157 protein-coding genes, 2 tRNA genes and 6 pseudogenes (1 of these 165 running past the window's edge) are annotated in these 170,479 nt (G+C 61.7%); 117 read left to right on the top strand and 48 right to left on the bottom strand.

Going from position 1 to position 170,479, the window contains the following annotated elements:
- The 11 genes from KYG_RS12480 to KYG_RS12430 form a co-directional block, all read left to right on the top strand.
- Positions 1 to 280 (top strand): sugar nucleotide-binding protein (locus tag KYG_RS12480; RefSeq protein ID WP_008905264.1); only part of this gene is annotated, 280 nt, incomplete at its 5' end.
- Positions 281 to 295: 15 nt separating this feature from the next.
- Positions 296 to 1,204 (top strand): glucose-1-phosphate thymidylyltransferase RfbA, encoded by a 909-nt coding sequence (gene rfbA, locus KYG_RS12475; RefSeq protein WP_008905263.1) that lies wholly within the window; start codon positions 296 to 298, stop codon positions 1,202 to 1,204.
- 7 nt (positions 1,205 to 1,211) lie between these two features.
- On the top strand, positions 1,212 to 1,757 hold the full coding sequence (gene rfbC / locus KYG_RS12470) for a dTDP-4-dehydrorhamnose 3,5-epimerase (protein WP_008905262.1): 546 nt from the start codon (positions 1,212 to 1,214) through the stop codon (positions 1,755 to 1,757).
- The gene (locus tag KYG_RS12465; protein ID WP_008905261.1) at positions 1,757 to 2,575 is read left to right on the top strand and encodes an ABC transporter permease; all 819 of its coding nucleotides are present in this window, start codon (positions 1,757 to 1,759) and stop codon (positions 2,573 to 2,575) included. The genes rfbC (KYG_RS12470) and KYG_RS12465 overlap by 1 nt, the downstream gene beginning before the upstream one ends.
- Positions 2,565 to 3,962, top strand: a complete 1,398-nt coding sequence (locus KYG_RS23815; protein WP_008905260.1) for an ABC transporter ATP-binding protein — start codon at positions 2,565 to 2,567, stop codon at positions 3,960 to 3,962. Before KYG_RS12465 ends, KYG_RS23815 begins: the two co-directional genes overlap by 11 nt.
- A 7-nt stretch (positions 3,963 to 3,969) precedes the next feature.
- A complete protein-coding gene (locus tag KYG_RS23810) occupies positions 3,970 to 6,966 on the top strand; it encodes a glycosyltransferase (RefSeq protein WP_085942564.1) in 2,997 nt (998 codons plus the stop codon).
- Between the two features lie 90 nt (positions 6,967 to 7,056).
- Entirely contained in the window at positions 7,057 to 7,824 is a 768-nt protein-coding gene (rfbF, locus tag KYG_RS12450) for a glucose-1-phosphate cytidylyltransferase (protein WP_008905257.1), read from the top strand.
- A complete protein-coding gene (rfbG, locus tag KYG_RS12445; RefSeq protein ID WP_034694305.1) occupies positions 7,809 to 8,909 on the top strand; it encodes a CDP-glucose 4,6-dehydratase in 1,101 nt (366 codons plus the stop codon). The genes rfbF and rfbG overlap by 16 nt, the downstream gene beginning before the upstream one ends.
- Positions 8,906 to 9,457 (top strand): dTDP-4-dehydrorhamnose 3,5-epimerase, encoded by a 552-nt coding sequence (gene rfbC, locus KYG_RS12440; protein ID WP_008905255.1) that lies wholly within the window; start codon positions 8,906 to 8,908, stop codon positions 9,455 to 9,457. Before rfbG ends, rfbC (KYG_RS12440) begins: the two co-directional genes overlap by 4 nt.
- Complete coding sequence (locus KYG_RS12435) at positions 9,454 to 10,680, top strand: class I SAM-dependent methyltransferase (protein ID WP_008905254.1); 1,227 nt, start codon at positions 9,454 to 9,456, stop codon at positions 10,678 to 10,680. Before rfbC (KYG_RS12440) ends, KYG_RS12435 begins: the two co-directional genes overlap by 4 nt.
- Positions 10,677 to 11,525, top strand: coding sequence for an NAD(P)-dependent oxidoreductase (locus KYG_RS12430; RefSeq protein WP_034694303.1), 849 nt, complete (start codon positions 10,677 to 10,679; stop codon positions 11,523 to 11,525). Before KYG_RS12435 ends, KYG_RS12430 begins: the two co-directional genes overlap by 4 nt.
- Before the next feature lie 43 nt (positions 11,526 to 11,568).
- Here KYG_RS12430 and cysN read toward each other — a convergent pair.
- Positions 11,569 to 13,493 (bottom strand): annotated as a pseudogene (cysN, locus tag KYG_RS12425) (sulfate adenylyltransferase subunit CysN).
- A gap of 35 nt (positions 13,494 to 13,528) precedes the next feature.
- A pseudogene (cysD, locus tag KYG_RS24935) lies at positions 13,529 to 14,445 on the bottom strand (sulfate adenylyltransferase subunit CysD).
- A 793-nt stretch (positions 14,446 to 15,238) separates the two neighbouring features.
- Here cysD and KYG_RS12415 point away from each other — a divergent pair.
- On the top strand, positions 15,239 to 16,018 hold the full coding sequence (locus KYG_RS12415) for a sulfite exporter TauE/SafE family protein (RefSeq protein ID WP_034694299.1): 780 nt from the start codon (positions 15,239 to 15,241) through the stop codon (positions 16,016 to 16,018).
- Between the two features lie 97 nt (positions 16,019 to 16,115).
- Here KYG_RS12415 and KYG_RS12410 read toward each other — a convergent pair whose 3' ends face one another.
- The 3 genes from KYG_RS12410 to KYG_RS12400 form a co-directional block, all read right to left on the bottom strand.
- Positions 16,116 to 17,975, bottom strand: a complete 1,860-nt coding sequence (locus tag KYG_RS12410; protein WP_034694296.1) for a glycosyltransferase — start codon at positions 17,973 to 17,975, stop codon at positions 16,116 to 16,118.
- Between the two features lie 30 nt (positions 17,976 to 18,005).
- Entirely contained in the window at positions 18,006 to 20,018 is a 2,013-nt protein-coding gene (locus KYG_RS12405) for a tetratricopeptide repeat protein (protein ID WP_008905246.1), read from the bottom strand.
- A gap of 154 nt (positions 20,019 to 20,172) precedes the next feature.
- Positions 20,173 to 20,892, bottom strand: a complete 720-nt coding sequence (locus KYG_RS12400) for a TetR family transcriptional regulator C-terminal domain-containing protein (protein WP_008905245.1) — start codon at positions 20,890 to 20,892, stop codon at positions 20,173 to 20,175.
- Between the two features lie 336 nt (positions 20,893 to 21,228).
- On the opposite strand from KYG_RS12400, the gene KYG_RS12395 reads away from it, so the two are divergent.
- From KYG_RS12395 to KYG_RS12370, 7 genes are all read left to right on the top strand, one after another.
- A complete protein-coding gene (locus KYG_RS12395) occupies positions 21,229 to 22,578 on the top strand; it encodes an NAD(P)-dependent oxidoreductase (RefSeq protein WP_008905244.1) in 1,350 nt (449 codons plus the stop codon).
- A 33-nt stretch (positions 22,579 to 22,611) separates the two neighbouring features.
- Positions 22,612 to 23,925, top strand: a complete 1,314-nt coding sequence (gene preA / locus KYG_RS12390; protein WP_008905243.1) for an NAD-dependent dihydropyrimidine dehydrogenase subunit PreA — start codon at positions 22,612 to 22,614, stop codon at positions 23,923 to 23,925.
- A 29-nt stretch (positions 23,926 to 23,954) separates the two neighbouring features.
- On the top strand, positions 23,955 to 24,149 hold the full coding sequence (locus tag KYG_RS24420; RefSeq protein WP_139019375.1) for a hypothetical protein: 195 nt from the start codon (positions 23,955 to 23,957) through the stop codon (positions 24,147 to 24,149).
- Positions 24,146 to 25,603, top strand: coding sequence for an NCS1 family nucleobase:cation symporter-1 (locus KYG_RS12385; protein WP_008905242.1), 1,458 nt, complete (start codon positions 24,146 to 24,148; stop codon positions 25,601 to 25,603). The genes KYG_RS24420 and KYG_RS12385 overlap by 4 nt, the downstream gene beginning before the upstream one ends.
- Before the next feature lie 70 nt (positions 25,604 to 25,673).
- Positions 25,674 to 27,125, top strand: a complete 1,452-nt coding sequence (hydA, locus tag KYG_RS12380) for a dihydropyrimidinase (protein ID WP_008905241.1) — start codon at positions 25,674 to 25,676, stop codon at positions 27,123 to 27,125.
- A gap of 19 nt (positions 27,126 to 27,144) precedes the next feature.
- Positions 27,145 to 28,401 (top strand): Zn-dependent hydrolase, encoded by a 1,257-nt coding sequence (locus tag KYG_RS12375; protein WP_008905240.1) that lies wholly within the window; start codon positions 27,145 to 27,147, stop codon positions 28,399 to 28,401.
- Between the two features lie 188 nt (positions 28,402 to 28,589).
- Positions 28,590 to 29,045, top strand: a complete 456-nt coding sequence (locus tag KYG_RS12370; RefSeq protein WP_304412020.1) for a hypothetical protein — start codon at positions 28,590 to 28,592, stop codon at positions 29,043 to 29,045.
- Between the two features lie 45 nt (positions 29,046 to 29,090).
- On the opposite strand, the gene KYG_RS23320 is transcribed toward KYG_RS12370, so the two are convergent.
- The 6 genes from KYG_RS23320 to KYG_RS12340 form a co-directional block, all read right to left on the bottom strand.
- Positions 29,091 to 29,456: a hypothetical protein gene (locus KYG_RS23320; RefSeq protein ID WP_139019374.1), complete on the bottom strand. Its 366-nt coding sequence runs from the start codon at positions 29,454 to 29,456 to the stop codon at positions 29,091 to 29,093.
- A 20-nt stretch (positions 29,457 to 29,476) separates the two neighbouring features.
- Positions 29,477 to 30,439 (bottom strand): LysM peptidoglycan-binding domain-containing protein, encoded by a 963-nt coding sequence (locus tag KYG_RS24415; protein ID WP_139019373.1) that lies wholly within the window; start codon positions 30,437 to 30,439, stop codon positions 29,477 to 29,479.
- Positions 30,440 to 30,720: 281 nt separating this feature from the next.
- Entirely contained in the window at positions 30,721 to 31,758 is a 1,038-nt protein-coding gene (locus KYG_RS12355; RefSeq protein WP_008905237.1) for a bifunctional nicotinamide-nucleotide adenylyltransferase/Nudix hydroxylase, read from the bottom strand.
- A 106-nt stretch (positions 31,759 to 31,864) separates the two neighbouring features.
- A complete protein-coding gene (locus tag KYG_RS12350) occupies positions 31,865 to 33,565 on the bottom strand; it encodes an NAD+ synthase (protein WP_008905236.1) in 1,701 nt (566 codons plus the stop codon).
- A 49-nt stretch (positions 33,566 to 33,614) separates the two neighbouring features.
- Positions 33,615 to 34,808 carry a nicotinate phosphoribosyltransferase gene (gene pncB, locus KYG_RS12345; protein ID WP_008905235.1) on the bottom strand — a complete coding sequence of 398 codons (1,194 nt, stop codon included), beginning with the start codon at positions 34,806 to 34,808 and terminating at the stop codon, positions 33,615 to 33,617.
- 46 nt (positions 34,809 to 34,854) lie between these two features.
- Positions 34,855 to 35,712, bottom strand: coding sequence for a cysteine hydrolase (locus tag KYG_RS12340; RefSeq protein ID WP_008905234.1), 858 nt, complete (start codon positions 35,710 to 35,712; stop codon positions 34,855 to 34,857).
- A 130-nt stretch (positions 35,713 to 35,842) separates the two neighbouring features.
- Between KYG_RS12340 and KYG_RS12335 the strand changes: the two genes are divergently transcribed.
- Together KYG_RS12335 and KYG_RS12330 are read left to right on the top strand one after the other, a co-directional pair.
- On the top strand, positions 35,843 to 36,514 hold the full coding sequence (locus KYG_RS12335; protein WP_034694287.1) for an NUDIX domain-containing protein: 672 nt from the start codon (positions 35,843 to 35,845) through the stop codon (positions 36,512 to 36,514).
- A 188-nt stretch (positions 36,515 to 36,702) separates the two neighbouring features.
- On the top strand, positions 36,703 to 37,917 hold the full coding sequence (locus KYG_RS12330; RefSeq protein ID WP_008905232.1) for a diguanylate cyclase: 1,215 nt from the start codon (positions 36,703 to 36,705) through the stop codon (positions 37,915 to 37,917).
- Between the two features lie 66 nt (positions 37,918 to 37,983).
- Here KYG_RS12330 and KYG_RS12325 read toward each other — a convergent pair whose 3' ends face one another.
- From KYG_RS12325 to metK, 3 genes are all read right to left on the bottom strand, one after another.
- Complete coding sequence (locus KYG_RS12325; protein ID WP_008905231.1) at positions 37,984 to 38,436, bottom strand: hemerythrin domain-containing protein; 453 nt, start codon at positions 38,434 to 38,436, stop codon at positions 37,984 to 37,986.
- 40 nt (positions 38,437 to 38,476) lie between these two features.
- On the bottom strand, positions 38,477 to 38,671 hold the full coding sequence (locus KYG_RS12320; protein WP_008905230.1) for a DUF1328 family protein: 195 nt from the start codon (positions 38,669 to 38,671) through the stop codon (positions 38,477 to 38,479).
- A 285-nt stretch (positions 38,672 to 38,956) separates the two neighbouring features.
- The gene (gene metK / locus KYG_RS12315; protein WP_008905229.1) at positions 38,957 to 40,138 is read right to left on the bottom strand and encodes a methionine adenosyltransferase; all 1,182 of its coding nucleotides are present in this window, start codon (positions 40,136 to 40,138) and stop codon (positions 38,957 to 38,959) included.
- A gap of 132 nt (positions 40,139 to 40,270) precedes the next feature.
- On the opposite strand from metK, the gene KYG_RS12310 reads away from it, so the two are divergent.
- Together KYG_RS12310 and KYG_RS12305 are read left to right on the top strand one after the other, a co-directional pair.
- On the top strand, positions 40,271 to 41,125 hold the full coding sequence (locus KYG_RS12310) for a lysophospholipid acyltransferase family protein (RefSeq protein ID WP_034694285.1): 855 nt from the start codon (positions 40,271 to 40,273) through the stop codon (positions 41,123 to 41,125).
- On the top strand, positions 41,122 to 41,991 hold the full coding sequence (locus KYG_RS12305) for a lysophospholipid acyltransferase family protein (protein ID WP_008905227.1): 870 nt from the start codon (positions 41,122 to 41,124) through the stop codon (positions 41,989 to 41,991). The genes KYG_RS12310 and KYG_RS12305 overlap by 4 nt, the downstream gene beginning before the upstream one ends.
- A 49-nt stretch (positions 41,992 to 42,040) precedes the next feature.
- On the opposite strand, the gene KYG_RS12300 is transcribed toward KYG_RS12305, so the two are convergent.
- Together KYG_RS12300 and yihA are read right to left on the bottom strand one after the other, a co-directional pair.
- Positions 42,041 to 42,949 carry an alpha/beta fold hydrolase gene (locus KYG_RS12300; protein ID WP_008905226.1) on the bottom strand — a complete coding sequence of 303 codons (909 nt, stop codon included), beginning with the start codon at positions 42,947 to 42,949 and terminating at the stop codon, positions 42,041 to 42,043.
- A 50-nt stretch (positions 42,950 to 42,999) separates the two neighbouring features.
- Positions 43,000 to 43,761 (bottom strand): ribosome biogenesis GTP-binding protein YihA/YsxC, encoded by a 762-nt coding sequence (yihA, locus tag KYG_RS12295; RefSeq protein WP_034694283.1) that lies wholly within the window; start codon positions 43,759 to 43,761, stop codon positions 43,000 to 43,002.
- Positions 43,762 to 43,833: 72 nt separating this feature from the next.
- On the opposite strand from yihA, the gene KYG_RS12290 reads away from it, so the two are divergent.
- The 5 genes from KYG_RS12290 (at position 43,834) to KYG_RS12270 (ending at position 49,954) form a co-directional block, all read left to right on the top strand.
- Positions 43,834 to 44,475, top strand: coding sequence for a c-type cytochrome (locus tag KYG_RS12290; protein WP_008905224.1), 642 nt, complete (start codon positions 43,834 to 43,836; stop codon positions 44,473 to 44,475).
- A gap of 133 nt (positions 44,476 to 44,608) precedes the next feature.
- Entirely contained in the window at positions 44,609 to 46,762 is a 2,154-nt protein-coding gene (locus tag KYG_RS12285) for a cytochrome c biogenesis protein ResB (RefSeq protein WP_034694386.1), read from the top strand.
- The gene (gene ccsB, locus KYG_RS12280) at positions 46,759 to 48,111 is read left to right on the top strand and encodes a c-type cytochrome biogenesis protein CcsB (protein WP_008905222.1); all 1,353 of its coding nucleotides are present in this window, start codon (positions 46,759 to 46,761) and stop codon (positions 48,109 to 48,111) included. The genes KYG_RS12285 and ccsB overlap by 4 nt, the downstream gene beginning before the upstream one ends.
- 142 nt (positions 48,112 to 48,253) lie before the next feature.
- Entirely contained in the window at positions 48,254 to 49,258 is a 1,005-nt protein-coding gene (msrP, locus tag KYG_RS12275) for a protein-methionine-sulfoxide reductase catalytic subunit MsrP (RefSeq protein WP_008905221.1), read from the top strand.
- 66 nt (positions 49,259 to 49,324) lie between these two features.
- The gene (locus tag KYG_RS12270) at positions 49,325 to 49,954 is read left to right on the top strand and encodes a sulfite oxidase heme-binding subunit YedZ (protein ID WP_008905220.1); all 630 of its coding nucleotides are present in this window, start codon (positions 49,325 to 49,327) and stop codon (positions 49,952 to 49,954) included.
- A gap of 78 nt (positions 49,955 to 50,032) precedes the next feature.
- Here KYG_RS12270 and KYG_RS12265 read toward each other — a convergent pair whose 3' ends face one another.
- On the bottom strand, positions 50,033 to 50,860 hold the full coding sequence (locus KYG_RS12265) for an MBL fold metallo-hydrolase (RefSeq protein ID WP_034694384.1): 828 nt from the start codon (positions 50,858 to 50,860) through the stop codon (positions 50,033 to 50,035).
- A 121-nt stretch (positions 50,861 to 50,981) separates the two neighbouring features.
- Positions 50,982 to 51,194: a lipoprotein gene (locus KYG_RS12260; RefSeq protein WP_034694280.1), complete on the bottom strand. Its 213-nt coding sequence runs from the start codon at positions 51,192 to 51,194 to the stop codon at positions 50,982 to 50,984.
- Positions 51,195 to 51,206: 12 nt separating this feature from the next.
- Here KYG_RS12260 and cyaY point away from each other — a divergent pair, with 12 nt between their 5' ends.
- Positions 51,207 to 51,536: an iron donor protein CyaY gene (gene cyaY / locus KYG_RS12255; RefSeq protein ID WP_008905218.1), complete on the top strand. Its 330-nt coding sequence runs from the start codon at positions 51,207 to 51,209 to the stop codon at positions 51,534 to 51,536.
- Between the two features lie 51 nt (positions 51,537 to 51,587).
- Here the strand turns inward: cyaY and KYG_RS12250 are convergent, their stop codons facing one another.
- Positions 51,588 to 53,981: a penicillin-binding protein 1A gene (locus KYG_RS12250; protein WP_034694278.1), complete on the bottom strand. Its 2,394-nt coding sequence runs from the start codon at positions 53,979 to 53,981 to the stop codon at positions 51,588 to 51,590.
- A 265-nt stretch (positions 53,982 to 54,246) separates the two neighbouring features.
- Between KYG_RS12250 and KYG_RS12245 the strand changes: the two genes are divergently transcribed.
- From KYG_RS12245 to KYG_RS12205, 10 genes are all read left to right on the top strand, one after another.
- Positions 54,247 to 55,326: a pilus assembly protein PilM gene (locus KYG_RS12245; protein ID WP_008905216.1), complete on the top strand. Its 1,080-nt coding sequence runs from the start codon at positions 54,247 to 54,249 to the stop codon at positions 55,324 to 55,326.
- A complete protein-coding gene (locus KYG_RS12240; protein WP_034694275.1) occupies positions 55,323 to 55,931 on the top strand; it encodes a PilN domain-containing protein in 609 nt (202 codons plus the stop codon). The genes KYG_RS12245 and KYG_RS12240 overlap by 4 nt, the downstream gene beginning before the upstream one ends.
- A gap of 2 nt (positions 55,932 to 55,933) precedes the next feature.
- Positions 55,934 to 56,617, top strand: a complete 684-nt coding sequence (locus tag KYG_RS12235; protein ID WP_008905214.1) for a type 4a pilus biogenesis protein PilO — start codon at positions 55,934 to 55,936, stop codon at positions 56,615 to 56,617.
- Positions 56,614 to 57,156, top strand: coding sequence for a pilus assembly protein PilP (locus KYG_RS12230; RefSeq protein ID WP_034694272.1), 543 nt, complete (start codon positions 56,614 to 56,616; stop codon positions 57,154 to 57,156). Before KYG_RS12235 ends, KYG_RS12230 begins: the two co-directional genes overlap by 4 nt.
- On the top strand, positions 57,153 to 59,288 hold the full coding sequence (gene pilQ / locus KYG_RS12225; protein WP_139019372.1) for a type IV pilus secretin family protein: 2,136 nt from the start codon (positions 57,153 to 57,155) through the stop codon (positions 59,286 to 59,288). The genes KYG_RS12230 and pilQ overlap by 4 nt, the downstream gene beginning before the upstream one ends.
- Positions 59,289 to 59,307: 19 nt before the next feature.
- A complete protein-coding gene (locus KYG_RS23805; protein ID WP_192810326.1) occupies positions 59,308 to 60,810 on the top strand; it encodes an Ig domain-containing protein in 1,503 nt (500 codons plus the stop codon).
- 77 nt (positions 60,811 to 60,887) lie between these two features.
- Positions 60,888 to 62,027, top strand: coding sequence for a 3-dehydroquinate synthase (gene aroB / locus KYG_RS12220; protein ID WP_034694269.1), 1,140 nt, complete (start codon positions 60,888 to 60,890; stop codon positions 62,025 to 62,027).
- 63 nt (positions 62,028 to 62,090) lie between these two features.
- Entirely contained in the window at positions 62,091 to 63,263 is a 1,173-nt protein-coding gene (locus KYG_RS12215; protein WP_192810325.1) for a deoxyguanosinetriphosphate triphosphohydrolase, read from the top strand.
- Between the two features lie 73 nt (positions 63,264 to 63,336).
- Positions 63,337 to 63,972 carry a DUF1415 domain-containing protein gene (locus KYG_RS12210; protein WP_050813847.1) on the top strand — a complete coding sequence of 212 codons (636 nt, stop codon included), beginning with the start codon at positions 63,337 to 63,339 and terminating at the stop codon, positions 63,970 to 63,972.
- The gene (locus KYG_RS12205) at positions 63,972 to 64,892 is read left to right on the top strand and encodes an SAM-dependent methyltransferase (RefSeq protein ID WP_008905208.1); all 921 of its coding nucleotides are present in this window, start codon (positions 63,972 to 63,974) and stop codon (positions 64,890 to 64,892) included. The genes KYG_RS12210 and KYG_RS12205 overlap by 1 nt, the downstream gene beginning before the upstream one ends.
- Before the next feature lie 31 nt (positions 64,893 to 64,923).
- Here KYG_RS12205 and KYG_RS23315 read toward each other — a convergent pair whose 3' ends face one another.
- Positions 64,924 to 65,259 carry a BON domain-containing protein gene (locus KYG_RS23315; RefSeq protein WP_008905207.1) on the bottom strand — a complete coding sequence of 112 codons (336 nt, stop codon included), beginning with the start codon at positions 65,257 to 65,259 and terminating at the stop codon, positions 64,924 to 64,926.
- A 152-nt stretch (positions 65,260 to 65,411) separates the two neighbouring features.
- Here KYG_RS23315 and KYG_RS12195 point away from each other — a divergent pair, with 152 nt between their 5' ends.
- From KYG_RS12195 to hisA, 22 genes and pseudogenes are all read left to right on the top strand, one after another.
- A complete protein-coding gene (locus tag KYG_RS12195; protein ID WP_008905206.1) occupies positions 65,412 to 66,107 on the top strand; it encodes a transposase in 696 nt (231 codons plus the stop codon).
- Positions 66,108 to 66,287: 180 nt separating this feature from the next.
- Positions 66,288 to 71,021: a glutamate synthase-related protein gene (locus KYG_RS12190; protein WP_008905205.1), complete on the top strand. Its 4,734-nt coding sequence runs from the start codon at positions 66,288 to 66,290 to the stop codon at positions 71,019 to 71,021.
- A 48-nt stretch (positions 71,022 to 71,069) separates the two neighbouring features.
- Positions 71,070 to 72,547 (top strand): annotated as a pseudogene (locus KYG_RS12185) (glutamate synthase subunit beta).
- Between the two features lie 348 nt (positions 72,548 to 72,895).
- On the top strand, positions 72,896 to 73,714 hold the full coding sequence (locus KYG_RS12180) for an ABC transporter ATP-binding protein (RefSeq protein ID WP_008905202.1): 819 nt from the start codon (positions 72,896 to 72,898) through the stop codon (positions 73,712 to 73,714).
- On the top strand, positions 73,711 to 74,493 hold the full coding sequence (mlaE, locus tag KYG_RS12175; RefSeq protein WP_008905201.1) for a lipid asymmetry maintenance ABC transporter permease subunit MlaE: 783 nt from the start codon (positions 73,711 to 73,713) through the stop codon (positions 74,491 to 74,493). Before KYG_RS12180 ends, mlaE begins: the two co-directional genes overlap by 4 nt.
- 34 nt (positions 74,494 to 74,527) lie before the next feature.
- The gene (gene mlaD, locus KYG_RS12170) at positions 74,528 to 75,016 is read left to right on the top strand and encodes an outer membrane lipid asymmetry maintenance protein MlaD (RefSeq protein ID WP_008905200.1); all 489 of its coding nucleotides are present in this window, start codon (positions 74,528 to 74,530) and stop codon (positions 75,014 to 75,016) included.
- On the top strand, positions 75,013 to 75,798 hold the full coding sequence (locus KYG_RS12165; RefSeq protein WP_008905199.1) for a VacJ family lipoprotein: 786 nt from the start codon (positions 75,013 to 75,015) through the stop codon (positions 75,796 to 75,798). Before mlaD ends, KYG_RS12165 begins: the two co-directional genes overlap by 4 nt.
- 164 nt (positions 75,799 to 75,962) lie before the next feature.
- Positions 75,963 to 76,607 (top strand): phospholipid-binding protein MlaC, encoded by a 645-nt coding sequence (locus tag KYG_RS12160; protein WP_034694264.1) that lies wholly within the window; start codon positions 75,963 to 75,965, stop codon positions 76,605 to 76,607.
- 13 nt (positions 76,608 to 76,620) lie between these two features.
- Complete coding sequence (locus tag KYG_RS12155) at positions 76,621 to 76,893, top strand: STAS domain-containing protein (protein ID WP_034694373.1); 273 nt, start codon at positions 76,621 to 76,623, stop codon at positions 76,891 to 76,893.
- A gap of 74 nt (positions 76,894 to 76,967) precedes the next feature.
- Positions 76,968 to 77,993, top strand: a complete 1,026-nt coding sequence (locus KYG_RS12150) for an ABC transporter ATP-binding protein (protein WP_008905196.1) — start codon at positions 76,968 to 76,970, stop codon at positions 77,991 to 77,993.
- Positions 77,990 to 78,744: pseudogene (locus KYG_RS12145) on the top strand (ABC transporter permease). The gene KYG_RS12150 and the pseudogene KYG_RS12145 overlap by 4 nt, the downstream one beginning before the upstream one ends.
- Before the next feature lie 104 nt (positions 78,745 to 78,848).
- Positions 78,849 to 79,091 (top strand): BolA family protein, encoded by a 243-nt coding sequence (locus KYG_RS12140; RefSeq protein WP_008905195.1) that lies wholly within the window; start codon positions 78,849 to 78,851, stop codon positions 79,089 to 79,091.
- A 93-nt stretch (positions 79,092 to 79,184) separates the two neighbouring features.
- Positions 79,185 to 80,471, top strand: a complete 1,287-nt coding sequence (gene murA / locus KYG_RS12135) for a UDP-N-acetylglucosamine 1-carboxyvinyltransferase (RefSeq protein ID WP_008905194.1) — start codon at positions 79,185 to 79,187, stop codon at positions 80,469 to 80,471.
- A 2-nt stretch (positions 80,472 to 80,473) separates the two neighbouring features.
- Positions 80,474 to 81,121 (top strand): ATP phosphoribosyltransferase, encoded by a 648-nt coding sequence (gene hisG, locus KYG_RS12130; RefSeq protein ID WP_008905193.1) that lies wholly within the window; start codon positions 80,474 to 80,476, stop codon positions 81,119 to 81,121.
- A gap of 19 nt (positions 81,122 to 81,140) precedes the next feature.
- Positions 81,141 to 82,508 carry a histidinol dehydrogenase gene (gene hisD, locus KYG_RS12125; RefSeq protein WP_008905192.1) on the top strand — a complete coding sequence of 456 codons (1,368 nt, stop codon included), beginning with the start codon at positions 81,141 to 81,143 and terminating at the stop codon, positions 82,506 to 82,508.
- A gap of 832 nt (positions 82,509 to 83,340) precedes the next feature.
- Positions 83,341 to 83,502, top strand: a pseudogene (locus KYG_RS25490) (IS5/IS1182 family transposase); the annotation flags it as partial.
- 72 nt (positions 83,503 to 83,574) lie between these two features.
- Complete coding sequence (locus KYG_RS12120) at positions 83,575 to 83,799, top strand: hypothetical protein (protein WP_008905190.1); 225 nt, start codon at positions 83,575 to 83,577, stop codon at positions 83,797 to 83,799.
- Positions 83,800 to 83,813: 14 nt separating this feature from the next.
- Positions 83,814 to 84,266, top strand: a complete 453-nt coding sequence (locus KYG_RS12115; protein WP_008905189.1) for a PIN domain-containing protein — start codon at positions 83,814 to 83,816, stop codon at positions 84,264 to 84,266.
- The gene (gene hisC, locus KYG_RS12110; protein ID WP_034694262.1) at positions 84,263 to 85,384 is read left to right on the top strand and encodes a histidinol-phosphate transaminase; all 1,122 of its coding nucleotides are present in this window, start codon (positions 84,263 to 84,265) and stop codon (positions 85,382 to 85,384) included. Before KYG_RS12115 ends, hisC begins: the two co-directional genes overlap by 4 nt.
- Positions 85,381 to 86,019, top strand: coding sequence for an imidazoleglycerol-phosphate dehydratase HisB (gene hisB, locus KYG_RS12105; protein WP_034694259.1), 639 nt, complete (start codon positions 85,381 to 85,383; stop codon positions 86,017 to 86,019). The genes hisC and hisB overlap by 4 nt, the downstream gene beginning before the upstream one ends.
- Positions 86,020 to 86,070: 51 nt before the next feature.
- On the top strand, positions 86,071 to 86,748 hold the full coding sequence (gene hisH, locus KYG_RS12100; protein ID WP_034694257.1) for an imidazole glycerol phosphate synthase subunit HisH: 678 nt from the start codon (positions 86,071 to 86,073) through the stop codon (positions 86,746 to 86,748).
- Between the two features lie 68 nt (positions 86,749 to 86,816).
- On the top strand, positions 86,817 to 87,563 hold the full coding sequence (hisA, locus tag KYG_RS12095) for a 1-(5-phosphoribosyl)-5-[(5-phosphoribosylamino)methylideneamino]imidazole-4-carboxamide isomerase (protein ID WP_008905185.1): 747 nt from the start codon (positions 86,817 to 86,819) through the stop codon (positions 87,561 to 87,563).
- A gap of 87 nt (positions 87,564 to 87,650) precedes the next feature.
- Here the strand turns inward: hisA and KYG_RS12090 are convergent, their stop codons facing one another.
- The 4 genes from KYG_RS12090 to KYG_RS12070 all read right to left on the bottom strand — a co-directional run bounded on the left by KYG_RS12090 (position 87,651) and on the right by KYG_RS12070 (position 93,650).
- Positions 87,651 to 88,718: an HlyD family secretion protein gene (locus tag KYG_RS12090; RefSeq protein WP_008905184.1), complete on the bottom strand. Its 1,068-nt coding sequence runs from the start codon at positions 88,716 to 88,718 to the stop codon at positions 87,651 to 87,653.
- Positions 88,715 to 90,568: a TolC family protein gene (locus KYG_RS12085; protein ID WP_008905183.1), complete on the bottom strand. Its 1,854-nt coding sequence runs from the start codon at positions 90,566 to 90,568 to the stop codon at positions 88,715 to 88,717. The genes KYG_RS12090 and KYG_RS12085 overlap by 4 nt, the downstream gene beginning before the upstream one ends.
- 291 nt (positions 90,569 to 90,859) lie before the next feature.
- Positions 90,860 to 92,185, bottom strand: coding sequence for a glycosyltransferase (locus KYG_RS12075; RefSeq protein ID WP_008905182.1), 1,326 nt, complete (start codon positions 92,183 to 92,185; stop codon positions 90,860 to 90,862).
- Positions 92,186 to 92,189: 4 nt separating this feature from the next.
- Entirely contained in the window at positions 92,190 to 93,650 is a 1,461-nt protein-coding gene (locus tag KYG_RS12070; RefSeq protein WP_008905181.1) for a diguanylate cyclase, read from the bottom strand.
- Positions 93,651 to 93,811: 161 nt separating this feature from the next.
- Between KYG_RS12070 and galE the strand changes: the two genes are divergently transcribed.
- From galE to tatC, 10 genes are all read left to right on the top strand, one after another.
- Positions 93,812 to 94,822, top strand: coding sequence for a UDP-glucose 4-epimerase GalE (gene galE / locus KYG_RS12065; protein ID WP_008905180.1), 1,011 nt, complete (start codon positions 93,812 to 93,814; stop codon positions 94,820 to 94,822).
- Between the two features lie 75 nt (positions 94,823 to 94,897).
- On the top strand, positions 94,898 to 95,698 hold the full coding sequence (gene hisF, locus KYG_RS12060; RefSeq protein ID WP_008905179.1) for an imidazole glycerol phosphate synthase subunit HisF: 801 nt from the start codon (positions 94,898 to 94,900) through the stop codon (positions 95,696 to 95,698).
- 117 nt (positions 95,699 to 95,815) lie between these two features.
- Positions 95,816 to 96,214 (top strand): phosphoribosyl-AMP cyclohydrolase, encoded by a 399-nt coding sequence (hisI, locus tag KYG_RS12055; protein WP_085942562.1) that lies wholly within the window; start codon positions 95,816 to 95,818, stop codon positions 96,212 to 96,214.
- A 20-nt stretch (positions 96,215 to 96,234) separates the two neighbouring features.
- Positions 96,235 to 96,609: a phosphoribosyl-ATP diphosphatase gene (locus KYG_RS12050; protein ID WP_034694368.1), complete on the top strand. Its 375-nt coding sequence runs from the start codon at positions 96,235 to 96,237 to the stop codon at positions 96,607 to 96,609.
- Positions 96,606 to 96,992: a membrane protein gene (locus tag KYG_RS12045; RefSeq protein ID WP_008905176.1), complete on the top strand. Its 387-nt coding sequence runs from the start codon at positions 96,606 to 96,608 to the stop codon at positions 96,990 to 96,992. Before KYG_RS12050 ends, KYG_RS12045 begins: the two co-directional genes overlap by 4 nt.
- Entirely contained in the window at positions 96,985 to 98,034 is a 1,050-nt protein-coding gene (locus KYG_RS12040; RefSeq protein ID WP_008905175.1) for a patatin-like phospholipase family protein, read from the top strand. The genes KYG_RS12045 and KYG_RS12040 overlap by 8 nt, the downstream gene beginning before the upstream one ends.
- Positions 98,035 to 98,094: 60 nt before the next feature.
- On the top strand, positions 98,095 to 98,451 hold the full coding sequence (locus KYG_RS12035) for a histidine triad nucleotide-binding protein (protein WP_034694251.1): 357 nt from the start codon (positions 98,095 to 98,097) through the stop codon (positions 98,449 to 98,451).
- 106 nt (positions 98,452 to 98,557) lie between these two features.
- Positions 98,558 to 98,794, top strand: coding sequence for a Sec-independent protein translocase subunit TatA (gene tatA, locus KYG_RS12030; RefSeq protein WP_008905173.1), 237 nt, complete (start codon positions 98,558 to 98,560; stop codon positions 98,792 to 98,794).
- 43 nt (positions 98,795 to 98,837) lie between these two features.
- Entirely contained in the window at positions 98,838 to 99,299 is a 462-nt protein-coding gene (gene tatB, locus KYG_RS12025) for a Sec-independent protein translocase protein TatB (protein WP_008905172.1), read from the top strand.
- A gap of 62 nt (positions 99,300 to 99,361) precedes the next feature.
- Positions 99,362 to 100,156: a twin-arginine translocase subunit TatC gene (tatC, locus tag KYG_RS12020; protein ID WP_008905171.1), complete on the top strand. Its 795-nt coding sequence runs from the start codon at positions 99,362 to 99,364 to the stop codon at positions 100,154 to 100,156.
- A gap of 200 nt (positions 100,157 to 100,356) precedes the next feature.
- Here tatC and KYG_RS12015 read toward each other — a convergent pair whose 3' ends face one another.
- Complete coding sequence (locus KYG_RS12015) at positions 100,357 to 101,508, bottom strand: trypsin-like peptidase domain-containing protein (protein ID WP_008905170.1); 1,152 nt, start codon at positions 101,506 to 101,508, stop codon at positions 100,357 to 100,359.
- Between the two features lie 269 nt (positions 101,509 to 101,777).
- On the opposite strand from KYG_RS12015, the gene KYG_RS12010 reads away from it, so the two are divergent.
- The 5 genes from KYG_RS12010 to pdxA all read left to right on the top strand — a co-directional run bounded on the left by KYG_RS12010 (position 101,778) and on the right by pdxA (position 107,583).
- Positions 101,778 to 102,896, top strand: coding sequence for a TRAP transporter substrate-binding protein (locus KYG_RS12010; RefSeq protein ID WP_008905168.1), 1,119 nt, complete (start codon positions 101,778 to 101,780; stop codon positions 102,894 to 102,896).
- A gap of 76 nt (positions 102,897 to 102,972) precedes the next feature.
- On the top strand, positions 102,973 to 103,590 hold the full coding sequence (locus KYG_RS12005; RefSeq protein WP_008905167.1) for a TRAP transporter small permease subunit: 618 nt from the start codon (positions 102,973 to 102,975) through the stop codon (positions 103,588 to 103,590).
- Positions 103,590 to 105,581 carry a TRAP transporter large permease subunit gene (locus KYG_RS12000; protein ID WP_008905166.1) on the top strand — a complete coding sequence of 664 codons (1,992 nt, stop codon included), beginning with the start codon at positions 103,590 to 103,592 and terminating at the stop codon, positions 105,579 to 105,581. The genes KYG_RS12005 and KYG_RS12000 overlap by 1 nt, the downstream gene beginning before the upstream one ends.
- Before the next feature lie 116 nt (positions 105,582 to 105,697).
- A complete protein-coding gene (locus tag KYG_RS11995; protein ID WP_008905165.1) occupies positions 105,698 to 106,459 on the top strand; it encodes a Nif3-like dinuclear metal center hexameric protein in 762 nt (253 codons plus the stop codon).
- Positions 106,460 to 106,554: 95 nt separating this feature from the next.
- Positions 106,555 to 107,583 (top strand): 4-hydroxythreonine-4-phosphate dehydrogenase PdxA, encoded by a 1,029-nt coding sequence (gene pdxA / locus KYG_RS11990; RefSeq protein WP_008905164.1) that lies wholly within the window; start codon positions 106,555 to 106,557, stop codon positions 107,581 to 107,583.
- Positions 107,584 to 107,625: 42 nt separating this feature from the next.
- On the opposite strand, the gene mscL is transcribed toward pdxA, so the two are convergent.
- On the bottom strand, positions 107,626 to 108,057 hold the full coding sequence (gene mscL / locus KYG_RS11985; RefSeq protein ID WP_008905163.1) for a large conductance mechanosensitive channel protein MscL: 432 nt from the start codon (positions 108,055 to 108,057) through the stop codon (positions 107,626 to 107,628).
- 145 nt (positions 108,058 to 108,202) lie between these two features.
- Here mscL and petA point away from each other — a divergent pair, with 145 nt between their 5' ends.
- The 6 genes from petA (at position 108,203) to KYG_RS11955 (ending at position 112,448) form a co-directional block, all read left to right on the top strand.
- Positions 108,203 to 108,799: a ubiquinol-cytochrome c reductase iron-sulfur subunit gene (gene petA, locus KYG_RS11980; protein ID WP_034694248.1), complete on the top strand. Its 597-nt coding sequence runs from the start codon at positions 108,203 to 108,205 to the stop codon at positions 108,797 to 108,799.
- 11 nt (positions 108,800 to 108,810) lie between these two features.
- Complete coding sequence (locus KYG_RS11975) at positions 108,811 to 110,223, top strand: cytochrome bc complex cytochrome b subunit (RefSeq protein ID WP_008905161.1); 1,413 nt, start codon at positions 108,811 to 108,813, stop codon at positions 110,221 to 110,223.
- Between the two features lie 18 nt (positions 110,224 to 110,241).
- Complete coding sequence (locus KYG_RS11970) at positions 110,242 to 111,000, top strand: cytochrome c1 (protein WP_008905160.1); 759 nt, start codon at positions 110,242 to 110,244, stop codon at positions 110,998 to 111,000.
- A gap of 109 nt (positions 111,001 to 111,109) precedes the next feature.
- Entirely contained in the window at positions 111,110 to 111,721 is a 612-nt protein-coding gene (locus KYG_RS11965) for a glutathione S-transferase N-terminal domain-containing protein (RefSeq protein WP_007854512.1), read from the top strand.
- Between the two features lie 49 nt (positions 111,722 to 111,770).
- Positions 111,771 to 112,322 carry a ClpXP protease specificity-enhancing factor gene (locus KYG_RS11960; RefSeq protein WP_008905159.1) on the top strand — a complete coding sequence of 184 codons (552 nt, stop codon included), beginning with the start codon at positions 111,771 to 111,773 and terminating at the stop codon, positions 112,320 to 112,322.
- 50 nt (positions 112,323 to 112,372) lie between these two features.
- A tRNA-Thr gene (locus tag KYG_RS11955) sits at positions 112,373 to 112,448 on the top strand.
- A 45-nt stretch (positions 112,449 to 112,493) separates the two neighbouring features.
- Here KYG_RS11955 and KYG_RS11950 read toward each other — a convergent pair.
- Complete coding sequence (locus KYG_RS11950; protein WP_008905158.1) at positions 112,494 to 112,793, bottom strand: hypothetical protein; 300 nt, start codon at positions 112,791 to 112,793, stop codon at positions 112,494 to 112,496.
- Between KYG_RS11950 and KYG_RS11945 the strand changes: the two genes are divergently transcribed.
- The 5 genes from KYG_RS11945 (at position 112,792) to KYG_RS11925 (ending at position 119,415) form a co-directional block, all read left to right on the top strand.
- Positions 112,792 to 113,808 carry a M23 family metallopeptidase gene (locus tag KYG_RS11945; RefSeq protein WP_008905157.1) on the top strand — a complete coding sequence of 339 codons (1,017 nt, stop codon included), beginning with the start codon at positions 112,792 to 112,794 and terminating at the stop codon, positions 113,806 to 113,808. The two genes, KYG_RS11950 and KYG_RS11945, sit on opposite strands and share 2 nt — an antisense overlap.
- Positions 113,809 to 113,945: 137 nt before the next feature.
- Positions 113,946 to 116,699: a preprotein translocase subunit SecA gene (secA, locus tag KYG_RS11940; protein ID WP_008905156.1), complete on the top strand. Its 2,754-nt coding sequence runs from the start codon at positions 113,946 to 113,948 to the stop codon at positions 116,697 to 116,699.
- A 94-nt stretch (positions 116,700 to 116,793) separates the two neighbouring features.
- A complete protein-coding gene (gene argJ / locus KYG_RS11935; RefSeq protein ID WP_008905155.1) occupies positions 116,794 to 118,023 on the top strand; it encodes a bifunctional glutamate N-acetyltransferase/amino-acid acetyltransferase ArgJ in 1,230 nt (409 codons plus the stop codon).
- Positions 118,024 to 118,079: 56 nt separating this feature from the next.
- Positions 118,080 to 118,952 (top strand): ATP-binding protein, encoded by an 873-nt coding sequence (locus tag KYG_RS11930; RefSeq protein ID WP_008905154.1) that lies wholly within the window; start codon positions 118,080 to 118,082, stop codon positions 118,950 to 118,952.
- Positions 118,945 to 119,415, top strand: coding sequence for an NUDIX domain-containing protein (locus tag KYG_RS11925; protein ID WP_050813849.1), 471 nt, complete (start codon positions 118,945 to 118,947; stop codon positions 119,413 to 119,415). The genes KYG_RS11930 and KYG_RS11925 overlap by 8 nt, the downstream gene beginning before the upstream one ends.
- A gap of 96 nt (positions 119,416 to 119,511) precedes the next feature.
- Here KYG_RS11925 and KYG_RS11920 read toward each other — a convergent pair whose 3' ends face one another.
- The 8 genes from KYG_RS11920 to KYG_RS11885 all read right to left on the bottom strand — a co-directional run bounded on the left by KYG_RS11920 (position 119,512) and on the right by KYG_RS11885 (position 126,282).
- Positions 119,512 to 119,730 carry a DNA gyrase inhibitor YacG gene (locus KYG_RS11920; protein ID WP_008905152.1) on the bottom strand — a complete coding sequence of 73 codons (219 nt, stop codon included), beginning with the start codon at positions 119,728 to 119,730 and terminating at the stop codon, positions 119,512 to 119,514.
- A 51-nt stretch (positions 119,731 to 119,781) separates the two neighbouring features.
- Positions 119,782 to 120,537 (bottom strand): cell division protein ZapD, encoded by a 756-nt coding sequence (zapD, locus tag KYG_RS11915; RefSeq protein ID WP_008905151.1) that lies wholly within the window; start codon positions 120,535 to 120,537, stop codon positions 119,782 to 119,784.
- Positions 120,538 to 120,622: 85 nt separating this feature from the next.
- The gene (gene coaE, locus KYG_RS11910) at positions 120,623 to 121,243 is read right to left on the bottom strand and encodes a dephospho-CoA kinase (protein ID WP_008905150.1); all 621 of its coding nucleotides are present in this window, start codon (positions 121,241 to 121,243) and stop codon (positions 120,623 to 120,625) included.
- 3 nt (positions 121,244 to 121,246) lie between these two features.
- A complete protein-coding gene (locus tag KYG_RS11905) occupies positions 121,247 to 122,128 on the bottom strand; it encodes an A24 family peptidase (RefSeq protein WP_034694240.1) in 882 nt (293 codons plus the stop codon).
- Positions 122,128 to 123,345: a type II secretion system F family protein gene (locus KYG_RS11900; RefSeq protein WP_008905148.1), complete on the bottom strand. Its 1,218-nt coding sequence runs from the start codon at positions 123,343 to 123,345 to the stop codon at positions 122,128 to 122,130. Before KYG_RS11900 ends, KYG_RS11905 begins: the two co-directional genes overlap by 1 nt.
- An 18-nt stretch (positions 123,346 to 123,363) precedes the next feature.
- The gene (pilB, locus tag KYG_RS11895; protein ID WP_008905147.1) at positions 123,364 to 125,103 is read right to left on the bottom strand and encodes a type IV-A pilus assembly ATPase PilB; all 1,740 of its coding nucleotides are present in this window, start codon (positions 125,101 to 125,103) and stop codon (positions 123,364 to 123,366) included.
- 135 nt (positions 125,104 to 125,238) lie between these two features.
- Positions 125,239 to 125,315, bottom strand: a tRNA-Pro gene (locus tag KYG_RS11890).
- Between the two features lie 37 nt (positions 125,316 to 125,352).
- Positions 125,353 to 126,282, bottom strand: a complete 930-nt coding sequence (locus KYG_RS11885) for a polyprenyl synthetase family protein (RefSeq protein WP_139019378.1) — start codon at positions 126,280 to 126,282, stop codon at positions 125,353 to 125,355.
- A gap of 225 nt (positions 126,283 to 126,507) precedes the next feature.
- Between KYG_RS11885 and rplU the strand changes: the two genes are divergently transcribed.
- The 4 genes from rplU (at position 126,508) to proB (ending at position 129,565) form a co-directional block, all read left to right on the top strand.
- Positions 126,508 to 126,819, top strand: coding sequence for a 50S ribosomal protein L21 (gene rplU, locus KYG_RS11880; RefSeq protein ID WP_005794184.1), 312 nt, complete (start codon positions 126,508 to 126,510; stop codon positions 126,817 to 126,819).
- Between the two features lie 15 nt (positions 126,820 to 126,834).
- Positions 126,835 to 127,092, top strand: a complete 258-nt coding sequence (rpmA, locus tag KYG_RS11875) for a 50S ribosomal protein L27 (RefSeq protein ID WP_008905145.1) — start codon at positions 126,835 to 126,837, stop codon at positions 127,090 to 127,092.
- Between the two features lie 171 nt (positions 127,093 to 127,263).
- Positions 127,264 to 128,334, top strand: coding sequence for an Obg family GTPase CgtA (gene cgtA / locus KYG_RS11870; protein ID WP_008905144.1), 1,071 nt, complete (start codon positions 127,264 to 127,266; stop codon positions 128,332 to 128,334).
- Positions 128,335 to 128,425: 91 nt separating this feature from the next.
- The gene (proB, locus tag KYG_RS11865) at positions 128,426 to 129,565 is read left to right on the top strand and encodes a glutamate 5-kinase (protein WP_008905143.1); all 1,140 of its coding nucleotides are present in this window, start codon (positions 128,426 to 128,428) and stop codon (positions 129,563 to 129,565) included.
- Between the two features lie 113 nt (positions 129,566 to 129,678).
- Here the strand turns inward: proB and KYG_RS11860 are convergent, their stop codons facing one another.
- Positions 129,679 to 130,347 (bottom strand): RNA pyrophosphohydrolase, encoded by a 669-nt coding sequence (locus KYG_RS11860; protein WP_008905142.1) that lies wholly within the window; start codon positions 130,345 to 130,347, stop codon positions 129,679 to 129,681.
- A gap of 92 nt (positions 130,348 to 130,439) precedes the next feature.
- Here KYG_RS11860 and KYG_RS11855 point away from each other — a divergent pair, with 92 nt between their 5' ends.
- On the top strand, positions 130,440 to 132,182 hold the full coding sequence (locus KYG_RS11855) for a proline--tRNA ligase (RefSeq protein WP_008905141.1): 1,743 nt from the start codon (positions 130,440 to 130,442) through the stop codon (positions 132,180 to 132,182).
- Entirely contained in the window at positions 132,179 to 132,919 is a 741-nt protein-coding gene (locus KYG_RS11850; protein ID WP_008905140.1) for a lytic transglycosylase domain-containing protein, read from the top strand. The genes KYG_RS11855 and KYG_RS11850 overlap by 4 nt, the downstream gene beginning before the upstream one ends.
- On the opposite strand, the gene KYG_RS11845 is transcribed toward KYG_RS11850, so the two are convergent.
- The 6 genes from KYG_RS11845 to hemA all read right to left on the bottom strand — a co-directional run bounded on the left by KYG_RS11845 (position 132,916) and on the right by hemA (position 139,433).
- Entirely contained in the window at positions 132,916 to 134,265 is a 1,350-nt protein-coding gene (locus tag KYG_RS11845; protein WP_008905139.1) for a hemolysin family protein, read from the bottom strand. The genes KYG_RS11850 and KYG_RS11845 overlap by 4 nt on opposite strands.
- Before the next feature lie 171 nt (positions 134,266 to 134,436).
- Positions 134,437 to 135,444, bottom strand: coding sequence for an AAA family ATPase (locus tag KYG_RS11840; protein WP_008905138.1), 1,008 nt, complete (start codon positions 135,442 to 135,444; stop codon positions 134,437 to 134,439).
- Between the two features lie 155 nt (positions 135,445 to 135,599).
- Positions 135,600 to 135,923 carry a Grx4 family monothiol glutaredoxin gene (gene grxD, locus KYG_RS11835; RefSeq protein ID WP_008905137.1) on the bottom strand — a complete coding sequence of 108 codons (324 nt, stop codon included), beginning with the start codon at positions 135,921 to 135,923 and terminating at the stop codon, positions 135,600 to 135,602.
- A gap of 61 nt (positions 135,924 to 135,984) precedes the next feature.
- Positions 135,985 to 136,836 (bottom strand): peptide chain release factor N(5)-glutamine methyltransferase, encoded by an 852-nt coding sequence (gene prmC / locus KYG_RS11830; protein WP_008905136.1) that lies wholly within the window; start codon positions 136,834 to 136,836, stop codon positions 135,985 to 135,987.
- A 73-nt stretch (positions 136,837 to 136,909) separates the two neighbouring features.
- Positions 136,910 to 137,998: a peptide chain release factor 1 gene (prfA, locus tag KYG_RS11825; RefSeq protein ID WP_008905135.1), complete on the bottom strand. Its 1,089-nt coding sequence runs from the start codon at positions 137,996 to 137,998 to the stop codon at positions 136,910 to 136,912.
- A 115-nt stretch (positions 137,999 to 138,113) separates the two neighbouring features.
- On the bottom strand, positions 138,114 to 139,433 hold the full coding sequence (gene hemA / locus KYG_RS11820; protein WP_008905134.1) for a glutamyl-tRNA reductase: 1,320 nt from the start codon (positions 139,431 to 139,433) through the stop codon (positions 138,114 to 138,116).
- Positions 139,434 to 139,505: 72 nt separating this feature from the next.
- Between hemA and KYG_RS11815 the strand changes: the two genes are divergently transcribed.
- Positions 139,506 to 139,784, top strand: a complete 279-nt coding sequence (locus KYG_RS11815; RefSeq protein ID WP_034694361.1) for a hypothetical protein — start codon at positions 139,506 to 139,508, stop codon at positions 139,782 to 139,784.
- Positions 139,785 to 139,804: 20 nt separating this feature from the next.
- Here KYG_RS11815 and KYG_RS11810 read toward each other — a convergent pair whose 3' ends face one another.
- On the bottom strand, positions 139,805 to 140,695 hold the full coding sequence (locus tag KYG_RS11810; RefSeq protein WP_008905132.1) for a LysR substrate-binding domain-containing protein: 891 nt from the start codon (positions 140,693 to 140,695) through the stop codon (positions 139,805 to 139,807).
- Positions 140,696 to 140,807: 112 nt separating this feature from the next.
- Here KYG_RS11810 and KYG_RS11805 point away from each other — a divergent pair, with 112 nt between their 5' ends.
- Both KYG_RS11805 and KYG_RS11800 read left to right on the top strand, forming a co-directional pair.
- Positions 140,808 to 141,794, top strand: coding sequence for a tripartite tricarboxylate transporter substrate binding protein BugE (locus KYG_RS11805; protein ID WP_008905131.1), 987 nt, complete (start codon positions 140,808 to 140,810; stop codon positions 141,792 to 141,794).
- 8 nt (positions 141,795 to 141,802) lie between these two features.
- Positions 141,803 to 142,708: an N-formylglutamate amidohydrolase gene (locus tag KYG_RS11800; RefSeq protein ID WP_008905130.1), complete on the top strand. Its 906-nt coding sequence runs from the start codon at positions 141,803 to 141,805 to the stop codon at positions 142,706 to 142,708.
- Positions 142,709 to 142,784: 76 nt separating this feature from the next.
- Here KYG_RS11800 and ugpQ read toward each other — a convergent pair whose 3' ends face one another.
- From ugpQ to ugpB, 5 genes are all read right to left on the bottom strand, one after another.
- Entirely contained in the window at positions 142,785 to 143,564 is a 780-nt protein-coding gene (gene ugpQ / locus KYG_RS11795) for a glycerophosphodiester phosphodiesterase (RefSeq protein ID WP_008905129.1), read from the bottom strand.
- A complete protein-coding gene (locus KYG_RS11790; RefSeq protein WP_008905128.1) occupies positions 143,561 to 144,571 on the bottom strand; it encodes a sn-glycerol-3-phosphate import ATP-binding protein UgpC in 1,011 nt (336 codons plus the stop codon). Before KYG_RS11790 ends, ugpQ begins: the two co-directional genes overlap by 4 nt.
- Before the next feature lie 60 nt (positions 144,572 to 144,631).
- Positions 144,632 to 145,483 (bottom strand): sn-glycerol-3-phosphate ABC transporter permease UgpE, encoded by an 852-nt coding sequence (ugpE, locus tag KYG_RS11785; protein WP_008905127.1) that lies wholly within the window; start codon positions 145,481 to 145,483, stop codon positions 144,632 to 144,634.
- Between the two features lie 2 nt (positions 145,484 to 145,485).
- The gene (gene ugpA / locus KYG_RS11780; RefSeq protein ID WP_008905126.1) at positions 145,486 to 146,367 is read right to left on the bottom strand and encodes a sn-glycerol-3-phosphate ABC transporter permease UgpA; all 882 of its coding nucleotides are present in this window, start codon (positions 146,365 to 146,367) and stop codon (positions 145,486 to 145,488) included.
- A 124-nt stretch (positions 146,368 to 146,491) separates the two neighbouring features.
- On the bottom strand, positions 146,492 to 147,802 hold the full coding sequence (ugpB, locus tag KYG_RS11775) for a sn-glycerol-3-phosphate ABC transporter substrate-binding protein UgpB (protein WP_008905125.1): 1,311 nt from the start codon (positions 147,800 to 147,802) through the stop codon (positions 146,492 to 146,494).
- Between the two features lie 287 nt (positions 147,803 to 148,089).
- Between ugpB and serA the strand changes: the two genes are divergently transcribed.
- The 21 genes and pseudogenes from serA to KYG_RS25370 all read left to right on the top strand — a co-directional run.
- Positions 148,090 to 149,319, top strand: coding sequence for a phosphoglycerate dehydrogenase (gene serA, locus KYG_RS11770; RefSeq protein WP_008905124.1), 1,230 nt, complete (start codon positions 148,090 to 148,092; stop codon positions 149,317 to 149,319).
- 191 nt (positions 149,320 to 149,510) lie between these two features.
- Complete coding sequence (locus KYG_RS11765) at positions 149,511 to 153,425, top strand: FAD/FMN-binding oxidoreductase (RefSeq protein ID WP_008905123.1); 3,915 nt, start codon at positions 149,511 to 149,513, stop codon at positions 153,423 to 153,425.
- 236 nt (positions 153,426 to 153,661) lie between these two features.
- The gene (locus tag KYG_RS11755; protein WP_008905121.1) at positions 153,662 to 154,093 is read left to right on the top strand and encodes an HIT family protein; all 432 of its coding nucleotides are present in this window, start codon (positions 153,662 to 153,664) and stop codon (positions 154,091 to 154,093) included.
- Positions 154,094 to 154,172: 79 nt separating this feature from the next.
- Complete coding sequence (locus KYG_RS11750; protein WP_008905120.1) at positions 154,173 to 154,595, top strand: gamma-butyrobetaine hydroxylase-like domain-containing protein; 423 nt, start codon at positions 154,173 to 154,175, stop codon at positions 154,593 to 154,595.
- Positions 154,596 to 154,810: 215 nt separating this feature from the next.
- Positions 154,811 to 155,542 (top strand): bifunctional demethylmenaquinone methyltransferase/2-methoxy-6-polyprenyl-1,4-benzoquinol methylase UbiE, encoded by a 732-nt coding sequence (gene ubiE, locus KYG_RS11745; RefSeq protein ID WP_008905119.1) that lies wholly within the window; start codon positions 154,811 to 154,813, stop codon positions 155,540 to 155,542.
- A gap of 49 nt (positions 155,543 to 155,591) precedes the next feature.
- Complete coding sequence (locus tag KYG_RS11740; protein WP_034694236.1) at positions 155,592 to 156,605, top strand: Tim44 domain-containing protein; 1,014 nt, start codon at positions 155,592 to 155,594, stop codon at positions 156,603 to 156,605.
- A gap of 55 nt (positions 156,606 to 156,660) precedes the next feature.
- Positions 156,661 to 157,263: an SCP2 domain-containing protein gene (locus tag KYG_RS11735; protein ID WP_008905117.1), complete on the top strand. Its 603-nt coding sequence runs from the start codon at positions 156,661 to 156,663 to the stop codon at positions 157,261 to 157,263.
- Positions 157,260 to 158,825: a ubiquinone biosynthesis regulatory protein kinase UbiB gene (gene ubiB, locus KYG_RS11730; protein WP_008905116.1), complete on the top strand. Its 1,566-nt coding sequence runs from the start codon at positions 157,260 to 157,262 to the stop codon at positions 158,823 to 158,825. The genes KYG_RS11735 and ubiB overlap by 4 nt, the downstream gene beginning before the upstream one ends.
- 169 nt (positions 158,826 to 158,994) lie before the next feature.
- Positions 158,995 to 160,446 (top strand): sodium:solute symporter family protein, encoded by a 1,452-nt coding sequence (locus KYG_RS11725; RefSeq protein WP_008905115.1) that lies wholly within the window; start codon positions 158,995 to 158,997, stop codon positions 160,444 to 160,446.
- An 86-nt stretch (positions 160,447 to 160,532) separates the two neighbouring features.
- Positions 160,533 to 160,871, top strand: a complete 339-nt coding sequence (locus KYG_RS23800) for an FmdB family zinc ribbon protein (RefSeq protein ID WP_008905114.1) — start codon at positions 160,533 to 160,535, stop codon at positions 160,869 to 160,871.
- Positions 160,872 to 160,880: 9 nt separating this feature from the next.
- Positions 160,881 to 161,504 carry a DUF502 domain-containing protein gene (locus KYG_RS11715; RefSeq protein ID WP_008905113.1) on the top strand — a complete coding sequence of 208 codons (624 nt, stop codon included), beginning with the start codon at positions 160,881 to 160,883 and terminating at the stop codon, positions 161,502 to 161,504.
- Between the two features lie 40 nt (positions 161,505 to 161,544).
- A complete protein-coding gene (gene aspS / locus KYG_RS11710; RefSeq protein ID WP_008905112.1) occupies positions 161,545 to 163,359 on the top strand; it encodes an aspartate--tRNA ligase in 1,815 nt (604 codons plus the stop codon).
- 114 nt (positions 163,360 to 163,473) lie between these two features.
- Positions 163,474 to 164,304 (top strand): CsgG/HfaB family protein, encoded by an 831-nt coding sequence (locus KYG_RS11705; RefSeq protein WP_008905111.1) that lies wholly within the window; start codon positions 163,474 to 163,476, stop codon positions 164,302 to 164,304.
- A 6-nt stretch (positions 164,305 to 164,310) separates the two neighbouring features.
- Positions 164,311 to 164,787 carry a dihydroneopterin triphosphate diphosphatase gene (nudB, locus tag KYG_RS11700; RefSeq protein ID WP_008905110.1) on the top strand — a complete coding sequence of 159 codons (477 nt, stop codon included), beginning with the start codon at positions 164,311 to 164,313 and terminating at the stop codon, positions 164,785 to 164,787.
- Positions 164,788 to 164,837: 50 nt separating this feature from the next.
- The gene (locus tag KYG_RS11695) at positions 164,838 to 165,575 is read left to right on the top strand and encodes an endonuclease/exonuclease/phosphatase family protein (protein WP_008905109.1); all 738 of its coding nucleotides are present in this window, start codon (positions 164,838 to 164,840) and stop codon (positions 165,573 to 165,575) included.
- Positions 165,576 to 165,579: 4 nt separating this feature from the next.
- A complete protein-coding gene (gene clsB, locus KYG_RS11690; protein ID WP_008905108.1) occupies positions 165,580 to 166,815 on the top strand; it encodes a cardiolipin synthase ClsB in 1,236 nt (411 codons plus the stop codon).
- 138 nt (positions 166,816 to 166,953) lie between these two features.
- Positions 166,954 to 167,682 carry a GTP cyclohydrolase I gene (gene folE, locus KYG_RS11685; RefSeq protein ID WP_008905107.1) on the top strand — a complete coding sequence of 243 codons (729 nt, stop codon included), beginning with the start codon at positions 166,954 to 166,956 and terminating at the stop codon, positions 167,680 to 167,682.
- Positions 167,683 to 167,684: 2 nt separating this feature from the next.
- On the top strand, positions 167,685 to 168,107 hold the full coding sequence (locus KYG_RS11680) for a BLUF domain-containing protein (RefSeq protein WP_008905106.1): 423 nt from the start codon (positions 167,685 to 167,687) through the stop codon (positions 168,105 to 168,107).
- A gap of 246 nt (positions 168,108 to 168,353) precedes the next feature.
- Positions 168,354 to 169,235 carry a DMT family transporter gene (locus tag KYG_RS11675; protein ID WP_008905105.1) on the top strand — a complete coding sequence of 294 codons (882 nt, stop codon included), beginning with the start codon at positions 168,354 to 168,356 and terminating at the stop codon, positions 169,233 to 169,235.
- Positions 169,232 to 170,074: a DUF429 domain-containing protein gene (locus KYG_RS11670; RefSeq protein ID WP_008905104.1), complete on the top strand. Its 843-nt coding sequence runs from the start codon at positions 169,232 to 169,234 to the stop codon at positions 170,072 to 170,074. The genes KYG_RS11675 and KYG_RS11670 overlap by 4 nt, the downstream gene beginning before the upstream one ends.
- Before the next feature lie 301 nt (positions 170,075 to 170,375).
- Positions 170,376 to 170,479: pseudogene (locus KYG_RS25370) on the top strand (DUF945 family protein); its annotated part runs 1,225 nt beyond the window's last position; the annotation flags it as partial.

Genomic DNA, 170,479 nt, shown 5'->3' with positions numbered 1-170,479 from the left:
CCAGCACCCCCGAGACGGCGGCCTGTACCACTGCGTGGCCGGTGGCGAGACCAACTGGCATTTGTACGCAAAATACGTGCTAGCCCAGGCGCAGCAAGCGCAACCTGCTATTGAATTGAAAGCGACCGAAGTGGCACCCGTACCCACCAGCGACTTCCCCACACCCGCCAGGCGCCCGCACAACTCGCGTCTGGACACCACCAAGCTGCGGGCCGCCTTCGGCCTCACGCTGCCCCACTGGCAGCAGGGTGTGGCGCGCATGCTCGCCGAAATTCTCTGAACAGCGATGCAGACCATGACCGCACCAGAAACCACCGCAGCCACCACCCGCAAAGGCATCATCCTTGCCGGAGGCTCTGGCACCCGCCTGCACCCGGCCACGCTGGCCATCAGCAAACAACTGCTGCCGGTGTACGACAAGCCCATGATTTACTACCCGCTCAGCACCTTGATGCTGGCGGGAATCCGCGACATTCTGGTCATCAGCACGCCCCAGGATACCCCGCGCTTTGAACAACTGTTGGGCGACGGCAGCCAGTGGGGTATCAACCTGCAATATGCGGTGCAACCCAGTCCGGACGGACTGGCGCAGGCGTTCATCATTGGTGAAAAGTTCCTCGACAACCACCCCAGCGCCCTGGTGTTGGGTGACAACATCTTCTATGGCCACGACTTTCACGAACTACTTGGCAATGCCATGCGGCGTGACCAAGGGGCCAGCGTGTTTGCCTACCACGTGCAGGATCCAGAGCGTTATGGAGTGGCCGAATTTGACGCCAGCGGCAAGGTGCTGAGTCTGGAAGAAAAGCCTCAGACGCCGAAATCCAGCTATGCAGTGACGGGGCTGTATTTTTACGACAGTCAGGTGGTGGAGCTGGCCAAGAGCCTGCAGCCCTCAGCACGCGGCGAATACGAAATCACCGATCTGAACCGCCTGTACCTGGAGCAAGGCCAACTCAACGTCGAAATCATGGGCCGAGGCTACGCCTGGCTGGACACCGGCACGCACGAAAGCCTGCTCGAAGCAGGCCAATTCATCGCCACGCTCGAGCACCGCCAGGGCCTCAAGATCGCCTGCCCCGAAGAAATCGCCTGGCGCAGCCAATGGATCAACACCGAACAGCTCCAGCGCCTGGCCAAACCCCTGAGCAAAAACGGCTACGGGCAATACCTGCTGCGCATTGCCCAAGAAACCATTTACTGAGACCTGCATGGAAGCCACCCGACTCGCCATCCCCGACGTTGTGCTGATCGAACCCAAGGTGTTCGGCGACGCACGCGGGTTCTTTTACGAAAGCTACAACCAGCGCGCCTTCAGCCAGGCCACCGGCACCGACTACCAGTTCGTGCAGGACAACCACAGCCGCAGCAGCAAAGGTGTGCTGCGCGGCCTGCATTACCAGATCGAGCAGCCCCAGGGCAAGCTGGTGCGCGTGGTGCAGGGCGCCGTGTTCGATGTGGCCGTGGACATCCGCAAAAGCTCACCCACCTTCGGCCAATGGGTGGGCGTGGAGCTGAGTGCGGACAACCACCGCCAGCTGTGGGTACCGCCTGGCTTTGCGCACGGCTTTGTGGTGCTCAGCGACATAGCCGAGTTCTTGTACAAGACCACCGATTACTACGCACCGGAGCATGAGCGGTGCATAGCGTGGAACGACGCCACGCTGGCGATTGACTGGCACTTCGAAGGCACGCCTAATCTGTCGGCCAAGGATGCGCAAGGGAAAGTTTTCACTGAAGCCGAGGTGTTTGCCTGATGCGTGATTTCTCTAGTAGTCCCCGTGAAATGCTCGCCTGCCTGTGGCGCAATCGCAGCCTAATCAAAGCTTCCGTACAGCGAGAAGTTCTAGGCCGCTACCGTGGATCCATCATGGGCCTGCTGTGGACATTTCTCAACCCACTCTTCATGCTGGCCATCTACACCTTCGTATTTAGTGTGGTGTTTAAAGCCCGCTGGGGAACAGGTAGCGACTCCAAAACGGAGTTTGCGCTGGTTCTGTTTGCAGGGCTGATCATTCTGAATCTGTTCAATGAATGCATTACACGCGCACCCAGCCTTATTATTTCAAATGCAAACTACGTAAAAAAAGTCGTATTTCCGCTTGAAATTTTACCCTTTGTGGTGCTTCTTTCGGCAATGTTTCACGGGTTTATCAGCCTGTGCGTCTGGTTGTTCGCATACATGATTTTCTTTGGACTTCCACCCCTCACCGTACTCTATCTCCCAGTTGTCCTGTTGCCGTTGCTACTGTTCATAATGGGGCTTAGCTGGGCGCTCTCTTCTCTAGGCGTATATTTACGCGACATTGCACAAATTATCGGCGTCATTACTACCGTACTTACATTCCTCAGTCCGGTCTTCTATCCTGTCAGTGCAATTCCTGTAAAATATCAACATCTCTTGTATATTAACCCGCTCACGCCGGTGATTGAACAAACAAGAAATATCCTTTTCTGGGGACAACCTCCTGATGCTTCTGTGCTCGGAGTATCCTTTATCGCTACGATAAGCATCGCTTGGCTCGGTTTTACCTGGTTCCAGAAGACGCGTACAGGATTTGCTGATGTCCTCTGAAGTCACCATCAAAGTTGAAAATTTGAGCAAGTGCTACCAGATTTATCAACATCCTCACCACAGACTCAAACAGTTTGTCTTACCACATCTGCAAGCGTGGTTTGGAAAACCGAGAACAATGTATTTCAAAGAATTCTGGGCACTAAAAAACGTTTCATTTGAAATCAAGCGCGGTGAAACTGTAGGCATCATTGGTCGGAACGGCAGTGGAAAGTCTACCCTTCTGCAGATGATTTGTGGAACCTTGCAACCAACACAGGGGAGCATTCAAACCACTGGGCGGATTTCTGCACTGCTGGAACTGGGATCTGGATTTAATCCGGAATTCACCGGACGCGAAAACGTCTACATGAACGGCGCTGTACTAGGACTAACAGTAGAAGAAATTAGTCAGCGTTTTGACGACATTACCGCATTTGCAGAAATCGGTGAATTCATTGAGCAGCCCGTCAAAACATACTCGAGTGGGATGATGGTACGCTTGGCATTTGCAGTGGCCATTAATGTCGCACCAGATATCTTGATCATTGATGAAGCACTTTCTGTCGGTGACGAGTTATTTCAACGCAAGTGTTTTGCGCGTATTGAGGCCATTCGTAAAAGTGGTGCGACCATTTTATTCGTGTCTCACTCGGGCGCACAAATCGTCGAACTATGTGATCGTGCTATTCTCGTGGACAGTGGCGAAAATTTGGCAATAGGAATTCCTAAGCAAATTGTTGGAATTTATCAGAAACTTCTATATGCCCCGACGGAGAAACAAGCACTGATACGAGAGCAGATTCGGCATATGACCGACAGTCAGAGCGATCAACTGCTCAAACGAGAGAATCAACCCCGTAACGCTTTTTCTGTTGAACCGGAAGCGCAAATACTGCAGGAGAACTTTGATCCGAGGCTAACTCCAGCCAGTTTAATCGAGTACGCCTCCCACGGCGCTTATATCGGCACGCCAGAGATCTTCACAGAAGATGGTAGACGTGTGAATAATTTGGTGCGCGGTAATATATACCGATATAGATACTTGGTGACTTTCTCAAGATTTGCGCAAAATGTCCGTTTTGGCATGTTAGTCAAGACAACATCTGGTATTGAGTTAGGCGGCGGCACGACCGCCCAGTCCACATGCGATAGTTTGAATGATATTGAACCCGATACAAGCTATCAAATTGATTTCCGATTTCGTTGTTCTCTGAATCCTGGCGTCTATTTTATGAATGCCGGCGTATTGGGTGATGTAGAGGGTAATTTAATGTTCTTACATCGGCTGGTTGATGTCGCCATGTTTCGTGTACTGTCGGAACAGAATAGTCTGGCGACAGGTATCGTCGATTTTGAATGCCGCCCAAACATCAGCTTGATTTCAAAACAGACTATTGAAGAATAGGTGATTCATGGAAACTCAGAAAAAAAAATTAGTTGTCGTACTAGGAATGCACAGAAGTGGCACAAGCGTCATCACCAGAGGCTTGCTTGCCATGGGTGTCGAACTTGGCGATCGTATGCTTCCATCTGTAGAGGGGGATAATGATAAAGGCTATTGGGAAGATGTCGATATTAATGCTCTTAACGTCGAAATGCTCTCCTTTATTGCCAGTGACTGGTACCACTTAAAACCTATCGTAGATAATGATGTTGCGAAACTGCGCAATGCTGGGTACATCGAACGCGCAATTACTCTGCTTCAAAGCAAGGTTAAAAATAGGGCGATTTTTGGCTTTAAAGATCCGCGTACGGCAAAACTATTGCCACTCTGGAAAGAGGTTTTCAATCAGGGGCGCTTTGATGTTAGCTACATAATCGCAATAAGAAACCCTCTCAGTGTTGCGAAATCGCTTCTCAAGCGTGCGAACATCCCTCTTGAAAAATCCTATCTGCTATGGTTCGGACACGTAATTGAATGTTTGATTGCGATAATCGGCAAAAAGCAAATCATTGTTGATTATGATGTTTTGATAAAGTCTCCAACAACTGAATTGTCAAGAATTTCAAAATCTCTTCAGTTGCCAATTATCGTGGGAGAGTTGCAATCCTACGAGCAACAGTTCCTAGATGAAAGATTAAGACATACCGTATATAGTATGGATGAGGTTCGTTTGGATGAAGCCTGCCCATTGATTGTGCGTGAGTTATACGATTTTTTACTGGATGTTGCAGAAGAAAAAATAATAATCAACGACACGATGGCTCAAGCCAAGACTAGCGATTGGATCAAAATCTACAATCGTCTTATCGAGCCGTTTCAATTGATTGATCAGCTATCTCATGCTCAAGCGCACGCAAATTTGCAATTGCTTGAGAGAAACAGTCAAATTGATAAACTGTGTCAGCAGGTCAATGAATACGAAATCCAACTGAATAGACTCAAAAATATAATTGCTCGAAGTCAGCGAAAAAATAATGACCAAGCGATTAATTTCGTCAAACAAATTGCTGACCGAGACGTTCAATTTAGTGAATTGAAAAGTAGTTTGGACACTCTTAACTGTAATCTCACTGCCGCACGCACGCAGATTGAAAATCTAAATAGAGGACTTTCTGGCGCTAGAGCGGAGAATGAAGCAATACTCAATTCGCTTTCCTGGAAGCTTACAAATCCATTAAGAACAATTGGGACTTGTATCAAAATAGTGCGGTCCTACATGTATTTTGCGAAATCAATCATTGCCACGATTGGTGTATACAGAATCGTTCAAGAATTCTTCAGAACCTTGAAGAATGAAGGGTTGCCAGGTATTCAACGTCGAGTAAAAAATGCCATTTCTTACTACAACGCCACTGGGCAAATTTACTATCGGACTGAGAAAAATGAAAACCAGGAATCTGGTGAAATAATCGAACGTATTCAAAATGAAGGGCCAAAAATATCAGTTATCATTTCGATATATAAGACGCCAATCGAAATGCTTAAGCAGGCTATTGAATCGGTTATTCAACAAAAATATAAAAACTGGGAGCTTATTCTGGTTGATGATTTTTCCCAAAGCGAAATCATCCAAAAATTGTGCAATTCATATCAAGAAAACAATAGTAACATAAGGTACATCGAGCGGTCGGAAAATGGCAACATATCGGCTGCTAACAACACCGGTTTATATAATGCTAGAGGAAGTTTTTACACAATACTTGATCATGATGACATTCTTGATCCAAGCGCATTGTACGAAGCTGCAAAGATTACCCTTGAACACCCTCACGTTGACTACATATATTCAGATGAAGATAAAGTCACTAAGGATGGGTTGACTTTTTTTGGGCCATTCTTCAAACCAGACTGGTCGCCCGAATACATGCTCGCGATGATGTATACCTGCCATATGAGCGTGTACCGTACTGCTCTAGTTATTTCTCTGGGCGGCTACAACACAGAATTCGATGGTGCTCAGGATTACGAATTAACACTGCGGGTAGTCAGACGTTCAAATAATGTCGCGCATATTCCAAAAGTGCTCTATCACTGGAGAGTGTGGGAGAATTCCACTGCTCAATCGATGGAGGCAAAGCCATTGGCGCATATTCTCGCTAGGAGAGCTTTGGAATTGCATCTTCAAGAGCTGCGCGAAAATTTTGTTATTGGCGAAGCAGTATTGCCAGGGCACCATTTTGTTGATTTTCTGCCGAAACGCAATTCCTTGGTTTCCATCATAATTCCAACCGCAAATGGAACTATCGATATACGAGGCAAAACGGAGCGGCATCTTAACGCCGTATGCGAAAGCATAATTTCAAAGACGTCTTATAAAAATTTTGAAATTATCGTAGTTCACAATGGAAATCTTTCGGCTGAACAAAATCGATGGTTAGCGTCTCATGAAAATATTATATTATCTGAGTATGTTGCGGAAAAATTTAGTCTGTCCGAAAAAATTAATAAAGGCGCCAAGTTAGCTAACGGAGAATACTTCGTCATCATGAATGATGATATTCGAGTTATTTCCGAAGATTGGCTAACTCTTATGCTGGGCATGGCGCAACGAGAAGGGGTCGGAGCAGTCGGTCCAAAACTACTATTTCCTGACGAAACTATTCAGCATGCAGGCGTGGTAATTTTAGGAGGACTTCCCGGACATCCCTACTATCAAAATCCTAAAAATGCCTTGGGCTACGGTCTCGGTTTGCAGGTCAATAGAAATTACGTAGCTGTTACCGGCGCATGCTGCATGACTCCAAGGTCTGTCTTCGAAGAAATTGGAGGCTACAGCAATAAATATCCGCTCAATTATAATGATGTAGATTATTGCTTGAAGGTTCGTAAGCTCGGACTTCGATCGGTGTATATTGCCAATGCACATCTTTATCATTACGAAGGAGTCTCAAAAGAGGGGGGCGTACCGTTGCAACGGAAGAAATTCAAAAGTTCTTGGCTGACTGGGGGGGGAATACAAAAATGACCCATTCTATAACGTGAATTTGAATCAGAGTATTCCATATACTTTTTGAATGAGTCGACTTGTCGTTTTTAATTTAATTTGAAAATCAACATGAAAACAGTCATACTTGCTGGCGGACTCGGATCCCGGATCAGTGAAGAGTCGCATCTGCGTCCAAAACCCATGATTGAAATTGGCGGAAAGCCGATTTTGTGGCACATCATGAAAATGTACTCGCATTACGGAATTAATGATTTCGTCATTTGTCTGGGCTACAAGGGTTATATCATCAAGGAATACTTTTCCAATTATTTTCTGCACATGTCGGATGTCACATTCAGCATGCGCGAAAACAAGATGGAGATTCACCAGAAGTTCGTAGAGCCTTGGAATGTCACCTTGGTCGATACGGGTGAAAGCACCATGACCGGTGGCCGACTCAAACGTGTCGCGCCCTATATCGGCGATGAAACCTTCTGTCTGACCTATGGTGACGGTGTCTCCGACGTTGATATTTCAGCTCTGATTGCCCATCACAAAGCCGCCGGAAAGCTCGCAACAGTTACAGCTATTCAGCCGCCGGGGCGTTTTGGTTCCTTGCAGATGGACGGTTCTCTTGTCCAGCATTTCCAGGAAAAACCGGCCGGCGACGGTGTCTGGATCAATGGCGGATTCTTTGTGCTGGAACCGACCGTACTAAACCACATCGAAGGCGACGATACCGTATGGGAACAGCAGCCGCTTCAGCATCTGGCTAATAGAGGGGAGCTGACCGCCTATAAGCACAATGGCTTCTGGCAAGCGATGGACACGCTTCGCGATAAAAATCATCTTGAAGATGCGTGGGCTTCCGGCCATGCACCATGGAAGCTTTGGTAACGATGTTCGACAACCAATACAACAATCGCAGAGTTCTCGTCACAGGGCACACCGGTTTCAAGGGCAGTTGGCTCACCTTGTGGCTTCAATCCCTGGATGCTCAGGTAACAGGCATTGCGCTTGCGCCTGAAACCGATCCGTCGCACTGGGACTTGCTGTCACTGGATACCAAGTCCCTGACTGTAGACATCCGCGATGCCGAAGGCGTCAGACAAGCCGTCAAGGATGCAGAGCCGGAAATCGTGTTTCATCTGGCGGCACAGCCCTTGGTCCGGCGCTCTTACCGCGCGCCGCTGGAGACATGGTCAACCAATGTAATGGGCACCGCGAATATTCTGGATGCCTGCCGCCAACAGCCTTCCGTCAAAGCAATCGTCGCCATCACCACAGACAAATGCTACGAGAATCGGGAGTGGGTCTGGGGGTACCGGGAAACGGATCGCCTCGGCGGTCACGACCCCTACAGCGCATCCAAGGCAGGGTCTGAAATAGTTGCGGCCAGCTATCGCAGCGCATTTTTCCAGACGCCGGGCAGTCCTTTGCTGGCGACTGCACGCGCAGGCAATGTCATTGGCGGTGGTGACTGGTCTGAAGACCGGCTGATTCCTGATCTGGCGCGTGCAGCACAGGCTGGCAAGCCGCTGGAGATTCGTTCCCCCACCTCAACCCGCCCCTGGCAACATGTGCTGGAATGCTTGTCAGGCTATCTTTCGCTGGGACAGAAGTTATTGGAGGGTGACTCAGCGCACGCAAGTGGCTGGAATTTTGGCCCGGATCGCGAAGGCAATCGGCAGGTTCAGCAGGTGCTGGAACAGCTTGGGCAAAGCTGGCACGGCTTCGAGTGGTTCACCGGCCAGCAATCGCAGCTTCACGAAGCGCGACTCTTGCACTTAGATTGCAGCAAGGCCCGCGATATGCTGTCCTGGCGCCCGGTCTGGACTTTTGAAGAAGGGGTGGCAGCCACGGCTGAATGGTACAAAGCTTGGCTGAACAACAAGGAAGTGATCAGCGTCCAGCAATTGAATCACTATATCGAGTCTGCCCGTGCGCAAAAGCTGGTCTGGACGGATGCACAACCCACATGAAGATCATCGACACCGCCATTCAGGGCGTACACATCGTTGAAAGTACCGCATTTCAGGATAAACGCGGGGCGTTTTCACGACTCTTCTGTGCCCAAGAACTCGCACCTGTTCTGGGGCAACGGCATGTCGTGCAGATCAATAAATCCCTGACCTGCAAGGTGGGTGCGATCCGGGGTATGCACTATCAAATTGCCCCACAGGCTGAAATGAAAATCGTCCGCTGCCTCAAAGGCCGCGTTTTCGACGTCGCGGTCGATTTACGCCATGGTTCTCCGACCTTTAGGCAGTGGGTCGCCCTCGACTTGTCCTCGGAAAAGTGCAATGCCTTTGTCATTCCGGAAGGATGCGCCCACGGTTTTCAGGTACTGGAAGCCAATAGTGAGTTGCTCTATTTACATACAGCCTACTACACACCTGCCTGTGAAGGCGCCGTACATTTTGACGATCCGAAGCTCGGCATCCAGTGGCCACTCCCCCCCACTGATCTGTCCGCCCGCGATCAAAATCACACGTTTCTGGACGAACAATTTTCGGGGCTCGCACTATGAAATGCAGACATTGTCAAACTGAACTGGAACACGTATTTCTTGATCTGGGCTACGCTCCGCCCTCCAACGCCTACCGGAGCGAGGCGCAATTACAGACGCCGGAAGTCACGTACCCCCTGAAGCTGCACGTCTGCCATCACTGCTGGCTGGTCCAGACCGATGACTATGCGGAAGCAGATCAATTGTTCACCGATGATTACGCCTATTTCTCTTCGACCTCCAAAGGCTGGCTGAAGCACGCCGCCAATTATGTAGACCAAATCACCGACCGTCTGCAACTGAACGCGCAAAGTTTCGTAATCGAAGTCGCTTCCAATGATGGCTACCTGTTGAAAAACTTTGTCGCCAAAAAAATCCCCTGTCTCGGCATCGAACCCACTAACAGTACAGCAGAAGCGGCCGAACGACTAGGTATTCTAGTGTGGCGCAAATTCTTCGGGGAAGAGATTGCGAATGCGCTGACTGCGGAAGACAAGCAAGCCGATCTGATCTGCGGCAACAATGTCTATGCGCACGTTCCAGACATCAACGATTTCACAATCGGTCTGCGCATGGCTCTGAAGCCGGGTGGAACAATCAATCTGGAATTTCCACATCTGCTGCAACTGATTGACAAGAACCAGTTTGATACGGTTTACCACGAGCATTTCTCGTATCTCTCGCTGACATCCGTCAGCAAGGTCTTTGCCCACGCCGGCCTGCGCATTTTCGATATCGAAGAATTGCCTACCCACGGCGGTAGCCTCCGGATATACGGATGCCACGCAGACGATCCGCGCCCGGTATCTCACGCCGTCACCGCCATGATGGCCAGAGAACAAAGCTTCGGCCTACTCGATCTGACGACATACACAAGCTTTCAGGCGAAGGCAAACAAGGTCAAGAACGACTTCGTGGCCTTCCTGATCGAACAAAAACGGTCGGGGAAATCCGTCGCCGCATACGGTGCTGCAGCCAAAGGCAACACACTGATGAATTATGCGGGCATCAAGCATGATCTGATCGACTTCATCTGCGACGCGGCGCCGTCAAAGCAGAACAAGTTCATGCCTGGCAGCCATATCCCTATATTCCCGCCGTCAGAGTTGTCCGCACGTAAACCGGACTGGGTAATCATTCTGCCCTGGAATATCGCCGAGGAAGTCACGCAGCAGGAAAAACAGGTTCTGGCCTGGGGTGGTAAGTTCATTGTAGCCGTGCCTGAACTGAAGGTATTCCAGTGAAAGTGCTCGTCACTGGGGCAACAGGTTTTGTCGGGCGCCATGTGGTCAGTCGCCTGCTGGCGTCTGGACATACCGTTGTTGCAATGGCCAGAAGTGAAGATCGCGCCCGCACTCTGCCATGGTTTGAACGCGTCGAGTTTGTTGCGCACGACCTCCAAAGTGCGGCATGGGATTGGCAAAAATCCGCTATCCCCGACGTATTGATCCATCTGGCATGGCCTGGTTTGCCGAATTACCGCGACTTTTTTCACATCGGTAAAAATTTACCTACTAACCTTCACTTCCTTGAGGCTGCTGTTCAGGCAGGTGTCCCGCACCTTCTCGTTGCAGGCACCTGTCTTGAGTACGGTATGCAGTACGGGCCGCTGGGCGAAGAGATGGAAACGCATCCCTTCACGCCCTACGGTTTTGCCAAAGATGCCTTGCGCAAAAGCCTTGAAATATTGCAGCGACGCAATCCGTTTACGCTCCAGTGGGTGCGTCTGTTTTACATGTATGGGGAGGGGCAAAATCCGAACAGCCTGCTGTCACAACTAGACAGGGCGCTGGATGAAGGGCGTGAGCGCTTCGAGATGTCTGCTGGCGATCAACTGCGCGACTATCTGCCGATTGAAACCATCGCACGCTGTTTTGACTGGGCCACCACTCATCCGGACATGAACGGTGTCATAAATTGTTGCAGCGGCAAGCCAATTTCTGTGCTCGATCTGGTCCGCCAACATCTGGCACGGCGCAATGGCGAGATCCAGCTTGTGCGTGGGTATTACCCCTATCCTGATTACGAGCCCATGGCGTTCTGGGGCGTCCAAGAAAAACTGCGGAGGACAGGCTTTATCATCGACTAGCGAGGGGATTGTATTTTTGGCACAAGTTTTTGATGAACTTGGTTCAGGCCACAATTATGTGGTTTGAAATCTTCAGGTCTTCCTTATTGGGGGCGCCACGAAGATAACGGTTTATCTGTTCTACCGCATCTTGTGGTTTGATAATGGTGGAGTTGATCACTACGTCCGGTTGTGTGGGGAGTTCATAGGGACTGTTGATCCCCGTCATATTTGGGATGAGCCCGCTGCGCGCTTTTTTGTACAGGCCCTTGGGGTCGCGCTGCTCACATACCAGCAAAGGCGTGTCCACGAATACCTCGGTGAAGTTCTCGACTCCGATCAGCTCACGTGCCATTTCCCTCTCGGCCTGGAAAGGGCTGATGAAGGCGGTCATCACGATCAGGCCTGCATCCATCATGAGTTTGGCCACCTCGGCCACGCGGCGTATGTTCTCCACCCGGTCGGCATCGGTAAAGCCCAGGTCTCTGTTCAACCCCTGTCGGATGTTGTCGCCATCCAGTATGTAGGTGCGCTTTCCTTGGGCATGAAGTTCTTTTTCCAGTGCATTCGCGATGGTTGACTTGCCAGAGCCAGACAATCCGGTGAACCAGATCACTTTGCCTTTGTGTCCATTGAGCCGCTCGCGGTCTTGTCGAGCAATGCTCAGCGCCTGGCGGTGTACGTTTTGCGCGCGGCGCAGGCTATGCGTGATCAACCCTGCGGCTACTGTGGCCTGGCTGAATCGGTCTACCAAGATAAAGCCACCCAGCGTGTGCGATGTGGTGTAGGCGTCAAAGACCAATGGTCGGCTCAGTGCAACGTTGCACTCGGCGATGTCATTCAGCCCCAGTTGTTGGCACGATTCATGGGCGCCAGTGTTCACGTTGAGGCGGTGCTTGATGTGGGTAAGAGAGGCCCCCGCCCATTGGTTTGCCAGTTTTAGCTCGTAGCTGCGTCCCACCATTCCAGCGTCTTCATGCATCCAGATCACGGTGGCGGTGAACTGATCAGTCATTTCCAGTGGGGCGTCTGCGCTGGCCAGAATGTCGCCACGCGACGCGTCCACCTCGGTATCCAGCACAAGGGTGATGGCGTTGCCCGCCAGGGCTTCTGGAGCATCACCGTTCGTTGTGACTATGCGGTTGACCCGTGCGGTTTGGCCAGAGGCAGTGATGCGCACCAAGCTGCCCACCACAACACGTCCACTTGCTACGGTGCCGCTAAAACCCCTGAAATCGGAATGGGGCCGGTTGACGCATTGCACGGGGAACACGAATCTTTGGTCCGTGGCTGTGGGGATGGGCACCGTTTCAAGGTACCCCATCAGTGTGGGGCCGCTGTACCAGGGGGTATGTGGTGAGCGGGTGGTGACGTTGTCGCCATGCAACGCCGAGAGGGGGACGGCTGTAAGGGTTTCAAAGCGAAGGTTGTTGGCAAACGTGCAGAAATCGTCTTGAATGGATTTAAAGGCTTGGGCGTCAAAACGCACCAAGTCCATTTTGTTGATGGCTAAGACAACGTGGCGGATGCCCATCAATGACACCAAACGCGCATGGCGACGCGTTTGGGTTTGCAAGCCGTGCCGTGCGTCAATCAATATCACTGCCATGTCTGCTGTGGATGCGCCGGTGACCATGTTGCGGGTGTATTGCTCGTGCCCAGGAGTGTCGGCCACAATGAACTTGCGTCGTGGGGTGGAAAAAAACGGTAGGCCACGTCGATGGTGATGCCTTGCTCGCGCTCAGCGGCAAGCCCATCCACCAGCAAGGCCAAATCCACCTTGTCGCCTTGGGTGCCATGCCGTTTGGAGTCTGCAACCAGCGCGGCCATCTGGTCGTCATGAATTTGCCGGGATTCCCATAGAAGGCGACCAATCAGCGTGCTTTTTCCGTCGTCAACACTGCCGCAGGTGATGAAACGCAGGGTGTCCTGCTGTGCTTGTTGAATGAGCCAATCGCTCAGGTCGGTGGTCTGTGCCCTGTGTGCCATGGGATGTGAGGCCTGGGCTGTTTTGCGGCGTGACATTAGAAGTACCCCTCCTGTTTTTCTTTTCCATCGATCCCGAGCTGTCGGTGTCGATCTTGCGGCCTTGCCGCTCGGATTGGCGGGTGTTGATCAGTTCCAGCAAAATGTCTTCGAGTGTCTCCGCTTCAGACTCGATGGCGCTTGTCAGCGGGTAGCAGCCCAAGGTGCGAAAACGCACCTTGCGGATTTGGATTTCTTCATCGGGGAGCATCTGGCAGCGGTCGTCGTCCACCATCATGATCATTCCAGGGCGCATTACCACGGGGCGCGGTTGGGCAAAGTAAAGGGGCACGACTGGAATGCCTTCTTGGTGGATGTATTGCCAGATGTCCAGCTCGGTCCAGTTAGATAGTGGAAACACGCGAATGCTCTCGCCAGCGCTTTTGCGTGTGTTGTAGAGGTTCCAAAGCTCAGGGCGCTGGTTTTTGGGATTCCAACGGTGGGTGGTTGTGCGAAACGAGAACACGCGTTCTTTGGCACGCGACTGCTCCTCATCACGCCGCGCACCACCAAACACCATATCAAACTGATATTGGTCCAATGCCTGCTTCAGCCCGTCTGTCTTGGTGATGTCGGTGTGCAGTGAGGATCCGTGCTCGAATGGGTTGATGTTCTTCTCTATCGCCTCGGGGTTGGTGTGGACCAGCATCCGCATGCCGCTTTCATGGGCAATGCGATCTCGGAAGTCGTACATGTCCTGAAACTTCCACCGCGTGTCCACATGCAGCAGTGGAAACGGCGGCACTCCTGGATAAAACGCCTTGCGTGCCAGGTGCAGCATCACGCTGCTATCTTTGCCAATGGAGTAAAGCATTGCGGGGTTTTGTGCCTCTGCCACCGCCTCCCGAATGATGTGGATGCTTTCGGCCTCCAGCCGCTTGAGATGCGGAGACGGGGCCCGAAGTGGCTGGGCAATGTTGCTCGGACCCGGATCGACAGACAAGACTGGTCGGTACACCTGAGGGCAAAGATGAATATCCGGAGTGCTTGGCGTGTCCCGCAAGGCTGCCACCAGCGCGCCATGCGGAAACACCGCTATCGGCTTGCTGATGAGTTTTTGAAGCGCAAGCAAGGCCAGAGCGATGCTCTCATGCTGGCCGTCAGGTAGCGGCACCCAGAATCGGGCGCCCCGAGCGTCATTGGCGTGCAAGCAAGGCTTTCCCGTGGGCAGGGGACTTAACTGGACAAAGAGAACCCGTTCGCGCCGCTTGCGCGCTTGTTCAATTGCCCAGTTCAGCACGAGGCGGTTGGGCGGGCGACCACATTCGTCCACCAAATCGTGGGCGATCAGTTCCTGGGGTAGGAGCCCTAGCGCGTTGATTCGGCGCTCGGCCGTGCGTTTGGAGTCTGCCTCTCCGCAGGCCTTCAAGTGCTCAAAGGCAAGCTCTGTGTCCCAAGCCTGGCAGACATCAAGCCCTGACAAAACAGGTTCTTTGTTTGTCGCAATTTGTGAAAAATCTAATTTCATGTATATATCTGGCGTGATACGATGATCATTTGCAATTTAATCACAAATTATCCCGTTATGCGTCAATCGAATGGTGAAGCATTGTTGAATGAGCAGCTGCCTGTCATGCACCTTGCTGGTGATGCAGTCATCACGGCCTTCAGTGGTGGTGGGCGCCCGCCCCTGTGTCGCGGCAAGCCCAATGTGCTCAGCCATTCAGCCATTCGCCCATTGCGGCCCCTGGCGCAGCGTTGCTTTCTGCATGATTGATGCACCTTATGCGCTCGCGGGTGCGTTGACCGGTTTTGTGGTGGGCTTCACAGGCGTGGGTGGTGGCGCATTGATGACCCCCATCTTGTTGATTGTCTTTGGGGTGTCGCCATCCACTGCAGTCGCTACAGATTTGTGGTTTGCGGCTATCACCAAACTAGCCGGAGCACGCGTTCACCAAACCAATGGTCATGTGGACTGGCAAGTAGCCAAACGCCTGTGGCTTGGAAGCCTGCCAATGGCGCTGTTCATCGTGGTGATTGTCAGCTTGGGAATGCAAGTGGCTCGGGTGGAATGGCTCACCACGGCTATCGGCATAGTGGTGCTGATCACGGCGGCTGGCCTGTTGGCTGCGCCAAAGTTGACGAGCTACGCGCGTGGACGTCGGATAGCGGAGCCGGCTCGTTTCAAGGCCTTGCAGCCAGCGCTGACAGTGGTCTCCGGTGCTGTTTTGGGCTTGTGCGTGGCTCTCACGTCGGTGGGGGCCGGAGCGCTTGGCAGCGTGATGCTGCTGTATCTCTATCCTCTTCGCATGACTCCCCATCGCCTGGTCGCCACTGACATCGTTCATGCCATTCCGTTGGCCGTTGTCGCAGGAACTGGATATCTTTTTGCCGGCATGGTGGACTGGAAAATGCTGGCAAGCTTGCTGACGGGCTCCATACCCGCTGTGCTTTTGGGAAGTCTGTTGGCCGGAAGGGTTGCTGGCCGCTGGGTGCAGTTTGCGCTGGCACTGGTCTTGATTGCGGCTGGCGCCAAGGTTTTGATGTGACCAGGCAATGCCCTTGGCGTCATGTCTCCGCAATAAGCTAGGGACTTGGAGACGGGGCGGGCTGTGATGATCTACGGTGCAGGTTCTTGGCTGAAAGCTATGAGCTTTTGGTGACTTCTCTTGCAGCGCTGGCATGTCGCCCGTGAGCAATGCTGAGAAGTGAAGAAACGGCCATGTACCGCAAGGCATTAGCCCACGATCTAAAAATCTTGGAGCGGTCTATCTTGGGTGTATGCATTGCAAGCGCGACTTCGGTGATGCGTATGCCCTCGCGTCGCATCAGCAGCAGGGTGCCGATGTCCTGATAGTCCAGCAGTGTGGCGTCGGCGGAGGACGCCACTTGCATGGCGGCACGGTTGTACAGACGGAAGCCCGAGACAAAGTCACGCAGCCGCAGGCCTGTAACCCAGCGAAGCCACTGCCACGCAGCGCGGCGCGGCAGGCTGTTGCGGGCTGCAAAGTAGGCCGCCACCATGTCGCTGTTGTCGCCTGCTGCCAACAACGTGGGCAACTCCTCCACTTCATACCGGCCCTCGGCATCGATGGTGACGACCGACGCGTAGCCCTGAGCCAACGCATGGCGGATACCGGTTTGCAGGCTGCCCCACGGCGTCATGGCCAGCAGGGGGCGCAACACGCGCGCTCCGTGCTGTTCGGCCAGGTGACAGGTGGCGTCAGTGCTACGGTTGTCCACCACCAGCACGGGTGCATTGACGAGAGTGCGCACGCGTTGCAGCAGCTGGGCAATGTCTGCCGCGTTGTTTCGAGTAGAGATCACCACCATCAATCCCTGGCGGGCCGCAATAATTCCGCTGCCGGGTGCCAGGCCCCGGTAATGGCGGGCAGTGGCCCGTTCGCAGGGCCCGATGCTGAAGTGCTGGTGCAGCGCTTTCTGGCCATTCTGTCCCAGCCGGTTGCGCAGGGCGGGGTCGTGCTGCAGGCGGGCAATGGTGCTGCGCCAGGCGTCAATGTCTTCAAAGGGCACATGCAGGCCGCAATGCGCATGCGCCACCACCCAAGGCATGCCAGAGCCGGGCAGGTCGGTCACCAAACAGGGTCGGGCGTGTTGCATGGCCTCCAGCAGCACAATACCGAAGGCCTCTGTGCGCTCACGCGATGCCAGGCAGAACAGGTCGCATTCGGCTAGCAGCGCATGCTTTTGGGCGTCGTCCACCGCGCCTAGCAAGCGCACAGCAGGGGTCGTTCCGTGTGGCGTGTTGCTTTGTATCAGTGCCTCCAACGTGTCGCGCAGCTCACCTTCACCGGCAATCAGCAGTTCCACACCGGGCAGCGTGGAGACAGCGCGGATCAGTGTTTCAAAACCCTTGTAGTAGGTAAGCCGTCCGATGGACAGCAGCTTCAGCTGTGTGTCTGCGCGCCACTGTGGTGTGTCTGTGACGAGGGCGGTGGGTGGCGTGCTGCGCAGGTTGATGCCCAGCGGTACCACTTCACATTTGCTTCGCCATGGGCGTAGTGCTGCGCTGGCCTTTAGGTACGGAGGCGATGTGGCAAAAACTTGCTGCGCGCGCTCTAGCAGCGCTTGCTCAAACGGTCGGTAGAGCATGTAGGCCAGCGCCACAGACCACTTGATGTTGGACACCACCACGTCCGAATGCCAGTGCACCACCCATGGCACCTTGCGCGCGCTGGGCAGCGTCAAGGCCCACAGTGCCGAGTTGTTGGGCATGTGCAGGTGCAGTATGTCTGGTTTCACGCGTTCTATGGCGCTACCCAGGGCCTGCCGGAAACCCAGCGCCATGGGCGCGTAGACCAGGTTGAACTGCACTGTGACGCGTTGCACCCACTCAGGGTCACCGGGAAGAGGGTCGCCATGCACCAGCGCGTGGGCGTCTATGCCTTGGCGTCTCTGCTCCTGGATCAGGTCGGCCAGAAATACTTCCATGCCACCCAGGTAGGGCGGGAAAAATTTTCCGACGTGTAGAACGCGAAGGGCCATGGTGGTCCAGTAGATCAGTACGGGTGCCAGCTATCGCTTGGTGGTGCCTCTCGACGTACTGGCAGTTTCCAGTTGCGCGCGCACTTGCCGATATTGGGGGTTGCGGGGCTCCAGTCTGATGGCCTCATCGATGTCTTTAAGCCCTTCTTTCACCTTGCCAGCGCGATACTGCGCAACGCCCCGCCCGTAATACGCCGCAGCACTGGGGGCGGTTGCAATCAACCGCTCAAACAAGGGAACCGCACGTTGGGTGTCGCCTTTGCCCACCAAAGCCATACCAAGGCCGAGCAACAGTCGCGGATGATTGGCGTTGGTTTCAAGGAGGGTTTCAAAATTGCGAATAGCGATGTCGTATTGCTGGGTGGCAACGGCTGCGTCTGCATGCTTTTGCAACAACAACGCCCACATTTTTTTCTGATCGGCATCGCCCGCTTCGTCCGTGTATTTGAGGGCTTCGCCAAAGCTCTCAAAGGCCAATGCATACTGGCCCAGGGCAAACGCAGACTCCCCCCGCTGGTAGTGCAGGGATTGGCCGCCAAAGCCTTTTTGCTGCGCTTGGGCAAAGGCTTGCAATGCTTCGGCGTGCTTTTTTTGTTGCTGCAGCGTCACTCCCAAATTGAAGCGTGCGTTGCCACCCAAGTCGCCCAGCGCATCGGCTGTCAGGAATGCTCGCTCTGCCAAGTCCAGCGAGCCTCTGTCCAGGTGATGGGCACCAAGGTTGAGAAACGGGCGGCTGCGCCCTACTGCGTTCAATGGAGCCCTTAAGTCGATTTTTTCAGCAGCGTCCGCCCACGCTGTGCCCTCATCCTTGAGCGACAACGTACGCTCCAGGGCCAACCCGCCAAAAAGCATGGCCAGCAGGATGCCCAGTGTGTAAATCGTTGTGGGTTTAAGGCCGGTCAGCACTATGGCTACCAGCCCAGGAACGGCCACAGCCCACAGGTAGCTGCGGTAAAGCACGAAAGGATCCTGCACCCACACTGTGGCGAACTCGGTGCCAAACCACAGGATGGGAAACAGCAGGCACACGCCAGCAAGACCAAGAACATCTCTGCGGCACAGAACTGCCCAGACGGATGCACTCATCAACGCCACGTAGCCAAGAGCCCCCAACACGTGCTGCCAAGAGTCAACGCCGAGTGGGAACGCGGGCCGCAGGTCTACGGACATCCAATGCACGTTCGGGACGAACCACAGCAGCCCGTACCGAAAAAACAGCGCAGCTTCGTTCAAAACGCTCAAGGGGTACACCTGCGCGCTAACCCCTGGGCGGATAGCCTCAAGTTGCCGCACCAGGGCCTCTGAGCGGGGGTCGAACACTTTGCCAACCAGGTCGCCATAAATGCCAAAGAACGCTGCTGCAGCCAGTAACAGCACCAGCGAAGACGCTGCTGCCAGCGCAGCGATGGCCTTCCAGCCAGGGCGGCGCACATAAATGTAGAGCGGTACCGCCATGGCGGCGGTCAGAAGAGCGTGCTCTTTGGAGAGTACCGCCACCAGATAGCTGCCCAGAGCTGCAGCGAACCACACGCTGCGCCGGGTCTGAAGCCCCCGCACAAAAAGCCAGCAGGCCAGCACTGCAAACAGCGTGGCCATGAGGATCGAGCGTTGAATCAGATACGCAACTGCATAAACCGCAACAGGGTTCAGTGCGAACAGGGCAACCCCAACCCGCAACGCAGCGGTGCGAGAGCTTGCAAAATGCGGTTGATCCTCAAACTCCTGGGGAAACTTGGCGTGGCTTAGTAAAGCCCCCAGCAGGGCGTATAGGCTGGCTACGGTGCCAAGGTGCAGCAGGATATTCAGTAGCCGTTGCTTCCACCATCCATCTCCCACCAATTCTTGCACCCAGACAAAGCTCCCATAGGAAAGCATGCGCTGCTTGAATTGCAGCAGGCTGCCATATTCGCCAAAGATGGTGCCGTCACTCAACCGGAAATCATCAAAAATCAGTTCGTTGCTGATACCGGGCAGGTAAACGCCAAGCACGCCAAGAATGAGAGCAACTGCGAAAAATACGCTTGTTTTGCGCGACGTTTCCATGGGCTTCTGCAATGGGTTGGAGGTGGATGCCGACATCGATTGTTGTAAGAAAATGAAACTCAACGATCAAGTTGATGAAGTCTAAGCCATGCCCAGTAGCGGGCCGCTGGGGGCCGCGGCCTCTTGTCCGCTCGCAGAAAAGAGCACCTCGCAGCTAAACAACCGTGCCGGTTTGATGGGCCAAGCCGGCCAGCACCATGCGCACCAGCAGTTCCTCGGCGTGTTCAAAGTCCCGTTCGGTCAATGCCGGCTTGCCCAGCAGCAGCGCAAACTGCGCCTCCTGCTCCGCATAGGCCTGCGTGACCGACCAGATGATGAACATCAAGTGCGTGAAATTGACCTTGGCGATGCGGCCTTCGCGGGCCCAGCGCTCGAAGGTGCGCACCTCGGTCTTGAGCAGCGGGCCCACCCGCTCCGTGATGGCTTTGCCATAGCGTGGTGCACCGGCGATCACCTCTTTGGTGAACACCTTCGCGCCCTGGGGGCGCTCGCGCGAGTACTGGAGCTTGGCGCGGATGTAGCGGCGCAGGGCCTGCTGGGGGTCGTCGCTGTGCGAGAGGTCTTCCATGCCCGCCAGCCATTGCGTAAGCACATCGTCCAGCACGCGCTGGTACAGGGCTTCTTTGCTGGGGAAGTAATACAGCAGGTTATGGCGGCTGATGCCGGTTGCCGCTGCAATGCTCTCCAGCGATGCACCTTCAAAACCAAATTGGGCAAAGTGGTTCTCCGCCTCGGCCAGGATGGCCTGCTCCTTGAGCAGGCGCGCCGCCGTGGGCGCTCGGGGGGGCATGTCCAGGGGGGCAGCCAGAGCGCCGGGCTTGGTGGGGCGGCGTTGGGCTGCGTTGACAGCCTTGGGCTGGCGAGCGTCTTTCATTGCACCATTGTGGAACAAGCGGGGCGCCAAATACTGGCATTTCGCTGGCAACTCGCTGTCAATTGGCCGGCCGAGCCTGGCATGTCCCTTGCTGTAGGGATTTTACCAATTGGTAAATTTTTACCGGTTGGTAAATTGACCAACATGCCGGGCCGCCATGCACATGCAGCGCGCACGGCACCCCACAGCGAGGACCCCGATGAAACCTCCGAACATCGCAAGCGCAGACCTCCAGGCCCGCGCTGCATTGGCTGGCCCAGGCCCAGCGCACTCTGTGTGCTGCCCGGCGCAGGCTCGCGCCCAGATCCCCACCCTGACCCTCTCGGAGGAAACCTGATGGACACACCCGCAAGCCGTGCCTGCGGCATTCATGCCGCGCGCCTGAACCTGGCAGACTACGCCGCCAACTTCAGCGATGCACACCCGCCGCTCACCCGGGCGCAGGCGCTGATCGAGGCCGAGCGCTGCTACTACTGCCACGACGCCCCCTGCGCCACGGCCTGTCCCACGGGCATCGATATTCCCTCGTTCATCCACCGCATTGCGCAGGACAACAACCGGGGCGCCGCCCGTGCCATCCTGGAGGCCAACCCGCTGGGCGGCATGTGCGCCCGCGTGTGCCCCACCGAGGTGCTGTGCGAACAGGCCTGCGTGCGCAACACCAACGAAGACAAGCCGGTGGAGATCGGCTCGCTGCAGCGCTACGCCACCGATGCCTTCTTTGCCCAGCCCGGTGCACCGCTGTTCCAGCGCGCATCTGCCACCGGCAAGCGTGTGGCCGTGGTGGGCGCGGGGCCTGCGGGCCTGGCCTGTGCGCATGGCCTGGCCGTGCGCGGGCATGACGTGGTGCTGTTCGAGGCGCGCCCCAAGCTGGGCGGCCTGAATGAATATGGCCTCGCCAGCTACAAGACCACCAACAACTTCGCGCAGAAGGAAGTGGAGTGGCTGCTGTCCATCGGTGGCATCGAGGTACGCGCGGGCCAGCAACTGGGTCGTGACATCACGCTCGACAGCCTGCTGGGCGCCTACGACGCCGTGTTCCTGGGCCTGGGCCTGCAGGGCGTGAACGCGCTGGGCGTGGCCAAGCCCACGGCCACCGGCCTGCGCAATGCAGTGGACTTCATCGCCGAGCTGCGCCAGAGCAACGACCTCTCGACCCTGCCCGTGGGCCGCCGCGTGGTGGTGATTGGCGGCGGCATGACGGCGGTGGATGCCGCCGTGCAGTCGCGCAAGCTGGGCGCGCAAGAGGTGACCATCGTCTACCGCCGGGGCGCAGAGGCCATGTCGGCATCGGCCGTGGAACAGCAGTGGGCGCAGACGAATGGCGTGACCATCCGCCACTGGGCGGCACCGAAAGAGGTGCTGAGCGAAGGCGGTGCTGTCAAGGGCGTGCGCTTTGCTGCCACAGCCCTGAGCGGGGGCAAGCTGGTGGAAACCGGCGAGACGTTCACGCTCGATGCCGACATGGTGCTCAAGGCCATTGGCCAGACCTTTGTGGCCGAGCCTGTGGGCAACCGCATTGCGCTGGAGGGCGGGCGTATCGCCACCGACGCAGAAGGATGCACCAGCCTTGCGCGTGTGTGGGCCGGTGGCGACTGCCGCGTGGGCGGCCGCGACCTCACGGTGGAAGCGGTGGAGCACGGCAAGGTCGCCGCTGTCTCCATCCACGCCGCACTGATGGCTTGAACCCCTTCACCCCAGTTTTCACGGGAGCACCCCATGGCAGACATTCGCAGCAATTTTCTGGGCATCCAAAGTCCCAACCCCTTCTGGCTGGCCTCCGCACCGCCCACCGACAAGGAGATCAACGTCACCCGCGCCTTCGAGGCGGGCTGGGGCGGCGTGGTGTGGAAAACGCTGGGCGAAGACCCACCGGTGGTCAACGTCAACGGCCCGCGCTACTCCACGCTGATGTCGCAAGACCGGCGTGTGATCGGCTTGAACAACATCGAGCTGATCACCGACCGCCCGCTGGACACCAATCTCGAAGAGATCAAGCGCGTCAAACGCGCTTGGCCCGACCGCGCGATGATCGTCTCGCTCATGGTGCCGTGCGAGGAGCAGAGCTGGAAGAACATCCTGCCGCTCGTGGAAGACACTGGCGCCGATGGCATCGAACTCAACTTCGGCTGCCCCCATGGCATGAGCGAGCGCGGCATGGGCGCTGCCGTGGGCCAGGTGCCCGAATACATCCAGATGGTCACGGCCTGGTGCAAGCACTACAGCAAGCTGCCCGTGATCGTGAAGCTCACGCCCAACATTACCGACGTGCGCCACCCGGCCCGTGCGGCCAAGGCGGGCGGGGCGGATGCCGTGTCCCTCATCAACACCATCAACTCCATCATGGGCGTGGACCTGGACCGCATGGTGATGAGCCCGAGCACCGACGGCTGGGGATCGCACGGCGGCTACTGCGGCCCGGCGGTCAAGCCCATCGCGCTGAACATGGTGGCCGAGATTGCACGCGACGCGCAGACCGCGGGCCTGCCCATCAGCGGCATTGGCGGCATCACCACCTGGCGCGATGCGGCCGAATACATCGCGCTGGGCTGCGGCACGGTGCAGGTGTGCACGGCGGCCATGGTGTACGGATTCAAGATCGTGCAGGACATGTGCGATGGCCTGTCCAACTTCATGGACGAGCACGGCTATGCCACGCTCGACGACTTCAAGGGCCAGGCCGTGCCCACGGTGAAGGACTGGAAGAACCTCAACCTCAATCACATTGAAAAGGCCGTCATCAACCAGGACGCCTGCATCCAGTGCGGCCGCTGCCATGTGGTGTGCGAAGACACCTCGCACCAGGCCATCACCTTCACCAAGGAGGGTGGTGTGCGCAGGTTCGAGATCAACGAGGCCGAATGCGTGGGCTGCAACCTGTGCGTGTCGATCTGCCCCGTGCCCGAGTGCATCACCATGCGCGCGCTCGCGCCGGGCGAGGTCGATGTGCGCACCGGCAGGGCGGTGACGGGCGAATACGCCAACTGGACCACGCACCCCAACAACCCGCAGCGGGTGGCAGCAGCAGCCTGAAGCGGGCGATAGCGCACCGGAGCATCGGCGTGAAAGCGGTATCCGTGATGACCGATCTGGTGCACATTCGCAACGCGGTGCTGCAGTGCATCTGGTGCAGTTCTTGCGTGACCGATAGCATCGCTCGCTTCCTTTTGCCCGCCATCTGCCAGCGTGAGGGCGCTTTAACAGACAGCGGGTTGTTTGCAACCCCAACGAAGTCTTTGACAGGAGAACAGGTATGACCAAAAGTACCGGCAGTGCCGCCCATGTGGTGGGGCAAATGCCCGGCGGAGCCATGAACCCGCTCGCCAATGAAGATTTGCTCCCCACCACGCAAGCCCAGCGCCATTGGGCCTGGAAAGACTATGCGGCGTTGTGGGTGGGCATGGTGGTGTGCGTACCCACGTACACCATGGCCAGTGCCATGCTCGACCAGGGCTTCACGTGGCAGATGGCAGTGTGGCTGGTGTTTGTCGCCAACTGCATCGTGCTGGTGCCTATGCTGCTCATCGGCCGCGTGGGTCCCAAATACGGCATTCCGTTTCCGGTGCTGGCGCGGGCTTCATTCGGCGTCAAGGGCGCCAACCTGCCGGCCGTACTGCGTGGCCTGGTGGCCTGTGGCTGGTTCTCCATCAACTGCTACTTTGGCGCACTGGCGCTGCACGGGTTCCTGAACATCCTGGGCATGGGCCTTGCGGGCCCGGCGGACGGGCAGACCATCAGCACTTCGCAGTTCATGTGCTTCCTGGCGTTCTGGGCCGTGCACATCTACTTCATCTGGAAAGGCCCCGAGTCCATCCGCAAACTGGAAGTGATCGCTGCGCCGCTGATGATCATTGCTTCCATCGTGCTGGTGGTGGTGCTGATGATGAAGGTGCCGTCTGGCCAGCTTTTCAACCTGCCGGCCAAGATTGTGGAAGGCGGCCCCAAGACCTGGGCGGCGCTGACCGGCCTGGTGGGCTTCTGGGCCACGCTCGCCCTCAACATCCCTGACTTCACCCGTTTTGCCAAGTCGCAAAAGGACCAGGTCATCGGCCAGGCCATTGGCCTGCCCATTCCCATGGCGCTGTTCTCCATGGTGGGCGTGATCGGTTTCTCGGCCTCGGCCATCCTGTATGGCAAGGCCCAGCTGTTCCCGGATGGCCTGCTGACGCAGATGGGCAGCCTGGCTGCAGGCGTCGGCCTGCTGGTGATCCTGCTGGCCAACCTGACGACCAACGTCGCCGCCAATCTGGTGTCGCCGTCGTATGACTTCAGCCAGGTGGCGCCTTCCAGGATCAGCTTCCGCACCGGTGGCCTGATTGCCGCCTTCATTGGCCTGCTGTTCATGCCCTGGAAGCTGCTGGCCACCTCGGGCGGCTACCTGTTCACCTGGCTGGGCGGGTATGGCACGCTGCTGGGCGCCATTGCAGGCATCCTGCTGGTCGACTACTACCTGGTGCGCAAGACGCAACTGAAGGTGGACGACCTGTACCGCCGTGGCGGTGACTACGAATACAGCGGTGGCTGGAACGTGCAGGCGCTGGTCGCGTTTGCGCTGGGTGTGCTGCCGTGCCTGCCGGGATATCTGGCGGTGTCGGGCGTGGTGGACAAGGCCTCGGTAGCGCCACTGTTGCTGAGCCTTTTTGACTTCGGCTGGTTCTTCAGCCTGGCCGTCGCCGGCACCTACTACTACCTGACCGCAAAGAAGAAGTGACGCTGCGGCTCTGCCAGGGCGAGCGGCCTTGGCAGAGCCTTGTTTGATGTGCATTCCTGAAGGAGACCCCATGAGCCAAGCCCTTGTGATCCGCGGTGGTACCGTGGTCAACGCCGACCGTGAACAGCGCGCCGATGTGTTGTGCGTCGATGGCCGCATCGTGGCCGTGGGGGATGGAGCTGCGGCGCAGGCCCCCGCGGGCGCGCAGGTGCTGGACGCCAGCGGCCAGTACGTGCTGCCCGGCGGCATCGACCCGCACACGCACATGCAATTGCCGTTCATGGGCACTGTCACCATGGACGACTTCTTCACCGGCACGGCCGCCGCGCTGGCCGGTGGCACCACAAGCATCATCGACTTCGTGATCCCCGATCCGCAAGAACCGATCCTGGATGCATATCGCAAATGGCGCGGCTGGGCGGAGAAGTCGGCCGCCGACTATTCGTTTCACGTCGCCATCACCTGGTGGAGCGAGCAGGTGCGCGCCGACATGGGTACGCTGGTGAAGGACGAGGGCGTGAACAGCTTCAAGCACTTCATGGCCTACAAGAACGCCATCATGTGCGACGACGAAACCCTGGTGAACAGCTTCAAGCGCGCGCTGGAGCTGGGCGCCATGCCCACGGTGCATGCCGAAAACGGTGAACTGGTGTACCTGCTGCAGCAAGAGGTCGCCAAGATGGGCATCACCGGCCCCGAGGGCCACCCGCTCTCGCGCCCGCCCATGGTCGAAGCCGAGGCCGCCAACCGCGCCATCGCGATTGCCGACGTGCTGGGCGTGCCGATCTACGTGGTGCATGTGAGCTGCATGGAGTCGGCCGACGCCATCGCCCGCGCCCGTGCGCGCGGCCAGCGCGTGTACGGCGAGGTGCTGGCGGGCCACCTGCTGGTGGACGACAGCGTGTACCGCGACCCCGACTTTGCCAAGGCCGCCGCGTATGTGATGAGCCCGCCGTTTCGCCCCAAGGGCCACCAGGAGGCGCTGTGGCGCGGCCTGCAGTCGGGCCAGCTGCACACCACGGCGACGGACCACTGCACCTTCTGCGCCGCGCAAAAGGCCATGGGCAAGGAGAACTTCGCCAAGATCCCCAACGGCACGGGCGGCGTGGAAGAACGCATGGCCGCGCTGTGGGATGGTGGCGTGAACACCGGGCGCCTCACACCCAGCGAGTTCGTGGCCATCACCTCGGCCAACGCGGCCAAGCTGTTCAACATCTACCCGCGCAAGGGTTTCATCGGCGAAGGTGCCGATGCCGACCTGGTGCTGTGGGACCCGCAAGGCACCAAGACCTTCTCCGCCAAGACCCAGTTCAGCAAGGGCGACTTCAACATCTTTGAAGGCCGCACCGTGCGCGGCATCCCCAGCCACACCGTGAGCCAGGGTCGCGTGGTGTTTGCCAATGGTGACCTGCGGGCAGAGCAGGGCAAGGGCCGCTACATCAAGCGCCCGGCGTTTGGCGCCAACTTCCAGGCCGTGCAAAAGCGTGCGCAGGACCTGGCCCCCACAGCGGTTGCCCGCTGAACCGACGGAGAACAACACCATGGACACCAAAGTCAAACCCGACATCGAAAACCTGCGCATCAACGGCGATCGCCTGTGGGCGTCGCTCATGGAGCTGGCCCAGATCGGCGCCACGCCCAAGGGCGGCGTGTGCCGCCTGACCCTCACCGACCTGGACAAGCAGGGCCGTGACCTCGTCACCCGCTGGGCGCGCGAGGCAGGCATGACCGTCACCATCGACAAGATCGGCAACGGCTTCATGCGCCGCCCCGGCCGCAACAACAACCTGCCACCCATCATGACCGGCAGCCACATCGACACCCAGCCCACCGGCGGCAAGTTCGATGGCAACTACGGCGTGCTGGCAGGCATTGAGGTGGTGCGCACGCTCAACGACCACGGCATCGAAACCGAGGCCCCCATTGAGGTGGCGTTCTGGACCAACGAGGAAGGCAGCCGCTTCGTGCCCGTGATGATGGGCTCCGGCGTGTTCGCCAAAGCCTTCACTTTGGAACACGCCTACGCCGCCACCGACACCGAAGGCAAATCGGTCAAAGGCGAGCTCGAGCGCATCGGCTACATCGGCGACCAAGAACCCGGCGACCACCCCATCGGCGCGTACTTCGAAACCCACATCGAACAAGGCCCGGTGCTGGAAGACAACAACAAGACCATCGGCGTGGTCAGCGGCGTGCTGGGCATCCGCTGGTACGACTGCACGGTGACCGGCATGGAAGCCCACGCAGGCCCCACGCCCATGGCCCTGCGCAAGGACGCATTGCAGGTCGCCGCGCAGCTGATGCAGGAGGTGGTGGCCTGCGCCCATCGCCACCCGCCGCACGGCCGCGGCACGGTCGGCATGGTGCACGTGCACCCCAACAGCCGCAACGTCATCCCCGGCCAGGTCAAGTTCAGCATTGACTTGCGCAACGCCACCGACGCCGAATGCGACAGCATGGACCAGGACATCCGCGCCGTGGCCGCCAAGCTCAGTGCCGAGAGTGGCCTGCCAATCAAGATCGACCTGGTGTCCAACTACCCCGCCCAGGTTTTCCATCCCGACTGCGTGGACGCCGTGGGCCGCGCTGCCGCCAAGCTGGGCTACAGCCACATGCCTGCTGTGTCGGGCGCGGGGCACGACGCGGTGTACATGGCCCGCCTGGCGCCTGCGGGCATGGTGTTCATCCCGTGCAAGGACGGCATCAGCCACAATGAGATTGAAGACGCCAAGCCCGAGCACATCGAGGCAGGGTGCAATGTGCTGCTGCATGCGATGTTGGAGCGGGCGGGCACCTGAGCCTCTGGTCCATCGCACTCTATCCATCGCTGCCGCTGGCTGTCGCCAGTGACTCGAAACTCCCAGCCAACACCTTTCGGGTTGGCTGTGGCGTTGCGGGTGCGCCGCATTTCCGAGGCTGTTACACCTGCGCCCCGAGCGGGTGCCAATCCCTGTCGCCGTGCGGCCTGCGCAATTTGGCGGTGGACGTGCAGACATTGCCCGGCGACACCACCAGCATCCTGCACGCCATCCGCGCCATCCGCGCCATGCGCGACAACCTTTCGCACCTGGTAAAGCAGGTGCGCGACAGCACCGACTCCATCACCACCGCGTCGTCCGAGATCGCCGCCGGCAATGGCGACCTGTCGGCGCGCACCGAGTCGCAGGCCAGCGCGCTGCAGGAGACGGCCGCGTTGATGGAGCAACTCACGTCCACCGTGCAGCAAAACGCCGCCAACGCCAAGCGCGCCGACGAACTGGCCCGTGCCGCATCCGACATGGCAGTGCGCGGTGGCGACGTGGTGCAGCAAGTGGTGGGCACGATGGTGTCCATCGACCAGTCCTCGCGCAAGATCTGTCGCAGACGGTGGGCAAGTTCCGCGTGGCGTGATTTCGGATTGGGAGGGGTCTGCGGTCCTCATTCCCGTTGGTTTCACGGTTGAGACGGCGTATCTGAATTAAGTTTTTGCAAAGCGCGGGTGCGCGTTCTACAGGTTATCTATGGCAACGGTGTAAGCAACCAGACCAATAAGACTTATGACGAAAAGGCCGCCCAGGGTTAAGAAATATATCCAGTACGTTTTCGAAAAGATTTTGTACCATAGGGGTGCATCCAAATGAGCGTCGGTCAGTTTTCTTTTTTTGCCCAATTTTGGAAATGCAATAACACCTGTCAACATGACTGTTCGCATAAATGTCGATGGAAATATGTTAAATGCATTAATTTCCCAAATCTGAAAAAATGGGCTGGTGAAATATTTTTCTAGGAATTGCTTCGGCATCAGGAAATGAAGAGCTAGAAAAATAGCTGGCCCCGTAGCTAAAAAAATAATCCCACCCCACATAGTGGTCATAAAAATATTGTGGGGCGTAATTAGTGACATATCTGGCTGATGTGAGTTGCAGAAACGAGGTCAGCAGAATTTCCCCACCGATCATACGCCCAGCGTGACGCTTTTCCTGCGTTGTAACCCCAAGCGGCTGTGCCGGCCGCGAGTAACAATGCGGTACCCCAACCTACGGGATTCGACACAAGAAATAGTCCCACCGCTGCTCCGCCCACCAAACCTGTGACAGATCCAGCAACGCTTTCAACGAATATCTGATTCTTCTCGTTCTGACTCGTGGTGTTGGCGATTTGTATGCATGACGCAGCGAGGCCCACTCCCGTCAGTACAACTCCCCCTTTATTCGCCACCTGACCCAATCGCTGGAGTCGACTCGCGTGGCGTGCCAGATTGGCATTGGCTGGAACGCCTCCTGCACGCGCGATGCGAAGCGACTGTTGACTCCCGCCGTTCCCGAAGAGCAAGCGGTCCATAGGGCCAATGTTGGTTTGAAACCTTCGAAGGGCTAAAGCCCGGCGATAGTCGTACTGGCCTTTCGTCAGGTTGCCTGATTTGTAGCTTGCATAGTGGTCGCTCATCTGATGGATGAGCGAGACGTTTCCGCCGCTAAGCAAATTTGCTCCTCCGCTCGCAATGACAGAACCGGGGATGAGAAAGGAGTTGCTGTTGTCGGCCATCCAGGTCACTGCTTGAAAGCCTGCCGCATCCGCGCTCTTCACCCCCTCGCTGATCAACGGCGTATTGACGATGTGCGGCGGCGGGTCGTTGCCTTTGTGGGCCTCCTCAACCAGGGGTTCATTCAACCGAAGCACATCACCCGCACGGATGCGATCAGGATTTTTTATGTGTGGATTGAGTGCAAGCAGATACTGAAGGCAACGGCTGTACTGCGGATCGGATTGGCTGACACCGTAGATAGTTTGCAGAATCGATGACAGAGTATCTCGATCCTTGATGGGGTACTCAAAGTGGCCGGGTACGGCTGCCATTTGCTGTGTGCCTTCATAGAGAGTGAATGATTCGACCCTACAAATACCCGCGCTCCTTCGAAAGGACTGACGCGGCGATGTGGGCTACGACTTGTGAACGGGTAAAAATCCGCTTACAGGCATGAAAAAAGCCGCCAGAATCGTATCCAGGGGTTGCACATACTCCCAGTGTTTTTACATCGGGAAGCAACCGCCACGAGTTGTTGCACGGGGCATGAAGGAGGTGCTGCTTCTTTCTGATAGTGCGACGCACAACTCCTTCAGATGATGCTTTGCAACAATCATGTGATATTCAAGAAGTGGTCCAGCATGTGAAAGTGGTCTTCAAAGAACTCTTCTTCCAGGCAAGCCAGTTGGTCGATTCGCGTCCACTGCACCAGCATCGCGTCGTCATCGGCCTGCACCACCGGGAACTGTGCGTCCCCCAGATCAAAGTAGTGCGCATGCGTAATCGTGCGGCCGCGCTGGCTGCGGTCGGGGTGGTCGAAAACGGCCACGGACTGCAGCGCGGCGCGCATGGTGGCTTCGGGCAGGTGGCAGTGGGTTTCTTCCACAAGTTCGCGCAGGCATGACTGCCACACGGTTTCGCGCTGTTCGATGAAGCCGCCGGGCACGGCCAGCTGGCCTTTGCCGGGTGCGTGGGCGCGGCGGATCAGCAGCACATGGTCCTGGCAGCGCAGCACGGCGTCCACCGTCACGAACACGGGCGGGTAGGGCGCGGCGGCCCAGGCCTGGCGGTAGCTGCGCAGCATCTGCCACTCCTGCTGCAGCGCCAGGTAGTGCGGGGTGTGCGCAAACTCGGTCAGCGTGGCCAGGGTGCTGGCGGGCATCTGGCTGGCCAGGGGGGCGAGGGCCGGTGCCACGGTGTCGGGCGTGGCACCAAAGTACGCATCGCGGATGGCCGTGGCGTCAATCGGCCCCTGGCGCTCCACATGGATCAGCTCCCAGCCGGGGAAGGCGCTGAGGTAGCCGCTGGTCGCGTCCTTGAAGTGGCCCACCAGCCCCACACTTGCGCCGTGCGCCCCCGGTGCGGTCAAACGCGCCACGCCCTGGCGCACGGCCTGCACCCACACGGCTTCGTTGTAGTAATCGCGCATGGGCAGCACCTGCACCCGGGCGGCGTCGGCGGCAGGCAGTGCGGCGCGCAGCATGGCTTCGCGCTCCTGCCAGGTGAAGGGGTTCTTGGGCGAGCGCGCCTGCCAGGCCGAGCCCACCACCACGATGACCTGCTGCGCGCTGTCGAGCGCGCGCTGCAGCAGCGCCATGTGGCCGTTGTGCACGGGCTCAAAACGCCCGATGTAGATGGCGGTATCGACCATGTGTCTCCAGTGCGTCGTTGGTTTTATGAATCTTTTTGGCCTCTAGCGCTTGCCCATAAAGCGCGAACAGCTATTGTTTTTGTAGTGATTTTACCGGAACGGTGGTTCATGCATACCGGGCTGCAATCGGCATCTGCCGCCCGCTGCCAAAGGCCCGGGCACGCACGCGCAGGATGGGCGGAGCCTGGCGGCGCTTGTATTCATTGCGCGCCACCATGGCGTGGATGCGCTGGACGAGTGCGGTGCCCGCATCGGTCTCGTGCAATTGCGCGACGATGGTTTGTGCCTGGGTGTGCTCGGCGGCGGACAGCCGGTCTCCCTCGATCAGCAGCTTGAGGATTTCGTCCAGCACAGGGTAGGGCGGCAGGCTGTCGGTGTCGCGCTGGTCGGGGGCCAGCTCGGCCGAGGGTTCCTTGTCGATGATGGCCTGCGGAATCACCTCGCGCCCGGCGTGTTCGTTGATGTGGCGCGAGAGGGCAAACACTTCTGTTTTGTAGAGGTCACCCAGCAGGCCCAGCCCGCCGTTGGTGTCGCCATACAGCGTGCAGTAGCCCACCGAGATTTCACTCTTGTTGCCCGTGGTGAGCAGCAGGTGGCCAAAGGCGTTGGAGTATTCCATCAGCACCGTGCCGCGAATGCGCGCCTGCAGATTTTCGAGTGGCAGGCCCGCCAGTGGCTTGCCAAAGCTGGCCTCGAACTGCTGCGCATAGCCCGCCACCAGCTCGGCAATGGGGTGCGTGAAGAGCTGCACACCCAGGTTGCGGCACAGCGCCACCGAGTCATCGACCGAGCCGCTGCTAGAGTAGCGCGAGGGCATAGTGATGCCCACCACGTTGTCGGCGCCCAGCGCCTCCACAGCAAGCGCCAGCGTCAGCGCGCTGTCGATACCGCCCGAGCTGCCCACCACCACCTGGCCAAAGCCGCAGCGCCGCGCGTAGTCACGCAGGCCCAGCACGATCTGCTGGCGGTAGAAGTCCATCGGCGGGATGCCCTGCGCCGGCACCGCCGCCGGGCGCTCGCCCTGGGCGGCCCAAAAGCGCCCGCCATCAAACTGCAGGGTGCGTACGTCTTCGGCAAAGCGCGGCGCTTCAAACACAATGCCCGCGTCCGGCTCGGCGGCAAACGACCCGCCGTCATACACCAGCTGGTCGTGCCCGCCCACCTGGTTGACGTACAGAATCGGCAAGCCGTGGCGGCGCGACGATCCGCCAAACATCTGGTGGCGCTGCTCGCGCTTGCCCACATGGCTGGGGCTGGCGTTGATGCTGATGACCAGGTCGGGCGCGGCATCGCGCAGGCGCTCGAACGGGTTGATCACGTAGTCGCCGCCGTGGTCGTTCCAGCCGTCTTCACACACCAGCAGCCCCACCTGCGCGGTACCGACGCGCAGCACCTTGGCCACGTCGGGGCCGGGCTCGAAGTGGCGGCGCTCGTCAAAGATGTTGTACGTGGGCAGCAGCTGCTTGGCGTATTGCAAGCGGACTTGCCCACCCTGCAGCACCAGCAGGCTGTTGTGCAGCTTCTTGCCGGGGCCTTGCGCGGGGGTGGGAGCGCCCACCACCCAGTGCAGTTGTGGCAGCGCGGCAGAGGCCTGCTGCAGCGCGGCCAACCCGGCCGCGATACGTTGCTGGAAGGCGCTTTCCTCCAGCATGTCACCGGGGTAGTAGCCGCACAGCGACAGCTCGCTGAACACGACGAGGTCGGCCTCTTCGCGTGCGGCCTGCTGGGCGGCGGCCACCATGCGGGCCACGTTGCCTTCGATGTCGCCGACGGTGAAATTCAATTGGGCGATGGTGATGCGGAGCATTGCGTTTCCCTTGAGTCTGCAGAGCGGGTCGGAGAGTTTTCTCAGCCACTCAGTTAGCAACGTTGAAGACCTGGCGCAGGTAGGCCAGGTACGTTTCATCGTCGCACAGCGTCTTGCCCGGCGTGTCCGACAGCTTGGCCACCGGTTGTCCGTTGGCGCGCACCAGTTTCATCACGATGTTGATTGGCTTGTGGCCCGGGCCCATGTCGTTGGTGAGGTTGGTGCCGATGCCAAAGCCAAGCTGCGTGCGGTCGCCAAAGTGGCGGTACAGCATGAGGGCGCGCTCCAGGTCGAGTCCGTCCGAGAACACCAGCCGCTTGGTGTTGGCGTCAATGCGCAGCCTGGCGTAGTGCGCCAGGGCTTTTTCGCCCCAGGCCACCGGGTCGCCCGAGTCGTGCCGCAGGCCGTCGAACAGCTTGGCGAAGTACAGGTCGAAGTCGGCCAGAAAGGCGTCCATGCCCACGGTGTCGGTCAGCGCAATCCCGAGGTCGCCCCGGTACTCCTGCACCCAGTCTTCCAGCGCGGCCTTCTGAAAATCGCGCAGGCGCACGCCCAGCGCCTGGTAGGTTTGCAGGTACTCGTGCGCCATGGTGCCGATGGGCACCAGGTTCAAATCGCGCGCCAGCAGCACATTGCTGGTGCCTTTGAACCATTGCGGTGCTTCGCGCGCAAAGGTCTGCACCACCTCGCGCTGCCAGGCCCCGCTGTAGCGGCGGCGCAGGCCAAAGTCGAACAGCTCGAAGGGGTGGCGCAGCGAGGTGTGCTGCGCCAGCGCCTGCAGCTGCTGCACCTTGGCGGCGAGGCGCTCACGTCCGCTGGCGAGGGCTGCAGTGGTATCGAAGCGGCGAAAGTACAGCTCGTTGACGATGGCCAGCACAAAGATCTCGAAGCCCATCACATGCACCTGCGGGCCTTGCGCCACGATGTGCAGCTGGTCGCCCTCGGCCCAGGCGTTGATGAAGCTGCGCTGGAATTGGAAGATGCGCAGGAAGTCCACAAAGTCGCTCTTGATGTAGCGCAGGCCGCCCACGTAGGCCAGCTCGTCGGGTGTGAAGCGCAGGGTGCACAGGTGGTCCAGCGCGGCGTTCACCTCGGGCAGCAGCTCGGCCAGCGGGTAGGCGGGGGTGTTGCGGCACACAAAGCGGTACTCGCTTTGTGTTTGCGGGTGGCGGTGCAGCAGCGCCTGCCACATGGTGAACTTGTAGAGGTCCGTGTCGAGCAGGCTGGTGATGATGGGGTTCATGCGTTTGCTCCCAATGTTGTAGCTGTTAGCGCTTTATGGATAAGCGCTAGAGGCCTATTTGACCGATTTTTTCAAGCCGCACGCCCTGTGCGCGCATGCTGTCCAGAAACGCCTGGTGCTGCGCCTCGAACCCGCCCACGGGGCTCATGCAGTCGGTCAGCAGCACGATGTGGTCCGGCCGCGCCCCCGCCTTGAGGCGGGGCAGGTGCTGCAGGATGTGCTCGGTGGTGGCGCGCACGCAGTGGCTGCTGGCTTCGCCGGCAATGAGCAACAGGTCGGCAGTCTCGAGGGCGGCCAGCAGGCGGGTGTTGAGCGCGGTGTCGGGGTCGCCGGCTTCCACCACCTCGGCCTCGATGGCGCTGTAGTGCTCGGTCCAGGGGTTGGTGCCCTTGAACACGTTGTGCACGGCGCGCTGGCGTTGCAACTGCCAGTCGCCACACGCGGCCAGCACCTCGGCATGCACGCCATGGCCCCAGCTGCCAATTTCGCAGTGCACGGGCCAGACCATCAGTGTGTAGCGCCCGCGCGCCTCCAGCGCGTCCATGTAGGCCAGCGTGCGTGGCAGGTGCGCAGGGTGGCGCGGTGCGAATGCACCTGTGCGCACCTGCTCGGCGGTGATGGGTGTGAACGGCGCGACCGTTCCGCCATCGGCCTGCTGCCAGAACCCCGGATGGGCAATGTCGATGCGCTGGTGTGAGTCGAGCGTGACCGTGATGTGGTCGATGCTGGCCGCGTGATGGCGGATGAAGGCGGCCACGCGCTGCATGTCGGCATGGGCGCCAGCCACGGGCAGGCTGGGGGCGGTGCGCGCGCCGGTGAGGGGGTTGGTGGGCTGCCACGCGGCTGGCAAGTCGCAGAAGTCGTTTTGCGGGTCGATCACCAGAAGCTGAATGTTGCGGGCCATGGACGTTCTCCTTTGCAGTGTCACCAGTGTAGACCTGTTAGTAAAAAAATGAACTAACTAAATCGCAAATTTGTGTTGGCTTGTTTCAGCGTCGTTGGTGTTCGTACAGCGGTGTGACAAACTACCGGCAATGTCAGACACACTCGCCCGCTCTCCCATCTGTACTGTGGACGTGGTGCTGCTCACCCTGCAGCACGGCGCGCTGCAGGTGGCGCTGCTGCGGCGCGAGCGGGCCCCGTTTGCCGGAGCGCTGGCCCTGCCCGGGGGCTACATCCATACCGGAGAAGATGCCGACGCCCAGGCGAGCGCCGCCCGTGTGCTGCGCGAAAAGGCCGGTTTGCAAAGCCCCTACCTCGAGCAGCTGGCTACGTTCTCCGGCCCGGTGCGTGACCCGCGGGGCTGGTCGCTGGCGGTGGCCTACTGTGCGCTGGTGCCGCCCGAGCTGCTGGCCGCGGCGCCGCTCACCCTGGTGCCTGTGGCCGAGCTGCCGGCACTGCCGTTTGACCACCGCGCCATGGTCGATGCCGCCGTGGCGCGGGTGCGCAGCAAAAGCCAGTATTCGTCCATGCCCGTGCACCTGTGCGCCGAGCCATTCACCTTGCCGCAACTGCAGGCCGTGTACGAGGCCGTGCTGGGCGAGCCGCTCAACAAGGTGAGCTTTCGCCGCAAGGTGGAAGAGCTGGCCATGCTGGAGGCCGTGCCCGGCGCGTTGCACAGCGGGGGGGCCCACCGGCCTGCGCAGCTGTACCGCGTGCGCCCGGCCTTCCGGCAGCGTCTGTCGCTGAGTGCGCGCGGCCTGTAGGGAAGACCCGGGCACAAAGTATTGGACCGGCGCGCCGAAATCTGGCACAAACGCAAACTTTGTGTACCACCAACAGGGTTGCGCGCAGGGCTGACCACAATGGCCGCCGCTGCTGCACCGCCCATAACAGGCCAGGTCGTCACTGGCACCTGAGGGAGATCCATGTCTTTGCGGCTCAAATTCAACTGGTGCTGGCGGCCGTGCTGATCGCGGCGGCCACGGGTGCGGGGCTTTACGTGCACCGTTTCCTGCAGCAATCGGCCATCGAGGAGGTGCAGCACAACTCGCAGATCATGATGCACGCGGCCATGGCCATCCGGGACTACACCACCGAACTCGTCAAGCCGCACCTCGATGTGACGCTGGGGGAGAAATTCCTTCCGCAGACCGTGCCCGCCTACGCAGCGACGGAGACGCTGCGCCGCCTGCAAAGCCGGTTCCCCGGATACGAATACAAGGAGGCGGTGCTCAATCCCACCAACCTGCGCGACCGTGCCAACGAGTGGGAGGAGCGCATCATCGGCGACTTCCGCGAGGGGCGGGTGGACCTCAAGAAGGAGGTAACCGGCGAAGTGGGCGAGGGCATGCATCGCGCCCTGTATGTGGCCCGCCCCATCACCATCAAGCAGGCCCAGTGCCTGGCCTGCCACAGCACGCCGGAGGCGGCGCCTGCGTCCATGCTCAAGGTCTATGGCGACAAGAACGGCTTTGGATGGCGCATGAACGAGACCGTGGGCATCCAGGTGGTGAAGGTGCCGATGTACTTCCCGCTGGAGAAGGCGCGCCAAACCTTCAACACCGTCATGACGGCGCTGATCGGCAGCTTTGTGCTGCTGTTTGTCGTGCTCAACCTGTCGCTGTCCTCGCTGGTGATCGAGCCCATGGCGCGGCTCAACCGCAAACTGGAAGACCTGGCCACCAAGGACTTCCTGACCGACCTCGTCAACCGCCGGCGGTTCTTTGAGCGGCTGGAGACCGAGATGGCCGACACGCGCATCAAGAAGGGCAGCCTGTCGGTGGTGATGTTCGATATCGACTTCTTCAAACGCATCAACGACACCTTTGGCCATGACTCGGGCGACGTGGTGCTCAAGAGCACGGCGCTGCGCGTGCGCGAGCTGCTGCGGTCGTCGGACTGCGCGGCGCGCTTTGGGGGCGAGGAGTTCATCATCCTGCTCAAGGAAACCCCGGTGGATGCCGCCATGGCCATGGCCGAAGCGGTGCGCGCGCGTATCGCCACCGTGCCATTCGATGCCGTGGGCCATGTCAGCGCCAGTTTTGGCGTGGCGACGTGGGACCACAAGGAAGACAGCCACGCGCTCATCAAGCGTGCCGACACGGCGCTCTACAAGGCCAAGTCCAGCGGCCGCAACTGCGTGGTGCAGGCGGAAGAACCGGTTTGAAGGCCATCGCGCTCATCAGCCCCTGCACGACCCGGTGACAGCCTGGAGGGCGTAGCGGGCAAGGGCTCAGGCCGTGGTGGTCTTGGCCTCTTCGTAATCCGCCTGGTAGCTAACTGCCAAGGCGGTTTTCTGTTTTTCCGTGAGTAGCTTGCCCGCCATCTGGAAGAACTTGTGTTCTTCCTCTTTCAGGTGGTGCTCGACCTTGTCGGCCAGCTTTCTTGCCAGTGGCAACCAGGCAGGGCTGGAGGGCTCGGTCTCCTCCAGCGATTCCACCAGCTCGTCGATCTCATGGTGTTCCGCAATGGCATGGCGCGACAGGTCCACGCCAGCGTCATGAGCGATCAGGGGCACGTAGAAGTGGCGGTCCTCGGCCAGCGCGTGGGCCGCCAGCTCGGTCTTGAGCTGTTCAAACAGCTCACGACGTTCAGGCGTGTCACCGCTGGTGTTCGTCAACGCCGAGTACAGGGCGCGCTGCTGCTCGTGGCTTTCGCGCAGGGCTTCAAAAATGTTGCGTGTCATGGGGTTTTCCAGGTCGGGTTGTTCGGCAGGGCGCCGGGCCTCACTTGAGAGCCTTGCGCGCAGCGCCGATCCCCAGCACGGCCAGTACCACGAACACGACAGCGATCACCAGGAACAGCACGAACAGCACGAACAGCACCTTGGCAATGCCAGCGGCCCCCGCAGCCACGCCGCTGAAACCCAGGGCACCAGCCACCAGGGAGATGAGGGCAAAAATGATGGCGTACTTCAGCATGATGGTCGCTCCTTGCAGTGAAAAGGCAGGCAGCGCAGGGCTGCGAAAGGGTGTGCAGGCACGATACCGGGAGGCTGCCGCCAACGCCGTCAGTGCGGGCGGGCGGTGGGTGTAGGAGAGGGCCGCTGGCGAGCGGTGGTGCAGCGCTAATAGACAAGCCGCAATGCGTTGGCGTTGCGGCTTGGAGTTACTACAGCGTTGCGGGTCTTTTGGTGTCCGCTCACATCGCTGCCGCGATATGAACTGCGCCCGAAGACCGAAAACCGCGCTATAGCGCGGCGGGCTTTACAGCCCGGCTGCTGCGCGAAGCGCCGCAGCTTTATCGGTCTTCTCCCAGCTGAACTCGGGTTCTTCGCGGCCAAAGTGGCCGTAGGCTGCGGTCTTTTCATAGATGGGACGCAGCAGGTCCAGCATCTGGATGATGCCCTTGGGGCGCAGGTCGAAATGCTCACGCACCAGCGCTGCCAGACGCTCGTCCGACACCACGCCCGTGCCTTCGGTGTAGACAGTGATGTTCATCGGCTCGGCCACGCCGATGGCGTAGGCCACCTGGATCTGGCACTGGCGCGCCAAGCCGGCAGCCACGATGTTCTTGGCCACGTAGCGGGCAGCGTAGGCGGCCGAGCGGTCCACCTTCGTTGGGTCCTTGCCGCTGAACGCGCCGCCGCCGTGGGGGCAGGCGCCGCCGTAGGTGTCCACGATGATCTTGCGGCCGGTCAGGCCACAGTCGCCTTGCGGGCCGCCGATGACGAAACGGCCCGTGGGGTTGATCAGGAAGCGCGTGTTCTGCAGCCAGGCCGAAGGCAGCACGGGCTTGATGATCTCTTCGATGATGGCTTCGGTGAACGAGGCCTTCATCCTGGTCTGCGTTTCGCTCTGGTCGGGGTGGTGCTGGGTGGAGAGCACCACGGTGTCGATGCTGTGGGGCTTGCCATCCACATAGCGCATGGTGACTTGCGACTTGGCATCGGGGCGCAGGAAGGGCAGGCGGCCGTCCTTGCGCAGCTGGGCCTGGCGCTCGACCAGGCGGTGCGCGTAGTAGATGGGCGCGGGCATCAGCTCGGGCGTTTCGTCGCAGGCGTAGCCAAACATCAGGCCCTGGTCGCCAGCGCCAGTGTTCAGGTGGTCGTCACTCGCGTGGTCCACGCCCTGAGCGATGTCGTTGGACTGCTTGTCGTAGGCCACGAGCACGGCGCAGCCCTTGTAGTCGATGCCGTAGTCGGTGTTGTCGTAGCCGATGCGCTTGATGGTGTCGCGCGCCACCTGGATGTAGTCCACGTGGGCGTTGGTGGTGATTTCGCCCGCCAGCACCACCAGGCCTGTGTTGGTCAGCGTTTCAGCGGCAACACGCGAGCGGGGATCCTGTTTGAAGATCGCGTCGAGAATCGCGTCCGAGATCTGGTCGGCCACCTTGTCGGGGTGGCCTTCGGAGACGGATTCCGAGGTAAAGAGAAAGTCGTTCGCCATTTGAATAAACTCCTGTGTTCCGGCATTTGGGGCGTTGCCCTCACCCCGAAGGAGATCTGGCGAACGCTTTAGCAGATTTTTTTAACGTCGCCCTGCAAGTTGCTCATTTAACTCAGCGACCCCGTCATTTTAATGCCAGTCGTCTTCCGATTCTTTTCCGTATTTCCACTGTGGTTGCTGCATGGCATGGGTGCTGCCATGGGCTGGGTGGCGTTTGTCGCATCTCCCACGTACCGGCGCCGGTTCCTCGCCAACTCGGCGCGTGCTGGGTACGGGTTCGGCGATGTGCGTGCCGCCGTGGCCCACGCCGGCCGCATGGTGGCCGAGCTGCCGCGCCTGTGGCTGGGCGCCGCCATGCCCTGTGCCCTCACGGGCGAAGCCTGCGTGGAGCAGGCGTATGCCGCTGGCCGCGGCATCGTCTTTCTCACCCCGCACCTGGGGTGCTTTGAACTCTCGGCCCAGGCCACTGCGCGCCGCTGGGGCGCGGAGCGCGGACCCATCACCGTGCTCTACCGCCCGGCGCGCCAGGCCTGGCTGGCCAAGGTGATGGAGACCGCGCGCAACCGCCCCGGCATGCTGGCCGTGCCCACCACGCTGGCCGGTGTGCGCCAGATGATCAAGGCGCTGCGCCGCGGTGAGGCCGTGGGCCTGCTGCCTGACCAGGTGCCGCCTGAGGGGCAGGGCCAGTGGGCACCTTTTTTTGGGCGCGACGCGTACACCATGACGCTGGCTGCGCGCCTGGCGCAGCAGACCGGTGCGGCCGTGGTGCTGGCGCGTTGTGAGCGCCTGCCGTGGGGGCGCGGCTACGTCACGTATTACGAGCCGCTCGCTGCGCCGCTGTCCGCCGACATGGGCCAGGCCGTGCTGCAGATCAACCAGGGCATGGAGCATCTCATCCGCCAATGCCCCGATCAATATCTGTGGGGCTATGGCCGCTACAAGCAGCCGCGGGGCGAGGCCGCTCCGGCAGCGGGGGCCGCAGCATGACGGGCCGGCTGGGTGTGTGGTTCATGCGGGTGCTGGCGTTGCTGCCGCTGCCGGTGCTGCGCGGCATGGGCTGGCTGTTGGGGCAGGTGGCGTTTGTGCTGGTGGTGCCCCGGCGCAAGGTGGCGCTGCGCAATCTGGCGCTGTGTTTTCCAGACTGGACCGAAGCGCGCCGCCGCGCCGTGGCGCGGGCCAGCTTTGTCGCGTTCTGCCAGACCTGGCTGGACCGCAGCTGGCTGTGGGCCGCGCCGCGTGCGGTGGTGGAGCAGCGCGTGCGCTTGACGGGCGCGGTGCACGAGCTGGAAGGCGACACGCCCACCATTTTGTTTGCGCCGCATTTCTATGGCATGGACGCGGGTGGCCTGGCCTTGCCGCTGCGCAGCAGCCGTGCGTTCACGTCCATCTTTGCCACCCATCCCGATCCGGCGGTGGACGCCTGGTTCATGGCCGGGCGCCAGCGTTTCGGCGACGTGCGCATGCTCAACCGCGCCGATGGTGTCAAACCCATCATTGCCAACCTGCGCAAGGGTGGCCTGCTGTACCTGCTGCCCGACATGGACTACGGGCGCAACGATTCGGTGTTTGTGCCGTTCTATGGCGTGACGGCAGCCACCATCCCCTCGCTGTCGCGTTTTGCGCGGCTGGGCCGTGCCAAGGTGGTGGGCGTGTATTCGCGCATGACGCCCACCGGTTACGTGGCCGAGGTTTCCCCCGCCTGGGCCAACTACCCCACCGACGATGCCGAGGCCGACACCGCCCGCATGAACCGCGAACTGCAGGCCGTGATCGACACCATGCCCGAGCAGTACTACTGGGTGCACAAGCGCTTCAAGACACGGCCCGAAGGCGAGCCGTCCGTTTACGGCTGAAAATTCAGGTCGAAATGGCTGCTAGCGCTTATTTGGCAGGCGCTACTAGCTATAATTTTGATTGCAAAAACCGCTGCAAATCCTGGGCCACGCGCTCAGGGTGCTCGTGCACGATCCAGTGCGATGCCTGCTCTACCTGCCGCAATTGCAACTGCGGCACCCAGCCCGGCAGGCCGTCGAGCAGACCGGGCAACAGGGCGGGGTCGTCCATGCCCCAGAGCACCAGTGTGGGCATATCCACCGTCAACATCGACTCGGGCAGGGTGATGGCCTGCGCGCCCGGGTCTCCATCGCGGGGTGGGCGCAGGGGGCTGGCGCGGTAGTAGTTGCAGGCGCCGGTCAGGCCCTGCTGCCACAGGGCGCGGTACTGGGCGCGTACGCTGTCGGTCAGCCATGCGGGGACGCTGCCGTCGGGGGCGTTGAAAAAGGCGAACAGGCGGCGGAAGTCGTCCTCGGCCAGCAGGGCCTCGGCGTCGGGCCTGCACAAAAAGTGCATGTACTGGCTGCCTGCCTGTTGCGCGGCGTTATGAGACAGCTCGCGCACAAAGGCACCCGGATGGGGGGAATTGATGATGGCCAGCCGCTTCATCCGCTGCGGCTGCTGGTTGGCCAGGTTCCAGGCCACGGCGCCGCCCCAGTCGTGCGCCACCAGGCATTCCAGAGCGCCACCAGGGCATTCGTGGGCTATCAGCGCGGCCAGGTCCTGCACCAGATGCCTGGCGCGGTAGGCATCGACCTCGGCCGGGCTGCTGGACGGGCCAAACCCGCGCAAATAGGGTGCCACGCAGTGGTAGCCGCCGTTCTCGGGGCGGGCAAAGTGCGCTAGCTGCTCGTCCCAGATGAACGCGCCCTCGGGGAACCCGTGCAGAAACAGCAGCACGGGGCGGCCTGCCACGCCGCTTGTACGGCAGTGCAGGGTGGTGCCGTGGGGCAGGGAGACAACGCGGTCTTGGATCATGGCGCTACGCATTTGATAGCTGTTAGCGCTTGATGGATAAGCGCTGGGGGCTAATTTGACTCAATATCCTCAGAACAATCGGGCGGCGGGGATGCATCTGCGGGTGCCGGGTCGCCATCGGCATCGGCATCGGCAGGGGCTTTTACCGGGTGCGCCCATTGCCACAGCAGCTGTGCCACCTCGTCCACGCCTTGTTTCTTGAGGGCCGAGAACATCTTCACCTCTCCGCCGCCGGCATTCAGTCGCGTAATCGACAGCACCTTGGCCTGCTCGGCCCGCGTGAGCTTGTCGGCCTTGGTCAGCACGATGAGGAACTTGAGGCCTTCTTCCACACGGGGGCGCACCACTTCGAGCAGCGCCTCATCGAGCTCGGTCAGGCCCAGGCGGGGGTCGCACAGCAGCACGATGCCGGTCAGCCCCGGGCGGCTGACCAGGTAGTTCACCATCACCTGCTGCCAGCGCACCTTGTCCGAGCGCGACACGGCCGCGTAGCCGTAGCCGGGCAGGTCGGCCAGCACCGCGTCCATCACGCCCTGCTTGCCCAGCGAGAACAGGTTGATGTGCTGGGTGCGGCCGGGCTTCTTGGAGGCAAAAGCCAGCTGTTTTTGCTGGGTGAGCGTGTTGATGCAGGTGGACTTGCCCGCGTTGGAGCGGCCCACAAAGGCAATCTCCGGCACGTCGATGGGAGGCAGGTGGTGCAGTTGCGCCGCCGTGGTCAAGAACTTGGCGGTGTGCATCCAGCCCATGGCGGTCTTGGCGTCGGGTGCGGGCGGAAGGGAGCCAGCAACTGGCGCGGAAGAGGGTGTCGTCATGGAGGTTTGGGAGAGAAAGAACCGTCATTGTAGAATCGCGAGGTTTTGCGCACCTCAACACAGACCCTCGATATGAAGTTGCTCGCCTCTTTGCTGACGGCTGCCGTACTGGCAGCACCTGTTTTCTCGGCCTACGCAGCGGGTGAAACTCCTGCGGTGCCTCCCAAGGCGGCCAAACCGGATCTCGTCAAGGGCGAGGCCAGCTACACCGCAGTGTGTGCCGCCTGCCACGGCGCCGATGGCAACTCGGCCATCGCTGCCAACCCCAAGTTGTCGCAGCAGCACCCTGAATACCTGGTCAAGCAACTGCAGGAGTTCAAGTCGGGCAAGCGCAACAACGCCGTCATGAAGGGCTTTGCCATGGCCCTCACCGATGACGACATGAAGAACATTTCGTACTGGGTGGCCTCCAAGGCGGCCAAGCCCGGTTTCGCCAAGGACAAGGACCTTGTCACGCTGGGCGAGCGCATTTACCGCGGCGGCATCGCTGACCGCCAGATTGCGGCCTGTGCTGGCTGCCACAGCCCCAACGGTGCCGGCATTCCGGCGCAGTACCCCCGCCTGTCGGGCCAGCACGCCGACTACACGGCAGCCCAGCTGGTCATGTTCCGCGACGGATCGCGCGGCAACAGCGCGCAGATGACCCAGGTGGCCGCCAAGCTGAACGACAAGGAAATCAAGGCCGTATCCGACTACATCGCCGGTCTGCGCTGATCCTTTCGTGTCAAAAGCGGCCCGTGAGGCGGGCCGCATGGAACCTACCGCCAATAACAAACCCAAAACGGGCGGGCCCATCGCACAGATGGTCCCGCCCTTTTTTTTTCGTGCTCCGCTGCCGACCTCATCCATGTCCGACAACACCCAAGGCCTTCGTGTCCAGTCTGGTTCCCAGGCGTGGCGCGCCGCGATCGAACTGCTGTCGTCGATGCGGTTTGCCATTTCGCTGCTGACGGTCATCTGCATCGCCTCGGTCATTGGTACGGTGCTCAAGCAGCACGAACCTGCCGTCAATTACGTCAACCAGTTTGGCCCCTTCTGGGCCGAACTGTTCGCCGCCATCCAGCTCAATGCGGTGTACAGCGCCTGGTGGTTTTTGCTGATTCTGGCGTTCCTGGTGATCAGCACCTCGCTGTGCATTGCCCGCAACACCCCCAAGATCCTGGTCGACCTCAAGGCCTATAAGGAAAACATCCGCGAGCAGAGCCTCAAGGCGTTCCACCACAAGGCCGAGGCCGAACTGCCCCTGAGCGCTGAGGCCGAGGCGCGCCGCATCGGCACGATGATGGCGGGTGGCGGCTGGAAGGTGCGCCTGCAGCAGCGGGACACCGCGGCCGGCCCCGGCACCGGCTGGATGGTGGCGGCCAAGGCGGGCGCAGCCAACAAGCTCGGTTACATCGCGGCCCACAGCGCCATCGTGCTGGTGTGCGTGGGCGGACTGCTGGATGGCGATCTCATCGTGCGTGCGCAGATGCTGCTCGGTGGCAAGTCCGTCTACACCGGCGGCGGGCTGATTGCCGATGTGAAGCCCGAACACCGCCTGTCCGAACGCAACCCCACCTTCCGCGGCAACCTGCTGGTGGCCGAGGGCACTCAGTCCAGCACCGCCATCCTCAACCAGTCCGACGGTGTGCTGCTGCAGGACCTGCCGTTTGCTATCGAGCTCAAGAAGTTCATCGTGGAGCATTACTCCACCGGCATGCCCAAGCTGTTTGCCAGCGAAATCATCATCCACGACAAGGCCACGGGCGAGAAGACGCCTGCCCGCGTGGAGGTGAACCACCCGGCAAGCTACAAAGGCATCGAGATCTACCAGTCGAGCTTTGACGATGGCGGCTCGCACCTCAAGCTGCGCGGCGTGCCCATGGTGCCGGGCGCCAGATTCATCGATGTGGAAGGCGTGGTGGGCAACTCGACCCAGCTCACCAACAACGGCGGTGGGCCGGGCAGCGATACGCTGACGCTGGAGTTCACGGCGCTGCGCACCATCAATGTGGAGAACTTTGCAGACGCAGGCGCCAGCAGTTCCGGCGCAGACGTGCGCAAGGTGGACCTGCGCCAGTCCGTCGAGTCGCGCCTGGGGGCTGCCAACAAGACGGTCACCAAAAAGGAACTCCGCAACGTGGGCCCCAGCGTGAGCTACAAGCTGCGCGACGCGGCCGGCCAGGCGCGCGAGTTTCACAACTACATGCTGCCGGTCGACACGGGCGACGGCGTGCCCGTGTTTTTGCTCGGCGTGCGGGAGACGCCTTCCGAGCCGTTTCGCTACCTGCGCGTGCCTGCGGATGACAAAGGCAGCATGGACGGCTTTCTGGGCATGAAGGCCCTGCTGGCCGATCCCGCGTCGCGCGAAGCGGCCGTGCGCCGCTATGTCTCGCAGGCGATCGAGCCGTCGCGGCCCGACCTGGCCGAGCAGTTGCAGCAGTCTGCGTCGCGTGCGCTGGCCCTGTTCGCGGGCCAGGGCATGGTGGATGGCAAGCCGACTGGCGGGCTGCAGGCGGTGTCTGACTTCATGGAGGCCAACGTGCCCGAGGCCGAACGTGAGCGTGCTGGCGAGGTGCTGGTGCGCATTCTGAACGGCACCCTGTTCGAGGTAGCCCAGCTCTCGCGCCAGCGTGCGGGGCTGCCACCTTTGCCGCAGGACGACCAGACCCAGGGTTTCATGACCCAGGCCGTGCTGTCGCTCAGCGACGCTCAGATTTACCCCGCGCCGCTGGCGTTCGAGCTCAAGGATTTCACGCAGGTGCAGGCCAGCGTGTTCCAGGTGGCACGTGCCCCTGGCAGAAACATTGTTTATCTGGGCTGCGCCTTGCTCATCCTGGGCATTTTCGCGATGCTCTATGTGCGCGAGCGGCGCGTCTGGGTCTGGCTCGCGCCGCAGGAGGGCCGCACGCACGCCACCATGGCGCTTTCCACCAACCGCAAGACCATGGACGGCGACCAGGAGTTTGTAGAGCTCGCACGGAAATTGATCGGGGCAGCGCCCCGCGAAGGCAAAGCATGAACACCGCCACTACCACGTCAACCACCCCCACCACCATCACGCTGAACGAGGGTTTTTTTGCCCGGCGCAACTGGTTCGACTGGCTGTTTGCGGCCATCGTGGTGGTGGGCGGGCTGTATGCGCTGCAGCGCTACGGCAGCTTCATGGATGTGTATGAAAAGGGCATTCTGCTCGGCACCATTCCCTGCACCATCTGGCTTTGCTGGTTCTGGCGCCCGTTGCGGGCCCTGCTGCTCATCGTGGCGGCCGCGGCGCTGCTGGCCATCGGTCTGTACCAGCAGGACGGTGCGGGCAGCCTTGCGCGGGCCGACACGGTGTTCGGCCTCAAGTACTTTTTGTCAAGCCAGTCCGCCATTCTGTGGATGAGCATGCTGTTCTTCATGAGCACCGCGTTCTACTGGATCGGCATGTTTTCTCGTGGCGAAGGCCGCACCATGAGCCTGATCGGTTCGCGCATTGCCTGGGTGGCGGTGGCCATGGCGCTCATCGGCACGCTGGTGCGCTGGTACGAGAGTTACCTCATCGGCCCGGACATCGGCCACATCCCGGTGAGCAACCTGTATGAAGTTTTCGTGATGTTCTGCTGGATGACGGCAGCCTTCTACCTGTATTACGAACAGCAGTACGACACGCGTGCGCTGGGTGGGTTTGTGATGCTGGTGGTCAGCGCGGCCGTGGGTTTTCTGCTGTGGTACACCGTGGTGCGCGAGGCCCACGAGATTCAGCCGCTGGTACCGGCCCTGAAAAGCTGGTGGATGAAGCTGCACGTGCCCGCCAATTTCATCGGTTATGGCACCTTTGCCCTGGCTGCGATGGTGGCGTTTGCCTACCTCGTCAAGCAGCAGGCGTCCGAGACGCGCTGGTACAAGCTCGCCCCGCTGTGGTTGCTGGGCGTGGTGCTTTGTTTCGAGCCCATCGTCTTCCGCCAGGGCGCAAGCGATGGCGGCAGCAGCTACTGGATGGTGTATTTCGGCATCTCCGCGCTGATCGTGGCGGGCATCCTGATGGGACGCAAGCGCATTGGCGAGCGGCTGCCGTCCTTCGAGGTTCTGGACGATGTGATGTACAAGTCCATCGCGGTGGGGTTTGCGTTCTTCACCATCGCCACGGTGCTCGGTGCGCTGTGGGCCGCCGAAGCCTGGGGTGGCTACTGGAGCTGGGACCCCAAGGAAACCTGGGCGCTGATTGTCTGGCTCAACTATGCGGCCTGGCTGCACATGCGCCTGATGAAGGGCCTGCGTGGCACGGTCTCGGCGTGGTGGGCGCTGGTGGGTCTGGCGGTTACCACTTTTGCCTTCCTGGGTGTCAACATGTTCCTGAGTGGACTGCACAGCTACGGCACGCTCTGAGCCCGCAACCCTGCCGCGGATGATCAGCCGCAGGTCAGCAACTATTGCGTCTTCGGTGTAACCTGAAGAGTCTATGGAACGAACTCACAGTTGTACTGCTCTACCGCTGCAGCTGTTTCAACCAGAATGACCGGAGCCACCTATGCTGATCCCATCGCGCGATTCGGGTTTCAACCACCCACACTCCTCTGAAATCACGCCGCGTGCGGTCTACGAAGACCGCCGCCAGATGCTCAGGCTGATGGCAGGCGGTGCGGCGGGTGCCGCCATGGCGGCATGGGCTGGGCGCGAGGCACTTGCGCAGCAGGCGGCGGTGCCGCGGCCCGGCAAGCTGGCGGCGCTGCCGGGGGCGAAATCTGCGGTGGCTGGCGCGATGTCGATGGAGAAGCTCACCGACTACAAGGACGCGAGCACCTACAACAATTTCTACGAGTTTGGCACCGACAAGGCCGATCCTGCCCGCAACGCGCACACGCTCAAGACCACGCCATGGACGGTGGAGGTTGAGGGCCTGGTCAAGAAGCCTGGCAAATACGGCATCGAAGACCTGATCAAGCTCAGCGCGCAGGAGGAACGTATCTACCGCCTGCGCTGTGTGGAGGGCTGGTCCATGGTCATCCCCTGGGTCGGCTACTCGCTGGCCGAGCTGATCAAGCGCGTGGAACCCCAGGGCAGCGCCAAATACGTCGAATTTGTGACGCTGGCCGACAAGGCCACCATGCCCTACGTGGGCTCGCGCGTGCTGGACTGGCCCTACGTGGAAGGTCTGCGCATGGACGAAGCCATGCACCCGCTGACCTTGCTGGCCTTTGGCATGTATGGCGAGGTGCTGCCCAACCAGAACGGCGCGCCCGTGCGCCTGGTGGTGCCGTGGAAGTACGGCTTCAAAAGCGCCAAGAGCATCGTCAAGATCCGTTTTGTCGAAAAAGAGCCCGGCACGGCGTGGAACAAGGCGGCACGGCAGGAGTACGGCTTTTACTCCAACGTGAACCCCGAGGTGGACCACCCCCGCTGGAGCCAGGCCACCGAGCGACGCATCGGTGAGGACGGCCTGTTTGCCAAGAAGCGCAAGACACTGATGTTCAACGGATATGAAGCCCAGGTGGGGCAACTTTACGCCGGCATGGACCTCAAGAAGTTCTACTGAGCGGTGTCGGCGCCCCCGGCTGCGCGCACTCCCGCGCCGAACTGGGTGTGAAGCAACCCAATCGCCATGCGAAAAATCCTGCTCCATCCGGCGGCCAAACCGCTGGTCTTTGTGTTGTGTCTGCTGCCGCTGGCGTGGCTGGTATATGCCGCGTTGTTCAACGCCTTGGGCGCCAATCCCGCAGAGGCATTGATCCGCGCGACGGGCGACTGGACGTTGCGTGCCCTGTGTCTGGTGCTGGCCGTTACGCCGTTGCGCGTGCTGACGGCCACACCACAACTGGCGCGCTTTCGGCGAATGCTGGGCCTGTTCGTTTTCTTTTACGGCCTGCTCCACTTGCTGAGCTACGCATGGTTCGACATGGGGTTGGTGGTTGCCGACATCGTGCGCGACATCATCAAACGCCCCTTCATACTGGTGGGCTCGCTGGCGCTGCTGCTGCTGGGGGTGCTTGCCGCGACCTCATTCAACCGCGCCATCAAGGCAATGGGGGGCAAACGCTGGCAGGCGCTGCACCGCAGTGTGTATGCGGTGGCTGGCCTGGCGCTGCTGCATTTCTTCTGGATGCGTGCCGGCAAGAACGATTTTGAGGAAGTGGCTGTGTATGCCGCCATCCTCGGCGCCCTGCTGGGCTGGCGCGCATGGCAGCGGCTTCGCCGTCTGCCGGTGCTTGCAGCGCGTTCCGCGTCCCAGTGACTGCAATCAGAACTGCTATTAAAATAATAGCTGTTAGCGCTTGATGGGTAAGCGCTGGGGCCTGTTTTGATGCTTATTTCAGGCGTTGACTGCGCGCAGGGCGGGACGCATCTGGCGCGTGACGGGGTCAATGTGGGCCGTCGGCACCTGGTAGGCCCGGTCGTCGAAAAGATCAATGCCGCACATCAGGTTCTCGATCCACGCAAAAAAGTCCTGGATGGCCTGCTTGCCCATGATCGGCGCTCCGTGCTGCGGTACCAGCATGGAAATGTCCAGCTGTCGCGCCATCCGCACCCAAAGGCGCAGGATCTTGTTGGAAACCATGTAGCGCCGGTGAAAACCCTCCATGCGCGGGATGTGGGCCTTCAGGTCCGTTACGGGCACGCGGGCTTCGGCGCCCGACATCATGGACACCCCCAGATCACCGGTGAAGAGAATGCGGCTCACGGGGTCATAAAAATGGAAGTTTCCTTCCGAATGCATGAAGTGTGCGGGCAGCAGCACCAGCTCATGGCGGCCCAGGGGCAGGTGGCCGCCGCTGTCAGGCACGCCGATGACCCGGTTTTCCGTCTTGCCCACCTTGGTGAAATGGGGGGCGAAACGCTCCCACACGCGGGAGATGACGAGGTCTGCCTTGGTGCTGGTCATCCAGCGGTCCAGCGAGGCGATGATGTCCGGATCCGCGTGTGACGCGATCAGGTACGACAGCTTGTGCGGCGGGAAATGCTTGGTCATTCCCATGAACAGTTCGTTGAAGGCAAGGTTGCCGCCGGGATCGATGATCGCGCCCGTGTCGTCGTCCACAATCAGGAACTGGTTGGCCTGTACGGCCAGACCGTCTTCTTCGATGAGATCAGTGAACATCAGACAAGCGTGATTCTTGTCTCGGTAGAGTTCCAGGGCCATGGCCATCCTGCAGAGCAATAAAGCAGTGACTCTACGATTGCCCTTGCGTTTTCTGCTTGATAGAAATCAAGCGAGTGGTGTTTGGTGCAGCTGCTGGCCCGATGCAGCCCACCGCAACGTGTCAGCGTGCCACCGAAGCAGCCGTGGCGGATGCCGGTGCAGGAGCGTCGGCGGTTTTGGCGCCCGGTGTCAGGGTCTGCGGCAGTGTGGCGCGCTGTGCGGCCTCTGGGCCTGCCGGCAAATACAAAGGCCCCCGTTGACCGCAACCGTTAAATGCCGCCGCGCTGGCAGCAAGGACAACCGTCCTGACTAGAATTTGGGGAGCTTTCAACATGCGCAAATTGTAATGACCGACCTCGAATTCATGGATCACGCAGAAAAACTGCTTTTGGCCGTCGAACGCAGTTGCGATCGCATCAACGACGCAACCGATGCCGACGTGGATGCCCAGCGTTCCGGGGGCATGGTGACGTTGACGTTTCCCAACCGCAGCCAGATCGTGATCAATCTGCAAAAGCCGCTGCACGAGGTCTGGATGGCCGCGCGGTCCGGCGGGTATCACTACCGCTTTGACGGACAGCAGTGGCAGGACACCAAAGGCGCCGGGGAGTTCTTTGATTGCCTCAGCCGCGATGCCACAGTTCAGGCGGGCATACCCCTGCAGTTTGTTGCCTGAGTGGGGGCGGGGCGAGCGGCCAAGTGCGCAGAGCGCCACCCGCTACAGCGCTTAATTTCTGAACAGATCGAGAATGCGGCTTCTCTCTTCCGGCGGCGGTGGTGCGGAGGGTGATACGGCCGCAGGGGCCGAGCGGTCGTCCAGGCCCAGACTGGAAACCCCGCTGTTGCGGGCGTATTCCTCATAGAACCATTCGCCACCTACATTGACCACCCCGGCCGGCACAGTGGGCTCACTCACCGGTACGCCCTTGAGGGCGCGCTCCATGAAGTGGATCCACACCGGCAGGCTAAGGCCGCCACCGGTTTCGCGGCTACCGAGGTTGCGGGGCGTGTCATAGCCAATCCAGGTCACCGCCGCGATGGTGGACTGGTATCCGGCAAACCACGCATCCACCGAATCGTTGGTGGTTCCGGTCTTGCCATGCAGGTCCGGCCGCTTCAATGTGGCCTGCGCGCGCGCAGCAGTGCCTGAGCGGGTCACCTCCTGCAGCAGACTGTTCATGACGAAGGCGTTGCGGGCATCAATGGCGCGCGGTTGTTCGCTGAGCACAGGTGGCGTGATCTCCGAGATCACACGTCCTTTGTGATCGGTCACCTTGGCAATCAGCCAGGGGTTGACGCGGTAGCCTCCATTGGCAAACACCGAATAGCCGGTGGCAAGCTGCAGTGGCGTGACCGATCCGGCGCCCAGCGCCATCGTGAGGAACGGGGGGTGTTTGTCGGCGTCGAAGCCAAACTTGGAGACCCACTGCTGGCCGGTCTTGGGGCCTACGGCCTGCAAGATGCGGATCGAGATCATGTTCTTCGACTTCGCCAGCCCCGTGCGCACGCTCATGGGCCCGTCGTATTTGCCGTCATAGTTTTTGGGTTCCCAGGGCTGCCCCCCGGTGACGCCAGCGTCGAAAAACAGAGGCGCATCGTTGACAACCGTCGCAGGGGTAAAGCCTTTTTCCAGGGCCGCGGAGTAGATGAACGGCTTGAAGCTGGATCCCGGCTGGCGCCATGCCTGCGAAGCGTGGTTGAACTTGTTCTTGTCAAAGTCAAAGCCACCCACCAAGGCCCGGATGGCGCCGGTGCGTGGATCGAGCGCCACAAATGCCCCTTCGACCTCGGGGAGCTGCGTGATCTCCCAGGTATTCTTGGGCGTCTTGACCACACGGATCACCGCACCGCGTCGAATCTTGATATTGGGGGGCGCCTTGTCACTCAGGCCCGACTGGGCAGGTTTGAGCCCGTCACCGGTGATCTCGAGCGTGTCACCATTGGCACGGGCGGCGACGATCTTGCGCGGCGTCGCTTCCAGCACTACGGCTGAGAGTACGTCTCCGTTGTCGGGGTGGTTGGCCAGGGCATCGTCAATGGCGTCTTCAACCTCCTGGGGAGTGGAGGGCAGGGTCACGAACTTTTCCGGGCCGCGGTACTGTTGTCGACGCTCGTAATCCATGATGCCCTTGCGCAGCGCCACGTACGCGACCTCTTGTTCCGCCGCGTTGAGGGTCGTGTATACGTTCAGCCCTCGGGTGTACGCCTCATTGCCATACTGGGCGAAAATCAGCTGGCGTGCCATCTCGGCAACGTACTCGGCATGGACTCGGGTGTTGTCAGGCCCGGTACGGATCTTGAGTTCCTCGTCCTTGGCCTGTGCCGCCTGTGCAGCGGTGATGAATCCGTTTTCCTCCATGCGTTCGATGATGTGAAGCTGCCTTGCGCGCGCGCGCTTGGGGTTGCTGATCGGGTTGTAGGCGGAAGGTGCCTTCGGAAGGCCCGCGAGCATCGCCGCCTCGGCGACGGTGACAGATTTGAGCGGCTTGCCGAAATAAGTTTCGGATGCTGCAGAAAAACCGTAAGCACGGTTACCCAGAAAAATCTGGTTCATATAAATCTCGAGAATCTGGTCTTTTGTCAGCAGATGCTCAAGCTTGAATGTCAGTAAGACTTCGTAAATTTTGCGAGTAAATGTTTTTTCGGATGAGAGATACACATTCCGCGCAACTTGCATCGTGATCGTCGAAGCACCCTGGCTTTTGACTCTCCCCAGGTTGGCGAGTCCTGCGCGAATGACGCCCTTGTAGTCCACGCCTCCGTGTTGAAAGAACCTCGCGTCCTCAATGGCCAGGACGGCGTCTTTCATGACTTTCGGGATCTCACCGATGGGGGTGAGGTTGCGTCGTTCCTCGCCAAATTCCCCCAGCATCGCTCCCTCGGACGAGTAGATTCGCAAGGGCAGCTTGGGACGATAGTCCGCCAGATCAGAGATGTCCGGCAGGTTGGGGTAGGCAACTGACAGGGCAAGTGCCACAGCCAAGGCCAGCGCAACCGCTGCCGCAGCCGTGATGCCCGTTAACCAAAGAACTGCGCGCCCGAGCCAGAACAGCCAATTGCGGCGTGGTGTTGCAGGTGTTGATCCCCGCTGATCGGAAGGCTTGGGTGAAGAGGGCGGCATATCGCTCCGGAGTAAGACCGCTCATTATAAAAATCTCTCGATGCGGCGACCGGAAAATCGCTCGGCTTGCGGACGGGAGGGACCCGAACGGTCTTCCAAAGCCATCAAACGGTGCCACAGACACCCTAAAAATCGTCTGCTTTTGGCAACGCTCCACAATTGTTACGCGGGGAAAAATCTTTGCCGGAGAACTATCTTACTGATAGCATTCATGTGAAGTGTTAAGTTTTGTTGCCTCATTTTGGCAAGTTACAGGGGACCAATCTTGAGCTCAATGGGGTCTTTGTTCAGTCGCCAGTCTCCGCCGCTGCTGGGAATCGACATCAGCTCTTCCAGCGTGAAGCTGGTGGAGCTCGGGCGCGATAAGGCAGGCAGCTTGGTGTTGGAGCGTTGTGCGATCGAACCGCTGGAACGTGGTTGGATCACGGACGGCAACATCGAAAAATTCGACGAAGTCGCCGATGCCCTGCGCCGCGTCGTTAAGAAAAGCGGCACGCGTACCAAAAACGTTGCCTTGGCATTGCCTCCGTCAGCAGTCATCACCAAGAAGATCACGCTGCCCGGCGGCATGACGGAGCAGGAGCTGGAGGTTCAGGTTGAATCCGAAGCAAACCAATATATCCCGTTTTCCCTTGATGAAGTGAGTCTGGATTTTTGTGTCATTGGGCCCAGCAAAAACGCGCCCGGTGACGTGGAAGTTCTGATAGCTGCGTCCCGGCGCGAAAAGGTTCAGGATCGCCAAGGGCTTGCTGAGGCAGCAGGCCTGAAGCCGGTGGTTGTAGACATCGAATCTCATGCATCACGCTTGGCTGCCGGGCGTCTTATAGAAGCGCTGCCAAAGAAGGGCGTCGATGCGATGGTTGCTCTCTTTGAAGTGGGAGCTTTGACTACCAGCATGCAGGTCATCCGGAATGACGAAGTGCTGTATGACCGGGATCAGGCTTTTGGCGGCGCCCAGCTGACGCAACTGATCGTCCGACAATACGGCTTCTCCGTTGAAGAAGCTGAGAGCAAAAAAAGAAACGGCGACCTGCCGGAAGATTATCAGTCCGCCGTTCTCCGTCCTTTTGTCGACAGTATGGCCCAGGAAATCGGTCGTGCATTGCAGTTCTTCTTCACAAGCACCCCTCACAACCGTGTTGATCACGTCATGCTGGCGGGTGGATCGGCACCATTGCCTGGCCTAACGGAGGCCGTAACCCAGCAAACCGGCTTTGCATGTAGCGCGGTCAATCCCTTTGATGGGATGGAAATCGGAAGTTCCGTGCGGTTGAAGAAAATGGTACGTGAGGCTCCTTCGTATCTGACGTCGTGCGGCTTGGCCATGCGGAGGTTCCTGCAGTGATACTCATCAACTTACTCCCCCATCGGGAAGCGGCGCGAAAACGTCGCAAAGAGGCTTTTCAGGCAACGATGTTCGCATCGTTCCTTGTGGGCTTGGCGATTGCTGGTGCGGTTTATTGGTGGTTTCAAATGATGATTACCAATCAACAGGAGCGTAATGCGTTTCTGCAGAGCGAGATAAAAGTTCTGGAGGGGCAAATCAAGGAAATCGCCACCATTGAAGATGAAATTGCCGCCTTGCGCGCGCGACAAAAAGCTGTGGAGGACCTGCAGTCCGATCGAAATCTTCCTGTCCACTTGTTGAATGAACTTGTGCGGCAGATTCCTGAGGGTGCATATGTAACCAGCATCAAACAGACGGAGCAAGTTATCGCGATGCAAGGCGTCGCTCAATCTAACGAGCGCGTGTCTGAGATGCTCCGGAATCTTACTGACAATACCCCATGGTTGTCGAAACCCGAATTGGTAGAGATTGTTGCGAGCAACATCGCACTCACGCCGAGAGATCAGCGTCGAGTCTCGACCTTTAATCTGCGTTTTCGTTTGATGAGAACCGCCGAAGCGCAGAAAAGTATGGGTGCGGCAAGCGTTGCGACTGGAAATTGAACATGGCAAAAAAATCAAAAAATAGCATTGATTTCGCTGTCGTTCAGGAAAATATTTCCAGGCAGTTTCGGAATCTTGACACTAAAGACCCGTCCTTGTGGCCAATTGCGCCAAAAGTTCTGCTCTGTGTTTTTATTGCAGTCGGCGTTGCTGCGGGGTTGTGGTTCGCAAAGATTAACGAGTATGAGGTGGAGCTTCAGGCTGAGGTGGCAAAAGAACAAACTCTCCGACAAGATTATCAAACTAAACTTGTTAAAGCGGTAAGTTTGGAGGCTCTGAAACGACAGCGGGAGCAAGTGCAGCAGTATGTTATACAGCTCGAGAAACAGTTGCCGAGTAAAGCCGAGATGGCTGCGCTTCTTTCCGACATTAACCAGGCAGGGCTTGGCCGCAGCTTGCAATTCGAGCTATTTCGACCCGGGCAGGTTGTCGTTAAAGAATACTACGCTGAGCTTCCTATTCAGATACGTGTTACCGGAAAATACCACGATATGGGTTCGTTTGCGTCCGATATCGCTCATCTGTCGCGAATTGTAACGCTTAACAACATATCGATCGCTCCTCCCCAGGCTAAGGATAAGGACGGCTCAACATTGACGATGGAGGCAACTGCCCGTACGTTCAGGTATTTGGATCCGGAAGAGATTCAAGCCCAGAAGCAAGTGACGCAGGGGGGCAAGAAATGAAGCGTATGCAACTGTTTTTAGCATTACTTATGTCGATTCTTGTTGTCGGATGCGGTTCCACTGGAGACGACGAATTGCGCCAATGGATGTCGGATTTGCGCGCCACGACCAAGCCACGTGTGACCCCTTTATCCGAGCCAAAGCAGTTTTTACCGCAAACTTACTCTATGGAGTCAGGTGTAGAGCCGTTTAATTCAGTCAAGTTGACGCAGGCACTCAGGCGTGAGACTAACCAATCGGCCTCGAATGCTGCGTTGATTGCTCCGGAAATGGCTCGACGAAAAGAGCCGCTGGAAGCGTATCCGTTGGATGTCATGGCAATGGTCGGTAGCCTGGACAAAAAGGGTGTTCCAACAGCGTTGCTGAGAGTGGATAAGTTGCTGTATCAAGTCCGCGTGGGAAATTACGTTGGACAAAATTACGGGAAAATCGTGAAGATCACCGAAAACTCGATTCAGTTGCGTGAGATTGTCCAGGATGCGACTGGCGATTGGATTGAACGTGCTGCGGCGCTGGATTTGCAAGAGGGCAGTAAATGAAATATTTCAAAATCGACTTGACCAAAATTTATAGAATCGCGACCGGGTTCTCGATTGCAATTTTGGTGCCTATTTCCGGCTACACACAGACACTTATTCAGTCAGTTGCCGGGAGTATGCAAAATGGTGTCGACGTTGTTCGCATCGATTTCTCTGAACCGCTGGCTGCGTTGCCCACTGGATTCTCGATTCAATCGCCTCCGCGAATCGCACTTGATTTTCCCAGTGCCTCCAATGCATCGGGAAAGACAGTCTTCGACGTCAATCAAGGGAATGTGAAAACAGTCAATGTTGTGCAAGCGGGTGATCGCTCACGTGTTGTGCTCAACTTGAAGCAAGCCACGTCGTACCAAGCAGAAATTCAGGGTAAATCTCTGTTAATTTCTCTGGGAGTTGCTTCTTCCTCCACCCCGGCAGTTCAATCGGTTCAGCCTAGCGTGTTTGCTGACTCAGCAAGCCTGGACGCTCAGACGCTCAAAGATGTTGATTTCAGGCGCGGAGCTGACGGTTCAGGCAGGGTAGTGGTGTCACTCCCCTCAAGCCAAGTAGGTGTTGACATACGCCAGCAAGGCAAAGGTTTGGTGGTGGATTTTCTGCGATCGAGCCTGCCAGAGGGGTTGCGACGTCGTCTGGATGTGGGAGATTTTGGAACTCCGGTACAGGCGATTACTACAATCCAGCAGGGTGACAGGGTCAGAATGACCATTGAGCCAATTGGTGAGTGGGAACACAGTGCGTACCAAAGCGATAGCCAGTTTGTGGTAGAGGTGCGGCAGAAAAAGGTTGACCTGAACAAGCTCACCCAAGGCCCTGGATACAGTGGGGAAAAGCTGTCGCTTAATTTTCAAAATATCGAAGTTCGCTCTTTGCTTCAAGTGATAGCAGATTTTACAGATTTCAATATCGTAACGTCTGATACTGTTACCGGTTCATTGACGCTGCGTCTCAAAGATGTACCCTGGGACCAAGCGCTTCAAATTATCATGGACGCCAAGGGGCTTGGCATGCGCAAGTCCGGAACCGTTCTGTGGATTGCGCCCAAAGATGAGATTGACGACCGTGTCAAGAAGGACTACGAAGCTGCTTTGTCAATCCAGAAATTGGAGCCATTGAGAACACAGGCCTTTCAAATGAATTACGCCAAAGCTGTCGATATGGTCGCGCAGCTTAGTACTTCAAGCGGTGGGTCAGGAACTTCTAATCGATTTCTCTCTGAGCGGGGAAGCGCTATTGCCGAACCTAGAACAAATCAGTTGTTTGTAACTGATACCGCCAGCAAGTTGGAAGAGGTGCGCCAATTGCTTTCTACTCTCGATGTAGCGGTTCGTCAAGTAATGATCGAGGCGAGAATTGTAGAGGCTTCGGACACATTCGGTCGATCACTTGGCGTCCGCTTGGGTGGTACCGATCTGCGGGCTGGGCGGGGTGGAACTGGCGGATACAATATTGGTGGCGGTAATAGTGTCGCGTTTGGCACAAGTTACAGCAACGCGGTCGCTTCTTCGGGGGCTGGCGGTGCGACCAACACGCTGGGGAACTTTGTCAATCTGCCGGCGCAAGCCCAGGGGGGCTTTGATGCTGCAAGTTTTGCGATTTCCATTTTCAATGCCGCGGCAAACAGATTCCTGAATCTGGAAATTTCAGCAATGGAAGCGGACGGGAAAGGGAAAATTGTTTCCAGCCCCCGCGTGGTAACTGCGGATCAAACCAAGGCTTCGATTGAGCAGGGGACCGAGTTTCCATATCCGGTTACTGCGCCCAATGGGGGTACGGTTATCGCCTTCAAGAAGGCTGTTTTGAAGCTCGAAGTATTGCCCCAAATTACACCAGAAGGAAATATTATTCTGGATCTGGATGTGAATAAGGATAGTCCGGGCGAGATTCTTCAGAATGTGCGAGCTATCAATACAAAACATATTAAGACACAGGTCTTGGTAGAGAACGGCGGAACCGTGGTGATTGGTGGCATTTTTGAACTTTTCGAAGATAACGCCGAAGCCAAGGTGCCTTTCTTGGGTGACCTTCCTGCGGTTGGGAATTTGTTTAAAACAAAAACTAAGCAAATGAATAAGCAGGAAATGCTTATCTTTATTACACCTAAAGTTCTAACTGAGCGCTCTGCTATTAGGTAATAATTTAATTGGAATAGAGATGATTAAAATCGCCAAATTGTCGACTTTGCTATTTGCCTCGGTACTCGCTGCATGTGGGGGTGGTGGGGGAGATCCTGGTCAAAGCGATCTGAAATACACCATTACGCTGCGTGCCGAAAAAACTCAACTGCCGGTGAACATCGGAGGGTATCCTGCGGGACTGGGTGTATATGCACCTTTTACGACCACGCTATACGTCGAAGCCCGGGAAGGCGGTAAGCCAATTCCCGATGGTGAAGAAGATATATTCGCTTGCAGGGTCGATCAAGGTCTGAATTCTGGATCATTGTATTACCTGGATGGCGACGAAGAGCACGAGGATGAAGACGGAAATCCATTGGCTTACAGTGCCATCACGCTTGGTGCAAACTCGGGTGGTGCTAGGTTTCATTTTCACGCTGCAGAGCAGGCAGGCGTGGCGAGAATTATTTGCACGGTTACCAATCCAGTAAGTACTCAGCGTGAGTCCGCGAGCGTGAATATTACTGTAGGCGCCAGTACAGGTATGGCAGCCAGTATTGCTGGCGTAGCCGCCTATCCGGTTTTAGGCACCCAAGGCAACACCAGTAACTTGCGCGTATCGACTGCGATCGACGCATATGTGCTTGATGATGCCAATCAGCCTCTTCCTGCACCCACTAACGCGAATCTCCAAGTGAGCATCCGCCCCGTGGGGGATGCGGCCACTGGTGCTCGCTTGGTAGCAGGCGCGCAGTCTGGTAACTCGCTACAGGTGAAGACCATTGGCGGTGTTGGATTGTTCGCGTTGTCAAGTGGCCCCAACGTGGGTCCGATCCTCCTGGAGATGGTCGCTGACCGTAGTGATAACGATGTGACTAATGGCATTCAGATGCCCATCACAGCGCTGCTGGTTGTTCAAGCCACGGATCGTGTAGCTCCGACCCTTGAGCCTTTGGAGATCACCACGACGTCGGTGGACGCTGAGCCCACAAACGGGGTTCCCTTCAGCTTCGTTCTCGAAGCGGAAGGCGGTTTGCCGCCCTACACTTGGTCCGCGCTGAGCTCGCTGCCAGCAGGATTGTCGCTGAGCTCGTCCGGGGTCATTTCTGGTACGCCCAACATGCGTGAACCTGGGGATGTCAGTTTTGCAGTGCGTGTGGTTGATAGCGCAGGCAATGTTGATCAGGCCAATTTCACCATGACCATTTCCGGCTCTGCAATTGTCGATCCGCTAACTATTAATTTGAGCGGTTGCGGCTCAGATATCAACACTGCTTGCCCACTTGCTGGTGCAACTGCTGGCCAAAGTTATCTTTACGCACTTACAGCATCCGGTGGACCTGCAACTGGTGTGGTGACTTGGGCGGGTACTGCTCTTCCAGGCTGGCTGACGCTTAGTGCGCAAGGCATCTTGGTCGGGACTGCACCTGCTGCACCTGGGGGTTGTGGAAACAACGACTTTTTTGTGACGGCGACGAAGGGCACGCTGTCCACTACCCGTAAAGTGCGAATAACCGTGGCCGGTGCCGGATGTCCGTAACCTAATACGCCCGGTAAAGGGTCATGTATTGGGCCTCAGTGCAAGTGCACTGAGGCCTTTTAACTTCTCATACGCAGATGAACACCAGCGTTTCTACAGCCCCAATCGTCACGTCACAGATTCAAATCGCATTGGGCGACCGAAGCTATGAAATTCACGTGGGCGAAGGCTTAATTGCGCAGCAGAGTCCGGCTTCCTGCCTGTTCCCCTTAGGCAGCGCGGCGCTGATTGTTACCAACGAAACTGTTGCTGCTCACTACGGCTTGGTGCTGGAGCAGGCGCTTTCTGGGCACTATGGTGTCGTACGCACAGTGGTATTGCCGGATGGAGAGCAGTACAAGAACTGGCAGAGCTTGGAACTGATCTTCGATGCGTTGTTGCGCGGGGCTTTTGACAGGAAAGCCGTGTTGTATGCACTCGGCGGCGGAGTTATCGGAGATATGACTGGTTTTGCTGCTGCAACGTATATGCGGGGGGTGCCGTTTGTGCAGATACCCACCACTTTGCTTGCGCAGGTTGATTCCTCGGTTGGCGGTAAAACGGCCATCAACCACCCGCTTGGCAAGAACATGATCGGAGCGTTCTATCAGCCGCGCTTGGTGCTTTGCGATTTGGCTACGCTGGATACCCTGCCTGCCCGAGAGATGAGTGCAGGGCTCGCAGAGGTCATCAAATATGGCCCGATCGCGGACATGCAGTTCATGGAGTGGTTGGAGGTCTCGATTGATGCCGTTCTGAATAAAGAACCACAAGCACTGGCGCATGCCGTCAAGCGCAGTTGTGAAATCAAGGCGTGGGTGGTGGGACAAGACGAAAAAGAGAGTGGCCTTCGCGCTATCCTGAACTTCGGGCACACCTTCGGTCATGCCATTGAAGCTGGCCTGGGATATGGCCAATGGCTACATGGAGAAGGTGTGGGTGCCGGGATGGTGATGGCGGCCGAACTTTCGTTCAGGCTGGGTTTGGTGGACACCAGTTTTGTAAGCCGCCTCAAGCGGCTCATTGAGCGGGCTGGCCTCCCGACGCGGGGCCCGGTGCTGGACGCGGCGGACAATGCGGGCCGGTACCTGGAGCTCATGCGTGTGGATAAAAAATCCGAAGCTGGCGAAATACGCTTTGTTGTGATTGACGGCCCAGGCAAGGCTGCGGTGCGCTCGGCGCCAGATAGTCTGGTACGTGAAGTAATAGACGCCTGCTGTGCATATGGCCCACATTAATACTGTGGATTGCTATTATATTTATAGCTATTTGCACTTGCTGGATAAGCGCTAGCGGCTGTTTTGACTCATATATCTGAACTTGCGGCGTTTGCCTGTGACCCTGGCGCTACGCGGGGTCGCCGCCATGCGGAAACGCCGGCTCCTACGCGCACGGAATACCAGCGGGACCGGGACCGTATCGTGCATTCGACGGCGTTCAGGCGGCTGGTCTACAAGACCCAGGTGTTTCTGAATCACGAGGGCGACCTGTTTCGGACGCGGCTGACCCACTCGCTGGAGGTCGCCCAGCTCGGCCGCTCCATCGCCCGGTCATTGCGGATCAATGAGGACCTCGTCGAGGCCATCTCGCTCGCACACGACCTGGGCCACACACCGTTCGGGCACGCCGGGCAGGACGCACTGAATGCCTGTATGGCAGGGTATGGAGGCTTTGAGCACAACCTGCAGAGCCTGCGCGTGGTGGACAAACTGGAAGAGCGCTACCCGCAGTACGACGGGCTGAATCTGACCTTTGAGACGCGGGAAGGCATCCTGAAGCACTGTTCCAGAGCAACCGCGAAGCAACTGGAACTGGACGAACCGGGTGGAGTAGGGGCCAGATTCTTGCGACGGGAGCAACCCAGCCTGGAGGCGCAGTTGTGCAATCTGGCGGACGAAATTGCGTACAACGCGCACGATATTGATGACGGGGTTCGCTCAGGGCTGATCACGTTGGAGCAGTTGCGCGACGTGGAGCTTTTCGATCGCTACAGGGTCATGGCACAGGCGGAATTTCCGGAGCTCCGAGAGCCCCGGCTGCACAGGCGCCTGCTGTATGAGGCCATCCGGCGCATGCTCAGTGCGCAGGTGTATGACGTGATTGATGCCACGCGACTAGCATTGGATGAGCTGGCGCCCCTTGACGCTCAGGCCGTGCGCGAGGCGCCTACATTGGTGAAATTTGGCGACGCGATGCGCACCGGGTCGCAGGAGCTGAAGCAGTTTCTTTTCAAAAACCTGTACCGGCACCCTCGCGTGATGGAAACCACCACGCGCGCACAAGAGGTGGTGCGTGACCTGTTTGCGGTGTACACCTCCGACCCGCATGAAATGAAGGCAACTATCACCGATCACGCATTGTCCAGTGAAGCGCCAGTGCGCGCGCGCGCGGTTGCGGACTTCATCGCGGGCATGACGGACCGGTTTGCAACGCGTGAGCACGAGCGCCTGACAGGGCGCCGACTGTTCGAGTGAGCTTGCGGCTGGGGTGGCATGGCCTCCCCGGTAAAATTTGCCACATCTGCCAGCGCGCGCACGCGCCCCATCCATGACCCATTGCTCTCCTTCGAACGGTTCGCCACCTGCACCACATTCTGCCGACTTGATCATTCGCGACACGGTGCATTGGTTGGAACGGGCGGTGATTGGCCTCAACCTGTGTCCGTTCGCCAAGGGTGTTCATGTCAAGAACCAGATCCACTATGCAGTTGCTTTCACCGAGTGTGTGAAGGAGCTGCGGGACCTTCTGCGGGCAGAGCTGCTGGCACTGGTGGCAATGCCGGTTGAAACCCGGGAAACCACGTTGTTGATTCTGGCCAACTGCCTCGATGATTTTCTGGACTTCAATGATTTTTTGGCCGAGGCCGATGCGCTGCTGGAAGAGCTGGGCCTTGACGGCACGCTGCAGATTGCCAGTTTTCATCCGAAGTACCAATTTGCTGGTACGCATCCGGACGATGTGACCAACTGCACCAACCGCTCCCCTTACCCCACGTTGCATTTGCTGCGGGAGGAGAGCATTGACCGTGCAGTAGAGGTGTTCCCCGAGGCTGAGTTGATTTTCGAGCGGAACGTGGCGACGCTGCAGGCTCTGGGTGTGCAGGGCTGGAGCGACCTGCAGGTGGGGGCGCAGTCCGGTCCATCCGGGCTCGAAGCCCGGGCCGAGAGAAAAGAGGTGCGGTGATGGCAAAGCGCACCGACTCCGGGCAGGTTCTTTCACATTTGCAAGCAGCGCATCCAACAAAAGTCCCTGCTCGCGGGGGCTACGAAGAACTTTCTGAACTGCGGCCTGGGCAGTCGGTCGAGCTGCTCAAGGAGTTGCACATCCTCACCCGCGAAGGGCGGCTGAACCAGGACTCGCGCCGCAAGCTCAAGCAGGTATACCACCTGTTCAACTTCATAGAGCCGCTGCTTGCCGAGCTTGCCGTCACAAACCACCATCCGACGCTGGCGGACCATGGGGCCGGCAAGTCGTATCTCGGCTTCATTTTGTACGACCTGTATTTCAAGGCATTGGGACGCGGGCACATTTACGGAGTGGAGACGCGCGCGAATCTGGTGGAAAAATCCAGGGAGCTGGCGCAAAAACTCGGGTTCGAGCGTATGTCGTTCCTGAATGTTTCTGTGGCGGAATCCGCCGAAGTCGCGGAACTCCCCGGCCATATCGATGTTGTGACAGCACTGCATGCCTGCGACACAGCCACCGATGATGCCATCGCATTCGGGCTGGAGAAAAAGGCCCGGGCCATGGTGCTGGTGCCGTGTTGTCAGGCGGAAATGGCGGCTTGCCTGCGGCAGGGAAAGGCGTTGCAGTTGTCACGCACGCCGTTGGCCGAATTGTGGCGCCACCCGCTGCACACCCGTGAACTGGGCAGTCAGGTCACCAATGTGTTGCGCTGTCTCTATCTGGAGGCCAACGGCTACCAAGTCACGGTGACTGAGTTGGTAGGCTGGGAGCACAGCATGAAGAACGAGCTCATCATTGCCCGCTACACCGGCCAGAACAAGCGCAGTGCCGCCAGTCGATTGCAGGCCATCCTGGCCGAGTTTGGTCTGCAGGAGGCGCTGGCACACCGCTTCGCCCGCGCCGCCGCTCCTGTTTAAGACGCCTCTGGAGCCGGCCTGGTGGTGAGCTTCAGTTCGACAGCATGTTGTTGATCACCTGGCGGACTCCGTAGGTTCGACGCGCAATGTCGTTGGCCAGCAGCCGTTCTTGCGGATCGTTGGCGTCGCCGCGCAGTTCTGCTACGCCGTCTACGACGTTGACCGTAATGTTGGCGCGCCCACTGATTCGCACATCCGCCATGATGGCAGCCTTGACGCGGGCAGCTGTATCTGCGTCGCGTGCCGCAGCACGCTGCGAATCCCGGGTCATCTGGTTGTAATAACCGTCTGGGCCCCCGCCACCGCAGGCGGTCAGGGTTGCAGCGATGGCAAGTGCGCCGATGAGGAGGTATCGGGAAACGTTCATATGAGTCCTCTGTGGGGTTGTATGGACTGTGCGGATGTCTGTGTGTGCGAAGGCAAATTGTGCCGCCAAACTCTGTTGACAAGTGGATCGACCGCAGCCATCAATAATCGGGCAAAGATCTGTCCACCATAAACCAAAAAGACTCACTGCCAATGGCCCGTCTCCCGCGCCTGAACCTGCCCGGTCATCTTCACCACGTCATCCAGCGTGGAAACAACCGCCAGCGCATCTTTGTAGATAGCGAAGACTTTGAAATGATGCTCGCGTTGTTGGCAGAAAACGCGCAGAAATATGGCGTGGCGGTTCATGCCTATGTGCTGATGGACAACCATTTCCATCTGCTGGTAACACCCGCTAGTGGTACTGCCTTGCCGCAGTTCATGCAGTCCGTAGGACGCCGATATGTGCAGTATTTCAACCGGCGCCATGGCCGTACGGGCACGTTGTGGGAAGGGCGCTACCGCTCCACGGTGCTGCAGCCAGAACGGTACTTGCTGGCATGCATGGCCTATGTTGATCTCAATCCGGTTCGGGCGGGGCACGTGGCGCAAGCCTCTGACTATCCGTGGTCAAGCCACGCCCACTGGCTGGGGCTGCGCCATGAGCGGCTGCTCACACCGCATGCCCTTTATTGGGCGCTGGGCAACACACCCTTTGCTCGCGAGGCGGCATACGCCGCTTTGGTACAGGCGGGCATCGGCTCGCAGGACCAGGCGGATCTCACCACCTCCGCTCTGAGTGGCTGGGCTCTGGGCGAGCCAGGGTTTTTGCAAACCCTGCAACAACACACACCGCGACGCATTAACCGCAGCCAGGCGGGTAGGCCCCCACTGAAAAATACCAAATAAACCGACGTCAGATGATTGCCGCTGTTGTGGGTAATGCTATCTAATTTGATGTGTCCCCAAATATATGCAATACGCAGAATCGGCCTGACAATATTGAACCTGACCCCAATTAATTTGCTTGCCAAGGCATGTTGCAATGCACTAATCTCCGACTCCCTGCGAAAAATATAGGAGTGCGCCATGACCACGGCTGCCGAGATCCAGCATCTGCAACAACACGGTTTGTATTCATCGGGTAACGAACACGACGCCTGCGGCCTCGGGTTTGTGGCCCATATCAAGGGCATCAAGCGCCACGACATCGTGACGCAGGCCCTGAAGATTCTGGAAAACATCGACCACCGTGGTGCGGTGGGTGCCGACCCGCTGATGGGCGACGGCGCCGGCATCCTGATCCAGATCCCTGACGCGCTGTACCGCGAAGAGATGGCCAAGCAGGGCGTGGCCCTTCCGGCGGCGGGCGAATATGGCGTCGGCATGATCTTCTTGCCCAAGGAGCATGCCTCCCGCCTGGCTTGCGAGCAGGAGATGGAGCGAGCCATCAAGGCCGAAGGCCAGGTACTGCTGGGCTGGCGCGATGTGCCGGTGAATGTGGATATGCCCATGTCGCCCACCGTGCGCAAGAAGGAGCCCATACTGCGCCAGGTGTTCATTGGCCGTGGCAACGACGTGATCGTGCAGGATGCGCTGGAGCGCAAGCTGTACGTGATCCGCAAGACGGCCAGCGCCAACATCCAGGCGCTCAAGCTCAAGCACAGCAAGGAATACTACGTTCCGTCCATGTCCAGCCGCACCGTGGTCTACAAGGGCCTGCTGCTGGCCGACCAGGTGGGCGTGTACTACAAAGACCTGTCCGACGAGCGCTGCGTCTCGGCCATCGGTCTGGTGCACCAGCGTTTCTCCACCAACACCTTCCCCGAATGGCCGCTGGCCCACCCCTACCGCTATGTGGCGCACAACGGTGAAATCAACACCGTCAAGGGCAACTACAACTGGATGAAGGCCCGCGAAGGCGTGATGGCCTCGCCCGTGCTGGCCGCCGACCTGCAAAAGCTCTACCCCATCAGCTTTGCCGACCAATCCGACACCGCCACGTTCGACAACTGCCTCGAACTGTTGACCATGGCCGGCTATCCCATCAGCCAGGCCGTGATGATGATGATCCCGGAACCCTGGGAGCAGCACACCACCATGGACGAGCGCCGCCGCGCCTTCTATGAATACCACGCTGCCATGCTGGAGCCCTGGGATGGCCCAGCTTCCATCGTGTTCACCGATGGCCGCCAGATCGGCGCCACGCTGGACCGCAACGGCCTGCGTCCTTCGCGCTACTGCATCACCGACGACGACCTGGTGATCATGGGTTCCGAATCGGGCGTGCTGCCCGTGCCCGAGAACAAGATTGTGCGCAAGTGGCGTCTGCAGCCCGGCAAGATGTTTCTGATCGACCTGGAACAGGGCCGCATGATCGACGACGATGAGCTGAAAGCGAACGTCGTCAACACCAAGCCCTACAAGCAGTGGATCGAGAACCTGCGCATCAAGCTCGACAGCATCGAAGCCGGTGCCGAGGCAGTCGCGCCACAAACGGCTGACCTGCCGCTGCTGGATCGCCAGCAGGCCTTCGGCTACACCCAGGAAGACATCAAGTTCCTGATGGCCCCCATGGCCAAGAATGGCGAAGAAGGCATTGGCTCCATGGGCAACGACAGTCCGCTGGCCGTGCTCTCGGGCAAGAACAAGCCGCTGTACAACTACTTCAAGCAGCTGTTCGCCCAGGTGACCAACCCGCCGATCGACCCGATCCGCGAGGCCATCGTGATGTCGCTCAACAGCTTCATCGGCCCCAAGCCCAACCTGCTGGACATCAACCAGGTCAACCCGCCGATGCGGCTCGAAGTGAGCCAGCCCGTGCTCGACTTTGCCGGCATGGCCAAGCTGCGCGACATCGAACGCCACACCAACGGCAAGTTCAAGAGCGCCACCATCGACATCACCTACCCGCTGAGCTGGGGCCGTGAAGGCGTGGAAGCCAAGCTGGCGTCGCTGTGCGCGCAGGCCGTGGACGCGATCAAGGGCGGCGCCAACATCCTGATCATCAGCGACCGCGCCGTGAGCGCGACACAAGTGGCCATCCCCGCGCTGCTGGCACTGTCTGCCATCCACCAGCATCTGGTGGTTGCGGGTCTGCGCACCACGGCCGGTTTGGTGGTTGAGACAGGTACTGCCCGCGAAGTGCACCACTTCGCCGTGCTGGCCGGTTACGGCGCCGAGGCCGTGCATCCCTTCCTGGCCATGGAAACCCTGGCCGACATGCACAAGGACCTGGGCGGTGACCTGTCGGCCGACAAGGCGATCTACAACTACGTCAAGGCCATCGGAAAGGGCCTGTCGAAGATCATGTCCAAGATGGGCGTGAGCACCTACATGAGCTACTGCGGCGCCCAGCTGTTCGAGGCCATCGGCCTGAACACGGAAACCGTGGGCAAGTACTTTACCGGCACCGCCAGCCGTGTGGAAGGCATCGGCGTGTTCGAGATCGCCGAAGAAGCCATCCGCATGCACAAGGCCGCGTTTGGCGACGACCCCGTGCTCGAAACCATGCTGGACGCCGGTGGCGAGTACGCCTGGCGCGCCCGTGGTGAAGACCACATGTGGACACCTGACGCGATTGCCAAGCTGCAGCACAGCACGCGCGCCAACAACTGGAACACGTACAAGGAATACGCACAGATCATCAACGACCAGAGCAAGCGCCACATGACGCTGCGCGGCCTGTTCGAGTTCAAGATCGATCCGTCCAAGGCGATCTCGATTGATGAGGTCGAACCTGCCAAGGAAATCGTCAAGCGCTTTGCCACGGGCGCCATGTCGTTGGGTTCCATCTCCACCGAGGCGCATGCCACGCTGGCCGTGGCCATGAACCGCATTGGCGGCAAGAGCAACACCGGCGAAGGCGGCGAAGACGCCGCCCGCTACCGCAACGAACTCAAGGGAATCCCGATCAAGAAGGGCGACACCTTGAAGAGCGTGATCGGCACCGAGAACGTCGAAGTCGACCTGCCGCTGCAAGATGGTGACTCGCTGCGCTCGCGCATCAAGCAGGTGGCCTCGGGCCGCTTCGGTGTCACGGCCGAATACCTGTCGTCGGCCGACCAGATCCAGATCAAGATGGCCCAGGGCGCCAAGCCCGGCGAAGGCGGCCAGCTGCCCGGCGGCAAGGTGTCCAACTACATCGGAAAGCTGCGCCACAGCGTGCCCGGCGTGGGTCTGATTTCGCCCCCACCGCACCATGACATCTATTCGATCGAAGACCTGGCCCAGCTGATCCACGACCTGAAGAACGTGGCACCGCACGCCGGCATCAGCGTCAAGCTGGTGTCCGAAGTGGGCGTGGGCACCATTGCAGCCGGCGTGGCCAAGTGCAAGAGCGACCATGTGGTGATCGCCGGGCATGACGGCGGCACGGGCGCATCGCCCTGGTCGTCCATCAAGCACGCGGGCGGTCCTTGGGAAATCGGCCTGGCCGAAACCCAGCAGACCCTGGTGCTGAACCGCCTGCGCGGCCGCATCCGCGTGCAGGCCGACGGCCAGATGAAGACCGGCCGAGACGTCGCCATCGGCGCGCTGCTGGGCGCCGACGAGTTCGGCTTTGCCACCGCGCCGCTGGTGGTCGAGGGCTGCATCATGATGCGCAAGTGCCACCTGAACACCTGCCCGGTGGGCGTGGCCACGCAAGACCCCGAGCTGCGCAAGAAGTTCTCCGGCAAGCCCGAACACGTGGTGAACTACTTTTTCTTCATCGCCGAAGAAGTGCGCCAGATCATGGCCCAGCTGGGCATCAAGAAGTTCGACGAATTGATTGGCCGCACCGACCTGCTCGACACGCGCCAGGGCCTGGAACACTGGAAGGCCCGCGGCCTGGACTTCAGCCGTCTGTTTGCCCAGCCCAACGTACCCGCCGATGTGCCGCGCTTCCATGTGGATGTGCAGGACCACAACATCGAGCACACGCTGGACCGCAAGCTCATCGAGCGCAGCAAGCCCGCCATTGAAAAGGGCGAGCGCGTGCAGTTCATCGAGGTGGCGCGCAACGTGAACCGCTCGGTCGGCGCCATGCTGTCGGGCGCGGTGACCCGGGTGCATCCCGAGGGCCTGCCGGACGACACCATCCGCATCCAGCTGGAAGGCACGGGCGGTCAGTCGTTCGGCGCGTTCCTCACACGCGGCATCACGCTGTACTTGATTGGCGACGCCAACGACTACACGGGCAAGGGCCTGTCGGGTGGCCGCGTCATCGTGCGCCCCAGCATTGACTTCCGCGGCGACGCCGTGCGCAACACCATCGTGGGCAACACGGTGATGTATGGCGCGACGACGGGCGAGGCCTTCTTCAGCGGCGTGGCAGGTGAGCGCTTTGCCGTTCGCCTGTCGGGTGCCACGGCGGTCGTTGAAGGCACGGGCGACCATGGCTGCGAATACATGACTGGCGGTACCGTGGTGGTGATCGGCAAGACCGGCCGCAACTTTGCGGCGGGCATGAGCGGCGGCGTGGCCTATGTGTACGACGAAGACGGCCAGTTCGACACCCGCTGCAACATGTCCATGGTGACGCTGGAGCGCATCCTTTCTTCTACGGAGCAGGAAGCCACGGTGCCCCGCGCCATCTGGCACAACGGCCAGACCGATGAAGCGCAGCTCAAGAAGCTGCTGGAAGACCACAACCGCTGGACAGGCAGCAAGCGCGCGCGCGAGTTGCTGGACAACTGGGCAGCATCACGCAGCAAGTTCGTCAAGGTCTTCCCGACCGAGTACAAGCGTGCGTTGGCTGAAATTTATGAACGAAAAGTGCTGGAGGAGTCCGCTACACCAGCGGTAGCTGCTACCAAAAAAGAAGTGGCTCCCGCCAAGTAAGGCGACGCCATCCCCCTTCGCACAGCATTCATAGACAAGGACATCGTCATGGGAAAAACTACCGGCTTCATGGAATACGAGCGCATCGAAGAGGGCTACAAGCCCGTGCCCGAGCGCCTGAAGCATTACAAGGAATTTGTCATCGGCCTCGACGAGAGCCAGGCCAAGGTGCAAGGCGCGCGCTGCATGGATTGCGGCACGCCGTTCTGCAACAACGGCTGCCCGGTGAACAACATCATCCCGGACTTCAACGACCTCGTGTACCACGCGGACTGGAAGAGCGCGATCGAGGTGCTGCACAGCACCAACAACTTCCCCGAGTTCACCGGCCGCATCTGCCCCGCGCCTTGCGAGGCGGCCTGCGTGCTGAACGTGAACGACGACGCCGTGGGCATCAAGTCCATCGAGCACGCGATCATCGACCGCGCCTGGGAAGAGGGCTGGGTCAAGCCCCGTCCGCCAAGCACCAAACGGGCAAGAAGGTGGCCGTGGTCGGCTCGGGCCCCGCAGGCCTGGCCGCTGCCCAGCAACTGGCCCGCGCAGGCCACAGCGTCACGCTGTTTGAAAAGAACGACCGCGTGGGCGGCCTGCTGCGCTACGGCATTCCTGACTTCAAGATGGAAAAGTCGCACATCGACCGCCGCGTCAAGCAGATGGAAGCCGAAGGCGTGGTGTTTCGCACCGGCGTGTTCGTGGGCGCTGCCAAGGACGGCCTGGGCAAGGACTCCAAGGTCACCAACTGGGCCAAGGAAACCGTCACGCCCGAGCAACTGAACAAAGAGTTTGATGCCGTGCTGCTGACCGGCGGCGCCGAGCAGTCGCGCGACCTGCCCGTGCCAGGCCGCGATCTCGACGGCATCCACTTCGCGATGGAGTTCCTGCCCCAGCAAAACAAGGTCAATGCGGGTGACAAGCTCAAGGGCCAGATCATGGCCACGGGCAAGCACGTCATCGTGATTGGCGGCGGCGACACCGGCAGCGACTGCGTGGGCACCAGCAACCGCCACGGCGCGGCCAGCGTGACCCAGTTTGAGGTGATGCCCCAGCCCCCCGAGGTGGAAAACCGGCCCCTGACCTGGCCTTACTGGCCGCTCAAGCTGCGCACCAGCTCCAGCCACGAAGAAGGCTGTGTGCGCGAGTTCGCGATTTCCACCAAGGAGTTCACGGGCGAAAAGGGCAAGGTCAAGAGCCTGACCACGGTGCAGGTCGAGTTCAAGGACGGCAAGCTGGTGGAAGTGCCTGGCACCGAGAAACACTACCAGGCCGATCTGGTGCTGCTGGCCATGGGTTTTGTGAGCCCGGTGGCCCCGGTGCTGGAGGCTTTTGGTGTTGAGAAGGATGCCCGGGGCAATGCCCGCGCCACCACCGACTTCGACGGCGGTTATGCCACCAATGTGCCCAAGGTGTTTGCGGCCGGCGATATCCGCCGTGGACAGAGCCTGGTGGTCTGGGCCATCCGCGAGGGCCGTCAGGCAGCACGTGCGGTCGATGAGTTCCTCATGGGGTTCTCCGACCTGCCACGCTGACAGGTCTTCGGCACATGCCACATCGAACGGCGCTGCGGCGCCGTTTTTTCATGGGCATTGGTGCCAGCCCAGGAGAGGCTTCCACCTTCCAGAGCCGGCGCGGTGCCGCCAGTCCGGGCGCATGGCCTCAGCTCCAACGGCCGAGTACCTTTGTTGGCACAATCGAGGGTTCTGTCAATCGGGAATTGCATGGCGTCTTTGTGTCGTGCATCTCGTGAGGTGATTCTTCAAGATGCAAACATGCATGAATGTATGTATGTTTGAAACTTCAGCTACCATCGCGGCTTTTCTGTGGCCGCAAGATCCTCTGCACACCGACTTCGCCCCCGAACCCTGAATCGTTTCTGCATGTCCGATCCCTCCATCCTTGCCGAGCTGCGCAATGTCACGTTCTCCTATGGGGAACGGGCCATCCTGCGCGACGTCTCGCTGACCGTGCCGCGTGGCAAGGTCACGGCATTGATGGGCGCCTCCGGTGGTGGCAAGACCACGGTGCTGCGCCTCTTGGGGGGGCAGCAGCGGGCTTCGGGCGGTGAAGTCCTGTTTGATGGGCAGGACGTGGGTCGCCTCGACGCGGCTGGCTTGTATGCCGTCCGCCGCCGCATGGGGATGCTGTTCCAGTTTGGCGCGTTGTTTACCGATCTGAGTGTTTTTGAGAATGTGGCCTTTCCGTTGCGCGAGCACACGGACCTGTCCGAGGCACTGATCCGCGATGTAGTCCTCATGAAGCTGCACGCCGTGGGCCTGCGGGGCGCGCGTGACCTCATGCCCAGCGAGATTTCGGGGGGGATGGCCCGGCGGGTAGCCCTGGCACGCGCCATTGCACTGGACCCGGAACTGGTCATGTATGACGAGCCTTTTGCAGGGCTCGACCCCATCTCTCTGGGGACGACTGCGCAGCTGATCCGCCAGCTGAACGACGCCATGGGTCTGACCAGCATCGTGGTCTCGCACGACCTCGAAGAGACCTTGCGGCTCGCAGACCATGTGATCATCCTCGGGCCGGGCGTGGTGGCGGCCCAGGGCACGCCCGATGAGGTGCGTGCCAGCACAGACCCCCTGGTTCACCAGTTTGTGAACGCCTTGCCCACGGGGCCGGTGCCCTTTCATTACCCGGGCCCCGATGCCGTGCAGGACTTCGGACCCGTGGGAGGGCGTGCACCGTGAGCTGGTACAACCCGTCCGACGTGGGGTTTGCGGTGCGTGCCAAGCTTGCCGACATTGGCATGGCCACCCGCCTGTTTGTGCGGCTGGTGCGGCTGGCCGGGGCCACGTTTGTGCGGCCATCGCTGGTGCGCGACCAGGTGCATTTTCTGGGCAACTACTCGCTCGCCATCATTGCGGTATCCGGCCTGTTCGTCGGGTTGGTGCTGGGGTTGCAGGGGTACTACACGCTGCAGCGCTATGGCTCGTCCGAAGCACTGGGGCTGCTGGTCACGTTGTCGCTGGTGCGCGAGCTCGGGCCTGTGGTCACCGCCCTGCTGTTTGCGGGGCGTGCGGGCACGTCGCTGACGGCCGAGATTGGTCTGATGCGTGCAGGCGAGCAGCTCAGCGCGATGGAAATGATGGCGGTGGACCCGGTGCAGCGCGTTCTGGCACCGCGTTTCTGGGCTGGGGTGATTGTCATGCCCCTGCTGGCGGCCGTCTTCAGTGCGGTGGGCGTGATTGGCGGGTGGGGCGTCGGCGTCCTCATGATCGGCATCGACCCTGGCGCTTTCTGGAGCCAGACGCAGGGCGGGGTGGACGTGTGGAAAGACGTGGGCAATGGGGTGCTCAAGAGCGTGGTCTTCGGTGTTGCCGTAACGTTCGTGGCGCTCTTGCAGGGTTACACCGCCAAACCCACGCCCGAGGGCGTATCGCGCGCCACCACGCGCACGGTGGTGGTGGCGAGTCTGGCGGTGCTGGGGCTCGACTTCATCCTCACGGCCCTGATGTTCAGTATCTGAGCTGGCGATGCTGGCTGCGAAGGGGAATCAAACAATGCAACGCTCCAAAAACGATCTCTGGGTGGGCCTGTTCGTGATGCTGGGGGCTGTGGCGCTGGTGTTTCTGGCGCTGCAGTCGGCCAATCTGCTGAGCCTGAACTTTCAGTCGGGCTATCGCATTACCGCGCGCTTTGACAATATCGGCGGCCTCAAACCTCAGGCTGCCGTGCGCAGTGCCGGCGTGGTGGTCGGCCGTGTGGAGTCCATCACGTTTGACGACAAGACCTTCCAGGCGCGGGTGACCCTGGCAATGGAAAGCCGCTACGCTTTCCCCAAGGACAGCTCCCTCAAAATTCTCACCAGTGGTTTGCTGGGCGAGCAGTACATCGGCATCGAAGCGGGGGCAGACGAGCAGAACCTTTCCGCCGGCGACATGGTGACCGCCACGCAGTCGGCGGTCGTGCTCGAAAACCTGATCGGGCAGTTTCTCTACAGCAAAGCCGAAGACGGCGGTAAGCCCGCAGGGGCAGGTGACAAAAAATGAAGAACTCTGAACAGTTGGCCCTGCCTACCGGCGGCAGGCTTCGGCGGGCTGCGGCAGGCGCCAGCCTGGTGCTGGCCGGTGCACTGCTGTCGGGCTGCGCCACCGTGGCGCATCCTGATCCGCGCGATCCGCTGGAATCCTACAACCGCAGCATGACCACGTTCAACGAACAGGTCGATGCGATGGTGCTCAAACCGGTGGCCACCGCCTACCAGGAAATCACGCCGGCACCGGTGCGCACCGGGGTCCGTAATTTCTTTGCGAACCTGGGGGACGTCTGGTCGCTGGTGAACAACGTGCTGCAGCTTCGTGCGGAAGCCTCGGTGGCCACGTTCATGCGAGTCAACATCAATACAGTGATGGGGCTGGGCGGGGTTCTCGATGTGGCCAGCGAGCTGGGTATAGACCGTTACAAGCAGGACTTTGGCCTGACGCTCGGCCGGTGGGGCGTGGGTACCGGGCCTTATCTGGTGTTGCCCCTCCTGGGGCCGTCCACGGTGCGGGACACCTTCGCACTGCCTGTGGACATGCGGGGTAACTTGGTGCGCTATGTCGACCCGGTCTCCGCGCGCAACTCGCTCTATGCGCTGCGCCTGACGGACACCCGTGCCAACCTTTTGCGGGCGGGCTCCGTGCTCGATAGTGCCGCCCTGGACAAATACAGTTTCACCCGTGATGTCTTCCTGCAGGTGCGCAGCCAGGCGGGCGATCCGCACAACGGCAGCCGGGCGGAGGACATCAACGGCAACGATGGCTCCATTCCGGAAGAGCCCCCCCGGTAGCGCCCGTCGAGTGGCTGGTGCAGCGAACTGCCCGGGCAGGCTGCGCGTTGCACTTGCTTGCAACCCGCAACCTCCCCGACGCAAGTACCGGGGGCTTGCCCGCCACAATGAAATTCAGGGGCTGCCGCGCTGGCCGCCCTCTATCGGATGAGAAAGTAAATAACATGATGAACCGACGATCCCTCGCCCGACAGGTATTGTTTGCCGCTGCTGTGGTGTCCTTGGGCATGCCACTCTTGGCCGCAGCGGCCGATGAGGCACCAGATGCGCTGATCAAGCGCCTGTCCACCGATGTGCTGAACACCGTGAAGTCCGACAAGGCCATCCAGGGTGGCGATCTGAACAAGGTCATAGCGCTGGTGGACAAGACGGTGATGCCCAACGTCAACTTCCGCCGCATGACAGCCGCCGCCGTGGGGCCAGGCTGGCGCCAGGCTTCGCCCGAACAGCAGCAAAGGCTTCAGGAGGAGTTCAAGATATTGCTGGTCCGCACTTACGCCGGGGCCCTGGCCCAGGTCAATGACCAGCGTATCCTGCTCAAGCCCCTGCGGGCTGCGCCGGAGGACAAGGATGTGCTCGTGCGCACCGAAATCGTCGGACGTGGCGACCCGATCCAGCTCGACTACCGGCTGGAGAAAACCCCTGGCGACGGCGCCGGCTGGAAGATCTACAACCTGAACGTGCTGGGCGTGTGGCTGGTGGAAACCTACCGCAGTCAGTTTGCGCAGGAGATCAATGCCAAGGGCATCGACGGGCTGATCGAGACACTGGTTTCGCGCAACAAGGCCAATGCCGCTGTCAGGGGCTGATAAGGCCTTCGCCATGCTGGTCCTTCCCCCCGAGCTCACCCACCGCCAGGCCACGCCCTGTCTGCACATGCTTTTGCAGGGGCTGCGGGTGCACCGCGAACCCGGTGTGGTGGTGGATGCCAGTGCGATGACGGTGTTTGACAGCTCGGCACTGGCGGTTTTGCTCGAGTGCCGCCGCGAGGCCTTGTCCGTGGGCAAGACCTTCGCCGTGCAGGGATTGCCCACCGCGCTGCGTGGCATGGCGGGCTTGTATGGCGTAGGCACCCTGCTTGCGCCCGCGTCCTGACCCCGCGGACCAAGGCGCCCTAACAGCCGGGTTGTCAGCGTGGATCAGGGCCAGGCCTTAAAATCCCTGCCTTCATGCCCGCAGTCTCCTTCCAAGCCATCTCCAAGACCTTTGCCACGCCCAAAGGCCCCTTTCAAGCTCTCAACGACGTCAGCCTGGACATCCAGGAGGGCGAATTCTTCGGGCTCCTGGGCCCCAACGGCGCCGGTAAAACCACCCTGATCAGCATTCTTGCGGGCCTGGCGCGCGCCACCAGCGGCCGCGTGCTGGTGCAGGGCAGTGATGTCCAGACGCAGTATGCAGATGCGCGCCGCAAGCTCGGCGTGGTGCCGCAAGAGCTGGTGTTCGACCCCTTCTTCAATGTGCGGGAGTCGCTGCGCATCCAGTCGGGCTACTTTGGCGTGAAGAACAACGACGCCTGGATCGACGAGCTGCTGGAGAACCTGGGCCTCACCGACAAGGCCAACGCCAACATGCGCCAGCTCTCGGGTGGCATGAAGCGCCGCGTGCTGGTGGCGCAGGCGCTGGTGCACAAGCCGCCCATCATCGTGCTCGACGAGCCCACGGCCGGTGTGGACGTGGAACTGCGCCAGACCCTCTGGCATTTTGTGGCCCGCCTGAACAAGGAAGGCCACACCGTGCTGCTGACCACGCACTACCTGGAAGAAGCCGAGGCGCTGTGTGGCCGCATTGCCATGCTCAAGTCGGGCCGCATGGTGGCGCTGAACCGCACCAGTGAATTGCTGCAGGCGGCCTCGGGCAGCATCCTGCAGTTCAAGACGGATGCCGCCTTGCCGCCCGCGCTGGCGGGGGTGGCGCGTGTCACCGGCCGCATCGTGCAACTGCCCGCGCACGACGCGGCCGAGATTGAAAGCCACTTGGCTGCCCTGCGTGTGGCAGGGGTCGAGGTGCACGACATGGAGATTCGCAGGCCGGATCTGGAGGACGTGTTCCTGCAAGTCATGTCGGGTACATCGGCCTCCAATATCCCGATGTCGGAGGTTGCGACCGCCGCCGCGCCGGGCCGCCCCAAGCAAGGCGCGGCCCCCTCGGGGGGCAGCGAGGACACGGCAGTGCCGAGCGTGGGGGCACAACGATGACCGGCTGGCAGACCCTTTTTTATAAAGAAGTGCTGCGTTTCTGGAAGGTCAGCTTCCAGACCGTCGCCGCGCCCGTGCTCACGGCCGTGCTGTACCTGCTGATCTTCGGCCATGTGCTCGAAGACCACGTCAAGGTCTACGACCGCATCAGCTACACCGCGTTTCTGGTGCCGGGCCTCGTGATGATGAGCGTGCTGCAGAACGCCTTTGCCAATAGCTCGTCCAGTCTGATACAGAGCAAGATCATGGGCAGCCTGGTGTTTGTGCTGCTCACGCCGCTGTCGCACTGGGCCTGGTTTGTGGCGTACGTTGGCTCATCGATGGTGCGCGGGCTGGTGGTGGGGCTCGGGGTGTTCATCGTCACGTTGGCCTTTGCGCGGCCGGAGTTCGCGGCGCCGCTGTGGATACTGGTGTTTGCGGTGCTGGGGCGGGCCTGCTTGCCACGCTGGGGCTGATTGCGGGGCTGTGGGCCGACAAGTTTGACCAGCTCGCTGCGTTCCAGAACTTTGTGGTCGTGCCCATGACGTTCCTGTCGGGCGTGTTCTATTCCATCCAGTCGCTGCCACCGTTCTGGCAGACCGTGAGCCACCTCAACCCGTTTTTCTACATGATCGACGGGTTCCGCTATGGCTTCTTCGGCCAGAGCGATACATCGCCCTGGCTCAGCCTCACTATCGTGGGCGTGGCCTGGATGGCCGTGAGCGCGCTGGCCGTGCACCTGCTGCGCACGGGCTACAAAATCCGTAACTGACATGACTTACGCAAAACAAGGTTCGGGCAAGCGCTCCCCTCCAGGGCGAGGCGGTTGTTGCATCCCGATTTGCGTCAGTCCTCATTGATTCCGAGCGCCCCACCATGACCGCTGACCAACTCAAAGACATCATCGCTGCCGGCCTGGCCTGCGAACACATCACGCTCGAAGGCGACGGCCGCCATTGGTACGCCACCATCGTCTCGGCCGAGTTTGAAGGCAAGCGCGCCATTGCGCGCCACCAGCGCGTGTACGCCACGCTGGGCGCCAAAATGCACACCGACGAAGTGCATGCACTGTCGATGAAGACCTTCACGCCCGCCGAGTGGGCGGCCCAGGCGCAGTGACGCGCCGCGCCTGAATGCTCACTTATTTATAGCTGCTAGCGCTTGACGGATAAGCGCTGGAGGCTATTTTCATTCATATTTTTGTTGGTAGAGATGGACAAACTCCTGATTCGTGGCGGACGCAGCTTGCAAGGCGAGGTGCTGGTGTCTGGCGCCAAGAACGCCGCCTTGCCGGAGTTGTGCGCCGCCCTGCTCACGGCCGAGCCCGTGACGCTGCTCAACGTGCCCCAGCTGCAGGATGTGAGCACCATGCTCAAGCTCATCCGCAACATGGGCGTGGCGGCCGAGCGGGCCGACGACGGCACGGTGCGGATTGATGCCAGCGCGCTGAGCACGCCCGAGGCCCCGTACGAACTGGTCAAGACCATGCGCGCCTCCGTGCTGGCGCTGGGCCCGCTGCTGGCGCGCTTTGGCGAGGCCACGGTGTCGCTGCCCGGCGGTTGCGCCATCGGCTCGCGCCCGGTGGACCAGCACATCAAGGGCCTGGCCGCCATGGGCGCCGAAATCGTGGTCGAGCATGGCTACATGATCGCCAAGCTGCCTGCACTTTCGAATGGTGGCCGGAAGCGCCTGAAGGGCGCTCGCATCACCACCGACATGGTCACGGTGACGGGCACCGAGAACTTCCTCATGGCAGCCGCACTGGCCGAGGGCGAGACGGTGCTCGAAAACGCCGCGCAAGAGCCCGAGATTTCCGACCTGGCCGAGATGCTGATCGCCATGGGCGCGAAGATCGAAGGCCACGGCACCAGCCGCATCCGCATCCAGGGCGTGGACCAACTGCATGGCTGCACCCACCGCGTGGTGGCCGACCGCATCGAGGCCGGCACCTTCCTGTGCGCTGTGGCCGCCACGGGCGGTGATGTGGTGCTGCGCCATGGCCGCGCCGATCACCTCGACGCAGTGATCGAAAAGCTGCGTGAGGCCGGCGCTACCGTGCAAGCGGTGGAAGGCGGCATCCGCGTGCAAAGCGCGGGCGGCGCCACGCTCAAGGCCCAGGGCTTTCGCACCACGGAGTACCCCGGTTTCCCCACCGACATGCAGGCCCAGTTCATGGCGCTCAATTGCATTGCGCAGGGCACGGCCACGGTGACCGAGACGATTTTTGAAAACCGTTTCATGCACGTCAACGAGCTGGTGCGCCTGGGCGCCAAAATCCAGGTGGATGGCAAGGTGGCCGTGATCGAGGGGGTACCTCGCCTGTCCGGCGCTACCGTGATGGCCACCGACCTGCGTGCCTCGGCCAGCCTGGTCATCGCGGGTTTGGTGGCCGACGGCGAAACCGTGGTGGACCGCATCTACCACCTGGACCGCGGCTACGACTGCATGGAAGCGAAACTGCGCGGCATTGGCGCCGACATTGAACGGATGAAAGCATGAGCATGATCACCCTGGCGCTTTCGAAGGGCCGCATCTTTGACGAAACCCTGCCGCTGCTGGCCGCCGCCGGTATCGAGGTGCTGGAGGACCCCGAAAAGTCGCGCAAGCTCATCCTGCCCACCAACCAGCCCAACGTGCGTGTGGTGCTCGTGCGCGCCACCGACGTGCCCACCTACGTGGAGTACGGCGGCGCCGACCTCGGCGTGACCGGCAAGGACACCCTCATCGAACACGGCGGCCAGGGCCTGTACCAGCCGCTGGACTTGCGCATCGCCAAGTGCCGCGTGAGCGTTGCCGTGCGCAACGACTTCGACTACGAGCGCGCTGTCAAGCAGGGCTCGCGCCTGAAGGTCGCCACCAAATACACGTCGATTGCGCGTGACTTCTTTGCCACCAAGGGCGTGCATGTGGACATGGTCAAGCTCTACGGCAGCATGGAGCTGGCCCCGCTCATCGGCCTGGCCGACGCCATCGTCGATCTGGTCTCCACCGGCAACACGCTCAAGGCCAACCACCTCGTGGAGGTCGAGCGCATCATGGACATCAGCTCCTACCTGGTGGTCAACCAGGCCGCGCTCAAGCTCAAGCAGGCACCGCTGCGCCGCATTATTGATGCGTTTGCTTCGGCCATCCCTGCCCCCAAGAACTGAACCCACCGTAGAACGCACTATGACTTTGGTAGCTGCTCCCGCCCGTCTGTCCACCGCTGCGGCCACTTTTGAGGCTGATTTTGCAGCCCGCCTGCATTGGTCTGCCGACACCGACGCGGCCATCGAGCAGCGCGTGGCCGACATCCTGTCCGACGTGCAAAAGCGCGGTGATGCGGCCGTGCTGGAGTACACCGCCCGGTTTGACGGCCTCTCAGCCCCTAGCATGGCCGCGTTGGAGCTGACCCAGGCCGACTTCAAGGCCGCGTTCGACGCCATTCCACAGGCCCAGCGCGACGCGCTGCAGGCCGCCGCCAGGCGCGTGCGCAGCTACCATGAGGCGCAGAAGAAGGCTTCGGGCGAGAGCTGGAGCTACCGCGATGAAGACGGCACCTTGCTGGGCCAGAAGGTCACGCCGCTGGACCGCGTGGGCATCTACGTGCCCGGTGGCAAGGCCGCGTACCCGTCCAGCCTGCTGATGAACGCCATCCCGGCCCATGTGGCGGGCGTGCAGGAAATCATCATGGTTGTGCCCACGCCCGTGCGCGGCAGCGTGGCCACCGGGGGCTCGGGTGCGCAACTAGCGTCTGACAAGGGCGAGCGCAACGATTTGGTACTGGCTGCGGCCTATGTGGCGGGCGTCACGCGCGCCTTCACCATCGGCGGCGCCCAGGCCGTGGCTGCGCTGGCCTATGGCACGGCCACCGTGCCCAAGGTCGACAAGATCACCGGCCCCGGCAACGCCTACGTGGCCAGCGCCAAGAAGCGCGTGTTTGGCACCGTGGGCATCGACATGATTGCAGGCCCGAGCGAAATCCTGGTGCTGGCCGACGGCACCACACGGCCCGACTGGGTGGCCATGGACCTCTTCAGCCAGGCCGAGCATGACGAGCTGGCCCAGTCCATTCTGCTGTGCCCCGACGCCGCCTACCTCGACGCCGTGCAGCGCGAGATCGACCGCCTGCTGCCCACCATGCCGCGCGCCGAGATCATCGCCAAGAGCCTCACCGGCCGGGGCGCACTGATCCTCACCAAAGACATGGAAGAAGCCTGCGCGATCAGCAACCGCATCGCACCGGAGCACCTGGAGGTGAGCAGCACCGACCCGCACCGCTGGGAGCCGCTGCTGCGCCACGCCGGCGCGATCTTCCTGGGCGCCTACACCTCTGAGAGCCTGGGCGACTACTGCGCGGGCCCCAACCACGTGCTACCCACTAGCGGCACGGCACGCTTCTCGTCCCCGCTGGGCGTGTACGACTTCCAGAAGCGCAGCAGCATCATCGAAGTGAGCGAAGCTGGTGCCCAGGTGCTGGGCGCCATTGCTGCCGAGCTGGCCTACGGCGAGGGCTTGCAGGCCCACGCGCAAGCCGCAGAGATGCGGTTGAAATGAGCACGCCTTATTGCGTCCATGCCGCTCTGCTGGACGGCGTCGCTGCTTTTTGTTGTCTCTGACACTTGGGTGGGCGACGATTTTTGCCAAGTAGGGCTCAAAGATGGGTAAAACCGATCTCCGCAAGGTGCTTGCGACTGGTCATTGAAGCAGGCAGCTGTTGACACAGCCTATTTCTAAGCTACGGACAAATCAGCAACCAGTCGTAATGCTGGTCATGCGCACCTTCGTGTACGCCTGAAATCGCAACAGTGCCAGACGCCGTCACTTACCAGCCCTTTGGCAAACTGCAACTTACACGCGCAATGGACGATTGCGACTCGACAAAGGTCACCGCAAGCTTCAGACCATTCCATGTCCACCTATCCACAGGAAGAATGGGGCTCGAGAACTCCGGTGTACCAAACAGCTTGCGTACCTCATCCCGAGAAGCGCTAAATGTAAGCCCGGCGGGGAGATCTAACGGATACTGGCGGTGATTTTCTCGTCCTTCGCTGAAAAAAAAGACGCAACTCAAGATCAACGACCCCTCTGGTGAGTTATGCGTCAGAACATACGATTGAGGATCGGAAAAAACAACGTCTATTCCATGCTCAGGTGCGTCAAGGGCAGTATCGAAGTCACCCCTTTTGAGTTCGATTTTCTGGTGTGCAAGATCCAGCCGATCTAGCAGGCTAACCACCTTGGGATCAACATTCGACCTTCCAAGTGCTTCCAAACATTCATGTGTTGATGGAGTCATTTCGCGACTTTCAGGATTCAGCGCAGCATTCTGCGTCAGGCCTACGACGTGTCGTTGGCTGCGCTTAGTATTTAAGAGACCCAACATGCTCTTTCGCACGCGTTTTGGGTCATCAAGGGTGCTTGGATGGCGCGTGGCCGACGATTGAAGAACTACCGTCAGCTCAAGCTGCTGTTTGCGCTGTCCAAGCTGTGGATGGTGCGCCACCAACTGCGGTCCGCAAAGGGTAAGCGCGTGCAAAGTCAACCTTGAGAGTAGAAATGTGCTGTTTTAGTGCGATTACACGAACTTCGTGAAACACGAAGTTCGTGTAATATTTAACCCATGAAAAACATCACCGTGACCATGGACGACACCGTTGCCGAATGGGTGCGCGTGGAAGCCGCCAGGCGCGGCAGCAGCGTCTCGCGCCTGCTAGGTGAATGGCTGGCCGAAAAGATGCGCCAGGAAGACGCCTACGCCCAGGCCATGCGCGAGGCGCTGGGGTTCGAATCCTGGGGCGCGTCCAGCGGACCGTACGTGCCCCGCGAAACCCTGTTTTTGCGCTGAACGGGGCAGAACGCATGGCCACCGTCCCCATCTTTGTCGACACCGAAATCCTGCTCGCTAGCGTGGACGACCGCAATGCCGAGCGCCAGGCGCGGGCGCGCGAATGGATCAGCTTTTGCTGGCAGACGCGCAGCGGCCGCATCAGCTCGCAGGTGCTCAACGAGCTGTACAACCAGGCCATCCAGCGTTTTGACGGCCCGCAGGTGCTGCAGCAGGTGCGCGCCCAGGTGCGCCGCCTGCGCGTGTGGCTGCCGCCGCACCTCGACTCCTACACGGTGGACGGCGCCTGGGACCTGCAGGACCGCTACCGCCTGGGCTACTGGGATGCGCTCATCCTCTCGTCCGCCCATCAGCAGGGCTGCCGCTACCTGCTCACCGAAGCGTTGCCACACGACCAGCCGATGGACGCCGTGCGGCCGATCAACCCTTTTCTTGTCACCCCCAACGAACTGGACACCACCGAATGACTACTCCCGCGTCGTCCCCCCTCCAGGCCCTGGCCCGCATCCGCCCAGACGTACGCGCGATGCATTCCTATGTCGTGCAGCCCTCCACCGGCATGCTCAAGATGGACGCGATGGAGAACCCCTTCCGCCTGCCCGCGCATTTGCAGGCCGCGCTGGGCCAGCGCCTGGGTTCGGTGGCACTCAACCGCTACCCCGGCGACCGCATTGCCGACCTGAAGGCGGCCCTGGCGCAGTACGCGGGCATGCCCGAGGGCTATGGCATCGTGCTGGGCAACGGCTCGGACGAACTCATCACCCTGCTGGCCCTGGCCTGCGCACAGCCGGGCACAGGTCAGCGCGCCACCATGCTGGCACCCATGCCCGGTTTTGTGATGTACCCGCTGTCGGCGCAGCTGCAGGGCCTGGACTTTGTCGGCGTGCCGCTCACGCCCGACTTCGAGCTGGATGAGCCCGCCATGCTGGCCGCCATCGCGCAGCACAACCCCGCCATCACCTACATCGCCTACCCCAACAATCCCACGGCCACGCTGTGGGACGAGAGCACGGTGCAGCGCATCATCGACGCTGCCGGTGCGCAGGGCGGCATCGTGGTCATGGACGAGGCCTACCAGCCCTTTGCCAGCCGCACCTGGATCGACCGCATGCGGGCCGAGCCTGCGCGCAATGCGCACGTGCTGCTCATGCGCACGCTCAGCAAGTTCGGCCTGGCGGGCGTGCGCCTGGGCTACCTCATCGGACCCTCGGCGTTCGTGAGCGAGATCGACAAGGTGCGCCCGCCCTACAACGTGAGCGTGCTCAACTGCGAGGCCGCGCTGTTTGCGCTGGAACATACCGAGGTTTTTGCCGCCCAGGCCGCCGAGATCCGTGTCGAACGCGCCACGCTCATCGCGGCCCTGCGCCAGATGCCGGGTGTCGAAAAGTGCTGGGACAGCGAGGCCAACATGGTGCTGATCCGTGTGGCGGATTCCGCCCGGGCCTACGAGGGCATGAAAAACCGCAAGGTGCTCGTCAAGAACGTTTCTACAATGCACCCATTGCTGGCCAACTGCCTGCGCCTGACGGTAGGCAATGCCGAAGACAACGCGCAGATGCTGGCCGCACTCCAAGCCTCCTTATGACTTCCTCCGCACTTGTACCCTCCGCCCCATCGGCCGACCCGATGGCCGACCGCATCGCCGAGGTCAGCCGCAACACCGCCGAGACGCGCATCACTGCGCGCATCAACCTCGACGGCACCGGCCAGGCCAAGCTCTCCACCGGCATCGGCTTCTTCGACCACATGCTCGACCAGATCGCCCGCCATGGGCTGATCGACCTCGACATCGACTGCGAGGGTGACCTGCACATCGACGGCCACCACACCGTGGAAGACGTGGGCATCACGCTGGGCCAGGCTTTTGCGCGCGCCGTGGGCGACAAGAAGGGCATCCGCCGCTACGGGCATGCCTACGTGCCGCTGGATGAAGCGCTGTCGCGCGTGGTGGTGGATTTCTCGGGCCGCCCCGGCCTGCACATGGACGTGAAGTTCACCGCCGGCAGCATCGGCCAGCTCGACACGCAACTGGTGTTCGAGTTCTTCCAGGGCTTTGTGAACCACGCGGGCGTGACGCTGCACATCGACAACCTCAAGGGCGTCAACGCACACCACCAGTGCGAGACCATCTTCAAGGCGTTCGGGCGCACGCTTCGCGCGGCGCTTGAGCGCGACCCGCGCTCGGCCGGTGTCATCCCCTCCACCAAGGGTTCGTTGTGAAATTTTGGATTAAATCAGGCTCTATCGCTTGATGGATAAGCGCTAGCAGCTATGAATATGGAAGCAAAAACAGTGGCGGTCGTGGACTACGGCATGGGCAACCTGCGCTCGGTGTCGCAGGCCGTGCAGGCCGCTGCCGAGGGCTCGGGCTGGACCGTGGTCGTCACCCAGCGCCCTGAAGACGTGCGCGCCGCCCAGCGCATCGTGCTGCCAGGGCAGGGCGCCATGCCCGATTGCATGCGCGAGCTGCGCGAATCCGGCCTCCAGGAATCGGTGCTCGAAGCCGCCGCCTCCAAGCCGATGTTCGGCGTGTGCGTGGGCATGCAGATGCTGCTGGACCATAGCGCCGAGGGGGATACGCCGGGCCTGGGCCTCATCCCTGGCGATGTGCTCAAGTTTGACCTGGCAGGCCGCACCCAGCCCGACGGCAGCCGCTTCAAGGTGCCCCAGATGGGCTGGAACCAGGTGCGGCAGATGCCCCACGCCCACCACGGCGGTGGCGTGCACCCGGTGTGGGCGGGCGTGCCAGACAACAGCTACTTCTACTTCGTGCACAGTTTCTACGCTGTGCCGAAAAATCCTGCCCACTGCGCAGGGCAAACGGACTACGGCGGTTTGTTCGCTGCCGCCGTGGCACGCGATAATATTTTTGCCACCCAGTTCCACCCGGAGAAAAGCGCGGAGCACGGGCTGGCCCTGTACCGCAATTTTCTGCACTGGAATCCCTGATCCCTTAACCGCCACCCGTTCGGGCCGAGCTGCGTCTCGCCCTTTTCCTCCCCCCGAACTTCACCACCATGCTGCTCATCCCCGCCATCGACCTCAAAGACGGCCACTGCGTACGCCTCAAACAAGGCGATATGGACCAATCCACCACCTTTGGTGAAGACCCCGCCGCCATGGCGCGCAAGTGGCTGGATGCCGGCGCACGCCGCCTGCACCTGGTGGACCTGAATGGTGCGTTTGCGGGCGTGCCCAAGAACTACAGCGCCATCAAGTCCATCCTGAAAGAGGTGGGCGACGACATCCCCGTGCAGCTGGGCGGTGGCATCCGCGACCTGGACACCATCGAAAAATACATCGACGGCGGCCTGCGCTACGTGATCATCGGCACGGCGGCGGTGAAGAACCCTGGCTTCCTCAAAGACGCCTGCAGCGCCTTTGGCGGCCACATCATCGTGGGGCTCGACGCCAAGGATGGCAAAGTGGCCACCGACGGCTGGAGCAAGCTCACCGGCCATGAAGTGGTGGACCTGGCCAAGAAGTTCGAGGACTGGGGTGTCGAATCCATCATCTACACCGACATCGGCCGCGACGGCATGCTGTCGGGCATCAACATCGACGCTACGGTGAAGCTGGCGCAGGCTTTGAGCATCCCCGTGATCGCCTCGGGCGGCCTCTCGAACATGGCCGACATCGAGCAGCTGTGTGCGGTGGAAGACGAGGGCGTGGAGGGTGTGATCTGCGGCCGCGCCATCTACAGCGGCGACCTGGACTTTGCTGCCGCGCAGGCGCGCGCAGATACTTTGGGCCGCCCTGCCTGATCCTTGTTGCAGCGACGACCCGCAGCGACGCTTGCAGGGTCTCGCGGCACGCTCAGGGTAGTCGTCGGTCTGAAACTGCGCCTTTCCTCAAGGCGCCCAGTCCCATACCCAGTCGAAGCGCACATCCAGCGGCAGGTAGTGAATGCGGTAGGACGGCGGCAGAGGTTCGACAGGGCGCAAACGCACGACAATCGACGGCATGCGTGGGGCCAGAGGTGACGTTCGCTCTGCGGGGGTGCGCTCGGCTTCTGCGATGACGTCTGCCACTTCGGCGCGAATGCGCCCCCCGTCCATGAAGCGCAGTGTGGCTTTGCGCCCCACTTGCGCATAGCGTGCCTGGTCGGGCGGCAAGTAGGCGTGGACCATCGCGGGGGCTGGCCCTTGCAGTACCGCTATGTCGGCACCGGGCGTGACCCATTCGCCCTGGTGCACGAACTGGCGCACCACCACGGCATCGAAGGGTGCTCTCACATCCCCATCCTCTGTGGTTGAATCCTCGACCGCGCGGGGTGCGGGGGTATCGGGCGGTGCGTCAGGGGGCCTGGCCTGCTCGCGTACCAGCTGGGCCCTGTTTTCCCTCGCATCAGTGCTCGCACGCACTGCCACAGCCTGCGCCTGCATTTCCTGGATGCGTGCGTTGTCCAATTCCTGGCGCGTCGCCGCTCCTTCGGCGCGCAGCGCCTGCATGGTGCGCAGGCGTTCCTGTTGCAGTGCGAGCTGGCTTTGGGCCAGGCGCAGGGCCTCATCAAACATGGCCTGGCGGCTCGCGATCATTGCCACCATGGGGTTGGATCGGTCACGGGCTGGTGCAGGAGCAGGTGTTGCCGGAGGATTCTGGCGAGGCGCTGCTGCGCCCTCCAGAGCGATGACAGGTTCTCCGGCGCGCACCAAAGCGCCTGGCTGCGCGACGTGTTTCACCTGACCGGCCGTACGGGCACGCACCACCACCTGTTCGGTCATCACGATGGCTGGTGAGGTCTCCCACCAGTACGCCACCGTGAACCGGGTCAGCAGGTAGGCTGGCGGGGTGAGCACCATGGCCAGCAGCAAATACCAGCGCCAACGCGGCACCGCTCGTTTGGACGCGGCATAGCGCACGGACAGGCCGTTGGTTTCCTGGGCTGAGCCCGGGGGTTTGTCGAACTGAATTTTCAAGGTCGTGCCTTATTGAACTCTTCCAGCGACTGGATCAGAACGCCGCTGAATCCAGGCTGCCCTTCCAGTGATTTCGCCAGTTGGCGCCAGCGTTGCAGTGCCGCTGCTTTGCCCACCGAATAGCTGCTTTCCTCCGGGGGCAACGTGGATTCCATGCTTTGTGCCACCGCCAGCCGCAGTCCGACGGGGCCCTGGAGAAGGGGTCGTGCGATGTCGGCCGCGCGCACTGGATTGCTTACGTAGATCATGGCCACCAGTTCCGAGACACCAGCGGCAGCAATGCGCTGAGCGAAATCGGGCGACTGCAGCTCCCGGTAGTGTGTGGTCAGGCCCAATGGCCAGGGCACGGCGGCGCGTACGGCTTGCAGAGTCTCGACGACTGCGTCGTCCCAGAGCGGTTGGTCGGCGGAGGGCAATTGGCTGCGCTCCAGGTCAAGATTCAATCCGTCGAAGGGGAGGGCGCGCAATCGGGCCAGCAAATCCAGCAGATCCTGCCGGTGCGCGGGCAGTACCCAGGCGGGCTCGCCCAGCAGCAGCTCCACGCGAATCCCCAGGGACCTGGCCTTGGCGAGCAGCTGCAAGAGCCTGTTTTTTTCAGAAGGAAGTGTCAGCCGGTGCAGTTGCACTGCCGTGAAGGAGATCAAGACCCGCGTGCTGCCCGAGGGCAGCGCGTGCAAGCGGCTGGGGCGCTCCACAAGCGCCTGCCCTTCCCATGCGTACCAGCCCACGGCGTCCGGGGCTGGGGCCGCCTTGGCTGCCGCGGCAAACCCGGCGGGCAGTGTCGACAACACGGCAGAACCTTCATCCTGCGCAGCAGGGATCGCCGAGCCGCAGCTCTCCGGGGCCAAGGCCAGCAGATCCAGCTGGGCCAGGTCGCGGCGTTCTGCGCCATCGATGACCTGGATGGATGCCTGATAAAGCTCGTGGCGTGCAGTCAAGAGCGAGGCATATCCGTCGCCATCAAAGGCTTCCAGGCGTCGCGAGGCAACGCGGACCGCCTCGTGCGCGGCCTCAAGCCTGCGGACCAGACCTGCCAATTCGGCTTGACGCAGTTGCCACTGGGCGAGATGCTGCTCTGCCAATGCATGAAACTCGCCGCGGCGTACCTGCAGCAGGTTTTCAAGCCGTGTGCGTTCGCCCTGGATCTGCCCCAAGGCAGCGTCCCGCTGGGCGCGCCATTGCAAGGGCATCGAAAAGTCGATCGCCACTGCGGTGTTGCGCCCGTTGGGCCCGCCGATGTCGTGCGTTAACCCCTGCGCCAAGGAAATGCTGGCCTCCAGCCCGGTGTGCTTCAGGGTGTCCGCGATCTGTCCCCATGTGTTGAGTTCCAGCTGCGCCAGGGCAATGGCCGGGCTCTCGTCGGCACTTGCCAGCAGCGTATCGGCGCTGCGGCAGGTTTCTGGCCACACCATGGGCTGCGTTTGGACCACCTGTGGATGCTGGCCGGTGAGCCGCGAAAGTTCGCTGAGATTCAAGGCTTGCTGGGCAAGCTGGTTGTTGCTGGCGATCTGCACCGCATCGAACAGCCCCAGCAGTTTGAGCCTTTCGGCCTCAAGCATCAAACCGGATCTGTGGCGGGAGTCCAGCTGGGCCGTCGCCCGGGGGCGCATATCCAGAAAAACCTGGGCGATCTGCAACCTCTGTGTAGTGCGCACTTGTCGCACATAGGCTCTTCGCACAGTCTGCACTGCATCCGTGCGTGCTTGGCGCAATCGCTGCTGGCCTTGGGCAGCGGCCAGTTCTGCCTCGCGCAGACTGCGCACCTGCGCATTGCGGCTTCCCAGCAGAGGCCAGCGCACACCCAGTTGGGCATTCAGGCGTCGGTAGTCGCGGCTGAGCGTGTCGGTCACTGCTTCGCGCGCTACGTTCAGTCCGCCCCCCCGAACAGCCGTGCTCCCTGGCCGGCCCTGGCCGCGTCATTGCGGTGCCCCGCCACATCCAGTTCCGCTTGTGCCAACCTGACCAGGGGGGCAGCCACGCGCGCAAGGGTCTCCAGCTCTGAAAGGGAACCGCCGGTGCCTGGAGAGCCAGCCCCTGAGGAGGCTGCCAACGGGCTTGCCGCCGCGAGCGTCAGTCCCAGCGCCACTGCCAGCGGCAAGGCCAAGGCCAGACGCACGTGTCTTGATAGGTATCCGGACATCTCAGAATTTGGTTTTTCGAAGAACCCACCAAGGCGCCATGGACGAGTCCAGATGCGACTTCAGGAAAATTTCCTGGAGGATGGAAAAAGAGCAGTGCACACGATTGACAAATGCAAACAGGGGGAACAGGGGCAGGAAGGCAAGGTACACCAGATCGTCCGCGGGCCGCTCTGAGACGGCCACGATGTAGAGCAGGAAGTAAAAAAGGAGGGACGCCAGATACGCGAGATAAATGAAGCCAAGGACGCCCAGCACTGCGCCCACCGGCAGCGTGAACAGCATGACGCCGGTGTAGCCGACGATCATAAAAGGCATCACGAGCTGCATCAGCAAGCCGTTGACGACCACGAACAGGAAATTGCGCCAACCCAGCAGCCTGGGGCGTAGGTTGAACCGGAACTTGCGAATGAAGATGTAGAACATGTCGCCGTCCCAGCGCAGCCGCTGGCGAAAGAAGATGCGCCAGGAGTCGGGTGCATCGGTGTGTCCGACGGCGTGCGGCTCAAACACGATGCGAAGGCCGGGGTGGCGACCGAAATACTGCTTGATGCGCGTAGTCATGTCCAGGTCTTCGGCTGTGCCCGCGTCCCACCCTCCCAGGTTGCGGATGAACTGCGTGCGAAACACGCCAAACGCGCCGGAGATGTTGTTGACCAGGTTGAACTCCGACAACCCCGTTTTACCGGCCGCGATCGACAGCAGGTATTCCAGCGCCTGCATGCGCGTGGCCAGCGACCGTTTGGCATTGCGCACGCGCAGGTTCCCTGCGACTGCCACCACACCAGGATCATCAAAATGGCGGGTGGCATTGCGCACCATGTCGTTGTCGAACGAAGTGTCTCCGTCCAGCGCCATCACGATCTCACCTGTTGCCACGGACAGGCCGGCGTTGAGCGAAGAGACCCGGCCACCGCGTTGCCATTTGGGCAACACCACCAGCTGGCGACGGGGAGCGGCGCGCAGCAATGTCCGGGCGTTGCGCGCCGCCACCAGCGTGGGGCGGTTTTGTATGGCCCCGTCAACGATGGCGATGATCTCGATGACGCCGGGATACAGCTGGTGCGCCAGGGACTCAATGGTCTTGCGCACGTCCTCGCCCTCCGAGTAGCACGTGATCAGGCACGAAACGCGCGGATACCGCTCGCGCTGCCGATCAGGCCGGTGCTCGCGCAGCCCGTATCGCACCATGCCGGCAGTGACCAGAATGTAGAACGGCGCCTCCAGCAGCACGACGAAGGGAAAGAACTTCAAAGCAAGTTCCAGCCAAGTCTGCGAGCTGGAGCTGGCAAACAGCGTCTGAAACGAGAAGACTATCTGCTCCCACATGCGCTCAGTCGCTGCCCTCAAGGCGGTTCATCAGTTGCGCTGCGTTGTCGCCGGGGCGCAGATCGCCGGGCACCTGCAGATATCGGATCCGCGCCTGCAGCGCCGATCCATCTGCAGCGAGATCCTCGGATACCAGAGCTTTCTCAAGCCGCGCCGCCAAACCTTCGGGTGAGGAAAACGGCAGCAGAAGCCACAGACGCTCTTCATGCGTCCGGGTCGTAATGTCAGAGGTTCGCAGCAACTCGTGCAGGCGGCGGGCGAATTCATCCAGCATCAGGAAGACCCGTGCGGCCCCATGCTGCTCAATCAGCCCGGTGGCGTTCTGGAACTCCACCAGAATCAGCGCAAACCGCATTTCTTTGTGGCGCACGTGTGTAGCAAGTGTCCAGTCAACCAGTCGGCGAAAGTACGGGGGCTCGACGTAGTTGGCGGTGTCCAGCGCCGCAAAGGACTCCTGGATCTGGCCCGCACGCAAGGCGGCGCGACCATGCGGGGCGAGCCGTAATGTGGCGACCTCTCGCATGTCGAGAGCATCGGGCTCAGCCACCGTTGCGCAGTCAAGGCAGCGTGCAATAACGCTGGTTTCCATGAAAACGTGGTGACAGCTGCCACAGGCGTACTGGGTGAGAGGGCGGTCATAGTCAACGCCGATATGCCGCAAGGCCGTGCTGCACTTGGGGCACACCAGCGCCCCGTCGTTATGGAATACCGCCTCCGGACCCACGTGACCACACGAGAAACAATGCAGCGAAGCCGACTTGCCGATATGTATGCTGGAGCAGTGCGGGCACACGTCCAGATAGTGCAGGTGCGCGCTGGCGCAGGTGCGGCAATGGCGGGTCCGGTCAATCAACAGCGCAGGTTCCAGGAGCCTGCGGCGCGTGAGCGTTGCGAGGCAGCGGGCCGCATCATCGCCATCGCGCGCCAGGGCCTCTACCATGGGATAGCGGTAAAGCTGCGCACTTTGCCGATCGAGCAACGGTTGGAGTTCAGCGGTGTCGCGCAGGTAGAGAAACAACAACACGCGCTCATCAAAATGCAGTGTTGTGGGATCCCTTTTAAAACTGCGCCGTACAGCCAGCGCCCGCTCGCTCATCGAGCGGGCTTGTGCATAGGTGGCGGCTGCATCGGCCAAGGGCGGCGGCGTGGCGCCGCCGGAAGTTACCACCACCGGGCGATCCCACCACATGCTGCTTCGCACTTTTCCTGCCAGATCGGCTTGATCGGCAGATGTCCAGCCGTCCAGATAGAAGCCCAGCGGGACCAGTCCGGTGCCGAGAAATGCTTCCCAGGACGGCAGCGCGACGCCGTCTGCCTCGTCGTGCGCGCGGTCCCCCGAGGGGCGCAGGATCACCATGCGTTCGGCGTCCGCAAAGAAGGCCGTGGGAGTAGCTCCGAGAGGCTCAAGCGTTGACGTATCTGCAGTCATGTGAATGGTTTTGTTGGAGGACTGGGGCATCTCCATGGAAGCCGCCGATATCCTGGAGAATGCGCTCTCGCATTTTCTGTTGTATCTTGCCGCAGGTGGACTGCGTATTGTGCGGGCGCCCGGCAGCGGACCCGGCGCTTGCTGGCTTGCGACGCGCCAGCGCCTTGATTTGGGTATTTTTTGGGAGTTGGCCGTCAATGATTCTTGTAACCGGTGGCGCAGGTTTTATAGGTTCGCACACCTGCGTGGCGCTGGCCCAGGCGGGTGTGCCCTACCTCATTTTGGACAACTTCGCGAACAGCCGCCGCTCAGTGATAGAGCGCATTGGGCGTATCACCGGGGCCGCGCCGCTGTGTGTAGAGGCGGATGTGCGCGACGAGCGGGCGCTGGCGCGTGTTTTTGCTGAACACCCTGTGGATGGCGTCATCCACTTTGCGGCGCTCAAGGCGGTGGGCGAATCCGTGCGGGAACCGTTGCGCTATTACGACAACAATGTCTCCGGCACGTTGACCCTGCTGCGGGCGATGCAGGCTGCAGGCGTGCAAACCCTCGTTTTTTCTTCCTCCGCGACGGTGTACGGCGATCCTGCATCAGTGCCCATCCGCGAAGACTTTCCGTTGTCTGCGACCAATCCCTATGGATGGAGCAAGCTCATGATGGAACAGATGCTGGCCGACCTCGATGCCGCGCAGCCTGGGCGGTGGCGGATTGCACGGCTGCGCTACTTCAACCCGGTGGGAGCGCACGAAAGCGGGGTCATCGGCGAGGATCCACAGGGAGAGCCGGGCAACCTGATGCCGTACGTCGCGCAGGTAGCAGCGGGGGAGCGCGCCTGCCTGAACGTGTATGGCAACGACTATGGCACCCCCGATGGGACCGGCGTGCGGGACTACATCCACGTGTGCGACCTCGCGGAAGGCCATGTTGCCGCTTTGCGCTATCTGCGCGGACATGCCGGATTGCTCACGGTCAACCTGGGTACCGGCAAGCCTGTGTCGGTCCTGGAGATGGTGCACAGTTTTGAACGGGCCAGCGGTCGGCCGGTGCCTTACCAGGTGACGGGGCGGCGGCCGGGTGACGTCGCGCAGTGCTGGGCCGACCCGACGCTTGCCCGGCAGTTGCTGGGGTGGAGCGCCCGCCATGGCGTGGATCGGATGTGTGCCGATGTATGGCGTTGGCAGAACGGAGTAGCCCGCGCACTCGATTGAACCCGGTGCAGGGCGGCACTTGGCCGTGCATGGTATCTTGTCGCCCCATCCCGATTCGCCTGTAGAGCCTCATTCATGCTTGCAAAACGCATCATCCCCTGCCTTGACGTCACCGGAGGCCGCGTGGTCAAGGGCGTCAATTTTGTTGAACTGCGCGACGCGGGCGACCCGGTGGAGATCGCCTCGCGCTACAACGCCCAGGGCGCCGATGAACTCACGTTTCTGGACATCACCGCCACCAGCGACGGGCGCGATCTGATCCTGCACATCGTCGAAGCCGTGGCCAGCCAGGTGTTCATTCCGCTTACCGTGGGGGGCGGTGTGCGCACCGTCGACGACGTGCGCCGCCTGCTCAATGCCGGTGCAGACAAGACCAGCTTCAACTCGGCCGCCATTGCCAACCCCGATGTGATCAATGCCGCGTCGGCAAAGTACGGCGCGCAATGCATCGTGGTGGCCATCGACGCCAAGCGCCGCTCGGCCGAAGACGCCCTGCGCCTCGGTGTCAACGGCCAGCCCGTGGGCGCAGGCTGGGACGTATACAGCCACGGCGGCCGCAAGAACACGGGCCTGGACGCGGTTGCCTGGGCCACCGAGATGGCGCAGCGCGGCGCAGGGGAAATCCTGCTGACCAGCATGGACCGCGACGGCACCAAGGCGGGCTTTGACCTGGAGCTGACCCGCGCCGTGAGCGACGCCGTGAGCGTGCCCGTGATCGCCTCCGGCGGCGTGGGCCACCTCGACCACCTGGCCGACGGCATCCAGATCGGCGGCGCTGACGCGGTGCTGGCTGCCAGCATCTTTCACTATGGTGAATACACGGTGGGCCAGGCCAAGCAGCGCATGGCCGAACGCGGTATTCCCGTACGGATGTAGCGCCTCCAAAACACTATTTATTTGATAGCTGTCGGCGCTTTCCTGTAAAGCGCTGGAGCCGTGTTTGGTTTGAAATCTGGTTTCGCTTGACAGGACCTGTCACCCAAATCACGGACAATCCCGCCCATGAACTGGCTCAACGAAGTGAAATGGGACGCGCAGGGCCTGGTGCCCGTAATTGCGCAGGAGCAGGGTACGGGCGACGTGCTGATGTTTGCCTGGATGAACCGCGAGGCCCTTGCGAAGACGGCTGAGCTGGGCCGTGCCGTGTACTTCAGCCGATCGCGCAAGAAGCTGTGGTTCAAGGGCGAAGAGTCCGGCCACGTGCAAACGGTGCACGAAATCCGCCTCGATTGCGACAACGATGTGGTGCTGCTCAAGGTCACCCAACAGGGCCACGAGCCCGGCATTGCCTGCCACACGGGCCGCCACAGTTGCTTTTTCAGCGTTCTCAAGGACGGGGCCTGGCACGCGGTCGATCCGGTCTTGAAAGACCCGGAATCCATCTACAAGTAATGGCAATGGACGACAAGACCATGAGTTCCAACGATTCCCTGGCGCGCCTGGCCGCCGTCATCGAAAGCCGCAAGCCTGCCAATGGCGGCGATCCGGACAAGAGCTATGTCACCCGCCTTCTGCACAAGGGGCCGGACGCCTTCCTGAAAAAGATTGGCGAAGAAGCCACGGAAGTGGTGATGGCCGCCAAGGACGTGGACCACGGTGCCGACAGGTCCAAGCTGGTGTACGAAGTGGCCGACCTGTGGTTCCATTCCCTGGTGGCGCTCGCCCACTATGGCCTCACGCCTGCCGATGTACTGACCGAGCTGGAGCGCCGCGAGGGCACCAGCGGGATCGAGGAAAAAGCCTTGCGCAAGGCCGTTGCGCGTTCCACCGAGGAAGGGTCCGCATGAACGACATCATCGATGTGCAGAGCAAGGAGCAAAAGGCCCAGGGTCTCAAGAACATTGGCTGGATCAGCTATGTGCTGCACCTCATCGTGGCGGTGGGCGCCGTGCTGCCGGGCGCGCAGGCCAGCGCACTGCTGCTGGTCATTGCCCTGGTGATCGATCTGGTCAAACGCAGCGATGCCGAGGGCACCTGGCAGGCCAATCATTTTTCATGGCGTATCCGGTCCGTCATCTGGGCGGGCGTCCTGTACCTGGTAACGTTCCCGTTCTTCCTGCTGGGGTTGTTCCTCTTCAACCCTGCATGGATTCTGATTTCGATCTGGTTCCTGTACCGCATCGTGCGTGGCATGCTGGCCATGAGCAAGAACCAGGCGGTGGATGCCTGAGCCTGCTGCGCCATCGTTGCGGCGGCTGAACCTGGCCTTGCAGGGCGGCGGTTCCCACGGGGCGCTGACCTGGGGTGTGCTCGACGCCTTGCTGGAGGACGGCCAGTGGCAGTTTGACGGAGTGAGCGGCACCAGCGCTGGCGCCATGAACGCCGTGGCCCTGGCCCACGGCTTTGCCGCAGCGGCGCAGCAGAACAAAGACCCGCACGACGCGCATCTCGCGGGCTGCGCCATCGCCCGGGAAACGCTGACACGTCTTTGGGAAGGCGTGGGCACGCTGGGCAGTCTGATGTGGGGTTCGCCGCTGTCGGCCGCGAACCCGATGATGGGCATGATGCGCCAGTGGCTTTCGCCCTATCAGACGAACCCGCTCAACATCAACCCCTTGCGCCGCCTGCTGGAACGCGAGGTGGATTTCGACTTGCTGTGCGCCGCACACCGCGCAAGCGCCGCAGGCGGCGGGCCCAAGGTGTTTGTGTGTGCCACCAATGTGCGCACCGGGCGGGGGGAGATCTTCTCGGGGCCGCGGCTCAGTGCGGACGCGGTGATGGCCTCGGCCTGCCTGCCGCTGCTGTTCAAGGCAGTAGAGATCGACGGCCAGCACTACTGGGACGGCGGGTACTCGGGCAACCCGGCCTTGCACCCGCTGATCTACCAGACCGAGACCTCGGACATTCTGCTCGTGCAGATCAACCCCATCGAACATCTGGATCTCCCCCATTCGGGCCCCGAAATCATGGAGCGCATGAACGAGGTCACCTTCAACGCCAGCCTGCTGGCCGAACTGCGTGCCATCGAGTTCGTGCGCCGCCTGCTGGCCGAGGGCAAGCTAGACGCACGCCGCTACAAGAGCGTGCGCATGCACCGCATCGACGGCGGCGCCGTGCTGGCCCCTTTTGGCGCAGACAGCAAGACCCGCGCGGACATGGCGTTTGTGCGCAAGCTGTTTGAGCTGGGCCGCACGGCGGGGCAGAGCTGGCTGCAGGCGCACCGCCAGGACGTGGGCGTGCGGCCCACCATCAAGATCGCTGACAATGCGTGAGCCTTGGGTGGCCTCGCTGCCGCAACCGGCTTGTCGCCTTTCGTTTCTTCTCTCCTCACCATGCACGATCCGAACTGCCTCTTCTGCAAAATCATCGTGGGCCAGATTCCTTCGAAGAAGGTCTATGAAGATGAAGAAATTTTCGCCTTCCACGACATCCATCCCTGGGCGCCGGTGCACTTTTTGATGGTGCCCAAGCTGCATATCCCTTCGATGGCACAGGTCACCGCAGAACATGCGGGCGTTCTGGGGCGCATGATGGCGCTGGCGCCCCGGCTGGCCGTGGAACAAGGCTGCAACCCGTATCCGGAAGGTGGCTTTCGCATCGTGGTAAACACGGGGCTTGAAGGGGGGCAGGAGATCCATCATCTGCATGTGCATGTGATGGGTGGCCCGCGCCCTTGGCTCAAAGGCTGAACCAGGCTGACGGGTGGTGCAGGGAGATTCCCGCGGTTCTGAGGTGGCGGTGAACTCCTGTCACGCCCCCCGTCTAAAATGATTGCAATTCGTTAGGAGATATTCCATGGGCTCTTTTTCCATCTGGCACTGGCTGATCGTGCTGCTGATCGTCGTCATGGTGTTCGGCACCAAGAAGCTCAAGAACATGGGCTCCGATCTCGGAGGCGCCGTCAAGGGCTTCAAGGACGGCATGAAGGACGGATCCGCCGATACGCCTGCCACCCCCCCTGCCGGCCAGGTTGCTAACAGCCAGGCCGCTGACAAGACCACCATCGATGTCGAAGCCAAGCAAAAGAGCTGAGCGGGCCGCTGTGGCTTGCCTGTGCACGGTGTGCGCCTGACCGATGATTGATATTGGCCTCTCCAAGATGGCGCTGATCGGCGCGGTGGCTCTTATTGTCATCGGGCCGGAAAAGCTCCCGCGCGTGGCGCGTACTGTCGGCACACTCCTGGGCAAGGCCCAGCGCTATGTGGCCGACGTCAAGTCCGAGGTCAACCGGTCCATGGAGCTCGACGAGCTCAAGAAAATGAAGGACACGGTCGAGAACGCGGCGCGCGACGTGCAAAGCTCCATCCAGACCAGCGCCAGCGAATTTGAAAAAGACTGGGCCGAGGCCACTGATGGCGCCAGTGCCGCCCTGCAAGAGCCGACCGGCGTTGTGCCGGCCTACAAACACCCGGGCAAGAACTGGCGCCTCAAGCGCGGTGCGGTGCCGCAGTGGTACAAGGCGCGAAGCGGTGTGCGCACCAAGGCCCAGTCCGGTGCGGCCCGTGTGGCACGCTTTCGTCCCCGTAAATTCCACTGATGCGGCAGCCACCAGCGCTGCGCGTGCTGCCTGGGCGGCCCTGACGCCCACGAAAACCCAACATGTCCGAAACCCCTTCCAAAGAAGACGAGCTGGCCGGTAGCGAGCAGCCGTTCGTGCAGCACCTGATGGAGCTGCGCGACCGGATGGTCAAGGCCATCATTGCCATTGCCATTGCGGCGGCGATCCTGTTCTTCTTCCCCGGCCCTGGCGCGCTGTACGATTTTCTGGCGGCGCCGCTGGTGGCGCACCTGCCCAAAGGGGCGACCTTGATTGCCACGTCGGTGATCTCTCCGTTCATGGTGCCGCTCAAGATCCTGCTGATGTCTGCCTTCCTGCTGGCATTGCCTTTTGTGCTTTGGCAGGTGTGGGCCTTCGTGGCACCCGGTCTGTATTCGCATGAGAAAAAGCTGGTGCTGCCGCTGGTGATCTCCAGCACGTTGCTGTTTTTTGTGGGTGTGGCCTTCTGTTATTTCCTGGTGTTTGGCCAGGTGTTTGCCTTCATCCAGAGCTTTGCGCCCAAAAGCATCACCGCGGCGCCAGACATCGAGGCGTATCTGAGCTTCGTGCTGTCCATGTTCCTGGCCTTTGGTCTGGCGTTTGAGGTGCCGATCGCGGTGGTGGTTCTGGCGCGCATGGGCGTGGTCAGCGTGGAAAAGCTGCGCGAGTTTCGCGGTTACTTCATTGTTCTGGCATTCGTGATTGCCGCCATCGTCACGCCGCCGGACGTTGTCTCCCAGCTCTCGCTCGCGATCCCCATGTGCCTGCTGTATGAGGTGGGCATCTGGGCCGCGCAGATTTTCATCAAGCACACCAAAGCGCCCGAAGACCAGGAAGAGTCCGCATCGGCCTCCTGATCGGAATTTTCAAGTAAAAATGGCCTGCAGCGCTTGTGTGATAAGCGCTGACAGCTACATTAATAATAGCTAGCGCGCGCTGTGCGCCAAGAGCAAGGTGGCGTGTGTCCCGCCATGGGAACCTCCGCCGCTAATCCCCGGAAAAAAAGACGTGACGCGCCCCCGCGGCGCTTGCGAATCCGCAGGGGCTGCAGGGCGCGTTACCGCCGGATGTTGCGTTGGGGCCGGGGGCGCACCCCGGGGCTGATCTGAAGCTCCACCATCCTGTCGCCACGCTGCAGGTTGAAGGGGGCGGCAATCCCTGGCTTGAGGCCCGCCACGGCGGTCAGCAGTTCAGACACGTTGCCGACGTCCTTGCCCTGCACGCGCACGATCACATCGCCCGGGCGCATGCCCGCCAGCGCGGCGGGGCCGTCCTGCAGCACGCCGGTGATGATGACCCCTTGCGTGGCCTTCACGCCGAAGGTTTCGGCCAGCTCGGGTGAAAGTTCGTTGGGCTCCACGCCGATCCACCCGCGCGTGACCTGGCCGTCCTTCACGATGCCGTCCAGCACCATCCGGGCCGTGGAGACAGGGATTGCAAAGCCAATCCCCATGCTCCCGCCGGAGCGGGAATAGATGGCGGTGTTGATGCCCATGAGGTTGCCATTCACATCCACCAGCGCGCCGCCCGAATTGCCGGGGTTGATGGCGGCGTCCGTCTGGATGAAGTTCTCAAAGGTATTGATGCCCAGTTGCGTGCGGCCCAGCGCGCTCACAATGCCGCTCGTCACGGTCTGGCCCACGCCAAACGGATTGCCGATGGCCAGCACCTGATCGCCGACGGCGAGGGCATCGGAATTGCCCAGCACGATGACCGGAAGCTTGTCCAAGTCAATCTTGAGGATGGCCAGGTCCGTATCGGGGTCGGTGCCGATCACGGTGGCACGGGCGCGGCGGCTGTCGGTCAGCGTGACTTCAATTTCATCAGCGCCTTCCACCACGTGGTTGTTGGTAAGGATGTAGCCATCGGGGCTCACGATGACGCCGCTGCCCAGGCCCGCCTGGGCCTGCTGACCCTGGTCGCCAAAGAAGAACTGGAACCACGGGTCATTGCTGCGCGGGTGGCGCACCGCCTTGCTCGTGTTGATGCTGACCACGGCGGGAGAGGCCTGGCGGGCCGCGGCGCTGAAGCTGCCGGCAACCGGCTGCTGGCCGGGGCTGGCCGGAGGGGCCTCCAGCAGCGCGATGCCGGCGCCAGAGCGCGTGGCTGCCCCCCGCCCCAGCCAGCTGGGCTGCAGGGTTGCAACGACAAAGTAGGCTGCGACGAACACCGTCACGGCCTGCGAGAAGAGTAGCCAAATGCGCTTCATGGATGTGATGGACTCTGGAATGGGGCGTGGCACGCGCAGGTGCCAGGGCGGTCTGGCAACGATTGTCGCTGAACGGCCTGCGGTGCGTGGGCTTTGTGGTGGGGCTTTTGCGTCAGGGTTTTGTCAGATCTGGCTTCTTGAAATTTTTTACACCGTCGCTGCCGGTTTCGTCATACGTCGGATGGTGTAAACCCTGTAGGGCCGCAGCGGGCGATGCCGACAATGAAATCGCAACAACAGATTGCGTATCAACCCTTCCGGAGACATTCATGACGCATAGCAACACCCCGCGCCGTCGCAACCTGCTCAAGGGAGCCGCTGTCGCAGCGGGCGCCCTGAGCGCCCCCATGGTCGCCACGGCACAGACCACGACCAGCCTGCGCTTTCAGAGCACCTGGCCTGCGAAAGACATTTTTCACGAGTACGCACAAGACTTCGCGAAAAAGGTCAACGACATGGCCAGCGGGCGCCTGAAGATCGAGGTGTTGCCTGCAGGCGCAGTGGTGCCCGCGTTCCAGCTCCTCGAGGCGGTGGGCAAGGGCACGCTCGATGGCGGGCATGGCGTGGTGGCCTACCACTACGGCAAGAACTCGGCCCTGGCGCTGTGGGGCTCAGGCCCTGCGTTCGGCATGGATCCCAACATGGTGCTGGCCTGGCACAACTACGGCGGTGGCAAGGCACTACTGGAAGAAATCTACGCAAGCCTGAACCTGGATGTGGTGTCGTACCTGTACGGGCCCATGCCCTCGCAGCCACTGGGATGGTTCAAGAAGCCGATCGCCAAGGTCGAGGACATGAAGGGTGTGAAGTTCCGCACCGTGGGCCTGGCGGTGGACATGTTCACCGACATGGGTGCGGCCGTGAATCCGCTGCCCGGTGGCGAAATTGTGCCGGCACTTGACCGTGGCCTGATTGATGGCGCCGAGTTCAACAATGCCTCGTCCGACCGCGTGCTGGGCTTCCCTGACGTGGTCAAAAACTGCATGCTGCAGAGCTTCCACCAAAGCGGTGAGCAGTTTGAAATCCTGTTCAACAAGACCAAGCTCAATGCGCTGCCCGCCGAGCTCAAGGCCATCGTGGACTATGCCGTGCAGGCCGCCAGTGCCGACATGAGCTGGAAGGCGATCGAGCGCAATTCCAAGGACTATGAAGAGCTCAAGAAGCAGGGTGTCAAGTTCTACAAAACCCCGGATGCCATCTTGCGTGCCCAGCTGGCTGCGTGGGACAAGATCATCGCCAAGAAGGGTGGCGAAAACCCGCTGTTCAAGAAGATCCTGGATTCGCAAAAGGCATTCGCACAGCGTGCGGGCCAGTGGCAGAACGATTACATGGTGGACTTCAAGATGGCCTACAACCACTATTTCGGCAGGGGTGCCAAGAAGGGTTGAGCCACGTCAGTGAAACAGGGCGCCTGCAGGCAACGGCCTCAAGGCGCCTTTTTTTGTGTCCCGAGATAGACAAGTCATGCAAAAACTACTGCTCACCGTTGACCGGATCTCCACCTGGTTCGGCAAGGCCTGCGCCTGGAGTGTGGTCGGCCTTACTCTGCTGATCACCTGGGAGGTTTTCTCCCGGTATGTGCTGAACAAGCCACATGCGTGGGTGCTCGACGCCCAGATCATGCTGTATGGCGTGCTCTTCATGACCGCTGGTGCCTACACCCTGGCCAAAAGCGGTCATGTCCGGGGTGACGTGCTCTATGGCTTTTTTGCACCGCGCACGCAGGCCTGGGTCGATCTGATCCTGTACATCGTTTTCTTCCTGCCCGGCATCATTGCACTGACTTATGCCGGCTGGTACTTCTTTCAGGACTCTCTGGCCATGCGCGAGCAAACTTTCAATGCCGATCCGATTCCGGTGTATCCCTTCAAGTTTGTGGTTCCGCTGGCAGGGGCCTTCCTATTGCTGCAGGGCATCGTGGAAATCATCCGCTGCGTGATCTGCATCCAGACCGGGCAGTGGCCCCGGCGCGAGGAAGATGTGGAGGAGGTGGACGTCGACAAGCTCAAGCAGATGGTGCATGTCAAGGATTCCGACATTGACGCACTCGACCGCCTGGTGGTTCAGAAAGGTGGCCAGTGATGAAGATCCGCAAGGAACTGTATTTCGGCTTCACGCTGATGGCGCTGATCATCTTCGCGGCGCTTGCGATGGTGTTCAGCGTCGAGCGGATGACCAATGGCCACTACGGGCTGCTCATGCTGTCGCTGGTGGTGGTGGCCATCATGCTGGGGTTTCCCACCGCTTTTACCCTCATGGGCATGGGCATGCTGTTTGCATTCTTTGCCTACCACTCGGGGGACCAGACAGCGGCGGGGGCGCTCAAGCAGACGCTGGACCTCATGGTGCAGCGTGCTTTCTCGGTAATGGGCAACGATGTGCTCATCTCCATTCCACTGTTCGTGTTCATGGGCTACCTCGTCGAGCGTGCCAACCTCATCGAGAAGCTGTTTCGCAGCCTGCACCTTTCGCTGGCGCGGGTGCCCGGATCGCTCGGGGTGGCCACGCTGGTCACCTGTGCCGTGTTTGCGACGGCTACGGGCATTGTGGGGGCTGTGGTCACGCTGATGGGGTTGCTGGCCTTGCCACAGATGCTGCGCGCCGGTTATGACGTGCGCCTGTCGGCCGGCGTCATCACGGCCGGGGGTTGCCTGGGTATCCTGATTCCTCCGTCGGTGCTTCTCATCGTGTATGGCGCCACCGCGGGTGTGTCGGTCGTGCAGCTGTATGCGGGGGCGTTCTTTCCCGGGATCATGCTGGCGGGGCTGTACATCCTGTACGTGATCATCATGGCCAAGCTCAAGCCCGACTGGGCGCCGCCGCTCACGGCCGAGCAACGCGTCGTGCCGTTGCCGGCCGGTCTGCGGGCCATCGGCGCCACAGCGAACGGCTGGGCGCCGGGCAGCCTGGTCAACGCCCTCAAGGGCCGTCGCAACCAGGGGGTGTCCACGGGCTACCTGCTGGGACAGCTGGGCATTGCATTGCTGCCGGCGGTGCTCTTTGCGGTGGTCGCGGTCGCCAGCTACCAGAGCGCCACCCGCGTGGTGGTCGAAGAGGCGTATACCGAGCTGCAGGCGATGGGTGCGGGTTCGGAAGACGCCGCCACGTCGGGCTCCGGCCTGGCAGAGCCGGAAGGCTCCGGGCTGGCGGAACCACCCGCCGATGACGAGGTGGCCGAACCCGCCGGGGCCGATGCCGTGGCAGAGCCTCCGGGTGCTGAAGCGGCGGCCAACGATGCTGCCAATCCGGGCACCGAAGAGCCGCCTGCAGCAGCAGGGGTTGCAGGGAACAATGGGGATGCGCCCGCTGCCACCACCAAACCGGCGTCTACCGGGTTCTGGATCGGGCTGGGTGTGGGTGCCGTGGCGCTGGTGGTGTTCTACGCCATCCTGAGCTACGCGCGGCTGGAAGTCTTCAAGATGCTGCTGTCGAGCTTCTTCCCGTTGCTGATCCTGATCCTTGCCGTGCTGGGCTCCATTGTGTTTGGCCTGGCAACACCTACGGAGGCGGCAGCCGTGGGCGCCTTCGGCGGCTTTGTGCTGGCGGCGGCTTACCGGCAGCTCACCTTCAATGTGGTCAAGGAGTCCGTGTTTCTCACGGCCAAGACCAGCGCCATGGTCTGCTGGCTGTTTGTCGGCTCTGCGATTTTCTCGGCCGCCTTCGCGCTGCTGGGGGGGCAGGAGCTGGTCGAGCAGTGGGTGCTGGGCATGAACCTCACGAAGACGCAGTTCCTCGTGCTCTCCCAGGTCATCATCTTCATCCTCGGCTGGCCGCTGGAGTGGACGGAGATCATCGTGATCTTCATGCCCATCTTCATCCCGCTGCTGGACAACTTCGGGGTGGACCCGCTGTTCTTCGGGCTGCTGGTGGCTCTGAACCTGCAGACTGCCTTCCTGAGCCCGCCGGTGGCGATGAGCGCGTTCTATCTGAAAGGCGTTGCGCCCAAACACGTGACGCTGAACCAGATCTTTGCGGGTATGTTGCCGTTCATGGGTATTCAGGTTCTGGCCATTGTGCTGCTGTACCAGTTCCCGGCCATCGGCCTGTGGCTGCCGCAGGTGCTTTACCGGTAGCGCGGATGTGAGCCTTCCCTGGTGCTCGGGACACTAGCAGGCGGGCCAGGGCTCGCTGCGACGCCAAGGCGCCCTGGTGGCGCCTTTTTACATGGGGCGGCAGCGACAATACGGGCATGAGTATTTCCCGTACTGAACTTCTGCAGGCTTTCGATGGCCTGTTGCAACCCGAGCGCTTCAAGGACTACGGCCCCAACGGGCTGCAGGTGGAGGGCAAGCCCGAGATTGCGCATGTCGTGAGTGGCGTGACGGCCAGCCGCGCACTGATCGAAGCCGCCATTGCGGCCGGGGCTGATGCCATCTTTGTGCACCATGGCCTGTTTTGGCGCGGACAGGATGGCCGTGTGACGGGGTGGATGAAGCAACGGCTCCAGCTGCTGCTGGCGCATGACATCAATCTGTTCGCCTACCACCTGCCACTGGATGCCCACCCTGAGTTGGGCAACAACGCACAACTCGGCCGCGTCCTGGGGCTGGCTCCCGATGCGCGTTTCGGCGATCAGGATCTGGGCTTTGCCGCACCCGCCGCGTTTGCCAGCGGGCAGTCGCTCGCAGACCATGTTGCCAGGGCCCTGGGCCGCGCAGTGACATGGGTGCCACCCGACAGCGCTGGAGCGCAGAGGCCTATTCGCCGCGTAGCCTGGTGCACGGGTGGGGCGCAGGGGTATTTCGAGGCGGCAATTGCTGCGGGCGCAGATGTATTTGTGACCGGTGAAATTTCCGAACCCCAGGCGCACTTGGCGCGCGAGACGGGCGTCGGGTTCATTGCTGCAGGCCACCATGCGACCGAACGCTATGGCGCACCAGCGGTGGCGGCGCAGGTGGCCCATCAACTCGGCCTGGATCACCAGTTCATCGAGATCGACAACCCCGCCTGAGTGGGCCCTGTGCCACGTCGTTTGCTATTAATAATGTAGCTATTGGCGCTTATCCAGAAAGCGCTGGAGCCCGATTTTGCTTTGAAACAACCACCATGCAGCCCTTAGCCATCACCCAGGGAGACTCCGCAGGCATTGGCCCTGAAATCGTCGCCAAGGCATTTCGCGACGCGCCAGACGCTTTGCGGGGCTGTTTCGTGGTGGGCGATGTGGCCACACTGCGGCGTGCCGGGCAAGCCATCGTGCGGCCGGGCGTTCCGATGGTGCCTGTAGCGCTGATAGGGAGCCCTGCCGATGCGCTCGGTGTGCCTCCTCGATGTATCCCTGTCCTGCAGTTGCCGGGTATTGCGGGGCCACAGCCCTGGGGGGAGGTCAGCGCAGACGCTGGGCGGGCCGCTGCCGACTGCGTGATCTGGGCCGCGCGCGCTGCGCTGCACGGTGAAGTGGCGGGGCTGGTCACTGCCCCGCTGCATAAAGAAGCTTTGTCGGCAGCGGGGGTGGAGTTTCCGGGACACACCGAGTTGCTGCAGGCGGAGGCTGCTGCGCACCAGGGCGTGGGGCTGGCGCAGATGCCCGTGCGCATGATGCTCGCGAGCGATGAGCTGCGTACGGTGCTGGTCAGTATCCACATGTCGCTGCGCGATGCCATTGCTGCAGTCACGACGGACAACATCTTGGAGACGCTGCAGATCACGCACGCAGCCTTGGCCCGCAGTCTGGGCCGCGCGCCGCGCATCGCGGTGGCCGGGCTCAACCCCCATGCTGGAGAGGGGGGGCTGTTTGGCAGCGAAGAGATCGAAGTGATAGCCCCCGCGCTCAAGGCTGCGCGCGCACAGGGGCTGGATGTATACGGCCCTTTCGCACCCGATACGGTGTTCATGCGGTCTCGCCATGTACCTGGCCACGTGGGCGAATTTGACGTGGTCATTGCGATGTACCACGACCAGGGGTTGATTCCGGTCAAGTACCTGGGCGTGGACAAAGGGGTGAACGTGACGCTGGGCCTGCCTCTGGTTCGCACCAGTCCAGACCACGGCACTGCGTTTGACATCGCCGGACGCGGGGTGGCCGATGCCGCAAGCCTTGTGGAAGCCGTGCGCATGGCGCGTGCGCTTACGGCCTGAAAACGCGTGCCGCTGCCCGCTGGACATGCGGGCGCGAGAGGGCTATTTCTTCAGGCTGTCCCTGATTTCCCGCAGCAGAACAATGTCTTCCGGGGCGGCGGCGGGCGCTGCCGGGGCGGGCGGCGGGGCTTCACGCTTGAGGCGGTTGATCTGCTTGATCATCACAAAGATGATGAATGCCAGAATGAAGAAGTTGACAGCCACGGTCAGGAAGTTGCCATATGCAAACACCGGCACGCCAGCCTTCTTGAGGGCGTCCAGTGTCATGGCGGTGCCTGGTGGAACAGTGCCGAGCACCACGAAGAGGTTCGAAAAGTCGAGCTTGCCGAACACGAGTCCCACCACTGGCATGATCAGGTCGGACACCACCGAATCCACAATCTTGCCAAACGCGGCTCCGATGATCACGCCTACCGCAAGATCAATCACATTGCCCTTGACCGCAAACTCCCTGAACTCTTGCATCATCCCCATGTTGTACTCCTTGTTTAAATGGTGATGCCGGAGTATTGCCCGACTCCGCACACTGTCAAGCCAGTTCTTCACATTGAAATAACCATTTTCACTCCGCTACAATTCGCGGTTGACCCAACAATAGCGATGTTTACCGAGGATCCCCATGAGTGACACACCAGTCGACACCAGTAAAAGGACGTGGCTGATTGCGTCCGGATGTGCCGGTGCCGCTGGCGGAGTGGCCGTAGCAGTGCCTTTCGTCAGTAGTTTCCAGCCTTCGGAAAAAGCCAGAGCGGCCGGTGCCGCTGTGGAGGTGGATATCTCCACCTTGCAGCCCGGTGAAAAGCTGACCGTTGAATGGCGCGGCAAACCGGTGTGGATCCTCAAGCGCACCCCCCAGCAGCTCGAGTCTCTCGCTCAGACCGAGTCCCAGCTGGCCGATCCCAAGTCGGATCGCAATACGTACCCCACGCCGGAGTACGCCAAGAACCAGCATCGCTCGATCAAGCCCGAGGTGTTCGTGGGTGTTGGCATCTGCACCCATCTGGGCTGCTCGCCCGGGGACAAGTTTCAGACTGGTCCCCAGCCATCGCTGCCGGACGACTGGCACGGTGGATTCCTCTGCGCCTGCCATGGTTCCACGTTCGACGTGGCCGGCCGGGTCTTCAAAAACAAGCCGGCGCCTGACAACCTGGAAGTGCCGCCGCACATGTATCTGTCCGACACGGTGCTGTTGATCGGCGAAGACAAGAAGGCCTGAGGTATATCGACATGGCTGAATTCAAGGAAATCTCCCCCAACGCGTCGGCAGGCGCCAAGGTCACGAACTGGTTCGAGAACCGCTTCCCGACCGCGTTTGACGCCTATCGCGTGCACATGTCGGAGTACTACGCTCCGAAGAACTTCAACTTCTGGTACATCTTCGGCTCGCTGGCACTGGTGGTGCTGGTGATCCAGATCGTGACCGGCATCTTCCTGGTCATGCACTACAAGCCCGACGCCAACCTGGCGTTTGCTTCGGTCGAGTACATCATGCGTGATGTGCCCTGGGGCTGGCTGATCCGCTACATGCACTCCACAGGGGCCTCGGCCTTCTTTGTGGTGGTCTATCTGCACATGTTCCGGGGGCTCATCTACGGCAGCTACCGCAAGCCGCGCGAGTTGGTCTGGATTTTTGGCTGCGCCATCTTCCTGTGCCTGATGGCCGAGGCCTTCATGGGCTACCTGCTGCCCTGGGGCCAGATGTCGTACTGGGGCGCCCAGGTGATCGTGAACCTGTTTGCCGCCATTCCTTTCATCGGCCCCGATCTGGCCCTGTTGATCCGTGGCGACTTCGTGGTGGGTGATGCCACGCTGAACCGCTTCTTCAGCTTCCATGTGATCGCTGTGCCGCTGGTGCTGCTGGGTCTGGTGGTGGCCCACTTGCTGGCGCTGCACGACGTGGGTTCCAACAACCCCGATGGCGTGGAGATCAAGGGCCCCAAGGCGCCCAAGGATGCCAATGGCAAGCCGCTTGATGGCGTGCCGTTCCACCCCTACTACACGGTGCACGACATCTTCGCGCTGAGCATGTTCCTGATGGCGTTCACGGCCGTGGTGTTCTTCGCGCCCGAGTTTGGTGGCTACTTCCTGGAGTACAACAACTTCATCCCGGCTGACCCGCTGGTGACGCCGCTGCACATTGCGCCAGTCTGGTACTTCACGCCGTTCTACTCGATGCTGCGCGCGATCACCACGGAAATGATGTACGTGCTGGTCCTGTGTGTGGTTGCCGGTGCTGCTTTCGGGGTGTTCAAGGCCAAATTGCCGAGCTTCGTCAAGGCAGGCATTGTGGGCGCTGCGGCTGTCGCCATCGTGCTGATGCTGTCGATTGACGCCAAGTTCTGGGGCGTGGTGGTGATGGGTGGTGCCGTGATCATCCTGTTCTTCCTGCCCTGGCTGGACCACAGCCCGGTCAAGTCGATCCGTTACCGCCCCGACTGGCACAAGTACCTGTATGCCGTATTTGTGATCATCTTCCTGATCCTGGGCTATTTGGGTGTTCAGCCTCCTTCCCCCATTGGTGAGCGAGTGTCGCAGGTGGGTACGCTGTTCTATTTCGGGTTCTTCCTGCTGATGCCCTGGTGGAGCCGTATCGGCGAGCCGAAGCCCGTGCCTGACCGCGTGACCTTTGTGGCGCACTGAGCCCAGGAGAGAACAACAATGAAGAAAATCATCCTCACGCTGGTGGCCGCCCTGGGTTTTGCTGCCGGCTCTGCACTGGCCGCCGGCGGTGGCATTCCGCTGGACAAGGCGCCAGTCAAGACGAACGATCTGGCCTCCTTGCAAAATGGCGCCAAGGTATTCGTCAACTACTGCCTGAACTGCCACTCTGCAGCCTTCATGCGGTTCAATCGGCTCAAGGACATCGGATTGACCGACCAGCAGGTCAAGGACAACCTGCTGTTCACGACCGACAAGGTCGGCGAGACCATGAAGGCAGCCATTGACCCCAAACAGGCGAAGGCATGGTTCGGTGCCAATCCTCCCGACCTGACAGTGATTGCCCGTTCGCGGGCGGGTGCTGGCGGCTCGGGTGCTGACTACCTTTACACCTACCTGCGCACGTACTACCGTGACGACACCAAGCCCACAGGCTGGAACAACCTCGTGTTTCCCAACGTGGGAATGCCCCATGTGTTGTGGGAGTTGCAGGGCGACCGGCGTCCGGTCTTCGAGGAGCATGAAAGCCATGGTCACAAGACCCAGGTCTTCAAGGGTTGGGAACAGGTCAAGCCTGGCCTCATGACCCCGCTTCAGTATGACCAGACCGTGGGTGACCTGGTGAACTACATGCAGTGGATGGGCGAACCCGCGCAAAACACACGCAAGCGCGTGGGCGTCTGGGTGCTGATTTTCCTGGGCGTTTTCACCCTGATTGCCTGGAGGCTCAATGCGGCCTTCTGGAAGGACGTGAAGTAACACGCACAGAGCCGAACCAACGCAGGCACCCTTCACGGGGTGCCAATGGTTTTTTGCAGAGTGGGCGCTTTTGGCGTCCCACTCTTTTGATTTTTAGGAGCCTCCCACCATGATGGTGCTTTACTCGGGTACGACCTGTCCCTTCTCCCACCGCTGCCGTTTTGTCCTGTTCGAAAAAGGCATGGATTTTGAAATCCGCGATGTGGACCTGTACAACAAGCCCGAAGACATCAGTGTGATGAACCCCTATGGCCAGGTTCCGATTCTGGTCGAGCGCGATCTGATCCTGTATGAGTCGAACATCATCAACGAGTACATCGACGAGCGCTTCCCCCATCCCCAGCTGATGCCTGGCGACCCGGTGGATCGCGCGCGCGTGCGCCTGTTCCTGCTCAACTTCGAGAAGGAACTGTTCGTCCATGTGAACATCCTCGAATCGCGGGCCACGAAGGGCAACGAGAAGGCGCTGGAGAAGGCGCGTGCTCACATTCGTGACCGCCTGACGCAGCTCGCCCCCGTGTTCCTCAAGAACAAGTACATGCTGGGCGACAACTTCTCCATGCTGGATGTGGCGATCGCTCCATTGCTCTGGCGCCTTGACTACTACGGTATTGACCTGTCCAAGAACGCTGCCCCGCTGCTCAAGTATGCGGAACGCATCTTTTCGCGCCCGGCCTATATCGAAGCGCTGACGCCTTCAGAAAAGGTCATGCGCAAGTAATCTGCGGCCTGTCTCATACGTTTATCCACCGCAGCAGCCTAGAGCCCTCATGACCGCACAGGAATCGACCTCCACGCGCCCGTATCTCATCCGTGCCCTTTACGAGTGGTGCACCGACAATGGACTCACGCCCTATGTGGCGGTGCGCGTGGACGATTCCGTACAGGTGCCGCGTGAGTATGTGAAGGACGGTGAGATCGTTCTGAACATCAGTTTTGATGCGACCAGTGCATTGCAGCTGGGCAACGATTTCATCGAGTTCAAGGCCCGGTTTGGCGGCAAGCCGCGTGAGATCCTTGTGCCGGTCGGGCGGGTGATCGCCATCTATGCCCGTGAGAACGGACAAGGCATGGCTTTTCCGCCCCCTGTGGACGTGCTCGGCGGAGGTGCCGTTCCCGGGGCCATTGCGCCAACGCTGCCGGAAGTGGTGTCCCCTGGAGATGCTGTCGCAGCCGGCGGTGCGCCCGCAGTTGTCGATGAACGTGTGGTCCAGCTGGTGTCTACGGATGATGGCGCGAAGGGTGGCGACGAGGGCGGCGACGCGCCGCGGCCACCGCCTGCGTCGGGCGGCGCACGACCCGCGCTGAAGCGTGTGAAATAAGCGCGTTTTGTTCTTTTGTGCTGCTTTTTCCACGATAAAATGCAGCCTGCGCCGGTTTAGCTCAGTTGGTAGAGCACCCGCCTTGTAAGCGGTAGGTCGTCAGTTCGATTCCGACAACCGGCACCATGTCTCTTGTTTTCTTCAGCGTTCCCAAGGTTCTGACCCCTGCCCTCAGGTTTGAACTTTCAGGCGAATCGCGTTAACCTCCCACCCCCGGCTGCGTAAATGTGCCTGTAAAGCAGGCAGCAGCTGGCGTATTTTCGCCGCCGCAGCATTGCTTTTGACCAGAAGGCACCAGCAGTCTCCGTCAATGGGGCCTGCCTGCAAGGCGGGGCGCAAAGTGGCGGGAATCAGCATTTCAATGGCTTTGAGCCGTTCACTCGAGTCACGCGTCAGCGCTGTGAGCTTGGCCAGCGTGGGAGATTCCTCGCTGGCTTGCTGCAGGGTGACTGCGTAGTGGCGGCGGTTCATGGTGTGCGTCTTCGGGCGTGGAGAATTCGTAGTGCATCTGATTATCACGGACGCCCGGCTGGCCAAGAGCCGGGCCATTCATTTGTCCGGCACACGCTTGGTGCTCGTGGCTTTGATGCTATCGCTGTGCCTGATGCTGATGGCGGTTACGCTGTATCACTGGGTATTTCTGAAGGGGGCGCGGGAAGGGTGGCCCGTGGTGGGCTCCCTGGTGCGGCTGGTGGTCAAGGACGAGTTCGCGGAGCGGGATCGCTTCATGCGTGCCAATCTGGATGCGATGGCCCGTCGCGTCGGCGAGATGCAGGCCCGGATGGTTCAGCTGGAATCGCTGGGTGATCGCGTGCTCGGGCTTGCGGGTATGGCGCCCGCTGACATTCCCAAAGCCGAGGGCCGGGGTGGTGTGCTGGTTGGGGCGCGTAACCTGTCGATGGAGGAGCTCCAGGCGACGCTGGACGAACTGGAGCACCTGACCCACCAGCGTGTGGACTTGATGACGGTGCTGGAGTCCCGTCTTTTCGATCAGCATATCCGCAAGAAGATGGTTCCGACGCAGCCCCCCGTGCCGGGTCGAAATGCGGGTTCAGCCTTCGGCTGGCGGGTGGATCCCATTACCGGTCAGTCCGCCCTGCACACGGGCCTGGACTTTCAGGCAGAGACGGGTACCCCGATCCTGGCTGCAGCCGGAGGGGTGGTGGTGACGCAGGAGTACCACCCTGCCTATGGAAACATGCTGGAAGTGGACCACGGCAACCAGCTGATCACACGTTATGCCCATGCCTCGCGGACGCTGGTCAAGCAGGGTGACATCGTTCGCCGGGGCCAGAAAATCGCCGAGGTGGGCACCACGGGCCGTTCTACAGGGCCCCACCTTCATTTCGAGGTGCTGGTACAAGGCGTTTTCCAGGACCCACAAAAATTTCTCACTGCTGGCGGCGCGACACCCGGTGCGCAGGTGGCGTCTGTTCAGCCGCCAACATCGGATGCCCCTGCAACTATGCCCGCAGCGGGCAGGTAAAATCGCCGGTCCGGTCCACAGGTTACCGGATTGCAGTGCTTGCAATCCGTGGCGTTGGACCCACCTGAACTCAATTCATCTAAGGGATTTCGGTCGCCTCAAGCGCTGTTCGCAGCGGTGCAGGCGGTCCTGTTCGCATGGCCACCAACTTCCTCACCAAACTATTCGGCAGCCGCAACGACCGGCTCCTCAAGCAGTACCGCAAGACGGTGAACCGCATCAATGCGATGGAGCCCGAGTACGAGAAGCTGTCGGACGAACAGCTCCGCGCCAAGACGCAGGAGTTCAAGGATCGTGTGGGCAAGGGCGAGTCGCTGGATGACATCCTGCCCGAAGCCTTTGCGGTGGTGCGCGAGGGCTCCAAGCGCATCATGAAGATGCGGCACTTCGATGTGCAGTTGCTCGGCGGCATGGCGTTGCACTTCGGCAAGATCGCCGAGATGCGCACCGGTGAAGGCAAAACCCTGACCGCCACGCTGCCGGTGTACCTCAATGCGCTGTCCGGCAAAGGCGTGCATGTGGTCACCGTGAATGACTACCTGGCCAACCGCGATGCGCAGTGGATGGGGCGGCTGTACAACTTCCTGGGCCTCACGGTGGGTATCAACCTGCCCAACATGCCTCGCGAGCAAAAACAGGAGGCCTACCGCTCCGACATCACCTACGGCACGAACAACGAATACGGGTTCGACTATCTGCGTGACAACATGGTGTACGAAGGTCGCGACCGCGTGCAGCAGGGGCTGAACTTTGCCATCGTTGATGAGGTGGACTCCATCCTGATCGACGAAGCCCGCACGCCGCTCATCATCAGCGGACAGGCGGAAGACCACACGGCGATGTACATCGCCATGAACAAGGTAGTGCCGCTGCTGGTGCGCCAAGAGGGCGAAGCGGACCCGCGAACGGGCGAAGGCGTGACCAAGCCCGGAGACTTCACCGTCGATGAGAAGACACACCAGGTGTTCCTGACGGAGCAGGGCCATGAAAGCGCCGAGCGCATCCTGGCCAGCCAGGGCCTGATTGCCGAAGGCGCCTCGGTGTACGACCCGGCCAACATCACGCTGATGCACCACCTGTACGCAGCACTGCGTGCCAACCATCTCTACCACCGCGACCAGCACTACGTGGTGCAAAACGGCGAGATCGTGATCGTGGACGAGTTCACCGGCCGCCTGATGTCGGGCCGCCGCTGGAGCGAAGGCCTGCACCAGGCTGTGGAAGCCAAGGAAGGCGTGAACATCCAGGCCGAGAACCAGACCCTGGCTTCGATCACCTTCCAGAACTATTTCCGTCTGTACAACAAGCTCGCCGGCATGACCGGCACGGCCGATACCGAAGCCTACGAATTCCAGGAAATCTATGGCCTGGAAACCGTGGTCATCCCACCCAACCGCCCGAGCAAGCGCGATGACCAGCTCGACCGCGTCTATAAGACCACGCGTGAGAAGTACGAAGCTGCGATCAAGGACATCCGCGAGTGCCACGAGCGCGGCCAGCCCGTGCTGGTGGGCACCACGTCGATCGAAAACTCCGAGATCATCGACCAGTTGCTGATCAAGGAAGGCCTGCCGCACCAGGTGCTGAACGCCAAGCAGCATGCGCGTGAAGCCGACATCGTGGCCCAGGCGGGGCGCGAGGGCATGATCACCATCGCCACCAACATGGCGGGCCGGGGCACGGACATCGTGCTGGGCGGCAACATCGAGAAGGATGTGGCGGCCATCGAAGCGGACGAGTCCTTGTCGGAAGCCCAGCGCACCGCCAAGGTGGAGGCTCTGCGCGAACAATGGAAGATCGACCACGAGAAGGTCAAGGCTCTGGGTGGCTTGCGCATCATCGCCACCGAGCGCCACGAATCCCGCCGCATCGACAATCAGCTGCGCGGCCGTTCGGGCCGTCAGGGTGACCCCGGCTCCTCGCGTTTCTATCTGGGCCTGGACGATGCACTGATGCGCATCTTCGCGGGCGACCGCGTCCGGGCGATCATGGACCGCCTGAAGATGCCCGATGGCGAGGCCATCGAAGCCGGCATCGTCACGCGCAGCATCGAGTCCGCCCAGCGCAAGGTGGAAGCGCGCAACTTCGACATCCGCAAGCAGTTGCTCGAATACGACGATGTGTCCAACGACCAGCGCAAGGTGATCTACCAGCAGCGCAACGACATCCTCGATGCTGCCGACCTGTCGGACGTGATCGCCGCCATGCGCGAGGACTGCATGACCGATCTGGTGCGCCAGTATGTGCCCGCCGAATCGGTGGAAGAGCAGTGGGACCTCGCTGGCCTCGAAAAAGTGCTGGCCGACGAATGGCAGGTGTCGATTGCACTGCAGCAGATGGTGCAGGGCGCCAGTGCCATCACCGACGATGAAATCCTGGAGAAGGTGCTGGCCGCAGCCCATGCTTCGTTTGACGCCAAGGTGGCGCAGGTTGGGCGCGAGAACTTCACGCAGTTCGAGCGCATGGTGCTGCTGCAGAGTTTTGACTCCAACTGGCGCGACCACCTCTCCGCGCTGGACTATCTGCGCCAGGGTATCCACCTGCGAGGCTATGCGCAAAAGCAGCCCAAGCAGGAGTACAAGCGCGAGGCCTTCGAGCTGTTCCGCCAGCTGATCGACCAGGTCAAGAACGAAGTCACCAAGATCCTCATGACCGTGCAGGTGCAGTCGCAGGAGCAACTCGACCAGGCCGCGCAAGAGATGGAAAACCGTGGCGAAAGCATTGCCAATGTGACCTACACCGCGCCGACCGAAACAGGTGAGGTCGAGAGCACGGTGGATGCCCAGACCGTGGGCCAAGCCCTGCCAGAAGGTGTCCGCGTGGGCCGCAACGACCCGTGCCCCTGTGGCAGCGGCAAGAAGTACAAGCAGTGCCACGGCAAACTCGCCTGATTTTCTGATCCACACAACACGGGCTTCGGCCCGTGTTTTCATTGGCGCGCCACGTTATCCGGATAATCGGCCGCAGTTTTTCACAAGGACCTCCATGCCCGTCAATCTCGTCGCTCCCTTTGCCGCCGATCTGCACCCGATTGCCGGAGTGCGCATCGGCGTTGCCGAAGCCGGTGTCCGAAAGGCCAACCGCAAGGATCTCACCGTGTTCCTGCTGGACGAAGGTGCCAGCGTGGCGGGTGTGTTCACGCAAAACCGCTTTTGCGCCGCGCCTGTGCAGATCAGCCGCGATCACCTGGCCAGCGGGCAGCCCATCCGCGCCATGCTGATCAACACCGGCAATGCCAACGCTGGCACGGGCGCGGATGGCCTGGCGCGTGCGCGCGCCACCTGCGTGGCCCTCGCGCGCCAGCTCAGCGTGGCGCCCGAGCAGATCCTGCCGTTCTCCACCGGCGTGATCATGGAGCCGCTGCCCAATGACCGCATCGAGGCAGGCTTGCCCGCTGCGATTGCCGATGCCCAGCCCGGCCACTGGGCCCGCGCCGCAGAAGGCATCATGACCACGGACACCTTGCCCAAGGCCTTCTCGGCCCAAGTGCAGATTGGTGGTGCCACCGTGTCCATCACCGGCATCAGCAAAGGGGCGGGCATGATCCGGCCCAACATGGCCACCATGCTCGGCTTCATGGCCACGGACGCTTGCGTGGCCCCTGCCGTCATGCAGCAGCTGGCCCGCGAACTGGCCGATGGCTCGTTCAACCGCGTCACCATCGATGGCGACACCTCCACCAACGATTCGTTTGTGGTGGTGGCGACCAACAAGGCCGCGCATGCGCCCATTACGTCTCTGGCAAGCGCCGAGGGCCAGGCCCTCAAGGCCGCCATGCTGGCGGTATCGCAGAAGCTCGCCCAGGCCATCGTGCGCGACGGCGAGGGCGCTACCAAGTTCATCACCGTGCAGGTAGAAGGCGGCAAGACCGGCGAAGAGTGCCGCAAGGTGGCCTACGCCATCGCCCACTCGCCGCTGGTAAAAACCGCGTTCTATGCCAGCGACCCGAACCTGGGCCGCATCCTCGCGGCCGTGGGCTACGCGGGCATTGATGATCTCGACCAGACCGGGATCGATCTCTACCTGGACGACGTACACGTGGCCATTCAGGGCGGACGCAACCCCGCCTACCGCGAGGAAGACGGCCAGCGCGTGATGAAGCAAAGCGAGATTACGGTGCGTGTGCTGCTGGGCCGTGGTGATGCCTCCGACACGGTGTGGACCTGTGATTTCAGCCACGACTACGTCACCATCAATGCAGACTATCGCTCGTGAAATTGCTATGTATTTAATAGCTATTTGCGCTTTATGCATAAGCGCTAGAGCCTGAAATGAATCAAAAAATTGAACATCTGATCGAGCGGGCCGAGCAACTGATCGCCCGCATCGAGTCTGTGCTGCCCCAGCCCCTCGGGGCGCCGGACTGGTCTTTGTCCATTGCCTGGCGTTACCGCAAGCGCAGCAGTGGCCACGGCACCCTGGAGCCCGTGCGCCATGTGGCTGCGATGCAGCTGGCGGATCTCAAAGAAATCGACGGGCAAAAGGAAAAGATCCAGCGCAACACCGAGCAGTTTTTGCTGGGCAAGCCCGCCAACAACGTGCTGCTGACCGGTGCACGTGGTACCGGCAAGTCATCGCTCATCAAGGCCTGCCTGAATGCCTACGCGGGGCAGGGTCTGCGGCTGATCGAAGTGGACAAGGCGGACCTGGTCGACCTGCCGGATATCGTGGATGTGGTGGCCGAGCGGCCCGAGAAATTCATCATCTTCAGTGATGACCTGAGCTTTGAAGACGGCGAGCCCGGCTACAAGGCACTCAAGTCGATCCTGGATGGATCGGTGGCCGCCGCCACGCCCAATGTGCTGATCTACGCCACCAGCAACCGGCGCCACCTGTTGCCCGAATACATGGCTGAAAACCTCACCTACACCCACACCGCAGATGGCGAAGTGCACCCCGGTGAAGTGGTGGAGGAGAAGATTTCGCTGTCAGAGCGGTTTGGGCTGTGGGTGAGCTTCTACCCCTTCAGCCAGGAGGAGTACCTGACCATCGTCGCCCAGTGGCTGGCATCCTTCGGGGCCTCTGCCGCCGCAATTGCGGCGGCACGGCCCGAGGCGCTCGTCTGGGCGCTGGAGCGCGGCTCGCGCAGCGGCCGTGTGGCCTACCAGTTTGCGCGTGACTATGCGGGGCGCCACGATGGCTGATCCTGTGGCCGTGTCCGAAGATGCACCTGCAACACCCGCCGCGACCACGGCGCGCCAGCACACCGAGGTGGCCGTGGGCATCTTGCTGCGTGCCGATGGCGCGATGCTGCTCTCTACACGCCCGCCGGGCAAGCCTTATGCGGGGTACTGGGAGTTTCCGGGTGGCAAGCTCGAAGTCGGCGAGACGGTGGAGCAGGCGCTGCGCAGAGAGCTGGTGGAGGAGCTGGGGGTGACCATTGGCGCTGCCAGTGTCTGGAAAGTCACCGAACACGACTACCCACATGCCCTGGTGCGCCTGCACTGGTGCAAGGTGCGGGAATGGACGGGCGAGTTCGAAATGCGCGAAGGGCAGACCATGGAGTGGCAGCAGATGCCGCTGACTGTGTCACCGGTGTTGCCCGGCGCGTATCCGGTGCTGCAATGGCTCGCAGCAGAGCGCGGCTTGGAATATTCCCCGGAGTAAGGGTCGTTTTGCTACTAAATTAGTAGCTACTCGCGCTTTACTGGTAAGCGTTGGAGCCCAATTTCGCTTGAAATACGGTGGAGCAACCCGCCAAAATCAGTGCTGCAGCCGAGGATCACCATAGAGTTCGTCGGCCGGTGGAGCCTCTGCAGGCATGCGGAAATCCTCGCTGGCCCAGGCGCCAAGGTCCATCTGCTTGCACCGCTCGCTGCAGAACGGGCGGTACACGTTGGCCGGGCTGTAGACGCTGTCACCGCCACAACTGGGGCAGGTGACGATGCGTGCTTGGGGCTGGGTGGGCGTGGGTTCAGCCATGCTTTTTCGTCGATCTTGAAGTTTGTGCCTGGTGCCCTGCTGGTGGCCGCCTCACGCGCACAGTGTCAACTCGAAAGCCGCATCTTCATTGCAGGCGTGCAGGCGCCCATCACCCTCCAGCCGCATGAGCCGCACCGAGACGATCAGGCGGTTGCCGCTGATCTCGGGAATCAGGTTCAAGGCTGGGTCGATGCGCAGGCGCAACAACTGGAACGTGCGGCCCTGGGGCAGGTTCTGCTGAAATTGACCGCGCTCTGCCGCCACCTTCTGGGGCACGCCAGAGTCGCGCAGGAGCTTGAGCAACACATAGATGGATTCGGCCAGCGGAGCCAGGGTCGATGCCCACTCTTCGAGGGCCTGCTGGCGCACCTCCGGTGTGTGGTGCTGCCAGGCGTAGTACGCAGGGAGGTCGAAGCCGCAAGTGCCGCCGGGAATTCCCACGCGGCTGCGGATGCTCATCAGCCAATCGTTCTCGGTGAGCGAGTGGCCGGACTTGCCCGACTGGGTATTGAGCGCTGTGAAACAGCGGTCCAGCTGGGCAATGACAGCGTCCAGCGCCGCTTCCGAAATCGAGGGATTGCCGCGGTAGCTGTCGAGCTGGTGCTTGTGTTTCTCGATGTCCTTGAGCACATCCGACTTGAGGTCGGCGCGCGCTGCCACATCCATGATCTCGAAGATGGTGACCAGCGCAAAGTGGTGATCCAGCGCGTGCGAGCGGGGGATCAACTCCCCCAACCGGCGGAACAACTGCTCAAGCCGCAGATAGGTTCTGAGACGCTCGTTAAAGGGATATTCGTAAAGGATCACGCTGGCGGGTTCCTGGGGGCTCAGGCAGTATTCTGACGCCGGTGGCGCTCGGCATGGAGTGAAAGCACAAACGGTTGCGTTCGCATCATAGCCCGAACAGCGTGGCCACTTGCCGGGTGTGCAGACGCAGGTCGTCCAGCGTGCAATCGCCATCGTTGGCAATCACGGCATCTGCCACGGCGCGCCGCGCGGGCCGGGTGGCCTGTGACGCGATGATGCCTTCCACCACCTCACGCGCCAGGCCGCTGCGCTGCATGACACGCTCGATCTGCGTTGCTTCAGAACAGTCGACCACCACGACCGCGTCCAGCCTGCGGGCCCAGCGGCCGGATTCTGCGAGCAGGGGAATGTCAAACACGATCAGGGCATGGCCTTGGTCCGCAGCCTGCAGGGCTTTCGCGTTGCTATGCAGCGTAACCAGAGGGTGCACGATCCCTTCGAGCCGGGCGCGTGCCTCGGGGTGGGTGAAGACCAGGGCGCGCATGCGCGCGCGGTCCAGTGCGCCGGTGGCATCCACAAAATCTGCGCCAAAAGTGGCTTGGATCGCATCCATGGCCGCGCCACGCGGGCTTGTCAGGTCGCGGGCCAGCTGGTCGGCATCAATGAGGCAGGCACCGAGTGCGGCCAACATGCTGCCCACCGTGCTCTTGCCGCTGCCAATGCCGCCAGTCAAGCCAAGGCGCAAGGGATGCTTGCGCAGATTCATCGTTTACAGGCCCACAAGATTCAGCACGGCATTCAAAATGGCGTTGGGGCCAAACACCATGGCGGTGAACCCCGCGCCAACCAGAAACGGGCCGAAAGGGATATATCCGCCTTCACGCAGGCTGCTGAAAACTTTCATGGCAATACCAATGACGGCGCCGATGACCGAGGACATCAGGATGATGGGGACCAGGGCTTGCCAGCCAAACCAGGCGCCCAGCGCAGCAAGCAGCTTGAAATCCCCATACCCCATGCCTTCCTTGCCCGTGACAAGTTTGAATCCCCAGTAAACCAGCCAAAGCGAGAGGTAGCCGGCCGCTGCTCCGAACACGGAGGCATGCAGAGGCACGTCAATCCACTGCAGCGCCGACGCGAGGAGGCCGGCCCACAGCAGTGGCAATGTGATGTCGTCCGGCAGCAGCGTCGTGTCCCAATCGATAAACGCCAAGGCAATCAAGGCGGCCGAGAATCCACACCAGGCGAACCCCGTGGGCGTCATGCCCCAGCGCTGAATGCAAAGGAAGAACAGAGCCCCGGTCGCAAGCTCAACCAAGGGGTAGCGTACAGAGATCCGCGCCTTGCACGCCGAGCAACGGCCTCGCAGAAAAAGGTAGCTCAGAACGGGGATGTTCTCGTACCACTGCACCAGATGCCCGCACGACTGGCACCGGGAGCGAGGGACCATGAGGTTGAACCGCTCCGGTTCAGGAGCAGCGGGCGCGGCATCTGCTTGCGCAATCTCAGCCTGGGCAGACCGGATCTCTTGCGCCCATTGCCGCTCCATCATCTTGGGAAGCCGGTAAATGACCACGTTGAGAAAGCTGCCAATCAAAAGCCCCAGCACCCCACCCAAACTTGCGCTCCACCAAACTGGCATCTCCTCCATTACACAACTTGGCCAAGCTTGAAGATGGGGAGGTACATGGAGACCACGATGCCCCCGATCAGCGTACCCAGAAACACGATGATGATGGGTTCCATGAGGCTGGACAGGCCCGCCACCATTTCGTCCACCTCGGCCTCATAGAAATCCGCCGCCTTGCCCAGCATGTGGTCAATGGAACCGGATTCCTCGCCGATCGCGCACATCTGAAGGACCATGGACGGGAAGATGTTCGCATTGCCCATGGCAGCGGTGAGGCTGGTACCGGTAGAGACCTCCTGCTGGATCTTTTCGGTCGCCATGGCGTACACCGAATTGCCGGACGCTCCACCCACTGAGTCCAGTGCCTCCACCAGCGGCACACCGGCAGCAAACATGGTGGACAGGGTGCGCGTCCAGCGTGCCACGCACGACTTGTCAATCAGCGCCCCAAAAATTGGGATCTTCAGCAATACCCGGTCCATGAACATTTGCATTTTTTCATTTCTTTTCCATGCCTGCATGAAAAAGAAAAATCCGCCACCGATCACGCCGAATATCAACCACCACCATTTCACGAAAATTTCACTGATACCCATGACGAAAAGGGTAGGGGCTGGCAAATCTGCCCCAAAAGAAGAGAAAACCTCCTTGAAGGCTGGAATCACGAAGATCATAATAATCGTCACAACCACAAACGCAACGATAATCACTGATATCGGGTACATCAAAGCCGATCTGATTTTGGATTTGATCGCCTCGGTCTTCTCCATGTAGGTAGCGAGCCGGTCCAGAAGGGCTTCCAGAATACCGGCTGCTTCACCTGCCTCCACAAGGTTGCAGTAAAGGCTGTCAAAATACATGGGGTGCTTGCGAAACGCCGCATTCAGCGAAGTACCTGTTTCGACGTCGGATCGGATGTCGTTGAGCAGCTTGGTGACGCTTGCATTGGTGTTTCCCCGTCCGACAATGTCGAAGGACTGGAGTAGCGGTACACCGGCCTTCATCATGGTTGCCAACTGCCGGGTGAACAGGGCAATATCTTTGGGCTTGATCTTTTTGCCGGACCGCATCCGGCGTTTCTTGATTTTGGTGGGAAATACCCCTTGCCGACGCAAAGTGGCTTGCACCTGATTCTCCCCAGATGCCCGCACTTCGCCACGGACTATCTTACCGTGGCGGTCCTTGCCTTCCCACTCGTAGACAAAATCCTTGATATCGCGTGATGCAGCTGTTGCCATGCTGTTCCCTCAAACTCGTTATTCGTTGGTGACGGCCAGCACTTCTTCCAGTGAAGTAAAGCCGAGTCTCGCCTTGTGCAAACCTGATTCGCGCAGTGATCGGACCCCCTCTGCGCGCGCCTGTTCCGCAATTTCCAGTGCACTGCCATCGCGCAAAATGATGCGCTGAATGTCTTCCGAAACTGGCATCACTTGGTAAATGCCTACCCGACCTTTGTATCCGTTATTGCAGGCTGAACAACCGACAGGCCGATAGGTGACCCAACTCCCGTCAATGTCCTCTTCCTTGTACCCTGCTTCCAGGAGTGACTCGTGAGGGATATCTGCGGGTGCCTTGCAGGCTGGGCACAGTCGGCGGGCCAGGCGCTGGGCGGTGATGAGGATCACGCTGGAGGCGATGTTAAAGGGCGCAATACCCATATTGCGCATGCGCGTCAGCGTCGTCGGGGCATCATTGGTGTGCAGTGTGGACAATACCAAATGGCCTGTCTGCGCCGCCTTGATGGAGATATCGGCCGTTTCCAGATCGCGAATTTCCCCCACCATGATAATGTCCGGATCCTGGCGGAGAAAGGACTTCAGTGCAACTGCAAAGGTCAGGCCCGCTTTTTCGTTAACGTTCACTTGGTTAACGCCTGGCAGGTTGATTTCGGAAGGATCCTCTGCGGTTGCAATATTGACACCTGGCTTGTTCAGGAGGTTCAGGCAGGTGTACAACGACACGGTCTTTCCGGAGCCGGTGGGTCCGGTTACCAGAATCATCCCGTAGGGGCGTCCAATGGCTTCAAGCAGTCGCTCTTTTTCTTCGGGTTCATATCCGAGAGCATCAATACCCAGTTTGGCGCTACTCGGATCAAGAATACGGATAACGATTTTTTCCCCGAACAAGGTCGGCAGTGTGCTCACCCGGAAGTCGATCACCCTGTCCGGACCCACCTTCAGTTTCATCCGGCCGTCTTGGGGGACGCGCTTTTCAGAAATATCCAGACGTGAAATCACCTTGATGCGGGACGCCAGCTTGTCCTTGATGGCAATCGGAGGCGATGCGATTTCCCGGAGTTCTCCGTCAATCCGAAACCGAACGCGATATTGGTGTTCGTAAGGTTCAAAATGCAAATCTGAAGCGCGCATATTGAAGGCGTCCAGCAGCATCTTGTGCAAGAATTTGACGATGGGAGCGTCTTCGACGTCTGTGGCGCCCGCATCATTGTTGTCCGGCGCCTCTTCAATGGGGGCGTCGTCAAATTCAAAATCGCCCCCACCACTGACCAACGTTTCCATGGACTCGTTGGTAGACTTGGTCGTGCTTTCGACCAATTTACTCAGCTTGTCATACTCTGCAATAATCCAATCCACCCCCATCTGGGTCGTGAATTTGATTTTCTCTGCTGCTTCCTGATCGGTAGGATCTGCCGTGGCAACAATAAGGCGATTATTGCGCTTGCTTAAAACAACTACCTTGTAGGCTTGGCAAATTTTGCCATCCAGAAGTTCTTTGGGCAGCCGCAGTGGATCAATCGCTTCCAGATCCAGCAAAGGAGCGCCAAACACGGCTGAAACCGTGTGGGCCAAGTCTGCCGCTGATACCGCACCGGATCCCGTCAATTCCGCGATAAAGCTGGTGCGGCTAATTTGTGATTTTTTGTAAATGTCTTCCGCTGCCTTTTGGGTCAGCTTGCCGGCAGACATCAGGGCCCTGCCCAGTCCGGGGAGGGCCACTGCGGAGGCTTCTTTGGGGGCAGTATCGACAGCGGCCATGTAACCGGTAATGTGTTAGAGGTGTGGAAAAGAATCCATCCTATCATCACCGATCGGGTGAACGCTGTACAGTGACGGTAGATTGGCAACAGCACCACAAAATGGGTGCTATTGCGGAAAAGGCCATTGAAATCCTGGTCGGGGTGAGAGGATTCGAACCTCCGGCCTCTACGTCCCGAACGTAGCGCTCTACCAGGCTAAGCTACACCCCGAATGGCGGGATTGCACCCGGATTCTGGTGCAATCGGCTCAGTTACGTCGTGTTAACAACTGCGCAGCCAATTCTAGCAAAGCGGCTGAATATGCATTGGTCGGTAATCGCTCTGCGGCCGACATGGCCCGACGGGCCTCGTTAACGGCTGCAGCCCGTGTAACTTCCAAAGCGCCAGTTTCGCGAACAATCCGCACGATGTCTGCGAGTTGGTCCGTGGAGCCTTGTTCGATGGCGTGGCGCACAACGTCGGCCTGGGTTTTTGTGCCGCGCTCCATGGCAGCGATGAGGGGAAGGGTGGATTTGCCTTCGCGCAGGTCGTCACCCAGGTTCTTTCCCATTTCTGAAACGTCACCGTCGTAGTCCAGAACGTCATCAATGATCTGGAAAGCGGTGCCCAGTGCTTGGCCGTACGTTGCGCATGCCTCCTCAATATCTGGCGAACCCCCGGCAAGCACTGCGCCCAAGCGCGCGCTGGCTTCAAAGAGTTTGGCCGTCTTGGAGCGTATGACGCGCAGGTAGCCCGCTTCGTCGAGCGACGCGTCGTGCATGTTCATCAGCTGCAACACCTCTCCCTCGGCGATCACGTTGGTGGCCTCCGAGAGTATCTCCATGATGCGCATGCTGCCCGCTTCGACCATCATCTGAAAGGAGCGGGTATGCAGAAAATCACCCACAAGGACACTCGCAGGGTTGCCAAACGTCTCGTTGGCGGTAGGGCGACCCCTGCGCAAGGTGGAGGCATCGACGACATCGTCATGCAGTAGAGTCGCGGTGTGTATCAGCTCAACGACTGCGGCGAGGCTGTGCCGATGTGCCCCCCGGTAGTCCAACGCACCACACACCATTAGGAGCAAGGCGGGCCGCAGCCTTTTGCCCCCTGCAGCAATGATGTACTGCGATATCTGGGCCACCAGCGGAACGCTGGACGTCAGGCGCTGACCAATGACCTTGTCAACCTCGTGCATGTCTTGTGCAACGAGCAGGAGCGGGGAGGCGGCGGGGGCGGTGTGGTCAGTCAAGATGGTGGTCACAGAAAGAGCCCGGATTATAGGAAGGCCTGCAGGCGCTTCGTTTCAGTCCCGCATCGCGTGCGGTGCGGGGATCAGTGCGGGTGGCGCCTTGCGAGGCAATGCGCTATACTCTTGGGCTCTGTGGAAATTCGTCCGCAGAACTCATATCAAGAGGTCAACATGTACGCGGTCATAAAAACCGGCGGCAAGCAGTATCGCGTTGCTTCCGGCGAAAAAATTAAAGTAGAACAGATTGCTGCGGACGTAGGCCAGGAAATTGTGATCGACCAGGTCCTGGCTGTCGGCAACGGCGCTGAACTGAAGGTTGGTACACCCCTGGTGTCCGGCGCAACCGTGAAAGCCACCGTTGTGGCCCACGGCAAGCACGACAAAGTGCACATCTTCAAGATGCGCCGTCGCAAGCACTATCAAAAACGCCAAGGCCATCGCCAGCAGTTCACTGAGCTGCAAATCGGTGCGATTGCTGCTTAATCGAAGGAGCTAGTCATGGCACAGAAAAAAGGCGGCGGCTCTACGCGAAACGGGCGCGACTCCAAGCCAAAGATGCTGGGTGTCAAGGCGTTCGGTGGTGAACTGATCAGCGCTGGCTCGATCATCGTGCGCCAACGGGGCACACGTTTCCACCCCGGCAACAATGTCGGCGTGGGCAAGGACCACACCTTGTTCGCACTGGTGGACGGCCACGTGTCGTTCGGTACCAAGGGTGCGTTGTCCAAGTCCACGGTCAATGTGACTCCTGCCTGAGGTTCATTCCTCTGGTCGCCATCGAAGCCCCGCTTTGCCGGGGCTTTGTTGTTTGGTCTGTACGATGGCGCTCAAGTCGTCGGCAGACGGCGCCTGCAAGGCGTTCCGCAGTTCCGACAGAATCAGGCAGTCTGCTGCCGGTGCTGCGCCCTTTTGTAAACTGGATATCCCATGAAGTTCGTCGATGAAGCCTTTATTGACATTGCCGCCGGTGATGGTGGCAATGGCTGCGTGTCGTTCCGGCACGAAAAGTACAAGGAGTTCGGCGGCCCCAATGGGGGTGACGGTGGGCGAGGTGGGCATGTGTTCGCGGTGGCCGACCCCAATCTCAACACCCTCGTGGACTACCGCTACTCGCGTCGGCATGAAGCCAAGCGTGGCGAGCATGGCATGGGATCGGATATGTTTGGTGCGGCTGGTGCTGACATCACCCTCAAGATGCCGGTCGGCACCATCATCACAGACGCCGAAACGGGCGAGGTGCTCTACGAGCTGCTGAACCCGGGCGAGGTCATCACCATTGCAAAGGGTGGTGATGGCGGCTTTGGCAATATGCGCTTCAAGAGCGCTATCAACCGGGCCCCGCGCCAGAAGACACCAGGCTGGCCCGGCGAGAAGAAGAACCTGAAGCTGGAATTGAAGGTGCTGGCCGACGTGGGCCTGCTGGGCATGCCCAATGCGGGTAAATCCACCTTCATCACGGCGGTGTCCAACGCCCGCCCCAAGATTGCAGACTACCCCTTTACGACGCTGCATCCCAACTTGGGTGTGGTTCGCGTGGGGCCGGAGCAGAGTTTTGTGGTGGCTGATATTCCCGGTCTCATCGAAGGCGCTTCGGAAGGTGCGGGCCTCGGGCACCAGTTTTTGCGCCATCTGCAGCGCACCCGCCTGCTGCTGCACATCGTCGATCTGGCGCCTTTCGACGATGCGGTGGACCCGGTGGCCCAAGCCAAAGCCATCGTCAACGAACTCAAGAAGTATGACCAGCAGCTGTATAACAAGCCGCGCTGGCTGGTGCTCAACAAGCTGGACATGGTGCCTGCCGACGAGCGGGAAGCGCGTGTGAAGGACTTCGTCAAGCGCTTCAAGTGGAAGGGGCCGGTGTTCGAGATTTCCGCGCTGACGCGGGAAGGCTGCGAGCCGCTGATTCATGCCATCTTCCGCCATGTGCAGTCCGAGCAGCGCATCGAGAACGAGCCGGTGGAGGTGGATCCCCGCTTTGCCGGAGATGCTCCGGCCTGATCCCAGCCAGGGTCAATAGAACCTTAGCGCTATATTTTCAATAGCTGGTGGCGCTTGATGGGTAAGCGCTAGCAGCCAAAAATGCTTAAAAATGGTTTCCAGCGTATTGCGTGATGCCCGCCGCATCGTGGTCAAGGTGGGCTCCAGTCTTGTGACCAACGAAGGCCGCGGCCTTGATGAAACCGCCATTGGCGAGTGGAGCCGCCAGCTGGCGGCGCTGGTGCGCGGCGATGGCGGTGCACCGCGCGAGGTGGTCATGGTGTCCAGCGGTGCCATTGCCGAAGGCATGAAGCGCCTGGGCTGGACCACGCGGCCGCACGAGGTCCACGAGCTGCAGGCCGCCGCTGCCGTCGGGCAGATGGGGCTGGCGCAGATGTACGAAACGAAACTGCGCGAGCAGGGCATGGGCAGTGCGCAGGTGCTGCTCACCCATGCGGATCTGGCCGACCGCGAACGCTACCTGAACGCGCGCTCCACACTGCTGACGCTGTTGCGTTTGGGCGTGGTGCCGGTCATCAATGAGAACGACACCGTCGTCAACGACGAAATCAAGTTCGGCGACAACGACACGTTGGGCGCCCTGGTGGCCAATCTGGTCGAGGCCGACGCGCTGATCATCCTCACCGACCAGAAGGGCCTGTACACCGCCGACCCACGCCGTGACGCGTCTGCGCAGTTTGTGCACGAAGCCAAAGCCGGTGACCCGGCGCTCGAAGCCATGGCCGGTGGCGCGGGTTCCAGCATTGGCAAGGGCGGCATGATCACCAAGATCCTGGCGGCCAAGCGGGCGGCGGGTTCCGGCGCCTCCACCGTGATTGCCTGGGGGCGCGAATCCGATGTGCTCGTGCGCCTGGTGCGTGGCGAGGCTCTGGGCACTTTACTGGTGGCTCAGACGCAGAAAAAGCAGGCCCGCAAGCAGTGGATGGCCGATCATCTGCAATTGCGTGGATCGGTGGTGGTCGATGCAGGTGCCGTGGCCAAGGTGCGTGACGAAGGCAAAAGTCTGCTGCCCATCGGCATGACCGCAGTGGAGGGCGACTTCTCCCGGGGCGACGTGATTGCGGTGCGCGACGCGTCCGGCGCAGAGATTGCCCGGGGCCTTGCCAACTATGCGGCGGCCGAGGCGCGCATGCTCTGCCGCAAGCCCTCGACCGAATTCGAGCGGCTGCTCGGTTACGCTGCAGAGCCCGAAATGGTGCATCGCGACAACATGGTGCTTGGCGCACGCTGAGGGCGAAACATCCGCCGGTCTGTATACGCCCCTCCATAGCAAAACGCCTGCATCCGCAGGCGTTTTTTTCATGGGCTTGCCACGGTCGCTGAGTAAGTGCGAGGGCGAAACGGCTAGCGCGGCTCGGTGACCGAAGGGAGGCCATCGAGCTCCCCGGGCACGCTGTTTTGGGGGTCGGGATCGAAACTGGCTCCCGGCGGAAGCTCCATGCCCGGATTGATCAGCATCGAGCCGGTCCTGAACATCGTGCCTGCATTTTCACCCTCACGGGTTCGCATGCCACTGCGCAGATAGCGGTTGCGCTGCTCATGCCGGGGCAGAAAGCGGGCCAGCTCCGTCAGCGCCATTTCATAGACGCCACGTTTGAACTCCACCACCACGTCCAGCGGCACCCAATAGTCGTTCCAGCGCCAGGCGTCAAACTCCGGATGGTTGGTGGCACGAAGGTTCAAGTCCCAGTCGTGCCCTACCAGTTGTAGCAGATACCAGATTTGTTTCTGGCCCTTGTAGTGTCCGCGCGCATCGCGGCGGATGTACCGGTCAGGCACCTCATAACGCAACCAGTCCCGGGTCCGGGCCACCACGCGCACGTGGTTGGGCAATAATCCCACCTCTTCATGCAGTTCGCGGAACATGGCTTGCTCGGGAGTTTCACCCCGGTCAATGCCACCCTGCGGAAACTGCCAGCTGTGGGTGCGTATACGCTTGCCCCAGAACACCTGGTTTTTCTGGTTGAGCAGGATGATGCCGACGTTCGGCCGAAAGCCGTCCCGGTCAAGCATAATCAAACCCCAAATTTTTAAACTGTGTCCATTATGCACGGCGCCTTGCGCGCAGCAAGTGGACGGCCCCGTTCCGCCTGCTAGCGATCCCGATGAAAGCCTCGCAATTCTTTATCTCCACCCTCAAGGAAGCTCCGGCGGATGCCGAAGTGGTCAGCCACAAACTCATGACGCGGGCGGGGCTGATCAAGAAACTGGGCGCTGGCATCTACAACTACATGCCCATGGGGCTGCGGGTGATCCGCAAGGTCGAGACCATCGTACGCGAGGAAATGAACCGCGCCGGCGCGGTGGAGCTCACCATGCCCGTGGTCCAGCCTGCAGAACTCTGGCAGGAGACGGGCCGGTTCGAGAAGATGGGCCCCGAGCTGCTGCGCATCCAGGACCGTCATGGCCGCGACTTTGTGGTGCAGCCCACCAGCGAGGAAGTGATCACTGACATCGCACGCCAGGAGCTCAAGAGCTACAAGCAGCTGCCGAAAAACTTTTACCAGATCCAGACCAAGTTCCGCGACGAGCGCCGCCCCCGTTTTGGCCTCATGCGCGGCCGCGAGTTCATCATGAAGGATGCCTACAGCTTTGACCGCGACCAGGCGGCCGCCAAGGCCAGCTACCAGGTGATGGCACAGGCCTACCGGCGCATTTTCGACCGCTTTGGACTGACCTACCGTGCGGTGGCGGCTGACAGCGGTGCCATCGGTGGGGATCTTTCGGAAGAGTTCCAGGTGATTGCCGCCACGGGGGAAGACGCCATTGTCTACTGCCCACAGAGCGACTACGCCGCCAATATGGAAAAGGCGGAGGCGCTGGCCCCTGCAGGCCCACGCGGTGCAGCCACGCAAGTGCTGACCAAGACGGCCACCCCGGGCAAGAGCACCTGTGCGGATGTGGCGGAGCTGCTCGGTGTTCCACTCAGCACCACGGTGAAGTCGCTGGTGCTGGCAACTGACGAAACCAACGAAGCCGGCGAAATCGTCAAGACCCAGGTGTGGCTGCTGCTGCTGCGTGGCGACCATGACATGAACGAAATCAAGGTGGGCAAGGTGCCCGGGCTGGCGGACTTCCGCTTTGCCACGCTGGGTGAAATCGAAGACCACTTTGGCTGCAAGCCCGGTTACCTGGGCCCCATTGGTTTGAAAAAGCCCTTGAAGATTGTGGTGGACCGCGAAGTCGCGCTGATGGCCGACTGGATCTGCGGCGCCAATGAGGTGGACTTTCACATCACCGGCGTCAACTGGGGCCGCGACCTGCCCGAGCCCGACATGGTGGCCGACCTGCGCAATGTGGTGGCGGGCGACCGCTCACCGGACGGCAAGGGCGAGCTGGCGATCGAGCGTGGTATCGAAGTGGGCCACGTGTTCTACCTGGGCACCAAGTACAGCAAGGGCATGAACGCGACGTTCCTGGGCGACGACGGCAAGCCGGCGTTCTTCGAGATGGGTTGCTATGGCATTGGCGTGACGCGCCTGCCTGCCGCCGCCATTGAACAAAACCACGACGAGCGCGGCATCATCTGGCCGGACGCGATTGCGCCGTTCACGGTGGTGGTCTGTCCCGTGGGTATGGACCGCAGCGAGGCCGTCAAGGCCACGGCCGAGCAGCTGTATGCCGACCTGCTGGCCGCAGGTGTGGACGTGATCCTGGACGACCGTGGCGAGCGCCCCGGCGCCATGTTTGCCGACTGGGAGCTGATTGGAGTGCCCCACCGCGTGACCATCGGCGACAAGAGTTTGAAGGACGGTGTGGTCGAGTACCAGCACCGCCGCGATGCCGCCGCCACCAAGGTGGCCGTGGCCGACATCCTGGCCCATGTGAAGGGCCGCATGGCGGTATGAGCATGCACGGTGCATCTTCGAAAAGCCCGCTGCTCGCGGCATACGGCGCGGGGGTATCCCGGCGCGGCTGCCTGGTGTCGCTGGCAACGCTTGCGGCGCCAGCGGCCTGGCTGGGTGCGCCGCAGTGGGCCCACGCAGGCGGCCAGCTCGAAGAGCCCTTGATGGACTCGGTGCGCACCGCGCTCAGTTCGGCCATTGCCAACCAGGCGCCGCCTGAGCCGGAGTTTTTCTCCACCGAGGCCCGCCTGCACTACCTGCGCTGGCTTGGCACCCAAAGCGACCGCCTGCGCCGTCGCAAGCCGGATTGGGAGGTGCGTCGCGATTTCCTGCAGACCGTGTGGTACGAGTCCAAGCGCGCCGGTCTGGATGTCTCTCTGGTGCTGGGCCTCATCCAGGTGGAAAGCGCTTTTCGCAAGTACGCCGTGTCCAGCGTGGGCGCCCGGGGCTACATGCAGGTCATGCCGTTCTGGACACGGGTGATTGGCGACGGTGATCCCGGAAAGCTCTTTCATCTGCAGACCAATCTGCGCTTTGGCTGCGTGATCTTGCGCCACTACATTGACCGTGAACGGGGCGATCTTTTCATGGCGCTGGGCCGGTACAACGGCAGCCGGGGCAGGCCGCCCTATCCCAATGCCGTATTTGCCGCGCAGCGCAACTGGGCCTTTGCCGAGAAGCCCCATCTCCTGCCGGCGCCCGGCAACCCCGACCCACTGGTTGCAGCCACGGCCTCCTAGCTGGGAGGCGCTGCACTCTCCACCTTGGCGGTGGTGGCATTGTTTCCGTCAGCGCCAGGCACGCTCAGACGCGAGACCATGACCTGGTCGATGCGGTAGCTGTCCACGTCCAGCACTTCGAACTTGTAGCCGCCCCAGCTCACGCTGTCGGTACGGCGCGGCACGCGGCGCAGCATCACCATCAAAAAGCCCGCGAGGGTTTCGTACTCCTCGGCGTGGGGCAGTTCGTCCAGCGAGAGGGCGTGCAAAACGTCCTGCACCGGGGTCACGCCATCGATCAGCCACGAGTTCTCATCACGCCGCACGATCCGCTCTTCGTCCGCCGGGCCCACCAGGTCGCCCATCACCGTGCTCATCACGTCGTTCAGGGTGACCACGCCCACAACCAGGCTGTATTCGTTCACGATGACCGCAAAGTCCTCGTGCACATGGCGAAACTGTTCCAGCACCTCCGACAGGGTCAGCCGGTCGGGCACGATCAGCACCTTGCGCACCAGGCTGTCGTCGGCCAAGGAAATGGGCTGGTTATTCAGCACCCGCTGAAAGAGGTCTTTGGCATCCACATACCCCACCACGTGGTCGATGTCGCCCTCGCACACGGGGTAGGTGGAAAACGGCTCGGCCGCAATGCGCAGCCGTATGACCGAATCGGGTTCGTCCCGCAAGAAAAAGGCCACACGGTCGCGCGGCGACATGGCACTGGACACCGTGCGCGTGTCCAGCTCAAACACATTGGTGATGACCTGCTGCTCCCGCGCGGCCAGCACCCCCGCGCGCGCGCCGGCTTCCATCATCGCCAGGATGTCGTCGGAGGTAATGCGGTCATCGCGCAACGATGACAGCCCCAGGGCCCTGAACAGCAGGTCTGCCCCCCGGCTGTAGAACCACACCAGCGGGCGCAACAAGGTCATGCACCAGGCCATCGGCTTTGCCAGCCCCACCACCAGCCGCTCCGGGTTGGCCATGCCCAGGCGTTTGGGAAAAAGGTCCGAAAACAGGATGAACAGGGAGGTGATGACCAGGAACGATGCCAGAAACCCGGCGGTCTGGGCAGACGTTGGCGACAGCCACAGCGCAAACAGGGCGGTGAAGTGTGGGCTCAACGCCCCTTCGCCCACGATGCCGCCCAGAATGGCCACGGCGTTCTGACCCACCTGCACCACGGTGAAATAGTCGCCCGGCTGCTCCTGCATGCGCAGCACCATGTCGGCACGGGCATCGCCCTCATCCGCCATCTGCCTCAGGCGCAAGCGGCGCGCTGCGGCGAGCGAGATCTCGGCCATGGAGAAAAAGGCGCTGGCTGCAATCAGCAGCCCGATGACAAAGAGGCTTTGGGAGAGGGTCATGAATGGCGACGGAGCGTGGCGCTGCGGCACACCGGATGACTGAGTGTATCTGGGCGTTCCGCAGGCACCTACCCCAGGTGTGCACACACCGGGGGGCCTGGTGGGCCTTCGCGGGTGGGGCCCCGAAGGCCAGTCCTGCGGGCGAGCGCAGGACTGGCGGCGGGGGCCTGGTTATTGCACGAAACCGATGCGGCTGCGCCCTGACGCCGCCTTGGGCAGATCAGCAATCTCCACCGTGGACCGCCGGTCCAGCCGCGCATTGCCAAAACCCGTCATCAGCGCCCGCCGCATCTCGCGCGGGGGCATCTGCGCCAGGTGGTCCAGCACATCATCCAGGGGCTCCGGGTCCAGCAGACGGCCCCAGTCGTGCCCTGCGCGGATTCCCTGGTACAGGTTGCGGGCAATGGTGCGCGCCTGCTCCAGCGTGGGCGCCTCCACCTCGAACACGTTCATGCGGTTCAGGATGGGGTCGGGGATGCCGCGCGTGTCGTTGGCGGTGGTGATCCAGATGACCTGGCTGGCGTCGATGGCCACCTCGGCAAACTCGTCGGTAAAGCTCTGGGCGGTGTCGTACTCCAGCAAGCTGTACAGCGCGCCCAGCGGGTCGTACTGTGCATCGCTGCTGGCCTTGTCGATCTCGTCCACCACGATCACGGGGTTGGCGTATTCACCCTCCACCAGCGCCTCGAACACCTTGCCCGGGCGTGCGCCCTTCCACTGCGCGGACGAGCCCGACAGCAGCCAGCCTGCGGTCATGGAGCTCATGGGCAAGAGGTTCATGCCCGTGCCCAGCAGTTCGGCCAGGTGGCGCGCAAAGTGGGTCTTGCCGATGCCGGGCGGGCCCAGCAGCAGCATGGGCGTGACCTCCAGGCCATCGCTGCTGTCCTGCGCCAGTGCCACGTGGCGCTTGACGTCGTCCAGCACCTCGGTGAAGTTGGGCAACTGCTCATACAGGCTGGCCATGTCGGGGATGCCGGAGGGCTTGACCTGAAAGCGCTCCGGACCACGTTCCAGCATGCGCTCGTAGACGGTGCGCAGGGTTTCGTATTCGCGCTGGTTGCCCGACTCCTGCAACCGTGCGAGCTTGCGCTCGACATCGCCGGGGTGGAACACATTGCGCATCTGGGCCACCGGCAGGCGCAACGCCGGTGGCTGGGGAACAAGGCTATGGCTGGTCATTGCATGCTCCTGTGAGGGTTACGTCACGCAACCATTCAAGCACACTACATGCCCGCTTCAGTACCGGAAAAGCCCCCGTTTGGTGCCACTGTTGCTGGCAAACAAAAAGGCCGCCCGAAGGCGGCCTGGTTTGCACGGGGTAGTGGCCGCGTCGATCAGCCTTCGGTGCCCAGCACCTGCTTGAGTTCGCCCGACTCGTACATCTCCATCATGATGTCCGAGCCACCGATGAACTCGCCCTTCACGTACAGCTGGGGGATCGTGGGCCAGTTGCTGTATTCCTTGATGCCCTGGCGGATTTCCTCGTCTTCGAGCACGTTGACGGTGACCACAGCCTTGGGGTCCACGCCGCAGGCCTTCAGGATCTGGATGGCACGGCCCGAGAAGCCACACATGGGGAAGTTGGCGTTGCCCTTCATGAACAGCAGGATGTCGCTGGATTTGACGAGGGCGTCGATACGTTGTTGGGTGTCGCTCATGGGAATACTCCTTGAAAGGGGCTGGCGGGCGTGGGGTTTTGAAAGCCCGCAATGGGGGTGATTATTTCACTGTCTGCGCCAAGGGCCACTGCCCGCCCGTGCAACGCGCAATGCCCGCGAGGTCATTGCGGCTTTGCACCAGGGCAAAACCCTGGGTGGCGAGCAGGGCCTGCACGGCTTCGGCCTGGTCGTAGCCATGCTCCAGCAGCAGCCAGCCGCCCGGCTGCAGGTGCGCGGGCGCCTGGGCGACGATGGTGCGGATGTCTTCAAGGCCATCTGCGCCGCTGGCCAGGGCCTGCAAAGGTTCGTGCGTCAGCGCGGCCAGGTGGGGGTCGGCACTGGCGATGTAGGGGGGGTTGGAGATGATCGCGTCAAAAAAACCATCCACGCCTTGCAGCCAATCACTACGCTGAAACCGCACCGGAAAACCCAGCCGCTGTGCATTGGCCTGGGCCACGGCCAATGCATCGGCACTCGCGTCCACCGCCAGTACCTTGGCGTCAGCGCGCTGGCTTTGCAGCGCCAGTGCAATCGCGCCGCTGCCGGTGCCCAGGTCCACCACGCGCGGTGCTGCCAGCGGGGCGATCACCTCCAGTGCCCAGTCCACCAGCGTTTCGGTGTCAGAGCGCGGGTCCAGCACGCGGGCGTCCACCTGCAGCGGCAGGCCGTAGAACTCCTTGCGGCCGGTGAGGTAGGCCACGGGCTCCCCAGCCACGCGGCGCTGGCACAGGGCCAGGAACTGGGCGTGTGCGGCCTCGTCCATCGCATCGGTGTCGTGCGCCAGCAGCCAGGCGCGGCCCGCGTCGTGGCGCGCCAGGGTGTGCAGCAGCAGCAGTTGCGCGTCGATGCGCGCCAGTCCCAGGGTGTGGGCCTGGTTCAGTGCCTGGGCGAGGGTGGGGGATGTGTTGGTCACTATTGATTTAATAGCGGATAGCGCAGGACAGATAAGCGCTAGAGGCCAATATTGTTCAAATTCTGAATATGGTTCAGCTTGCGGTACCCATCTCCAGCTCTTCGAGCTGTTCGGCCTCGCGGGCGTGGGCCAGGGCCTGCAGCACATCGCCCAGGTCGCCTTCCATCACCTGCAGCAGCTTGTACAGCGTGAGGTTGATGCGGTGGTCGGTGAGGCGCCCTTGCGGGAAGTTGTAGGTGCGGATGCGGTCGCTGCGGTCGCCGCTGCCGATCAGGCCCTTGCGCAGCGCGGCCTCCTTGGCGGCGCGTTCGCTGCGCTCCTTCTCCTGGATGCGCGCCTGCAGCACCTGCAGCGCCTTGGCCTTGTTGCTGTGCTGGCTGCGGCCGTCCTGGCATTCGGCCACGATGCCGGTGGGCAAGTGCACCACGCGCACGGCGGAGTCGGTCTTGTTGATGTGCTGGCCGCCCGCGCCGCTGGCGCGGAAGGTGTCGATGCGCAGGTCGGCCGGGTTGAGCTTGATGGCCTCGTGCTCGTCGGGCTCGGGCATCACGGCCACCGTGCAGGCGCTGGTGTGGATGCGGCCTTGGGTCTCGGTGGCGGGCACGCGCTGCACGCGGTGGCCGCCGGATTCGAATTTGAGCGCGCCGTAAACGTGGTCACCTTCGATGCGCAACACGATTTCCTTGTAGCCGCCCAGCTCGGCCGCGTTCTCGCTCACCACCTCCACCTTCCAGCCCACGTTGGCGGCGTAGCGGGTGTACATGCGGGTGAGGTCGCCGGCAAACAGGGCGGATTCGTCACCACCCGTGCCAGCGCGGATTTCGACAAACGCGTTGCGTGCGTCGTCGGGGTCCTTGGGCAGCAGCAGGCGCTGCAGTTCATCCTCCAGCTGCACCAGTTCGGCCTCGCTACTTTCGATTTCTTCCCGCGCCATATCAGCCATGTCGGGGTCTTCCAGCATCTCGCGGGCGCCCGCCAGGTCGGCCTCGCGCTGCTGGTAGCGGGCGTAGCGGCCTGCGACCTGCGTGACCTCGGCGTGCTCGACGGAGATGCGCCGGTACTGCGCCATGTCGCTCATGATGTCTTCGCGCGAGAGCAAAAAGTCCAGCTCGCCCAGGCGCTGTGCATAGCGCTCCAGCTGGCTTCGGAGAAAGGGTTTCATGGGATTCTGGAAAAGTGTTTTGCTACGTATTTGGTAGCTGGTGGCGCTTATTGGTAAAGCGCTGGAGGCCGATTTGGCTTAAAATCGGGGCGGCTGCGGGAGCGGGCGAGCGCCGCTACAGGCCGTTGTTGTTGGGCGTCTTGCTTTGCGAGCGCAGGAACAGGCGCGAGACGGTCTGGGCCGTCTGGGCGCGCATCTCGGCATCGCCCGCGCGCAGCTCGGCCAGGGTGCCGTGCAGCATCTTCTGAGTGAGGCCGCGCGACAGCGCTTCAAGCACGGCATCCACGTCCTCGCCCTTGGCCAAGAGCTTCTTGGCGCGGGCGATCTCCAGTGCGCGCCACTCGTCCGTCTGGGCATTGAGCTGCTGGATCAGCGGCACCACACCGCCGGCCGCGGCGGCGGGGCTGCGCAGCTCCATCCAGTGCATGAAGCTCTGCACACCCGCGTCGATGATGGCCTCGGCCTGGGCCACGGCGGCCTGGCGGTTGGCCTGCGCGGTTTGCACCACGCTGGCCAGGTCGTCCACGGTATAAAGGTACACGTCGCCCAAGGCCTTGACCTCGGGCTCGATGTCGCGGGGCACAGCCAAGTCCACCATGAACATGGGGCGGTGGCGGCGCTTCTTGAGGGCGCGCTCCACGGCACCCAGGCCGATGATGGGCAGGCTGCTCGCGGTGCAGCTGATGACGGCGTCAAACTCGTGCAGGCGCTCGGGCAGGTCGGCCAGGCGCATTACCTCGCCACCGAAGCGGGTGGCGAGCTTTTCGCCGCGTTCCAGCGTGCGGTTGGCAATGGCGATGGCTTTGGGGTTCTTGGCGGCAAAGTGCGTGGCGCACAGCTCGATCATCTCGCCCGCGCCGACGAACAAAATCTTGGTCTCGGAGATGTCTTCAAACAGCTGGCCCGCCAGACGCACCGCGGCGGCGGCCATGCTGATGCTGTGTGCGCCGATCTCGGTGCTGGTGCGCACTTCCTTGGCCACGGCAAAGCTGCGCTGAAAGAGCTGGTTGAGCGTGGTGCCCAGGGCGCCAGCGGTTTCGGCGGCGCGGACGGCGTCCTTCATCTGGCCCAGGATCTGGGCCTCGCCCAGTACCATCGAATCGAGCCCGCTGGCCACGCGGAAGGCGTGGCGTGCGACAAGGCTGTCTTCGAGCGTGTACGAGTGCGAGCGCAGCAGCGCGGGGCTTACGCCACCGCTTTGGGCCAGCCAGCCCAGCGTGTGGTCCATGGCGGGCTGCTCACCGGCGCAGTAGATTTCGGTGCGGTTGCAGGTGGAGATGATGGCCGTTTCCACCCCCGGGTGGCGGCTGGTGGTGCCCAGCGACTGGCGCAAACCGTGCAGTGTGGGGGCAATCTGGTCGAGCGCGAACGCGAACCGGCCACGCAGATCGAGCGGCGCGGTGGTGTGGTTGATGCCGAGGGCCCAGACTGCCATAGTGGCCGATTATAAAATTGTTGGCCGGTACAGGCGGCCTAGCCTGTTCAAGCCTTGATCTGGGTCAATTTCATGGGTCCACTGGACATCGTCAACCACCTCTTCAATTTTGTCGCCCCGGCGGCAGCCATCGCGCTGGTGCTGGTGCTTTGTGGCGGGCTCATCGGTTCGCGCAGCCCGCTTGCCATGGCCTGGTGGGTGCGGCTGGGCATTCTGTTCGCCGTGGGCGTGGCCGTGCTGGTGGCGGGCCTGGTGGTGTGGGGGCGCGACGGCAAGATGCTGACGTATGCCGCGCTGGTGCTGGGCTGCGCCACATGCCAGTGGGTTCTGGTGCGCGGCTGGCGTGGCTGATCGCCGACGCTTGCAACTGCTCAACCGGCGGCCTGCGCCAGCAGCCACGCGCGCAGGCTGCCCAGGGCCGGACTGGGCGCGCGGTGGACGGGCACACACAGGTGGTAGCCGCGGTCCAGCGTAACGGTGTGCGGCACGGCCACGGTGATGCGGCCAACGGCAAGTTCCGGTTCCACCAGCGCACGTTGCACCACTGCCACGCCCAGCCCCGCCATCACCGCCTGCACCAGCAGCGAGACCTGGTCAAAATCCGCCGCCGGCTGCAGCGGCCCGTGGGGGCAACCTGCCGCGGCGAACCAGCGCTCCCAGTTGTCCGGGTAGTTGGTGTGAAACAGCAGGGGCCGCGCGAGCAGGTCGGCAGGGGTGCGGATCGCCTGGGGCCCTTGCAGGTCGGCCGGGCGGCAGATGGGCACCAGCTCGCGACCCACCAGATAGTCGGCGCTGATGCCTGCGGGCCAGTCCGCCTGGCCCACGCGGATCCACGCGTCGATGTCGGGCGCGGTGAGGGCGTCGTCGCGGCGGTAGGGGGCGAACGTCAGGCCGATGCCGGGGTGGCGGGCACTGAAATCCGGCAGGCGCGGAATCAGCCAGTGGCTGAACAGCGTGGGCGGCACTGACAGGCGCAGCTGGCGCGGGCTGCGGCGCGTGCGCACGGCCAGGGTGGCCGATTCGATGGTGGCCATCGACGGCCCCACGGCCTGCAGGTAGTCCGCCCCGGCACGCGTGAGCACGCTGCGCCGCCCCTCGCGGGCAAACAGCGCAATGCCCAGGTGCTCTTCCAGCCGCGCGATGGCGCGGCTGATGGCGCCCTGCGTCACGCTCAGCTCTTCGGCCGCCTGCGAGAAGCTGCCCAGCCGCGCCGCCGTGGCGAAGGCGTGCAGTTCGGGCAGCGATGGGGAGTGGATGCGCATGCGGGATGATCCATGAGCGTTGGTAATGGGTTGCCGCCATTTTGTCGCTTTTCGCAGGCGCCCTGGCGCTCAAAAATCGGACTGCCCCATTTCAAATACCGAGGAGAACCCCATGGCACTGCGCCGAACCCTGCTGTCCACCCTGGCTGCCTGCGCGGCGGCCGCTGCCTTTGCGCCCCTGGCTCACGCCCAGGCGGCGGACTACCCCAACCGCCCGATCAAGCTCATCGTTCCCTTTGCCCCCGGCGGCTCCACCGACATGGTGGCCCGCCTGCTGGCCGACAAGATGGGCCCCATCCTGGGCAGGACCGTGGTGGTGGACAACAAGGGCGGCGCTGGCGGCTCCATCGGCGCGGATGCCATCGCCAAGTCAGCCCCTGACGGCTACACCATCGGCATGGCCACGGTAAGCACGCACGGCGCCAACCCCGCCATCTACGCCAGGCTGCCGTACGACGCCGTGAAGGACTTTGCGCCCATCACCAACGTGATGAGCGTGCCCAGCGTTTTCGTGGTGCACCCCAGCGTGCCCGCCAAGACCATGCAGGAGTTCGTGGCGCTGGCCAAAAAGAACCCCGGCAAGTACACCTTCGCCTCGCCCGGCACCGGCTCGCTGGGCCACGCCAACATCGAAAACTTCATGGATCTGGCGGGCATCGATCTGCTGCACATCCCCTATAAAGGCGCGGGCCAGGCTGCGGTCGATGCGCTGGCCGGCAACGTCAACGCCATGACGGACAACCTGCCTTCCACGCTGACCAACATCCAGTCGGGCAAGCTGCGCCCGCTGGCCGTGCTGGCGTTGAAGCGCAGCCCCGTGCTGCCCGACGTGCCCACCTACACCGAGCTGGGCTACCTTGGCATGGGTGATGGCGGCTGGTTCGGCCTGGTGGCGCCGGCCGGCACGCCCAAAGAGATCATTGCCAAGCTGAACGCCGCCGCGCACAAGGCCATGGCCATGCCCGACTACCTGGAAAAACAAAAGGGCATCTCCGGCGAATCGATGGCCAACACGCCCGAGCAGTTCGCCAGGCAGATCGACGCCGCCATCGCGCGCTACACGGCCGTGGCCAAGCGCGCCAACATCAAGCTGGACTGAGCGCCATCTTGATCTGGCAAGACGACAACCTGAGCCCCCGGCCGGATACCCCGGTCGAGGTCTGGCGGCCCGCCGGGCAGCCGCTGCCGCTGGTGTGCGACTCGCCCCACAGCGGCACGGCCTATCCCGATGATTTCGGCCATGCCGTGCCGCTGGCGCTGCTGCGCCGCGGCGAGGACACGCATGTGCACCGCCTGTGGCACACCGCGCCCGCGCATGGCGCCACGCTGATCGCCGCGACCTTCCCGCGCACCTACATCGACGTGAACCGGGCCGACAACGACATGGACCCCGCGCAGATCGACGGCGCGTGGCCCGTGCCGCTGGCGCCCGGGCCCAAGACGCGCCAGGGCCTGGGGCTGATCTGGCAGCAGATCAGCAAGGATGGCGTGGCCACGCCGCTGTATGCCCGCCCGCGCACCGTGGCCGAGGTGCAGCGGCGCATCGAGGGCTACTGGCGCCCCTACCACGCGCAGCTGCAGCAGGCCATCGACGCGAGCGTGCAGCGCTTTGGCCGCGTGTGGCACCTGAACCTGCATTCCATGCCCAATGATGTGTACCGTCGGCTGGGCCGCACGGACGCGCCGCCGCTCGCTGACTTTGTGCTGGGCGACCGCGATGGCACCACCTGTGCGCCCGAGTTTCTGCACCTGATTGGCGACACGCTGCGTGGCTTTGGCTACAGCGTGGCCATCAACGAGCCGTACAAGGGCGTGGAGCTGATCGGCCGCATCGGGCAGCCCGCGCTGGGGCGCCACAGCCTGCAGATCGAGATCCGCCGCCCGGTGTACATGGACGAGGACACGCGCGCACCCAATGCGGGTTTTGCGCCGCTGCAGCAGCACCTGGACGCGCTGCTGGCCGTGGTAGCCGGCTACCTGCGCACACAGCCGGGTGGGTGTGTGGAGGGGTGAAAATATGAACAAAATTGCCCGCTATCGCTTATCCATCAAGCGCTAGCAGCTATCAAAATAGTAGCTGAACGGGTGTCTACAGCGCAGCCGGGCTGAAAAGGTCCACCCGGTCGGTGATGATCCCGTCGGTGCCCAGGTCGATGAGCCGCTGCGCCGCCCACTCGTCGTTCACCGTGTAGCTCAGCGCGCGCAGTCCGTCGCCCTGCACCTGGGCCACCAGCGCCGCATCCCACAGCGCATGGTTGCAGACGATGGCCACGCAGCCGAGTTCGCGGGCCACGCCGTGCCAGCCGTCCCACAGCGTATCCAGCAGCAGGGCGCGCGGAAGCTGGGGCGCCGTGGCGCGTGCACCGGCCAGTGCCTCGGGCCGGAAGGACGAGAGCAGCGGCGGCACGGCCTGGCCCTGCCACAGGCGCGCAGCGTGTTCGGCCACCACCCGGCCGGTTTTCTCTTCCAGGCCGGGGGTCGGCTTGATCTCGATGTTCAGCAGGAAGGTGTTGGCGATGCAGTACCGGGCCAAGTGTTCCAGCGTGGGCAGGGGCTCGCCTGCGTAGCTGCGCGAATGCCATGCGCCCGCATCCAGCTGCGCCAGGGTGCTGAACGGGTGATCGCCACCGGTGCGGCTGACCGTGGAGTCCAGGCGCTGCGCAGCGTTGGTGGTGCGGTCCAGCGTGGCGTCGTGCAGCAGGAACGGCACGCCGTCGGCGCTGAGCTTGGCATCGCACTCGAACATGCGGTAGCCGTATTGCGCGCCCAGGCGGAACGCGGCCAGGGTGTTTTCAGGGGCCAGCTTGCCAGCGCCCCGGTGGGCAATCCAGCGGGGGTAGGGCCATGGCGCGGGAATGGCGGCGCTCATGCGGCAATGCGCTTGCCGGTGGAGGCGTCGAACGCGTGCAGGCGGTCGGCTCGCGGCGCCACGTGAATCACCGAATCCGGCGCGGGTGCGTGCGTGCCTTCTTCCACCCGCACGATGATCTGCTCGCCATTGATGCGGCCGTAGATGAGGCGCTCTGCACCCAGCAGCTCCACGGTCTCGACCCTGACTTCCCAGCCTTCGCTGCGTACGTCCAGGTGCTCCGGCCGGATGCCCAGGATGGTGCCCGGTGCGGCGCTGGGCGCGTTCTTGAGCAGGTTCATGGGCGGCGAGCCGATGAAGCTGGCCACAAACGTGGTGGCGGGCGTGTGGTAGACCTCTTCGGGCGTGCCGAACTGCTCCATGTTGCCGGCGTTCATCACGATCATGCGTTCGGCCAGGGTCATGGCCTCGACCTGGTCGTGCGTCACGAACAGGCTGGTGATGCCGAGCTCGCGGTGCAGCTTCTGGATTTCGAGGCGGGTCTGGGCGCGGAGCTTGGCGTCCAGGTTGGACAGGGGCTCGTCGAACAAAAACACCTGCGGCTGGCGCACGATGGCGCGGCCCATGGCCACGCGCTGGCGCTGGCCGCCGGAGAGTTCACGCGGCTTGCGCTCCAGCAGGTGGCCCAGCTCGAGAATCTTGGCGGCCTTGTCCACGCGCGCCTTGATCTCATCCTTGGGCACCTTGGCGATCTTCAGGCCGTACGCCATGTTGTCAAAGTTCGTCATGTGTGGGTAGAGCGCGTAGTTCTGGAACACCATCGCGATGTCGCGCTGGGCGGGTTCCAGGTTGTTCACCACGCGGTCGCCAATGCGCAGCTCGCCGCCGGAGATTTCTTCCAGGCCCGCGACCATGCGCAGCAGGGTGGATTTGCCGCAGCCCGACGGGCCCACGATGACGATGAACTCGCCGTCCTGCACTTCGGCATTGACGCCGTGGATCACCTGGTTGGCCTTGGGCCCGTGGCCGTAGCGCTTGACGATGTTGCGAAGGGAGATGGATGCCATGATGCAATAAATTTGATAGCTGAAAGCGCTTGATGCATAAGCGCTAGCGGGTTATTTGTCTTATTTTTCAGTGTCTACCAGGCCCTTGACGAACCAGCGCTGCATGAGCACCACGACCAGCGCGGGGGGCAGCATGGCGAGCAGGGCGGTGGCCATCACGATGTTCCACTCGTTGCCCGAGTCGCCGCCGGCAATCATGCGCTTGATGCCGATCACCACGGGGTACATGTCTTCGGACGTGGTCACGAGCAGCGGCCACAGGTACTGGTTCCAGCCGTAGATGAACTGGATCACGAACAGCGCTGCAATCGAGGTGCGCGACAGCGGCACCAGGATGTCCTTGAAAAAGCGCATGGGGCCGGCGCCGTCCACGCGGGCGGCTTCCACCAGCTCGTCCGGCACCGTAAGGAAGAACTGGCGGAACAGGAACGTGGCCGTGGCCGAGGCGATCAGCGGAATCGTGAGGCCCGCGTAGCTGTTGAGCATGCCGAGGTTGGAGACGACTTCGTACGTGGGGCCGATGCGCACTTCCACCGGCAGCATCAGGGTGATAAAGATCAGCCAGAAGCAGATGCCCTTGAACGGAAAGCGGAAGTACACGATGGCAAACGCCGACAGCAGCGAGATCGCGATCTTGCCCACGGTGATGACGATGGCGGTGACAAAGCTCACCCACATCATGCGGGCCACGGGCGCGCTGGAGCCGGGGCCGGAGCCGCCGCCAAACAGTGTGTCGTGGTAGGTCTGCCAGAAGTTGCTGCCGGGCAGCATGGGCATGGGGGCCTGCACGATGTCCTGCGCGGTGTGCGTGGAGGCCACGAACGCCAGGTACAGCGGAAAGCCGACGATGATCACGCCCAGCACCATGATCAGGTGCGAGAACGCGGTGAGATAAGGGCTGCGTTCGACCATTTTTAGTATTGAACCTTTTTCTCAACGTAGCGGAACTGGATCACGGTGAGCACGACCACGATGGCCATCAGCACCACCGACTGCGCGGCCGAGCCGCCCATGTCCATGGCCTTGAAGCCGTCGTAATACACCTTGTAGACCAGGATGGAGGTGTCACGCCCGGGGCCGCCCTGGGTGGTGGAGTCGACGATGGCGAAGGTGTCGAAGAAGGCGTACACCACGTTGATCACCAGCAGGAAGAAGGTGGTGGGCGACAGCAGCGGGAACTGGATGCTCCAGAACCGGCGCCAGGGGCCTGCGCCGTCGATGGCGGCTGCTTCAATGAGCGACTTGGGGATGGATTGCAGGCCCGCCAGGAAGAACAGGAAGTTGTAGGAAATTTGTTTCCACACCGCGGCAATCACGATCAGTGCCATGGCGTGATCGGAGTTGAGCATGTGGTTCCAGTCAAAGCCCGACTGGCGCAGCATGTAGGCCACCACGCCCAGCGAGGGCGAAAACATGAACATCCACAACACCCCCGCCACGGCAGGCGCTACGGCGTAGGGCAGCAGCAGGGCTGTCTTGTAGACCAGTGCGCCCTTGATGATGCGATCGGCAAAGATGGCCAGGAACAGCGACAGCGTGATGCCGCTGACAGCCACCAGGATGGAGAAGAAGGCCGTGGTCTTGAACGAGGCCAGGTAACCGGGGTCGCTGAACAGGGCCTTGAAGTTGTCAAACCCCACCCACTCCTTCGAGAAACCGAAGGTGTCCTGCATCTGGAACGATTGCACCAGGGCCTGGCCCGCTGGCCAGAAAAAGAACACGCTGATGATGATGAGCTGTGGCGCCAGAAGCACCCAGGGCAACCATGCAGAGCGAAAAAGAACGCGTTTTTCCATGTCGAAACTCTCAAAAAGAAAACCCCGCCGCCCCGTGAACCAGTGCGGTTGACGGGGCGGCGGGCTTTCGATGCCACCCCGCCGCCAGGGCGGGGTGGCACGAACAGACTTTCGGCAGCTTTACTTACTTGTTGGCGCGGGCAAAACGGGCCAGTTGCTCATTGCCACGGGCGACGGCCGTGTCCAGGGCTTCCTTGGGGGTCTTCTTGCCGGCCCAGATCTGTTCGGTTTCCTCGTCGATGATGGTGCGCACCTGCACGAAGTTGCCCAGGCGGATGCCGCGCGACTTGTCGGTGGCCTTCTTGATCATCTGCGTCACCGCCACGTCGGTGCCGGGGTTCTTGGTGTAGAAGCCCGAAGCTTCGGTCAGCTGGTAGGCGCCCATCGTCACGGGCAGGTAACCCGTGCGCTGGTGGCTGGCGGCCTGGATCTTGGTGTCGTTCAGGAAGTTCAGGAAGTCGGCAACGCCCTTGTATTCCTCGGCCTTCTTGCCGGACATGACCCACAGGCTAGCACCACCGATGGCGGTGTTCTGGGGGGCGCCCTTCACGTCATCGTAGTAGGGCAGGGTGGAGATGCCGTAGGCGAACTTGGCTTCCTTGGCCACGCGGGCATACAGGCCCGACGAGCCGGTGATCATGGCGCACTCGCCCGAGGGGAACGAAGCATCCGGCGCGTTGGCGCGGCCCTTGTAGACGAAGCTGCCTTCCTTGGCGGCCTTGGCCAGGTTCTCGAAGTGGCGCACGTGCAGGGGCGAGTTAAGTTGCAGCTGTGCATCGTTGCCGTCAAACCCGTTGTTCTTGGACGCGAACAGCGTGTTGTGCCACAGCGAGAAGCTCTCCAGCTGCGTCCAGCTGATCCAGCTGGTGGTGAAGGGGCAGCTGTGGCCGCTGGCCTTGAGCTTGGAGGCGGCAGCGAAGACTTCAGGCCAGGTCTTTGGCGGCTTGTCGGCGTCCAGGCCCGCCTTCTTGAAGGCGTCCTTGTTGTAATAGAAGATGGTGGTGGAGCTGTTGAGCGGGTAGCTCAGCATCTGGCCGTTGGGTGCCGTGTAGTAACCGGCCACGGCGGACACATATTGCGTGGGGTCGAACTTGAACCCGCCGTCGTTGAGCACCTTGGCCACGGGCACGATGGCGCCCTTGCTGGCCATCATGGTGGCGGTGCCGACTTCAAACACCTGCAGGATGTGGGGGGCGTTGCCCGCACGGAAGGCGGCGATGGCGCCCGTCATGGATTCGTCATACGTGCCCTTGTAGGTGGGCACCACCTTGTATTTCGTCTGGCTGGCGTTGTACTGCTTGGCCAGGTCGTTGACCCAGTCACCGAGCGCTGCGCTCATGGAATGCCACCACTGAATCTCTACCTGCTGTGCCTGCGCGGGTGCGCAGACGGACAGTGCGATGGCGGCGGATAGCGCCAGATGCTTGACTTGCATGAATGTTCCTCCAAGGATGACGAAATGCACAAGGGCCGGATGCTATGGAGCCGTTGTGACAATGGTGTGTCGTTGTCGCATGGCACCCCCCGTGTAACAACCGGGGAAACCCCGTGGGGCAGGTGCAGGGGGTGCGATTGTGACTCTTTTGTGACAGGTTGGAACGAATATACCGAGCGCTGCAAGGTTTTGTGCATTGCAGCATCGTTGGTGCATAGTCTGCCAAGCCACCCGCCCGCGCTGCCAGGGTTGTGACAGCGCCTTTTTTTCACACACCTTCTACTGCCATGGCCACCAACTCGCTGGACAAGAACAAGATCAAATTTCTGTTGCTCGAAGGCATCCATTCCTCTGCGGTGGATGTGATCCGAGCGGCGGGCTACACCCAGATCGAAACTGTCTCCGGAGCCCTTCCGGATGAAGAGCTCAAGCGCAAGATCGCCGACGTGCACTTTGTGGGCATCCGCTCGCGCACGCAGCTCACCGAAGAGGTGTTTGCCCATGCCGGCAAGCTTGTGGCCGTGGGCTGCTTTTGCATCGGCACCAACCAGGTGGACCTGAACGCCGCGCGCGAGCGGGGCATTGCGGTGTTCAATGCGCCGTATTCCAACACCCGCTCTGTGGCCGAGCTGGTGCTGGCCGAAGCCATCCTGCTCTTGCGCGGCATTCCCGAGAAGAACGCGGTGGCGCACCGGGGCGGATGGCTGAAATCAGCCGACAACGCCTACGAGATCCGTGGAAAGACCCTGGGCATCGTGGGCTATGGCTCCATCGGTACCCAGCTGTCGGTGCTGGCGGAAGCCCTGGGCATGCATGTCGCGTTCTTTGATGTCGTCAACAAGCTCCCGCTGGGCAATGCGCGGCAGGTGCACAGCCTGCACGACCTGCTGGGCCAGAGCGATATCGTGAGCCTGCACGTGCCGGAGCTGCCGTCCACCGAGGGCATGATCGGCGCCGCTGAAATCGCCGCCATGAAGCCCGGCGGCATCCTGATCAACGCCGCGCGCGGCACCGTGGTGGATATCGAGGCGCTGGCCGAAGCGCTCAGGGCCAAAAAGCTGCTGGGCGCCGCGATTGACGTGTTCCCGGTCGAGCCGCGCACCAACAAGGACGAGTTCCAGTCGCCCCTGCGCGGGCTGGACAATGTCCTGCTCACGCCCCACATCGGTGGCTCCACCATGGAGGCGCAGGCCAACATCGGCCTCGAAGTGGCGGAAAAGCTGGTGAAATACAGCGACAACGGCACCAGCACCTCGTCCGTCAACTTCCCCGAAGTGGCGCTGCCCGCCCACCCCGGCAAGCACCGCCTGCTGCACATCCACCGCAATGTGCCGGGCGTGCTGTCCGAGATCAACCGCATCTTTTCGGACAACGCGATCAACATTGCGGCCCAGTACCTGCAGACGAACGAGAAGATCGGCTATGTGGTGATCGACATTGATGCAGCCTCGTCCGACATCGCGCTGGACAAGCTGGCCAAGGTCACAGGCACACTGCGCAGCCGCGTGCTGTTTTAATGTTGCTCCTGATTTGATAGCTATTGGCGCTTATGGCATAAGCGCTGGTGGCCGTTTTTGCTTGAAACATTGCTTTCGAATCCCCTGCGTGGCGCCCGGTGCGTGCGCCCTGCCGGCGCGCTGGGAGGGCGTGGCATAAAATTCCGGCCCCAAGGCACGAGGGCGCGCAGCGCCTACCCCAGGTTGATCCTATGAATGTTCCGATAGCGTTGGCTGCCCTGCAGACGCAGGCCGCCGAGCCCGCCCGTCTGCGCGAGATTCCCTATAACTACACCTCGTTCTCCGACCGGGAGATCGTGATCCGCCTGCTGGGGTCCGAGGCCTGGAACGTGCTTGACCAGCTGCGCAAGGAGCGCCGTACCGGCCGCTCGGCCCGCATGCTGTACGAGGTGCTGGGCGATATCTGGGTGGTGCAGCGCAATCCCTACCTGCAGGACGACCTGCTGGACAACCCCGCCCGCCGCAAGCTCCTGGTGGATGCCCTGAACCACCGCCTGGCCGAGGTCGACAAGCGCCGCACCCCCGCCGACGATGCCGGGCGCGACCGCCTGGTGGGTGAGCTGGTGGTGGCCGCGCGCCGTGCCGTGGCCGAATTCAACGCCACCTTCGAGCAGGCCGCACAGCTACGCCGCCAGATTCAGAAGACCCTGGGGCGCCTTACGGCCAAGGACAACATCAAGTTCGACGGCCTCTCCCGCGTGAGCCATGTGACCGACGCGACCGACTGGCGCGTCGAATACCCGTTTGTGGTGCTCACCCCCGACACCGAGGCCGAGATGGCCGGCCTGGTCAAGGGCTGCATTGAACTGGGCCTGACCATCATCCCGCGTGGGGGCGGCACGGGCTACACCGGCGGCGCCATTCCGCTGACGTGGAAGAGTGTGGTCATCAACACCGAAAAGCTCGAAGCCATGACCGAGGTGGAGATGCGCCGCCTGCCGGGCATGGACAGCGAAGTCGGCACCGTGTGGACCGAAGCCGGCGTGGTGACGCAGCGCGTGGCCGATGCGGCCGAGCGTGCAGGTTTTGTGTTTGCGGTGGACCCGACCAGCGCCGAGGCATCGTGCATTGGCGGCAACATCGCCATGAATGCGGGTGGCAAGAAGGCCGTGCTGTGGGGCACGGCGCTCGACAACCTGGCCAGCTGGCGCATGGTGACGCCCGAGGCGCAGTGGCTGGAAGTGACGCGCCTGGACCACAACATGGGCAAGATCCATGACGTGGAAACCGCCACCTTCGAGCTGCAGTACTTCGAGGCCGACGGCAAGACGCCCCTACGCACCGAGCGCCTGGTCATTCCGGGCAAGACCTTCCGCAAGGAAGGCCTGGGCAAGGACGTGACGGACAAGTTCCTTTCGGGACTGCCCGGTATCCAGAAGGAAGGCTGCGACGGCCTCATCACCAGCGCGCGCTGGGTGGTGCACCGCATGCCCGAGCACACGCGCACCGTGTGCCTGGAGTTCTTCGGCAACGCCAAGGACGCCGTGCCGTCCATCGTCGAAATCAAGGACTTCATGTTCGCCGAGCAAAAGCGCAGTGGCGTGCTGCTGGCCGGGCTGGAGCATCTGGATGACCGCTACCTGAAAGCGGTGGGCTACGCCACCAAGAGCAAGAAGCACGGTGGCGGCCTGCCCAAGATGGTGCTGTTTGGCGACATCGCGGGCGACAACGCCGACGATGTGGCGCGCGTGACCAGCGAGGTCGTGCGCATTGCCAACTCGCGCAGCGGCGAAGGCTTCATCGCCATCAGCCCCGAGGCGCGCAAGAAGTTCTGGCTGGACCGCAAGCGCACGGCCGCCATCAGCCGCCATACCAACGCCTTCAAGATCAATGAAGACGTGGTGATCCCGCTGCCGCGCATGGCCGAATACACCGACGGCATCGAGCGCATCAACATCGAACTGAGCTTGCGCAACAAGATCAAGCTGTGCGATGCGCTCACCGACTTCTTCGAGCGCGGCAACCTGCCCCTGGGCAAGCAGGACGACGCGAGCGAAATCCCGTCGGCCGAGCTGCTGGAAGACCGCGTGGCGCAGGCCATTGCCCTGGTGGCCGAGGTGCGCGCCCTGTGGTCCGGCTGGCTGCAGAACGTGGAAACACTCTTCCCGCAGCTGCAGGACCACACCCTGCGCGCCAGCTGGAAGACGCAGCTGCGCGCACCGCTGCAGACGATTTTTGCGGGCGCGGCCTTCAAGCCGCTGCTGGATGAAGTCACTGCCATCCACAAGCGTGTGCTCAAGGGCCGCGTGTGGGTGGCTCTGCACATGCACGCGGGCGACGGCAATGTGCACACCAACCTGCCCGTCAACAGTGATGACTATGAAATGCTGCAGACGGCGCACCAGGCGGTCGAACGCATCATGGTGCTGGCGCGCAGCCTGGACGGTGTGATCTCGGGCGAGCATGGCATTGGCATCACCAAGCTGGAGTTTCTGACCGACGAAGAGCTGCGCCCGTTTGCCGAGTACAAGCAGCGCGTGGATCCGCAGGGGCGCTTCAACAAAGGCAAGTTGCTACGAAATAAGGAGCTGCTTGCGCAATCCCCGAAAGCGCTGGAGGCCAATTTGGCTTCAGATTCGCTGATGTACTCCGACCTGACCAACGCCTACACGCCGAGCTTTGGCCTGATGGGGCATGAGTCGCTGATCATGCAGCAGAGCGACATCGGCGCCATTGCCGACAGCGTCAAGGACTGCCTGCGCTGCGGCAAGTGCAAGCCCGTGTGCGCCACGCATGTGCCACGCGCCAACCTGCTGTACAGCCCGCGCAACAAGATCCTGGCAACGTCGCTGCTGGTCGAAGCCTTCCTGTACGAAGAGCAGACCCGCCGGGGCGTGAGCATCAAGCACTGGCAAGAGTTCGAGGACGTGGCCGACCACTGCACGGTGTGCCACAAGTGCGAGAGCCCCTGCCCGGTGAAGATCGACTTTGGCGATGTCACCATGAACATGCGCAACCTGCTGCGCAAGATGGGCAAGAAGAGCTTCCGCCCCGGCAACGCGCTGGCGATGACCATGCTCAACGCCACCAACCCGGACACCATCAAGTTCATGCGTTCGGCGATGGTGGACGTGGGCTTCAAGGCCCAGCGCCTGGCCGTTCAACTCTTGCGCAAGGTGGGCCGCAAGCAAACGGCCAAGCCGCCCGCCACGGTGGGCACCGCGCCCATCAAGGAGCAGGTGATCCACTTCATCAACAAGAAGCTTCCCGGTGGCCTGCCCAAGAAGACGGCGCGTGCGCTGCTCGACATCGAGGACAAGGACTACGTCCCGATCATCCGCAACCCCAAGGCCACCACGGCCGAGACGGAGGCGGTGTTCTATTTCCCCGGCTGTGGGTCGGAGCGTTTGTTCAGCCAGGTGGGCCTGGCGACGCAGGCCATGCTGTGGCACACCGGGGTGCAGACGGTGCTGCCACCGGGTTATCTGTGCTGCGGCTACCCGCAGCGCGGTAGCGGCCAGTTCGACAAGGCCGAGAAGATGATCACCGACAACCGGGTGCTCTTTCATCGGGTGGCCAACACGCTCAACTACCTTGATATCAAGACCGTGGTGGTGAGCTGCGGCACCTGCTATGACCAGCTGCAGGGCTACGAGTTTGACAAGATCTTCCCGGGCAGCCGCATCATCGACATCCACGAATACCTGCTGGAAAAGGGCGTGAGCCTGCAGGGCAAGGGCGCCTACCTGTACCACGAGCCCTGCCACAACCCCATGAAGCTGCAGGACTCGATGAAAACCGTGAAGGCGCTGGTGGGCGAGCAGGTCTTGAAGAGCGAGCGCTGCTGCGGGGAGTCCGGCACCCTGGGCGTGACGCGGCCCGACATCTCGACCCAGGTGCGCTTTCGCAAGGAAGAAGAAATCCGAAAGGGCGAAGCCGCCCTGCGTGCCAGCGGCGCCGTGGATGCGCAGGCCAACGTGAAGATCCTCACCAGCTGCCCCAGCTGTCTGCAGGGCCTGAACCGCTACGAAGGCGACCTGAACAACGGCTTGCTCGAAGCCGACTACATCGTGGTCGAGATGGCGCGGGAGATCTTGGGCGAGAACTGGATGCCCGAATACGTGCAACAGGCCAACAACGGCGGCATCGAACGGGTCTTGGTGTAAATGAAGCTCCTCTTGAGTCGCTCCGCGCCTCGGTGCAGCCGCCAGAGGCGACAGCTCTTCGGGGCCGTCCAAGCCTGCGCTGGCAGGCTTGGAGCCGCGGCCCTCAGCCCCTCTCTCGCTGCGCGGGAGGGGGGCGACGCCCTCACTGCGGGGCGGCCCTTGCTCGATGTCCCTCGCTTGCGGTCGCGCCAGTTTCGTGCGGTACGTGACGTGAAAAGCTTTGGGGAGCTGTCTGAATGAGCTGTCCCCTCTGTACCGATGACGGTGGTGCCTTGGTCTGGCGCGGCGAGCGCCTGCGTGTCATCCGCGCGCAGGAGGCGGGTTTCCCTGCCTTCTACCGCGTGGTCTGGAACGCGCATGTGGCCGAGTTCTCGGACCTGGCCGCCGCGGACCGCGTGCACTGCATGGAGGCCGTGGCGCTGGTGGAACAGGGCCTGCGCCAGCACCTCTCGCCCGCCAAGGTCAACATCGCGGCGCTGGGCAACATGGTGCCGCACCTGCACTGGCACGTGATTGCGCGGTTTGACTGGGACAGCCACTTCCCCGCGCCCGTATGGGCCACTGCGCAGCGGCCCAGCCCGGCTGCGCAAGAGGCTGCTGTGCAGGCCCTGCTGCCCGCGCTGGAGGCCTACCTGCAGTCCAAGTTGGCGCAGTGGGCCGCCCGGTAACCTTGCTGGCAGCGTGCGCCGGGACGGGTGGGACAATGGCAGCCGTCGTTTCTGACAACAGTTTTCTCAAGGTGATTCCATGGCAGGTTTGAAAACGGGTGCGCCCACGCCGCAGGCCCTGACGGTGCATGAGCAGTCGCGCGTGCTGGAGGTGGGATTTTCGGATGGCGCCACGTTCCGCATTCCGTTCGAGCTGATGCGCGTGTACTCCCCCTCGGCCGAAGTGCAGGGCCACGGCCCGGGGCAGGAGGTGCTGCAGACGGGCAAGCGCAATGTGGCGCTGGTCAATCTGGAGCCAGTGGGCAACTACGCGGTCAAGCCCACGTTCTCGGACGGGCACGACAGCGGCATCTTCAGCTGGGACTATCTTTACGAACTGGGCCAGCAGCAGGATGCGCTGTGGGCCCAGTATGTCGAGCGGCTGGCTGCTGCCGGTGCCGACCGCGATGCGCCCATGGCGCCCAAGGGCGGTGGTGGAGGCCATGCCTGTGGCAGCCACTGAAGGCGCCTGACCGCGCTCTGCGAGGGCCCTGCGCGTAAAGCCGCGCATGTCCCTGTGCACCAAGGTGCTATTGAAAATATAGCTATCGGCGCAATACCTGATTGCGCTGGCGGCCGGTTTTGTTTCAATAGCGTTGTCCAAATTGCGACACATGCCCCGTTTCAGTGCGGGGTTGTCGCTGTACCTCGGGCGTACACGCGCCTAGCATGATTCTTATGAGCACCACGCATTTTGGTTTTCAGTCGGTGGACGAGCAGGAGAAGGCACGCCGCGTGCGGGGCGTGTTCGACTCTGTGGCCTCCAAATACGACGTGATGAACGACCTCATGTCGGCCGGTCTGCACCGTGCCTGGAAGGCCTACACCGTGATGGTGGCCAACCTCGGCGAAGGCAGCCAGGTGCTCGACATTGCGGGTGGCACGGGCGACCTGGCGCTGGCGTTCTCCAAAAAGGTGGGGGCGTCGGGCCGGGTGGTGCACACCGACATCAACGAAGCCATGTTGCGGGTGGGGCGTGACCGCCTCATCGATGCGGGTGTGGTGCTGCCGACGCTGGTGTGCGACGCCGAGAAGCTGCCGTTTCCTGACGCGCATTTCGACGTGGTGAGTGTGGCCTTTGGCCTGCGCAACATGACCCACAAGGACCAGGCCATTGCCGAGATGTGCCGCGTGCTCAAGCCGGGTGGCAAGCTGCTGGTGCTCGAATTTTCCAAGGTGGCCAAGCCGCTTTCGAAGGTGTACGACTGGTATTCGTTCAAGGTGCTGCCCCAGCTTGGCAAGCTGGTGGCGGGCGACGACGCCAGCTACCGCTACCTGGCCGAGTCCATCCGCATGCACCCGGGGCAGGAAGAGCTCAAAAGCCTCATGCAAAAAAATGGTTTTGGGCATGTGGACTATCACAACATGACAGGCGGAATTGTTGCCTTGCATGTTGGAATCAAGTGCTGAGCGGCTGCGTGTTGCAGCGCTCGGATGGATTAACGGAGACGGAGAAGTCATGATGAAACTGTGGTCTGTGGTGTTGGTGGCAATGCTGGCGTTTGCACACGCCGACGCGGATGCCAAGCGGTTGGGTGGCGGCAAGTCGATGGGCAAGCAGTCCAGCAACGTGACCCAGCGTGATTCGGCAACGCCCCCCGCGACGCCGGGCGCTCCGGCCCAGAACGCCACGAACACGGCCGCCAAGCCTGCGACTGCGGGTGCTGCGCCTGCCGCTGCGGCAGCCAAGAAGCCCTGGGGCGCGATGCTCGGTGGCCTGGCCGCTGGCCTGGGCCTGGCATGGCTGGCCAGCTCGCTCGGCCTGGGCGAAGGGTTCGGTCAGATCCTCATGATCGCCCTGTTTGCCATGCTGGCCTTTGCGATCTTCAAGATGGTGATGCGCGCGCGCCAGGGCGGCAACATGGCTGGTGGCTCGCCGCTGGCTTTCCAGGGCGCGGGTGGCGCCGCCACCCCGGCGGCGGCCCAGGTGCCTCCACAGTACAGCCCCAACAACGTGGGCAACGACGCCTCCGCACGCCCCTGGGAGCGCAGCAGCATGGCCTTTGATGCATCGCGCACCGGACAGGTGGGTGCAAGCTCCGGCGTGGTGATTGGATCGGGCCTTTCCGGTTCGCAGAACTGGGGCGTGCCGGCCGATTTTGATGCCGAAGGTTTCCTGACAGCGGCCAAGCGCAACTTCGTCACCTTGCAGGCCGCCTGGGACCGTTCGGACATCTCCACGCTGCGCTCGATGATGACCGACAGCATGCTCGAGGAGATCCGCACCCAGCTGGCAGAACGCGAGGAGCACCGCGGGGCGCAACCCAACCTCACGGACGTGGTGATGATCGAAGCCCAGCTGCTGGGTATTGAAGACCTGGGCGATGGCTACATGGCCAGCGTCGAGTTCTCGGGAATGATCCGCGAAGAGCCTTCCGCGGGCCCCAGCCCCTTCCGCGAGGTCTGGAACATGACCAAGCCCAAGGCGGGCGGCACCGGCTGGCTGGTGGCAGGCGTGCAGGCCCTGCAGTAACCACGGAAAGCCCCCTGCTGTGGGGCTATCCGAGTTCAGGGAATAATCGGGGACTATGGCAACACCACAGTCCCCTTTTCCTTTTCTGAACGGCCTCTTTGAGCGCCTGGCCGCCGGCCCGCAGCCACCGCAGTGGCTTGTGCACGAGATGCAGCAACGGATGGTGCTGTTCCTCAACCACGTGCTGATGCAGGAAAAAGAGGCCACGGACCGCCTTGTGCGCCACAAGGGACGCATCGCACGGGTGCAGTGGCGTGCGTACTCGCTGGCCCTGGTGATTACGCCCGCAGGCCTGTTCAACCTGGCCCCCGAATCCGCTGTGCCGGATCTGCGGCTTGAAGTGACCGACACCTCTGCGCTCAGCCTGGCACAGTCCGCGCTGCGCGGCGACAAGCCGGCCATTCGCATTGAAGGCGACGTGCAACTGGCGGCAGAAATCAACTGGCTGGTGGACCACGTGCGCTGGGATGTGGAAGAAGACCTTGCCCGCGTGATCGGTGACGCGCCCGCGCACACGCTGGGGCAGTTCGCCCGCCGGGCTGCCCAGGCGCTGCGCCAGTTTGTGGGCGCGCGCATGCCCGCAAGCGCCAACGCGCCGGTGCCGCCTGCCACGCCGCCACTGTCGCCGACCTCCGGCGTTGACCGGGCCGACGCATGAAGCGTTTCCTGCGCGGGGCAGCCATCTTGTGGGTGGTGTTCCGGTTTGGCCTTGACGGCTTGCTGCTCGACAGCTTTCAAAAGCCGTGGCTGCGCATGATCTCGCGCGTGCTGTCGGTGGGGCGCAAGCTGGATGCGCCACGCGGACAGCGGCTGCGCGAGGCGCTGGAGAGCCTGGGCCCCATCTTCGTCAAGTTTGGCCAGGTGCTCTCGACGCGCCGCGACCTTCTGCCCCCCGACATCGCCGACGAGCTGGCCCGCCTGCAGGACCGGGTCCCGCCTTTTGACCCCAACATAGCCATTGCCACCATCGAACGGGCGTTTCGCCGTCCCGTGGATGAAGTCTTCACGTCTTTTGACCGGGTGCCAGTGGCCAGTGCTTCCATTGCGCAGGTGCATTTCGCCACGCTCCGTGACCGCCAGGGGCTGGAGCGCGAAGTCGCGGTGAAGGTCCTGCGTCCGGGCATGCTGCCGGTGATCGAAAAGGACCTGAGCCTCATGCGCATGATGGCCGGGTGGGTCGAGAGCCTGTCTGCGGATGGTAAGCGCCTCAAGCCTCGCGAAGTCGTGGCAGAGTTCGACAACTACCTGCATGACGAGCTGGACCTGGTAAAAGAGGCCGCCAACGCCGCCCAGCTGCGCCGCAACATGCAGGGGCTGGACCTGGTGCTGATCCCCGAGATCTTCTGGGACTTCTGCCACGCCGAAGTGATGGTGATGCAGCGCATGAATGGCGTGCCCATCAGCCAGATCGAGCGCCTGCGCGACGCCGGGGTGGACATTCCCAAACTCGCGCGCGACGGCGTCACCATCTTCTTCACCCAGGTTTTCCGTGACGGCTTTTTCCATGCCGACATGCACCCGGGCAATATCCAGGTGAGCCTGGACCCGGCCACGTTCGGGCGCTACATCTCGCTCGACTTCGGCATCGTGGGCACGCTCACGGAAGTGGACAAGGAGTACCTGGCGCAGAACTTCGTGGCGTTCTTCCGGCGCGACTACAAGCGTGTGGCCGAGCTGCACATCGAAAGCGGCTGGGTACCGCCTGAGACGCGCGTGAACGATCTCGAATCGGCCATCCGCGCGGTGTGCGAGCCGTATTTCGACCGGCCGCTCAAGGAAATCTCGCTGGGCATGGTGCTCATGCGGCTGTTCCAGACCTCCCGCCGCTTTCAGGTGGAAATCCAGCCGCAGCTTGTGCTGCTGCAAAAGACCCTGCTCAACATCGAGGGCCTGGGCCGCGAGCTTGACCCTGAACTCGACCTGTGGAGCACCGCCAAGCCTTTTCTCGAAAAATGGATGCTTGAGCAGATGGGACCCCAGCGCCTGTGGCGCGAACTCCGCGCTGAAGCGCCGCACTACGCAAAGATGCTGCCCGAGCTGCCGCGCCTGGTCTATGACGCCCTGCGGCAGCGCCCCACCACCCAGCAGCATGCATTGCGCGAATTGCTCGAAGCCCAGCACCGCACCAACCGGCTGCTTCAGTCCATCATTTACGGGGGAGTAGGTTTTGTGCTGGGCCTTCTGGCGATGCAGCTGTTTGTCCGGCTGCGGATTTTCTGAAGTGGGGCGAACGGCACGGAAGTTGCCTTCATAATCCGCACCAACTTTTGTTACGTGTCCCGTCACAAAGCTGTCACCCCTGGGTCTGCAGGGGCCTCGGCGCCTCGAAGGAGCAAGGCCGGGGCGCACCTGCTTTTTGCAACCTTCCTTGGAGTTTCGGAGCGGCGCCATGCTGATCACCTTCATCGTTCTGTACCTGCTGGCCTCGATCGGGATTGGGCTGTATGCCGCCACACGCGTGCACAACACGGCCGACTACGCGGTGGCGGGCCGCAGCCTGCCCCTGGCGGTGGTGATCGCAACCACCTTTGCCACCTGGTTTGGCTCGGAAACCGTGCTGGGCGTCTCGGCACGGTTTGTGGACGGGGGCCTGGGCTCGGTGGTGGAGGACCCGTTTGGCGCCTCCATGTGCCTGATTCTGGTGGGCCTCTTTTTTGCCTACAAGCTCTACAAGAAGAACCTCATCACCCTGGGTGACTACTACCGCCAGCGGTATGGGCGCGTGATCGAGGTGGCCTGCTCGGCCATCATCATGTTCAGCTACCTGGGCTGGGTCGCCGCACAGATCACGGCGCTGGGCCTGGTGTTCAACCTGCTGACCCAGGGCTACGTCTCCATCACCATGGGCATGGTCATTGGAACGGCCATCGTGCTGATCTATACGCTCTACGGCGGCATGTGGTCGGTGGCCATGACGGATTTTGTGCAGATGATCGTGATCGCCCTGGGGCTGCTGGCCATCGCCTGGTATGCCGCTGACCTGGCGGGCGGCGCGGGCAAGGTGGTCGAATACGCGGCACGTGAAGGCAAGTTCCAGTTCTTCCCCACGGGCGGCCTCAAGGACTGGACATTCTTCTTCGCCGCAGCCATCACGATGATGCTCGGCTCCATACCGCAGCAGGACGTGTTCCAGCGCGTGATGTCATCCAACAGCGCCGAGACGGCGCGCACGGGCCCGGTGATCGGCGGCGTGCTGTATCTGCTGTTTGCCTTCATTCCCATGTTTGTCGTCGTGGCGGCCGTGCTTGTCATGCCCGAGACTGCGCAGGCGCTGCTCAAGGATGATCCGCAGAAGGTCTTGCCTACGCTGGTGATGGAACGCATGCCGATGTTCCTGCAGATCGCCTTCTTTGGCGCCCTGCTGTCGGCCATCATGTCCACGGCTTCTGCCACGTTGCTGGCACCTTCCACCACCTTTGTGGAAAACATCCTGCACAACCTGCGGCCCGGCATGACGGATGCCCAGACGCTCAAGGCCATGCGCATTTCCGTGCTCGTGTTCACCGCCTGCGTGCTGACCTACGCCATCACCATGCAGGGTACGTCGATCTATGAGCTGGTGTCGGGCGCTTACCAGGTGCCGCTGGTCGGGGCGTTTGTCCCGCTGGTGTTTGGTCTGTACTGGAAGCGCGCCACCACGCAGGGCGCGATACTGGCCGTGGCGATGGGGCTGGGTGTGTGGCTGCTGTTTGTGGCCAGCCCCATGCTGTCCGAGGCTTTCCCGCAGCAACTGGCAGGCGTGCTGGCGGCTCTCGTCGGTATGGTGGGCGGCTCGCTCGCGCCGCAGTGGGTCGATGACCACAAGGGCCATGTGACGCACTACGAAGGCAGCGCCGCCTGATGCCGGCCCCGCGCCGGCGCGCGGGGCTTGAGGATGGGCATGCCGCCTATAATTGAGGGTTTTGCACTTTCCCTCAACACACTGACATGCCTATTTACGCCTACAAATGCGGCTCCTGCGGCCATGCCAAGGATGTGCTGCAAAAAATCTCTGATGCTCCCCTGACGGTGTGCCCCGCCTGCGGCGCGGAGGCATTTTCCAAGCAGGTCACTGCGGCCGGCTTCCAGCTCAAGGGCTCGGGCTGGTACGTCACAGACTTTCGGGGGGGCAGCGGCGGCAGTTCCGCCCCCGCAGCGGAAAACAAGTCCGAGACGAAGAGCGACACGGCAAGCGCTGGAGATGCTCCTAAAAAAGAAGTTTCCAGCGCAGCTGGCACAAGCGTTGGCGGCAGTTCGGCAGCTTCTTCTACCCCTTCGGCGAACTGAGTCCCCTGCATGGCTGCCTTGCGCAAATGGCTCTTGACAGGCCTTCTGGTCATCGTGCCCGGTGTCATCACGGCCTGGGTGCTCCACTGGATTGTGAGCACCCTGGATCAGACCCTGCAAATCCTGCCCGTTGCATGGCATCCTGACCGGCTGATCGGTTTTCACGTTCCCGGCTTTGGCGTGGTGCTCACGCTGCTGATCCTCCTCGTGGTCGGGGCCATTGCCAGCAACTTTGCAGGCCGCAAGCTGGTGCAGTGGGGGGATGCGGTGGTGCACCGCATTCCCGTGGTGCGCTCGATCTATTCCAGTGTCAAGCAGGTGTCGGACACACTGTTTTCGGAGAGCGGCAACGCCTTTCGCAAGGCGGTTCTGATCCAGTGGCCACGCGAGGGTGTCTGGACCCTGGCCTTTGTCACCGGCGCGCCCAACGGCGAAGTGGCGGCCTACCTGCGTGACGAATTCGTGAGTGTGTATGTGCCCACCACGCCCAACCCCACGGGCGGGTATTTCGTGATGCTGCGCAAGAGCGACTGCGTCGAGCTCGACATGAGCGTGGACGCTGCCCTCAAATACATTGTTTCGATGGGTGTCGTCGCTCCGGCTGACCCGACGCTCGTTTCCCACAGTAAGTAAATCCCTTTAACGCGCCCCTTGGGCGCCGGAAGTTTCTGCCATGGCCATGCGTTCCCACTATTGCGGTCTTGTGACCGAAGCCCTGATGGGCCAAACCGTTTCCCTGTGCGGCTGGGTCAATCGCCGCCGCGACCATGGTGGTGTGATCTTCATCGACCTGCGCGACCGCGAGGGCCATGTGCAGGTGGTGTGCGACCCTGATCGCGCCGAGATGTTCAAGACGGCCGAAGACGTGCGCAACGAATTCTGCGTGCAGGTGGTGGGCCTGGTGCGCCCGCGCCCGGCTGGCACCACCAACGACAAGCTCAAGAGCGGCCAGATCGAAGTGCTGTGCCACGAGCTCAAGGTGCTCAACCCCTCGGTCACGCCTCCGTTCCAGATGGATGACGAGAACCTGTCCGAGACCACCCGCCTCACGCACCGGGTGATGGACCTGCGCCGCCCGCACATGCAGCGCAACATGATGCTGCGCTACAAGACCGCCATCCAGGTGCGCAACTTCCTGGACGCGGAAGGCTTCATCGACATTGAAACGCCCATGCTGGGCAAGAGCACGCCCGAGGGCGCGCGCGACTACCTCGTGCCGAGCCGCGTGCATGACGGCCAGTTCTTCGCGCTGCCCCAGTCGCCCCAGCTCTACAAGCAGATGCTGATGGTGGCCGGCTACGACCGCTACTACCAGATCACCAAGTGCTTCCGTGATGAAGACCTGCGCGCCGACCGCCAGCCCGAATTCACCCAGATCGACTGCGAGACCTCGTTCCTGAACGAGGAAGAAATCCGCGCCATCTTCCAGCGCATGATCACCGAGGTGTTCAAGACGCAGCTGGATGTGGACTTGGGCGAATTCCCCATCATGACCTACCAGGAGGCGGCGCACCGCTTCGGCTCCGACAAGCCCGATCTGCGCGTGAAGCTTGAATTCACCGAGCTGACCGAGGTGATGAAGGACGTGGAGTTCAAGGTGTTTTCCGGCGCTGCCAACATGAAGGGCGGCCGCGTGGTGGCCCTGCGCGTGCCCGGTGGCTCGGCCGAGAGCGGCGGCATCAGCCGCGGCGAGATCGATGCCTACACCGAGTTCGTGAAGATCTACGGCGCCAAGGGACTGGCCTACATCCGCGTCAACGACCTGTCCAAGGGCCGCGATGGCCTGCAGTCTCCCATCGTCAAGAACATCCACGACGCAGCGCTGGCCGAGGTGCTCAAGCGCTCGGGCGCGCAGAATGGCGATTTGATCTTCTTCGGAGCCGACAAGGAAAAGATCGTCAACGACGCCATCGGCGCGCTGCGCCTGAAGATCGGTCACAGCGAGTTCGGCAAGAAAAACGGCCTGTTCGAGAACCGCTGGGCCCCGCTGTGGGTTGTGGACTTCCCCATGTTCGAGCACGACGAGGAAGAAGACCGCTGGACGGCCGTGCACCACCCCTTCACCAGCCCCAAGGACGGCCACGAAGAGTTCATGGCCACCGATCCCGGCAAGTGCATTGCCAAGGCCTACGACATGGTGCTCAACGGCTGGGAGCTGGGTGGTGGCTCGGTGCGTATCCACCGCGCCGATGTGCAAAAGAAGGTGTTTGATGCGCTCAAGATCACGCCTGAAGACGCACAGGCCAAGTTCGGCTACCTGCTCGATGCCCTGCAGTACGGCGCGCCCCCGCACGGTGGCCTGGCGTTCGGCCTGGACCGCCTCATCACGTTGATGACCGGTGCGGAGTCGATCCGCGACGTGATTGCCTTCCCCAAGACCCAGCGTGCGCAGGACCTGCTCACGCAGGCGCCTTCGCCCGTGGACGAAAAGCAGTTGCGCGAGCTGCACATTCGCCTGCGCAACATCGACGCGGTCAAGGCGGTCTGATCCGGCGCCCTGGCCGGAACCATCGGATGCACCGTGGTGGCATCGCACCGAAAGCGGCAAGGGCCTCAGGCCCCTGCCGCTTTTTTCTTCGCCGGTACTGAAAGGAAACCCTTCATGCGCTTCATGAACCTCCAGGTCTTTTGCGTGGGCGCGGTGCTGCTGGCCCTCGCGGCCTGTGGCGAAAAGAAGACCGAGCTCGGCCAGGGCGGCTCCGTGGTCACCGGCTCGGCGGGCCCGCAAGGAGCGCACAACGCCGCCAAAGAGCTGCTGCGTTGCGATGCACCCGTGGCCACGGTGGCGCTGGCTGAAAACCCGCACGGCTACACCTACGGTGCGGCCTACCAGCTTCCGCCGTCGCCTGTGCCTCTGGTGAAACTGCTGGCCCAGCAAAGCGGGTGTTTCCGCGTGGTGGACCGTGGCGCGGGCCTGCGCGCCACCGTACGCGAGCAGGAGCTCAAGGAATCGGGGGTGCTGCGCCAGCAGAACTCCACGGTGGCCAAGGGCCGGGGCTATGAGGCGCAGTACACGCTCACACCCAGCCTCACCTTCAGCGAGCAGGACGCCGGGCGCGGGCTGGGGGGCGTGATCGCCATGCTTCCGGTGCTGCGCGACATCGCGGGGCTGGCCGGCATCGTGGAGCAGGTCAGGTTCAAGGAGGCGCAGACGGCCCTTTTGTTGTCAGACAACGAAACCACGGAGCAGGTTGCGGCCGCCACCGGCGCCGCACGCACCACCGACCTGGGTGTGGGCGGGCTGGTACTGGGCAGGCTCGGAGGCGCCGCCGGCGCGGGCTGGAGCAATACCAACGAAGGCAAGGTCATTGCCGCAGCGTTCCTGGATGCGCACAACCAGCTGGTGGTTCAGGCCCGGGCATTGCAGGCCAAGGAGCTGCCCCCGCCGGTGCCCACGGCAGGCCCGGCCGCCACACGCACCCGGGGTGGGTAGCCCGCCATGGAGCCTGCGCAGCCGCCGCGGCCCTGGAAAATTCCGGAGTCGGTGCTGGTCGTCATCCACACCCCCGATCTTGAGGTGCTGCTGATACGGCGCACCGGCGGCGACGGGCATTGGCAGTCCGTCACCGGGAGCAAGGACCACCCGCAGGAGCCGTTTGAAGACACGGCGCGGCGCGAGGTGGCAGAAGAAACCGGCATCGACACCGGTGCGTCCGGCTGCGCGCTGACCGACTGGGCGCTGGAGAACATCTACGACATCTGGCCGCAGTGGCTGCACCGCTACGCCCCGGGCGTGGTGCGCAACCGCGAGCGGGTGTTCGGGCTGTGCGTGCCCCGGGGCACGCCCGTGGTGCTCAACCCGCGCGAGCACGATGCCTGGCAGTGGCTGCCCTGGCAGGCTGCGGCGGACACCTGTTTTTCGGCGTCCAACGCCGAAGCCTGCCTTCTGCTCCCCCGATTTGTGCGGGGCAACTGAGCGGCGAGACTGCGCGGCATGCCGCCGGGCGCTTGCGACACAATCGGGTCATGGAACATGACGATATTCTGCGGGTGGCGACCTACAACATCCACAAGGGCGTGCAGGGCATCGGGCCGGTGCGGCGGCTGGAGATCCACAACCTGGGTCTTGCGGTAGAGCAGCTCGACGCCGACATCGTCTGCCTGCAGGAGGTGCGCAAGCTGCACCGCCGCGAGCAGGCCTACTTCCAGCGCTGGCCCGAGTTGCCCCAGGCCGAGTTCCTGGCGCCCGAGGGCTACGAGGCCGTGTACCGCACCAACGCCATCACCAAGCACGGCGAACATGGCAACGCGCTGCTTTCGCGCTGGCCCGTGATCGGCCACCAGCACGAAGACATTTCGGACCACCGCTTCGAGCAGCGTGGCCTGCTGCATGTGGAGGTGGACGCGCACGGCCGCCGCGTGCATGTGATCGTGGTGCACCTGGGGCTGATCCCCGGCAGCCGCATCCGGCAGATCGAACGCCTGCAGCGCTTCATCGAGCGCGAGGTGCCACCGGGCACGCCCCTGGTGGTGGCCGGCGACTTCAACGACTGGGGCCTGCAGATCAAGCGCATGCTGGCAGGCTTTGCGCTGTACGAATTTGATGCACCCCGGGCCTTCACCTACCCCGCGCGGCTGCCCCTGGCCCAGCTGGACCATGTGTACGTGCGGGGCCTTACGCCGCTGTCGCTGCACGTGCCGCGCGGCCGCATCTGGTGGCGCATGTCCGACCACCTGCCACTGATTGCTGAATTCCGGCTATGACCCCGTGAAGAAAAAGCCTGTCCTGCTTCGCGGATCTGAATTTGCCGACGACCACCAGGTGCGGCTGCTGCAAGGGGCCGAGGAGCTGTTTCCCGCCCTCATCGAAGCCATGGATGCGGCGCTGTCGGACATTCAGTTCGAGACCTACATTTTCGACTTCACCGGCGCCGGCGCCGCCGTGGCTGAAGCGTTGATACGCGCTGCCGGACGCGGCGTGCGCACCCACCTGGTGGTGGATGGGGTGGGCACCGGCAACTTGCCCCCCACCTGGGCACAGCGCCTGCAGGCGGCCGGTGTGCAATACCGCGTGTACTCGCCGCTGGGCCCGCTGGGGCTGCTGCTGCCGCACCGCTGGCGCAGGCTGCACCGCAAGCTGTGTGTGGTGGACGGCCACGTGCTGTTTTGTGGCGGCATCAACGTGCTGGATGATTTTCACGACCCCAACCACGGCCCGCTGGACGCCCCGCGGTTTGACTTTGCCGTGCAGGCCACCGGCAGCCTGGTGGCGCCGGCCAGCGAGACGATGGACCAGCTGTGGTGGCGCATGCAGGCGGTGCGCGATGCGCGCCAGCGCCGCCTGCCCGAGGCCTTGCAGGCCCTGCGCGCGGCCAGCGCCGCCAAGCATGCGGTGCGGGCCGCCGAGGCGGGGCCGCCCATGCGGGCCGCGCTGGTGCTTCGCGACAACGTGCGCAACCGCAGCCGCATCGAGAAGGCCTACCGCAAGGCCATCGGCGCGGCGCGGCACGAGGTCATCATTGCCAACGCGTATTTCATGCCCGGCGGCAAGCTGCGCCGCGCGCTGGTGATGGCCGCGCGCCGGGGCGTGCGCGTGCGCCTGCTGCTGCAGGGGCGCTATGAATATTTCATGCAGTACCACGCGGCGCGGCCGGTGTATGGCGCGCTGCTGGAGGCCGGTGTGGAGATCCATGAATACGCGCCCAGCTTTCTGCATGCCAAGGTGGCCGTGATCGACGCGCTGGGCGACAAACCCTGGGCCACGGTGGGCTCGTCCAACCTCGACCCCCTGAGCCTGCTGCTGGCGCGCGAAGCCAACGTGGTGGTGGAAGACGCCGCCTTTGCCACTGACCTGCGCCAGCGACTGGTGCACGCCATGCAGCATGCGGGGCGCCGCATGGACCCGGCGCGCTATGCAGGCCGCCCCCTGCGCCAGCGGGCGCTCGACCGCGTGGCGTTTGGCCTGATGCGGCTGGCCCTGTGGATCACCGGCAACCGGTATTGAGCCCAGGCGTGTGTGCGTGCTAGCGTGCGTTGAATTGTTTGCTATATAAAATATAGCTACTTGCGCTTGTCCAGCAAGCGCTAGGGGCCTAAAACCCTTTAAATCTGCAGCTCCACGTTCGCTGGTAGGATGCCGCTCATGTCCAGTCAACCCGCCGCCGCTATGACGACCACCCTGCCGGATGAAGAAGGCACCCCCGTATCCGTGAAGATCCGCGAGCGGATCAACGCGTCGCGCAAACGCTTTCATGCCAACGACAACATCGCCGAGTTCATCGAGCCCGGCGAGCTGGAGAAGCTGCTGGACGAAGTCGAGGTCAAGATGCAGGGCGTGCTGGACAGCTTGGTGATCGACACGGCCGGAGACCACAACACCAACAACACCGCGCGCCGCGTGGCCAAGATGTACCTCAACGAGGTGTTCAAGGGCCGCTACGTCACGCAGCCCCCGATCACCGAGTTCCCGAACGCCGAGCACCTGAACGAGCTGATGATCGTGGGCCCGCTCACCGTGCGCAGCGCCTGCAGCCACCATTTCTGCCCCGTCATCGGCAAGATCTGGATCGGCGTGATGCCCAACGAGCACACCAACGTGATCGGCCTGTCCAAATACGCGCGCCTGGTGGACTGGATCATGGGCCGCCCCCAGATCCAAGAAGAAGCCGTGGTGCAGCTGGCCGACCTCATCATGGAAAAGACCCAGCCCGACGGCCTGGCCATCGTGATGGAGGCCAGCCACTTTTGCATGTCCTGGCGCGGTGTGCGCGACATGGACAGCAAGATGATCAATTCGGTGATGCGTGGCGTGTTCCTCAAGGACAGCGCCCTGCGCCGTGAGTTTTTGTCCCTCATCCCTGGAAAGAACTGACCATGTTGGTACGTCTGCTTTACGCCAGCCGCGCGGTCGACACCTCGCCCGCCGCCATCGAAGCCATCCTCACCCAGTCCCGACAGCACAACCCCGGCAGCGGCATCACCGGCGTGCTGTGCTACGGCGGGGGCGTGTTCCTGCAGGCCATCGAGGGCGGGCGCTCTGCGGTCAATGAGCTGTACGGCCACATCCAGCGCGACCCGCGCCACAAGAATGTGGAGCTGCTGCACTACGAAGAAATCGCCGAGCGCCGCTTTGGCGGCTGGACGATGGGCCAGGTCAACCTCTCCAAGATCAACCACTCCATCCTGCTGAAATACTCGGAGAAGCCCGAGCTGGACCCGTATTCGGTGTCGGGCAAGGTGTCGTTTGCGCTGCTTGAAGAGTTGATGGCCACCGCCTCCATCATCGGAAGAGCATAGAGATCACCCCCCTGAGGCGCTGCGCGCCTTCCCCCCGCTCTCGCACCGCTGCGCGTTGCGGGCGGGGGGACGCCACCGGTGCGGCGGGGCGGCCCTTGCACGGTGGCCGCTTGTCTGGGCCGTGCCAGTGGCGGGCGTTGTGGGCGGTACGCAGCCCTTGAATCGATAAACTCTTTAGGCCACATCAAGCCGCAGTCGCCATGGCGCTGCGGCTTTTTGCATTCAAGCCCTCTCTCTTTCTGACCCGTGACCTTCACCGCCTTCGCCCTCATCATCCTCGCCGGCCTCATTCACGCGTGCTGGAACATCGTGGCCAAGAAGGCCGGGGGCGACTCTCGGTTTGCGTTCTTCACCTCGGTGATCATGATGGTCGTGTGGGCGCCGCTGGGCTGGTATCTGGGGCGCGACGCGGTGCCGCTGTGGGGCGCGGTGGAGTGGGGCTTTGTGGTCGCCAGCGGACTGCTGCATGTGGCGTACTTTGTCATCTTGCTTCGCGGCTACCGTGTGGCGGACCTCACCGTGGTCTACCCGCTGGCGCGGGGCTCGGGGCCGCTGCTGTCGTCGCTGGTGGCCATCACGCTGCTGGGCGAGCAGATATCGGCGCTGGGCGCTCTGGGCATTTCAGGCGTGGTCGGCGGGGTGTTCCTGATTGCCGGTGGGCCGGGGCTGCTGCGCGCGGCGCACGATCCGGCGGCGCGCCAGCGTGTGCACAAAGGCATTGCGTATGGCCTGCTCACCGGCGCTTTCATCGCCAGCTACACGGTGGTGGATGGCTATGCCGTCAAGTTCTTGCTGATGTCGCCCATCCTTGTCGACTACATGGGCAACTTTGTGCGCGTGGGCCTGCTGGCGCCCGTGGTGCTGCGCGACCTGCCCACCGCCCGCACGCTGTGGCTGGCGCAGTGGCGTTTTGCGCTGCTGGTGGCTGTGGTGAGCCCTGTGGCCTATGTGCTGGTGCTGTATGCCATGCAGCAGGCCCCCATGTCGCACGTGGCCCCGGCGCGTGAGGTGTCCATGCTGTTTGCTGCCCTCATCGGTGGTCACCTGCTGGGCGAGGGTGACCGCGTGGCGCGCATTGTTGGCGCGCTGTGCATCGCGGCGGGTGTGACGGCGCTGGCCTTGGGATGACGGCCGCCGCACCACAATCCCTGCTGCTGGGCTGCGACTTCTCCAGCAGCCCCACGCGGCGCAAACCCATCGTGCTGGCGCTGGGCCAGCGCCAGGGCGCGCGCGTGGTGCTCACCACGCTGCAGCCGTTCGACACCCTGGCCGCGTTCGGCCAATGGCTGGCGCAGCCCGGCGACTGGGTGGGCGGATTCGATCTGCCCTTTGGCCTGCCACGCGAGCTGGTGCAGGCCCTCGGCTGGCCCACCGACTGGCTCGCCTGCATGCAGCACTACCGCGCCCTCAGCCGCGCGCAGATCCGCGATGCGTTTGCAGGCTTTTGCAGCGCGCGCCCCGTGGGCGGCAAGTTTGCCCACCGCGCCACCGACGGGCCCGCAGGCTCCAGCCCCTCCATGAAATGGGTGAACCCGCCCGTGGCCTACATGCTGCACGCGGGCCTGCCGCTGCTGCTGGACGCGGGTGTGCACCTGCCCGGCCTGCACGCAGGCGACCCCCGCCGCGTGGCGCTGGAGGCCTACCCCGGCCTGCTCGCGCGCGAGGTGCTGCAGCGGCGCAGCTACAAAAGCGACGACCGCGCCAAGCAGACCCCCGACCGCCTCATCGCCCGCAAGGACCTGGTCAACGCGCTGGAGCTGGGCCAGACCCGCCTGGGCCTGCGCCTCAAGCTCAGCCACGCCCAGCGCGATGCGCTGGTGGAAGACGCCAGCGGCGACAGCCTGGACGCTGTGCTGTGCCTGCTGCAAGCGGCCTGGGCCCAGCAGCGCCATGGGGAAGGTGGTGATGCCCTGTATGGCCTGCCGCCGGGGCTGGACCCGCTGGAAGGCTGGATCGTGACGGCCTGACCTGCGGTGGCGAGTGCACAGAGTCAAAAGCTATAAAAAATATAGCTGTTGGCGCTTGCTGGTAAAGCGCCAGGCCCCAAAAAACACCCAAAAATTTGTCGCCTTGGCAAGGCTGCACCCGTAAAGCCACCCCCTGCCCGCCACACCAAAGTGAAACAGAGAGAAACAGTCACGTCGGCAGCGCACAACAGATGAACTGCGTTGCCCCGGGCCGCAGCACCCCAGCACGCAGCCCGCTGCTATTCTCGCCACGGCTCTTCCACGGGAGGGAGGGCGAAGCGATCCAACGACAGGAAAAGAAATGAACAAGAAAGCAGTGTGGGGCACCGCAGCGGTGCTGGTGGTTGCAGGCTATGGCGGCGCAACCTGGTATTTCGGTGAGCAGGCGCACAGCGCCTACGCACA

It is taken from the genome of Acidovorax sp. NO-1 (assembly GCF_000238595.1).
GTDB lineage: Bacteria > Pseudomonadota > Gammaproteobacteria > Burkholderiales > Burkholderiaceae_C > Acidovorax.
Note: the sequence above shows the minus strand (reverse complement) of the source record. Positions and strands in the feature narration are given on the sequence as shown.

What these genes read in the sequence shown, in the direction of transcription:
- proB (WP_008905143.1), top strand. Translation starts at nt 128,426, where the DNA reads ATGGTTTCCAGCGTATTGCGTGATGCCCGCCGCATCGTGGTCAAGGTG.
- KYG_RS11715 (WP_008905113.1), top strand. Translation starts at nt 160,881, where the DNA reads ATGGCTGCCTTGCGCAAATGGCTCTTGACAGGCCTTCTGGTCATCGTG.
- ugpB (WP_008905125.1), bottom strand. Translation starts at nt 147,802, where the DNA reads ATGCAAGTCAAGCATCTGGCGCTATCCGCCGCCATCGCACTGTCCGTC.
- KYG_RS12040 (WP_008905175.1), top strand. Translation starts at nt 96,985, where the DNA reads ATGCCTGAGCCTGCTGCGCCATCGTTGCGGCGGCTGAACCTGGCCTTG.
- KYG_RS12150 (WP_008905196.1), top strand. Translation starts at nt 76,968, where the DNA reads ATGCCCGCAGTCTCCTTCCAAGCCATCTCCAAGACCTTTGCCACGCCC.
- KYG_RS11815 (WP_034694361.1), top strand. Translation starts at nt 139,506, where the DNA reads ATGGGTCCACTGGACATCGTCAACCACCTCTTCAATTTTGTCGCCCCG.
- argJ (WP_008905155.1), top strand. Translation starts at nt 116,794, where the DNA reads ATGCCCGTCAATCTCGTCGCTCCCTTTGCCGCCGATCTGCACCCGATT.
- KYG_RS11975 (WP_008905161.1), top strand. Translation starts at nt 108,811, where the DNA reads ATGGCTGAATTCAAGGAAATCTCCCCCAACGCGTCGGCAGGCGCCAAG.
- KYG_RS11950 (WP_008905158.1), bottom strand. Translation starts at nt 112,793, where the DNA reads ATGAACCGCCGCCACTACGCAGTCACCCTGCAGCAAGCCAGCGAGGAA.
- mlaD (WP_008905200.1), top strand. Translation starts at nt 74,528, where the DNA reads ATGCAACGCTCCAAAAACGATCTCTGGGTGGGCCTGTTCGTGATGCTG.
- KYG_RS11925 (WP_050813849.1), top strand. Translation starts at nt 118,945, where the DNA reads ATGGCTGATCCTGTGGCCGTGTCCGAAGATGCACCTGCAACACCCGCC.
- KYG_RS12140 (WP_008905195.1), top strand. Translation starts at nt 78,849, where the DNA reads ATGACCGCTGACCAACTCAAAGACATCATCGCTGCCGGCCTGGCCTGC.
- prfA (WP_008905135.1), bottom strand. Translation starts at nt 137,998, where the DNA reads ATGAAACCCTTTCTCCGAAGCCAGCTGGAGCGCTATGCACAGCGCCTG.
- KYG_RS12395 (WP_008905244.1), top strand. Translation starts at nt 21,229, where the DNA reads ATGGACACACCCGCAAGCCGTGCCTGCGGCATTCATGCCGCGCGCCTG.
- tatA (WP_008905173.1), top strand. Translation starts at nt 98,558, where the DNA reads ATGGGCTCTTTTTCCATCTGGCACTGGCTGATCGTGCTGCTGATCGTC.
- KYG_RS12045 (WP_008905176.1), top strand. Translation starts at nt 96,606, where the DNA reads ATGAACGACATCATCGATGTGCAGAGCAAGGAGCAAAAGGCCCAGGGT.
- KYG_RS12260 (WP_034694280.1), bottom strand. Translation starts at nt 51,194, where the DNA reads ATGTTGAAAGCTCCCCAAATTCTAGTCAGGACGGTTGTCCTTGCTGCC.
- mscL (WP_008905163.1), bottom strand. Translation starts at nt 108,057, where the DNA reads ATGGGGATGATGCAAGAGTTCAGGGAGTTTGCGGTCAAGGGCAATGTG.
- KYG_RS12320 (WP_008905230.1), bottom strand. Translation starts at nt 38,671, where the DNA reads ATGCTGAAGTACGCCATCATTTTTGCCCTCATCTCCCTGGTGGCTGGT.
- KYG_RS12195 (WP_008905206.1), top strand. Translation starts at nt 65,412, where the DNA reads ATGGCCCGTCTCCCGCGCCTGAACCTGCCCGGTCATCTTCACCACGTC.
- KYG_RS11970 (WP_008905160.1), top strand. Translation starts at nt 110,242, where the DNA reads ATGAAGAAAATCATCCTCACGCTGGTGGCCGCCCTGGGTTTTGCTGCC.
- nudB (WP_008905110.1), top strand. Translation starts at nt 164,311, where the DNA reads ATGGAGCCTGCGCAGCCGCCGCGGCCCTGGAAAATTCCGGAGTCGGTG.
- rfbC (WP_008905262.1), top strand. Translation starts at nt 1,212, where the DNA reads ATGGAAGCCACCCGACTCGCCATCCCCGACGTTGTGCTGATCGAACCC.
- KYG_RS11965 (WP_007854512.1), top strand. Translation starts at nt 111,110, where the DNA reads ATGATGGTGCTTTACTCGGGTACGACCTGTCCCTTCTCCCACCGCTGC.
- KYG_RS11750 (WP_008905120.1), top strand. Translation starts at nt 154,173, where the DNA reads ATGGCAGGTTTGAAAACGGGTGCGCCCACGCCGCAGGCCCTGACGGTG.
- msrP (WP_008905221.1), top strand. Translation starts at nt 48,254, where the DNA reads ATGCTGATCCCATCGCGCGATTCGGGTTTCAACCACCCACACTCCTCT.
- KYG_RS11930 (WP_008905154.1), top strand. Translation starts at nt 118,080, where the DNA reads ATGAATCAAAAAATTGAACATCTGATCGAGCGGGCCGAGCAACTGATC.
- KYG_RS11945 (WP_008905157.1), top strand. Translation starts at nt 112,792, where the DNA reads ATGGTGTGCGTCTTCGGGCGTGGAGAATTCGTAGTGCATCTGATTATC.
- KYG_RS11850 (WP_008905140.1), top strand. Translation starts at nt 132,179, where the DNA reads ATGAGCATGCACGGTGCATCTTCGAAAAGCCCGCTGCTCGCGGCATAC.
- KYG_RS12070 (WP_008905181.1), bottom strand. Translation starts at nt 93,650, where the DNA reads ATGGAGATGCCCCAGTCCTCCAACAAAACCATTCACATGACTGCAGAT.
- pilB (WP_008905147.1), bottom strand. Translation starts at nt 125,103, where the DNA reads ATGGCCGCTGTCGATACTGCCCCCAAAGAAGCCTCCGCAGTGGCCCTC.
- KYG_RS12385 (WP_008905242.1), top strand. Translation starts at nt 24,146, where the DNA reads ATGACCAAAAGTACCGGCAGTGCCGCCCATGTGGTGGGGCAAATGCCC.
- KYG_RS11920 (WP_008905152.1), bottom strand. Translation starts at nt 119,730, where the DNA reads ATGGCTGAACCCACGCCCACCCAGCCCCAAGCACGCATCGTCACCTGC.
- KYG_RS12155 (WP_034694373.1), top strand. Translation starts at nt 76,621, where the DNA reads ATGCTGGTCCTTCCCCCCGAGCTCACCCACCGCCAGGCCACGCCCTGT.
- KYG_RS12115 (WP_008905189.1), top strand. Translation starts at nt 83,814, where the DNA reads ATGGCCACCGTCCCCATCTTTGTCGACACCGAAATCCTGCTCGCTAGC.
- KYG_RS12335 (WP_034694287.1), top strand. Translation starts at nt 35,843, where the DNA reads ATGTCAGACACACTCGCCCGCTCTCCCATCTGTACTGTGGACGTGGTG.
- hemA (WP_008905134.1), bottom strand. Translation starts at nt 139,433, where the DNA reads ATGGCAGTCTGGGCCCTCGGCATCAACCACACCACCGCGCCGCTCGAT.
- KYG_RS12355 (WP_008905237.1), bottom strand. Translation starts at nt 31,758, where the DNA reads ATGGTCGATACCGCCATCTACATCGGGCGTTTTGAGCCCGTGCACAAC.
- KYG_RS11845 (WP_008905139.1), bottom strand. Translation starts at nt 134,265, where the DNA reads ATGACCCTCTCCCAAAGCCTCTTTGTCATCGGGCTGCTGATTGCAGCC.
- hisD (WP_008905192.1), top strand. Translation starts at nt 81,141, where the DNA reads ATGACTTTGGTAGCTGCTCCCGCCCGTCTGTCCACCGCTGCGGCCACT.
- rfbG (WP_034694305.1), top strand. Translation starts at nt 7,809, where the DNA reads ATGGAAGCTTTGGTAACGATGTTCGACAACCAATACAACAATCGCAGA.
- hisG (WP_008905193.1), top strand. Translation starts at nt 80,474, where the DNA reads ATGATCACCCTGGCGCTTTCGAAGGGCCGCATCTTTGACGAAACCCTG.
- KYG_RS11695 (WP_008905109.1), top strand. Translation starts at nt 164,838, where the DNA reads ATGGAACATGACGATATTCTGCGGGTGGCGACCTACAACATCCACAAG.
- KYG_RS23805 (WP_192810326.1), top strand. Translation starts at nt 59,308, where the DNA reads ATGATTAAAATCGCCAAATTGTCGACTTTGCTATTTGCCTCGGTACTC.
- hisH (WP_034694257.1), top strand. Translation starts at nt 86,071, where the DNA reads ATGAATATGGAAGCAAAAACAGTGGCGGTCGTGGACTACGGCATGGGC.
- KYG_RS12465 (WP_008905261.1), top strand. Translation starts at nt 1,757, where the DNA reads ATGCGTGATTTCTCTAGTAGTCCCCGTGAAATGCTCGCCTGCCTGTGG.
- KYG_RS12400 (WP_008905245.1), bottom strand. Translation starts at nt 20,892, where the DNA reads ATGAAAGACGCTCGCCAGCCCAAGGCTGTCAACGCAGCCCAACGCCGC.
- rfbF (WP_008905257.1), top strand. Translation starts at nt 7,057, where the DNA reads ATGAAAACAGTCATACTTGCTGGCGGACTCGGATCCCGGATCAGTGAA.
- KYG_RS12405 (WP_008905246.1), bottom strand. Translation starts at nt 20,018, where the DNA reads ATGGAAACGTCGCGCAAAACAAGCGTATTTTTCGCAGTTGCTCTCATT.
- KYG_RS11900 (WP_008905148.1), bottom strand. Translation starts at nt 123,345, where the DNA reads ATGGCAACAGCTGCATCACGCGATATCAAGGATTTTGTCTACGAGTGG.
- KYG_RS12305 (WP_008905227.1), top strand. Translation starts at nt 41,122, where the DNA reads ATGACGGGCCGGCTGGGTGTGTGGTTCATGCGGGTGCTGGCGTTGCTG.
- tatB (WP_008905172.1), top strand. Translation starts at nt 98,838, where the DNA reads ATGATTGATATTGGCCTCTCCAAGATGGCGCTGATCGGCGCGGTGGCT.
- preA (WP_008905243.1), top strand. Translation starts at nt 22,612, where the DNA reads ATGGCAGACATTCGCAGCAATTTTCTGGGCATCCAAAGTCCCAACCCC.
- KYG_RS11805 (WP_008905131.1), top strand. Translation starts at nt 140,808, where the DNA reads ATGGCACTGCGCCGAACCCTGCTGTCCACCCTGGCTGCCTGCGCGGCG.
- aroB (WP_034694269.1), top strand. Translation starts at nt 60,888, where the DNA reads ATGAACACCAGCGTTTCTACAGCCCCAATCGTCACGTCACAGATTCAA.
- KYG_RS11810 (WP_008905132.1), bottom strand. Translation starts at nt 140,695, where the DNA reads ATGCGCATCCACTCCCCATCGCTGCCCGAACTGCACGCCTTCGCCACG.
- KYG_RS11705 (WP_008905111.1), top strand. Translation starts at nt 163,474, where the DNA reads ATGCGCTTCATGAACCTCCAGGTCTTTTGCGTGGGCGCGGTGCTGCTG.
- petA (WP_034694248.1), top strand. Translation starts at nt 108,203, where the DNA reads ATGAGTGACACACCAGTCGACACCAGTAAAAGGACGTGGCTGATTGCG.
- hisB (WP_034694259.1), top strand. Translation starts at nt 85,381, where the DNA reads ATGACTTCCTCCGCACTTGTACCCTCCGCCCCATCGGCCGACCCGATG.
- secA (WP_008905156.1), top strand. Translation starts at nt 113,946, where the DNA reads ATGGCCACCAACTTCCTCACCAAACTATTCGGCAGCCGCAACGACCGG.
- KYG_RS12325 (WP_008905231.1), bottom strand. Translation starts at nt 38,436, where the DNA reads ATGACACGCAACATTTTTGAAGCCCTGCGCGAAAGCCACGAGCAGCAG.
- KYG_RS23800 (WP_008905114.1), top strand. Translation starts at nt 160,533, where the DNA reads ATGCCTATTTACGCCTACAAATGCGGCTCCTGCGGCCATGCCAAGGAT.
- KYG_RS12210 (WP_050813847.1), top strand. Translation starts at nt 63,337, where the DNA reads ATGACCCATTGCTCTCCTTCGAACGGTTCGCCACCTGCACCACATTCT.
- KYG_RS12005 (WP_008905167.1), top strand. Translation starts at nt 102,973, where the DNA reads ATGCAAAAACTACTGCTCACCGTTGACCGGATCTCCACCTGGTTCGGC.
- KYG_RS23315 (WP_008905207.1), bottom strand. Translation starts at nt 65,259, where the DNA reads ATGAACGTTTCCCGATACCTCCTCATCGGCGCACTTGCCATCGCTGCA.
- rplU (WP_005794184.1), top strand. Translation starts at nt 126,508, where the DNA reads ATGTACGCGGTCATAAAAACCGGCGGCAAGCAGTATCGCGTTGCTTCC.
- grxD (WP_008905137.1), bottom strand. Translation starts at nt 135,923, where the DNA reads ATGAGCGACACCCAACAACGTATCGACGCCCTCGTCAAATCCAGCGAC.
- pncB (WP_008905235.1), bottom strand. Translation starts at nt 34,808, where the DNA reads ATGAACCCCATCATCACCAGCCTGCTCGACACGGACCTCTACAAGTTC.
- KYG_RS12205 (WP_008905208.1), top strand. Translation starts at nt 63,972, where the DNA reads ATGGCAAAGCGCACCGACTCCGGGCAGGTTCTTTCACATTTGCAAGCA.
- KYG_RS12415 (WP_034694299.1), top strand. Translation starts at nt 15,239, where the DNA reads ATGATTGATGCACCTTATGCGCTCGCGGGTGCGTTGACCGGTTTTGTG.
- KYG_RS11680 (WP_008905106.1), top strand. Translation starts at nt 167,685, where the DNA reads ATGTTGGTACGTCTGCTTTACGCCAGCCGCGCGGTCGACACCTCGCCC.
- KYG_RS11855 (WP_008905141.1), top strand. Translation starts at nt 130,440, where the DNA reads ATGAAAGCCTCGCAATTCTTTATCTCCACCCTCAAGGAAGCTCCGGCG.
- rfbC (WP_008905255.1), top strand. Translation starts at nt 8,906, where the DNA reads ATGAAGATCATCGACACCGCCATTCAGGGCGTACACATCGTTGAAAGT.
- coaE (WP_008905150.1), bottom strand. Translation starts at nt 121,243, where the DNA reads ATGAATCTGCGCAAGCATCCCTTGCGCCTTGGCTTGACTGGCGGCATT.
- tatC (WP_008905171.1), top strand. Translation starts at nt 99,362, where the DNA reads ATGTCCGAAACCCCTTCCAAAGAAGACGAGCTGGCCGGTAGCGAGCAG.
- KYG_RS11995 (WP_008905165.1), top strand. Translation starts at nt 105,698, where the DNA reads ATGAGTATTTCCCGTACTGAACTTCTGCAGGCTTTCGATGGCCTGTTG.
- yihA (WP_034694283.1), bottom strand. Translation starts at nt 43,761, where the DNA reads ATGACGACACCCTCTTCCGCGCCAGTTGCTGGCTCCCTTCCGCCCGCA.
- KYG_RS11725 (WP_008905115.1), top strand. Translation starts at nt 158,995, where the DNA reads ATGCTGATCACCTTCATCGTTCTGTACCTGCTGGCCTCGATCGGGATT.
- ubiB (WP_008905116.1), top strand. Translation starts at nt 157,260, where the DNA reads ATGAAGCGTTTCCTGCGCGGGGCAGCCATCTTGTGGGTGGTGTTCCGG.
- KYG_RS23810 (WP_085942564.1), top strand. Translation starts at nt 3,970, where the DNA reads ATGGAAACTCAGAAAAAAAAATTAGTTGTCGTACTAGGAATGCACAGA.
- KYG_RS12435 (WP_008905254.1), top strand. Translation starts at nt 9,454, where the DNA reads ATGAAATGCAGACATTGTCAAACTGAACTGGAACACGTATTTCTTGAT.
- KYG_RS12310 (WP_034694285.1), top strand. Translation starts at nt 40,271, where the DNA reads ATGCCAGTCGTCTTCCGATTCTTTTCCGTATTTCCACTGTGGTTGCTG.
- KYG_RS11885 (WP_139019378.1), bottom strand. Translation starts at nt 126,282, where the DNA reads ATGCACGAGGTTGACAAGGTCATTGGTCAGCGCCTGACGTCCAGCGTT.
- ccsB (WP_008905222.1), top strand. Translation starts at nt 46,759, where the DNA reads ATGAACACCGCCACTACCACGTCAACCACCCCCACCACCATCACGCTG.
- KYG_RS12050 (WP_034694368.1), top strand. Translation starts at nt 96,235, where the DNA reads ATGAGTTCCAACGATTCCCTGGCGCGCCTGGCCGCCGTCATCGAAAGC.
- KYG_RS11790 (WP_008905128.1), bottom strand. Translation starts at nt 144,571, where the DNA reads ATGGCATCCATCTCCCTTCGCAACATCGTCAAGCGCTACGGCCACGGG.
- ubiE (WP_008905119.1), top strand. Translation starts at nt 154,811, where the DNA reads ATGAGCACCACGCATTTTGGTTTTCAGTCGGTGGACGAGCAGGAGAAG.
- KYG_RS12165 (WP_008905199.1), top strand. Translation starts at nt 75,013, where the DNA reads ATGAAGAACTCTGAACAGTTGGCCCTGCCTACCGGCGGCAGGCTTCGG.
- KYG_RS11755 (WP_008905121.1), top strand. Translation starts at nt 153,662, where the DNA reads ATGAGCTGTCCCCTCTGTACCGATGACGGTGGTGCCTTGGTCTGGCGC.
- KYG_RS12285 (WP_034694386.1), top strand. Translation starts at nt 44,609, where the DNA reads ATGTCCGACAACACCCAAGGCCTTCGTGTCCAGTCTGGTTCCCAGGCG.
- KYG_RS12410 (WP_034694296.1), bottom strand. Translation starts at nt 17,975, where the DNA reads ATGGCCCTTCGCGTTCTACACGTCGGAAAATTTTTCCCGCCCTACCTG.
- KYG_RS12015 (WP_008905170.1), bottom strand. Translation starts at nt 101,508, where the DNA reads ATGAAGCGCATTTGGCTACTCTTCTCGCAGGCCGTGACGGTGTTCGTC.
- ugpQ (WP_008905129.1), bottom strand. Translation starts at nt 143,564, where the DNA reads ATGAGCGCCGCCATTCCCGCGCCATGGCCCTACCCCCGCTGGATTGCC.
- KYG_RS12340 (WP_008905234.1), bottom strand. Translation starts at nt 35,712, where the DNA reads ATGGCCCGCAACATTCAGCTTCTGGTGATCGACCCGCAAAACGACTTC.
- aspS (WP_008905112.1), top strand. Translation starts at nt 161,545, where the DNA reads ATGGCCATGCGTTCCCACTATTGCGGTCTTGTGACCGAAGCCCTGATG.
- KYG_RS11960 (WP_008905159.1), top strand. Translation starts at nt 111,771, where the DNA reads ATGACCGCACAGGAATCGACCTCCACGCGCCCGTATCTCATCCGTGCC.
- KYG_RS12075 (WP_008905182.1), bottom strand. Translation starts at nt 92,185, where the DNA reads ATGTGGGAGCAGATAGTCTTCTCGTTTCAGACGCTGTTTGCCAGCTCC.
- KYG_RS11740 (WP_034694236.1), top strand. Translation starts at nt 155,592, where the DNA reads ATGATGAAACTGTGGTCTGTGGTGTTGGTGGCAATGCTGGCGTTTGCA.
- ugpA (WP_008905126.1), bottom strand. Translation starts at nt 146,367, where the DNA reads ATGGAAAAACGCGTTCTTTTTCGCTCTGCATGGTTGCCCTGGGTGCTT.
- KYG_RS11735 (WP_008905117.1), top strand. Translation starts at nt 156,661, where the DNA reads ATGGCAACACCACAGTCCCCTTTTCCTTTTCTGAACGGCCTCTTTGAG.
- rfbA (WP_008905263.1), top strand. Translation starts at nt 296, where the DNA reads ATGACCGCACCAGAAACCACCGCAGCCACCACCCGCAAAGGCATCATC.
- KYG_RS12265 (WP_034694384.1), bottom strand. Translation starts at nt 50,860, where the DNA reads ATGGCCCTGGAACTCTACCGAGACAAGAATCACGCTTGTCTGATGTTC.
- KYG_RS12190 (WP_008905205.1), top strand. Translation starts at nt 66,288, where the DNA reads ATGACCACGGCTGCCGAGATCCAGCATCTGCAACAACACGGTTTGTAT.
- ugpE (WP_008905127.1), bottom strand. Translation starts at nt 145,483, where the DNA reads ATGGTCGAACGCAGCCCTTATCTCACCGCGTTCTCGCACCTGATCATG.
- KYG_RS11840 (WP_008905138.1), bottom strand. Translation starts at nt 135,444, where the DNA reads ATGACCAGCCATAGCCTTGTTCCCCAGCCACCGGCGTTGCGCCTGCCG.
- KYG_RS12300 (WP_008905226.1), bottom strand. Translation starts at nt 42,949, where the DNA reads ATGATCCAAGACCGCGTTGTCTCCCTGCCCCACGGCACCACCCTGCAC.
- folE (WP_008905107.1), top strand. Translation starts at nt 166,954, where the DNA reads ATGTCCAGTCAACCCGCCGCCGCTATGACGACCACCCTGCCGGATGAA.
- rpmA (WP_008905145.1), top strand. Translation starts at nt 126,835, where the DNA reads ATGGCACAGAAAAAAGGCGGCGGCTCTACGCGAAACGGGCGCGACTCC.
- KYG_RS11905 (WP_034694240.1), bottom strand. Translation starts at nt 122,128, where the DNA reads ATGGAGGAGATGCCAGTTTGGTGGAGCGCAAGTTTGGGTGGGGTGCTG.
- KYG_RS12035 (WP_034694251.1), top strand. Translation starts at nt 98,095, where the DNA reads ATGCACGATCCGAACTGCCTCTTCTGCAAAATCATCGTGGGCCAGATT.
- KYG_RS23320 (WP_139019374.1), bottom strand. Translation starts at nt 29,456, where the DNA reads ATGACCACTATGTGGGGTGGGATTATTTTTTTAGCTACGGGGCCAGCT.
- KYG_RS24415 (WP_139019373.1), bottom strand. Translation starts at nt 30,439, where the DNA reads ATGGCAGCCGTACCCGGCCACTTTGAGTACCCCATCAAGGATCGAGAT.
- galE (WP_008905180.1), top strand. Translation starts at nt 93,812, where the DNA reads ATGATTCTTGTAACCGGTGGCGCAGGTTTTATAGGTTCGCACACCTGC.
- KYG_RS12235 (WP_008905214.1), top strand. Translation starts at nt 55,934, where the DNA reads ATGGCAAAAAAATCAAAAAATAGCATTGATTTCGCTGTCGTTCAGGAA.
- KYG_RS12250 (WP_034694278.1), bottom strand. Translation starts at nt 53,981, where the DNA reads ATGCCGCCCTCTTCACCCAAGCCTTCCGATCAGCGGGGATCAACACCT.
- murA (WP_008905194.1), top strand. Translation starts at nt 79,185, where the DNA reads ATGGACAAACTCCTGATTCGTGGCGGACGCAGCTTGCAAGGCGAGGTG.
- KYG_RS11860 (WP_008905142.1), bottom strand. Translation starts at nt 130,347, where the DNA reads ATGCTTGACCGGGACGGCTTTCGGCCGAACGTCGGCATCATCCTGCTC.
- KYG_RS12010 (WP_008905168.1), top strand. Translation starts at nt 101,778, where the DNA reads ATGACGCATAGCAACACCCCGCGCCGTCGCAACCTGCTCAAGGGAGCC.
- KYG_RS12270 (WP_008905220.1), top strand. Translation starts at nt 49,325, where the DNA reads ATGCGAAAAATCCTGCTCCATCCGGCGGCCAAACCGCTGGTCTTTGTG.
- cyaY (WP_008905218.1), top strand. Translation starts at nt 51,207, where the DNA reads ATGACCGACCTCGAATTCATGGATCACGCAGAAAAACTGCTTTTGGCC.
- KYG_RS23815 (WP_008905260.1), top strand. Translation starts at nt 2,565, where the DNA reads ATGTCCTCTGAAGTCACCATCAAAGTTGAAAATTTGAGCAAGTGCTAC.
- serA (WP_008905124.1), top strand. Translation starts at nt 148,090, where the DNA reads ATGGCCACCAACTCGCTGGACAAGAACAAGATCAAATTTCTGTTGCTC.
- KYG_RS12230 (WP_034694272.1), top strand. Translation starts at nt 56,614, where the DNA reads ATGAAGCGTATGCAACTGTTTTTAGCATTACTTATGTCGATTCTTGTT.
- KYG_RS12180 (WP_008905202.1), top strand. Translation starts at nt 72,896, where the DNA reads ATGTCCGATCCCTCCATCCTTGCCGAGCTGCGCAATGTCACGTTCTCC.
- KYG_RS11765 (WP_008905123.1), top strand. Translation starts at nt 149,511, where the DNA reads ATGAATGTTCCGATAGCGTTGGCTGCCCTGCAGACGCAGGCCGCCGAG.
- KYG_RS12160 (WP_034694264.1), top strand. Translation starts at nt 75,963, where the DNA reads ATGATGAACCGACGATCCCTCGCCCGACAGGTATTGTTTGCCGCTGCT.
- KYG_RS12375 (WP_008905240.1), top strand. Translation starts at nt 27,145, where the DNA reads ATGGACACCAAAGTCAAACCCGACATCGAAAACCTGCGCATCAACGGC.
- pilQ (WP_139019372.1), top strand. Translation starts at nt 57,153, where the DNA reads ATGAAATATTTCAAAATCGACTTGACCAAAATTTATAGAATCGCGACC.
- KYG_RS11670 (WP_008905104.1), top strand. Translation starts at nt 169,232, where the DNA reads ATGACGGCCGCCGCACCACAATCCCTGCTGCTGGGCTGCGACTTCTCC.
- hisC (WP_034694262.1), top strand. Translation starts at nt 84,263, where the DNA reads ATGACTACTCCCGCGTCGTCCCCCCTCCAGGCCCTGGCCCGCATCCGC.
- pdxA (WP_008905164.1), top strand. Translation starts at nt 106,555, where the DNA reads ATGCAGCCCTTAGCCATCACCCAGGGAGACTCCGCAGGCATTGGCCCT.
- metK (WP_008905229.1), bottom strand. Translation starts at nt 40,138, where the DNA reads ATGGCGAACGACTTTCTCTTTACCTCGGAATCCGTCTCCGAAGGCCAC.
- hisA (WP_008905185.1), top strand. Translation starts at nt 86,817, where the DNA reads ATGCTGCTCATCCCCGCCATCGACCTCAAAGACGGCCACTGCGTACGC.
- KYG_RS12000 (WP_008905166.1), top strand. Translation starts at nt 103,590, where the DNA reads ATGAAGATCCGCAAGGAACTGTATTTCGGCTTCACGCTGATGGCGCTG.
- hisF (WP_008905179.1), top strand. Translation starts at nt 94,898, where the DNA reads ATGCTTGCAAAACGCATCATCCCCTGCCTTGACGTCACCGGAGGCCGC.
- cgtA (WP_008905144.1), top strand. Translation starts at nt 127,264, where the DNA reads ATGAAGTTCGTCGATGAAGCCTTTATTGACATTGCCGCCGGTGATGGT.
- KYG_RS12290 (WP_008905224.1), top strand. Translation starts at nt 43,834, where the DNA reads ATGAAGTTGCTCGCCTCTTTGCTGACGGCTGCCGTACTGGCAGCACCT.
- KYG_RS12120 (WP_008905190.1), top strand. Translation starts at nt 83,575, where the DNA reads ATGAAAAACATCACCGTGACCATGGACGACACCGTTGCCGAATGGGTG.
- hydA (WP_008905241.1), top strand. Translation starts at nt 25,674, where the DNA reads ATGAGCCAAGCCCTTGTGATCCGCGGTGGTACCGTGGTCAACGCCGAC.
- KYG_RS12350 (WP_008905236.1), bottom strand. Translation starts at nt 33,565, where the DNA reads ATGCTCCGCATCACCATCGCCCAATTGAATTTCACCGTCGGCGACATC.